The sequence below is a fragment of the Billgrantia montanilacus genome (genome assembly GCF_003336675.1).
Taxonomy (GTDB): Bacteria; Pseudomonadota; Gammaproteobacteria; order Pseudomonadales; family Halomonadaceae; genus Halomonas; species Halomonas montanilacus.
Genome location: NZ_QPII01000005.1, coordinates 1 through 225,621 on the forward strand (window position 1 = coordinate 1; position 225,621 = coordinate 225,621).

General features: G+C 63.1%; 218 protein-coding genes, 9 tRNA genes and 3 pseudogenes (1 of these 230 only partly in view). 118 read left to right on the forward strand and 112 right to left on the reverse strand.

From position 1 onward, the window contains the following. Positions 1–173 precede the first annotated feature (173 nt). From DU505_RS08500 to DU505_RS22280, 8 genes are all read right to left on the reverse strand, one after another. Complete coding sequence (locus DU505_RS08500) at positions 174–617, reverse strand: DUF411 domain-containing protein (protein WP_114478573.1); 444 nt, start codon at positions 615–617, stop codon at positions 174–176. Continuing rightward, positions 614–763 (reverse strand): hypothetical protein, encoded by a 150-nt coding sequence (locus DU505_RS22530; RefSeq protein WP_181872774.1) that lies wholly within the window; start codon positions 761–763, stop codon positions 614–616. Before DU505_RS22530 ends, DU505_RS08500 begins: the two co-directional genes overlap by 4 nt. 12 nt (positions 764–775) lie before the next feature. Continuing rightward, on the reverse strand, positions 776–1,882 hold the full coding sequence (locus DU505_RS08505) for a YncE family protein (protein WP_220250522.1): 1,107 nt from the start codon (positions 1,880–1,882) through the stop codon (positions 776–778). 74 nt (positions 1,883–1,956) lie between these two features. After that, complete coding sequence (locus tag DU505_RS08510) at positions 1,957–2,316, reverse strand: DUF2946 family protein (protein WP_114478574.1); 360 nt, start codon at positions 2,314–2,316, stop codon at positions 1,957–1,959. Between the two features lie 85 nt (positions 2,317–2,401). After that, positions 2,402–2,707 carry a DUF2933 domain-containing protein gene (locus DU505_RS08515; protein ID WP_114478575.1) on the reverse strand — a complete coding sequence of 102 codons (306 nt, stop codon included), beginning with the start codon at positions 2,705–2,707 and terminating at the stop codon, positions 2,402–2,404. Next, on the reverse strand, positions 2,704–5,214 hold the full coding sequence (locus DU505_RS08520; protein ID WP_114478576.1) for a heavy metal translocating P-type ATPase: 2,511 nt from the start codon (positions 5,212–5,214) through the stop codon (positions 2,704–2,706). Before DU505_RS08520 ends, DU505_RS08515 begins: the two co-directional genes overlap by 4 nt. 79 nt (positions 5,215–5,293) lie before the next feature. After that, on the reverse strand, positions 5,294–6,016 hold the full coding sequence (locus tag DU505_RS08525; protein WP_245947844.1) for a Spy/CpxP family protein refolding chaperone: 723 nt from the start codon (positions 6,014–6,016) through the stop codon (positions 5,294–5,296). Positions 6,017–6,135: 119 nt separating this feature from the next. Beyond that, a complete protein-coding gene (locus DU505_RS22280; RefSeq protein ID WP_147273053.1) occupies positions 6,136–6,555 on the reverse strand; it encodes a hypothetical protein in 420 nt (139 codons plus the stop codon). A 178-nt stretch (positions 6,556–6,733) separates the two neighbouring features. On the opposite strand from DU505_RS22280, the gene DU505_RS08535 reads away from it, so the two are divergent. The 6 genes from DU505_RS08535 (at position 6,734) to DU505_RS08555 (ending at position 12,027) form a co-directional block, all read left to right on the forward strand. Further along, positions 6,734–7,057, forward strand: coding sequence for a hypothetical protein (locus DU505_RS08535; protein WP_114478578.1), 324 nt, complete (start codon positions 6,734–6,736; stop codon positions 7,055–7,057). 73 nt (positions 7,058–7,130) lie between these two features. Next, positions 7,131–7,292, forward strand: coding sequence for a hypothetical protein (locus DU505_RS22535; protein WP_181872775.1), 162 nt, complete (start codon positions 7,131–7,133; stop codon positions 7,290–7,292). Positions 7,293–7,357: 65 nt separating this feature from the next. Next, positions 7,358–8,218 (forward strand): WD40/YVTN/BNR-like repeat-containing protein, encoded by an 861-nt coding sequence (locus DU505_RS08540; RefSeq protein WP_114478579.1) that lies wholly within the window; start codon positions 7,358–7,360, stop codon positions 8,216–8,218. Positions 8,219–8,255: 37 nt separating this feature from the next. Next, the gene (gene lgt / locus DU505_RS08545; protein ID WP_114478580.1) at positions 8,256–9,068 is read left to right on the forward strand and encodes a prolipoprotein diacylglyceryl transferase; all 813 of its coding nucleotides are present in this window, start codon (positions 8,256–8,258) and stop codon (positions 9,066–9,068) included. Between the two features lie 192 nt (positions 9,069–9,260). Continuing rightward, positions 9,261–10,655, forward strand: a complete 1,395-nt coding sequence (cls, locus tag DU505_RS08550; protein WP_114478810.1) for a cardiolipin synthase — start codon at positions 9,261–9,263, stop codon at positions 10,653–10,655. A 367-nt stretch (positions 10,656–11,022) separates the two neighbouring features. Beyond that, positions 11,023–12,027 carry a L,D-transpeptidase family protein gene (locus DU505_RS08555; protein ID WP_245947847.1) on the forward strand — a complete coding sequence of 335 codons (1,005 nt, stop codon included), beginning with the start codon at positions 11,023–11,025 and terminating at the stop codon, positions 12,025–12,027. A 41-nt stretch (positions 12,028–12,068) separates the two neighbouring features. Here the strand turns inward: DU505_RS08555 and DU505_RS08560 are convergent, their stop codons facing one another. The 9 genes from DU505_RS08560 to DU505_RS08595 all read right to left on the reverse strand — a co-directional run bounded on the left by DU505_RS08560 (position 12,069) and on the right by DU505_RS08595 (position 20,601). Further along, complete coding sequence (locus DU505_RS08560) at positions 12,069–12,941, reverse strand: c-type cytochrome (RefSeq protein WP_114478582.1); 873 nt, start codon at positions 12,939–12,941, stop codon at positions 12,069–12,071. 65 nt (positions 12,942–13,006) lie between these two features. Continuing rightward, positions 13,007–13,333, reverse strand: a complete 327-nt coding sequence (locus DU505_RS22285) for a hypothetical protein (protein ID WP_147273054.1) — start codon at positions 13,331–13,333, stop codon at positions 13,007–13,009. A 239-nt stretch (positions 13,334–13,572) separates the two neighbouring features. Then, on the reverse strand, positions 13,573–14,610 hold the full coding sequence (locus tag DU505_RS08565) for an AI-2E family transporter (RefSeq protein ID WP_114478583.1): 1,038 nt from the start codon (positions 14,608–14,610) through the stop codon (positions 13,573–13,575). A 49-nt stretch (positions 14,611–14,659) separates the two neighbouring features. Continuing rightward, the gene (locus DU505_RS08570) at positions 14,660–15,757 is read right to left on the reverse strand and encodes an ABC transporter permease (protein WP_114478584.1); all 1,098 of its coding nucleotides are present in this window, start codon (positions 15,755–15,757) and stop codon (positions 14,660–14,662) included. Continuing rightward, positions 15,757–16,854 (reverse strand): ABC transporter permease, encoded by a 1,098-nt coding sequence (locus tag DU505_RS08575; RefSeq protein WP_114478585.1) that lies wholly within the window; start codon positions 16,852–16,854, stop codon positions 15,757–15,759. Before DU505_RS08575 ends, DU505_RS08570 begins: the two co-directional genes overlap by 1 nt. Beyond that, entirely contained in the window at positions 16,851–18,578 is a 1,728-nt protein-coding gene (locus DU505_RS08580; RefSeq protein ID WP_220250543.1) for an ATP-binding cassette domain-containing protein, read from the reverse strand. Before DU505_RS08580 ends, DU505_RS08575 begins: the two co-directional genes overlap by 4 nt. Beyond that, complete coding sequence (locus DU505_RS08585) at positions 18,548–19,504, reverse strand: HlyD family secretion protein (protein WP_114478587.1); 957 nt, start codon at positions 19,502–19,504, stop codon at positions 18,548–18,550. Before DU505_RS08585 ends, DU505_RS08580 begins: the two co-directional genes overlap by 31 nt. Before the next feature lie 110 nt (positions 19,505–19,614). Then, on the reverse strand, positions 19,615–20,073 hold the full coding sequence (locus tag DU505_RS08590; RefSeq protein ID WP_114478588.1) for an ATPase: 459 nt from the start codon (positions 20,071–20,073) through the stop codon (positions 19,615–19,617). A 144-nt stretch (positions 20,074–20,217) separates the two neighbouring features. Next, positions 20,218–20,601, reverse strand: coding sequence for a hypothetical protein (locus tag DU505_RS08595; protein ID WP_147273055.1), 384 nt, complete (start codon positions 20,599–20,601; stop codon positions 20,218–20,220). A 216-nt stretch (positions 20,602–20,817) separates the two neighbouring features. Here DU505_RS08595 and DU505_RS08600 point away from each other — a divergent pair, with 216 nt between their 5' ends. After that, positions 20,818–21,303, forward strand: a complete 486-nt coding sequence (locus DU505_RS08600) for a hypothetical protein (protein WP_220250545.1) — start codon at positions 20,818–20,820, stop codon at positions 21,301–21,303. A gap of 209 nt (positions 21,304–21,512) precedes the next feature. Here the strand turns inward: DU505_RS08600 and DU505_RS08605 are convergent, their stop codons facing one another. Further along, positions 21,513–22,898, reverse strand: coding sequence for a heavy metal sensor histidine kinase (locus DU505_RS08605; RefSeq protein ID WP_114478591.1), 1,386 nt, complete (start codon positions 22,896–22,898; stop codon positions 21,513–21,515). Further along, positions 22,895–23,575: a heavy metal response regulator transcription factor gene (locus tag DU505_RS08610; protein ID WP_114478592.1), complete on the reverse strand. Its 681-nt coding sequence runs from the start codon at positions 23,573–23,575 to the stop codon at positions 22,895–22,897. The genes DU505_RS08605 and DU505_RS08610 overlap by 4 nt, the downstream gene beginning before the upstream one ends. A gap of 214 nt (positions 23,576–23,789) precedes the next feature. On the opposite strand from DU505_RS08610, the gene DU505_RS08615 reads away from it, so the two are divergent. The 6 genes from DU505_RS08615 (at position 23,790) to DU505_RS08640 (ending at position 31,052) form a co-directional block, all read left to right on the forward strand. Then, positions 23,790–24,206: a hypothetical protein gene (locus DU505_RS08615; protein ID WP_114478593.1), complete on the forward strand. Its 417-nt coding sequence runs from the start codon at positions 23,790–23,792 to the stop codon at positions 24,204–24,206. Positions 24,207–24,352: 146 nt separating this feature from the next. Beyond that, positions 24,353–25,597, forward strand: coding sequence for a TolC family protein (locus DU505_RS08620; RefSeq protein WP_181872776.1), 1,245 nt, complete (start codon positions 24,353–24,355; stop codon positions 25,595–25,597). Next, positions 25,594–27,057, forward strand: coding sequence for an efflux RND transporter periplasmic adaptor subunit (locus tag DU505_RS08625; RefSeq protein ID WP_114478595.1), 1,464 nt, complete (start codon positions 25,594–25,596; stop codon positions 27,055–27,057). The genes DU505_RS08620 and DU505_RS08625 overlap by 4 nt, the downstream gene beginning before the upstream one ends. A gap of 11 nt (positions 27,058–27,068) precedes the next feature. Further along, on the forward strand, positions 27,069–30,215 hold the full coding sequence (locus DU505_RS08630) for an efflux RND transporter permease subunit (RefSeq protein WP_114478596.1): 3,147 nt from the start codon (positions 27,069–27,071) through the stop codon (positions 30,213–30,215). A 1-nt stretch (position 30,216) separates the two neighbouring features. Beyond that, positions 30,217–30,582, forward strand: a complete 366-nt coding sequence (locus DU505_RS08635; RefSeq protein ID WP_114478597.1) for a copper-binding protein — start codon at positions 30,217–30,219, stop codon at positions 30,580–30,582. A 101-nt stretch (positions 30,583–30,683) separates the two neighbouring features. After that, positions 30,684–31,052 carry a cation transporter gene (locus tag DU505_RS08640; RefSeq protein WP_114478598.1) on the forward strand — a complete coding sequence of 123 codons (369 nt, stop codon included), beginning with the start codon at positions 30,684–30,686 and terminating at the stop codon, positions 31,050–31,052. A gap of 166 nt (positions 31,053–31,218) precedes the next feature. On the opposite strand, the gene DU505_RS08645 is transcribed toward DU505_RS08640, so the two are convergent. From DU505_RS08645 to DU505_RS08665, 5 genes are all read right to left on the reverse strand, one after another. Next, the gene (locus DU505_RS08645; protein WP_114478599.1) at positions 31,219–32,262 is read right to left on the reverse strand and encodes a fatty acid desaturase; all 1,044 of its coding nucleotides are present in this window, start codon (positions 32,260–32,262) and stop codon (positions 31,219–31,221) included. A gap of 122 nt (positions 32,263–32,384) precedes the next feature. Then, a complete protein-coding gene (locus tag DU505_RS08650) occupies positions 32,385–33,047 on the reverse strand; it encodes a response regulator transcription factor (RefSeq protein ID WP_245947849.1) in 663 nt (220 codons plus the stop codon). A gap of 21 nt (positions 33,048–33,068) precedes the next feature. Next, on the reverse strand, positions 33,069–34,643 hold the full coding sequence (locus tag DU505_RS08655; protein WP_114478600.1) for an ATP-binding protein: 1,575 nt from the start codon (positions 34,641–34,643) through the stop codon (positions 33,069–33,071). Next, positions 34,643–35,302 (reverse strand): 2OG-Fe(II) oxygenase, encoded by a 660-nt coding sequence (locus DU505_RS08660; RefSeq protein WP_114478601.1) that lies wholly within the window; start codon positions 35,300–35,302, stop codon positions 34,643–34,645. Before DU505_RS08660 ends, DU505_RS08655 begins: the two co-directional genes overlap by 1 nt. Positions 35,303–35,335: 33 nt before the next feature. Then, complete coding sequence (locus DU505_RS08665; protein ID WP_114478602.1) at positions 35,336–35,980, reverse strand: CoA pyrophosphatase; 645 nt, start codon at positions 35,978–35,980, stop codon at positions 35,336–35,338. A gap of 102 nt (positions 35,981–36,082) precedes the next feature. Here DU505_RS08665 and DU505_RS08670 point away from each other — a divergent pair, with 102 nt between their 5' ends. The 12 genes from DU505_RS08670 (at position 36,083) to tal (ending at position 48,318) form a co-directional block, all read left to right on the forward strand. After that, positions 36,083–36,640: an NUDIX hydrolase gene (locus tag DU505_RS08670; RefSeq protein WP_114478603.1), complete on the forward strand. Its 558-nt coding sequence runs from the start codon at positions 36,083–36,085 to the stop codon at positions 36,638–36,640. Positions 36,641–36,655: 15 nt separating this feature from the next. After that, a complete protein-coding gene (locus DU505_RS08675) occupies positions 36,656–37,606 on the forward strand; it encodes a sugar-binding transcriptional regulator (RefSeq protein ID WP_114478604.1) in 951 nt (316 codons plus the stop codon). Between the two features lie 215 nt (positions 37,607–37,821). Further along, a complete protein-coding gene (locus DU505_RS08680) occupies positions 37,822–39,132 on the forward strand; it encodes an ABC transporter substrate-binding protein (protein ID WP_114478605.1) in 1,311 nt (436 codons plus the stop codon). 71 nt (positions 39,133–39,203) lie between these two features. After that, complete coding sequence (locus DU505_RS08685; protein WP_114478812.1) at positions 39,204–40,091, forward strand: carbohydrate ABC transporter permease; 888 nt, start codon at positions 39,204–39,206, stop codon at positions 40,089–40,091. A 16-nt stretch (positions 40,092–40,107) separates the two neighbouring features. Further along, positions 40,108–40,926, forward strand: coding sequence for a carbohydrate ABC transporter permease (locus tag DU505_RS08690; RefSeq protein WP_114478606.1), 819 nt, complete (start codon positions 40,108–40,110; stop codon positions 40,924–40,926). Positions 40,927–40,938: 12 nt separating this feature from the next. Further along, complete coding sequence (locus tag DU505_RS08695; RefSeq protein ID WP_114478607.1) at positions 40,939–42,081, forward strand: ABC transporter ATP-binding protein; 1,143 nt, start codon at positions 40,939–40,941, stop codon at positions 42,079–42,081. A gap of 13 nt (positions 42,082–42,094) precedes the next feature. After that, complete coding sequence (locus tag DU505_RS08700; protein ID WP_114478608.1) at positions 42,095–42,778, forward strand: HAD family hydrolase; 684 nt, start codon at positions 42,095–42,097, stop codon at positions 42,776–42,778. A gap of 13 nt (positions 42,779–42,791) precedes the next feature. Then, positions 42,792–43,577: an L-iditol 2-dehydrogenase gene (locus tag DU505_RS08705; RefSeq protein ID WP_114478609.1), complete on the forward strand. Its 786-nt coding sequence runs from the start codon at positions 42,792–42,794 to the stop codon at positions 43,575–43,577. A gap of 91 nt (positions 43,578–43,668) precedes the next feature. Further along, positions 43,669–44,292, forward strand: coding sequence for a nucleoside/nucleotide kinase family protein (locus DU505_RS08710; RefSeq protein ID WP_114478610.1), 624 nt, complete (start codon positions 43,669–43,671; stop codon positions 44,290–44,292). 49 nt (positions 44,293–44,341) lie between these two features. Beyond that, positions 44,342–45,829, forward strand: coding sequence for a mannitol dehydrogenase family protein (locus DU505_RS08715; protein WP_114478611.1), 1,488 nt, complete (start codon positions 44,342–44,344; stop codon positions 45,827–45,829). Further along, on the forward strand, positions 45,829–47,325 hold the full coding sequence (gene xylB, locus DU505_RS08720) for a xylulokinase (protein ID WP_114478612.1): 1,497 nt from the start codon (positions 45,829–45,831) through the stop codon (positions 47,323–47,325). The genes DU505_RS08715 and xylB overlap by 1 nt, the downstream gene beginning before the upstream one ends. A 39-nt stretch (positions 47,326–47,364) precedes the next feature. Beyond that, positions 47,365–48,318, forward strand: coding sequence for a transaldolase (gene tal, locus DU505_RS08725; protein WP_114478613.1), 954 nt, complete (start codon positions 47,365–47,367; stop codon positions 48,316–48,318). Positions 48,319–48,354: 36 nt separating this feature from the next. On the opposite strand, the gene DU505_RS08730 is transcribed toward tal, so the two are convergent. Next, a complete protein-coding gene (locus tag DU505_RS08730; protein ID WP_114478614.1) occupies positions 48,355–48,666 on the reverse strand; it encodes a YqfO family protein in 312 nt (103 codons plus the stop codon). Between the two features lie 274 nt (positions 48,667–48,940). Here DU505_RS08730 and DU505_RS08735 point away from each other — a divergent pair, with 274 nt between their 5' ends. Next, complete coding sequence (locus tag DU505_RS08735) at positions 48,941–49,450, forward strand: fasciclin domain-containing protein (RefSeq protein WP_114478615.1); 510 nt, start codon at positions 48,941–48,943, stop codon at positions 49,448–49,450. Between the two features lie 105 nt (positions 49,451–49,555). Here DU505_RS08735 and DU505_RS08740 read toward each other — a convergent pair whose 3' ends face one another. After that, on the reverse strand, positions 49,556–52,411 hold the full coding sequence (locus DU505_RS08740) for an AMP-binding protein (protein WP_114478616.1): 2,856 nt from the start codon (positions 52,409–52,411) through the stop codon (positions 49,556–49,558). 157 nt (positions 52,412–52,568) lie between these two features. Between DU505_RS08740 and DU505_RS08745 the strand changes: the two genes are divergently transcribed. Continuing rightward, positions 52,569–53,411 (forward strand): fructosamine kinase family protein, encoded by an 843-nt coding sequence (locus DU505_RS08745; protein ID WP_114478617.1) that lies wholly within the window; start codon positions 52,569–52,571, stop codon positions 53,409–53,411. An 85-nt stretch (positions 53,412–53,496) separates the two neighbouring features. After that, complete coding sequence (locus DU505_RS08750; protein ID WP_114478618.1) at positions 53,497–53,916, forward strand: hypothetical protein; 420 nt, start codon at positions 53,497–53,499, stop codon at positions 53,914–53,916. An 18-nt stretch (positions 53,917–53,934) separates the two neighbouring features. Here DU505_RS08750 and DU505_RS08755 read toward each other — a convergent pair whose 3' ends face one another. Next, positions 53,935–54,873: an alpha/beta fold hydrolase gene (locus tag DU505_RS08755; RefSeq protein ID WP_114478813.1), complete on the reverse strand. Its 939-nt coding sequence runs from the start codon at positions 54,871–54,873 to the stop codon at positions 53,935–53,937. A 264-nt stretch (positions 54,874–55,137) separates the two neighbouring features. Here DU505_RS08755 and DU505_RS08760 point away from each other — a divergent pair, with 264 nt between their 5' ends. From DU505_RS08760 to DU505_RS08770, 3 genes are read left to right on the forward strand one after another with little or no spacing between them, the layout of a single operon-like run. Continuing rightward, positions 55,138–56,376 carry an efflux RND transporter periplasmic adaptor subunit gene (locus DU505_RS08760; RefSeq protein ID WP_245947851.1) on the forward strand — a complete coding sequence of 413 codons (1,239 nt, stop codon included), beginning with the start codon at positions 55,138–55,140 and terminating at the stop codon, positions 56,374–56,376. Further along, positions 56,376–59,519 (forward strand): efflux RND transporter permease subunit, encoded by a 3,144-nt coding sequence (locus tag DU505_RS08765; RefSeq protein ID WP_114478620.1) that lies wholly within the window; start codon positions 56,376–56,378, stop codon positions 59,517–59,519. The genes DU505_RS08760 and DU505_RS08765 overlap by 1 nt, the downstream gene beginning before the upstream one ends. Next, positions 59,512–60,945 carry an efflux transporter outer membrane subunit gene (locus DU505_RS08770; RefSeq protein WP_114478621.1) on the forward strand — a complete coding sequence of 478 codons (1,434 nt, stop codon included), beginning with the start codon at positions 59,512–59,514 and terminating at the stop codon, positions 60,943–60,945. Before DU505_RS08765 ends, DU505_RS08770 begins: the two co-directional genes overlap by 8 nt. A gap of 78 nt (positions 60,946–61,023) precedes the next feature. Here the strand turns inward: DU505_RS08770 and DU505_RS08775 are convergent, their stop codons facing one another. Continuing rightward, the gene (locus DU505_RS08775) at positions 61,024–61,641 is read right to left on the reverse strand and encodes a TetR family transcriptional regulator (RefSeq protein WP_114478814.1); all 618 of its coding nucleotides are present in this window, start codon (positions 61,639–61,641) and stop codon (positions 61,024–61,026) included. A 164-nt stretch (positions 61,642–61,805) separates the two neighbouring features. Here DU505_RS08775 and DU505_RS08780 point away from each other — a divergent pair, with 164 nt between their 5' ends. After that, the gene (locus DU505_RS08780; protein ID WP_114478622.1) at positions 61,806–62,837 is read left to right on the forward strand and encodes a succinylglutamate desuccinylase/aspartoacylase family protein; all 1,032 of its coding nucleotides are present in this window, start codon (positions 61,806–61,808) and stop codon (positions 62,835–62,837) included. 3 nt (positions 62,838–62,840) lie between these two features. Here the strand turns inward: DU505_RS08780 and dusA are convergent, their stop codons facing one another. Next, positions 62,841–63,860 (reverse strand): tRNA dihydrouridine(20/20a) synthase DusA, encoded by a 1,020-nt coding sequence (gene dusA, locus DU505_RS08785; protein WP_114478623.1) that lies wholly within the window; start codon positions 63,858–63,860, stop codon positions 62,841–62,843. Between the two features lie 139 nt (positions 63,861–63,999). Here dusA and DU505_RS08790 point away from each other — a divergent pair, with 139 nt between their 5' ends. Beyond that, the gene (locus DU505_RS08790; RefSeq protein ID WP_114478624.1) at positions 64,000–65,028 is read left to right on the forward strand and encodes a site-specific integrase; all 1,029 of its coding nucleotides are present in this window, start codon (positions 64,000–64,002) and stop codon (positions 65,026–65,028) included. On the opposite strand, the gene DU505_RS08795 is transcribed toward DU505_RS08790, so the two are convergent. The 14 genes from DU505_RS08795 to DU505_RS22290 all read right to left on the reverse strand — a co-directional run bounded on the left by DU505_RS08795 (position 65,025) and on the right by DU505_RS22290 (position 71,556). Continuing rightward, positions 65,025–65,243, reverse strand: coding sequence for a pyocin activator PrtN family protein (locus tag DU505_RS08795; RefSeq protein WP_114478625.1), 219 nt, complete (start codon positions 65,241–65,243; stop codon positions 65,025–65,027). The two genes, DU505_RS08790 and DU505_RS08795, sit on opposite strands and share 4 nt — an antisense overlap. Next, positions 65,240–65,533 carry a hypothetical protein gene (locus tag DU505_RS08800; protein ID WP_114478626.1) on the reverse strand — a complete coding sequence of 98 codons (294 nt, stop codon included), beginning with the start codon at positions 65,531–65,533 and terminating at the stop codon, positions 65,240–65,242. Before DU505_RS08800 ends, DU505_RS08795 begins: the two co-directional genes overlap by 4 nt. Before the next feature lie 4 nt (positions 65,534–65,537). Further along, positions 65,538–65,990, reverse strand: coding sequence for a hypothetical protein (locus DU505_RS08805; RefSeq protein WP_114478627.1), 453 nt, complete (start codon positions 65,988–65,990; stop codon positions 65,538–65,540). Between the two features lie 23 nt (positions 65,991–66,013). Beyond that, positions 66,014–66,232, reverse strand: a complete 219-nt coding sequence (locus tag DU505_RS08810) for a TraR/DksA C4-type zinc finger protein (protein WP_114478628.1) — start codon at positions 66,230–66,232, stop codon at positions 66,014–66,016. Positions 66,233–66,437: 205 nt separating this feature from the next. Further along, complete coding sequence (locus DU505_RS08820; protein WP_114478630.1) at positions 66,438–66,647, reverse strand: hypothetical protein; 210 nt, start codon at positions 66,645–66,647, stop codon at positions 66,438–66,440. Between the two features lie 17 nt (positions 66,648–66,664). Beyond that, the gene (locus DU505_RS08825; RefSeq protein ID WP_114478631.1) at positions 66,665–69,061 is read right to left on the reverse strand and encodes a replication endonuclease; all 2,397 of its coding nucleotides are present in this window, start codon (positions 69,059–69,061) and stop codon (positions 66,665–66,667) included. After that, complete coding sequence (locus DU505_RS08830; RefSeq protein WP_114478632.1) at positions 69,061–69,249, reverse strand: hypothetical protein; 189 nt, start codon at positions 69,247–69,249, stop codon at positions 69,061–69,063. Before DU505_RS08830 ends, DU505_RS08825 begins: the two co-directional genes overlap by 1 nt. A gap of 20 nt (positions 69,250–69,269) precedes the next feature. Then, complete coding sequence (locus tag DU505_RS08835; RefSeq protein WP_114478633.1) at positions 69,270–69,686, reverse strand: hypothetical protein; 417 nt, start codon at positions 69,684–69,686, stop codon at positions 69,270–69,272. 48 nt (positions 69,687–69,734) lie between these two features. Beyond that, positions 69,735–70,133: a hypothetical protein gene (locus DU505_RS08840; protein ID WP_114478634.1), complete on the reverse strand. Its 399-nt coding sequence runs from the start codon at positions 70,131–70,133 to the stop codon at positions 69,735–69,737. Positions 70,134–70,157: 24 nt separating this feature from the next. Next, on the reverse strand, positions 70,158–70,403 hold the full coding sequence (locus DU505_RS08845; RefSeq protein WP_181872777.1) for an ogr/Delta-like zinc finger family protein: 246 nt from the start codon (positions 70,401–70,403) through the stop codon (positions 70,158–70,160). Then, positions 70,400–70,597, reverse strand: a complete 198-nt coding sequence (locus DU505_RS08850; protein ID WP_114478636.1) for a hypothetical protein — start codon at positions 70,595–70,597, stop codon at positions 70,400–70,402. Before DU505_RS08850 ends, DU505_RS08845 begins: the two co-directional genes overlap by 4 nt. Before the next feature lie 49 nt (positions 70,598–70,646). Then, the gene (locus DU505_RS08855) at positions 70,647–70,853 is read right to left on the reverse strand and encodes a ribbon-helix-helix protein, CopG family (RefSeq protein ID WP_114478637.1); all 207 of its coding nucleotides are present in this window, start codon (positions 70,851–70,853) and stop codon (positions 70,647–70,649) included. A 34-nt stretch (positions 70,854–70,887) separates the two neighbouring features. Beyond that, positions 70,888–71,103: a hypothetical protein gene (locus tag DU505_RS08860; protein ID WP_114478638.1), complete on the reverse strand. Its 216-nt coding sequence runs from the start codon at positions 71,101–71,103 to the stop codon at positions 70,888–70,890. A 207-nt stretch (positions 71,104–71,310) separates the two neighbouring features. Then, on the reverse strand, positions 71,311–71,556 hold the full coding sequence (locus DU505_RS22290; RefSeq protein ID WP_147273056.1) for a hypothetical protein: 246 nt from the start codon (positions 71,554–71,556) through the stop codon (positions 71,311–71,313). A gap of 31 nt (positions 71,557–71,587) precedes the next feature. On the opposite strand from DU505_RS22290, the gene DU505_RS08865 reads away from it, so the two are divergent. The 5 genes and pseudogenes from DU505_RS08865 (at position 71,588) to DU505_RS08875 (ending at position 74,601) form a co-directional block, all read left to right on the forward strand. After that, entirely contained in the window at positions 71,588–71,833 is a 246-nt protein-coding gene (locus tag DU505_RS08865) for a hypothetical protein (protein WP_114478639.1), read from the forward strand. A gap of 132 nt (positions 71,834–71,965) precedes the next feature. After that, positions 71,966–72,106 (forward strand): annotated as a pseudogene (locus DU505_RS23080) (helix-turn-helix domain-containing protein); the annotation flags it as partial. Between the two features lie 27 nt (positions 72,107–72,133). Continuing rightward, positions 72,134–72,652, forward strand: coding sequence for a S24 family peptidase (locus DU505_RS08870; protein ID WP_147273057.1), 519 nt, complete (start codon positions 72,134–72,136; stop codon positions 72,650–72,652). Positions 72,653–72,736: 84 nt separating this feature from the next. Next, positions 72,737–73,885: a hypothetical protein gene (locus tag DU505_RS22300; protein WP_147273058.1), complete on the forward strand. Its 1,149-nt coding sequence runs from the start codon at positions 72,737–72,739 to the stop codon at positions 73,883–73,885. 59 nt (positions 73,886–73,944) lie between these two features. Then, positions 73,945–74,601, forward strand: coding sequence for an SOS response-associated peptidase (locus DU505_RS08875; protein WP_114478641.1), 657 nt, complete (start codon positions 73,945–73,947; stop codon positions 74,599–74,601). A gap of 297 nt (positions 74,602–74,898) precedes the next feature. On the opposite strand, the gene DU505_RS08880 is transcribed toward DU505_RS08875, so the two are convergent. Next, positions 74,899–75,339, reverse strand: coding sequence for a LexA family protein (locus tag DU505_RS08880; protein ID WP_114478642.1), 441 nt, complete (start codon positions 75,337–75,339; stop codon positions 74,899–74,901). Between the two features lie 122 nt (positions 75,340–75,461). On the opposite strand from DU505_RS08880, the gene DU505_RS08885 reads away from it, so the two are divergent. The 3 genes from DU505_RS08885 to DU505_RS22310 all read left to right on the forward strand — a co-directional run bounded on the left by DU505_RS08885 (position 75,462) and on the right by DU505_RS22310 (position 77,144). Further along, complete coding sequence (locus DU505_RS08885; RefSeq protein WP_114478643.1) at positions 75,462–75,812, forward strand: S24 family peptidase; 351 nt, start codon at positions 75,462–75,464, stop codon at positions 75,810–75,812. 349 nt (positions 75,813–76,161) lie between these two features. Beyond that, positions 76,162–76,518 (forward strand): hypothetical protein, encoded by a 357-nt coding sequence (locus tag DU505_RS22305; protein WP_147273059.1) that lies wholly within the window; start codon positions 76,162–76,164, stop codon positions 76,516–76,518. Positions 76,519–76,532: 14 nt separating this feature from the next. After that, on the forward strand, positions 76,533–77,144 hold the full coding sequence (locus DU505_RS22310; protein WP_147273060.1) for a hypothetical protein: 612 nt from the start codon (positions 76,533–76,535) through the stop codon (positions 77,142–77,144). A 213-nt stretch (positions 77,145–77,357) separates the two neighbouring features. Here DU505_RS22310 and DU505_RS08890 read toward each other — a convergent pair whose 3' ends face one another. From DU505_RS08890 to DU505_RS08920, 7 genes are read right to left on the reverse strand one after another with little or no spacing between them, the layout of a single operon-like run. Continuing rightward, a complete protein-coding gene (locus DU505_RS08890) occupies positions 77,358–78,347 on the reverse strand; it encodes a phage late control D family protein (RefSeq protein WP_114478644.1) in 990 nt (329 codons plus the stop codon). Next, complete coding sequence (locus DU505_RS08895; protein WP_114478645.1) at positions 78,344–78,787, reverse strand: phage tail protein; 444 nt, start codon at positions 78,785–78,787, stop codon at positions 78,344–78,346. Before DU505_RS08895 ends, DU505_RS08890 begins: the two co-directional genes overlap by 4 nt. An 11-nt stretch (positions 78,788–78,798) precedes the next feature. Then, a complete protein-coding gene (locus DU505_RS08900; protein WP_114478646.1) occupies positions 78,799–81,351 on the reverse strand; it encodes a phage tail tape measure protein in 2,553 nt (850 codons plus the stop codon). Between the two features lie 12 nt (positions 81,352–81,363). Further along, positions 81,364–81,486, reverse strand: a complete 123-nt coding sequence (locus DU505_RS08905) for a GpE family phage tail protein (protein ID WP_114478647.1) — start codon at positions 81,484–81,486, stop codon at positions 81,364–81,366. 26 nt (positions 81,487–81,512) lie between these two features. Continuing rightward, on the reverse strand, positions 81,513–81,857 hold the full coding sequence (locus DU505_RS08910) for a phage tail assembly protein (RefSeq protein WP_114478648.1): 345 nt from the start codon (positions 81,855–81,857) through the stop codon (positions 81,513–81,515). 56 nt (positions 81,858–81,913) lie between these two features. Continuing rightward, positions 81,914–82,420 carry a phage major tail tube protein gene (locus tag DU505_RS08915; protein ID WP_114478649.1) on the reverse strand — a complete coding sequence of 169 codons (507 nt, stop codon included), beginning with the start codon at positions 82,418–82,420 and terminating at the stop codon, positions 81,914–81,916. 39 nt (positions 82,421–82,459) lie between these two features. Next, a complete protein-coding gene (locus tag DU505_RS08920) occupies positions 82,460–83,635 on the reverse strand; it encodes a phage tail sheath protein (protein WP_114478650.1) in 1,176 nt (391 codons plus the stop codon). Positions 83,636–83,801: 166 nt separating this feature from the next. On the opposite strand from DU505_RS08920, the pseudogene DU505_RS22835 reads away from it, so the two are divergent. Continuing rightward, positions 83,802–84,004: pseudogene (locus DU505_RS22835) on the forward strand (IS481 family transposase); the annotation flags it as partial. A 396-nt stretch (positions 84,005–84,400) separates the two neighbouring features. On the opposite strand, the gene DU505_RS08930 reads toward DU505_RS22835, so the two are convergent. From DU505_RS08930 to DU505_RS09020, 20 genes are all read right to left on the reverse strand, one after another. Further along, a complete protein-coding gene (locus DU505_RS08930; protein ID WP_181872778.1) occupies positions 84,401–86,380 on the reverse strand; it encodes an acyltransferase family protein in 1,980 nt (659 codons plus the stop codon). Positions 86,381–86,643: 263 nt separating this feature from the next. Then, positions 86,644–87,309 carry a DUF4376 domain-containing protein gene (locus DU505_RS08935; protein WP_114478652.1) on the reverse strand — a complete coding sequence of 222 codons (666 nt, stop codon included), beginning with the start codon at positions 87,307–87,309 and terminating at the stop codon, positions 86,644–86,646. A 10-nt stretch (positions 87,310–87,319) separates the two neighbouring features. Then, the gene (locus tag DU505_RS08940; RefSeq protein ID WP_114478653.1) at positions 87,320–88,633 is read right to left on the reverse strand and encodes a phage tail-collar fiber domain-containing protein; all 1,314 of its coding nucleotides are present in this window, start codon (positions 88,631–88,633) and stop codon (positions 87,320–87,322) included. Continuing rightward, positions 88,626–89,249, reverse strand: coding sequence for a phage tail protein I (locus DU505_RS08945; protein ID WP_114478654.1), 624 nt, complete (start codon positions 89,247–89,249; stop codon positions 88,626–88,628). The genes DU505_RS08940 and DU505_RS08945 overlap by 8 nt, the downstream gene beginning before the upstream one ends. Then, entirely contained in the window at positions 89,242–90,153 is a 912-nt protein-coding gene (locus DU505_RS08950) for a baseplate assembly protein (protein ID WP_114478655.1), read from the reverse strand. The genes DU505_RS08945 and DU505_RS08950 overlap by 8 nt, the downstream gene beginning before the upstream one ends. Further along, a complete protein-coding gene (locus tag DU505_RS08955) occupies positions 90,150–90,500 on the reverse strand; it encodes a GPW/gp25 family protein (protein WP_114478656.1) in 351 nt (116 codons plus the stop codon). The genes DU505_RS08950 and DU505_RS08955 overlap by 4 nt, the downstream gene beginning before the upstream one ends. Further along, entirely contained in the window at positions 90,501–90,698 is a 198-nt protein-coding gene (locus DU505_RS08960; RefSeq protein ID WP_114478657.1) for a hypothetical protein, read from the reverse strand. Next, a complete protein-coding gene (locus tag DU505_RS08965; protein WP_114478658.1) occupies positions 90,699–91,217 on the reverse strand; it encodes a phage baseplate assembly protein V in 519 nt (172 codons plus the stop codon). A gap of 76 nt (positions 91,218–91,293) precedes the next feature. Beyond that, a complete protein-coding gene (locus DU505_RS08970) occupies positions 91,294–91,743 on the reverse strand; it encodes a phage virion morphogenesis protein (RefSeq protein WP_114478659.1) in 450 nt (149 codons plus the stop codon). Continuing rightward, entirely contained in the window at positions 91,736–92,227 is a 492-nt protein-coding gene (locus DU505_RS08975) for a phage tail protein (RefSeq protein WP_114478660.1), read from the reverse strand. Before DU505_RS08975 ends, DU505_RS08970 begins: the two co-directional genes overlap by 8 nt. After that, a complete protein-coding gene (gene lysC / locus DU505_RS23085) occupies positions 92,224–92,460 on the reverse strand; it encodes an Rz1-like lysis system protein LysC (RefSeq protein ID WP_422667008.1) in 237 nt (78 codons plus the stop codon). The genes DU505_RS08975 and lysC overlap by 4 nt, the downstream gene beginning before the upstream one ends. Continuing rightward, entirely contained in the window at positions 92,345–92,716 is a 372-nt protein-coding gene (locus tag DU505_RS08980) for a hypothetical protein (protein ID WP_114478661.1), read from the reverse strand. Before DU505_RS08980 ends, lysC begins: the two co-directional genes overlap by 116 nt. Next, entirely contained in the window at positions 92,713–93,288 is a 576-nt protein-coding gene (locus tag DU505_RS08985; protein WP_114478662.1) for an N-acetylmuramoyl-L-alanine amidase, read from the reverse strand. The genes DU505_RS08980 and DU505_RS08985 overlap by 4 nt, the downstream gene beginning before the upstream one ends. 1 nt (position 93,289) lies before the next feature. After that, the gene (locus DU505_RS08990; protein ID WP_181872779.1) at positions 93,290–93,568 is read right to left on the reverse strand and encodes a phage holin family protein; all 279 of its coding nucleotides are present in this window, start codon (positions 93,566–93,568) and stop codon (positions 93,290–93,292) included. After that, positions 93,565–93,909 carry a putative holin gene (locus DU505_RS08995; RefSeq protein ID WP_114478664.1) on the reverse strand — a complete coding sequence of 115 codons (345 nt, stop codon included), beginning with the start codon at positions 93,907–93,909 and terminating at the stop codon, positions 93,565–93,567. The genes DU505_RS08990 and DU505_RS08995 overlap by 4 nt, the downstream gene beginning before the upstream one ends. Positions 93,910–93,929: 20 nt before the next feature. After that, on the reverse strand, positions 93,930–94,142 hold the full coding sequence (locus DU505_RS09000; protein WP_114478665.1) for a tail protein X: 213 nt from the start codon (positions 94,140–94,142) through the stop codon (positions 93,930–93,932). Beyond that, positions 94,139–94,609 carry a head completion/stabilization protein gene (locus DU505_RS09005; RefSeq protein ID WP_114478666.1) on the reverse strand — a complete coding sequence of 157 codons (471 nt, stop codon included), beginning with the start codon at positions 94,607–94,609 and terminating at the stop codon, positions 94,139–94,141. The genes DU505_RS09000 and DU505_RS09005 overlap by 4 nt, the downstream gene beginning before the upstream one ends. A gap of 104 nt (positions 94,610–94,713) precedes the next feature. Continuing rightward, on the reverse strand, positions 94,714–95,427 hold the full coding sequence (gpM, locus tag DU505_RS09010) for a phage terminase small subunit (RefSeq protein WP_114478667.1): 714 nt from the start codon (positions 95,425–95,427) through the stop codon (positions 94,714–94,716). 10 nt (positions 95,428–95,437) lie between these two features. After that, complete coding sequence (locus DU505_RS09015; RefSeq protein WP_114478668.1) at positions 95,438–96,451, reverse strand: phage major capsid protein, P2 family; 1,014 nt, start codon at positions 96,449–96,451, stop codon at positions 95,438–95,440. A gap of 9 nt (positions 96,452–96,460) precedes the next feature. After that, positions 96,461–97,288 (reverse strand): GPO family capsid scaffolding protein, encoded by an 828-nt coding sequence (locus DU505_RS09020; RefSeq protein ID WP_114478669.1) that lies wholly within the window; start codon positions 97,286–97,288, stop codon positions 96,461–96,463. A gap of 170 nt (positions 97,289–97,458) precedes the next feature. On the opposite strand from DU505_RS09020, the pseudogene DU505_RS23170 reads away from it, so the two are divergent. The 3 genes and pseudogenes from DU505_RS23170 to DU505_RS09030 all read left to right on the forward strand — a co-directional run. Continuing rightward, positions 97,459–98,292, forward strand: a pseudogene (locus DU505_RS23170) (terminase large subunit domain-containing protein); the annotation flags it as partial. A gap of 122 nt (positions 98,293–98,414) precedes the next feature. Next, positions 98,415–99,227, forward strand: a complete 813-nt coding sequence (locus DU505_RS23175) for a phage terminase large subunit family protein (RefSeq protein WP_479688574.1) — start codon at positions 98,415–98,417, stop codon at positions 99,225–99,227. Beyond that, positions 99,224–100,288 carry a phage portal protein gene (locus DU505_RS09030; protein ID WP_114478670.1) on the forward strand — a complete coding sequence of 355 codons (1,065 nt, stop codon included), beginning with the start codon at positions 99,224–99,226 and terminating at the stop codon, positions 100,286–100,288. The genes DU505_RS23175 and DU505_RS09030 overlap by 4 nt, the downstream gene beginning before the upstream one ends. Positions 100,289–100,960: 672 nt before the next feature. On the opposite strand, the gene DU505_RS09035 is transcribed toward DU505_RS09030, so the two are convergent. Continuing rightward, positions 100,961–101,767, reverse strand: coding sequence for a sulfite exporter TauE/SafE family protein (locus DU505_RS09035; RefSeq protein WP_114478671.1), 807 nt, complete (start codon positions 101,765–101,767; stop codon positions 100,961–100,963). 257 nt (positions 101,768–102,024) lie between these two features. On the opposite strand from DU505_RS09035, the gene DU505_RS09040 reads away from it, so the two are divergent. From DU505_RS09040 to DU505_RS09055, 4 genes are all read left to right on the forward strand, one after another. Then, positions 102,025–102,807: an AraC family transcriptional regulator gene (locus tag DU505_RS09040; RefSeq protein WP_245947853.1), complete on the forward strand. Its 783-nt coding sequence runs from the start codon at positions 102,025–102,027 to the stop codon at positions 102,805–102,807. Positions 102,808–102,908: 101 nt separating this feature from the next. Beyond that, a complete protein-coding gene (locus tag DU505_RS09045) occupies positions 102,909–103,520 on the forward strand; it encodes a LysE family translocator (protein ID WP_114478815.1) in 612 nt (203 codons plus the stop codon). A 615-nt stretch (positions 103,521–104,135) separates the two neighbouring features. Next, the gene (locus DU505_RS09050; protein ID WP_114478673.1) at positions 104,136–104,735 is read left to right on the forward strand and encodes a hypothetical protein; all 600 of its coding nucleotides are present in this window, start codon (positions 104,136–104,138) and stop codon (positions 104,733–104,735) included. 228 nt (positions 104,736–104,963) lie between these two features. Then, entirely contained in the window at positions 104,964–105,572 is a 609-nt protein-coding gene (locus DU505_RS09055; RefSeq protein WP_114478816.1) for a hypothetical protein, read from the forward strand. A 13-nt stretch (positions 105,573–105,585) separates the two neighbouring features. On the opposite strand, the gene DU505_RS22850 is transcribed toward DU505_RS09055, so the two are convergent. Beyond that, positions 105,586–106,185: a helix-turn-helix domain-containing protein gene (locus DU505_RS22850; protein WP_245947855.1), complete on the reverse strand. Its 600-nt coding sequence runs from the start codon at positions 106,183–106,185 to the stop codon at positions 105,586–105,588. A gap of 363 nt (positions 106,186–106,548) precedes the next feature. On the opposite strand from DU505_RS22850, the gene gltX reads away from it, so the two are divergent. From gltX to DU505_RS09075, 3 genes are all read left to right on the forward strand, one after another. Continuing rightward, positions 106,549–108,030 (forward strand): glutamate--tRNA ligase, encoded by a 1,482-nt coding sequence (gene gltX / locus DU505_RS09065; RefSeq protein ID WP_114478674.1) that lies wholly within the window; start codon positions 106,549–106,551, stop codon positions 108,028–108,030. Positions 108,031–108,113: 83 nt separating this feature from the next. Beyond that, a tRNA-Ala gene (locus tag DU505_RS09070) sits at positions 108,114–108,189 on the forward strand. A 25-nt stretch (positions 108,190–108,214) separates the two neighbouring features. Then, positions 108,215–108,290, forward strand: a tRNA-Glu gene (locus DU505_RS09075). A gap of 504 nt (positions 108,291–108,794) precedes the next feature. On the opposite strand, the gene DU505_RS09080 is transcribed toward DU505_RS09075, so the two are convergent. Then, complete coding sequence (locus DU505_RS09080) at positions 108,795–109,685, reverse strand: NAD(P)-dependent oxidoreductase (protein WP_114478675.1); 891 nt, start codon at positions 109,683–109,685, stop codon at positions 108,795–108,797. Between the two features lie 146 nt (positions 109,686–109,831). Beyond that, positions 109,832–111,118, reverse strand: a complete 1,287-nt coding sequence (gltA, locus tag DU505_RS09085; protein WP_114478676.1) for a citrate synthase — start codon at positions 111,116–111,118, stop codon at positions 109,832–109,834. Positions 111,119–111,571: 453 nt separating this feature from the next. Between gltA and sdhC the strand changes: the two genes are divergently transcribed. From sdhC to DU505_RS09145, 12 genes are all read left to right on the forward strand, one after another. Then, on the forward strand, positions 111,572–111,949 hold the full coding sequence (gene sdhC, locus DU505_RS09090) for a succinate dehydrogenase, cytochrome b556 subunit (protein WP_220250548.1): 378 nt from the start codon (positions 111,572–111,574) through the stop codon (positions 111,947–111,949). After that, entirely contained in the window at positions 111,943–112,290 is a 348-nt protein-coding gene (sdhD, locus tag DU505_RS09095; protein WP_114478678.1) for a succinate dehydrogenase, hydrophobic membrane anchor protein, read from the forward strand. The genes sdhC and sdhD overlap by 7 nt, the downstream gene beginning before the upstream one ends. Before the next feature lie 3 nt (positions 112,291–112,293). Next, positions 112,294–114,066, forward strand: coding sequence for a succinate dehydrogenase flavoprotein subunit (gene sdhA / locus DU505_RS09100; RefSeq protein ID WP_114478679.1), 1,773 nt, complete (start codon positions 112,294–112,296; stop codon positions 114,064–114,066). Between the two features lie 12 nt (positions 114,067–114,078). Beyond that, positions 114,079–114,789: a succinate dehydrogenase iron-sulfur subunit gene (locus DU505_RS09105; RefSeq protein WP_114478680.1), complete on the forward strand. Its 711-nt coding sequence runs from the start codon at positions 114,079–114,081 to the stop codon at positions 114,787–114,789. Between the two features lie 252 nt (positions 114,790–115,041). Continuing rightward, on the forward strand, positions 115,042–117,873 hold the full coding sequence (locus DU505_RS09110) for a 2-oxoglutarate dehydrogenase E1 component (protein ID WP_114478681.1): 2,832 nt from the start codon (positions 115,042–115,044) through the stop codon (positions 117,871–117,873). Positions 117,874–117,915: 42 nt separating this feature from the next. Then, entirely contained in the window at positions 117,916–119,490 is a 1,575-nt protein-coding gene (gene odhB, locus DU505_RS09115; RefSeq protein ID WP_114478682.1) for a 2-oxoglutarate dehydrogenase complex dihydrolipoyllysine-residue succinyltransferase, read from the forward strand. Positions 119,491–119,542: 52 nt separating this feature from the next. Next, entirely contained in the window at positions 119,543–120,982 is a 1,440-nt protein-coding gene (lpdA, locus tag DU505_RS09120) for a dihydrolipoyl dehydrogenase (protein ID WP_114478817.1), read from the forward strand. A gap of 179 nt (positions 120,983–121,161) precedes the next feature. Continuing rightward, positions 121,162–122,328, forward strand: a complete 1,167-nt coding sequence (gene sucC, locus DU505_RS09125; protein WP_114478683.1) for an ADP-forming succinate--CoA ligase subunit beta — start codon at positions 121,162–121,164, stop codon at positions 122,326–122,328. Continuing rightward, positions 122,328–123,200, forward strand: coding sequence for a succinate--CoA ligase subunit alpha (sucD, locus tag DU505_RS09130; protein ID WP_114478684.1), 873 nt, complete (start codon positions 122,328–122,330; stop codon positions 123,198–123,200). The genes sucC and sucD overlap by 1 nt, the downstream gene beginning before the upstream one ends. A gap of 191 nt (positions 123,201–123,391) precedes the next feature. Beyond that, positions 123,392–123,835: a hypothetical protein gene (locus tag DU505_RS09135; RefSeq protein ID WP_114478685.1), complete on the forward strand. Its 444-nt coding sequence runs from the start codon at positions 123,392–123,394 to the stop codon at positions 123,833–123,835. Positions 123,836–123,958: 123 nt separating this feature from the next. Next, positions 123,959–125,668, forward strand: a complete 1,710-nt coding sequence (locus tag DU505_RS09140; RefSeq protein WP_114478686.1) for an EAL domain-containing protein — start codon at positions 123,959–123,961, stop codon at positions 125,666–125,668. A gap of 171 nt (positions 125,669–125,839) precedes the next feature. Beyond that, a complete protein-coding gene (locus DU505_RS09145) occupies positions 125,840–126,736 on the forward strand; it encodes an urea carboxylase-associated family protein (RefSeq protein ID WP_114478687.1) in 897 nt (298 codons plus the stop codon). Positions 126,737–126,783: 47 nt separating this feature from the next. Here DU505_RS09145 and siaD read toward each other — a convergent pair whose 3' ends face one another. The 4 genes from siaD to siaA are packed head-to-tail and all read right to left on the reverse strand — an operon-like array spanning position 126,784 to position 130,571. Next, positions 126,784–127,566, reverse strand: a complete 783-nt coding sequence (gene siaD / locus DU505_RS09150) for a biofilm regulation diguanylate cyclase SiaD (RefSeq protein ID WP_114478688.1) — start codon at positions 127,564–127,566, stop codon at positions 126,784–126,786. Beyond that, on the reverse strand, positions 127,563–127,961 hold the full coding sequence (gene siaC, locus DU505_RS09155) for a biofilm regulation phosphoprotein SiaC (protein WP_281271453.1): 399 nt from the start codon (positions 127,959–127,961) through the stop codon (positions 127,563–127,565). Before siaC ends, siaD begins: the two co-directional genes overlap by 4 nt. Before the next feature lie 8 nt (positions 127,962–127,969). Beyond that, entirely contained in the window at positions 127,970–128,503 is a 534-nt protein-coding gene (siaB, locus tag DU505_RS09160) for a biofilm regulation protein kinase SiaB (RefSeq protein WP_114478689.1), read from the reverse strand. Between the two features lie 28 nt (positions 128,504–128,531). After that, positions 128,532–130,571, reverse strand: coding sequence for a biofilm regulation protein phosphatase SiaA (siaA, locus tag DU505_RS09165; protein ID WP_114478690.1), 2,040 nt, complete (start codon positions 130,569–130,571; stop codon positions 128,532–128,534). A 327-nt stretch (positions 130,572–130,898) separates the two neighbouring features. Between siaA and DU505_RS09170 the strand changes: the two genes are divergently transcribed. Further along, complete coding sequence (locus tag DU505_RS09170; RefSeq protein WP_114478691.1) at positions 130,899–131,315, forward strand: CopG family transcriptional regulator; 417 nt, start codon at positions 130,899–130,901, stop codon at positions 131,313–131,315. 50 nt (positions 131,316–131,365) lie between these two features. Next, positions 131,366–132,688, forward strand: coding sequence for an extracellular catalytic domain type 1 short-chain-length polyhydroxyalkanoate depolymerase (locus tag DU505_RS09175; RefSeq protein ID WP_245947857.1), 1,323 nt, complete (start codon positions 131,366–131,368; stop codon positions 132,686–132,688). Between the two features lie 82 nt (positions 132,689–132,770). On the opposite strand, the gene DU505_RS09180 is transcribed toward DU505_RS09175, so the two are convergent. Beyond that, positions 132,771–134,711: an exoribonuclease II gene (locus DU505_RS09180; RefSeq protein ID WP_114478693.1), complete on the reverse strand. Its 1,941-nt coding sequence runs from the start codon at positions 134,709–134,711 to the stop codon at positions 132,771–132,773. 217 nt (positions 134,712–134,928) lie between these two features. Here DU505_RS09180 and DU505_RS09185 point away from each other — a divergent pair, with 217 nt between their 5' ends. From DU505_RS09185 to DU505_RS09215, 7 genes are all read left to right on the forward strand, one after another. Further along, complete coding sequence (locus tag DU505_RS09185; protein ID WP_114478694.1) at positions 134,929–135,726, forward strand: Cof-type HAD-IIB family hydrolase; 798 nt, start codon at positions 134,929–134,931, stop codon at positions 135,724–135,726. 130 nt (positions 135,727–135,856) lie between these two features. Beyond that, entirely contained in the window at positions 135,857–136,582 is a 726-nt protein-coding gene (locus tag DU505_RS09190; RefSeq protein WP_114478695.1) for a response regulator, read from the forward strand. After that, on the forward strand, positions 136,582–138,066 hold the full coding sequence (locus tag DU505_RS09195) for an ATP-binding protein (protein WP_114478696.1): 1,485 nt from the start codon (positions 136,582–136,584) through the stop codon (positions 138,064–138,066). The genes DU505_RS09190 and DU505_RS09195 overlap by 1 nt, the downstream gene beginning before the upstream one ends. Before the next feature lie 122 nt (positions 138,067–138,188). Beyond that, positions 138,189–139,481: an ABC transporter substrate-binding protein gene (locus DU505_RS09200; protein ID WP_114478697.1), complete on the forward strand. Its 1,293-nt coding sequence runs from the start codon at positions 138,189–138,191 to the stop codon at positions 139,479–139,481. Positions 139,482–139,571: 90 nt separating this feature from the next. Beyond that, positions 139,572–140,504 (forward strand): carbohydrate ABC transporter permease, encoded by a 933-nt coding sequence (locus DU505_RS09205; RefSeq protein ID WP_114478698.1) that lies wholly within the window; start codon positions 139,572–139,574, stop codon positions 140,502–140,504. Next, complete coding sequence (locus DU505_RS09210) at positions 140,497–141,375, forward strand: carbohydrate ABC transporter permease (protein ID WP_114478699.1); 879 nt, start codon at positions 140,497–140,499, stop codon at positions 141,373–141,375. Before DU505_RS09205 ends, DU505_RS09210 begins: the two co-directional genes overlap by 8 nt. A 32-nt stretch (positions 141,376–141,407) precedes the next feature. After that, positions 141,408–142,529 (forward strand): ABC transporter ATP-binding protein, encoded by a 1,122-nt coding sequence (locus tag DU505_RS09215; RefSeq protein ID WP_114478700.1) that lies wholly within the window; start codon positions 141,408–141,410, stop codon positions 142,527–142,529. A 105-nt stretch (positions 142,530–142,634) separates the two neighbouring features. On the opposite strand, the gene DU505_RS09220 is transcribed toward DU505_RS09215, so the two are convergent. The 6 genes from DU505_RS09220 to DU505_RS09245 all read right to left on the reverse strand — a co-directional run bounded on the left by DU505_RS09220 (position 142,635) and on the right by DU505_RS09245 (position 148,219). Beyond that, complete coding sequence (locus DU505_RS09220) at positions 142,635–143,075, reverse strand: universal stress protein (protein WP_114478701.1); 441 nt, start codon at positions 143,073–143,075, stop codon at positions 142,635–142,637. 105 nt (positions 143,076–143,180) lie between these two features. Beyond that, positions 143,181–144,248, reverse strand: coding sequence for a YcjF family protein (locus DU505_RS09225; protein ID WP_114478702.1), 1,068 nt, complete (start codon positions 144,246–144,248; stop codon positions 143,181–143,183). Beyond that, a complete protein-coding gene (locus DU505_RS09230; RefSeq protein ID WP_114478703.1) occupies positions 144,245–145,636 on the reverse strand; it encodes a YcjX family GTP-binding protein in 1,392 nt (463 codons plus the stop codon). Before DU505_RS09230 ends, DU505_RS09225 begins: the two co-directional genes overlap by 4 nt. A gap of 26 nt (positions 145,637–145,662) precedes the next feature. Further along, positions 145,663–146,841, reverse strand: coding sequence for an MFS transporter (locus DU505_RS09235; RefSeq protein WP_114478704.1), 1,179 nt, complete (start codon positions 146,839–146,841; stop codon positions 145,663–145,665). 18 nt (positions 146,842–146,859) lie between these two features. After that, positions 146,860–147,861 (reverse strand): GlxA family transcriptional regulator, encoded by a 1,002-nt coding sequence (locus DU505_RS09240; protein ID WP_114478705.1) that lies wholly within the window; start codon positions 147,859–147,861, stop codon positions 146,860–146,862. A 166-nt stretch (positions 147,862–148,027) separates the two neighbouring features. Then, complete coding sequence (locus tag DU505_RS09245; protein WP_114478706.1) at positions 148,028–148,219, reverse strand: hypothetical protein; 192 nt, start codon at positions 148,217–148,219, stop codon at positions 148,028–148,030. A 131-nt stretch (positions 148,220–148,350) separates the two neighbouring features. Between DU505_RS09245 and DU505_RS22545 the strand changes: the two genes are divergently transcribed. Then, positions 148,351–148,512: a DUF924 family protein gene (locus DU505_RS22545; protein ID WP_181872780.1), complete on the forward strand. Its 162-nt coding sequence runs from the start codon at positions 148,351–148,353 to the stop codon at positions 148,510–148,512. A 472-nt stretch (positions 148,513–148,984) separates the two neighbouring features. After that, positions 148,985–150,337, forward strand: a complete 1,353-nt coding sequence (gdhA, locus tag DU505_RS09250) for an NADP-specific glutamate dehydrogenase (RefSeq protein ID WP_114478707.1) — start codon at positions 148,985–148,987, stop codon at positions 150,335–150,337. A gap of 100 nt (positions 150,338–150,437) precedes the next feature. Here gdhA and DU505_RS09255 read toward each other — a convergent pair whose 3' ends face one another. Then, positions 150,438–151,448 carry an extracellular catalytic domain type 1 short-chain-length polyhydroxyalkanoate depolymerase gene (locus DU505_RS09255; RefSeq protein ID WP_245947859.1) on the reverse strand — a complete coding sequence of 337 codons (1,011 nt, stop codon included), beginning with the start codon at positions 151,446–151,448 and terminating at the stop codon, positions 150,438–150,440. Between the two features lie 278 nt (positions 151,449–151,726). On the opposite strand from DU505_RS09255, the gene DU505_RS09260 reads away from it, so the two are divergent. The 4 genes from DU505_RS09260 to katE all read left to right on the forward strand — a co-directional run bounded on the left by DU505_RS09260 (position 151,727) and on the right by katE (position 155,401). After that, entirely contained in the window at positions 151,727–152,017 is a 291-nt protein-coding gene (locus DU505_RS09260) for a helix-turn-helix domain-containing protein (protein WP_245947860.1), read from the forward strand. A gap of 32 nt (positions 152,018–152,049) precedes the next feature. Then, on the forward strand, positions 152,050–152,604 hold the full coding sequence (locus DU505_RS09265; RefSeq protein WP_114478708.1) for a DUF924 family protein: 555 nt from the start codon (positions 152,050–152,052) through the stop codon (positions 152,602–152,604). A 99-nt stretch (positions 152,605–152,703) separates the two neighbouring features. Continuing rightward, on the forward strand, positions 152,704–152,946 hold the full coding sequence (locus tag DU505_RS09270; protein ID WP_114478709.1) for a GlsB/YeaQ/YmgE family stress response membrane protein: 243 nt from the start codon (positions 152,704–152,706) through the stop codon (positions 152,944–152,946). 304 nt (positions 152,947–153,250) lie between these two features. Beyond that, positions 153,251–155,401 carry a catalase HPII gene (gene katE / locus DU505_RS09275; protein WP_114478710.1) on the forward strand — a complete coding sequence of 717 codons (2,151 nt, stop codon included), beginning with the start codon at positions 153,251–153,253 and terminating at the stop codon, positions 155,399–155,401. 84 nt (positions 155,402–155,485) lie between these two features. Here katE and gabT read toward each other — a convergent pair whose 3' ends face one another. Further along, positions 155,486–156,778 (reverse strand): 4-aminobutyrate--2-oxoglutarate transaminase, encoded by a 1,293-nt coding sequence (gene gabT, locus DU505_RS09280; protein WP_114478711.1) that lies wholly within the window; start codon positions 156,776–156,778, stop codon positions 155,486–155,488. Between the two features lie 34 nt (positions 156,779–156,812). Then, on the reverse strand, positions 156,813–158,258 hold the full coding sequence (locus DU505_RS09285) for an NAD-dependent succinate-semialdehyde dehydrogenase (protein ID WP_114478712.1): 1,446 nt from the start codon (positions 158,256–158,258) through the stop codon (positions 156,813–156,815). A gap of 203 nt (positions 158,259–158,461) precedes the next feature. Here DU505_RS09285 and DU505_RS09290 point away from each other — a divergent pair, with 203 nt between their 5' ends. Both DU505_RS09290 and DU505_RS09295 read left to right on the forward strand, forming a co-directional pair. After that, positions 158,462–160,921 carry a DUF1266 domain-containing protein gene (locus tag DU505_RS09290; RefSeq protein WP_114478713.1) on the forward strand — a complete coding sequence of 820 codons (2,460 nt, stop codon included), beginning with the start codon at positions 158,462–158,464 and terminating at the stop codon, positions 160,919–160,921. Positions 160,922–161,160: 239 nt separating this feature from the next. Next, complete coding sequence (locus tag DU505_RS09295) at positions 161,161–161,784, forward strand: C40 family peptidase (RefSeq protein ID WP_114478714.1); 624 nt, start codon at positions 161,161–161,163, stop codon at positions 161,782–161,784. A gap of 46 nt (positions 161,785–161,830) precedes the next feature. Here DU505_RS09295 and DU505_RS09300 read toward each other — a convergent pair whose 3' ends face one another. Next, entirely contained in the window at positions 161,831–162,718 is an 888-nt protein-coding gene (locus DU505_RS09300) for a LysR family transcriptional regulator (protein WP_114478715.1), read from the reverse strand. A 120-nt stretch (positions 162,719–162,838) separates the two neighbouring features. On the opposite strand from DU505_RS09300, the gene DU505_RS09305 reads away from it, so the two are divergent. Continuing rightward, on the forward strand, positions 162,839–164,041 hold the full coding sequence (locus DU505_RS09305; RefSeq protein WP_114478716.1) for an MFS transporter: 1,203 nt from the start codon (positions 162,839–162,841) through the stop codon (positions 164,039–164,041). Between the two features lie 47 nt (positions 164,042–164,088). On the opposite strand, the gene msrA is transcribed toward DU505_RS09305, so the two are convergent. Beyond that, positions 164,089–164,703, reverse strand: coding sequence for a peptide-methionine (S)-S-oxide reductase MsrA (msrA, locus tag DU505_RS09310; RefSeq protein ID WP_114478717.1), 615 nt, complete (start codon positions 164,701–164,703; stop codon positions 164,089–164,091). Positions 164,704–164,892: 189 nt separating this feature from the next. Between msrA and DU505_RS09315 the strand changes: the two genes are divergently transcribed. Both DU505_RS09315 and DU505_RS09320 read left to right on the forward strand, forming a co-directional pair. Then, positions 164,893–167,142, forward strand: a complete 2,250-nt coding sequence (locus DU505_RS09315; protein ID WP_114478820.1) for an FAD-dependent oxidoreductase — start codon at positions 164,893–164,895, stop codon at positions 167,140–167,142. Between the two features lies 1 nt (position 167,143). Next, complete coding sequence (locus DU505_RS09320; RefSeq protein ID WP_114478718.1) at positions 167,144–167,779, forward strand: CDP-alcohol phosphatidyltransferase family protein; 636 nt, start codon at positions 167,144–167,146, stop codon at positions 167,777–167,779. 56 nt (positions 167,780–167,835) lie between these two features. Here DU505_RS09320 and DU505_RS09325 read toward each other — a convergent pair whose 3' ends face one another. Continuing rightward, complete coding sequence (locus tag DU505_RS09325) at positions 167,836–168,318, reverse strand: FKBP-type peptidyl-prolyl cis-trans isomerase (protein WP_066450276.1); 483 nt, start codon at positions 168,316–168,318, stop codon at positions 167,836–167,838. Between the two features lie 208 nt (positions 168,319–168,526). Between DU505_RS09325 and DU505_RS09330 the strand changes: the two genes are divergently transcribed. Further along, complete coding sequence (locus tag DU505_RS09330) at positions 168,527–168,811, forward strand: hypothetical protein (protein WP_114478719.1); 285 nt, start codon at positions 168,527–168,529, stop codon at positions 168,809–168,811. A gap of 109 nt (positions 168,812–168,920) precedes the next feature. Here DU505_RS09330 and DU505_RS09335 read toward each other — a convergent pair whose 3' ends face one another. The 8 genes from DU505_RS09335 to mnmA all read right to left on the reverse strand — a co-directional run bounded on the left by DU505_RS09335 (position 168,921) and on the right by mnmA (position 177,211). Further along, positions 168,921–169,388, reverse strand: a complete 468-nt coding sequence (locus DU505_RS09335) for an outer membrane lipoprotein (protein WP_114478720.1) — start codon at positions 169,386–169,388, stop codon at positions 168,921–168,923. Positions 169,389–169,816: 428 nt separating this feature from the next. Further along, entirely contained in the window at positions 169,817–171,412 is a 1,596-nt protein-coding gene (locus DU505_RS09340; protein WP_114478721.1) for an isocitrate lyase, read from the reverse strand. 399 nt (positions 171,413–171,811) lie between these two features. Then, positions 171,812–172,237 carry a GNAT family N-acetyltransferase gene (locus DU505_RS09350; protein WP_114478723.1) on the reverse strand — a complete coding sequence of 142 codons (426 nt, stop codon included), beginning with the start codon at positions 172,235–172,237 and terminating at the stop codon, positions 171,812–171,814. A gap of 1 nt (position 172,238) precedes the next feature. Beyond that, positions 172,239–173,420, reverse strand: coding sequence for a cupin domain-containing protein (locus tag DU505_RS09355; protein WP_114478724.1), 1,182 nt, complete (start codon positions 173,418–173,420; stop codon positions 172,239–172,241). Between the two features lie 20 nt (positions 173,421–173,440). Beyond that, positions 173,441–174,004 (reverse strand): cob(I)yrinic acid a,c-diamide adenosyltransferase, encoded by a 564-nt coding sequence (locus tag DU505_RS09360; RefSeq protein WP_114478725.1) that lies wholly within the window; start codon positions 174,002–174,004, stop codon positions 173,441–173,443. 31 nt (positions 174,005–174,035) lie between these two features. Further along, a complete protein-coding gene (gene purB / locus DU505_RS09365) occupies positions 174,036–175,400 on the reverse strand; it encodes an adenylosuccinate lyase (protein ID WP_114478821.1) in 1,365 nt (454 codons plus the stop codon). 63 nt (positions 175,401–175,463) lie between these two features. After that, positions 175,464–176,102, reverse strand: coding sequence for a high frequency lysogenization protein HflD (gene hflD / locus DU505_RS09370; protein ID WP_114478726.1), 639 nt, complete (start codon positions 176,100–176,102; stop codon positions 175,464–175,466). After that, complete coding sequence (gene mnmA, locus DU505_RS09375) at positions 176,099–177,211, reverse strand: tRNA 2-thiouridine(34) synthase MnmA (protein WP_114478727.1); 1,113 nt, start codon at positions 177,209–177,211, stop codon at positions 176,099–176,101. The genes hflD and mnmA overlap by 4 nt, the downstream gene beginning before the upstream one ends. 151 nt (positions 177,212–177,362) lie before the next feature. Here mnmA and DU505_RS09380 point away from each other — a divergent pair, with 151 nt between their 5' ends. The 3 genes from DU505_RS09380 to DU505_RS09390 all read left to right on the forward strand — a co-directional run bounded on the left by DU505_RS09380 (position 177,363) and on the right by DU505_RS09390 (position 182,141). After that, positions 177,363–177,968 carry a TetR/AcrR family transcriptional regulator gene (locus DU505_RS09380; RefSeq protein ID WP_114478728.1) on the forward strand — a complete coding sequence of 202 codons (606 nt, stop codon included), beginning with the start codon at positions 177,363–177,365 and terminating at the stop codon, positions 177,966–177,968. A 70-nt stretch (positions 177,969–178,038) separates the two neighbouring features. Next, a complete protein-coding gene (locus DU505_RS09385; RefSeq protein WP_114478729.1) occupies positions 178,039–179,142 on the forward strand; it encodes an efflux RND transporter periplasmic adaptor subunit in 1,104 nt (367 codons plus the stop codon). Then, complete coding sequence (locus DU505_RS09390; RefSeq protein ID WP_114478730.1) at positions 179,139–182,141, forward strand: efflux RND transporter permease subunit; 3,003 nt, start codon at positions 179,139–179,141, stop codon at positions 182,139–182,141. Before DU505_RS09385 ends, DU505_RS09390 begins: the two co-directional genes overlap by 4 nt. A 280-nt stretch (positions 182,142–182,421) precedes the next feature. Here the strand turns inward: DU505_RS09390 and DU505_RS09395 are convergent, their stop codons facing one another. Continuing rightward, a complete protein-coding gene (locus DU505_RS09395; RefSeq protein WP_114478731.1) occupies positions 182,422–182,871 on the reverse strand; it encodes an NUDIX domain-containing protein in 450 nt (149 codons plus the stop codon). Beyond that, positions 182,868–183,491, reverse strand: coding sequence for a pseudouridine synthase (locus DU505_RS09400; protein ID WP_114478732.1), 624 nt, complete (start codon positions 183,489–183,491; stop codon positions 182,868–182,870). Before DU505_RS09400 ends, DU505_RS09395 begins: the two co-directional genes overlap by 4 nt. Positions 183,492–183,609: 118 nt before the next feature. Here DU505_RS09400 and icd point away from each other — a divergent pair, with 118 nt between their 5' ends. The 3 genes from icd to clpA all read left to right on the forward strand — a co-directional run bounded on the left by icd (position 183,610) and on the right by clpA (position 187,828). Then, positions 183,610–184,866: an NADP-dependent isocitrate dehydrogenase gene (gene icd, locus DU505_RS09405; protein ID WP_114478733.1), complete on the forward strand. Its 1,257-nt coding sequence runs from the start codon at positions 183,610–183,612 to the stop codon at positions 184,864–184,866. Between the two features lie 149 nt (positions 184,867–185,015). After that, positions 185,016–185,411 (forward strand): ATP-dependent Clp protease adapter ClpS, encoded by a 396-nt coding sequence (gene clpS / locus DU505_RS09410; RefSeq protein WP_245947871.1) that lies wholly within the window; start codon positions 185,016–185,018, stop codon positions 185,409–185,411. Positions 185,412–185,551: 140 nt separating this feature from the next. Then, a complete protein-coding gene (clpA, locus tag DU505_RS09415; protein WP_114478734.1) occupies positions 185,552–187,828 on the forward strand; it encodes an ATP-dependent Clp protease ATP-binding subunit ClpA in 2,277 nt (758 codons plus the stop codon). 111 nt (positions 187,829–187,939) lie between these two features. Here clpA and infA read toward each other — a convergent pair whose 3' ends face one another. The 3 genes from infA to aat all read right to left on the reverse strand — a co-directional run bounded on the left by infA (position 187,940) and on the right by aat (position 189,828). Continuing rightward, the gene (gene infA / locus DU505_RS09420) at positions 187,940–188,158 is read right to left on the reverse strand and encodes a translation initiation factor IF-1 (RefSeq protein ID WP_010627817.1); all 219 of its coding nucleotides are present in this window, start codon (positions 188,156–188,158) and stop codon (positions 187,940–187,942) included. 158 nt (positions 188,159–188,316) lie between these two features. Then, positions 188,317–189,072: an arginyltransferase gene (locus tag DU505_RS09425; protein WP_114478735.1), complete on the reverse strand. Its 756-nt coding sequence runs from the start codon at positions 189,070–189,072 to the stop codon at positions 188,317–188,319. Positions 189,073–189,084: 12 nt separating this feature from the next. Beyond that, on the reverse strand, positions 189,085–189,828 hold the full coding sequence (gene aat / locus DU505_RS09430; protein WP_114478736.1) for a leucyl/phenylalanyl-tRNA--protein transferase: 744 nt from the start codon (positions 189,826–189,828) through the stop codon (positions 189,085–189,087). Positions 189,829–190,075: 247 nt separating this feature from the next. On the opposite strand from aat, the gene DU505_RS09435 reads away from it, so the two are divergent. Both DU505_RS09435 and lolA read left to right on the forward strand, forming a co-directional pair. Beyond that, the gene (locus tag DU505_RS09435; RefSeq protein ID WP_114478823.1) at positions 190,076–193,186 is read left to right on the forward strand and encodes a DNA translocase FtsK; all 3,111 of its coding nucleotides are present in this window, start codon (positions 190,076–190,078) and stop codon (positions 193,184–193,186) included. Between the two features lie 130 nt (positions 193,187–193,316). After that, entirely contained in the window at positions 193,317–193,946 is a 630-nt protein-coding gene (gene lolA / locus DU505_RS09440; protein WP_114478737.1) for an outer membrane lipoprotein periplasmic chaperone LolA, read from the forward strand. 103 nt (positions 193,947–194,049) lie between these two features. Here the strand turns inward: lolA and DU505_RS09445 are convergent, their stop codons facing one another. Further along, complete coding sequence (locus DU505_RS09445) at positions 194,050–195,387, reverse strand: replication-associated recombination protein A (RefSeq protein WP_114478738.1); 1,338 nt, start codon at positions 195,385–195,387, stop codon at positions 194,050–194,052. Positions 195,388–195,619: 232 nt separating this feature from the next. On the opposite strand from DU505_RS09445, the gene DU505_RS09450 reads away from it, so the two are divergent. From DU505_RS09450 to DU505_RS09470, 5 genes are all read left to right on the forward strand, one after another. After that, the gene (locus DU505_RS09450; protein WP_114478824.1) at positions 195,620–196,165 is read left to right on the forward strand and encodes a hemerythrin domain-containing protein; all 546 of its coding nucleotides are present in this window, start codon (positions 195,620–195,622) and stop codon (positions 196,163–196,165) included. 91 nt (positions 196,166–196,256) lie between these two features. Next, positions 196,257–197,033, forward strand: coding sequence for a glutamate racemase (gene murI / locus DU505_RS09455; RefSeq protein WP_114478739.1), 777 nt, complete (start codon positions 196,257–196,259; stop codon positions 197,031–197,033). 37 nt (positions 197,034–197,070) lie between these two features. Then, positions 197,071–198,195 (forward strand): tRNA (uridine(54)-C5)-methyltransferase TrmA, encoded by a 1,125-nt coding sequence (gene trmA / locus DU505_RS09460; protein ID WP_114478740.1) that lies wholly within the window; start codon positions 197,071–197,073, stop codon positions 198,193–198,195. A gap of 206 nt (positions 198,196–198,401) precedes the next feature. Continuing rightward, complete coding sequence (locus DU505_RS09465; RefSeq protein ID WP_114478741.1) at positions 198,402–203,243, forward strand: NAD-glutamate dehydrogenase; 4,842 nt, start codon at positions 198,402–198,404, stop codon at positions 203,241–203,243. 141 nt (positions 203,244–203,384) lie between these two features. Further along, positions 203,385–204,434, forward strand: a complete 1,050-nt coding sequence (locus DU505_RS09470; RefSeq protein ID WP_114478742.1) for a quinone-dependent dihydroorotate dehydrogenase — start codon at positions 203,385–203,387, stop codon at positions 204,432–204,434. 90 nt (positions 204,435–204,524) lie between these two features. Here the strand turns inward: DU505_RS09470 and rmf are convergent, their stop codons facing one another. Further along, complete coding sequence (gene rmf, locus DU505_RS09475; protein WP_043516906.1) at positions 204,525–204,731, reverse strand: ribosome modulation factor; 207 nt, start codon at positions 204,729–204,731, stop codon at positions 204,525–204,527. A 267-nt stretch (positions 204,732–204,998) separates the two neighbouring features. On the opposite strand from rmf, the gene rlmKL reads away from it, so the two are divergent. From rlmKL to DU505_RS09490, 3 genes are all read left to right on the forward strand, one after another. Next, positions 204,999–207,194, forward strand: coding sequence for a bifunctional 23S rRNA (guanine(2069)-N(7))-methyltransferase RlmK/23S rRNA (guanine(2445)-N(2))-methyltransferase RlmL (gene rlmKL / locus DU505_RS09480; protein WP_114478743.1), 2,196 nt, complete (start codon positions 204,999–205,001; stop codon positions 207,192–207,194). Next, a complete protein-coding gene (locus DU505_RS09485; RefSeq protein WP_114478744.1) occupies positions 207,191–207,544 on the forward strand; it encodes a glutaredoxin family protein in 354 nt (117 codons plus the stop codon). The genes rlmKL and DU505_RS09485 overlap by 4 nt, the downstream gene beginning before the upstream one ends. A 109-nt stretch (positions 207,545–207,653) precedes the next feature. Then, a complete protein-coding gene (locus DU505_RS09490) occupies positions 207,654–210,653 on the forward strand; it encodes an EAL domain-containing protein (RefSeq protein ID WP_114478745.1) in 3,000 nt (999 codons plus the stop codon). A 44-nt stretch (positions 210,654–210,697) separates the two neighbouring features. On the opposite strand, the gene DU505_RS09495 is transcribed toward DU505_RS09490, so the two are convergent. After that, positions 210,698–210,979, reverse strand: coding sequence for a hypothetical protein (locus tag DU505_RS09495; protein WP_114478746.1), 282 nt, complete (start codon positions 210,977–210,979; stop codon positions 210,698–210,700). A 110-nt stretch (positions 210,980–211,089) separates the two neighbouring features. On the opposite strand from DU505_RS09495, the gene pdxB reads away from it, so the two are divergent. Beyond that, the gene (gene pdxB, locus DU505_RS09500) at positions 211,090–212,256 is read left to right on the forward strand and encodes a 4-phosphoerythronate dehydrogenase PdxB (RefSeq protein WP_114478747.1); all 1,167 of its coding nucleotides are present in this window, start codon (positions 211,090–211,092) and stop codon (positions 212,254–212,256) included. A gap of 110 nt (positions 212,257–212,366) precedes the next feature. Here pdxB and htpX read toward each other — a convergent pair whose 3' ends face one another. From htpX to msrB, 4 genes are all read right to left on the reverse strand, one after another. Further along, positions 212,367–213,266: a protease HtpX gene (gene htpX / locus DU505_RS09505; RefSeq protein ID WP_114478748.1), complete on the reverse strand. Its 900-nt coding sequence runs from the start codon at positions 213,264–213,266 to the stop codon at positions 212,367–212,369. A 144-nt stretch (positions 213,267–213,410) separates the two neighbouring features. Beyond that, positions 213,411–214,643: a pyridoxal phosphate-dependent aminotransferase gene (locus DU505_RS09510; protein ID WP_114478749.1), complete on the reverse strand. Its 1,233-nt coding sequence runs from the start codon at positions 214,641–214,643 to the stop codon at positions 213,411–213,413. Positions 214,644–214,711: 68 nt separating this feature from the next. Next, entirely contained in the window at positions 214,712–215,707 is a 996-nt protein-coding gene (ylqF, locus tag DU505_RS09515) for a ribosome biogenesis GTPase YlqF (RefSeq protein WP_114478750.1), read from the reverse strand. 241 nt (positions 215,708–215,948) lie between these two features. Then, complete coding sequence (gene msrB / locus DU505_RS09520; RefSeq protein WP_114478751.1) at positions 215,949–216,350, reverse strand: peptide-methionine (R)-S-oxide reductase MsrB; 402 nt, start codon at positions 216,348–216,350, stop codon at positions 215,949–215,951. 186 nt (positions 216,351–216,536) lie between these two features. On the opposite strand from msrB, the gene DU505_RS09525 reads away from it, so the two are divergent. The 16 genes from DU505_RS09525 to DU505_RS09600 form a co-directional block, all read left to right on the forward strand. Beyond that, positions 216,537–216,612, forward strand: a tRNA-Glu gene (locus tag DU505_RS09525). 24 nt (positions 216,613–216,636) lie between these two features. Continuing rightward, positions 216,637–216,711 (forward strand) — tRNA-Gly (locus DU505_RS09530). Positions 216,712–216,813: 102 nt separating this feature from the next. Then, positions 216,814–216,889: transfer RNA gene (locus DU505_RS09535), tRNA-Glu, on the forward strand. 42 nt (positions 216,890–216,931) lie between these two features. Continuing rightward, positions 216,932–217,006: transfer RNA gene (locus tag DU505_RS09540), tRNA-Gly, on the forward strand. A gap of 5 nt (positions 217,007–217,011) precedes the next feature. Next, positions 217,012–217,087, forward strand: a tRNA-Glu gene (locus DU505_RS09545). A gap of 31 nt (positions 217,088–217,118) precedes the next feature. Further along, a tRNA-Gly gene (locus tag DU505_RS09550) sits at positions 217,119–217,193 on the forward strand. A gap of 153 nt (positions 217,194–217,346) precedes the next feature. After that, a complete protein-coding gene (locus tag DU505_RS09555) occupies positions 217,347–218,309 on the forward strand; it encodes an ABC transporter ATP-binding protein (RefSeq protein ID WP_114478752.1) in 963 nt (320 codons plus the stop codon). Continuing rightward, on the forward strand, positions 218,306–219,079 hold the full coding sequence (locus DU505_RS09560) for an ABC transporter permease (RefSeq protein ID WP_114478753.1): 774 nt from the start codon (positions 218,306–218,308) through the stop codon (positions 219,077–219,079). Before DU505_RS09555 ends, DU505_RS09560 begins: the two co-directional genes overlap by 4 nt. After that, positions 219,079–219,915 carry an NADPH-dependent 7-cyano-7-deazaguanine reductase QueF gene (gene queF / locus DU505_RS09565; RefSeq protein ID WP_114478754.1) on the forward strand — a complete coding sequence of 279 codons (837 nt, stop codon included), beginning with the start codon at positions 219,079–219,081 and terminating at the stop codon, positions 219,913–219,915. The genes DU505_RS09560 and queF overlap by 1 nt, the downstream gene beginning before the upstream one ends. Positions 219,916–219,987: 72 nt before the next feature. Beyond that, entirely contained in the window at positions 219,988–220,548 is a 561-nt protein-coding gene (locus DU505_RS09570; protein ID WP_114478755.1) for a nitroreductase family protein, read from the forward strand. A 4-nt stretch (positions 220,549–220,552) separates the two neighbouring features. Continuing rightward, positions 220,553–221,056 carry a YiiD C-terminal domain-containing protein gene (locus tag DU505_RS09575; protein WP_114478756.1) on the forward strand — a complete coding sequence of 168 codons (504 nt, stop codon included), beginning with the start codon at positions 220,553–220,555 and terminating at the stop codon, positions 221,054–221,056. 105 nt (positions 221,057–221,161) lie between these two features. After that, positions 221,162–221,249: transfer RNA gene (locus tag DU505_RS09580), tRNA-Ser, on the forward strand. A gap of 527 nt (positions 221,250–221,776) precedes the next feature. Continuing rightward, positions 221,777–223,072: a GTPase-associated system all-helical protein GASH gene (locus DU505_RS09585; protein WP_114478757.1), complete on the forward strand. Its 1,296-nt coding sequence runs from the start codon at positions 221,777–221,779 to the stop codon at positions 223,070–223,072. Further along, positions 223,021–224,031: a TRAFAC clade GTPase domain-containing protein gene (locus tag DU505_RS23090; RefSeq protein ID WP_422667010.1), complete on the forward strand. Its 1,011-nt coding sequence runs from the start codon at positions 223,021–223,023 to the stop codon at positions 224,029–224,031. The genes DU505_RS09585 and DU505_RS23090 overlap by 52 nt, the downstream gene beginning before the upstream one ends. Further along, positions 223,988–224,869: a TRAFAC clade GTPase domain-containing protein gene (locus tag DU505_RS09595; RefSeq protein ID WP_181872781.1), complete on the forward strand. Its 882-nt coding sequence runs from the start codon at positions 223,988–223,990 to the stop codon at positions 224,867–224,869. Before DU505_RS23090 ends, DU505_RS09595 begins: the two co-directional genes overlap by 44 nt. Before the next feature lie 3 nt (positions 224,870–224,872). Next, on the forward strand, positions 224,873–225,621 hold the 5' portion of the coding sequence (locus DU505_RS09600) for a GAP1-N1 domain-containing protein (RefSeq protein ID WP_114478760.1). Its footprint extends 2,020 nt past the window's final position; the window shows 749 of its 2,769 coding nt (coding positions 1–749); it begins with the start codon at positions 224,873–224,875; its stop codon lies beyond the right edge, outside the window.

The following is a 225,621-nucleotide window of genomic DNA, read 5'->3' on the forward strand; positions in this document are numbered from 1 at the left end:
GTGCTGATCGCCCACGACGACGTGGTGGTGGAATCGGGCGATCACCTGATCCTGTTCGTGATCGACAAGCGCCGCATTCGCGAGGTGGAACGCCTCTTCCAGGTCGGCCTGACCTTCTTCTAATGCACTTTTCTAAGCAGGTGGCGCCGGCCGAGGCCGGCGCCGGGTGGGCGTTACAGGGTCATGAAGGGCAGCGGTTCCTGGTCGGTGAACTGGTAGACATCCCAATCACCCTGCTTCGGTCCTGGCATGCCAGGTGAACCGATGGGCATGCCCGCGAGGCCGATTCCGCCGATCTTCGGCTGCTCCTGGAACAGTCGCTCCACCGCTTCGAAGGGAACATGCCCCTCAATGGCATAGTCCCCCATCAGCGTGGTGTGGCAGGAGCCCAGGCCGTAGGGCAGGCCGGCGTCCTGCTTGATCTTGCCCATGTCCATGTCGTCGACGATGTGGACGGTAACACCCAGCTCTTCGAGCTGGCGGGCGTACTCGTCGCAGCAGCCGCACTGTGGATTCTTGTAGAGCGTGGCCTCGTCAGGCATGGCGGCCTGTGCCGTGGCGGCACCACCCAGCAGCAGGGCGGAGGAGAGCATGAGGGAGGTGATTGAACGGTTCATGAGCTTGCTCCGGTCGTTGGAGTAGATTTGGTCGAGGTGAAGAGATATTTGCCCAGGGCGGCAATACCCAGTAACAGTAGTAACAGCAGGGCCAAAGGCATTACGGTTCCGAGTATCCCGGCGGTCATGGCGCAGTCGGTCATCATCTTGGCTCTCCTTTAGTTGGCTACCCAGGTCACGCCGTTGGGACCCTGGCCGGTGACATGGCGGCTGATGACGGCGCCGGCTTCGAGGTCGATGACCGAGAGGCTGTCGTCATACAGGCTGGTGATGAAGGCGAAACGGCCTGTGTCGTCGACACTGATGCCGTGCGCCCCGGCGCCGACCTCATAAGTGGCCACCACCTCCAGGCTGTCGAGATTGATGACCGAGACCCGGTTGTCGGGCTCGGCTTCGCTGCCCTCGTTGGCCACCAGCATGTAGCGGCCATCCGCGGTGGCGTGTACCTGGATCGGTAGCCGGCCCACCTCGATACGCTTGATTACCTCTCGACTGGAGGTGTCGATGACGGCCACGCGGTTCTCGTCGCGAAGCGAAACGAAGGCCCGTCCACCATCGGGAGTAAAGCCCACCTGGACGGGGGCCTGGCCCACCGGCAGGCGAGCGACTTCTTCCCGTGCAGGGACATCAATCACCGAGACGCTGCCGTCCAGCACGTTGGCCACATAGAGCTCCTGGCCGTCGGGGCTAAGGCGTAACCCGTGGGGATACTCGCCGGTGGCGATGGTGGTCACGATCTCCCAGGCCTCTAGGTCGACGACCGAGACGCTGTCACCTCCGGCGTTGGTGACGAAGGCGAACCGGCCTTCCTGGTCACTGACCACATGAGCCGGATGGCTGCCCACTTCGATGCTGGCCACGAGAACGCCGGCTGGGTCATTGGCCGGGTAGAGCTTGAGCTCACCGATAGCATCTCCGTGGGCATGCCCGCCGCCGTGGCCATCGCCATGGTCATTGGATACGGGCTCCCCCACGGCCATCAGGTAGCGTCCGGACGCACTGACTTGGACGTTGTGGGGCGAAATGCCGATCGATAGGGTCGTGGTCTCACCACTGGTCAAGTTGAGGCGAGTGAGGGAGGCGTCATGCTCGTTGGCGGTGATGACGTCTCCAGCGGGAAGGGCGGCGGCGAGCGTCGGTGTCGTAGAGAGGGCCAGTCCGGCGGCCATGAGCCAGCCGATGAGCAGAGTCCTCCCGCTGAGGGAAAGAGGGAAAGCCGGGGATGCCTGGCGTGCCATGGGGGCTGCTGATAAACGGATAGTCATGAAGAACTCCTGATGAACGTAATGTTTGACGCGAGCGTTGTCGCGATACGACGGGTGATGCCGTCTGCGTTCGTTCAGGCTCTAGGAGGACGTCTGGGGGTAAGCGGGATCTGCGGGAACACGGCCATGTCCGGTGATCCGGACTGGCGCTGCGGGTCTAGCGCGGGCAGCTCCGACTGCCTCATGGCGGTGGAGCAGGTGGCACAGGATGAGGCATCATGGTCATGCTCGGCGCTTTGGCTGTCACCTGAATGGCCGTCATCCGGATAGCCACCGTCCGGCATCCATTCGGCAGCGATACCGCAATCGACCTGATGGCTCTCCATGGCGCCGTGGCTCGACAGCGTGACCATCGCCATCAGCAGCGCGAGCAGCAGGGCCAGGAGCTGGCCTCCCGCTCGTCCGTGCTGTGATGTGCCGATATGCCGTGTCATGGAAAACCCCTTTATAGTGTTGCCTCTACATTGAAACCGATCCTGCCCGTCATTTCATTGACGCAGCGCAAAGAGCGCGTTGCGATCAGTCATCGCCATGTCGGTGACTATGTCGATGACCACGGCGATGCATCAGGAAATGGATGCCGAGGCACAGTAACATCGGCAGAACCAGCAGCCAGGTGCCGCCACCCAGGGTTTGGCCACGCCACAGGACGAACAGCATGGCGCCACCCATCGCTACCAGGCAGAAGGTCATCATCCAGCGGTGCAAAACGTCGGAATGGCCGTCTTGAGCCGGTGATTTATCTTGTGCGCCACTGTTTTGTTTGCTATCTATTTTTGCCAGATCTTCTTGTGCACGCTGAATGGGCAGGTGAGTTCGAGTCATGACTGTTCTCCTGAGGGTTGTTCACGGGTATAGCGCCGCTTGAGCAGCAGGGAGTTACCGATGACAGAGAGTGAACTGGCCGTCATGGCGATGACACCGATCATCGGATGCAGCAGGCCGGCTGCCGCGATGGGAATGGCGGCCAGGTTGTAGCCGCTGGCCCAGATCAGGTTCTGCACGATCTTGCCGAAGGTCGCCTTGGAGAGGTGCATGGCATCTACCACTGCGGTGAGTTCGCCGCGTACCAGGGTGACATCCGCCGCCTCGATAGCGACATCGGCACCGGCACCGATGGCAATGCCGACGTTGGCCTGGGTCAGTGCGGGGGCATCGTTGATGCCGTCCCCGACCATGGCGACATGATCGCCGTGCTTTTCCTGAAGCTTCTTGATGGCGTCGACCTTGCCATCGGGCAGCACCTCGGCTTGAACCTCATCAATGCCCACTTCCTCTGCCACGGCGCGTGCGGCGCGTTCATTGTCGCCAGTAATCATCACTACATGCAGGCCAAGGTCATGCATCCCACGAATGGCATCCTTGGACTTCTCCTTCAGCGTATCGGCGACGGCCACGAGACCAACCACCTGTCCATCGGCGGCCACGATGACCACGGTGCGCCCCTTCTCCTCGAGCTCCTGCTTGGCCTCTTCCAGCGCATCGAGGCCGCTGACACCTTCTTCTTCGAGCAGACGTCGATTGCCGATCAGCACCGTTTCTTCACCCACCTTGCCGGATACCCCCCGGGCACCGGTGGACTTGAAATCGCTGACCCGCTCGGGGGACACCTCGCGCTCCTTGGCCCCTTCCACGATGGCTCTCGCAATGGGGTGCTCCGAAGCGTCTTCAACGCTTGCCGCCAAGGTCAGGAGTCGCTTCTCCTCTACCCCTTCGACGGGAACGATATCGGTGAGCTTGGGCTCGCCGCGGGTGATGGTGCCGGTCTTGTCGAGCACGATCACCTTGATGTCCTTGAAGGTCTGAATCGCTTCACCCGAGCGGATCAGGATGCCCCGCTCCGCGCCGATGCCGGAGCCGACCATCAGCGCCGTGGGCGTGGCCAGGCCCAGGGCGCAGGGGCAGGCGATGACCAGCACAGCAATGGCGGCGAGGATGGCAAGTATCGGCGTGGGGGCCGTCGGGTCGACCCAGGGCAAGAAGTTGGCACCCCATTCGAGGATGGGGCGCAGGGCATCGCCCGCGAGTAGCCATGCCAGGAAGCTGGCCAAGGCGATCACCAGGACTGCAGGCACGAAGCGGCCGGTCATGCGATCGGCGAACTCTTGAATCGGAACACGCGAGCCCTGGGCCTCATCGATCAGCTTGACCACCTGAGACAGGAAGGTATCGCCCCCCACCCGGGTGGCTTCGACTCGAAGTCGCCCTTCCTTGTTGATGGTGGCGCCGATGACGCTATCGCCCTCGCTCTTGTAGACCGGCACCGATTCGCCGGTGGCGATGGATTCGTCGAGGTGACTCTCGCCTTCCACCACCTTGCCGTCGGTGGGGATCTTGTCTCCAGGGCGAACGATCATGATGTCGCCGGGTGTAAGCTCCTTCACCGGCACTTCGACCTCTTCTCCGTCGCGATCGACTCGGGCGGTCTTGGCGCTCATGTCCATCATGCGGCGAATCGCTTCGGAAGCGCGTCCTTTTGCCATTGCCTCCAGATAGCGACCCACCAGATGGAAGGTCATGATCGTGGCCGCCATCTCGATAAAGGAGGTCATGGGAAAGAAGAAGCCGAGCAGCCCCAGCAGGTAGGGGGGCAGGCTGCCCATGGAAATCAGCACGTCCATGTTGAAGGTGCCGTTCTTCAGCGAGCGCCAGGATGCCTTGTGGGTTGCCGCACCGCCATAGAGGAACACCACTGGAAAAGCGAGGACGGCAATGATGGCCAGGTAACCGGGGATCGGCTGCCAGAACATGTGCGGCATCATCAGGATCATGATCAGGGTGGTGGGCACCGCCGCGATGATCAGCCGCTTGCGTGCTTCCTGAAGATAGTCCTTCTCGATCTGGCTATCGTCATCGCCTTCTGCGTCACTCTCGTCATGAACGCCCTTGACGTCATATCCGGCTCCCTCGACGGCCTGCTTCAAGGCGTCGCCATCGGGGCCGCCCTTGCCCAGCGTGACAGTGACCCGGTGGCTGGCGATATTCGTCTGAACGCCTTCGACACCTTCCTGACGCTCCAGTGTCTTGCGTACGATGCCGGCGCAATGATCTGAGCCCATGCCCGGTACGTTGAGGCGGATCTTGCGCTGGGTGGCATCGCCGCGAACGGCCTTGACGTCGTAACCGGCGCCTTCGATGGCCTGCTTGAGTGCTTCGCCATCGGGGCCGCTGTCTTCCTCGACACTGACGCGAACCCGATGACTGGCAATATTGGTCTGGATCTCTTCCACACCGTCCAGGCGCTGAAGCGTCTCGCGTACGATACCGGCGCAGTGATCGCTACCCATGCCCGGCACTGTCAGGGTTATCGTTCTTGACGTGGTGTCGCTCATCGCGTGCCTCCTGCTTGCGGAGCCGGGCGGACGACCTGGTTGGCCGTCCGCCATGTTGCTGACTCAGTGATAGCGTCGTTCAGTGATGGGCATCATGATCGTCCGGGACGATGGCCTCCGGTTCGGCCTGCTGCCACTGCTCGCGCTGCTCGTCGGTCATGAGGTCATGCATGGCGTTTCGCATGCGCACCATCTCGGCCATCATTTCTCCATGGATTTCGGCCATCTGGGCATGAACGGCCTGCACTTCATCGGGGTCGGGCCGTTCACCATGCATTTCAGCCATCAGGTCATCGCGAAGGTTCATCATGCGGCCCATGCGCTCGAACTGGGCTGGGCGGTGCTCCTGCATCAGCTCACGCATTTCGCTGCGTTGCTCGGCATCGAGCATTGTCATCATGCCCTTACCACCGCCCATCATGGGGCAGGGCATCATGCCGCCGCCCATCATGCCTGGGCCCATGCCGCCCTGGCCGCCACCCATCATCATGCCTGGGCCCATGCCGCCCTGGCCGCCGCCCATCATCATGCCTGGGCCCATGCCGCCCTGGCCGCCGCCCATCATCATGCCTGGCCCCATGCCGCCCTGGCCGCCCTGGCCGCCGCCCATCATCATGCCTGGGCCCATACCGCCCTGGCCGCCCATCATGGTGCCCTGGCCCTGGCCCTGACCCATACCCTGGCCCTGACCCATACCCTGACCCACACCCTGGCCCATGCCTTGGCCGATGGCGAAGCCGGAAGCGGAAATACCGACAGCCAGGACGAGGCCCATGGCAATGGCGTGCTTGCGAAGTGTCATGATCGTTCTCCTGAGGGCTTGATCGCCCTGTGGTGATTGCTTCAAGGGGCGACTGTCCAATAGACGTCACCGGAATCAATGGGAAAGGAGGGGAGGTGCGTACCCTTGAGCGTAAGCGCTCAGGGACGCAGGCGCTGCGTCAACAGGTAGATTGGTGGGGCGCTGGAATCAGGCCGGCCATGTGGCGTACCCGAGACAACAAGGACAGCAGGAGAAGGGGCGAGCTGAGCCAGGCTGCACAGCGCCACACCATGTTCAATCTCCTGGCGTTCGGTGCGCAGAAGCGGATGGGTCGCGAGGTGGACATGGCCGGCGTGGCAATGCGGTCCCCTATGGAGATCGCCGACGAAGGTGGCGGTCGTTGTTGCGTCCTGGACATGGCCGGCCACGTCATGGTGTGTCTTGGAGGAGGTGGCATGCGCCGCCGCACCATGGGCAAAAAGCAGCAGCATCAGGCACAGGAGTGCGAACAGCCCATGGCGCAGCCATGCCGCAAAGGGCAGGGTCTGGCATGAAGTGGTCGCGTCCTGTCGAGCCATGAGTGAGACTCCTGAGGTGTATCGTACCAACACCATAGAACACTAAGACACTTGCACGCTTGACGCATGTCAAATGGACCACTTCGGGGAAATCTATTCGGCCCCGGGTTGCCGGCTGCCTTGACTGCGTGAAATACTCCGTCTCAGGTTTGACCCCTACGGTAATAAAGCGACGCTAATGACCCGTTCCATTGCGACCTGGCTGCTCTTCCTGCTGGCTATCACCCTGGTGATGCCAATGGGCGCCATGGCGGGTGCTTCCCACCATGGCCATGGAGATGCCTGTCTCGGCATGACTGCGCAGGAGCCAAGCCATGTCGCCGAAGCGACGACGGAAGATCATGAGCGCCAATCGCTGAGCTGCTCTTCAGCCGGTTTCTGTGCCGCCCTGGAGCCCCAGGCCTCCGGCATTCCCGCTGCATCAGGACCTCCGCGTCCGATGCCCGTCCTGGCGTGGCCCTGGTCACCCAGCGATCGCCTCGATCGCCCTCCTCGCGTTTGAACAGCCTTCCCTGACGCAATCTCCCGCCCGACGCGGGGGTGATCGCTGTTCGAATAACGAGGAAACCGATTCCGTGGAGCGCCGTCACTTTCTGCTCTATTCCACACTGGTTGGGTTGGCTCTTTCCACTTCAGGCCTGCTCACCTATGCCATGGCCGGCCGCCATGGCGAGCCTTCCCTGCTCTTCATCGAGCATGAAGAGCAGGGCATGACGGCCAGGGTTCGGATTCGCTGATTCTCCACCATACTCACCGGCGGCCTGATTTCCGCGGGCCGTCGGCGAGCAACGAGTCAATGCACATGACACGATATCGACTGCTTCTTCCCCTGTTACTGCTGGCGCTGCCGCTTGCCGGCTGCTCCGGCGAGCCCGAAGGCATCAGCCTCGAGGAGCTGCGCGAGAAGACCCATATACATGGCGTGGCCTTCGACCGCGCCGACAGCCAACGAATTCAGCTGGCGACTCACCACGGCTTCCATGTGGTTGGTGCCGATGGCAGGGCACGACAGGTCTCCAGCGAGACACACGACTTCATGGGCTTCTCGCCCCACCCGCAGGAGGCCGATACACTCTTCGCCAGCGGCCACCCGGCGCGCGGCGGTAACCTCGGCGTCATGGTTTCCAGCGATGGCGGCAATTCCTGGGAACAGCGTTCCGCCGGCGCCGATGGGCCGGTCGACTTCCATCAGATGACGGTCAGCGAGGCCGACCCCGACGTACTCTATGGTGCCTATGCCGGCCGGCTGCAGGTGAGTCGTGACGGGGGGCATGAATGGCAGGTTCAGGCCGCTGTGCCGGAAGGGCTGATCGACTTGGCGGCGTCCAGCCGAGATCCGGACCACTTGTATGCCGCCACTCAGACGGGGCTATTGATGAGCCCCAATGGCGGCCAGCGCTGGCGGCAGATCCACTCCCAGCGTAACCCGGCCAGTGTCGTCGTGGCGAGCGGTGGCGAGCTGTATGCCTTCATGCTGGGCGTGGGGCTGATCAAGGCCGATGAGGCCACTCGGGAGTGGGAGCCGCTCAGCAATGGCTGGGGGGAGCGCTACTTTACCCACCTGGCGGTGGATCCCACGGATCCGCAGCGTCTCGTGGCAGCCGACAACCAGGGCGTCCTGCTGCTCAGCGAAGACGGCGGCAACGAGTGGTCGAGCCTGTGACGCCCTCTTTTACACTGCTAATCGACATGGATGACTCATGATGGACTATCCCCAGATCGACCCGGTGGCCATCGCCATCGGACCGTTTCAGATCCACTGGTATGGATTGATGTACGTCGTCGGCTTCGTTGCCGCCTGGCTGCTGGGACGCTACCGTGCCCATCGCCTGGGACTGACCCACGATGATATCGGCGATCTGCTCTTCTACGCGGCCATCGGCGTCGTGTTGGGTGGACGCCTGGGTTACGTGCTCTTCTATGGGCTCGATCAGTTTTTCGCCAACCCGCTGTGGCTGTTCTACATCTGGGATGGTGGCATGAGCTTCCACGGTGGCTTGATCGGCGTGCTTCTGGCGGCATTACTGTTTGCTCGCAAGAAACGCCTGGCTTTCTTCCAACTGACCGACTTCATCGCTCCCCTGGTACCGATCGGCCTGGGGGCCGGGCGAATCGGCAACTTCATCAATCACGAGCTGCCGGGCCGGGTCAGTGAACTGCCCTGGGCCATGCCGTTTCCCCACATGGGTCCGGAGCCGCGTCATCCGTCGGCACTCTACGAGTTCGTGCTGGAGGGGGTCGTGCTGTTCGTGGTGCTATGGTGGTTGTCTAGCCAGCCACGACGCCGTGGCTTGATTTCCGGCATGTTCCTGCTGCTCTATGGGATGTTCCGCTTTGCCGTCGAGTTCGTGCGCCTGCCCGATCCGCACATCGGTTTCATTGCCTTCGGCTGGGTGACCATGGGCATGCTGTTGACCCTGCCAATGATGATAGGCGGTGTGGCGCTGATACTCTGGTCGCGTCAGCAGGCCCGAGACACGAAAGCGGTGCTGAGGCCGAGCCGAGAGACCTGACGAGGGGCGCCATGGCTTGGCGCTCCGGGTCTACGGGGGAGAAACGCCATTGAAGGAGGGCCACCCATGCAAGGAAGCCGCAATCTCGGGCAGCCGGAGGAAAAGACGGACGCCACAGAGGATCACGGCGTACCGAGGTCATCGAAGCGCCGACCGGGCAGCTCTCGCCGCTGGAGCCGGCTCGTTGTCTTCATGGCCCTGGCCCACCTGGTTGGGCTGGCTTCATCCGTCGAAGCCCTGATGTCGAGCCGAACGTCCGAAGGCGCCATCGCCTGGATCGTGTCCCTCAATACCGTGCCGTACGTGGCGGTGCCCACCTACTGGGTATTCGGGCGCAACAAGTTCGAAGGCTATGCGATGTCTCGGCGCGATGAGGACTCGGAGATCAGGCGGGCACTGTCCGACAAGCTGATGGAGCTGCAGTCCCATCGGGTCGAGTCGCCAAGGAGCAGCCACTATCTGGACGGCGTGGAGCGGCTGGCCAAGTTGCCGCTGATGGGCGGTAACGAGACGACGCTGCTGATCGACGGCGAGGCGACGTTCGAGAGCCTATTTGCCGGCATAGAGGCTGCCGAGCGTTACCTGCTGGTGCAGTTCTACATCGTCAGGGATGATGATATCGGCACTGAGTTCCAACAGCGTCTGATCCAGAAGGCGAGGGAGGGAGTGGCAGTCTATTTCCTCTATGACGAAATTGGCAGCTACGCCCTGTCGAGTGACTATGTGAAGGAGCTGGAGGAGGCGGGTGTCAATGTTCATCGCTTTCACTCGACCCGGGGGCCGGGCAACCGGTTCCAGATCAACTTCCGCAATCATCGCAAGGTCATGGTGGCCGACGGAACCACGGCGTGGCTCGGTGGGTTCAATATCGGAGACGAGTATCTGCAAGGGGAGGAAGACATTGGGCCGTGGCGAGACACACATCTCAAGATCGAGGGGCCGGCGGCATTGGCCATGCAGCTAGTCTTTCTGGAGGACTGGCACTGGGCAACGGAAGAACTGCCTGAGCTGCCTTGGGTGCCGGTGGTGCGTTCCCGCCAGGATGCGCCGGTACTGATCCTGCCCTCCGGTCCTGCGGATCGCTTCGAAACCGCCAGCCTGATGGTCCAGCAGGCCATCCATTCCGCCCAGGAGCGGATATGGTTCTCGAGTCCCTACTTCGTGCCGGATGCGGGCGTGCAGGCGATGCTCAAGCTGGCCGCCCTCAACGGGGTGGACGTACGGATACTGATCCCGGAACAGCCCGACAATATCCTGCTCTACTACGCGGCTTATGCCTTCCTGGGGCCGTTGCTTGATGCTGGTGTCGAGATTTACCGCTATGAGGAAGGTTTTCTGCACGGGAAGGCGTTCCTGGTGGACGATGCCGCCGCGGTGGGGACCGTCAACCTGGACAACCGTTCGTTTCGTCTGAATTTCGAGATTACCGCGCTGGTCATGGACCCGTCGTTTGCGGCCGAGGTCGAGGCGATGTTCGAGGCGGACTTTGCTCGCTCCCGCCGAATGGAGATCGAGGAGATCGAGCAGCAGCCGCTGTGGCACCGCGTGGCTGCCCGAGGGGCCTATCTGTTTGCCCCCGTACTGTAGGAGCCTGTCGGACTTAACGCTGATCTACTGCGAGATCCGGTCTTTCGGCCAATTTCATTCGATCTGATTCGTTAAATAGCGGGCTATTCGCCTCATCAGATCGATAAACTTGTCTCGAANGAACTTTTTCCAGGCAATCGCAGCCTGGTCGATGATGTGTGTCAGGTATATCGCTGTAGAAGTGTAAGGCAGTCGATATGATGACGACTAACGTTTCAATGACCTTGCACCCTTGTGGTGGAGGTTGCGCAAGAGGCAACGAAGAATGAGACACAATGGCAGTATTCCTGCATGGCCATCACCGTTCCGCCCCCGTACAGCGGTATGGGCGACTGTACTGAGCCTGGTGTTCACTGGTGCCATACTGATGTCGGGCGCTGCGGCGGCCGACGAGCCCGACGAGGAAGCGGCATCCGAATGGCCCAAGGGCCACTATCCGTTGCCGGAGTCGGGTGACGTCATCGGCGAAAACTACACCGTCGAAGCGCGCGACGACGAGACGCTGCTTGATATCGCCAGGGCGCATAATGTGGGCTATGAGGAGATCCGGCTCGCCAACCCCGAAGTGAGCGTATGGCTACCCGGCGAAGGCACGGAAGTGGTCATCCCGGGACGGCACATCCTGCCCGCCGCGGAGCGGGAAGGTATCGTGATCAACATTGCCGAACTGCGGCTCTACTACTATCCGTCGGCCTCCGACGGCGAGACGCCTCGGGTCGAGACCTACCCGATCGGCATCGGCAGAGAGGGGTACAACACGCCACTGGGCAAGACCGAGACCACCATGCGTCTGAAGGACCCGGCCTGGTATCCGCCTCGCTCCATGCGTGAAGAGGCGGCCGAAAGAGGCGAGCCGGCTCCCGCCGTGGTGCCGCCTGGGCCGGACAATCCCCTCGGCAGCCATGCCATCCTGCTGGATATCCCGGGCTACCTCATCCATGGGACCAACGAGCCGGATGGTATCGGCATGCGTGCCAGCCGTGGCTGTATCCGCATGTTCCCCGAAGATATCGAGTCGATCTTCGACCGAGTGCCCGTGGGCATGCAGGTCAATATCATCAACCAGCCAATCAAGGCCGGCTGGGATGGCGATATGCCCTATGTGCAGGTCTTCGAGACGCTTGAGGACCAGGAGTACGGCATGGCGGCACTGATGGAGACCCTGTCGCTGCTGGAACGCAGCGGCGACGAGGGCTCGGTGCCGTTGAACTATGAGCAGTTGCGCCACCTGCTGGAGAACCCCAATGGCGCGGTCGTCGCACTGGAGCAGGCGCCGGAGCCCGAAGAGGAGCCGGAAGAACCTGACGCGGGAGGCCTGTATGACGAGCTTGCTGCCCTATTGGGCCCAGAGCTTGTAAGGCAGGACTCGTAAGTGGACGGGCGCCCGAGAGGCGCCCTTTTTTTCGACGATGGCTAGTGCTTGTGCTCCGCGACTTGTTCGTCCGCCAGGCCATGGCGGATATAGAGCACAACGGACCAGATGGCATCTTCGGCCAGCTTGTCCTGGAAGCGGGGCATGGCGCTGTTGCTGTTGCCTTCCTTTATCTGCCAGGCGTATTCACCGGCCGCATGGGCGGCGCCATGCAGGGCCAGGTTGGTCGGGCTGGGGTCATAATAGGCGGCGGCGGGTGCCAGGCCATTTCCTTCCCCGCTCGGTCCATGACAGGCTGAGCAATAGCGCTGATAGACCTGCATCCCCTGAGCCAGGGTCTCTGCATCCGGCTCCAGCGGGCTTTCGCGCTGAGCCCACTCCTGCGGTGCCTTCCAGCCATGACCGCCATCCCCATGGGCGTGATCGTCTGCACCGTGGCCATCGTCGTCGTGAGCGGCATGGTCATCACCGCCATGGACGTGGGCATCGTCGCCGTGTGCCGCATGGTCGTCACCGCCATGAACGTGGCCATCGTCGCCGTGTGCCGCATGGTCGTCATCGCCATGAGCATGGCCATCGTCGCCAGGGGCAGTATGGTCGTTGTTGCCATGGCCATCGTCGCCATGGGCAGTATGGTCGTTGTTGCCATGGGCATCGTCGCCGCGTGCCGCATGGCCGTCATCGCCATGAGCATGGTCATCGTCACCATGGGCAGTTTGTTTTCCATCACCATGGGCGGCATGAGCGTGGTTGCCCCCCGCGCTGTGCGCGTGGCTCTCATCGGCATGGCCAGGATTAGCCAGGGCAAGGGCGAGTGTCAGGCCGCCAGCAAGCAGGATGGCGACACGAAACAGTCGGCCGCGATCCTGAGTGGCCACCTGATTGGCGGAATGGTATCGATTAGGGGTAGTCATGGGTTGCTCCTGAATACGGTCAAGCGGATGACGACACGAGGATCGCGTCGTTTCGGTAACGGTATTCAGGCGAGTCTAGGTGGGCGCTTGAGCAGATAAGCGGGCGCCGGTGGCGAGTGCCCCGGGATGAAGAGCGGCTGCTGCGTCATGGCGCAGTCGGGAATAACCGCATGGCCGGCGGTGCCCGTCATGCAGTGGCTGTTGCCGATGCAGTCAGTGGTGCAGTCCGCCATATCCGAGTTGGTATCCTGCGTGCAGTCTTCATGGCTGCTCTCCTGACTCGCATGATGCGAGGTATCGAAGATGGCATCGAGTCCAGCCGCGGCGACGCCTCCCGCCGATAGGGCGAGAACGAGGCAAAGGTAAGCGAGTCGGACCATGAATCGACGCATGCGGAGCGGACCCTCGACAACGTCAGGCGATTGAACACCACGATCATCGCTGCAACGCCGTGACCAGGCAATCGACAGGTAGCCCTGGAAGGAGTTGATCGACCGATTCCTGATCTCGGTCAGGAATCGGTCAACGGCTTTGGAACTGATAATCGGGCCATTCGTTGACCACGTGGTTGGACTGTCGTCGAAGGGCGGCTGAGGGCCAGAAGCGTGGCATCGCTCCAGCTAAATTGTTCTCAGTTGGTGTGTGGGGTCAGCAGTCGTGTTATCCAGCAGGCATCATGGAAATGGTTGCATACCGTTGCAATGGCAATCGTCAAGGGGACACCCATGAAGGCGCCGGGGATGCCCCACAGCATGCCCCAGAAGAAAATGGAAAAAACGACGGCGAAGGGGGAGACCGCAAGGGCGCGCCCTTCAAGCCTGGGATCAAGCAGGTTGCCGATCGAGAACTGGATAAGTGTCATGCCGAGGAGAACCAGTGCCGGGGTCTGCCAAGACTCGAACTGGACAATGGCGAAAAGGACCGGAGGAAAGACCGCGAGAATGGAGCCGACAAAGGGTATGTAGTTCAGCGCGAAGGCCAGTATGCCCCAGGCAATAGCAAAGTCGAGCCCCGCCATTAGGGCAAATAACCAAGTCAACAAACCGGTTAGTACGCTGACAGCGGTCCTGACGAGCATGTAGCGGCGAAATTTCCACCCGAGAATATGAAATGACCTCAGCAGCCGGTCGGCTGCATCCGCACCAAGTGCATAAGGAAGGCGATGCTGAAAGGCACTGGCTTCCAGCAGGCCCAGGATAAGAAAGATCAAGGTCAATGCCACGAAGCCCATGATCGCATTGATGCGCAGCACGGCCTCATGAATCAGGTGAATGAGTCCGTTGAGGCTGAACGGATCACTTGCGGTGGGCCAAAGGCCAATCCCCCTTCCTTCGAGCCATAGACCGATGGCGCGATAGGTGTCCTGTGCGCGATCGCCGTACAGCGACAGGCCGTCCGCAACGGTGCGGACGCCGTAGCCGATCAGCAGGAGAACGGCTGCCGTGGCAATCCACACGAGCAGAACCGAAACGATGAGTGCCAATCCGCGCAGTGCTCGCCTTCCCTGGAACGCTCTGTGTTGGTAGACAGGCCACACCAGTGCCATTAGAAACAGCGAGAATGCCATGGGCGCGGCGAGAACCCGTAGCCAGTACAGGGCTGCGGCGATGAGAATGATCGCGATCACCCAGAGTGGATTCAGTATCGGTGACCCATGGTGGTCGTACATGATGGTTACCTTGATGTAGGACTGCTCGCCTGATTCAGTGCGAAGCCCGTTACTTTATGCGTCGAAATATTAACCACGCCACCAGGTACAGGGGCATGCCGATCGCCACCAGGGCGAGGGCATGAGGCCAGAGGATTTCCATGCCGGTCCCCTTGAGGAAGATACCCAGGGTGATGTCCAGATAATGGCGCAAGGGACTGGCCAGCGACAGCTGCTGGAGCAGGTTCGGCATGCTCTCCACCGGCACTATGGTGCCGGACAGGAACATCAGCGGGAACAGGCCGAAGAAGGCGAGCAGCAGGGCCTGCTGCAGGGTTCGTGAAACCGCCGCCACCAGGACGCCGAGGCCGATGGCACTGAGCAGAAACAGCGCGGTCAGGGCGAAGAACAGCGGCAGGCTGCCTCTGACCGGCACGCCAAACCAGCCGACCAGCGCCAGGCTGGGGAGTACAGCGACTAATCCGATCAACAGGGTGGGCACGGTCTTGGCGATGAACAGTTCGCCACGGCGAATGGGCGTGACCATGAGCTGCTCGATGGTGCCGACCTCCTTCTCGCGAACGATGGAGGCGGCAGGGTGGACAACGCCGATCATCAATCCCGCCAGGGCGATCATTGCCAATACCGTGAAGCTGACGTTGGTCTGGTCCGGGTTGTACCAGATGCGCAGTTGCGGTGCTACCGCCGCTAATTGTCGCTCGTCGAGTGTCCCCTGGCGCATCTGGAAGGCCTCTACCGTCTGCAGCGCATAGCCCCGGGCGACGGCGGCCGTGTTGGCGTTGCTGCCATCGACCAGGAACTGCAGTGCCTGACCGCCGCCGCGCTGGAGTTCGCGCTCGAAATCGACGGGGATGACCAGTACCGCCTGTGCCTCGCCGCGTTCCAGGTACGGCTCGGCTGCCGCCACATCGCGCAGGTGCGCCACCAGACGGAAGTTGCCGCCTGCGACGAAGTCATCGATCAGGTGGCGGCTGGCCGGGCTCTCGTCGGCATCGACCACCGCCAGCGGCAGGTCGCGCATCTCCATGCCCAGGGCGTAGGCGCAGATCACCACTTCGATGGTGTAGAGCCAGAAGATCAGGAACAGCACCACGGGATCGCGGAAGAACTGGATCAGCTCCTTGTGCAACAGGCTCGACAGGCGCATCAGGCCACCTTCTTCTTCAGCCGCCAGGCCGCCAGGGCGAAGACCAGCAGGGTGTAGACGGCGACGATGGTGATGCTCGGCCACAGCACCTCGAGCCCGACGCCCTTGAGCACCACGCCACGGGAGATGTCGACGAAGTAGCGGCCCGGAAAGGCCAGGGTGTAGAGCTGGACCACATAGGGCATGGTGAAGATCGGAAACAGCATGCCCGAGAACAGGATGGAGGGCATCAGGGTCACGATCAGCACGGCCAGCAGGGCGACCAACTGGGTACGGGTCACGGCTGACACCAGCAGGCCGATCCCCAGGGTACAGAGCACGTACAGCAGCGATATCGCCAACAGGAAAGCGACGCTGCCCCGGAACGGCACGCCGAACCAGAGAAAGCCGACGGCGATCACCATCGCCATCTGCACGAAGGCGATGATCGCGTAGGGAATCAGCTTGCCGGCGAGAAACTCGACGGAGGAGAGCGGCGAGGCATAGATCTGCGCAATGGTGCCGGTCTCCTTTTCCCGCACCAGGGCGAGCGCGGTGAGCAGCGGCGGGAAGGCCATCAGAATCACGGCATAGAGGCCGGGCACCACGGTGTGCACGCTGCTGAGCGAGGGGTTGTACCAGACGCGGGTTTCCAGCTGAAGGGCCGGCGGCCCCGCTGCATGGCCGAAGCCGCTGGCGATGGCCAGCGCATGACTGCTGACCAGCGTCGCCGTGGCGGAATAGGTGCCGTCCACCAGCAGTTGAACCGGGCTCGGCTCGTGGCGGGTGAGGGCGCGTTCGAAACCGGGCGGGATGATCAGCGCCAAGCGGATCTCGCCGCGTTGCAGGGCTTGCTCCACCGCATGCGGGGCGGTCAACTCACGCTCGAGGTGGAAGACGCCGCTCGCCGTGAACGCTTCCGTGAGTTGTCGGCTGGCGGGGGTGCGGTCCTCATCCAGTACGCCCAGGGTGATGTCGTCGACATCGAGCGTGATCGCATAGCCGAACAACAGCAGCATGATCAACGGCATGATCATCGCGACCCCGACGGTGATCGGGTCGCGCAGTACCTCTTTCGCCTCCTTGGTCGCCACGGCGGCGATGCGCCTCGGGTTCATGATGCCAGCTCCCGCTGCGCCTGCTCGATATGGCCGAGGAAGACCGCTTCCATGCCGGCATCGGCCGGAAGCCGCAATGCCTGGCGCAGCTGCTCGAGGGTGCCAAGGGCGACCAGGCGACCCTGGTGCATCAGCCCCAGCCGGTGGCAGTAGCTTGCCTCTTCCAGGTAATGGGTGGTGACGAATACCGTCATGCCGCCGCTGGCCAGGGTCTGGATCAGCTGCCAGAAGCGCTGACGGTTGAGCGGATCGACGCCGGAGGTGGGCTCGTCGAGGAACAGCACCGCCGGGCTGTGCAGGATGCTGCAGGCCAGCGCCAGGCGCTGGCGTACCGCCGCCGAGAGCTCACTGACCCGGCGTGCCTCCATCCCGGTCAGGGCCGTCATCCCACTGGCCCACTCGATCGTCTGGCGTCGACGTTTGCCGCCAAGACCGTAGGCGCCGGCGAAGAAGCGCAGGTTTTCGGCAACCGTAAGATCCGGGTAGAGCGAGAAGCGCTGCGACATGTAGCCGATACGGCTACGCAAGGCACGTGCCTGCCGGCTCACCGAAAGACCGGCGACGAAGGCCTCGCCATCGCTGGGCAACAGCAATCCGCAGAAGACCTTGATCAGGGTGGTCTTGCCGGCACCGTTGGGCCCCAGCCAGCCGATTACCTCGCCCGGCGGTACATTGACCGAGACTCGGTCAACGGTAGTGAAATCGCCGAACCGCACGCTGAGCCGCTCTGCTCGCACCTCGCCGCCCTGCGTTTCCATGACGGCCGGTGACACCGGCTGCGGCGCTGCTGCCGTTGCTGTGCTCAGGGCGATGAAGGCCTCCTCCAAGCCTGGCTCGGCAGGCGTCAGAGTGGCGAGTCCATCCAGCTGCGCCAAGGTGGCTGGCGGCAATTCAGCTCCGACATGCAGTTGGATGCGCAATCGGTCCGCCAGCCACTGTAGATTCAGCACTTCGGAGGCGTCGCGCAGGATGGCCTGTACGCGGATGCTTCTGGCAGTTTGTATCTCGTAGATCCGCCCATGGACTTGGGCGCGCAACTGCGCCGGGGTATCCACCGCCAGCACTCGGCCCTGGTCGAGAAAGGCGAGTCGATCGCAGTATTCCGCTTCGTCCATGTAGGGGGTGCTGACCACCACCGTGCTGCCGTGCTGCTGGTAACGCCGCAGCAGTTGCCAGAGCTCACGGCGCGACAAGGGGTCGACACCCAGGCTGGGCTCGTCGAGCAGCAGCAACGGTGGGGCATGAATCAGGTTGGCGCACAGCGAAAGCTTCTTGCGCATGCCGCCGGAGAGCTTGCCGGCGGGCCGGTCGAGGTGGGCCTGTAGACCGGCCATGGTCAGCAGTTCGTGACTGCGGCTGGCGAAATCCTGCGCCTCGACGCCGCGGATGCGGGCGGCAAACTGCAGGTTCTCGAGGACGCTGAGTCGGTCATAGAGCGTGAAGCCCTGTGACATGTAGCCGACCCGGGCATTCACCTCGGCCGCCTGGCGCACCGTGTCGAAGCCAAGCACCGTCGCCTGACCTTCGCTGGGGTCCAGGATCGCCGCGAGCAGTTGCATGAGCGTGGTCTTGCCGGCGCCGTCCGGGCCCAGCAGCCCGAAGATCTCGCCCCGCTGGACCTCCAGGTCCACCCCGGTAAGCACTTGCCGGTCGGCGAAGCGCCGCCCCAGCCCGCTGGTGTGAATCGTCGCGGTCATGGTGGCACAACCAGGGTGTCGGGCCACGGCGCATCGTCCTGCCAGCGGAGCCAGGCGTCGGCCGGCATGCCGGGCTTGAGCACGCCATCGGGATTGGTGACCCGCAGGGTCACCCCGAAGACGGTGCGCGCCCGCTCATCGGGCAGGTGGACATCGCGGGGGGTGAACTGCGCCTGGCCGTCGATGGCACTGACCTCGGCCTCGAAGTAGCGGTCCGGAAACGCCGTTACCCGCACCCGGGCCGGGGTGCCAAGCCGAACCCTGCCCAGCACCCGTTCGGTCACGTAGATCTTCATTCGGGGGCGGTCCAGGTCGACCAGCACGCCGAGCGACTGCCCTGGCGCGACCACCTCGCCGATCTCCACCGTCTTGACCAGCACGGTGGCATCGATGGGACTGCGCAGCAGGGTCTTGTCGAGCTGGAGGGCGAGCTGGCTGCGTTGCTGCCGCAGCGCCTCCAGATTGGCGGTGGCCTCTGCGCGCTGCGCTTGCAGCACCTCGACTTCGCCTGCCGCCTCGCGCCGGCGATCTTCGCTGTGCTCCAGCTGCTGCGCGGGGATCGCGCCGGTGCGCCGCAGGGTTCGCGCACGTTCCAGCTCTGTCTCGGCATTGCCGAGGTGGTGGCGTGCCGTGTCGAGCATGCGCTCGAGCCGAACCACTGCCTGTTCACCGGCACTCAGGCGCGCCTCGAGCTCGGCCTGTTGCAGGCGAATGAGGCGATCGTCCAGGCGGAGCAGCTCGACCCCCGCGCTGACGGGTTGGCCCTCGACCAGAGAACTTTCCACCACGCGCCCAGAGACTTCGGTGGCAAGGCGGATCTCGGTGGCTTCGATGCGGCCGCTGCCATAGAGGAAGCCAGGCGGCATTTCCGCCGGACGTAGTGCGAGAAAGCCAAGATAGCCGCCAGCGGCTAGCAGTATGACTGCAGCGATGGTCCATAGTGAGTGTCGCATACAGGCTCCCCCGGCCCTTTCCCTCGTTACGAAGCCATCTCAGTCGTGATGGCCAACGGCCAGCCTTAGAGACCTCGAAACTTCTCCAAGGTTAAGAGTTACTGAGCCATTCAGAGATCCTTGGAGCGGTTGGTCTGGTGGACCAGACGCATCGCTTCATGCTGCTCCAGCTTCAGGAGCTCACCGATCAGCTCGCGCGTCTCGGGGATCTCGGCGCGTCCTTCGAGATAGCGATAGAAGCCGATGACCTGCTCATGGAGGTCGAAGATCTCCTGGGAGATCTCGTCGAAGCTCATCTCTGCATAGGGCGCGCTGCACGACAGGTGGGGCTTGATGGGCGCGTAGGCAATGTAATCGTAGAGCCAGGTATTCAATGCCTTGGGGTCAGCCTTCTTCTCGAAGCCGGCCACGACTTTTTCCAGCGCCGCCTCGTGATCCGCTAGATACTCCAACAGCCACTTGGCGCGCTCTTCCTCCTGCTGCGTTGAGCAGTGCTTCAGGCACCTGGCCAGATGCTCATGCAGGGCCCGAGTCCACTCGACCACATCACGAAAGGTTTCAACGTTCATGGCAATCACTCACTTTACTGGTGTGTATCAAGACATGAGACCAGGTATCGAGATCTCAGTTAGGACACCGGTGACCGTAGCACCAAACCGACAACGTTCGTGGGTATGCCCGTGCCGCGGCTCCGAGTAGAACGGATGTACGGCTTACAGGCGCAGGCGCTGGGTGAGCAGATAGATTGGAACGCCGGACTTGGACGGCCAATGTCGCGGTGTGCCGGAGACGAATCTAGGGATGGGGGCAGGCGTCGGTTTGTTCGTGACCGTCAGGGCATCCTCGAACTCGATGTCCTGCTGATCGACACGCAGGGCTCCCTTGGGCAGTACGAACTCGCCATGACCGTGCCGGCAAAGTGGCCCTTCTTCATGCCGCGCTTCAGCAGCGACCGTGGTGGAAGCGCCCTCAAGCACCATTACCACGTGGTGCCCGGGATCACCGGCCTCGGGATCCGGGGCCTCGGCATGGGCCAGCGCGAGCCCACTCAGCAGCAGCGCAAATAGCCCGACCAGCAATAGCCTTGCCCACTTCACGGGAGCATACGGCGCTTGGCGGTTGAATAGGCTGCAAGGGTGCATGGCGCATCGTTGCCTGACGCTGAGTGATCCTACTCACCATAGCTCACTGGCATCGAATGTCGCTTGATCGACATCAAGAGATATTCGCCTCCCAACCTGAAGACAGGGCACAGGTTGCCGGGATGCGTAGAGCGTGGAAGACTGGCGGCTGTGCTGCTTGGGGGAGGTGTCATGACAGGAATGCAAGCCGGTTACGGCCCACTGAAGCGGCTGCTGGCTAGCCCGGAATTCAACGTGGCACTCTTTGCCTTTCTACTGAATTTCCCCTGGGAGTTCCTGCAGGTGCCGCTCTTCGTCGCGATGCCTGAGATGGCGCACTGGGACGCCGTTCTCTTCTGCACCCGGGCGACCCTGGGTGATGTGCTCATCGCCCTGATCGCTTTCTGGGTCGTGGCGGGGCTGCGCCGACATCGCTCCTGGCTGCTTCGCCCCGATACGCGCTCGATCCTTGGCTTCATAGCCATTGGCATCGTGATCACGGTCGGGCTGGAATGGCATGCAACGGAGCTCCAGCAGCGCTGGCAGTACGCTGAGCGGATGCCCACCCTGCCGCTGCTGGGGACTGGGCTGGCACCGCTGCTGCAGTGGCTTCTACTGCCGCCGCTGATCCTGTGGTTGGCACGTCGCCAGATGCTCGGGGAGTCGTGTCTACAATAAATTTGCGCACTCCACCGCGCTCTGCTCCCGGCTCTATTGGCAAATGGTCGTCGACCTGGAGAGTCGTCTCATCCCCGGCCATGAAAGGCATGGCCATCAGTACGGCCAGTATCAGAAAGAAGGGGATGCCCAGGGCCAGAGCGACGAGCCAGGCAGAGCGATCGGGTTTGCTGGACTTGGGAAGCATCGAGTCATTCCTCCCTTGGTCTTCAGGGCCTGCCAGTGAGCGGCAGGGAGAGGCAGAAGGTAGTGATGCCATCCTGTGAGGAGACCGTGACCTGACCCCCATGCGCCTTGATGACTGATCGGGTGATGGCGAGCCCGAGCCCGGCCCCTTCGCCGTGGTGACTGCGGATGTTGTCGGCGCGGTGGAAGCGCTCGAATAATCGCGGAAGCTGATCGGTAGGTATGGTTTCGCCGGGATTGCTGACGCTCAGCTGCGCCCTATCCTGGGTCGAGTTGATCCTGATCTCGATGATGCCGCCGGTGGGTGTGTGGCGCACCGCGTTCGAGATCAGATTGGAAAGAGCGCGACGCAGCATCAACCGGTCGCCGGTTACCGTGGCGTTTCCGGTTAGCTGTAGATTGACGCCTTTTTCTTCGGCGAGAGCCTCGTAGAATTCCAGCAGCGCCTCTGCTTCTTGTTCAAGCACCACGGTCTCGAACGGGTTCGGTAGCAGACCGTGGTCGGTCTTTGCCAGGAACAGCATGTCGGCGATCATCCTCGCCAGTCGTTCGAACTCTTCCAGGTTGGAGTGCAGCACCTCACGGTAAGCCTCGGCGGAGCGCGGCCGCGACAGCGCGACCTGGGTTTCGGTCAGCAGGTTAGAGACGGGGGTGCGAAGCTCATGTGCGATATCTGCGGAGAAATCGCTGAGACGCTGAAAGTCGGCTTCCAGGCGGTCGAGCATGCCGTTGAAGGCGCTGACCAAGGCCAGCATCTCAGCCGGCGCATCTCGCTCGGAGAGTCGCTCGCCGAGATGATCGGCGGAGAGCCTGCCGGCGGTACGGGTGACACGCCGAAGTGGTGCAAGACCGTTACGTGCGGCTAGCCAGCCGAGCTGCGCTGCGATCAGCGTCGCCATCGTTATTCCGGTCCAGAGATGGCGGCGGATGTCGCTGAGGAAGTGGGCATGGTGGCTGATATCAAGTCCAATCAGCACTTCCAAGAGAATTGGCTCGGCCAGTGGAAGCGTCTTCGCTGCCTCTCGGCCGATGAAGCTGCGTCCCTCATGCTGCCAGTGGGTCTGGGGAGCGGCCTCGTTTCCCTGCTTTGCTGCTACTAGTTGCTCGGGCCGATAGGCATAAAGCACCTCGCCCTCTTCGTCACGGATGGAAAGGGCCAGAGAGTCATGACTAACCAGTATGGTGTCGAGTTGCCGTAGCAGGGCGTCGAATGCCACGGATGAGTGTGCTTGACCCAGCAAGTTATCGATCATGGCCATCTTGGCACTCAGCTCCTGGCTATCGATTTGGTCGAAGTGAGCGCCGATCAGACGCTCCATCAATAGGCCAAGTACCAGCAGCAGGCTAGCGGTCAGCATAGCGAATAATAGGGCCAGACGCGTGGTGAGGGAGAGTGGCTGCTGTCTCATGTGTTGTCAGAGGCCTCCAGCACATAACCCATGCCGCGAACGGTACGTATCAGCTTGAGATGAAACGGGCCATCGACCTTGGCTCGCAGCCGTCTGACGGCAACATCAATCACGTTGGTGTCGCTGTCGAAATTCATGTCCCAAACCTGAGAGGCGATCAGCGAACGGGGGAGTACCTCACCCTTCCGACGAATCAGAAGCTCGAGCAGGGCAAATTCCTTGGCGGTTAAATCGATGCGCTCACCGTCGCGGGTGACTCGGCGCTTCAGCAGGTCAAGCTCCAGGTCTGCGGCCCGGAATATTTCAGGCTCGCGGGTCTTGCCGCGCCTGAGTAATGATCGGATACGAGCCAGCAGTTCGGAAAAGGCAAACGGTTTTACCAGGTAGTCGTCTGCTCCTAGCTCAAGCCCCCTGACCCGGTCGTCAACTTCGTCCCGGGCCGTCAGAAACAGGACGGGGACGTCCTGCCCCGCGCGTCGCACCATCTGGAGAATGGTCCAGCCATCCATCCCCGGCAGCATCACGTCGAGAAGCAGAAGGTCATACTCCTCATTCTGTGCCAAGTGGAGACCATCCAACCCATCGCGCACCAAATCGACGACAAAACCGGCCTCCCTAAGGCCCTGGGCAAGGTAGTCACCTGTTTTCGGCTCGTCTTCAACGATCAAAATTTTCACGACGCCTCCGTTTGCTGGCCGCAATAGAAAATGACAAACATGTCATTTTGGGGTCACTTTCCTGTCCGCTTCTATTGGTTACGATGAGCACATAAAGACGAAACGGGGGAGGAATAGACAAGAGATATTCTACCACTTTCCCACATGAGAACCATAGAAGTCTGACGAAGTGAACCGCAGCCCTAGTAAACTTTACATTTAGATGAGGTGTAACATGCTTAAGAAAATCGCTCTCGCCACTGCCGTTGTTAGCATGTTCTCTGTGCCGGCTTTTGCCAGTTTCGGCAGCGCAACAGAGAACGGGAATTTCCTCCAGGAAGGCAGTACCACTAGCAAGATTATTAACAGTGGGCAGGCGCATACTTACTATCTGGATGTGGAGCAAGCCACAGCAGTGAAAATCGGTAGCGACCATTTTCCTGGGACCAATCATCCCTTGCAGCGTATGAGCGCTCAGCTGGTGGATGCGCAAGGAAACATCGTCACTGAAGCGAAATCATCTGCAGGAAATTTCGAAATCCAAGAAACTCTTCAGCCTGGCCAGTATCGATTGATGGTATCAGGAAGTTCGGCGCCCGGTGGAGATAGTTGGGATGTCCATCGCTACAGCTTGCACGTTAATTTTCAGTAATCAGTTTTCCAATTAATTGTTATCTGGGAGGGTTGGCCGGCGCAAGTCGGCCAGTTTTATTCAGGCCTGCCTGAAGCATGTGCCACATTTCATGGCAAATAATGATGATTAAAGTAAACAATCTTCTAGAGGCAGGGGGTGGCTGTATGGGCTATAAAACAGTGTGTATGCGGGCAGCCCTGATGTTGAGCCTCGCATCGTTCGTTCCCTCTCTGGTGCTGGCAATGCCATCGCTCTCGCTCAGCGAGGCCGAGCGGATTGCCCGTATCGACGATCCTGCCACACAGCGTTTTCAGGAGCTGGCTGAGGCACGCCGGGAGGCTGCCATTTCGGCAAGTCAGCTCCCCGACCCCATGCTGATTGTCGAAGTCATGGATGTTGCCCGCGATGGCTTTACGGTCGAAGACGACAGCATGACTCAGTTACGGCTTGGCATCCGTCAGACTTTCCCCAGAGGCGATAGTCGCCGCTTTGCAAGCGAGCGGGAATCGGCCATGGCACAGGCGGAAGAGGCGCGTAGCAGTAATGCTGAGCGCGCTGCCATGCGCGCCGTTCGCCGCGCTTATTTATCTCTTCATAACCAGCGCGCCGTACTTGAGGTGCTTAAGCAAAGCCAGCCATTGTTCGAGGATCTGCGTGAAATCACCGAGCGTGAATTCGCTTCCGGTTTCGCCGACCAGCAGGATCTCTTGCGTGCCGAGCTTGAACTTGACCGACTGCATGATCGCTTGCTGAACACGCAGGCTCAGGAATCAGCGGCGTTGGCTCAGCTTTCTCGGTGGGTCGGCCTGGACGCCGTGGCAAGACCCCTGCCGTCGGACTTTCCGGAGCTTGCCGAACCGACGGGCACGTTACTAGCCCACCCCTTGTTGGCGGCGGAGCAGGCAATTGTCGATGCTGGAGCCCATGGTATCGAGCTGTCGCGGCAGGGCTATAAGCCGCAATGGTCAGTCGAGCTCACCTATGGCACACCGACGGAAAGAGGCATGGGCATGCCTGACCGCATGTCGGCCATGGTCATGGTCGATCTACCTCTTTTCACTCGCCAGCGCCAGGACCGTGACCTGTCTGCCAGCGTACACCAGCGCGAGGCGGCTCAATACGCGTGGCATGAGCAGGTACGGGAGATGCAGCGTCAACTCGATGAAACGCAGGCCAGGTGGCGACAGCTGAGCGAGCGTGAACGCGGTTTCGTGGAGCGACTCATCCCCCAGGCCAAGGCGAATGCCGAGGCGGCCGAGCATGGCTACAGAAATCGGACAGTTGATTTTACTGCCTACGTACGCGCTCGACTCATTGAGTTGGACACGCAGATCGATGCGATAGGCATCGCCACGGAACGACGTCTTGAGCAGGTGGATCTGCTCTATCTGTTGGGAGAGGACGCATGAGAGTGCTGGGAGTAATTGCCATTCTGGGGGTGGGGGCCGCATTGGGTGGCGCTGCCATGAATTACTGGCCGGATTCACATGCTCACGTTGCTCAGGCAGATGAACCGGCGAGTGGCGAGCGTGACATTCTTTACTACCGGCATCCTCACAACCCCTCCGTCACGTCTCCCGAGCCACGCAAAGATGAGATGGGCATGGATTTCATCCCGATCTATGCGGGCGGTGGTGATGCTGCGGCACCCGGCACGGTGAGCATCAGCCCGGTGGTGCAGCAGAACATGAACGTGCGCATCGGCTCGGTTGTTCGCGGCGATCTGGCTCGCCTGGTCGAAACGGTGGGTTTCGTCGATTACGACGAGTCGAGTCTGTCACATGTCCATCTACGCACCGAAGGATGGATCGAAGACCTCACGGTTCGAACCACCGGTGAGCGGGTCGAGGAGGGGCAGCTGCTGTTTCGCCTCTACTCACCCGAACTCGTCAATGCGCAGGAAGAGCTGCTGCATATCGTACGCCGTGGCGGCGGTGCTGCGCCGGCACGTGAGCGTCTGAGGGCGCTGGGTGTCAGTGCGGCCGAGATCGCCGAGGTCGAGAGAGCCGGCGAGCCGCGCCGGCTGGTGTCGGTACGGGCACGGCAGGGCGGTGTCGTGGAGTCGCTGAATGTCCGTGAAGGCATGTATGTCACGCCGGGCACCGAGGTCATGACCATTGCCGATCTGTCGCGGGTATGGGTGATGGCCGATCTGTTCGAGCATCAGGTCGATGCCGTGACACGAGACGATGCCGCTCACGTGAAATTGCCTTTCCGGCCCGGCGAACGTCTGGAGGGCAAGGTCGATTACATCTACCCGAGCTTGAACAGCCCGACCCGTACCGTGCGAGTGCGATTGGCCTTCGACAATCCCGGGGAACGGTTGAAGCCAGGCATGTATGCGGACGTTCATCTGGCGCCGCGTCCTTTGCAAAGTGTGCTGCATCTCCCTGCCGAGGCGGTGATCCGCACCGGTAGACAGGATCGCGTGATCCTGGCGCTGGGAGAGGGGCGTTTCCAGGCTCGCGAAGTGCAGGTGGGTAGCCGTGCCAATGGTGACCTGGAAATCATCGATGGTCTCCAGGAAGGGGAGCGAGTCGTCCTCTCCGGTCACTTCCTGCTCGATTCCGAAGCGTCAGCCAGTGCCGAGCTTGGCCGCATGCTCGAGGCCGTGGAAGAGGAAGTGGGCGATGAGGTCTGGGCGGATGGTCGCCTTCTCTCTATCGACATGGAGGCACGGATGGTGAATGTCGATCATGAGCCAATACCGGTGTTGGGTTGGCCCGCCATGGTCATGGACTTCGCCGTGGCTGACGACCTTGAACTGGATGGCTTGCGTGAAGACATGCCGATGCGCTTCCGCATGCACGAGCGTGAAGAGTTCGTGTACGAAATCACCGCTATCGAGCCGGCGGCTCACGACCACTGAGGAGAGGTTGCATGATCGAAAGGATCATTTCGTGGTCGTTGCACAATCGCCTGTTGGTGCTCTTGGTGACCGCCATCTTCGTCGTCTGGGGGCTTTTCACAGGCCGACAGATGCCTCTGGACGCCATACCCGACCTCTCCGACGTGCAAGTGATCGTCCATACCAGTTTTCCCGGCCAGGCGCCTCAGGTCGTCGAAGACCAGGTCACCTACCCCTTGTCGACGGCCATGCTGGCTGTGCCCCGGGCGAGGGACGTGCGGGGTTTCTCCATGTTCGGGGATTCCTACGTCTACGTGCTGTTCGAGGATGGGACCGATCCCTACTGGGCCCGTTCACGGGTGCTGGAATACCTGAGCCAGGTGGCGCCGCGCATGCCGGAAGGTGCCCAACCTGCCCTGGGGCCCGATGCCACGGGGGTGGGCTGGGTCTACCAGTATGCGCTGGTAGACCGCAGCGGGGAGCTCGACCTGGCGGACCTGCGCTCGCTGCAGGACTGGTTCCTCAAGTATGAGCTGCAGTCGGTGACAGGTGTCTCCGAGGTCGCCACCGTGGGCGGCATGGTCAAGCAGTACCAGGTGGTGCTTGACCCGAACCGTGCGCGTGCCTATGGCTTGACCCTGTCGGGCATTCGCACGGCCATTTCCGAGGCAAACCGCGAGGCAGGTGGTTCGGTGATCGAAATGAGCGAAGCGGAATATATGGTTCGCTCGCGAGGCTATCTCACCGGCATCGAAGACCTGCGACTGGTGCCCGTTGGCCTGGGTGACGATGGCACGCCTGTCCTGCTCGAGGACGTGGCGGAAATTCGCATCGGGCCTGCGGCTCGGCGTGGGATCGCAGAGCTGGATGGTGAGGGTGAGACCGTGGGTGCCCTGGTGGTTATGCGTCATGGCGAAAACGCCCTTGCCACCATCGACCGCGTCAAGGCACGCCTCGATGAGCTGCGTCCGAGCCTGCCGGATGGCGTCGAGATCGTGGAAACCTACGACCGTTCGGTGCTGATTCAGGAGTCGGTGGATAACCTGACCGGCAAGCTGCTGCAGGAATTCCTTATCATCGCGCTGGTTTGCGTCGTCTTCCTGCTTCACTTCCGCTCGGCGCTGGTGGCCATCATTGCGCTACCGATCGGCATCCTGGCGGCATTGATGATCATGCAGGCCAAGGGCATCAACGCCAACATCATGTCGCTGGGCGGCATCGCCGTGACGATAGGTGCCATGGTGGATGCCGCCATCGTCATGGTGGAGAACCTGCACAAGCGGCTGGAAAAGGCGCCGCCGGGGGAGGATCGTTGGCATACCGTGGCCGAGGCCGCCAAGGAAACCGGGCGGCCGATCTTCTTCGCTCTGCTCATTATCGTGGCCAGCTTCCTGCCCCTGTTTACCCTGCAGGGCCAGGAAGGGCGCATGTTTTCACCGCTCGCCTTTACCGGCACCTACGCCATGGCGGCAGCAGCAGGTCTGGGCATCACCCTGGTGCCGGTACTGATGGGCTATCTGGTGCGTGGCCGGATACGGCCGGAATCTGCGCATCCGCTCAGCCGCATGCTGATTGCCATCTATCGGCCGGGACTGAGCGCCTTGCTGCGCTATCCCTGGATCACCATTGCAGCTGCCGTGCTGCTGGCTGCCAGCGTGGCCTATCCGGCGAGCAAACTGGGCAGCGAATTCATGCCCCAGCTGGACGAAGGCGACCTCATGTACATGCCGTCGCTGGAGCCGGGTGTCTCCATTGGCAAGGTGCGTGAATTCATGCAGCAGACCAATCGCCTGATCATGTCCGTGCCGGAAGTGGAACGTGTCTTTGGCAAGGCGGGACGCGCCGATACTGCCACCGACCCGGCACCCATCGGCATGCTGGAGACCGTCATTCGCTTCAAGCCCCGTGATCAGTGGCGCGAAGGCATGACCAAGACCGATATCATCCGCGAGCTCGATGAGGCGGTCAGCTTTCCTGGCGTGGCCAACGTCTGGGTGCCACCGATCAAGACACGTATCGACATGCTGTCAACGGGTATTCGTTCGCCAGTTGGCATCAAGGTGGCCGGCTCCGACCTGGGGGAAATCGAGCGCATCGGGCGTGAGATCGAGCGAGTCCTGCAGGATGTCCCGGGCACGGCGTCAGCCTATGCCGACCGCACAGCCGCCGGTCGCTATGTTGAAGTGGATATCGACCGGCGTGCCGCGGCGCGGCATGGCGTCAACGTCAGCGATTTGCAGGCCGTGATTCAGACGGCTGTGGGGGGGATGAATGTCAGCGAGACGGTAGAAGGCCTGGAGCGCTATCCGATCAATCTGCGTTACCCCCAGGACTGGCGAGACTCTCTTGAGCGGCTGCGGGATCTGCCGGTGATCACTGCCGCCGGCGCCTATCTCCCCTTGCAGGCACTGGCGCAGGTGAATATTACCGATGGTCCAGCGATGATTCGTACGGAGAATGCGCGCCTCAACGGCTGGGTGGTGGTCGATATCCGCGGCCGGGATATCGGTTCCTACGTGGCCGAAGCGCGTGAGCGAGTCATGGAAGAGGTTGCGTTGCCCGCCGGCTATTCCGTCACCTGGTCGGGTCAGTACGAATACATGGAGCGGGCAAAGGAGCGGCTGCAGTGGGTCGTGCCGGTGACTATCGTTCTTATCTTCCTGCTGCTCTATCTGTGCTTCCGAAACGGTCCTGAGACGCTGATGTTGATGGGCTCACTGCCGTTCGCCGCGGTTGGTGGCGTCTGGCTGCTTCACTGGCTGGCCTATGACGTCTCGGTAGCAGTGGCGGCAGGGTTCATCCTGCTGATTGGCCTGGCGGCCGAGTTCGCCGTGGTCATGCTGATGTATGTCAAAGGCGCGGTGGAGCAGCGCCAGCCACGCACCCAGGGCGAGCTGCGTGAGGCAATCATCGAAGGTGCCGTGATGCGCGTGCGGCCCAAGGCCATGACCTCACTCACGGTGGTGCTGGGACTGAGCCCGCTGCTGATGGATTCAGGTCCAGGATCGGAAGCGATGCAGCGCATCGCCACACCAATGGTCGGCGGCATGATCACTGCACCGCTGGTCTCGTTGCTGCTCATTCCGGTTCTGTACTGGCTCTGGCAACGCCGGCAACTTCCCGAAACGGTCTCGTCTGAGGCTGTGCTGAGTAACACCAACCTCGAAGGAAATCAGTAACATGAAACATATCGTACTTCAGATGGCAGTAGTGGCGAGCTTCCTCATCACAGGGCCGGCCGTGGCGAGTAGTGATCATGGACATGCGAACCATGCGAACCATGGTGCCACAGACAGGCATCCAGAGATGCGCACAGCGGAAGGCGTCGGTACCGTGCAGTCGATAGCAGAGGATGGCAGCAGTGTTGTGTTGGCACACGAGCCGATCACTGAGTTGCGCTGGCCAGCGATGACCATGGAAATGGCCCTGGCCGATCCCGCGTTGGCTGAACTCGTAAAAACCGATGACTACGTTGCTTTCGTGCTGCGCCAAACAGGCGAAACTGACTACGAAATTATTTCCATCCAAGCTGCTCCGTCTCAGTAAAGCTGATCGTGCCAGGGCATGCCGCATTTCAAACCATCGAGATCTGGTGTGCCTCCCCTTGGTAAAGAAGCATAGAGGGACATTAACTGAGGAGAAGGTGAATGACTGATAGCGAGCATCGTCTGGGTGTGTCTGGGGTCAATCTTGTGATGCGCCACTTAAAACTGAATCCTGTCGAGAAGCCCTCCATGGATGCAGCCATTGCAGAAATTGATCAGCTTTACGGGTTGGATAGTGTGTTCTTCGATGCCAAGAGGAGAAAGCTTCAATTAGCATATGATGCAACGCGACTTTGCCTTGATTGCGTCGAGGAGATATTGGATAAATATGACATTGAGGTGAGCGGTGATTGGTGGACGCGCTTTAAGGAAGAGCATTATCGCTTCGTCGATCAGAACGTGAAGGATAACGCCCGGCAAGAACCTTGGAGTTGTCATCGGACCCCGCCGGATTCACAGCACAGGCGATGACATCTAATAGCATATCCGCGTACCAGTTCGGCCAGGGCGTGTGCTCCCAGCGTCTTGATGGCCGGCTGTAACCAGCTCTTTATCTCCGTCATATACCGCATTCGCTTGTACAGTTTCTCCGACTGGTGCCGCTACTCTCGAGGTCGGGATCCAGGGCGTATATCAATCAGCGAGCCCGGCTGCTGGTCGCCGTGTGCGCCTCGGCAAAGGAGACCAGTCGACGTTGCTCCTCATCCCACAGCACGAGCCGCACCGATGCGAGGCTTTGCCGCAGCGTGAGGCGGCCGATATGGCGCAGTGCGGGATGGTCGCGCAGCACCTCGGGTAGCCGGTAGGAGGGGATGCGGCTGCAGAGGTGATGGACATGGTGGACCCCGATGTTGGCGGTGAACCAGCGCAGGGGGGCCGGCAGGTCATAGTGGGAGCTGCCGTGCAGCGCAGTCTCATGGAACGTCCAGTCGTCTTCGTGTTCCCATAGGGTCTCCTCGAACTGGTGCTGGACATAGAACAGCCAGACGCCGATCGAGGAGGCGAGAAGCGTGATGGGGAGTTGCACGAGCAGAAAGGGGATGACGCCGACCAGCCAGATCATGATGGTGACGAGCAGCGCGATCGCCGCGTTGGTGCTCATGGTGCTCAGCCAGGGCATCCAGCCCGCACGCATGAAACCGACTGGCAGGCGATGGTCCAGGATGAACAGGTACGCCGGACCGAGACCGAACAGCACCAGCGGATGCCGGTACAGGCGATAGCGGAGCCGCTCCCTTCGCGGCAAGCCCCGAAACTCGTGCACGGTCAGGGTGTCGATGCCACCGACACGCGGGCGATCGAGATTACCGGAGCTGGCATGATGTAGGGCATGGCTGTGCCGCCACAGATCGTAGGGCGTCAGGGTCAAGACACCGATGGCTCGGCCGACCCAGTCATTGGCAGCGCGAGACGGGAAAAATGACCCGTGGCTGCAGTCGTGCTGGATCATGAACAAGCGCACGAGAAAGCCTGCGGCAGGCACGGCGAACAACAGGCCGAGCCAGTAGCCAGCGCTCAGTGTGCCCCACATCAGTATCCAGAAGGCAGCGAAGGGGATCGCCGTGGCCATCAGTTCCAACACGCTGCGCGCCAGGCGCGGCGTGCGGTACTCACCCAAGGCGCGCTTCAATGCCCGTGGCTCGGCGGTGATGTCGATAGTCGGCGTTTTTTGGGGGTCCATGACGGTAGGTTGGTGTCCGTCACACACCCTGTCTGTACGGTACCGCACGTATATGGGTACGGTCGTCGGGGGTGGCCTGGCCTGCACAGCTGGCGTCACGGCGCACGTCTGAGGTGATCTTCCTACTGCTGCCGTGGATCCGTCGGCAGCGCTTCCACCAGCCCCAGCGCCACGCAGATGCGCACCAGCTCGGCCAGGTTGTGCGCCCCCAGCGCCTTCATGGCCCGCAGCCGGTAGACCTCCACGGTCTTGGCACTGATGTCGAGGTGCTCGGCGATCTCGCGGCTGGTCATGCCTTCGGCGACGTGCACCAGTATCTGCCGCTCCTTGGGGCGGAGGGCGGCGTAGCGGGCCTGGACGGTCTCGAGCCTGGCCCTGGTCTGGCGCAATTGTTGGTGCTCGGCCATGGCCCTCTGCACGGCATCGATCAACTGCTGGTGATTGAAGGGTTTCTCGATGAAGTCGAAGGCCCCTGCCTTGAGCGCCGTCACCGCCATGGGCACGTCACCGTGTCCGGTCATGAAGATGATCGGCGCGATGTCGCCGCGCTCGTTCAGCCGCTGCTGGACCTGCAGGCCGCTGAGACCGGGCATGCGCACATCGAGCAGTATGGCCGAGAAGCTGTCGGGTTCAGCGGTCAGGAAGGCATCGCCGTCGGCAAAGGCGTGGGTGGCCAGGCCCACGGAATCCAGCAGCCAGGCCAGCGAGTCGCGCAGGGCTTCGTCATCGTCGACCACGGCGATGCGGGGCACAGCGTGGTCTGAATGGGCCGAAGGGGTGATCACGCGTCTCTCCTGGGCGAGCGTTCAGGCGGAGGCAGGCCGGGTCGTCAGCGAGCCGGGTTCGGCCTGCAGTGTACCCGCAAAGGTAGCGCCGTCGGAACCGCTGGTCAGCACCAGGTTGCCGCCCATGGCTTCCATCAGCGAATGACTGATGGCCAGACCCATCCCCAGGCCGTCGGAGCGGGTGGAGTGGAAAGGCTCGAAGAGATGTGTCGCCAGGGATTCACTGATGCCGGGCCCCCTGTCGCTGACGGTGAAGGTGACTTCCCGGGGGCCGCTGCGCCAGGCGCGGATTGTGACCCGGTCGGCTCCATGCCGGTCGCGGCTCGCCTCCAGCGCGTTGAGCAGCAGGTTGACGAAGACTTGTTCCAGCGCCACCGGATCGGCCATAACCCGGGGCAGGGCGTCGGCCAGGTCATGCTCGATGGCGACGCCGGCCTGCTGATACTGCCAGTCGCAGAGGCAACAGGCGGCGTCGACGATGCCGGCCAGCACCAGCGGCCGAGGCCGAGTCTGGCCCTTGCGCACGAAGGTGCGGATATGACGCAGCCGCTCGTCCAGGCGCTGGACCTGCTCGTTGATACGCGCAAGGGGATGCGCCAGGTCGCTGGCGGGACGGCCCGGGCTCGACTGCAGCTGCATCAGCGCGCCGCTGGAGTAGTTGGCGATGGCCGCCAGCGGCTGGTTGAGCTCATGGGCGATATTGGAGGCCAGCTCGCCGGTGGTGGCCAGCCGGTTGGCATGGGCGATCTGCTCTTGATGACGGCGCGCCTGATCCTCGGCGGCCTTGCGCAGGCCGATATCGCGATTGAGCAGCGATAGGTGATCGGGCTCGGCGCCGGGCCCATGGTGGGCCAGTACCACGCTCAGCACCGGCACCGACCCCTTGGGCCCCGGCATTTCCAGCTCACCGCTCCAGGAGCCGTAGCGTGCCACGGCCGGGAGCACGATATCGCGAAGAATGGTGAGCGAGGCCGGCGTATAGGCCTGGTCGAGCCGGCCATCGAGGCCATCCCTGGGCAGGCTCAGCAACCGGCGCGCGGCCTCGTTGGAATAGATGAGGCGATCGTTGCCGTCGGCAAAGAGCACATAGTCGGTGGTCGACTCCACCACTCGGGCCAGGCGCTCCCGGTTGGCCTCGGCGCGGATGCGCCGGCCCACGTCCCGGGAGACGCAGAGGATATCGAGCAGTTCGCCGGTCGAGGGGTCGCGGCGGGTGCGGCTGGTAGTCTCGAACCAGACATAGCGTCCATCCTTGGCCCGGAAGCGATAGGTCTGCTGGTAGAACCCATCGTGGTAGTACACCCGGGGCGACTTGTTGAGCAGGTCGGCCAGGTCAGCCGGGTGGAAGTGATCGTAGGCCGAGGAACCGATCAGCTCCTCGGGCTCGAAGCCGAGCAGCTCCCGCGCCGCCTGGGAAGCGTAGAGGAAGGTGCCGTCGCGGGCGTGGCGGGAGATCAGGTCGGTGGTGCTCTCCGCCAGCCATTGGTAGTGGCGTTTTTCCTCCTCGAGCTCAGCGTTGTGTGATTCCAGCTCGGCGCAGCGGGCCTCCAGGGCGGCAAGCCGTTGGCGCAGGCGGGCAGCGTCGTCGCCAGCCATCAGCGTGCCGGGTCCACCAGGCCGCCCAGCGAGGCGTTGCGACGGAACCAGCCGGCAATGCTGGCGCGGGGCAGGCGGGTCGGCAGCACCTCGTGGGGAACGCGCTCGGAGAGAAAACAGGCGAAGTTGCCGGCAGCGGGCGCTACGCGGGCCACTTCACGCTGCGGGTCGTTGCCGGCAAAGATCACCATTTCGCCGCCGCCATCGACGGGCCAGTCGGGGTTGAGGTAGCCCACCGTGGACACCACTCGATTGGCCCGACCCTGGAAACTGTCCAGGTGTCGCTGGTAGAAGGCACCGGGAGGGTAATGGGCGAAATGGGCCTCGTACTCGAAGAGCCCCAGGAACAGCGCCTGATTGAGCTCACGTTGCAGGTTGGCCATGGCCTCGAGGTAGCGCCGCTGGGCCAGGCTGCCGCGATCGAGCCAGTGGATGGCATCGCCGCGGATATCACGGCGCAGGGTGTGCTGAAGACCCCGGCCGATGCCGGCCGACTCGAGGGCTTCGCTCTCGGCCAGGGTCATCAGCTCCCGGTACAGGTCGTGACACAGCTCGGTGTCGAGAATGGCCTCGCCGATATACCAGCCCTGGTCGACCAAGGCGTCGACCAGCCGGGGAAGGGCGCTGACATCGAGGGCCGGGCGGGTGGCTGGGGGCATCGGGACGTCTCTTCTCCGTGGCGACAGCGGTGGTCAGGGGGTGGGCGTCTCGCTGTGCAGCGTGCGCAGCAGGCGTTCGGGAAAATAGCACAGACGGCCGGTCGGTGGCTCCTCCAGCAGGCTCACTGGGCGCCCGAACCCCTCGGCCAGCAGTTCGACCAGCATCATCGAGGAGAGCCCCCAGATCACCTGCCCGGCGGCATGATAGCTGGGTACATAGTGGAGGCGCCCATCGACCGGAATGACATCGGTATGGTGGCGCCTGTCCTCGAGGAACAGCGACAGCTCCACCTCGAAGATGGTATCGAGTTCACTGGGATCGGGCACGAGCGGCAGGTCGGGAGGAATCAGGCCCACATAGGGCGTGACCAGGATGCCGTGCAGCGATATCACGTCCGAAAGCCGTCCCAGCAGTTCGACCCGTTCCGGCGGCAGGGCGATCTCCTCCCGGGATTCCCGCAGCGCGGTGAACAGCAGGTCGGGGTCGGCCTTCTCGCGCTTGCCACCGGGGAAGGCGACCTGACCGCTGTGGGTGCTGAGATGGCTGGCGCGGCGGGTGAAGAGCAGCGTCGGCTCGGGGCGGTCGACGATAGGCAGCAGCACTGCGGCCTGTGGCATGTCGAGTCGCATGCGGCACGGGGTATGTGCTTGCAGGCGTTTGCGAAGTTTCTCTAACATGGGGTTTCCATCGGGTTTGATTCGTTCTACCGGCCGCCATTGCCACCGTCAAGCCCGAAGCCGGGCGGTATCGCACCGCTCGTCAGCCTGCCAGGGAGCCCCATGAACTTCTGCAGCCATTGTGGCCATACCGTGCGTTTCGCGATTCCGGCGGGGGATGACCGGCCAAGATACCTGTGCGACGACTGCGGAACCATCCATTACCAGAATCCGCGTATCGTAGCCGGTACACTGCCGGTGAGCGGTTCGCAGGTGCTGCTGTGCCGGCGCGCCATCTCTCCGCGCAAGGGCTTCTGGACCCTGCCCGCCGGCTTCATGGAGAACGCCGAGACCACCGTCGAAGCCGCCGTCCGGGAGACCCTCGAGGAGGCCTGCGCCGACGTCAGCATTCACGGCCTGTATACCCTGATCAACCTACCCCATATCAATCAGGTCTACATGATCTTTCGTGCCGATCTGGCGGGCGGCTTTGCCGCCGGGCCCGAGAGCCTGGAAGTGGCGCTTTTCGAGGAGCACGAGATCCCCTGGGACGAGCTGGCCTTCCCCACCATCGAGCGTACGCTTCGCCATTTCTATGCCGACCGTGGCGGCAACGACTTTCCGCTGCATATCAGCGATATTACCGCCGAGGATCGCGAGCGCTACTTTGGTTCGGCCTGACAAGGAAACTTCATCGTGGACAAGTTCGAGGTAAAGCTGGATCAGGCGGCCCGCGCCGCCTGGATGTCCTTCGTGGGCGGCATGACCCAGGATGAAATCGCCCAGCAGCTGGGCGTGTCGCGACCGGGGGTGCAGCGACTGCTGGCGTTGGCGCGCCAGGAGGGGCTGGTCAAGGTGCACATCGATCACCCGATCGCCTCCTGCATGTCGCTGGCGGGTGCCATTCGCGAACGCTTCGGCCTGGACTACTGTGACGTGGTGCCGGCGGAGGCGGGGGCCGCCGAAGGGGCGGCCAACTACCTGGCCGTGGCGGGGGCAGAGCGGGTGGCACGCCTGGTCGAGCGGGTCGAACCATTGACGCTGTCGCTGGGAACGGGACGAGCCGTGCGTGCCACGGTGGAAGCCCTTAGCCGCATCGACCGCCCCCAGCACCGCTTCGTCTCGCTGGTCGGCAACGTGGCGCGTGATGGCTCCTCCAACCGCTACGACGGCGTGATGGTGGCGGCGGACAAGACCGGCGGCGAGCGCTTCCTGCTGCCCGCTCCCGTGGTGGCCAGCTCCGTCGAGGAGAAGCAGGCGATGCAGGCACAGCGGCTGTTTCAGGCGATCTTCCAGGTGGCTCGCGAATCCGAAGCCGCCTTCATCGGGGTGGGGCAGATCGATCGCCAGGCCACGCTGTTCCAGGACCAGTTCATTTCCGAAACGGAGCTGGACGAACTGCTGGGCATGCACGCCGTGGGGGAGTTGCTGGGTTGGCCTCTGGATAGCCACGGTAATGTGGTCGATTGCTCCATCACGCGGAGGGTAACCAGCTTGCCCCTGGAGATGTTTCGCGACCAGCCGCTGGTGGGGCTGGCAGGAGGGAAGGACAAGGCGCCGGCGATTCTGGCTTCGCTTCGCGGCGGTTGGCTCAAGGGGCTGGTCACGGACCAGGTGGCGGCCCGCTATATCGTCGAGGCCCGCTGACAGCCACCATTAGCGGCAATCTCCTTTATCGTTAGCCGAAAGTCTAAGCCGCCGTGCTTTGCTTTTTTTGATGTCATGTCCGATCATTTGATCGAACGATGATCATAATGATCAAAAAAGACCAGAACAGCCAGAACCAGAACAACCTGTTCACAACGACTTGTTCACAACAATTTGTTCACAACAACAATGCACGCACACCAAGGAGCCCTTCCATGAAGCTCACCCACGCCTTGCCGCTGACGGCGCTCGTCGCCGCCGTCTCAGCCGCAGCCCAGGCCCAGGAAATCACCGTCGCCACCGTCAACAACAACGACATGGTGATCATGCAGAGCCTGACCGATGAATTCGAGCAGGCCCATCCCGGCATCAGCGTCAACTGGGTGGTGCTGGAAGAGAACGTGCTGCGACAGCGGACCACCACCGACATCGCCACCGGCGGCGGCCAGTTCGACGTGATGACCATCGGCACCTATGAAGTCCCCATCTGGGCCGAGCGCGATTGGCTGGTGGGCCTGAACGGACTGCCGGATGCGTATCAGGTCGACGACCTGCTGCGTCCGGTGCGCGATGGCCTGAGCCGTGACGGCGTGCTGCATGCGCTGCCGTTCTATGGCGAAAGCTCGATGCTCTACTATCGCCAGGACCTGTTCGATGAGCACGGCATCGAGATGCCCGAGCAGCCCAGCTGGGAAGAGGCGAGGGAGTGGGCGAGCGAGCTCCACGATCCCGATAACGGCCTCTACGGTATCTGCCTGCGTGGCAAGCCAGGCTGGGGCGAGAACATGGCCTTTGTCTCGACCCTGGTGAATACCTTTGGCGGGCGCTGGTTCGATGAGGACTGGAACCCGGAGATCGACTCGCCCGAATGGCAGGCGGCCATCGAATTCTATGTCGACCTGCTCGGCAACTATGGCCCGCCAGGAGCCAGCTCCAACGGTTTCAACGAGAACCTGGCGCTCTTCTCCGGTGGGCGCTGCGCCATGTGGGTCGACGCCACCTCGGCGGCAGGGCGCCTGTTCGACCCGTCGGAGTCTGACGTGGCGGACGCGCTCGGCTTCTCCCAGGCGCCGATCGCCGAGACCCCCAAGGGCTCGCACTGGCTCTGGTCCTGGGCGCTGGCGATTCCGGCCACTTCCCAGCAGCAGGATGCCGCCCAGCAGTTCATTACCTGGGCCACCTCCCGGGAGTACATCGAACTGGTCGGCGAGCGCCACGGCTGGACCAGCGTGCCCCCCGGTACGCGCACCTCGACCTACGAAGACGAGCGCTACATCGAGGCGGCGCCCTTTGCCAGCTTCGTCCTCGATGCGATGCAGAACGCCGATCCCACCGATTCGACGCTCAAGCCGAGCCCCTATATCGGCGTACAGTTTGCCGGCATTCCCGAGTTCCAGGCCATCGGCACCCAGGTCGGACAGACCATCGCCGCAGCCTTGACCGGCCAGACCACCGTCGAACAAGCCCTGGTCTCGGCCCAGCGCAGCGCCGAGCGCGCCATGCGTCAGGCAGGTTACTACGACTGACCGCCCTGGCGCGCCGCCGGCCGGGAAGACCCCGGCCGGCTTCCCCCTCTACTTTCCAAGTGGTCGATACCATGCGTACACGAGCTTCCGGGCGGACCGTTGGAGGTCTGCGCTCCCTGTCGCTGCAGGCGCCAGCCGTCACGCTGCTGCTGATCTGGATGCTGGTTCCGCTGGGCATGACCCTGTGGTTCTCCTTCCAGCGCTACAACCTGCTGATGCCGGGCATGGAGCGGTTTGCCGGCTGGGAAAACTACGAATACCTGCTGACGGACCCCGCGCTGTGGTCCTCCATGGCCACCACCCTGGTACTGGTGGGCTCGGTGCTGGCGATCTCGGTGATCGGTGGCACCCTGCTGGCGGTGCTCTACCAGCAGGACTTCTTCGGTCAAGGCGTGGCTCGGGTGCTGGCAATCTCGCCCTTTTTCATCATGCCCACCGTCAGTGCCCTGGTGTGGAAGAACATGATGATGCACCCGGTCAACGGCGTGCTGGCCTGGTTCTCGGGACTCTTCGGCCTGCCCGCGGTGGACTGGTTCTCCAACTACCCTCTGCTGTCGATCATCATTATCGTCGCCTGGCAGTGGCTGCCGTTTGCCCTGTTGATCCTGCTCACCGCGATGCAGTCCCTGGACGACGACCAGGTCGAGGCGGCGCGCATGGACGGCGCCGGGCCCCTGGCGGTGTTCTTCTTCATCACCCTGCCGCACCTCAAGCGGGCGATCAGCGTCGTGATCATGATCCAGATGATCTTCCTGCTGACGATCTTTGCCGAGATCTACGTCACGACCTCGGGCGGCCCCGGGCTTGCGACAACCAACCTCGCCTACCTCATCTATATCCGCGCGCTGCTGGAGTTCGACGTCGGGGGTGCCTCTGCGGGTGGGGTGATCGCGATCATCCTGGCCAATATCGTGGCCATCTTCCTGATCCGCATGGTGGCGAGGAATCTCGATGACTAGCCCGAAGGAATCTTCCATGAACCATTCCCAGTACCGGCGATTCGGGTTGGCCATCCTGGCCTGGGGCATCACACTGGTGATCTTCTTCCCGATCTTCTGGATGGTGCTGACCGGCTTCAAGACCGAGGCCCAGGCCATCGCCGACCCGACCCTGTTCTTCACTCCGACGCTGGACAGTTACGCGGCGGTGCAGGGGCGCGCCGACTACCTGAAGTTCGCCTGGAACAGCGTCTATGTTTCGTTCGGCTCGACGCTCCTGGCGCTGTTGATCGGCATCCCCGCGGCCTACTCGATGGCCTTCCTGCCGACCAAGCGCACCAAGGGCACCCTGCTGTGGATGCTCTCCACCAAGATGCTGCCGCCGGTGGGCGTACTGGTGCCGATCTACCTGATCTTCCGCGACCTGGGCATGCTCGATACGCGCATCGGCCTCACCCTCATCTACACCCTGATGAACCTGCCGATCGTGATCTGGATGCTCTACACCTTCTTCAAGGACCTGCCCAAGGACATCCTCGAAGCAGGGCGCATGGACGGTGCCAGCACCCTGCAGGAGGTCCTTTACCTGCTGATTCCGCTGACGCTTCCCGGCATCGCCTCCACCGGCCTGCTGTCGGTGATCCTGAGCTGGAACGAGGCGTTCTGGAGTCTCAACCTGACCTCTTCCCGTGCGGCACCGCTGACGGCCTACATCGCCTCCTTCTCCAGTCCCGAAGGCCTGTTCTGGGCCAAGCTCTCGGCGGCTTCGACCATGGCGGTCGCGCCGATCCTGATCTTCGGCTGGCTCACCCAGAAACAGATGGTTCGCGGCCTGACCTTCGGCGCGGTCAAGTAACAGGACATTCTCATGGCTACATTACAACTCAAGCAGATCGCCAAGCGCTTCGACGATACCGAGGTGCTCAAGGGCATCGACCTGGTGGTCAACGATCGCGAATTCGTGGTCTTCGTCGGCCCCTCCGGCTGCGGCAAGTCGACCCTGCTGCGTATCATCGCCGGGCTGGAAAGCGCCAGCTCCGGTGACCTCCTCGTCGACGGGCAGCGGATCAACGACGTCGGCCCCGCCGACCGGGGGCTGGCCATGGTGTTCCAGAGCTACGCGCTCTATCCGCACATGACCGTCGAAGACAACATGGGTTTCAGTCTGCGCCTGGCCAAGGTGCCGAAGGGGGAGCGTCGCGCCAAGGTGCGTGAGGCGGCCCGGATACTGCAGCTCGAACCGCTGCTGGATCGCAAGCCCAAGGCCCTCTCCGGCGGCCAGCGTCAGCGCGTGGCCATCGGTCGTGCCATCGTGCGTAACCCCAGCATCTTCCTGTTCGACGAGCCGCTCTCCAACCTCGATGCCGCCCTGCGGGTGCAGATGCGCATCGAGCTGGCGCGGCTGCATGAAGAGCTCGACGCCACCATGATCTACGTGACCCACGACCAGATCGAGGCCATGACCATGGCCGACAAGATCGTCGTCCTGCAGGCCGGGGTGGTGGAGCAGATCGGCTCGCCCATGGAGCTTTATCACCACCCTTGCAATCGCTTCGTGGCGGGCTTCATCGGCTCGCCGAAGATGAACTTCCTGCCCGTCGAGGCCGTGGGCAGCGACGAGCGCGGGGTCGAGGTGACGTTGCCCGGCGGCGGCGGCAGCGTGGTGCCGGTGAGCGGTGACGGGGTCGTCGCCGGGCAGTCGCTGGAGCTTGGCGTTCGCCCCGAGCATCTGCTGCTCGACGAGCAGGGCCCGCTCCGCGGCCGGATCGAAGTCATCGAGCGCCTCGGCGGCCAGACCTCGCTCTACGTCAGGATGGAGGATGCCCTGGTCACCATCACCGCCGACGGCGACGTGACCAACGCCGTGCATGACGAGGTGCGCTTCGGCTTCGAGCAGAAGCGGGCCCACCTGTTCGATGGCCAGGGGCTGGCCCTGCAGGGGCTGCATCGCCATCCGCTGTCCGAGCTGGAACGCCGGGACAATCGCGCACGCCCCGATGCTGGCGCCTGAAGGAGCACGAGGCATGCAGACCCTGATCTTTGACTGCGACGGCGTGCTCGTCGATAGCGAAGCATTGGCCGAAGAGACCCTGGCCGAGCGGCTTGGCAGCTGGCTGCCCGACCTCGACCTGGAGCGGCTGCTCAGCCAGGCACTGGGCATGACCACGGCCGACATCCTCGATCACCTGGAGCGACTCAGCCGTCACTCACTGCCGACGGATGCGGCCGAGCACATCGACTCGGCGATCGAAGCCCGGCTCGGCGCCGAACTCTGCGCTATCGCTGGCGCGGCAGAGGCGATCAGAGCGATCGCCTTGCCCAAGGCGGTCGTCTCCAACAGCCGCCGCAGCCGGGTGGTGGCATCGCTGGCCACCACGGGGCTCGACACGGTATTGGGCCTGGCGCCGATCTTCACCGCCGAGCAGGTCGAACGCCCCAAGCCCGATCCGGCCATCTACCGCCTTGCAGCCCATGAGTTGGGTCTCACGCCCCGTGAGTGCCTGGTGGTCGAGGACAGCGTGGCCGGGGTCAGCGCCGCCCATGCCGCTGGCATGACCGTGATCGGCTTCACCGGAGCCAGCCATCTGGATGCGGGGCAGGGGGCGAGGCTGCTTCAGGCGGGTGCCTGGCAGGTGATCGATCGCTTCAGCGAACTCGAGGGATGGGTGAACGACTGGCAGCGAGCTGCCGACTCCATACAGCCATGACGAGACACAAGACATGAGACTCAACGACAAGACCGCGGTAGTCACCGGCGGCGCGCGCGGGATCGGCCTGGCCATCGCCCGGCGCTATCTCGACGAGGGGGCGGCGGTGGTCATTGCCGATATCGACCGGCTCGCCATCGACGAGGCAGTGGCTGGCCTCGCGCAGCACGCAGAGGTCTCCCGGGTGCTGGGGGTTCGCCTGGATGTCTGCGACAAGGGTTCCATCGATGCCATGGTCGAAGCGGTGAGCGAGCGCTTCGGCGGCATCGACATCCTGGTGAACAATGCCGCCGTCTTCGACATGGCGCCGGTGCTCGAGGTGACTGAGGCGAGCTACCACCGGCAGTTCGACGTCAACGTCAAAGGGCTCTTCTTCACGCTGCAGGCGGTGGCGCAGGCCATGATCGCGCGGGGGCGGGGCGGCAAGATCATCAACATGGCCTCCCAGGCCGGCCGCCGCGGAGAGCCCCTGGTCAGCATGTACTGCGCCACCAAGGCGGCGACCATCAGCCTGACCCAGTCCTGCGGGCTGGCGTTGATCGCACATGGCATCAACGTCAACGGGATCGCCCCCGGCGTGGTCGACACGCCGATGTGGGACGAGGTCGATGCGCTCTTCGCCCGCTATGAGAACCGTCCTATCGGCGAGAAGAAGCGCCTGGTCGGCGAGGCGGTGCCCTACGGGCGCATGGGACGCCCGGAAGACCACGCCGGCGCGGCGGTCTTTCTTGCCTCGGATGACAGCGACTACGTGGTGGCCCAGACACTGAACGTCGATGGCGGCAACTGGATGAGCTGAACCGCGCAGGCTGACGAGAAGCGTCAGGCTTGCGCCCAGCGTCGGGCAGGCGATGATGACGGCTCGTCAGCCCGACTGTGAGGACATTGTCATGTATCCCGAGCTTCAGGATATCGCCCGCCAGATCATCGAGGCCGCCGCCGGTCGGCGGCGGTACATCGTCGCCCTCGCCGGCCCCCCCGGCAGTGGCAAGTCGTATCGCTCCGAGCTGCTGTGCGATGCCATTGCAGCGCTGCGGCCCGGCGATGCCGTGGTGGTGCCGATGGATGGCTACCATTTCGACAACGCGGTGCTCGAGCCGTCCGGCGAGCTGCCGGTCAAGGGTGCGCCGCACACCTTCGACGCCGACGGCCTGCGGGTGGATCTCGAGCGCATCCGGCGCGGCGACCGGGACGTGGCCGTGCCGGTATTCGATCGCCCGCTGGACCTGGCCCGGGCCGGCGGGCGGCTGATTTCCCGGGACCACTCCATCGTGCTGGTCGAGGGCAACTATCTACTGCTCGATGAAGCGCCCTGGCGCGAGCTCCACGGACTCTTCGACCTGACGATCCTGCTCGATGTCGACGACGAGGTGCTCGAACAACGCCTCTTCGAACGCTGGCTGGACATGGGCCAGGAGCCAGCCAGTGCCCTGGACAAGGCCCGCCACAAGGACATGCTCAACGCGCGACTGGTGAAGTCGCGCTCCATTTCGCCCGACCTGGTGTGGCGATGACCACGCCGAGGTCAGTCAACGCCGAGTAATGCTTGGCCGGGGAGACTTCATGACCGTTCTCGACAACCAGCACCTTACCGAACTCAATGCCGAGGTGGCGTCGCCACGCTACCCGAGGCAGGCGATCACGCCGGGCATCGTCCATATTGGCGTGGGTGGCTTTCACCGCGCTCATCAGGCCATGTATGTGGACGACCTGATGAACTGCGGCGAGGCGTTGGACTGGGGTATCGTCGGGGTCGGTGTGATGCCGGGCGATAGGCGCATGCAGCAGGTGCTGGCCGCTCAGGACCACCTCTATACGCTGATGGTCAAGCACCCCGATGGTCACCTCGAGCCCCGCGTGATCGGCAGCATGATCGATTATCTGTTCGCCCCGGACGACCCCGAGGCGGTGATCGAACGAATGGCCGATCCCGCTATTCGCATCGTATCTTTGACCGTCACGGAGGGCGGCTACAATTTCCACCCGGTGAGCGGCGAGTTCGACCTCGACAACCCACAGGTGCGTGCTGACCTCGCCGAACCGAGCTGTCCGAGCACGACCTTTGGCCTGGTGGTGGAGGCGCTGGTGCGGCGCCGTGCCCGAGGCATTGCCCCGTTCACGGTGATGTCCTGCGACAATATCCAGGGCAATGGCGAGGTGGCTGGGCGGATGTTCAGCGCCTATGCTCGAGCCCGCGACGCTGAACTGGGCGAGTGGCTGGCCGCCGAGGTGGCGTTTCCCAACTCGATGGTCGACCGCATCACCCCCGTGACCACCCCATCCGACATCGACGAATTGGCTGTGCGCTTCGGTGTCGAGGACGCCTGGCCGGTGGTCTGCGAGCCCTTCACCCAGTGGGTGCTGGAGGACCGCTTCGTGGCGGGTCGGCCTCCCTTCGAGGCGGTCGGTGTGCAGCTGGTAGAGGACGTAGAACCCTACGAGCTGATGAAGCTGCGCCTGCTCAATGCCAGCCATCAGGCGCTCTGCTATTTCGGCTACCTGGCCGGCTACCGCTACGCCCATGAGGTGTGCCGGGACCCGCTGTTCGTCGACTTCCTGCTCGCGTACATGCGCCACGAAGGCTCGCCGACGCTGCCGCCGGTGCCCGGGGTGGACCTCGAGCAGTACCGAACGACCCTGATCGAGCGATTCGCCAACCCCCAGATCAAGGACACCCTGGCGCGGCTGTGCGCCGAGAGTTCGGACCGTATCCCCAAGTGGCTGCTGCCGGTGATCCGCGAGCAGCTCGCCAGGGGCGGGGAGATCCATCGAGCGGTGGCGGTGGTGGCAAGCTGGGCGCGCTATGCCGAGGGTGTCGACGAGCAGGGCGCGCCCATTGCGGTCGTCGATCGCCTGAAGGGTGAGCTGATGCGGATCACCGCCGGCTACCGCGAGCATCCGGCGGCCTTCATCGAGAACCGCGAGCTGTTCGGCCACCTGGCCGAGGAGCCGCGTTTCCGCGAGGCCTACCTGGCCACGCTGGCATCGCTGCACGAACGCGGCGCACGCGCTACCCTCGAATCACTGGTTCAGTCGAAAGGGACGACATGATGTATATCGGGGTGGACTGCGGCACCCAGAGCACCAAGGTCGTGGTGCTGGATGCCGAACGGGGCAGGCTGCTGGCGGAGGCGAGCCGGCCACATCATCTCTGCGAGGGCGATGACGGTCGTCGTGAACAAGATCCGGAGGACTGGATTGAAGCGCTGCGGGGCGCCTTTCACGAAGCGGTGGCCCGGGCGGGGATTGACCCCCGGGCAATTCGCGGTATCGGTGTCTCCGGCCAGCAGCACGGTATGGTGGCGCTGGACGAGCACGATGATCCGGTTCATCCCGCCAAGCTGTGGTGCGACACTGCGACCGCAGCACACAATGCCGCCCTGATCGAGCGGCTGGGCGGCGAGGCCGGCTGCCTCGACGAGCTCGGCCTGGTGCTGCAGACCGGCTACACGGCCTCCAAGCTGGCCTGGCTGCGCGAGCACCAGCCTGCGGCGTATAGGCGTATCGAGAGCCTGCTGCTGCCCCACGACTACCTCAATTTCTGGCTCACCGGCGAGCGGGTCACCGAGGCCGGCGACGCCTCGGGCACCGGCTATTTCGATACCCGGCGGCGAAGCTGGAATCGCGATGTCTTTGCCATCATTGCCCCGGAGCTCGACCCCGACCGGGTACTGCCGCGGCTGATCGATTCCAGTGAAAAAGCCGGTGTGGTTCGCCCTGATGTGGCGCGCGAACTGGGGCTCGGCCAAGGCGTCCTGGTTTCCAGCGGTGGTGGCGACAACATGATGGGGGCGATCGGTACCGGCAATATCCGGCCCGGCCTTGTCACACTGAGCCTGGGTACTTCGGGAACCGTCTGTGCCTATTCGCGGGAGCCGTTGACCAGCGGCGACCCGCTGGTGGCGAACTTCTGTTCCAGCAACGGGGGCTGGCTGCCGCTGGTGTGCACCATGAACGTGACTTCCGCCACTACCCGGATGCGCGAGCTCTTCGGGCTGGACCTGGCGGCGTTCGGTGACTGTATCGAGCGGGCTCCGATCGGGGCCGGCGGGGTGACGGTGCTGCCGTTCTTCAACGGTGAGCGAGTGCCCATGCTGCCCGAGGCCTCGGCCAGCTTCCTCGGCATGACCAGCCTCAATACCCGTCGCGAGAATCTCTGCCGTGCCGTCATGGAGGGGGCAACCCTGGGGTTGCGCTATGGGCTCGAGCGGATGGGGGCGATCGCCGACGGGGCCAGCCAGATCCGCCTGATCGGCGGCGGTGCCAGGAGCGATGCCTGGCGCCGGATGGTCGCCGATGCGACCGGCACCCAGGTGGTCTGCCCTCAGATTACCGAGGCGGCGGCGCTGGGTGCGGCGCTGCAGGCGCTGTGGTGCCACCGGCTGGCCGAAGGCGAGGCCGCCAGCCTGGAAGCGATCTGCTCCAGGCTGGTCAGCCTCGACGAGCGCTCGCTGGCCGACCCGGATCCCGAACGTGTCGATGCCTATGACGACGTGTACCGACGCTACCGTCGGGCGCTGGCCGACCGTCACGGCATCCAGGCCTGAGCCTCGTTCGTTCGCATGACAACCCAACAGGAGCAAACCATGACGTCTCGGCTCGACAATCTCAAGCGCCACTCACTGGTGGTGGCCGATACCGGCGATCTGGAGGCAATCCGGCGCTATCGGCCACAGGATGCCACCACCAACCCTTCGCTGTTGCTGAAGGCCTTCGAGCTGCCCGGCTACCAGGACCTGATCGACGCCGAGCTGGCGGCGGTCAAGGCGGAGGGCGTGGATCACGACACGCGCCTGGCCCACGCCGTGGATCGGCTGGCGGTGGCGATTGGCAGCGAGATCAGCCGGCTGGTGCCGGGTCGCGTCTCTACCGAGGTGGCAGCGCGGCTCTCCTTCGACACCCAGGCCAGCATCCGCAAGGCGCATGAGCTGGTGGAACTCTATGATCGCCACGGCGTAGGGCCGGAGCGGGTGCTGATCAAGCTGGCCTCCACCTGGGAGGGCATCCGCGCCGCCGAGGCGCTGGAGCGAAAGGGCATCCAGTGCAACCTGACGCTGCTGTTCAGCGACGCCCAGGCCCAGGCCTGCTTCGATGCCGGCGTGTTTCTGGTCTCGCCCTTCGTCGGCCGCGTCACCGACTGGTACAAGAAAGAGACCGGGCAGGACTATGCGCCCGACGAGGATCCTGGCGTGCAGTTCGTGCGCGGTGTCTGCGAACGTGCCGGCAGCGGTGGGTTCGACACCGTGGTGATGGGCGCAAGCTTCCGCAGCGTCGGCCAGGTGCTGGCGCTGGCCGGCTGCCCACGCTTGACCATCTCGCCGGCGCTGCTGGAGGAGCTGGCCGCGAGCGAAGGCGAGGTTCCGCGCCGGCTGGAGTTGGCTCGTGCACAGGGCGAAGCCCCCGGGCGGATCAGCGAAGCCGAGTTCCGCTGGGGACACAATCAGGACGCCATGGCCAATGACAAGCTGGCCGAGGGCATCCGGCGCTTCGCCGAGGACCAGGCAGTTCTGGAGAAACGAATTCACGAGCGATTGGCATAGCGCGAGACGCACCTGCGTTCGACCAGCCGGCCACGCTCAGAAGCTCGCCAGCTGCCACACATCGAAGGCGGGTTCCTCATAGGGGTGAGCGGCTCTCAGGGCCGCCACCGCTTCCTCTATGAGATCGTCCTCGCAGACCAGCTCCACCTTGAGCTCCTCCACCCGCTCCAGGTCGCCGACCTGACCGATATGCGGGCTGGCACCGTCCAATGGGCGGAACTGCCCCGTACCCGGCGTCTGGAAGCAGCAGGCCTCGTAGTCGCCTATTCTCCCCGCGCCGGTCACGAAAACGGCTTCCTTGACGGCCTCAGCGTCCTCGACGGGGACGTAGAACGCTAACTTGTACATAGCTTGATCTCCTCTCTTTTCCTTCTCTTCTCTCTTTTCCTTTTCTGCTCACGCTTCCTGCGCTTCTCTCATTTTTTCGCTGTGATGGCAGCAACGGCACTGACAGGGCCGTGACGCCCGTGGGGCGAGCGAAAAAAATGTTGTACAAGTGCTGAACTAGTTGTCCAGAAGATGTACAAATATACTACCGTGTACAAGGGGAGGGCGCCGCGCCCATTCCTGCCGGTCAATTTCACCGCCCTTCGGGGCAGCAAGACACTAAGGAGCATCACTTATGAATGCCTTTACCGTCACAGCACCCAAGTGGATCGGCGCCAGTCTTCTCGGCCTCGCACTCGCGACCTCAGCCCATGCCGGTAGCCATGATCATGCCCAGGACGACATCGTCGATACTGCCATCGGCGCCGGGCAGTTCGAAACCCTGGTCGCAGCGGTTCAGGCGGCCGAGCTTGTCGAGGTACTCAAGGGCGAGGGTCCCTTCACGGTTTTCGCACCGACCGATGAGGCCTTCGCGGCACTGCCCGAAGGTACCGTAGACACGCTGCTGCTGCCCGAGAACCAGGCCCAGCTGCAGGCGATACTCACCTATCACGTGGTGCCTGGAAACGTGATGGCCGCAGAGGCCATGGAACTGGACAGCGCCACCACCGTGCAGGGCCAGGACATCACCATCACCACCATGGATGGCAGCGTGATGATCAACGATGCCACCGTCGTCCAGGCCGATATCGAGGCCAGCAACGGGGTGATCCATGTGATCGATGGCGTTCTGATGCCGGAGTGAGACGAGCCCCGCATCTCGTCTACCTCTCCTGTTTGCCACTCTTCTGGAGTGGCTTTTTTGTGCTCAGCTGCCAAGGAGGCTGTCGGTATTCGCAGTAGCTCAGCATCAAGCCCGACTGGCGGCGAGGTCCGGTTCGCCCGATTCCGCCACGATGAACGCTCGGGCCTCGTTGCGCAGCCTGACCGCTTCGGACCAGTCCGAGCTTCGGGGCTGGAGCGTGTCGCCCACCACGACATCCACCGTGCCGGGATGGGGCAGCCACTCTTTGCCGCGCAGCAACACGCGACTCCCCCGAATGGCCACCGGTACTACCGCTACCTGGGCCTTGGCGGCCGAGACGAAGGCGCCCATATGGAAGTCCTGTACCCCGGGCTCCGGTCGAAAGGTGCCTTCGGGAAAGAATGCCGGCGACCCGCCTTGCCGGGCGGTCTGAAGAACCTTTTCGGTGGTGTGGCTGGCCTCCCGGGTATTGTCGCGCTCGACGAACAGCACGCCCATGCGCTGGAGTACGAACCGGGTGAGAAACGGCTGACTGAGTTCGGCCTTGGCCAGATAGTGAAAGCCGTACGGGAACACGGCCGTCAGAATCAGCACGTCCAGGTAGCTGGCGTGATTGGCCACCAGCACGCAGGGCTCGCGGTGGGGAAAGCGGGCAAGGCCATGGGCCCGGGTACGAATGCCCGTCAATAGCGAGGCGCTGCGGGCAATAGAGTGGGCGGCTCGCCAGCGCCAGGCGAGCCGGGGCAAGGGCAGGGCGAGGAGGGCGACCAGCGCCATGGCGATAGCGAAGATGCTCCAGGCATAGCTGGCGTAGAGCCATTCGCTGACGCGGCGGGCACCATGGCGCCAGCGCTGAAGAGCTGAGCGTAGCGCCAGCCCGGTGACCTGTTGCCAGACGGGCGCCTGGCCCTTTTCCAACTTCCCGCTGCGATAGCGCTCTGCCGTGGCCCCGCGGCGAATCTTGCCGCTCGAGGTCTTCAGCACGCCATGGGGTGCAACCAAGCGTATGTCGTCGGGCGGGAGGTTGACGATATCCACCGTGACGCTGGCGATCTCGCGGGTGATGGCTTCACGCTGCGCCGCGTCGTCGACATGGGTCTCGGCCACCACGACCAGTTCCTCGATGCCGCTTTCGGCATTGGGATTGCCGAATATCGCCACGCAGCCCTTTCTGACTCCCTCGATAGCGCCGATGGCTTCCTCGAGATCGTAGGGATAGATGTTGCGCCCACTGCGAACCAGGACATCCTTTCGCCGGCCACTGAGGTGGATGTCGCCATCGGCGAGATAGCCCCTGTCCCCGGTGCGCAGCCACTCGTCATGGTATAGCTTGCGGCTCTCCTCGGCGTTGTTGAAGTAACCCTGGGTGGCGGAGGGACCGCGAAATTCGATGTCACCTTCATGTCGTTCAGGCAGCGCTTCCCCCTGTGGGCCGACGATACGAATCGAGTAGCCGGACAGGGGCGGGCCGCAGTTGACGAAAGTCTGGGCGGTTTCGGGATCCGGTTCCGGCCGGGCCTCCCCGGTGGTGGCGAAGACCTCGCGGTTGACGGCGTCGAGGACCACGCCGCGGCCGGGCGCGGCGACGCAGAGCCCGACGGCGGCTTCGGCCAGCCCGTATACCGGCATCAGGGCCTCCTGGCGCAGTCCGCAGGGAGCCAGCGACTCGGCAAAGCGTTCGAGGGTATGAGCGCTGACCGGCTCTGCGCCGTTGAAGGCGATGCGCCAACTGCTCAGGTCCAGCGCCTCCAGCTGTTCCGGGCGAGCTGCCCGCAGGCAGAGCTCGTAGCCGAAATTGGGCGACCCGGCGATCGAGCCCCGATGGCGCTGGATCAGCTCCAGCCAGCGTAGCGGATGCGACAGGAACGAGAGCGGCGACATCACCACCACAGGAATGGCGTAATAAAGGCTGGCGAGCCAGGCCGCGATCAGCCCCATGTCATGGTAGAGCGGCAGCCAGCTGACGAACACGTCCTCGGACGTGGCTTCCAGGCGTTTGCCCATGGCGCGGATATTGGCCAGCAGCTGCGCATGGGTGAGCATGACCCCCTTGGGGTCACCGGTACTGCCGGAGGTGTACTGCAGCAGCGCCAGGTTCGCGCCCTCCGGTGTCGCGGCCGCCGCGGTGTCCAGCCCGTCGCAGAGTTCCGCCACCGTCACGATGGCCTCGAGATGCGGTGCGTCTGCGCGCAGCAGGTGGGCGACACGTCGCGCCTCGGGAACGGTGACCAGGACCTCTGCCCCGGCGTTGGTCAGAATGCGGCCATGGCGCCGCAGGTGCTCCTCGAGCTGTGCCGGCCGTGCCGGCGGGTAGATCGGTACGGGCACCGCGCCGGCGCGGAGGATGCCCAGAAAGGCGATGAAGTAGTCCGGTGAGGTCGGCAGCATCAGAGCGACCCGGTCGCCGGTTTCGAGGCCCCGGGCCAGCAGCGCCGCGGCGATGTCTCGGCCGCCTCGGTTGAGTTCACCGTAGCTCAGTGTCCGAGGCTCGTCCCCATCGCCGTAGATGAACAGGTGTGGCCGTTCGGGATGGCGCTCAAGGTGCCAATCCATTGCTGCATTCAGCGTCTCGGTGCTTTCCGGCTCGCCCTCCACCGGCTCCAGCGGGGTGGTGGGAGTGGCTGTCGGTTCGTGCATCGTCTCCGCCGCTGGGTCGACGGTGGCATCCCCGTTGGTTGCCTTGCCCCGGGCTTTTTGCAGCGCATCCAGCAGCGCGGCAGGCGTCTCCGCCATCAGTGCCGCTTCGGGCAGCTTGACATCGAAGTCGTGCTCGATTCGCAGGAGCAGCTCGGATCGGGCCAGGCTATCCAGGCCGAGATCCCGGTCCAGGCGCGACTGCATTGCCGGCGCGCGTGGCGCAGTCCGGTTCGGCTGCAATTCGCGGGTCATCTCCTCGATGATGGCGAGCAGCCGCTGCGACGGCTCGGTGTCCGGCGTCTTGCGGTTGACGTGTTCTGTCATTCTGCACCTCGCGTCCTGCTCCCCGGCCGTCCTGTGCTGCTAGGGTAACTTCACTGTAGGCGTTAAGGCGCCGGGTTGTATGACGCACACACAGTCTGCTGCGCTTGCGTGGGTGGCCGAGGCTCCTAGGGGTTGGCAATCAATGGAGGGGAAGATCATGGAAACCACGCTGTCGTCGCTGCTGCAGATCGCCGGACTCGAACCGCAAGGGCAGCTCCGCCCCCTGGGCGGCGGCGATATTGCCGCCGTCTACTGGCTGGATACCCATCAGGGCCCTGTGGTGATCAAGCGTGACGACTCCGCCCGGCTGGCCGGCGAAGCCGATGGGTTGCGTGCCCTTCGCGAGGCGGGCACGTCGCTGGTGGTGCCCGAGGTGTTGGGTGTGGGCGAGGGTTGGCTGGTGATGGAAGCCCTCGAGCGTAAGTCGCCCTCTACGGCAAGTGCCGAGGCCCTGGGAGAGGGGCTTCGCCGGTTGCATGATCATACCGCTACCGAGCATGGCTGGCCGCGGGATAACGCCTGCGGCCGTACGCCTCAGCCCAATGCCTCTCTCGCCGATGGTCGGGAATTTCAGCGCGAGCGGCGCCTGTTGCCGCTGGCGGCGGGCTGTCATTCGCGCGGGCTGCTGGATGCCAACCTGCGTGAACGGATCGCGCGTATTGCCCATGGGCTGGAAGCGTGGCTGCCCGATGTGGCGGCGAGCCTGGTACATGGCGACCTCTGGTCCGGCAACGTCCTCTATACGCCGCGGGGGCCGGCGATCATCGACCCGGCGGTCTATCGCCACTATCCCGAAGTGGATCTGGCCATGCTGACGCTGTTCGGCTCGCCCCCTGACGCTTTCTTCGAGGCCTACTGGGATGCCTCGCCTCCCGACGACTGGCCGCGGCGCGAGGCGTTGTTTCAGCTCTACCCGCTACTCAACCACCTGTTGCTGTTTGGCGGGGGATATCGCAATGCGGTTGCCCGAGCCACGACCAGGGTCGAGTCGGGCAGTTGATAGGGCAGGCGACCCCCGTTGCACGCCTATACTGATATTTGTATCGGGCGGACGCACCGCCCGCAGGAATGTGAAGGATAGCGTCATGCACACGCTCGTCAGGTGGTTGTCGCCGCTACTGCTCCTGGTGCTGCCGATTGGCGTTTTCGCCGACCAGGAGTCGATGGCATCAGGTGACCAGGACGTCTACTGGCATCCCCCCTACCTGGTGATCGATGTGCCCCATCAGCCGCCGGTCTCGGTGGTGCTGCCCTGGCAGAAAGGCTACTGGCATCGGGCACCGTCGCCGCCCCACCCGCCGAGCCCGCCTGGCGTATTCCAGCGGCATGGGATGTGGCGGGACGATGTGGCCAGGCAGCGCCCCGACGGCGAGACGCGCCGGGAAGGCGCGCGCATCGAGTCGCATGCCGGCGGCACGATCACGCGTAGCCGCGGGCAAAGCGGCAGCCGCATCGAGACCCACCCGGGGGGCTCGGTAATCCGCAGCCGCCCCCGGGGTGAGTAACGCCGTCGCGGCTACGGGCTAGCGGGCCTTCAAGCGGTTTTTTTCCCGCCTCACCCAACTGAGCATGCGCTGCCACCAGGAGCTCTCGAGGCGCTGTGGCTGGAGCGGCAGTCGTTGCCGGTGGGGACGGGCGAGAAACTCGGCGATGGGGGCGACCTGGCTATCACGGTCGAGCATCGGGGCATGGCCGCAGCCAGGGACCTCCAGGGTGACCAGGCCGGGCTGCGCCTCGGCCATGCTCAGGACGCTGTCGGCGTCCAGCAGAGGCGATTCCGCGCCACGTATCACCATCAGCGGGCAGCGGATCGCCCGCCAGTCGGCCCAGCTGTTGCGGGGCGTGTCATAGATGAATTGTTCGCCGATTCGTGGATCGTAGTGGTAGGTCCAGCTGCCATCGGGCAGGCGTCGGGCGCTGCCCAGTGCCAGCCGGCGCCAGGCGTCGTCGCCCTCGATGCCGAAGCCGCCATAGTGGCTGCGCAGCTCCGTCTCCAACTGGCTGAAAGTGGCGAAGCGATGCGGCCTGCCGAAATAGAGGGCCAGCTGCGTCAGGCCGTCGGTATTCAGCTCGGGCCCTACGTCGTTGAGCACCAGGCGTTCGATGCGATGGGCGCTGTCGGCCTCGGCGGCCAGCAGCATTCCCAGCAGCCCACCCATGGACGTACCTACCCAAGGCACTTGCTCCAGCTCGAAGTGATCCAGCACGGCCAACGCCACTTTCTTGTAGCGGTGATAGAGGTAGTCCTGGGCCGGAATGGGCGACCAGCTCGAGAGACCGCGCCCGGGGGTGTCCGGGGCCAGGACCCGCCACTCCGGGCCAAGCGCGCGGGCGAAGCCGTCGAAATCGCCTCCATGGCGTGCCAAGCCATGCCAGGCGACCACGGTTTTCGGTGCGTCGGGGTGCCAGAAGCGTACCGCTACTTCCTGCCCTCGCAGCGGAACCAGTTCCAGTGCATCCATGTCAGTCTCCGTGAAAGCGGCTATGCTGCTATGCAGCATAGCTCGTTTTCCCTTTGCTTGTCTCGTTGATGGGGTCATCACCAAGCAACGGGATACGGGAGACCTTGTGCAAGGCTAGTATACATACACGCTTGTAGCTATAATCCGTCGCACGCTAATAACCCGCCATGCGACCCCCTGCTGTTGGGCGTGTTGCCCCTGACGAACCACGATATGCAGCGGAGACTCTATATGCTTCTGTCACCCCCGGGAGGGCGGCTTCCCGTGAAATGGATTCTGGCGCTTGGTCTGCTGGCTACTTTGCTGGCTGGCTGTGAGCAGGACGAGAACGGCGGTGGCGCTGCCATGGGAGGCGGAGAACGTCCCCCTCCCCAGGTCAGTGTGCTGGGGGTCGAGCCGCGCTCGGTCGATGTGGTCGAGGAGTATGCCGCCCGAGTGCGTGGCTCCCGAGAGGTGGAGGTGCGTGCGCGGGTGCAGGGTATCCTCGAAGAGCGTCTTTATACCGAGGGTCAGGTGGTGGAGGAGGGCGAGCCGCTGTTTCATATCGACAGCGAGCCCTACGAGATCGAGCTCCAGCGGGCACAGGCTGAACGGGCCAACGCCCAGGCCGAATTGAACCAGGCCCAGCGCGAGTGGCAGCGGATCTCGACGCTCTACAACCAGAATGCGGTCAGCGAGCGAGAGCGAGATACGGCGCTGTCGGCTCGCGAACTGGCCGAGGCACGCTTCGCGCTCACCGAGACCGGGGTGGCAAATGCCGAGCTGAATCTCGACTACACCGAGGTGAGGGCCCCCCTGGCCGGAATGACCGGACTCGAGAGCTTCCCGGAAGGGAGCCTGATCGAGCGGGGCACGCTGTTGACTACCGTGACCCAGCAGGACCCCATCCATGTACGCTTCTCGCTGCCCGAGGGCGACGCCGCCCTGCAGCGCACCGCTCGCCGGGCCATGGCCGCCAATGGTGAAGCGCATCAGAGAGAGGCGCTATTGATCCTGCCGGATGGCAGCGAGTATGGCGAGACCGGTATTGTCGATTTCACCGCCAGCACCATCGACCCCCGCACCGGTAGCGTCTCGGCCCGGGCCGTGTTTCCCAATGCCGACGGCGACGTCGTGCCCGGGCAGTTCGTGCGTATCAAGCTTAAGGCCCAGACTCTTGACGATGTTTTCCTGATTCCTCAGGAGGCGGTGGGCCAGGGCCCGGAGGGGGCGCGTGTCTTCGTGGTGGTCGATGATGTCGCCGAATCTCGCACCGTCGAGCTGGGCCCCGTTGTCGACAGCCGCCAGGTGGTGCTGGCGGGGCTCGAGTCGGGCGATCGCCTCGTGGTCAACGGCCAGGTTGCCCTGCAGAACGGCATGCCGGTCCAGGCCAGTGAGGTCGAGAGCCACGAAGCGGCCCTGGAGGAAGCGGCGAACGCCAAGGCTTCCGCCGCCGAGACTTCTGACGCCGAACTTGAGCCTGACGACGCCGAGGCCGATGTTCAGGCCGACGAGGAGGGATGATGTTAAGGCTATTCATCGACCGACCGATCTTTGCCTCGGTCATCTCGCTGGTCATCGTGCTTGCCGGCCTCGCCGCCCTGCGGGCATTGCCGATAGAGCAGTATCCCGACGTGGTGCCGCCCCAGGTGGTGGTGCAGGCCCAGTATCCCGGTGCCAGCGCCGAGGTGATTGCCGAGGCGGTGGCTGCGCCGCTGGAGCAGGAGATCAACGGCGTCGACAACATGCTCTACATGGAGTCGAGCGCCACCGATGCCGGCAGCTTGCAGATCACCGTGTCCTTCGAGATGGGCACCGATCCCGACCAGGCGGCGATCAACGTCAACAACCGGGTGCAGGCCGCAACGGCCCGGCTGCCCCAGCAGGTGCGTAACCAGGGGGTTCGTGTCGAGGCACGCTCCACCAACCTGCTGATGGTGCCGGTGATGTATTCACCGGATGGCAGCCAGGATCCGCTGTTCATCTCCAACTACGCACTGCTCAACGTGCTCGACGAGCTGGTACGGATCCCGGGCGTGGGCGACGCTTCGCTGTTCGGCGCCCAGGACTACTCGATGCGCATCTGGCTCTCTCCGGACAAGCTCGCCCAGTACGACCTGACGCCTTCCGAGGTGGCCGGCGCCATTCGCGAGCAGAACGCCCAGTTCGCCGCCGGCCGGCTGGGGGCAGAGCCATCGCCCGAGGACCAGGCCTTCACCTTCACGGTGACGACGCGCGGCCAGCTCTCCGATCCGGAGGAGTTCGAGCGCATCATCCTGCGCGCCGATGAACAGGGTGGCACCCTGCGCCTTGGTGACGTGGCCCGTGCCGAGCTGGGTGCCCAGAACTATGCCTTTACCGCCACCTACAATGGGCAGGCGGCGGTGCCCATGGGCGTCTACCTGCAGCCGGGGGCCAATGCCCTGGAGACCGCCACTGCGGTGCGCGAGGCGCTGGACGCTGTGGCCGATCGTTTCCCCGAGGGTGTCGAATATACCGTGCCCTACGACACCACCGAGTTCGTCGAGATCTCCATACGCGAGGTGTTCATCACCCTGCTGATGGCGGTGGGGCTGGTGGTACTGGTCACCTTCCTGTTCCTGCAGCACCTGCGGGCCACCTTGATCCCCGTGGTCGCCATTCCGGTGTCGCTGATCGGTACCTTCGCCGGCATGTTGGCACTGGGCTTCTCGGTCAATCTGCTGACCCTGTTCGGCCTGGTCCTGGCCATCGGCATCGTGGTGGACAATGCCATCATCGTGCTGGAAAACGTCGATCGCCTGATCAACGAGCAGGGCATGCGCGCCCGTGAGGCCTCCATCGAGACCATGAAGCAGGTAGCCGGTGCGGTGGTGTCATCGACGCTGGTCCTGGTGGCGGTGTTTGCACCGGTCACGTTCCTTGGTGGCCTGACCGGTGAACTCTATCGCCAGTTTGCGGTGACCATCGCCATCTCGGTGGTGGTATCCGGCGTCGTGGCGCTGACATTGACGCCTGCCATGTGTGCCATGCTGCTCGACAAGCAGTCGCACACGGTGGCCAAGCCGTTCCAATGGTTCAATGCCGGCTTCGACCGCTTGACCCGTGGCTTCAGCTGGCTCGTTGCCAAACTGCTACGCCATGCAGTGATCGGCATACTGCTGTTCATCGGCGTGCTCGCCCTGACGCTGTTTTCACTGACCCGCCTGCCGCCGGGCCTGGTGCCCCAGGAGGATCAGGGCGTGGCGCTGGTGGTCTATCAACTGCCGGCCGTCTCGGCGCTGGGCCGCACGGAGGCGGTGCGTGACCGGGTATCGGCCATGCTCACCGACATGGACGAAGTCGATGAGTTCACCAGCTTTGCAGGCTTCGACATCATCGCCGGCTCACTGCGCAGCAATACCGGGGTGGGCTTCGCCAACCTGGCGGACTGGGATGACCGCCGCGGGCCGGGGCAGGACGCGCAATCGCTCACCGGGCGTATCATGGGCATGGGGGCCGGCATTTCGGAAGCCAATGTGTTCGCCTTCACCCCGCCGCCGATCATGGGACTGTCGCTGACCGGGGGCGTGGAGGGCTACCTGCAGGTTCGCGGTGATGCCACGCCCCAGGAGATCCAGGCGATGGCTGGCGAGCTGGCTGCAGCCGCCAACGAGCGGCCTGAGCTTGCCAATGCGCGTACCACCCTGGACACCAGCATTCCCCGCTTCACCGCCGAGGTGGACCGCGAGAAGGCACGGGCAGTGGGCGTGCCGATCAACCAGATCTTCGAGACCATGCAGAGTACCTTCGGCGCCCTCTATGTCAACGACTTCACCCTGGCCGGGCGTAACTGGCAGGTGAACCTGCAGTCGGAAGGCGAGTTCCGCAGCAAGCCGGAGGACCTCAACAAGGTCTTCGTGCGCTCGGAGTATGGCGAGATGCTGCCGCTGAGTTCGCTGGTCACCCTCGAGCGCGCGCCGGGGCCGGATATCATCAACCGTTTCAACGTCTATGCGGCCGCCAAGTTCATGGCCGATGCCGCACCCGGCTATACCACCGGCCAGGCCAAGGCGGCCATGGACGAGGTGGCGGCCCAGGTACTCACCGATGCCAACACACAGCTCGGCTGGATCGGTGAAGCCTTCCAGCTCGACGACGCGGCTGGCGCCGGCGGGTTGGCCTTTGGTCTTGGCATGATCATGGTTCTGCTGATCCTGGCAGCCCAGTACGAGCGGCTGACCCTGCCGCTGGCGGTGGTGACGGCGGTACCCTTCGGGGTGCTGGGGGGGGCGCTGGCGGCAATGCTGCGAGGCTTCCCCAACGACATCTACTTCCAGGTCGGCCTGCTGGTGCTGATCGGCCTTGCTGCCAAGAACGCCATCCTGATCGTCGAGTTCGCCGCCCAAAACCGGCGTGCCGGGATGAGCTCGTCCGATGCGGCCCTGGCCGCGGCCCAGCAGCGCTTCCGCGCGATCCTGATGACGGCGCTGACCTTCATCATCGGCTCGCTGCCACTGGTCTTCGCCACCGGGGCGGGTGCCGCCAGCCGGCAGGAAATCGGCACCGTGGTGGTGGGTGGCATGCTGATGGCAAGCTCCCTGGCCCTGATCTTCGTGCCGCTGGCCTACAAGCTGTTGGAGGACCTGGCCACCTGGCGGCGCGATCGCAAGGCGGACCGTCAAGGAGAGGAGCCGACCCATGCGTAACCGTTCACTGCGTCGCACCGGTCGCCTGCCGGCGCTGGCCCTGACCACGGCGCTGCTGGCCGGCTGTGCCATAGGGCCCGACTATCGGGCGCCCGAGTTGGTGCTGCCCGACGAGTGGCCCGAGCATGTAATGCTCTCCGCCGAGGCGCGCCAGGAGTGGCAGAGCTGGTGGACCCGCTTCGAGGACCCGTCCTTGGACAGGCTGGTCGAGCGGGCGGTCGACGACAATCTGGATATCCGCCTGCAGCTGGCGCGCATCGAGGAGGCGCGGGCGCGCCTGGGCCTGGCCCGTGCCGAACAGCTGCCCTCGGTGGGCGCCCAGGCCGAGGCATCGCGGGAGCGCACACCCGGCACGGCCTCGCCGCTGGGGCAGAGTACTACCGGCAACCTGTTTTCGCTGGCCGGCGTGCTCAACTATGAGCTCGATCTCTGGGGCCGACTGGACCGCGAGCGGGAGGCCTCCGAGGCCCTGCTTGAACAGAGCGAGTTTGCCCGTGATGCGGTGCGCCTGAACGTGATTGCCGATGTCGTGGCCACCTACTTCGACCTGCGCAATGCCGAGCGGCAATTAAGGATCACTGAGGAAACGGTGGCCTCCCGCGAGGAGACCTACCGGATCGAGCAGATTCGCTTCGACTCCGGCGAGACCGGTGAGCTGGCCCTGCGTCAGGCACAGTCGGAGCTGGAAACCACGCGGGCGCAGCTGCCTGGCCAGAAGCAGCGGGTCAGGATGCTGGAGGGTGCGCTGGCCATCCTGGTGGGAATGAGTCCGGCGGAACTGATGGACGAGCTCGATTTCGGATACACCCAGCTGGCGGATATCGTGCTGCCCGACAGCGTTCCCGCCGTACTGCCTTCCAGCCTGCTGCAGCGTCGGCCGGATATCCGCTCCGCCGAAGCGGGGCTGATAGCGGCCAATGCCTCCATCGGCGTGGCGGAGGCGAGCCGCCTGCCCACCCTCAACCTGGGTGGCTTCCTGGGAACGGCGGCGGGTGACGGCAGCGACCTGTTCACCACCGCCGCCCAGACCTGGGGGCTCTCCGCCACGGTCATGGGGCCGCTGTTCGATTTCGGGCGCTCCCGCTCCCGGGTCGACACCGCCGAAGCGCTGGCCGCCCAAGCCGAGGTTCAGTACCGTGCCACCGTCAATCAGGCGTTCAACGAGGTTCGCAATGCCCTGGTCATCTTCGAGACCAGTGGCGAGCGCATCGAGGCGACACAGGCCCAGGTGGAGGCACTGGCGCGCACCCTGGAGCTGGCGGAAGTGCGCTATCGGGAAGGCTTTGTCGGCTTCATCGAGCTGCTCGATGCCCAGCGGGCACTGCTCTCGGCGGAGTTGGCGCTGTCGGAGGCGATGCGCGACCGCCTGACCGCCACCGCCACGCTGTTCAAGGCGCTGGGTGGCGGCTGGGAGGCCGACGCCTGAGAGACCGCCCAGGTGTGAACGACAACGGGCTGGACCCCTTGAGGATCCGGCCCGTTGTCGTTGTGGTGCCGCTAAGCCTCAAGGCTCGCGCGCGAGCAGTTTCAGCAGCGTATCGACCATTTCCGTGCCGCGCTCGCGGATCGAGAAGTGCTCGTGGTTGCGCAGCCAGTCGTGAAAAAGCCCACCCAGGCTCGATTGCAGCAGTCTCGCTGCCAGTTCGGGCGTGATGTCGGAGCGCAGCAGCCGATGCTCGCAGGCGACCGTGAAGTATTCGATGAGCGCCCCGCAGGATTCCTCGGCGATCTCGTTCTGCATGGCCAGGGGATCGATTTCGCCGAACACTTCGCAGTGGTGGATCAGGATGGCGTGGACCCGTCGATAGCGGGGCTGTTCGAGGCGCGCCAAGCCCTGAAGGCAGGCCAAGCGAATCGCTTCCAGCGGCGCATCGACGAGGGCCGGGTCGTCGATTTCTTCGACCAGTTCCTGAAAGGGCATGCGAACCCGATCGAGCATGGCGCGGAACAGGTCGGCCTTGTTGCGGAAATGCCAATACACCGCGCCGCGGGTCATGCCTGCCTGGCGCGCAATCTGCTCCAGTGAGGTACGAGCAACGCCACGCTCGAGGAAGATATCCTCGGCGGCATCGAGCAGGGCTTCACGGGTGGCAGCGGCTTCCGCCTTGGTGCGTCGGGCCATGGTAGGCTGCATCTCTCCTCGGGCGTGACGTGGCGCTATTCTACCTGAGCGATCCCCTTTTTACATGCAACTCTGTATGGATATGTATTGGGATCCGCGCTCGTCATTTTGTTGCCATCGCGGTATAAGTGAGTGAACACTGTTCTGTTACAGGAAGCCGCTGCATGGCTCGTGCCCCCTTCGAACTCGCCGGCGTCAAGGTGATGCCGGGAAACCGAATCCAGATCGATGTGCCGGTGGCACGCCTCTACACCCATGCACCGTTGCACATTCCTGTGGAAGTGGTTCACGGGCGTCAGCAGGGGCCGGTATTGCTGGTTTGTGGTGGGATTCACGGCGACGAGATCAACGGCGTCGAGATCGTTCGCCGGCTGTTACGCTCGAAACAGATCCAGGGGCTGCGCGGTACCCTGGTGGCCGTGCCGATCGTCAATGTGTTCGGCTTCATGCAGCACACGCGCTACCTGCCGGACCGCCGAGATCTCAACCGCTGCTTTCCCGGCAGCGAGTCGGGCTCGCTGGGGGGGCGTGTGGCGGCTCTGTTTCGCGAGCAGATCGTCGACCACGCCACCCATATCATCGACCTGCACACCGGGGCCATTCACCGCACCAACCTGCCGCAGATTCGCGCCCAACTCAGCCCCGGCAGCGAGACAGAACGCATGGCCAACGCCTTCGGCGCTCCGGTGATTCTTAACGCCGAGCTGCGTGAAGGCAGCCTGCGGCACTACGCGCAGAACCGTGGTATTCCCGTACTAACCTATGAGGCCGGCGAGGCGCTACGTTTCGACGAGTGGGCGATCACTCCGGGGGTGCGCGGCGTGCTGCGGGTCATGCGCCGGCTGGGCATGCTCACCGGCGAGCATCGGCGCCGACTGCCGCCCGCGGCGGAGCTGGCCAATGGCTCGAGCTGGGCTCGGGCACCCATCGATGGCATCCTGCGTCCCAAGGTTCGCCTCGGGGCTCGGGTAGCGAAGGGCGAGGTGCTGGGCAAGGTGGCCGATCCCTTCGGTAACGCCGAAGAGGCCGTTACCTCCATGGCCGACGGCATCGTCATCGGCATGAGCCGGCTGCCGCTGGCCAACGAGGGCGAAGCGCTGTTCCACATCGCCCGTTTCGATGAAATCGAAGAGGCCGAGAGCGCCGTGGAGGGCTTCCAATCCAGCCTGGAGCCGCCTCCGGATTCGCTCTTTTGAGCCTCAGGCCGTCTCGGTCTCGGTCAACGGTGTCGTCTCCGGCACCAGGCTGAGCGCGTCGTCGAAGACCCTCAGGCAGGCGCCGTCCAGGTGGCCGTTCTCGGATAGGTGGCGACGGAAGCGGCGCCCGCCCGGCCGGCCCTGGAACAAGCCCAGCAGGTGGCGGGTGATGTGGTTGAGCTTGGCCCCCTCGTCGAGGCGCCGGGCAATGTAGGGGCGAAAGGCACGGGCGGCGGCATGGCGGCTGGTTGCCGGGCCCGCCACGCCATAGAACGCCTCGTCCACGCCGGCCAGCAGCCATGGGTTCTGGTAGGCCTCGCGGCCGACCATCACGCTGTCGACCTGGGCGAGCTGCTCGCGGCACTCCTCCAGCGTCTTGATACCGCCGTTGATGCCGATATGCAGCTCCGGCCGACCCGCCTTGAGCCGATGCACCCGCAGGTAGTTGAGCGGCGGCACGTCACGGTTCTGCTTGGGCGAGAGCCCCTGCAGCCACGCCTTGCGCGCGTGCACGATGAACACCTCGCAGCCGGCGTCCGCCACCTGGGCGATGAAGCGCTCCAGGTCGGCATCCTCGTCCTGGTCATCGATACCGATGCGGCATTTCACCGTCACCGGGATCGACACCGCCTCGCGCATGGCGCGCACCGCTGATGCCACCTTCTCCGGATACGCCATCAGGCAGGCGCCGATCAGGTTGTTCTGCACCCGGTCGCTGGGGCAACCCACGTTGAGGTTGACCTCGTCGTAGCCCCATTCCTCGGCAATGGCCGCACACTCGGCCAGCTCGCCGGCATCGCTGCCGCCCAGCTGCAGCGCCAGCGGATGCTCCACTTCGTCGAAACCGAGGAAGCGCTCCCGCGGGCTGCCGTGGAGGATGGCGCCGGTGGTCACCATCTCGGTGTACAGCAGTGCGCGCCGGGTCAGCGTGCGCACGAAGGCTCTCTGGTCCCGGGTAGTCCAGTCCATCATGGGGGCAACTGCGAACCGGCGAGCCTCTGAAATAGGGAGCTTTGATGTCATATCAAGCGCTTACCGTGGTCTGCATACTGTATATTCATACCGTTAAATCCTGTCAGATACCGCTTAAAACCGCCCTTGCTGTACCATCATTGCACCAAAGTGCGGGCGTGGCCCGTTTCCGGCTTAGGGGTGGTACATCATGGCGACTTTTCAGAAGCGCGGGACCCGGTGGCGGGCCATTGTACGCAAGAAAGGGCACCCAGCACAGAGTAAGACATTCAGCACGAAGGCGCGTGCCCAAGCGTGGGCACGGGAGGTTGAGGGGCTGCTCGAGGATACGGCGGCGGGCCTGGCGCGAAGCCCCACCCTTGGAGAGATTCTTGATCGACACTTGGCACACCTGGACCTTACTTCCAGCCGCGGGCGCAAGAACAAATCAGCTGACAGGACGCTGCGCAACGGGCTTGGCGCCGAAACCCTGGTGTCAGCGCTAGACTTCGAAACCCTTAAGACATTCTGCCGTACTCGTATCCAGGTGGATGGCGTGAAGCCTTCGACGACGATGACCGACATCATGCACCTTTCGGGTGCGATCACGACCAGCATCGTCGAAGAAGCCTTGCCGGAGAAAGCGCGGGTGAATATGTCGGTGTGGCGAATTGGTTTGAAGCGGGCGGGCCTGATTGGCTCGCCAGATAATCGAGACAGGCGGCCGACCGCTGAAGAGCTCGAGGCGATCCTGGTGCACACCAAGCACAATCGAGCCCTTCGTCGGATCCGCTACCATGACCTGGTCCGCTTCGCGGTGGCCTCCTGCATGCGGCTCGACGAGATCTGCAGCTTGCGTTGGTCCGATGTCGACCTGGAGACGGGCACCGTGATCATCCGGCTGCGCAAGCACCCGACCCAGAAGACTGACCAGAAGGTGCCGCTAATGGGTGAGAGCCAGGCAATCATCGAGCGGCAACCCCGCGTTCATGAGCGTGTTTTCCCGTACGGCTCGGATTCTGTCGGCAATGGGTTTCGACGAATTTGCCAGTATCTCGAGATCGAGGACCTGCACTTTCATGACCTTCGACATGAGGGCATCAGCCGGCTGTTCGAACGTGGCTACCAGATCCAGGAGGTGTCCATGGTTTCTGGACATCGTGACTGGGGTAGCCTGCGTCGTTACGTGAACCTGAAAGCCGGCGACTTGGCAAAGAAGGATCGGGACCTAGAGCGCTAGGCCGCGCTCTCGCGGTGCTGGTCGATGTACTTGGCGGCATCGGCAATATGGACCATTGGTTGCCGGGCGGTGCGAGTCAACGGCACCGGGAACGTTCCGGCGGCGATGCGGTTTCGAGCGGTCTGAAGCTCGACGCCCATGATGTCCTTGGCGAAGACGTCCAAGGGAATCAACGCCTTTTCATAGACAGCCAGTAGCATGAATTCAGTTTTCATTGGTTTCCCCTGTTCTTCGCCCGCCAGGCGTTGAAGCGGTTACGGATCTGGCGAAAGGTACGCTCTGCTTCAAAGCGGTGATCGAGGTCTGCGCGGCTGTCGACCCCGCATGCTGCACAGAGCCAGTCCCTGGCGTCCTGCTCGTTATGGGTGCCATCGGGTAGGGCGCTTTCCGTCATGCCCAGCTTGTGCCGGCGGCGCCTGTCCAGGTAGAGCCGGAACGCCGGATCCTGGCAGAGCATGGCGGCCTGGCGGGCGACGGCGCCGCCCTTCGGTTGCTGGTCGTTCATGCTGCTACCTCTTTACCTTCAGGCCGGCGCGAATGCGACCGGCGGTGAAGGCGTCTACAGCCGGGCACTCGGGTGCGTGGTACTGGCCCGGTTCCGAACCGCATGCGTTGCAGACCTGGCTGCGCTCTAGATGCTTGCAGCGGTTGTGGCAGTTGAGGGCGTTGGCAGTGGCCTGCAGGACAGCCAGCTTGGCGGCGTCGAGCTGCTCCTGCAGGTAGGCAATCTCCTGGCCTTCCTCGGCTTCTATCTGCTCGAGGGTGTCGCGCAGCTCCTTCGCTTCCCGGCGGGTTACGCGGTTCTGCCGGCTTTGATCTTCGAAATGGTGCAGGTTCTTAATGGCCTGGTCGCGCTGCGTCTTCAGCTCGGCGCGCACGCCGAGCAGCTCGCGGGCGAGGCTGTAGGCGGTGCGACCGGCGGCCAGCTGGGTGGCCGCGTCGTGGATATCGACTTTGTTCACAGTCTCTCTCCTGGTCCTTTCGATCAACGGCGCTGGGCGGCGCGGCGTTCGCGGATGCCTTGGCATTCGATGCAAGTGATTGCCCAGGGCGCGGCCTGGCGGCGAGCGGCTGGGATCTCGCCGCCACAGTCGTCGCACTCGGTTGCAGCGAGATCGAGGCCGACCCAGCGTGGCCGGTTGGCCAGCGCGCCCTCGAGGCGGCGTTCCATGATCTCGGTGGCGATGTCGGCGTTATCGGCCATGGTTCAGGTCCTCGTTCGGGATGGCGGGCAGGTAGACGACGCGGCAGCCCTTGCGCCAGTCGTTGAGCCACACCAGCCAGGCCACGGCGCTGCGTACCGGGCGACCGGCGCGGCGCGATACGAATTGCTGGACGGCGCGGCCCTGGGTGGTGGCGGGGCTGTAGGGATCGACGCGGCCGGCAGGGTCGCGCACAGGTAGAGGCGGTTATTCACGGCTCAGCTCCTGGGCCTTCTGGCCCAGCCGGTAGCCGCACCGGCTGTTGGCGATCGCGCGACGCAGATCGCCCTCTGACTCGAAAGCCACGACCATGGCGAACTGATGTTCCACCGCGCCTTGGTTGGGGGTGAGCACCGCGAGGGTGCCGGCATCCTGCAGGACGCCGCGGGGCTGGTGGCTGGTCATACGTTGGCGCATGTTTTTCTCCTTTTTCATCAACACAGCTCGGGTGGGTAGAACTCTTCCGGCTCAAACGGCGGTGCTTCGATGTAGATGCCGCGTTCGGCAAGGACTCGCCGGGCCGTGGCGTCGTGCTGAATCAGCCGTTTTGCTGCCGCCTGGGCGGCTCGAGTCTCAAAATCGACGTCATCCATTTCGGCGCGAACCTCTTCACTGCTGCGCCACTCTTCAAAACGCCGGATCTGGGCCGCCAATACCTCGGCGTCCGGGCTTTCTGGGAAGGGATTGCGGGGCGTCAGGTCGACGCCCGTACAGTTAGTGACACAAGTCCAAGGGGCCGCGGCTTCGCCGCGTCCCGGGGTGCTCGCCGCTGGGGTGCGGTCTTTTGAACGCACCTCCCAGCTGTACAAGCGGGTGAGGTATTCGGCATCAACCCCGTAACGGCCCTTCACCACCAACCCCTTGGTCACCTGCACCGGGTCGCCGTAGCGGCCCAGCACGTCGATACCCTGGCGGATCTCGCCGGTGCCGTGGCTGATGCCGTCGCCGGCCGGGTCCTGGGCCATCAGGCGCCAGGGCTTGACCGGCTGATCCTTGCGCTTGGTGCAGGGGCCGCCCATGAGTCGAAGGAAAATCGCCCACTCGCCGGCGTTGGCGGCGCGGCGGATGGCATGGAAGCGTTCGGCGGCGGTGGGCTCGGGGCGCGTGCACGCTTCCCACTCCTGCAGCTGGTGCTCTTGCTTCTCGGTGAGGCGGCGAACTTCACGCCAGACCGTGACCGAGGGAAGGCCCAGAAACTGGAACTGGCGGATGCCCCAGGTGGCGGCCCATGCCTCGATGCGTGGTGCTACTTCAGTGAGAGAGCGCTCGTAAAGGTCCTTATCGTCTCCCTCGATACCGGTGCGGGTGAACTGCTCGCCATTGATGTTCTTGCTGATGTACTTGGCCACGTAGCCGGCAGCAGTTCCCTTGTTGTAGTCGATCTCCTCGACATCGAACCGGGCCGTCGTCTTGTTGCCACGACGGTCGTAGAGCTCTTCCGGCGATTCGGCTTCGGCATACTCTTGCAACACTTCGGTGACACGGGCCTGGTGCTCGGGGACCATCCAGACGAGCAGGTGCCAATGTGGCGTGCCGTCGTGGTGGGGCTCGACCACTCGGATGCCGTAGATGGCCAGGCCATCGCGGGCCAACTTGGCGCGTGCCCGGGCCCAAACCTGCTGTAGGTACTGCTGAGCCTCACGCGGTGTGCTGCCGTCGTATTTACGGTTTCGACGGCAGTGGTATTGGTATCGCTTGCGCTTGGCGTTCCAGTACTTATTGGCATTAACCGGATGGAAGCGGCTTGGCGCGGTCACGGTGTAGAACACACCGACATGGCCCAGGCGGCGTGCTTCTACCTCGGTATCACGGATGCGCAGCATCAGCTCTGCCCGGCGGTGATCGGGGTTGGCCAGGCCCAGCTCTGCCAACTCGGCGAGTGTGTAGGTCTGGCCTTCCTGGTTGATTGCCTCGAGGGTTTCGAGCAAGGCGTGGTTCCGGTGCTTCTGGCTTCGCCGACGCTCGACGGTCATGTCGCTGCAGTAGATACCGGCCTGGGCGTGCACGCGGCGGGCTTCGCGCTGGATCTGCTCGAGGCGGCGGCCCGACAGGCGGCGCAGCTTGCGGCGCCACCACAGCGAGCAGCTCAGCCGGCCGAGCTGGCTGGCAATGGAACCGGTTCGGGCAGGCGGCTCGATGCCATGCACGGCGGCCCGGGAGCGGGCCTTGCGCAGGGCGAGGGCGTCGGCAACGGCGATGCTCATCACCGGGGCGCGCTGCCAGCGGAACACGGCTATCAGCGGGATACCGCCCGGGGGCGGGCTCAGCGGATTGCGTGACTTGGCGACTACTTCGGCCAGGTGGCGGGCCTGGGCTGAGGCGGTATCGCCCTTGATGGGCGGCAGTTCCAGCGGTGGTGGCAGCAGGCCCAGGCGTAGCCGGCGGTTATGCTCGGCAATGCTGCCGATCAGGCGGGCGCGCTCGTTCTCGACGGCGGTGGCGTGGGCCGTGGCGTAGTCGATCAGGGCCTCGTCGTCCTGGGTGCAGTTGAACCCGCCGATAACCAGGGACCGCTCGACGTAGGCGAGCCATTCGCTGGCGGCCTGGATGCCCTCGATGGTGGTATTGCCGCGGTTGCGGATGGCGGCCACGGCCTTTTTCAGGTCGGCCGCGATGGGGGCGAAGCGGTTATAGATGCGCTGGGGATCGACCAGGCCTTCGGCGTTTCGCTTCAGCCAGCGGTTGCCGGCGGCATTGCCGTAGCGCTTGGCGACGTGCACGAAGCCGGCGGCGAGATCCTCGGCCCAGACGGTGACGCCATCGAAAAACGCCTGACGCCAGCGGTGGCATTCAGGTGTGCCGAACTGCAGGGATACCGAGAGCCTCGTCATCAGAGCGTTCCTGGGGCCGTGGCTTGCTGCTCGGGGGCGTCCTGCAGGATGCCCTCGATCTGAAGCAGCACCATGCCCAGCTTGTGGGCTTCGTCTTCCAGCAGCTGGGCGTATTCGGTCTTGCCGTCATGCCTCATCTTCGCGGCCAGCTCGTCCAGCTCGATGCGACCTTCCCAGAGCGCGTTCATCGTTTTCTGTTGGGTAACCATTACGCGACCCCTCTTTCGATCAGGCCGAGCCAGTGCAGGGCGGCCTTGGTGTTGCCCTCGGCGATGGCCTGGCGGGCGTGGGCGGCGAGTTCGCGGCTTGGGTGGGGCTTGTCGCCTTCCAGGCGGTCGCGAAGGCGGGCGGCGTATTGGCTCATGCGGTGCACGGCGGCGCGGATGCTGTCGCGGTTGAACTTGGGCATCTGCTCCAGGGCGGTGAGGCATTCACGCGGGTCGATCTTGGCGCTGGCGAGCAGGGCCTTACGCTCGCCGGTGGCCAGTTCTGACCAGAGGGCCGCCAGGTCGCGGTCTGCACAGCGGTCGTGCAGCTCGGCGCGGAGGGCGCCCCAGTCGCCGCGGTCGGGTTGGACGGCGGGCGGCTGGTGAGTTGTCGGCAGTTGATGGACTTGGGCTGACATGGGCACCCCCTGGCGTGGCTGTTGGGTTGTGGCGAGTGGTACGGCGGTTCAGTGCTCGAGGACGACGGGGCGACGTGTCTCGCGGTCGACGACGACGGCGCGACCTTCGGTACGGGCCTGCTCGAGCAGGCGCACCAGATCGGTGACGGTGAACACGGCGGGGCGGCCGCCCTCGGTGCGCAGTACCACGACGCTGGAGGTCGAGGCGTTGATGTCGATACGGGCCACCTGGTTGGTGCTCTCGATATCGGCATAGGCCTGAATGGCGGCCAGCTCGGCGGCGGCCTCGGGCATGTCGTGATTGACGACGAGGAACTCGATGCAGTTGGCCAGGGCGTTGACGCGGTTCTCCCAGCGGTCGCGGAATAGCTGGGCGGTGGCCAGGTTGTAGGCGTCGAGCTGGGGGGCGTGGGCGCTGCGGTTACGCAGTTGAGTGACGATTCCCATGGTGGTGGTTCTCCTGATGTTGGGTTAGCTGTGCTGGGCGGTGAGTTGCTCGAGTAGCACGCGGCGGCTGGCAGGCTCGATGGGGATACGAACGGCGGCGTTGGGCTTACGGCTGGGCGCCGTGGTGGTGGCGAACTCGATATGCAGCTTCCCGGCCCAGCCACAGTCGGGATTGATGCACTGGGCATAGACTTCGTAGAACACCGGCGCCGGGCGCTTGCTGGTACGGGTAATGGCGCGATCGGCGCAGTGTGGGCAGCTGATTTTCACCGGCCTCTGCCTCCTGAATTGTTGATGGTGTAAAGCGCTCGGCCTCGGCCGGTGAGCCCCGCGGCGCCCTTGCGCAGGCGGCGGCGGAGTAACCACTCGGCGGCCTGTTCACGGCTCTCCAAGCCTTGCTGCTGGCAGATCTCGTCGAGCTTGGCTGTCGTGTGCTCATCGAGTTCGAGGGATTGCTCCGGCATGGGGGGCCTCGTTTTGCACGGTGGAAAGACGGTGTATGTACGGCTTCTTTCAGGAGTCCCGAGCGGGCATCGTGGAAACCGAGGCCACCGGATCGAGGCCCAGCGTTTCCTGGGCTTCCTTCATCATCATCTGGCGCATGACCTCGGCCTTTGAGACGCCCAGGTAGTTGGCCAGCGCGGTGATGATGGCGTCCTCGTACTCGTCCAGATAAACGGTGGCCTTGTTAGTGCGAACACGTTTGGGGTCCTGGTACATGGCAAATGTCCTTCAGCAGTGGTCAGGCAACGGTTCAGCTAGCAGCCAGGGTGTCGTCTTCGTACCCCTGGATACCGCGAAGCATGAGCATGCGCAGGGTGGCCGAGAGGCTACGCATCTCGGTCTGGGCGATGGCTTCAAGTTGCTTGCGTTCCTGGGGGGTGATCTGGGTCATCACCTGTTTGCTGCAGCCGTTGGGGCTGCGCGAATAAGTGGTGCCAGGGTTACGAATGGTTTCCATGGTGCTCATGGGTTAGGCTTCCTTTGTGGAGTTCTAAGCATCAAAAAAGAGCAAGGAGTTCAGGGATGTCTGAGTCGAAAACGCATGATCCGGTTAATCTTCCTGATCACGCGGCACACGAGGCTGTGTTGGAGCTGTGCCGCGCCGGGGCCTTCGGCTTCGGCCCCGAGGCGCAGGCTATGGGTGCAGCCGACGGCGAAGCGCTGGGCAAGTCGGTCAGTGCGGCGCATCAGGCGATTGCCGATTACTATCGAACTCTGCGGCAGCGCTGAGCACGAACAGGCCATCGCGCAGAGCAGTGGCGATCTCGACGGCACGCTGCTGAAGTGCTTCGCCGCTGATGCCCTGTTTGGCCAGGTCGGTCATGGACTCGACCAGGGCCTGACGAGCCATCAGGTGATCGCGAGGATCGAGGACGTTTGCGCTATAAGGACCTGTTTGTGTCGGTTTGGGCTGATTCATGTGGCGATCCCTTAACGTATGAGGTGCCTAGATGGCTGATAAAGAAGACTTCGCGGTGCCAGTGCTGGTGGATGTGCCATTCACGCTGGAGTACGACGAAGCGACCGGCCTGGCTCACCTGACGGGCCCGATGATTGAGCAGCAGGGCGTGCCAATAGGGTTTCGGGTGACCTTGACGCCGGCAGCACAACTAAAGCTTCGGGAAGCGCTTGAGCATGTGGAGCGCGAAGCCGCCATGCCGCCATCAGCTCATCGAAGAGCGGATCGCCTGCAGTGACGGCAAAGCACGGTGTTTGCTGAAGGCTGGGCCTGGTCATGGTTGGCTCCTTCGTTTCCTTGTGCACGTTTGTGCATTTGTGGGTAAACATAATGCGCAAACGTGCGCATGTCAAAGGCTTGAGGTATTGAAGTGCGCTCATGTGACCGTTTAAAAGCAGAGAGACTAAGACTTTCTCTTTCTCAAGAAGAGCTTGCGAAGCTTGGGCGTGTGTCCAGACGTGCACAGGCCAGCTATGAAAGTGGTGAAAGAAGCCCCAGAGGGGAATATCTTGAGTCCATTGCTCTGGGAGGCGTGGACGTGGGCTACGTGCTGACCGGCCAACATAGTGCCGAGCCGAGCGTTTCCGCCCAGCGCGTTGCCGATGGCGCGCCAGTGGCAGCGACCTACGGCCCTGGGCCGGGGCTTGCCGAGGTCAAGCTCTACGATGTGGAGGGTGCGGCGGGCGCGGGCCGGTCCCTCGAGGGCGAGAGGGTCGAGGGCGTGATCCATTTCCCGGAGGCGGAGCTGGCCGCCCTGGGCGTATCTGCCGAGCGGGTAGCCGGCGTGAAGGTGCGCGGCGATTCGATGGAAAGCACCTTGGCCGATGGCGATTGGGTGCTGGTCGACCTAGGCAGCCGCGATATCCGGCAGGAAGGGGTATTTCTGCTGACCGTGAGCGGCGAGCGACGCATCAAGCGGGTGCAGCGCCTGGCCGGTGGCGCGCTGTTCCTGATCAGTGATAACGAGCACTACCAGCCCGAGATGATCACGCCGCAGCAGATGGGGGAGGTGGAGATTCTGGGGCGGTGTGAGGTGCGGATTGGCAGGATTTCGTAGCAGATTACTGTACCGGTGACAACCATTAAACGCAATTTAAGAAAAAGAACGCAGACAGTTTTATTTGTTCTGGGGCTCTGTTGAATGATCGATTTTATTGTTGCTTTAATTCCATTGATCGTTGCCATTATCACGGTAATTTTTCTTAGTCGTCAAATTTGGCTTTACTTATTAAAGGACGTTATATCAGAAAAAATCACTGAGATACAGGCTACTAAAAAACGTGTAAGAAGCTTGGCTTCATCAAGCTTAATTGATTTTAAAGATGAGATTGATAAGAGCGGGTTGGAGCTAGTTCAGCAGGCTGACTTGGATGCTGTAAAATCCAGTTTTTCAGAGATATATGATGTATCGCTACATTCTTCCAAGCCGCTTGCAACAGTAGCATTTCTTGCTAGGTTTACTTTTTCCAATATTCATTTTGAAGATATAGAAACGTTTGATAATATGACGGAAGAAGGTGGTAGCTGGTCATTAGGATTGTTGCGAAGGGATTACTACAAAAAAGCCGCTTCTGCTTTGGCTTTGATAGAATCAAAGGCAATCCGCTCGATTGAAATGCCTAAAGGCATATCTGTATCAAACTCCATTTATCTTCCCTCTAGATTTCAAAAATTTTTTTCTGGTGAAGGGGTTAAGTATATCAAGGGGATGGAGCAAGGGGCTGAAATACGCACAGCGGACGTGAATATTGCAGAGTTTTTCTTCCATGTTGTTGGATATTCTTCATCTGAGATTGAAACTATTTTTTCGTGCAGATTTTTCCAGATCATGAGAGAGAATTGGCTGTTCATACCTTACCTGGTTGAAAATCAAGTCTACTGCCCTTTAGAGTTTGAGTTTCCCAGTTCGAGTAATGTTTCTAGAAAAGTACATTTGGTCGCGTTGGGTTTCCACAGAGCCCTTATTGGAGAGGGGTGTTATATAAAAATTGTTTTCTGTAATTTGAGTTTAAACATGAGGTTCTTTCAAGGCATCAATGAAGAGGTTGTAAAAGGCCGGCTGGAAGAGGTTCTTGGCTCTAAGCCAAATAAGGTTGCATTTCATAATCGGCTTGAGGCTTTTGAAGTTGAGTACGATGCTTCTGTGCTGACGAATTTGTATTATCAAAATAGGTATAAAATGGTGAGCAGCTATCTTGTAAGTGATAATAATCTCTCTTTTGCTAAGCGTTTGAAGGTTTTTTCAGGGTTGTTGGTTAGGAAAAAGGCGAAAGACAAAGACTTGCCTTGATTAGTTAGACTGATAGTTTGCTTCTTGGATGATTAGTAATCCTTAATTGAGTTCATGTTATGTGCGGCCGCTTCGCTTCTTTCAACGCCTACCCCAAGCTAGCCCGGCGGGTAGGCGTTGTAGTGGCCGAGGAAGGGCCACCCCCTCGCTACAACATCCCGCCGGGCACTTGGATCACCGGGTTTCGGCAGGTCGCTCATGATGCGCCACCCGAGCAGCTCGAGCTGTGGTGGGGCTACCGGCCGAAGTGGGCCAAGGGCAAAGCCGCACAGCCGATCAATGCCCGGGCCGAGACGGTGGCCACCAGCGGCTATTTCAAGCACGCCTTCGCGCGACAGCGCTGCCTTATTCCTGCCGATGGCTGGTTCGAGTGGTTGGCCACCGATACCGGCAAGCAACCGCACTATATTACCCGCACCGACCGCGAGCCGATGGCTTTCGCAGGGATCTACGCCGAGCGCGAGGATGGCAGCCTGGGCTGCGCGATACTGACCGAGCCGGCCCGCGGCAGCGCTGTCGAGGTTCATGACCGCATGCCGCTGATCCTGGACGACGCCAGCCTTGAGCCGTGGCTCGATCCTGACCTTACGGACCGCGAGACGATCCGCCAGGTAGTGAGTCACCTGGACGCGGGGCTGATTGAGCATTGGCCGGTGGGCCGCGCGGTGAACCGGCCTGGGAATGAGGATGATGCAGGGTTGATCAATTCAGCATAGCATCCAGCTTAATGTTTATTCGCCATCGCCGATATAGATCAAGCATTCACACGGAATGCTTACTGACCAAGGAGAAAGCAATGAAATTTCTGGAGTCTTTTCAATTTGTTAACAAAAAATTCTCGTTCGCATGTGAGAATTGCGGGGATAACTGTGGCGGCTTTTGTGACGATTGTGGGCTGACCAAATGCCGGTGTATGTGCTGAGAGAGCTCGGCTCCTAACGGTGTTGCCTCGGCTTGTGGCCGAGGCTCCCATACTCTTTCCCGATGATAACAATCGTTCCTCTCTGTGATCCCTATACAGTGAATTCATGTATCACTGAGCGCACCACGCCCCACACCTGGCACTCGAGATCATTCAGCGGAATCGGCACGTAGCGTGGGTTGCCCGAACAGAGAAATGGTTGCCCTTCACGCATCTCGTAGCGCTTCACGGTGATCTCGCCTTCCACCATGGCCACCAGAATGTGGCCGGGACGAGGATCGATTGAGCGATCCACCAGCAGCAGGTCGCCTTCATGGATGCCAAGGCGATCCATGCTGTCGCCTGTCACCGTCATAAAGAACGTGGCCGATGGTTTCTTGACCAAGCGCTCGTTGAGGTCGAGCGTGCGGCCTTCGTAATCCTGAGCAGGTGAAGGGAAGCCGGAAATGCCTGCACGCCCCAGGGCCAGAGGGTACGGTAGCTCAAGGGATGGTGGGGCTGGGTGTGCAGCAATGATCGCGTCATGTGGCATGGCTGGGTCTCCTCTCGAAAGCTGGTTCTTTATACAGTATTCTCGGCTCAGATGGCCACAGGCAAACGCTAATGGAGCTCAGGCCGCTCAACTAAAAGAACGAGTCGATATGAGGCAGGGGCATGCGCGTGAATTATCTGGGCCCGCTGATTGCGGGTATGCATCCAGCGATGGAGGGGCTCAACCTCAAGCAGTTCAGGGCAAGCTGCTACCTAGTGGAGGTGAGCGACGAGGCGGGCGTGAATGGCCCGATCATGGAAGGCGACTTGCTGGTCGTGGACGAGGCCCGGAAGGTGGGCCATGCCGATCTGGTGGTGGCTGAGCTGGAAGGCGAACAGCGGCTTTTCCGAACACACCGGATCGGTGGCGCCTATCGGTTACTACCCACCGCGGGTCCGCGGCAATCAGTCATCGCTCGGGTGTCGGATTTGCGCGGTGTCGTGGTCAGCCAGACGCGTCGGTATGGGGTTTGAGTAGTCAATTTCTTACAGGGGTTGCAGAGATCTTCCATACCCGTGATGCCGGCTATCAGATAAGGTGAATTCGATGCTTCGCTACCGACCGGATTGCCCCCGGTCGCCAGGGATGAAGAGAGGCGTCATATCAAAGCCCCCGCTGATGGATTAGCGGGGGCTTTTTCATGGCTGGGTGGTGGAGCCGTGGCAGTCCCGGTAATGCAGTCAATGACTTACATGGGGTGAGTGCAATGATTGCCAGTAGCGGCATGATGGCGAGAAATTTCAGATATGACTTTTAAATTTATGGCTACACTATGATTAGTGAAAATACATGCTGCGGCTTATGATAAAAACGGACAAAAGTATGAGATATCCAATCTTGTTATTTTCGATTTCCATATTTTGTAATTCTTTAGCTATGGCTGAAGAAGAAAATGTTCAAGCCTCTGAAGGAGGGGCTGATGAAAGTGAAGAGTTGAGTGCTGCAGCTGAAAGAATAATTGATTTGATGGAAGAGGAAAGTGCTAGATACGATCTTCCAATGTTGGAGCCAGCTCCAGTGGGTCTAATGGAACCAGCTCAAGTGAGTGATATGGAATCAGCATATCCATATTACTCAGAAGGTTTAGTTGATTACAACACTGCTACTGGTGATCCATGTGCTAATAAAGCTATTGCAGAACTGGATATATGTGAGGGTTGGGAGCCTGAACAAGAATAACAGGAGGTAGAGACATGTGTTGGCTTGAGAAATATGTGTTGTCTAAGTCTGCAGAGTGGGTTGGTGCACTTTCCTTGTCAATAGGTTTGGTTATTGCAGTAGTTCAATACAGCAATTACAAAGATGAAGTGAGCGCAAATAGAAGTTTTGAGATAGTTAGTGAATTAAACTCTGAAAGATCTTGGGAGCATAGAGCTAACCTATCACCTATTCGAATTGATATGCAGTTATTGCTTATGGAATATTTAAGCTCTGAAGAAGTCGAAGAAAACGGGGCCGAAAAGGATGCTAATCAATTCTACCATTACATGGTGAATGATATCGCTTCCGCACCCAGTGTGTATATTTCAATTGATAATGCTTTTTCTTTATACCATAAAGCTTCTGAATGTATTAAGGTCGGCCTATGTGATGATAAAGTGATTGGTTCTATGCTTAGGCCTTATGCGAATGCCTTTCTAAAAAGCTGGTACCCCTACGGATGTAGGGATGAAATTCGCTCAGCATGGACAAGTGTTTACCGCAGGTTCGCGGGCGGTGAGTATCGTTGCGATTACCTCGTGGAGACAGGGGAAACTTCTGTATATCACCAATTTTTGAGGTTGAAAATGCTCGATGAGCAATAGTAAAGACAACTTGAGTTAACGCGATAAATTATCATCCTTGTATTTAGGTATTGGATTTCTTACAGGGATTCCAGATATCTTCCATACCGAAGTTAGCCGCGGTCAAATAAGGTGAATTTGATGCTTCGCTACCCGACCGGATCGCCCCCGGTCGCCAGGGATGAAGAGAGGCGTCATATCAAAGCCCCCGCTGATGGATTAGCGGGGGCTTTTTCATGCCTGCTCGCCACGTACCTCCATTTGCACGCTGCTGGTGTAGGCGGTGTCGGTGAGTTCGTGGGTGACTTCGGTGACGAGCCAGCGGGTGGCGTCGATTTCGGCTTTCCAGCCGCGCAGGGTGGCTGGGGTTTCGGGCATCAGGCTGGCGTTGCCTTCGGCGAGGGTGAGGCTGAATTGCGCTTGCCCACGCTGTATGCGCTGCCATTCCGAGCGGGCGGCGGCGAGGGCGTCTTGCTCGCTGGCGTAGGTGGGGCGCAGGCGCTTGGGGTTGTCGTCGCTGCCGGCGATGACTTCGCGCTGCTCGGCTTCGTCGGGGTCGTGCCATACGGCCACGGCGCCGGTGTAGCTGTTGCGGTCGGTGGCGATGTAGCGGTGCTGGTCGCCGTCTTTCCGGGTGAGGGTGATGGCGGGGATCTCGACGCCGCTGGCGGTGATGGCCTGGCCGGCGGTGGTGAAGATCAGGCGGGCGGCCTTTACGGTGGCCACGGCATCGTATCGTTCGGCGAGGCGGGTCAGGAAGTTGAGGTCGCTTTCCTCGGTCTGGTCGATGTGCTCGAGCAGGGCGCCCTTGAAGGTGTCGCCGATGATGGGCTCCAGCTCATGGCGGCCGGCGATGGTGGCGACGATGTCTTCCAGGGTGAGGCCATCCCAGCTTTGGGTCCGCTTGCCGGGGAGGCCTTCGCGCATGTCGGCGCTACGCGCGCGGATGCTCACTTGGTCGGGACTGCCGCTGTGCTCCACTTCATCGACGATGTAGCTGCCACGGTCGACGAGGCCTTCGTCGTGCCAGCCGATGGCCACCGCCAGGGTGGCGCCACGCGGGGGCAGCTCGAGGAGGGCGTCGTCGTCGGTGAGGGTGATATCGAGCTGGTCGGCTTCCATGCCGCGGCGGTCGGTCAGGCGCAGGCTGATCAGCCTGGCGCGTAGCTCAGGGCTGATGGTCTTGCCCTGCAGGGTGATGCGGTAATCGGGCCGGCGGCTCATGCGAAGGCCCCGCGGACCAGGCGCATGGCGGTGGCGTCGAGCACGCCGAGGCGGTCGCGCCGGTCGTCGTCGATACGCTGCAGGGTGATGTCGAACTCGATCTGGCTGGCGGCGCCGTCGCGGAAAAAGCGGCTCTTGCGCTCGTTCAGGTTCTCGATCACGTAGATGCCGTAGTTGCGGCCGGTCCCCTCGATCAGCGGCCAGGCCTTTCCTTCGTTGGCCATGCGGCGCAGCTCGTCGAGGTTGCTTTGTCCGCCGGTGAATTCCGGCAGCAGGGTACCCGTCAGGGTGATGGTGTCCTCACCGGGGCCGAGGAACTGCCGGGAGGGGCGGGCCCCTACCCGGCTCTGGCTGGCGTGGCGCCAGTTGGTTTGGCGCTGCAGCTCCTGGTAGGCGGCGGTACCGAGGCCGAACACGAACAGTCCATAGGCCATCATCATGGGTGTGGTCCTCAATCGGTGTCGTAAAGGGCGCTGCGCTGGCGGGCGGCCATGCGGCGTTCCGCGGCTTGCAGGGCGTGCTGTACGCGGGCATCGACCATTCTGGCCAGGGCTTGCTCGTCCATGCCTGGCGCGGCGTGGATCTCGATGTTGATGCCGCCTTGAATGACCAGGCCGCCACCGCCGCCGGCGGCCATGGGCGGCCGGTGATCGATCGCCACGCCACCACCGCCGCCGGACCCGGCAACGGCAACGGCAACGCTGGCGGCGGCGCCCAGGGCGAGCCCGGCACCGGCCTGCTGCAGGCGGCGGGTGAAGGCGCTGACTTCCTTGAGGGGGCCGCGCTCGCTGCGTTCTAGACCCTGCTCATAGCCCTGCATGGTGTTGTCGCCCAGCGTGGCAAACACGCGGGAGGGCGAGTTGATGCCCAGGCGGTCGGCGAACCAGCCGCGCACGGCGCTGGCGGTGTCGCCGATCTTGTCGCGCAGCACACTCCAGCGCTCGTCGATGCCGTTGACCAGGCCTTCCATTAGGTTGCCGCCGAAGCCGGCAAACACGGTCGATGGCGAGTTGATGCCCAGGCGCTCCTTGAACCAGCCGGTAACGCTGCCGGCCATGTCGCTGATGGTGTCCTTTAGGCTGTCCCACTTGGCGCTGATGCCGCCGAGCAGGCCGTCGACCATGAAGCCGCCGATTTCGCTGAAGCTGCGCGGGACGTCTACGCCCAGAGTGCTGAGCCCGGCGCTGATGCCACGCCACAACAGGCCCAGCGGTGACCAGTCGATCAGTACCTGGCTGATGGTGGCAATGCCGCCATCGAAGGCGGCCTTGATGCCGCCCCAGAGGTCACCGAACCAGGCGCCGGCCGCGCCCCATGCGGTTTGGAAGGTGGCCATAGGCGACCAGGCCACCAGGCCCTTTAGCCAGTCCCACAGCGCGCCGGCGCGCTCCTTGATGCCTTCCCACAGTGCGCGGAACTTGGGCCCGATGGTTTCCCAGTTGCGCCACAGGTAGATGGCCCCGGCGGCAATGGCGGTGATGGCACCGATGACCCAGCCCAGCGGGGTTGCCATGAAGGCGAGCGACAGCGCCTTGATGCCACCGATCAGGCCGGGCAGGGTGCCGGCGAGCATGGCCAGGGCGGCACCGGCCTTGACCAGGCTGATGCCGAACATGACGACGCTGAGAATCAATTTACTGGCGAACAGGCCACCGAGCACGATGGCCAGGTTGTCGAAGCCGCCGACCATATCGGCGGCCCGCTTGATGATATCGCCCAGCACGCCGGCGACGGTGGCGGCGCCCTGGGCGATGTCCTTGAGCACGGGAACCGCGGCCTTGAGGTTTTCGCCGAAGGCGCGGGCGAATTCGCGAACCTTGTCGCTGTTCTCCTGCATCCAGGCGGACAGCTCGCGCATCAGGTCGGCGACGGCAGGCATCAGCTCGGCGCCGATGGTGTGACGCATGCCGTTCATGCCGAGCTGGGCGTCGAGCATGGCGTCCTTGAAGTCCTCTGCCCCGCGGGCGGCTTCCTCACTGAGCACACCGCCTGCCAGGTGGGCTTGTCGGGCGTAGTCGGAGAGGCCTTCGCCGCCGTCCTGCAGCATGTTGAGCAGATCGGCACCACTGTTGCCGAACAGCTGGCTGGCAAAGGCGGCCCGGTTGGTGTGCCCTTCGACCTCGTTGAGCCGGTCGGCGACCACGCCGAGGGCGCGGTCTGGACTCATGCGGGCGAGATCCTGCGCGGACAGGCCGAGCTCTTCATAGGCTTTCTTGGCGGCACCGCTGCCTTGGGCGGCGAGGCCGACGCGGCGCGTGAAGCGCTGCATGCTGCCGTCGAGGGTTCCGGTATCGACCCCGGCGCGCTCGGCGGCGTAGCGCAGTTCCTGCAGCTCGGTGGTGCCGATGCCGATGGCGTCGGCGGTCTTGGCGACATCATCGCCGAGGGTGGCGGTGCTGTTGGCCAGGCCGAAGATGGAGCCGGCGGCGAGGGTGGCGCCGATGGTGAGGTTGCGGGTGAAGCGCCGGGCTTCGCCGGTCATGTTGCGGAAACGGCCGCTGACGTCGGCCTCACCGAGGCGACGAAGGGCGGTTTGCTGGCGTTCGAGCCGGCGGTTGGTGATCTCGATCTGTCGGGCAAGGGCGGCATTCTGCTCTTCGAAGCCCTTGGTGCCCCGGGTGCCTGCAGGCAGCTCGCGGGCGAGCTCGCGGACGCTGTTGCGCTGGGTGCGGTATTCGTTGCTGAGCTTGTCGACTTCACGCTGGGCGTTCTTCTGCTGCTGGGTCAGCCTTCGGGTGGGGCCGCTGGTGCTCTCCAGCTGGCGGCTGATCTGGCGCAGCTCTTCGCGCTTGTCCATCAGGGCGCGGCGGGTGGCGTGGCTCTGTCGCGACATGTCGCGGAAGCCCTGCAGGCGCTTCTGCTGGTCGTTGAGGTTGCGCAGTTCGGCGCGGGTTTCACGCATGGCGCGGCCGGCACCCTGGCTGCCGCTGAGGATCTGCCGTAGCGGCCCGGTGGCCTTGTTTATCGCGCTGAGTGTGACGCTCAGGTTGAGGTCTCTGGCCATCGGGCGGGCTTCCTATCGCTTGGGCTTGGCTTCGTGCCGCTGGCGGGCGCGTTCGCGCCAGTCCATCAGTTCATCGAGTGGCATGGGGTCCATGTCGCTGGGCCCCCAGTGGAACACCATGGCGATATCCGCCATGGCGTCATCGACGTAGGCGGGCAGCGCTAGTCGTCGGTCTGTTCCGCCCGCTTGCCCAGCAAAAAACGGCTCACCTTGCTGCCCAGCTGCACCAGGTCGGCGGGGTCGAGCTTGCGCAACTCTGCCTCGGTCAGTGCCGGCTCGGTGATGCGTGGCAACACCTTCTGCAGGCTCTGGGTATCCATGCTGAGCAGATCGACCAGGGCCACGCCGCGCAGGGCGCCAGACAGCGGCTTGCGGACGGTCACTTCGGTAACGGCCTTGCTGCCGCGCTGGATGGGCGTGTCGAGCGTGACGGTTTCGGTGGGGATGGCGGGCAGTTCGGCGGCCGGGGCTTCGACCTGCTCGGCGGCTTGGGCTTTCTCGGACATGGTTCTCTCCTGGGGAAATCAGGCCGCCGGGGCGGCCGGGTAGCTGGCTGGTTGGGTTACAGGCCGAGGGCCTGGCGGCGCTGGGCGTAGCGGTCTTCACCGCGCACGCGGAAGACGAAGCCGGGCACGTCGCGTTCGATGATTTCCTGGCCGTCGACGCTGAGCTTGAAATAGCTGAGCGTGGTGGTGACGCTGATCTGGTTGTTGTCGCCCTTGCTGGCGTCGCCCAGGGCAATGGTCTTGTGGCGGCCGCGCATGACGATCTCCACCGGCACCACTTCGCCGGTTTCGTCGCTTTCATAGCTGCCGGTCATGCGCAGGAGGGCGGCGTCGTGGATCGGTGAGCCGAAGGTGTCGAAGATCTCGACGATCATGCCGCCGGCGGTCCATTCGAACTCTTGCAGGGCGCCGCCCTGGTCCACTTCGATGGGGCCATCCATGCCGCCGCCTTCGTACTCGACCATGCGGCGGGCCATTTCCGGCAGGGTCAGTTCTGGGATCATGCCCTGCCAGTTGTTGCCGTCGCCGAACAGGTTGAAGTCTTTGAGGATCTTGGGAAGCATCTCTATCTCCTAATCAGGTTCCCGAAGCCGAACCGGCTATCAGGCGGCGGCGACGCGGTCGGCGAAGTCGACGAGGTAACGGTCGGTGATGCGCTGTTGGAAGTTGAGGTTCTCCAGGGGCGGCACCGGGGTGTAGTCGTAGTCGATGTAGAGCTTGCCGCTCTTCAGGACCTCTTCACTGTTCATCTCGGGATCGAACCAGGCGGACCCGCCGAGCAGCCGGCCCTGCCGGATCCACTCGCGGAACTTGGCGTTCACGCCTTCGATCAGGTCTTTCACCAAGGTCGGGTGCATGGGCATGTCGATGGCCCAGAGGTGGGCCTCGGCCATGGTGTCGGCGATGATCTGGGCGGTGCGGGTGTAGTTCTCGAAGGCGAACAGCGGGTCTTCGCTGCAGGTGCGCGAGCCCCAGAAGCGGAAGCCGCTCTTGTTGATCAGCGTGGTGACGTCGGCGGCGTTGAGGTATCCGGCGTCGGTGTCGGGGTCCTGCAGATCCCAGAACACGTCTTTGCTGATGCCGGACACGGCGTTGACCGGCTGGTTGGATAGGGTCTTGTGCCAACCGAATTCGCTATCCAGCCGAGCGCGATGGCCCAGGGCCTTGGCCACGGCGGAGAGGTCGCGGGTTTCCTCGGCGACGACGTCGAAGTTGGTCCAGTCGGGCCAGATGACCATCACCTCGCGGGCTCCGAAATTCTCCCGGTACATCGCGGCCTCTTCCTTGGTCGCGCAGCCGAAGGCGCTGGCGTAGACGAAGGCGCGGAGCTTCTTGGCGATGGCGATCAGCTCGGCGGTGGCGTCTTCGGTGTCGAGGTCCGGCACGCCGAGGATGCGCGGCTTGACGCCGAATTTCTGTTCAGCAGTGAGCAGCGCCTGCATGCCGGTTTTCTTGCCGGTTTCGGCATCGACACCGCCGATGATGTTGGCGGTGGTTTCGGCGTCGTCGAGGCCTTCCTCGACGCGTATGACCACGGTCATGGCGCGGGTCTCGGCGACGATGGCGCGTAGCGCACGGCCCAGGGTGCCGGTTGCGCCGGCATCGCCGATGGCGCTGTACAGATCGGTGATGAGTACCGGGGTGTTCAGCGGGAAGCGGGTTTCGTCGGCCTCGGGACCGGTGGCCACCAGGCCGATTACGGCGCTGCTGACGGTGCGAATGGGGCGGGTGCCTTCGTTGATCTCGCTAACTCGGGCGCCGTGGTGATAATCGGGCATGGTGGTGCTCCAGGCGGTGATGGGCGGCAAAGCAGATGCAATGCCGCCATGCTTGCCTGTGCAGGCGTGAAGCTCTAGCGGTTGGGGTTGTGGATGGTGAGACTACAACCCTGGTTGGTATGGAGTGCCTTTACTTCAAGAAGCAATGAAATCCTGGTGCAGGTTCATGGTCCTCAAGCTGCATAAGCAAGCCACTATCAGGTCAAAGATACGTGCCGAGATCAGACAGCACTTCCAATCATTGATAGCGAGCTGACCTGTCAGTATGGTGTGTCAGACTCGACCATTCGCCGTTGTCGCAATCGCGAAGATGCTCATGATCGACACCACACCCGGCACAACATGCTGGCTAAGCTCACCCTCGAGCAGCGTCCTACCTCCCACGAAATCGGCGCCTTGGGATCATGGCTTTACAAGCAGGCTGGCTATGACAACGAAACCTACATCCAGCCCCTCTGGCCCACACCGACGAGAAGATGACCGAGCACTATCAGAAGGAACACCGACGTGATGGGTGCGAGTTGAGGCGTGTCTGAAACTGAAATAGGTTCTGCCTGTATAGGCTGGCAGCTAGGACAACCCGAGGTGTTGTCTGGTCTTGGAAGCTCGTTTTTCTGATTGGGGTTAGAAGGCAGATTTCATCTGGGCCAGCAGTTAAGCGTACCCAATGAAATGGCCTGACATATGACAGCAGCCTGCTAAAATTCCCATGCAGTCGACTCAACCCTCGCAAAACTGAGGCCGTCAACACACGGCAGCACCCTATCAGCGGGCTTTTACAAGCACGTCATTCGCGAGAGAAGAACGCGCGCCGATCAGTGCGCCACCATCATAAGTAAGGTGACTATAATCACGATAAAGGATGGTCCCATCTATCTGAGTTTTGCACACGCCGTCGTCGCAAAGAAATTCGAATACATCCAGTAGTTCGATGTCTGCCAACTCGGCAGCCTCGGCCATCATGTCGAGCGTAGCGCCCCTGTATCTACGATTGGCATCCACTGTTATCGTGCAGTCGGATTGCGGGCCGAGGATAATTTTCCCCCGCGCTCGACGTTCTAAACAGGCGCCAATATTGGAGCCGTCAGCGGGCGGCGGTGCGATAAATACAACCTTCTTGCCGGAGTTGTGCAATTCTATAGCCAGCGATGCAAGCGCATTCGTCACGATATCGGTGGAAACTTCTTGATTTTCATACTCGCCTTCCGCTGTCTGCGTTAGAAGTCGATTGGATTTGCTTAGAGGAGTTTGCATTCTACCAGCTATAACAACGGTCTCTATATCTTCGCTTGCCTTCGCGTAAGCGAGGACATTCGAGTTAAAGCTCATACAGGCTTTCGCATAGTCGAGGTTATAGGGACTGTTTGTAGCCTTCCCGAAGCGGGCAACACGATGAAGCGGGTCACACGCTCCCATCGTGATCTGTTGCATGCCATGTTCCCGAAGTGGCCCCATAAGTGCCGAAGTCCACGCCATGGCGTACGAGTCACCCCACACCAGAACCCTCGGATGATCGGTAGTTTTACAACTGTCCTTGATGGTGAATGGCTCGTCGGTCTTCAGCGAGCACTCAAACGCAAGACCATAGTTGGTCCGGCGGACGTGCTGGTAGTCTGTGCCCGTGGCGGTAACAGCTGCAATTGCTGAAGGAAAAACAGCAATAGCCGCTGAGCACGCTACCGACCCTACAACGAATCTGCGTCGTTTCGCCGAATTGGACTTGCGGAACGGTTCTTCAACGAAGCGGTAGAGAATAATGCTGAGAACAATCGACAATGCAACCACGGCCCAAATTACAGTCTGTGGCGGTTCTTCCAAATAAGCAGCACGAGTGAAAACCAATACTGGCCAATGAACCAGGTACAGTGAATACGAAATGTCGCCGACGCGAGCTATCGCCCTTAAGGGAAGGCTGCTTTCCCAGGCCGAATTGTTGTGGCTGAGAATAATAATTAGCGTCGCTCCGCAGACAAGCAATGCATCTAGGCCGGGATGAGGCAGGCCTGTTGGAAAAAACGGAATTCCGATCAGCAAAGCAACCGCGATAATGCGGGTAACGAACAACCAACGGTTGCCACTGAGTTGTAAATGGACGATAGCCGCCAGTGAACCTAGCCCGAGTTCCCACAAGCGAGTAAGCGGTAGATAGAAGGCTGCATCGGGATATTTTGGTGCAAGGTAAACACTCAATGCGAAGCTGGCAACCACGATTGTCGCCACAACAAAGAACCACAACTTTCTCGGTACAATGAACAACAAGAGCGGCATCACAAAGTAGTATTGTTCTTCGACGGCCAGAGACCAGAAATGTAGAAGTGGCTTGGTCTCTGCTGCCGCTTCGAAGTAGCCAGTTTGGTTCCAGACAACGAAGTTGGCGACAAATAGCAATGACCCAATCACCTGTTCTCTCAGGTCATTTAGCGCGATTTCTGTGAGGACAAATGGTGCACAGATCACGATAAACGCGATAACAACAAATGCTGCAGGTAGCAAGCGCTTCGCCCGCCGGAAGTAGAAATTCAAGAAACTGAAGCTCTCGGTTTTAATCCCATCCCGAATAATGCCGGTTATCAAGAACCCAGAGATGACGAAGAAGATATCTACGCCAAGGTAGCCTGCGAAATCCATTCCGACCAGTTTTGCGTGATAAAACAAGACCAACAGGACAGCAAAACCTCGCAGTGCCTGAATATCCGTCCTCAATTTTGATTTTGGGGCGCCTGCAGGGCTGATATCAGTAGACACAGTTTTCCTCTTCGTACAATCTTTTTTGATCAATTACATACGGAATCAAAATGACGAATTTCCGCGACCGGCATGCCATAGGTAGAATTCGCCGGGCGCGAGAATGGCATGGATAGTTACTTTTTTCAACTCTCTTTCGGTTTGGTGCACCCCGTAGTTACCTGGCGCGCGTGAGCTTTTCGATACTTGGATTACTCGCGAGGCATGACAGGAGTAGCCCGCCGCATTATGGGCTATCCCTTCGTCGAGCACTACACCGCACGCTACCACACCACGCCCTCAATCCCCTCGCGATCTTCGGCCTCTAGCGCTGCATCGATGGCATCCTTCCGGTCCCAGCTGCGCTGATAGATCGATTTGATGTACGTCGAGGCCTCATTGGTCAGATCGATAGCCTGCTGGGGCGTCAGGGTGCGCTTTACGTTGGAGAGCCCGCGGAACTCGAGCACCGCTTCAACGACGCCCTCGGCGTCCAGCTGTCGCGCCTCGATGGCGATGCCGAGAAGATTGGTCTTATCCTGGGGTCGGGTCTGCACCACGTCAGGCTCGCCAGCGATGTCTAAAGGCAGTCCCTCGGCGAAGGCATGATCACGGGCGGCATCGATCTCGCGGCACTTGCGGGCTGCGAGTCCTGAGAGGGGTTCAGGAGGCACTTCGGCCAATGCGTCGGCCGGAGGCTCGGTGCCGAGCTCGCTGATTTCGTGCCGCTCACCGTCTTCACTCCAGTACACATGGCCGCGCCAGTCCGGCACTAGCTCCCATCCTTCTCCATTCCAGCTGGCAGCCTCATGCTCGCTAGTTTCAGGCGGCTCAATGCTGGTTGCTCCGGCAGGCACTCGGGGCGTTTGACGCATAGGATCGCGGGGTGCTTCGCGACCAGCGGGGTCGATTGCAGTTCGGTCGGTGGGGTGAATGTCCCAGATGCGCATAGCGGACTCCTTAGATCTTGGTCAGATATATAACGGCATTGTTGCGTGAGCGGGTTTCGCCATTTGAGCCTGCCGAGGTGCGTGCGTTGGGCGATAGTGACGAATCAAAATCAGCTCGAGCACTACGCGAAGCACCTGTGCTCAGCGTTGAGGCTAAGCCGTCTCCCAATTCGCTGGTTGTTATTGCGCCGGTTCCACCAGAAAAAAATCGATGCGCACTTTGAGCACTGACAGCTGTTAGAGAGCCGGTAATTCGTTGCATTTGGTCAAGCTGATGGCCATCCAGGGAGCGCCCAAAATCGACACCTCGCCCATGGTCCCAACCTCGCTTGAACTCGCCCCGGTCATCGGGGAGGTTGAATGTTGTGGAGCCATCGCCGACACCATAGGTCATGCCGTGCACAGCAAACACACGCCGGTAGTCGGCCCGGCTGATCTCGGCGCCATCATTCTCGACGTACCCCTCGGGTAGCGTCTCCGAGCGCCACTCGATGGTCGCGCCGGGCTTGACGCCGTCCCACTCCATCCAGATATGCGGACGGTTCTGGCTGTCGGTGGGGTCGACGCCCTGCACCTCGCCGACCTGGTCGCGGTCGTAGAACTCATAGAACTGTCCATCGCTGCCGCGAGTGATCTCACCGGTGGTGTAGGCGCGATCAGCATCGAAGCTAGCGAACTGATACGCCCCGGCTTCGACGGCTTGGTCGATGGCGGCCTTGATGCCGGCCGGGTGAGTTGCGCGGTCGGTGCGGGTGCCGTCGCGGGTCTGCTGGCTGGTGGCGAGCTGGAGCATGCCCTGCTCGTTGGTGGTGCCGGCAGGGTGGTTGCGGCTTTCCTCGTGGGCTTCGCGCAGGTCATCGACGTACTTGCGAGTAGCGAGCACTACGCTGGGATCGATCTTAAGCTCGACGTTGGCGGTGTTGCTGAGGATGAGGTGCATGCGCACCACTTGGTTGCGGCCGCTGCCCTGGGCGAGCAGGGGCTTATAGCTGGGAGCGCAGTTGGCGACCGCGACGAAGTCGCCGTCTTCGTCCTCGAGGCCGAGTTCACGGATCCACCAGCCGCCGATGTTGGGGGGCAGCACGAGCTCGGCGACGAGAATCGCGGGATTGTCGGGGTCGACAAAGAGCTGGTTGATGGCGGCCCGGTGCACCTGGTTGATCAGCTGAGTCTGGTCGTGCTGGGGTACCGGGTCGGCGCCGTTGGCGTCGCCCAGCAGCATGTGGGTGAGCTTCCAGGGGATCTCAAGGGAGTTGGCGTTGCTTTGCTTGGCCTCGCCGATCTGGGTGAGGAAGCCGCCGAAGGTGGAGTTTTCGTCAATCATAAGGGTAGACGTCCAGTGTGTCGGTGGTGGTGAGGGCCAAGGCGTGCCCAATGTGGCAGGCGACGTTGATGTCGGGGGTGTCCCAGGGCAGCACGTCGAGCTCGTCGCCGTCGTTGATGGCGACGCCGACGTAGGTGGTGAGGTCGCTGCTGAGCGTGATGTCGAGGCCAGTGATGTGCCGGGTGAGTGGCTTTGCGTCGTCGATCAACCGCTCGAGCTCGAGGAACATGGCCTCGGTGATGCCGGTGTCGAGCACGCCGATACGCAGGGCAAAGGTGCCGGGTGAGGCCATCGGGTCCTGTTGCCACCATTCGGTGACCTCGAGCAGGTAGCCGAGCGGTTCGACGACGCGGCGAAGGGCGGCGATGGTGCCTTTCTTGCGGTGCACGAAGAAGCTGGTCGCGATGACTTCGCGCTTTGCAGCGGTGCTCCATGCCGGGTCCCAGCGGTCGACGCTGAATGCCCAGGCGAGATAGGGCAGCAACGGGGCGGGGCAGGTGTAGGGGTTCCAGAGTTGGCGCAGCAGCACCGGCACGCGCTGTATCTCGGCCAGGGCCTCGGCGGCGGCGCGCTCGAGGGGTGTGCCGTTGGGTGGCAGCAGGGGCTTATTATTCATCGCTGCCCCCGATCACCAGGCTGGTAGCGGTGCAGTGGGCGGCCTGGGTTTCGTCGAGCACGACGTCAGCGGTCGGCGAGGCCAACTCGACCCGCTGCACGCCCTCCACGTGCAGGGCGGCATGAATGGCCGAGATGCGAATGTCCCGGCCTAGCCGTCGCTGCTGGCTCTTGTAGCGGTCCAGCGATGCGGCGGCGGCTTCGAGGATCGGCTCCTGCTCGGGGCCGGGGTAGACGTAGAGCACGGCGTCGATCTCGTAATCGACGATGGTGGCGGATTGCACGGTGAGCCGGTCGGCCACGGGGCGAATGTCTTCCGCCGATAGCGCCGTGTCGACGATGTCGATCAACTCCTGATCGGCGGCGCCATTGCCTTCGGTGCTGAGCAGGGTTACCAGCGCTTCGGCCGGGGCCGGGCTGATGGCGGTGGCATCGGCAACCCGGCCGTCGGCACTACGGGCGTGGAACTCATAGGCGCCCCGGGGGCCTGCGACGCTGAGGCCTTCCCAGGCCTGCTGGGCGCGCAGTCGGAGATCTTCGTTGCTCTCGTAGGTGGGCGGTACCGGGGGCATGGCGTCGGGGTCGCCCGGGTCGATCATGAGGCGCTCGACCTCGAAGTTGGCCACCAGGTTCTCGAGGTCTTCATCCCGGCTGTGGGCGAGCATGACGGCGCGGGCGGCTTCGTTGACGCGCTGACGCCAGTGCAGCTCACGGTAGGCGTTCTCCTGCAGCAGCTTGGTGAGCGGTTCGCTTTCCAGCTCGAGGGTGGCCTCGATCTCGTCGCGCTGGCTGGCGTTGACCAGGTCGAGCAGGCGCGCTTTCCGCTCGGCGTAGATGGTTTCGAAGTCGAGGTTTTCGACGACCGTCGGCGCGGGCAGCTGGGAGAGGTCTATGGTTCCGCTCATGTGATGGGTACCTCGAACTGCAGGGGCTGAGCCTCTCCATTGCCCCCGCGGGTCTCGCCTTCAATTTCGAGCGTGGCGCGGCCCGGCTGGGTGGTGCTGACCTGGCGACGAATGGCGGTGACGTTGATGCGCGGCTCCCAGCGCATCAGGGCGATAACGGCGGCGGCGTAGGCTTGCAGGAGGGTGGCGTCGTTGAGCGGGGTGTCGATCAGCTCGAACAGCATCGAGCCGTAGTCGCGGCGCATGACGCGGGTGCCGATGGGCGTGGTGAGGATGTCGCTCACGCTCTGGCGGATATGGTCGAGGCCGTCGAGGGATCGGCCGCTGTGGGCGTTCATGCCTGGCATCTACTCGACTCCATAGGTGCCGGCGGAGCTACCGCCGGAAACGGGGACTTCGGCGTTGCTCTGGATCTCGTCGACGACGGCGTTGGCAATCGCTTCGGCCATGCGGTTGACCCATGAGTGCTCGCCGGTGGCGGTTGCGCCCTGGCTCTGCATCTCGCTGACGATGCGGCTCTTGAGCTGCCCTTTACTGAGTGCCATCTATTCGCCCGCCGTGACTGTGCTGGACCCGTCGCCGTGGGCGTTGCCGGTGAAGTGGCAGATGTGCGCCGTGGTAACGACCGGGTTGCCCTGGTTGTGATGAATGCTTTCGGCGTCGATGGTGACGACGCCGGCGGCCTTGATGATCACGTCACCGACACAATCCACGGTGAGGGTGTTGGTGCCGTGGTCGTACTGGACGTGGGTGCCGTCGGGGTACCAGCGGCCGATAACGTTGGGGTCGCTGCTGGGCGCCGGGTGGGCCAGCTGGTTTAGCCCGCTCAGGATGACGGCGGCGGACAGGTCGCCGCCGGGTGACAGCAGGATGACCTGCTCGCCGACGGTGGGCGGGCTCCAGGTGCGGGTGGTGCCGGCTCGCTCTTCGCCCCACTTCAGCCAGCCGGTGAGCAGGCCGCCGGATTTCACGCGCACGCGCACGGCTTCATGGTCCACCTCGGCGACGGTACCGAGGCGGATCAGGTTGTGGATCAGGCGGAGTAGTTCGGCGGCGTTTGTCATGCCGCCATGCTTGCCCTTGCGGGCGCGGGGCTCTAGCGGTTGCGGTTGTGGATCGGCAGGTTACAACGGGCGGCGATCAGGTGAGGTGTTCGATCAGCTTGTCACGAATGTGGGTCTGCTCGGCACGGGTGAGGCCGAGCAGCTCGCGGCGGGGGTAGTTGTGCATCGGCCCGCCGGGTTCGACGCGGTCGCGCAGGCCGTATTGGTGCACGCGGGCGATGCGGGCCACGCGGCCGACGAAACCGATCTGGACGCCGGCGGCTGTGACACGGGCCTTGATGTGCTTGGCGGTGCGCAGCTTGTTGAACATGGCCTTGCGGCGGATGCCGCCGGCCTGGCCGCGCAGGGCGGCACGGGGCTCGTAGCGGGTGCCGTCGGGGTTCTGCTGGGCATTGATGCGTTCGCGCTGGCTGATGCGCAGGTCGCGGCCCAAGTCCCGGGCAAGCTGGCGGCGCTCGCCGGCAGTGAGCTTGGCGATCAGCGGTTGGACCCATGTTTCCAGGGCCTGCAGATCGGGTTCACTCATCGCTTGGCGACTCCCAGGCGCTGGCCTCTTCGAAATCGTCGTCCCCGGGGCCCTTGACGTTGAGCGACCAGGACGTTGCCGGGCATGTCTCTATGGGGTAGGGCGGCATGCGGTGTTCGGCGTTGATGGTGCCGGTGCTGCAGTCCACCAGGGCAATGACGCGCTCTGTGAGGCGCACGGTCAGCGCGAGATCCCAGGCGTTGTTGCTGAGGATCTCGGCTTCCATCCTGACGGCTTCGTCTGGGTCCAGGTCGGGCTGGTAGCGGCTTAGCCACTGCAGCAGGGGAATCATCAGGGTGTCGAGTGAGCCGGCATAGTCGGTGATGACGATCTGAGCATCGACGCGGTATTCGTGGGTGAGGTTCTGGCCCCGGGCAAAGGCGATACCGCCGTCTTGAACGAACGTCAGCAGCTTTTCAGGGCCGCGGCGGAGTTCGGGCACGGCGTCGATCAGGTGTTGGCGCAGCGCTTTGAGCTTGATCATTCGCGGGGCTCCAGGCGGGTTTCGAGGGCGTCGATCAGGCCGTTGTGGCGGGTCGCGCAGCGGTGGTACTGGCTGGCCCAGCTGCTCATGGTCAGCGAGACATCTGCGCCGGTGCCGTCAGTCAGGCTTGGCAGCTCGGTCGGGCAGCGCTGCAGCAGGCTCTGCTGAATCGGGGGCGCGGCCGGCGGCGGCGTCGTTGAGCAGGCGGATAGCGTCATCACCAAGGCAAACATTGCGATACAGCGGTTTCTCGATCTCACGAATGATCCCCCGGTCTATGACCCGCTCTGACGCCTGCAGCTCGGCAAGGCGGGACTCGACGCCGGCGGCGATAGTGGATTCCCGCGCCATGGCGGCATCGATTGCCTGTTGGGCGGTGCGTTCGGCGGTGAGGCGGTGACTGTCCTCGTACCAGCCGCGGGCGGCCCAGCCGCTGGCCAGGGTGCCGGCCAGCATGATGGCGAAAGCGGCGAGGCGGGCCTTGGTCATGCGGCCTCGTCGTAGGTGTCGACGCATACGGCCTCGATCAGCACGTTGCCGATGGCTTCGACCAGGCGCCGGCGGTTGGCGATGTACTTGGCCAGGTCGCTTTTGTTGCTGACGAAAAACTGCTCGACGATGATGCCGCCGCCATCGCGAATGAACCCGAAGCGGCTGTGTTGTCGCGACACGGCGCCATCAGGGCCGCGATTGGCGATTCCCAGGGTTTCGCTAATCGCCTTGCACAGCACTGCCCCGAGTGGGTAATCGTCGGGATGGGACAGCGTTTCTGTGCCCGTGGCGCTGGGATTCGTCGCAGCGTTGCAGTGGAATTCGACGGCAATCTCGTGCGACTTGGCGGCGCCGATGGCTTCGACCAGGGGCAGGTTTTGCCCGGGCTGGCCGTCCTTGTCGAACAGCACCTTGCCGCGCAGGTAGGCGGCGAGCAGGTCGCGGAACTCGAGCACGATGTTGGCCTCGGTGTAGCCGTGGCCGACGGCGCCAGGGTCGGTGTCCGAGTGGCCGGCGGCGATGAACAGCGACCGGACTTGCGTAGCGGCGGGCCTGAGCGGGTGGGGCATGTCAGTGCCTCCGACGTGGGCGATGGCTGAAGATGTGGGCGAGGTTGCCCCGGCAGCGCAGCACCAGGGCGGCCAGGGCGGCGAGCACCAGGGCCAACCACCAGGCCTCTGGCTCGCCGGCGGCGATGATGCGCACGGCGATCCAGGTGCAGGCGGCGACGGCGAGCCAGGCGAGGAAGGCGACGCCGGGCCGGTACCGGCTGCCGTTGCGGCGGAATGTGATGATGCGGGCGATGATCACCAGGGCGGCGATCACGGTCACCAGCTCGGCGATGGTCACTTTTTGCCTCCTAGCCAGGCCTTGAGATCAAGGGTTTTGACGCCCTCAATAACTCTCAGCCCGGCGGTGATGGTCACCGCGGCGGCGACGAATGCCGCCACGGCGCTGTGGTCGATGAGGCTGCCGAGCATCGTGGGCCCGCCCAGGTAGCCGATCCAAAACGAGATGGCGAGATAGGCGAGACGCTCGAACAGGCCGAGATCCTTGGCGCTGATGACGAATAGCGACGCGCCACAGAACGCGCCGATCACGGCGTTGGCGTCGATGCCCGGCAGCATGCCGATCACCAGCGCGGTGAGCGTTGCGGTGCCGGCGGCGGTGGTGGTGCTGGGTTCGGCCATGGTGTTCCTCTGCGTTCTCGTTATGTCCACAGCTGCACGGGTTGGGCGCGGCGTGGTGTTGGCGTGGCTTCCGGGATCCTGACGGCGGTGCCCTGGGGCAGGATCGGGCCAAGCTCGGCGATGCCTGGGTTTAGCTGCAGGGCTTGCTCGGTGACGTCTGCGGTGGCACCAAGCACGCGGTGGCAGATGCTGTCGAGCGTGTCGCCCTGCTGGGCGCGGACGGTGATCGTCATATCAGCTCAACGGTGGTGTGGTTGCGGCCGGTGATCTCCGACACGGCCCAACGGGCGTCGCGGCGGTATTCGTCGGCGGCGCTGGCCTTGGCTTCGCCGCGCTCGTCGCCTTCGCCGGTGGCGGATATCTCGCGGTACCGCTCGAGCAACGTGGCGTGAGCGGTGGCGTAGACGGCGCGCTTGTACAGCAGCGGGTAGACGTTGGGCGGCAGCCAGCTGGGCGGCGCGACGTCGCCGATGGCGTCGGCGCCTTCGTCCATCTGGGCGGTTTGCCAGGCGGACAACTGGCGGTTGATATCGGCCATGGCCACGGCGAGCGCATGGACGGCGCGCTCGCTGGTTACGTTGCTGTCGAGGCGCTCGACAAGGCGGAAGTCGGCGGGGCTGACGGCAGGCCAGAAGCCGTTGTTCTCGATGTCGGCAGCCGGTGGGTCTTCGGTGCCGTATCCGGCGGCGATCAGTGACATGGTGGCCTCTCAAAAACGGGGGTGGGCCGGGCATCGAGCCAGGAGAGAGCTACCGCTCTAGCCCGGCGCCCCCGTGACGTCGGCGTGCGACTCGGTGGCAGCGGTCAGGCCTTGGTGTCGGTGGCCTGGTCGCCTGCGTTCTGTTGCTTCAATTCGCGCTCGAGCTTCTCGATGTCCTTTTTCACGCCAACCCGGTCGTTGAGCTGCAGGGCGCGCTTGAGGTGCTCGATAGCCTCGGCGGGCTGCTCACCCTTGGCGCGATAGGCGTAGCCAAGAGCCTTGTGCAGCTTGGCGCGGATCTGGTCGTGCATGTCGGCGTCGCGGACCAGGGCTTCGGCCTCGGCCAGGTGCATGACGAGCTGGGCAGCGATCTCGGGCAGGTCGGCTTCCTCGGTAGCCTCGAGACTGGCCAGGGCTTCGTCGGCCACTTGCTCGGCTACGATCGATGCCGTATCCCGCTCGAATCGGTCGGGCGTGTCGAGGTTGTGCTGCATCGCATAGCGGGCGATGGCGAGGCCACCGGCGAGGTCGCCGATGTCGAAACGCCAGAGCATGACGGTCATCAGCACTTCGTCTTGAGCGCCGTTGCCGCCCTCGAGCACGCCGGCAACGTAGGCGTCGAACTCGGGCAGCAGCTCGCGCTTTTTCTCGACCTTTGCCTCGATGGACTTGATGTCCTTCAAGGTGCGGCGCGCCTCCCAGAGCGCGGCCGCGAAGATCTCGAATTGCTCGCCGGTCTGGGGCCGGCCGGGCGACACATCACCCGCCGCCAGGGCGGCGGTGATGCGTTGGTAGTGCTTGCGGGCTGGGCTGGACATTCAGCGCTCCTTATTCGGCGAACTCGATGTTCTCGACCAGGCAGCCGAACCCGTAATCCTCGACGACATAGGCGTCATTGCTGGATTCGTAGTTCTCGACCCGCTTGCGCTTGGGGTTGTCGATGATGCTGCGGCGGCGGCTGCCGAGCTGCCAGTACATGGACAGGTTCTGCAGGCTGGTGATGAACACGGTGCCATCGGGCACGAAGGGCGCCCGCACCGCCTGCAGGCCACCGACACGCTTCTGGCTGATGATCAGGTCTAGCGCCCGGGCCTCGGTGGGCGTTTCAGCGTGCTGCTGGATCAGCGGGAAATACTTATCGGCGAGCATCTTGCGGCCCATGATGGCCACCAGGTCGGTGGACTCGCGGAACCAGGGATCGATCATCTCGTTGACGGCGTCGAAGACCAGTGCGTCGAGGTTCTTGTAGTCGCCTGCGGCGCCGACGGTCACCTTGCCGGATGCTGCTACGACTTCGGTCAGCACGCGGGCCGGGGCGTGGGTGCGGTACTTCTGCAACCAACCGATGTTGACGTCCTGCAGCAGCGGGTTCGCGGTGCGGTCGGTTTCGGTGGCGGCTGAGGTGCCGTTGAAGCCGATCATGATGCGGTCGAGCGCCTGCTGGCGAACGATTGCGTTGCGCACGCGGGTTTGGAAGTCCGGGAACTTGGCCCAGGAGTCCATCTTGCCCCAGCCGAGGAAGGTGTCGAACTCGGTGCTGTGGCACTCGTAGGCGTTGTCGCTCAGGGTGCTGAGGTCACGCGGGGCGCGGTCATTCTGGCTGACATCGGTGCGGCCGGCGACAGGCCCGGAAATGCCGAGGCCGAGCTTTTCGCCCTTGAGCTCGTCGACGCCGACGATGTTGATCTGGCCAAGGAACTCGCTGGATTCCTGAATCTTGGATTCCAGGGTCTGCTGAACGCTGGGCGAGACGCTGAACGTCTCGGCGGCGCTGGGCACGGCTGACAGCTGCGCCAGGCGGTCCTTCCAGTTGTTGAAGGCAATACGGGTTTCGTTGCGCATGGTCAGTCCTTAGCAGTCGGTCAGTTCAGCACCGCCGGCGGGGCCGGTGGCAGATGAGCGGTTGGGGGTGTCAGGGGTGGTGTCGAGCTTGGTGCACAGCTCGTCGAGCTTGGTCTTGGTCGCTTCGTGCGCCTGCTGCAGCTCGGCGAAGGCCTCGGCGGTCGGCCGAGCTTCGAGATCGTCGGCCAGGGCGCTATGGCGCTGGACGAACAGCTCGAGGGTCTGCTCGAGCTCGGTGCGGAAGGCGTCGAAGCCGTCGGCGGTCTTGGCGTCGTGCTTTTTGAACAGCGCCTTGACCCGGTCGGCCAGCGTGGGGCCCTTGTCGGCCGGCTCGTCTTCCTGCTCGGTGGAGAAATCGAGCTCTGTCTCGACGGCGGCGGTGAAGAGGTTGCCCGGGCTGCGCTTGCGGTCGGCCAGCGGGCTCTTGTCACCCTGCTGGGCGCTGAACTGCAGCATCTCGGTACCGAGCGATGCCGGCGAGTCGGTGACCGCGAGCCCTTCGAGGTAGGCCTCACCGGTGTCGGCGAACTTGGGGTTCACCTCGATGGAGCTGTAGACCTTCTGCCGCTGGCCGTTGATTTCCTTCAGCCGGTCGGTGGGGTCGATCTGCACGAACAGGGCCAGCTTGCCGTCTTCGACCTCTTCGGCCTTGGCGGCGGTGACATCGCCGAGCGCGGCGAAGGGGCCGTCGTGGTACATGCCGCGCATGTGCTCCATCCAGACCCGGGCGCCGTATTTCTTGGGGTCGTAGTTGGCGGCCATCTGCTGGATCCACTCGCGTGAGATCTCGCGGCCGTCAGTAGTGGCGCCTTGCGTGGCGACGCGGAACCATTTCATAGATTGTCCTCGGGCAGTGTCTGGGCTGACTCGGTTCATGGCGGTTCAATGCGGTCAGGTTCCGCGCCCATGCGCAGCGCCTCAACTTGGGGGCGTTGTAGGACTCTTATCCACAACCGGGGGCACCGGGCGCCCTGCGCGTGCGCGGGTACGCTGGCGGCATGACGACGATGCCCCCCGACCTAATTGATTCCCCCCGCCTGACGGCCCGACACCTGTACTGGCAGGGCTGGCGAGTGGCGCGCATTGCCGAGTTCATCGGCGAGAAACCCGCGACCGTGCACAGCTGGAAACAGCGCGACGACTGGGAGGGCGCGACGCCGACCCAGCGAGTCGAGGGCGCGCTCGAGGCGCGCCTGGTGCAGCTGATCGTCAAGGAGCCCAAGGAGGGGCGGGACTTCAAGGAGATCGACCTGCTCGGCCGGCAGATCGAGCGACTGGCCCGGGTGCACCGGTACCAGGAGACTGGCAAGGAGGCCGACCTCAACCCGAATATCAACGCCCGCAACGAGGCGCCGCGGCGGAAACAGCGCCGCAACTTCCTGGAAGACGAGCAGATCGAGGCGCTCAAAGACGCCTTCATGGATTCGCTGTTCGAGTACCAGGTCGAGTGGTACGACGCCGGCCAGAAGCACCGCATCCGCAACATCTTGAAGAGCAGGCAGATCGGCGCGACCTGGTACTTCGCCCGCGAGGCCATCGTCGATGCCTTTGAGACGGGCAGGAACAAGATCTTCCTGTCAGCCAGTAAGGCCCAGGCGCATATCTTCAAGAACTACATCGTTCAGTTCGTGAAAGAGGTCTGCGACGTCGAGCTGAAGGGTGATCCCCTGGTGCTGGACAACGGCGCCGAGCTGCACTTCCTCGGCACCAACTCGAAGACCGCTCAGGGCTACCACGGCGACGTTTTCCTTGATGAGTATTTTTGGATCCACCGGTTCCAGGAGTTCCGCAAGGTCACCAGCGGCATGGCGATGCACAAGAAATGGCGGCAGACCTATTTCAGCACGCCGTCGAGTGTCGGCCACGAGGCTTACCCGTTCTGGAATGGTGAGCTTTCAACAAGCGCCGGGCGAAGAAGGATCGCAAGGAGTTCGACGTTTCCCATGCTGCGCTGGCTCGCGGGATGGTCTGCCCCGATGGGCAGTGGCGGCAGATCGTCACGGTGGAAGACGCCATCGCCGGCGGCTGCGACCTGTTCGACCTCGACCAGCTGCGCCTCGAGTACAGCGACGACGAGTTCGCCAACTTGCTCATGTGCCAGTTCGTCGACGACAGCCAGTCAGCTTTCCCGCTGTCTCTGGTCATGCCGTGCATGGTCGACAGCTGGGAGGTGTGGGACGACTACCGGCCGTTCGCGCCTCGGCCGGTGGGCGACCGGGGCGTCTGGATCGGCTACGACCCGACCGGTACCGGCGAGGATGGCGACGGCGCTGGCCTGGTGGTGGTGCTTCCGGCTCGCTCGATGGGCGAGCGGCACCGGGTGTTGGAGCGTCACCGTCTCAAGGGCGACGACTACGAGGCCCAGGCTGATTTCATCAAGGGCTTCCGCGACAAGTACCGCATCGAGCACATCGGCATCGACACTACCGGGCTCGGCGGGGCGGTGGCCGAGTACGTCGAAAAGTGGTTCCCCACCGTGGTGCGTTACCGCTACACCCCGGAGCTGAAGGGCATGATGGTCATGCAGGCTCAGCAGATCATGCGGAAAGGGCGGCTTGAGTTCGACGCCGGCTGGGCCGACCTCATGCAATCGTTTATGGCGATCAAGCGCGAGCTGACCGACAGCGGGCGCCAGTTCACCTACAAATCCGGACGCAACAAACAGACCGGCCACGCCGACTTGGCGTGGGCGACGATGCACGCCTTGCACAAAGAACCGATCGAAGGCCCGGCCGAGGCCGGAACGGGTCACTCAATGATGGAGATTTTCGAATGAGCGAGACAGCCGCCAAGCCGCGCATCAGGGTGCCGGCCTACAAGACCGACGACAGTGGCCCGGGCCGGATGGAGGCGTTCAGCTTCGGCGAGCCGGAGCCGGTGACCAGCATGCGCGACATCTGGTATGAGGGGGTTTGGCTCTCGCCTGACGAGTGGTACGAGCCGCCGATCCCGCTGTCGATCCTGGCGAAGAGCTACCGGGCCACCGCCCACCATGGGTCGGCGTTGCAAGTGAAGCGGAACATTCTGCTGCGCACCTTCCAGCCCCATGAGCTGCTGGGCCGCCAGGCGTTCAGCGCGCTGGCCCTGGATTACCTGGTGTTCGGCAATGGTTACCTCGAGGAAGTGGTCGGCCGGCTGGGCAGGCGGTTGCCGTTCCGGCATCTGCGCGCCAAGTACATGCGGCGGGGCGGCGCGAATGCCGACCGCTATTGGTGGGTACCGAACTACCTTGAGAAAGTCGAGTTGCCCAGGGGCAGGGTGGTGCACCTGCTCGAGCCCGACATCGATCAATCGATCTATGGGGTACCCGACTATATCGGCAGCCTGCAAAGCGCCTGGCTCAACGAGAGCGCGACGCTCTTCCGCCGGCGTTACTACCTCAACGGCTCGCACGCCGGGTTCATCATGTACGTCAATGACCCTGCCCAGGACCAGGGCGACATCGATGCCATCCGCACGGCGCTCAAGGAGAGCAAAGGCCCCGGCAATTTCCGGAACCTGTTCATGTACTCCCCCGGGGGCAAGAAAGACGGGGTTCAGATCATCCCGGTTTCCGAGGTCGCGGCGAAGGATGATTTCTTCAACATCAAGAACCTGACTCGAGATGACCAACTGGCCGGGCATAGGATACCCCCCCAGCTGATGGGGGTGGTCCCCATGAACACGGCGGGGTTCGGTGACGTCGAGAAGGCCGCCCGGGTGTTCGTGGCCAACGAACTGGAGCCCCTGCAGGCAACGATGATGGAGATCAACGAGCTGATGGGTGAAGAGATCGTCCGGTTCCGGCCTTACTCGCTGGATGCCCCGGGCGGTGGCGGCCTGGACCCGACCCGGTAGCCCAGCCCTCAGGCCAGACCCCACGCCAACCCCTGCCGCCCACCTGGGCGGCTTTTTCTGGCCAACCTGCCAATCTTTTTTGAGACGCATTAGCTTTAGTATCTGCGACAATGCCCAGCGCGGCCGCCTGAGCCTCGCCGCTGCTACCCCTGCCCGCCCCTCGCCCTGTGCTTTCCTTTCGGCCTGCTGGCCACCACCGGCAGCACCACCCCCACCCCGGCGCCACCCCACGGCGCGCCATCGGCACCCCGCCCCGCCTGCGCTCTAAAAATAATTATTTTTATGCACTTATGCGATAAGGGTTCAGCCCTCGCCGTTACTGGGCTCGCGGGTGGTTATTAGAGGTTCTTTTCTTATGCGATTTTATGCGCTTTCGGGGTGGTTATGCACAGGCGGTTTTCATCTGGTGGGCACTGAAAAGCCGGCAACCATGGATGGTCTGCCGGCTTCGTTGAATTCCTGCCGCGAGTGGGGTGCTGTACCACTAGTGTACCAAGCGGCCCGCGAGGCCCGTAGCTGCCGGCTTCGTTGTCCCATCCATCATCGGGGCAACAGAAAAGGTGCGGTCGAGCTCGGGCATCGGCATCACTGGGTAGGGCGGAGGAAGGGGCATAGTCTATCAGCCCTGGTCAATCGTTGACCATCTCAGGCATTGACCATCGCCGGACAGCCTCATGCAGTGAACACCGCATACACCATCTGCAGTGCCAGCCCCATCAGCATGACGGCGAAGACCCGCTTGAGCAGGGCGACGGGGAGCTTGTGGGCCAGCCTGGCACCGATGGGGGCGGTGAGGATACTGAAGGGCGCCATCAGCAGCAGGGCGGGTAGGTAGACGTAGCCCAGGGCGGCCGTCGGCAGGCCCTGTGTGGCCCAGCCGTTGATGATGTAGCCCAGCGCACCCGCCACGGCGATGGGCAGCCCCACGGCCGCTGAGGTGCCGATGGCGCGGGGCAGCTTCACGTTGCACCAGGTCAGAAAGGGCACCGTCAGCGAGCCACCGCCGATGGCCACCAGGGCCGAAATGCCGCCAATGCCGAGGCCGGCACCGCTCAGGCCGATCGGGCCTGGCAGGCTGCGGCTCGGCTTGGGCTTCAGGTTGGCGAGCATCTGCAGCGACATCAGCACCATGAAGCAGGCAAAGAAGATGGCCAGGCCTCGGGTTGGCATCAGGGCGGCGATGAAGGTCGCCATGAAGGTACCGGTCAGGATACCCGGCGTAATGAAGCGTACGGTTTTCCAGTCCACGGCCCCGTGGCGATGGTGGGATAGCAGGCTGGCGGTGGCGGCGGGAATGATGGCAGCCATGGCGGTGCCCAGGGCCAGATGGGCGAGGTGTTCATGAGGCACGCCCTGCAGCACGAACAGTGAGGTAAGAATCGGCACCATGATGCCGCCGCCACCGATGCCGAGCAGGCCGGCCATGAGGCCGACTACGCCGCCCAGGGCAACGTAGGCCAGCCACCAGATGAGTTCCAAGGTCGCGTCTCCTGAAAGGGCTTCGCCAGAATTGGCGGTCCATTGTACGGGAAGTTGACTGTCAGGCGGTGGGTGAAAAAGAGGTGGCGTGAGCTATGCTATTGGCTGCACGGCCCGACGATATGGGAAGTGCTAGCGGAGACATGGCACTGACTGAGGGCATGGCGTGAATGCAGGGGAAGGCGATGAAGATCGCGCGAGGGACCGATAAAGGGAATAAAAGAGAGCTGCCTGCTCATCGAGCCGTGGCCCACAGGGTGTCTCTCCCCGGACTGGAGGCGTTGAGCCTCGTTTCCAATAGAACGTTTCCCCGGCACGCCCACGACCAGTTCGGAATTGGCCTGATCGTGTCCGGTGGTCATCGCTCCTGGAGCGGTCTCGGCACGGTGGATGCCCGCGCCGGCAATCTGATTACGGTCAATCCCGGAGAGCTGCACGATGGCAGCCCGATGAATGGCGTCAGCCGTGCCTGGCGAATGCTCTATTTCGACCCGGCCCTGGTGGCGTGCAGTTTGGAAGGTGCCCTGGATGGCGAGGGGAGCCGGACGATCGAGTTTGCCAGGCCGGCTATTGATGATCCCCGGTGTGCGGCGCTGTTTCAGCAGCTTTTTACCAAGGCGACGCTGACTGACAGCGAGCCGATGGCCGTCGAAGAGCTGTTGCTGCGCTTCTTGGCTAGCGCATTTCGCCGGCATGGCGCCTATCAGGCCCGCTGCGATGACCCTCTCCCCCGTATGGCAAGGGTGCGCCAGTGGCTTGACGAGGCACCGGAGCAGGCAGCCTCCCTGGCTGAGCTGGCGGCCGAGGTCGGGGTGAGCCGGTATCAGTTGCTGCGCGGCTTTGTCCGCGAGACCGGCATGACACCGCATGCCTATCGTGTTCAGCGGCGTGTGCGTGTGGCGAGGCAACTTATCATCGAAGGCCAGACGCTGAGCCAGGCGGCGGCGGGGGCCGGCTTCGCCGACCAGAGCCATATGACCCGGGCCTTCACGCGGCAGTTGGGTATTTCACCCGGGCGCTACCGGGCGGCACTGGGATGACGTGAGCACCTGCAATTTCCTTCAAGACGCTCTACCCGATGGCGAGCAGAGTGGTAGCGAGCCCATGCTCGACCCACTTCAGCCATTGGGAGAGTCCGCTCGTGAGTATCGAATTTCTACTGACCTCGCTGGTCATCGTCGCCTTGCCTGGAACCGGAGTGATCTTCACCCTGGTGGCGGGAATCACGCGTGGTGTCGTGGCGGGTATCCTGGCGGCAGCGGGCTGCACCCTTGGTATCGTGCCGCACATGTTGGTTGCTACGCTAGGCCTTGCCCCCTTGTTGCATACCAGTGCCGTGGCCTTCCAGATGCTCAAGTTTGCGGGTGTTGGCTACCTGCTATACCTTGCCTGGGGCACGTTGAGGGAGAGGGGGGCACTCAGGATTGAGCAGGGCGCCAGTCCGCAGGCTGGTTGGTCCATCATGGCCTCCGCGGCATTCGTCAACCTTCTCAACCCGAAGCTGACGATCTTCTTTGTCGCGTTCCTCCCCCAATTCCTCGATGCCAGCGAAACGGCTCCGCTGCTGCGAATGCTGGAGCTGAGTGCTGTGTTCATGATGATGACGTTGGTTGTCTTCAGTGGCTACGGCGCTTTTGCGGCGGCCGTGCGCAGCCATGTCATCTCCCGCCCGGAGGTGCTGGCCTGGATGCGGCGCGGCTTTGCGACTGCCTTCTTGGCACTCGGCATCCGGCTTGCGTTGGTAGAGCGCTAGCGGTGCGGCGGGTGAGCGGGCTTGCCAAGGGGTAAGGTGGGCCGAGTTTCGGGCTGATTTCCTACAGATCGTGTAGGCGATCTCTTACAAGCGTTAATAACCTGCGTTAAGCGTTTTTCCTGGCCAAGCTGTCATGGTGAAGTCATTGAGCAATGGACGGCTCTACAGGGAAGAACGAGCCAGGATGGCATGGTACCAAGGAAGCGCGAACAGGACGTTCGTGAAAGGCAGGAAAGGGATGTGAAGATAGAAGCCCGGCCTCACGGCCGGGCTTTCTCTGTTTTACCGCCTCACTGCCTCACGTCCGCTCACTTGTGTTCGGCAGAGAGCCAGTGGAGACAGCCTGAAGCGCACTTTATTCAAGTTCACAGCTGTGAAAGTGGAAAGAAGGAGGATAGGAGCCCTTTTGCCAGGCAGGATCCGCGGAGATTTCGGCACGTTTTTTGCCGCAGGGGGAAAAGTGAACGGGCGTATGGGGTATCCGGGGGGGGCAGCCGGGTGTTTGCAGAAGTGCGACATCAATCAGCAGGGGTTGCTGGTCTGGGACAAGAAAGCAGATGAAAGAAGAAGGAAGTCATAGCCCAATGACAAGCAGGCAAACGCAAGGAAGTAAGAATGAATAAACATCTGTGGCGGCGAGGGGAGAGGATTGTTTTTGAAAATGGCGTTGTGCTTGGCGTCATGTTGTTTTTTTCCTTCATGGCGTGGGTCTTGTTCTGGCCGCATCGCTCAGAAATAAAAGTGGTCGATATGCGCTCGGCGGAGGTTTCGCGATACGAGAAAGTGAAGGCTTCCTACTCTGAGCGTGTTGCGGATTTGATGAGCTATAATGACTACTTTTATGAGCAGTCACTAAGCATCCTGAGGCAGCACAAGTTGAATTGCCTGATGGCGGATCATGCCGTAATTGCCGGCGAAAGTCAGGAGGTCGTCAGTGCCTTGGCGGCGCGTCGTGAAAATCTTTGCGATGTGTTCAAGGAGGCTGCGGACATGGTGGATACTTATGTGGAGCGGTTAGCCAGCGCCAATGCATCTTCCACGACATTATTGAAGTTTTATCATATCGAAGAGGATGAAGAGAAAGAAATTGGTCCCTTTTTCACCAAGGAAGAATGTTCAGAGATATCCTCTCGCTTGATGCAGTTGGGAGAGCAGGTGACCTCCTGCAAACCCTATGAAGCGTGGCACTATCCGCTTTTCTTTCCCGAGCAATGAGATTCCAGTGAATATTGGAATAGCTGCGCGATGATTTGATCGACCCGCAACGTATCGAACGTAGCTGCAGCGGTACACGTGGTGAATTACCCGACCGGCGACTTGAGTTCCCGGGCGGTTCTTCTGGCGCAGGGCAGACCTGGCAAAAGGTGGATTCCTGTCGCCGTTAGGACGAACCGTACGAGCCGATGGTAGTCTAGAAGATCAATGTTCGGTCTGGAGGAATTCATGAAGGTACGGCGTCGACTGTCCTGCGTTGGATTGGTGGCTCTGCTGGCGCTGTCCGGCTGCGGTAACGACACTGGGCCGGAAGATACCGGGCCGGCAGATGATGAAGTGACGAATGAAGCGCCGGAAGCCGTCGCGACCGACGAAGTGCAGGCAGAACCTGCCGAGGAGGTGCCGGAGGCGGAGCCGCTGGAGGTGGCTATCGATGTCACTGCCACCTTGCGTAACGACCGGCGGTTGATGGTGGAGGGGGAAACCAATCTGCCAGAAATGACGCGCCTGTTGATTGTGGTGGAGCGTGAGCTGAGCGGCGTGCGTTGGCAGTCGCGCACCGAGGTTCAGGGCAACCGTTTTGAAGCGGGGCCATTCGGACCGGGAAGTGGACTTCCCGATGGGGGCTATACCATTACCGTCAATTTGCCGGAGTCCACCGTGCAGCCCCCGACGATACGCGAGCGAATCGGAGATCAGGGTGAGCATCTGGCTGGCCCGCTGGTGAGACGTTCACGCCACGGCCTGGGGCAGGTGGCGAGCTATTCACGGCGCTACCTGATCGGTAATGAGCCTCGGCGGACCACCGATGAGGTGGAGGTGCTGGACGTCGAGTGAGGTAACGGCGTGCTCACCACCCCTCCTGACGCCAGCGTGCCAATAGCCTGCCGACCGGATGATCGTTTTTCTCCAGTGGTCTGGCCTGGGCCGCTGCTACTTTCTCGCTGGTGTAGAGCAATTCCCCGCTATGGCCGCGCTCCAGTTGACCGATGAAAAGGCCTACAGCGCCTTCTATCAAGTATCGGCCAGGTTGGTCGTATGTCTCGATTGGCCCGAAGGCGGCCAGGTCGCCCGTGCCCAGATAGTCGAAACGTTCACCGGGGGCAGGCGTGACCAGATAGCACTCGCCCTGCCAGTTGATACCCGCCAGGAAGCCTTCGGGCAGCGTGATACGGTTGGCATTGGGGTCATGCCAGGGCGCTGGCGGTTGGCTGCGCAGATAGAGCGGTGTGGGTAGCGCGTCGACACTGTCATCCTCCAACAGGCGGCGCAAGGGACAGCCCAAGGCCTCGGCCAGGGAGACCAGCCGCTCGTGGCCGATTTGCTTGATGGCGCCTGACTCCCAGTAGGAAATTGTTACATCGGAAACGCCGACTTTCCTTGCCAGTGCCGCCTTGTTGAGACTCGCCTCTAGCCGAAGCTGCTTGATGCGTGGGCCCAATGCATGCATCTCTTCATTCCCTGCCTACGATGTATAAAAGAAAGGGATAGTCAATGATCTGTGTTAACTGTGCAAATTTACTGCGTCAACGATAATAAAACCATCCCCCAGGTGAAGTGAAGAATCCATACGCTGTGCACCAGCACTGTTCCCTGTGGTTTTTGTATGTGAGGAGTATTCTTGTGTATCTGTCTGATTTCTGGTGTGTAGCCTTGGTGATGGCGGAGAGGGCGGCACGGGCCAGTCGTGATTGCAGTGGAGGTTCGCTCTTATATTATCCTCGGATGTGAGAAAGGGTTCCCGGTCGGCTGCCTGTGACCAGGCAGGTGCGTATAATGGCGCCAAGCTCATTTCTCAATGGATAAGGACGACATGACCGTACGTACTCGCATTGCGCCGTCACCCACCGGTGACCCCCATGTGGGCACCGCTTACATTGCCCTGTTCAATCTCTGCTTCGCGCGCCAGCATGGCGGGCAGTTCATTCTGCGCATCGAGGATACCGACCGAGTTCGCTCCACCACTGAATCCGAGCAGATGATTCTCGATTCGCTGCGATGGTTGGGGCTCGAGTGGGACGAGGGGCCGGATGTCGGTGGCCCCCATGGCCCTTACCGTCAAAGCGAGCGGGGAGATATCTACGCCGAATACGCCCGGCAACTGGTCGACGCCGGCCACGCCTTCAAGTGCTACCGTACCAGCGAGGAGCTGGATGAGCTGCGAGAGGCCCGCAAGGCGGCCGGCATGCACCTGGCGCTGAAGCCCGTCGATCTGGCCTTGCCCAGCGAAGAGCAGGCACGCCGCGAACGAGAGGGATGGCCACACGTAGTGCGCATGAATGTGCCCACCACGGGTACCTGTCTGATCGAGGACATGCTGCGCGACTCCATCGAAGTCGACTGGGCTCAGGTCGATGCTCAGATCCTGCTCAAGTCCGATGGCATGCCTACCTACCACCTGGCCAACGTGGTGGATGACCACCTGATGGGCATCACTCACGTGCTGCGTGGCGAAGAGTGGATCAACTCGGCCCCCAAGCATCAGCTGCTCTATGAATACTTCGGTTGGCGGATGCCGGTGCTCTGCCATATGCCGCTGCTGCGCAACCCCGACAAGTCGAAGCTTTCCAAACGCAAGAATCCCACCTCGATCAATTACTATCGCCGGATGGGCTACTTGCCCCAGGCGGTGACCAACTATCTGGGGCGCATGGGCTGGTCGATGCCCGACGAGCGCGAGAAGTTCAGCCTCGACGAGATGATGACGCACTTCGATATCCAGCGGGTCTCGCTCGGCGGACCGGTCTTCGATCTCGAGAAGCTGACCTGGCTCAACGGTCTCTATATTCGCGAGGATCTCGACGACACGGCGTTCCTCAAGGCCTTGATGGAGTGGGCATTCAACGAGAAGTACGTGGGCCAGATCTTGCCTCAGGTGCGCACCCGTGTGGAAACCCTCTCTCAGGTGGCACCGTTGGCTGGCCACTTCTTCTCCGGCCTGCCGGAGATCGAAGAGGGCGATTTCGACAGTGTCAAGCTGGGACGGGAGGAGCTGGTCAAGCTGCTGCAGTTCCTGGTGTGGCGCTTCGAGGTCGTGCCGGCCTGGCACAAGGAAGTGCTGCTCGGCGAGGTCAAGTCGCTGGCGGTGCATTTCGAACTGAAGATGAAGGATTTCCTGGCCCCTGTCTTCATTGCCATTACCGGTTCCGCGGCGAGCACATCGGTCATGGATGCCATGGCCATATTGGGCTCTGACATGACCCGGGCACGCTTGCGCCACGCTATCGAGGTGCTTGGCGGGGTCTCCAAGAAGCAGGCCAAGCGCTTCGAGAAGGAGTACCGCGAGCTCGCCTGAGCCGGGCTCCGGGAAATCGTCTTTATCCTGTTGACGAAGACGAGGCGAATCAGTACTATACGCCTCGTCTTCACGAGACGTGTGGGGCCTTAGCTCAGCTGGGAGAGCGCAACACTGGCAGTGTTGAGGTCAGCGGTTCGATCCCGCTAGGCTCCACCAATCGTCTTGCCTTGTGCGACACTGCGTCCCATTCGTCTAGTGGTCCAGGACACCGCCCTTTCACGGCGGGAACAGGGGTTCGAACCCCCTATGGGACGCCATTTTTCTGTGCAATTCATCTCTGCAATCCAGTTTCTGCCATCGAGATCCCGAGACGCCTGGCGCGTCTTTTTTGTGTCTTGTCCTCCTCTGGCCGGTGACGGCTTGCCCTTGCGTGTAAAGTGCATTGAAGTGCCGGTTTTTCGCTATTTAGGGCTTGACTTGTCCACTCGTGCAGGCCTCCCGCCTCTCCCCTGTGTGTAGTTTTCAGATCCCGCCGCAACCTAGATGTTTTCGCAAAAACTCTTCTCTATCAATGACTTATAATTGATCAAAAAATAACCAATTTAACGGCAACCCTCTGGTCATGCCGATTCGATGGCGTTTTCTGTTGGTTGTGAACAGGGTTATCCACAGAATGTGTGGAAAACGTTCCGAGGCGGTATAAAGCAACGAATTCCTGCCTGATGGGTACGGGTTGTCAAGCGTCAGGTAGTAGTTTCTTCATGCTTGAAGGATGGGTTCGGCCTCGAGGCGCCACATCCATAGTGACGCCCGTATCGGTTTCAGTCGCGACTCGGGGAGCGCAGGCGACGAAGCAACGACGAGGTGTCCCAGCGTCCGCCTCCCATGACCTGAACGTCGCCATAGAATTGGTCCACCAATGCGGTCACCGGCAGGCGAGCCTGGAGCCTGCGAGCCTGCTCTAGGCAGATTCCCAGGTCCTTGCGCATCCAGTTCACCGCAAAGCCATGCTCGTAGTCATCCTCGATCATGGTCTTGTGGCGATTTTCCATCTGCCAGGATCCGGCGGCCCCCTTGGCGATCACATCGATGACTCGCTGCTGGTCGAGCCCGGCCTGCTCGGCGAAGTGAAGGCCTTCGGCAAGGCCTTGCACCAGGCCGGCAATGCAGATCTGGTTGACCATCTTGGTCAACTGGCCGCTACCGGCAGGCCCCATGAGGCTGACAGCGCGGGAATAGTGGGCGAGGGTGGGCTCAACCCGGGCGAACTCGCTCTCTTCACCGCCGCACATGATGGTCAGGGCGCCGTTGATTGCGCCTTGCTGGCCGCCGGAAACGGGGGCGTCGATGAAGCCGATGTCGTGCTCGTGACAGATGACGGCGAGTTCCTCGGCCAGATCGGATGAGGCCGTCGTATGATCGACCAGCAGGCTGCCGCCGGCCATGCCGTGCAGGACGCCCTGTGAGCCGGTTGTGACCTGGCGAACGTCGTCATCGTTACCTACACAGACCAGTACCAGGTCGGCGCCCTGGGCGGCTTCCTGAGGGGTTGTGTGGTGGCTGCCGCCATATTCGGCGACCCAGGCTTCGGCCGTGGCGCCGGTTCGGTTGTAGACGCGTACCGTCAGGCCTTGCCTGGCGAGGTGGCCGGCCATGGGGTAGCCCATTACACCCAGGCCGATAAAGGCAACAGTCGAGATGGTGTGGCTCATTGGTGGTTCCTTCATGTCGATGACGAGAGTAATGGATTGCACGACTTGCAATTGCGCTGGGCGCATGTACGCAGAAGGCCGCCCGTAGGGCGGCCTTCTGTACCGAGCGGCCTTGGCCGCATCCTGCCGGGTAGTGACAGGATAGATTACTTGACGGGGTAGTCGCGCTGGGGATGGCCAATATAGAGCTGGCGCGGGCGACCGATCTTGTAGTCTCCGGTGATCATCTCGTGCCAGTGGGAGATCCAGCCAATCGTGCGCGACACGGCGAAGATCACCGTGAACATGTTGGTCGGAATGCCCATGGCCTTGAGGATGATGCCGGAATAGAAGTCGACGTTGGGGTAGAGCTTGCGCTCGATGAAGTATTCGTCCTCCAGGGCGATCTGCTCCAGGCGCTTGGCGATCTTCAGCTGCGGGTCATCGGCCATGCCCAGCTCGGCCAGTACTTCGTCGCAGGTCTCCTTCATGACCTTGGCGCGCGGGTCGAAGTTACGATAGACGCGGTGGCCGAAGCCCATCAGGCGGAAGGGGTCGTCCTTGTCCTTGGCCTTGTCGACGAAGCGCTGGATGTTTTCTTCCGAGTCGTCGCCGATCTCGTCGAGCATGGCCAGCACGGCTTCGTTGGCGCCGCCGTGGGCCGGGCCCCAGAGTGCGGCGATGCCGGCGCTGATGCAGGCGAACGGGTTGGCACCGGTAGAGCCTGCCAGGCGTACGGTGGAGGTGGAGGCGTTCTGTTCATGGTCCGCGTGGAGCATGAAGATACGATCCATCGCCTTGGCGAACACCGGGTTGGTCTTGTACTCCTCGCAGGGATTGCTGAACATCATGTAGAGGAAGTTCTCTGCGTAGTTCAGGTCGTTGCGCGGATAGTTGAACGGCTGGCCGATGTTGTACTTGTAGGACATCGCGGCGATGGTCGGCATCTTGGCGATCAGGCGGATGGCGCTGATTTCGCGATCCTCGGCCTTGGTGATGTCCATGTGGTCATGGTAGAAGGCCGCCAGGCCGCCGACCACACCGCACAGGATCGACATCGGGTGCGCGTCGCGGCGGAACCCCTTGAAGAAATTGTTGATCTGGTCGTGGACCATGGTGTGGTTGCTGATGCGCTTCTCGATATCGGCATACTGTGCATCGTCCGGCAGTTCGCCGAACAGCAGCAGGTAGCACATCTCGACGAAGTTGGACTCCTTGGCCAGTTGCTCGATGGGGTAGCCGCGGTGCAGGAGCACCCCATTGGCGCCATCGATGTAGGTAATGGCGGACTGGCACGAGGAGGTGGCCATGAAGCCCGGGTCGTAGGTAAACAGGCCTTCTGCGCCGAGGCCGCGCACATCGACCACGTCAGGCCCCAGGGTGCCTGAGTAGATCGGCAGGTCGACGGGATTGTCCAGACCGTCTACCGTCAGTGTCGCTTTCCTGTCAGCCATGCTGGCCTCCTCTCGAAGTCGAATTGAAACGTTAAGTCGTTATTTCGCAAACAGTGTTTTCTTATGCTGGGCCGCGAAAAAGGTTCGCCCACTATAGAAGCGTTCCCGGGATTGTCAATTCGCCTTAAGCGACCTCTTGGTTGTACACTTGTCTTGTCGTGCATCGATTTTTGTACAAAAATTGGTGCTGTGCACCATGGAGACCGCTTGGTGCGGCGGGTTGTCACGCCGACGACCGAACGGTCATGGCCATTGGGCTTGAACCATGGTCGAGTTCGGTGGGTGATCATTTGTCACTAGGGGTTCATATCCCTATAATCCACTGCGCGCGACTGGCAGGTACTCGTTGTCATGCCCGTCCCGGCAACGGCGAGCCCCCTACCTCAAACCACCGCCCGCATTCCAGCCAGCCCGACCGGCACAGGAGCGAGCCAAGAGAGTGTGTATAGAGCCGTGAATAGCAAACGACCCGTCAACCTCGACCTCACCACGATAGAGTTCCCACTTCCCGCCTTGACGTCGATCGCCCACCGAATTACCGGCGTCATCCTTTTCATCGGCTTGATCTTCGCCTTCTGGGCCCTCGACAAGTCGCTGTCATCCCCGGCCGGCTTTGCCGCCGTCAGTGACGCCCTGGCCAACAATATCCTGGCGAAACTGGTGGCCTGGGGGCTGCTGTCTGCCCTGGCCTTCCATTTCGTGGCCGGCATCAAGCACATGCTCATGGATGCCGATTTCGGCGTCACCCTGGAGGGGGGCATCAAGAAGGCGCAGATCACAGTGGTGGTGAGTGCCGTTCTGATCATTCTGGCGGGAGTCTGGGTATGGTAACCAACATCACCAATCTGGGCCGCAGCGGCCTGTCCGACTGGCTGATCCAGCGTGTGTCGGCGGTCATACTGGCCCTCTATACGCTGTTCATCGTCGCCTACCTGCTGTTCAATCCAGGACTCGACTACTACACCTGGAGCGGCCTGTTCGCCCAGACCTGGATGCGCATCTTCTCGCTGCTGGCCTTTATCTCTCTTGCCGCTCACGCCTGGATCGGATTGTGGACAGTGACCACCGATTACATGAAGTCGACCGGGGTCCGTGTCGGCACCCAGCTCGTCATCATCCTGGCCATCTTCGTGTTCCTGGTCTGGGGCATTCTAGTTCTGTGGGGAGCCTGATACATGTCAACCATGCGTAGTCTGACATTCGACGCCATCATCATCGGCGGCGGCGGCGCCGGCATGCGTGCCGCTCTCGAGCTGGCCAAGTCCGGCAAGAAGACCGCCGTGCTGTCCAAGGTCTTCCCGACTCGTTCGCACACCGTATCCGCCCAGGGCGGCATTACCTGTGCCATCGCGTCCGCCGACCCCAACGATGACTGGCGCTGGCACATGTACGACACCGTCAAGGGTGGCGACTACATCACAGACCAGGATGCCGCCGAGTACATGTGCTCCGAGGGCCCCAAGGCGGTCTTCGAGCTCGAGCACATGGGCCTGCCGTTCTCGCGCTTCGATAATGGGCGGATCTATCAGCGCCCCTTCGGCGGTCAGTCCAAGAATTTTGGTGAAGGAGGGCAGGCGGCTCGCACCTGTGCCGCGGCCGACCGTACCGGCCATGCCCTGCTGCACACCCTGTATCAGAACAACCTGAAGAACAACACCACCTTCCTCAACGAGTGGTTTGCGGTAGATCTGGTCAAGAATGCCGATGGCGACGTGGTGGGCTGTATCGCCATGTGCATCGAGACCGGTGAAGTGGTGCACGTCAAGTCCAAGGCCACCGTGCTGGCCACCGGCGGTGCCGGGCGTATCTACGCCTCGACCACCAACGCCTTGATCAATACCGGCGACGGTATCGGCATGGCGCTGCGCGCCGGCTTCCCCATGCAGGACATGGAGATGTGGCAGTTCCACCCCACCGGCATCTACGGTGCCGGCGTGCTGGTGACCGAGGGCTGCCGCGGCGAGGGTGGCTACCTGGTCAACAAGGATGGCGAGCGCTTCATGGAACGCTATGCGCCCAACGCCAAGGACCTGGCCGGTCGTGATGTAGTGGCACGCTCCATGGTCATGGAGATACTCGAAGGCCGTGGCTGCGGCGAGAATGGCGATCACGTCTATCTCAAGCTTGACCACCTCGGTGAAGAGGTGCTCAACAAACGCCTGCCCGGCATCAGCGAGCTGTCGAAGATCTTCGCCCACGCCGATCCGACCAAGGCGCCGATTCCGGTGGTGCCGACCTGCCATTACATGATGGGCGGCATCCCCACCAACGTTCATGGCCAGGCGATCATGCAGGATGCCGACGGCAACGACCAGATCGTGGGCGGCCTGTTCGCCTGTGGCGAGGCGGCCTGCGTCTCGGTTCACGGCGCCAACCGCCTGGGTGGCAACTCGCTGCTCGACCTGGTGGTGTTCGGCCGTGCTGCCGGCATGTTCATCGAGAGTGCACTCAATGAAGGGGTCGAGTACCTCGACGCCAGTGAGTCCGACATCGACAGCGCCATGACCCGCATCAATCGCTGGAACGAGTCCAGTGGCGGCGAGTCGGTCGCCGATCTCAAGGTCGAGCTGCAGAGCATCATGCAGAACGCCTTCGGCGTATTCCGTCAGGAAGACAACATGCAGGAAGGCGTCAAGAAGCTTGCCGAGCTGCGCGGCCGTATCGCCGAAGCGCACCTGGTCGACAAGTCCGGCGCCTTCAACACGGCGCGCATCGAGGCCCTGGAGCTGGACAACCTGATGGAAGTCGCCGAAGCGACCGCCATTGCGGCACTGGAGCGCAAGGAGAGCCGTGGCGCGCACTCTCGCTACGACTATCCGGACCGCGACGATGTCAACTGGCTGAAGCACTCCATGTACTTCCCGCTCGAGAAGAAGGTCGGTAAGCGAGACGTCAACTTCAAGCCGAAGACCGTTGACACCTTCGAGCCCAAAATCCGCACCTATTAAGGGGGAGTCACGATGTCCATGCTTCAGGTATCCATTTACCGCTACAATCCGGAAACCGACTCCGCACCTTATATGCAGGAGTATCAGGTGGACACCCAGGGCCGTGACCTGATGGTCCTGAACATTCTGGAGATGCTCAAGGCCGAGGACACTACCCTCGCTTATCGTCGTAGTTGCCGCGAAGGCGTGTGCGGCTCCGACGGCATGAACATGAACGGCAAGAATGGCCTGGCCTGCATCACCTCGCTGTCCGATGTGGTCAAGAACAACAAGCTGGTGCTGCGGCCGCTGCCGGGTCTGCCCGTGGTGCGCGACCTGGCGGTCGACATGGGGCTGTTCTACAAGCAGTACGAGCGCATTCAGCCGTACCTGCAGAACGACGAACCGGCGCCCGCCATCGAGCGCCTGCAGTCGCCGGAGGAACGCGACAAGCTGGACGGTCTCTACGAGTGCATCCTGTGCGCCTGCTGTTCGACCTCCTGCCCGTCGTTCTGGTGGAATCCGGACAAGTTCGTCGGCCCGGCGGGCCTGCTACAGTCCTACCGCTTCCTGGCCGACTCGCGGGATACCGCCACCCAGGCGCGCCTTGCCGAGCTGCAGGATCCGTTCAGCGTATTCCGTTGCCGCGGGATCATGAATTGTGTGGCGGTGTGCCCCAAGGGGCTCAATCCGACACGTGCCATCGGCAAGATCCGTGACATGCTGCTTGCGAATGCCACTTAAAACGTGGCCAAGGGCTTGCTATCATGGCTGCCGGAATCTGGCTGCGGCGAGTTGCCGCGGTCGTTTCCCGTGCGGTAATTCAAGAGCCGGTGCCATAGGTACCGGCTCTTGACCATGGAATTCAAGGATTCCGGCCTGGCGGCCGGAACCGCCGGCTAAGGAAGACGCCCTTCCGGCAGGGCACCAGCCAAGCCGTCGCGGCTGGCCCGTGACGGCGCCGACAACACCCCATCAGTGCAGGGTGACCGAGAGATGCAACAAGGCATAATGGAGTTGATGTGGAACAGCTCCCACGTGAGCGGCAGCAACGTTCACTATGTGGAAGCGCTCTACGAGCAATACCTCGCCGACCCAGGTTCCGTCCCCGAAGAGTGGCGAACCTACTTCGACCAGCTGCCCACTGCGGAAGGCGGCTCTACCTCCGATGTTCCCCTCAGTCCCATCCGCGATCAGTTCGCGCAGTTGGGACGCTCACGCCGAACGACGACGGCTGCCGCCGCTGAAAGCGGAGAAGGCAAGAAGCAGGTCAAGGTCCTGCAGCTGATCAACGCCTATCGCTTCCGGGGCCACCAGAAGGCCGATATCGACCCGCTTGACCTGCGTAGCCCGGTACCGGTTCCCGACCTGGATCTCTCCTTTCACCAGCTCTCGAAGGCTGATCTGGATACCGAGTTCCAGACCGGTTCCTTCTTCATGGGGCTGGACACGGCACCGCTGCGTGAGATCGTCGAGGCGCTGGAGCAGACCTACTGTCGCTCCATCGGCTGCGAGGTCATGCACATCGTCGATACCGAAGAGAAGCGCTGGCTTCAGCAGCGGTTCGAGTCGGTGCGTTCGTCGCCCAAGTACAGCGATGAGGTGCGCAAGCACCTGCTGGAACGCCTCACCGCTGCCGAGGGGCTGGAGAACTACCTGGCGTCCAAGTATCCGGGCACCAAGCGCTTCGGCCTGGAGGGCGGCGAGTCCTTCATCCCGATGATGGACGAGCTGATCCAGCGCGGTGGCGGCTACGGTGTCAAGGAAGTGGTCATCGGCATGGCCCACCGCGGGCGCCTGAACCTGCTGGTCAATATCCTCGGCAAGAACCCGTCAGAGCTGATCGACGAGTTCGACGGCAAGAAGATCATCGAGCGCGGCTCCGGTGACGTCAAGTACCACCAGGGCTTCAGTTCCAACGTGATGACACCGGGTGGCGAAGTCCATCTGGCGCTGGCCTTCAACCCCTCCCACCTGGAGATCGTCTCTCCCGTGGTCGAGGGCTCCGTACGGGCGCGCCAGGACCGCCGTGACGACCTGGAAGGCACCAAGGTGCTGCCGATCAATATCCATGGTGACGCGGCCTTCGCCGGTCAGGGCGTGGTCATGGAGACGTTCCAGATGTCCCAGACCCGTGCCTACAAGACCGGTGGGACGATTCATGTCGTCATCAACAACCAGGTCGGCTTCACCACCTCGCATCCTCAGGACACGCGCTCTACCGAGTACTGCACCGACATCGCCAAGATGGTTCAGGCACCGATCTTCCACGTCAATGGCGACGATCCGGATGCCGTGCTGCATGCGACACAGGTGGCGCTGGACTACCGTCAGCAGTTCAAGAAGGACGTGGTTATCGACCTGGTCTGCTATCGCCGCCGGGGCCACAACGAGGCCGACGAGCCTTCCGGCACCCAGCCGATGATGTATCGCAAGATCAAGGAACACCCGTCGTCGCGTACGCTCTATGCCCAGCGCCTGGTGGAGCAGGGCGTTCTCTCCGAAGAAGACGCCAAGGCGATGATCGAGACCTATCGCGAGGATCTGATGGCCGGCAACCATGTGGCCAACGCCCTGGTGCAGGAGCCCAATACCTCGCTGTTCGTCGACTGGCAACCGTACCTGGGTCATGAGTGGTCCGGCCATGCGGAAACTGGCGTCGAGATGAAGCGCCTTCAGCGTCTTGCTGGCAAGATGTGTGAGATTCCCGACGGCGTCGAGGTGCAGCGCCAGGTGGTCAAGATCTACGAAGACCGTCGCAAGATGCAGGCCGGCGGATTGGGCCTCAACTGGGGCTTTGCCGAAACCCTGGCCTACGCCACGCTGCTCGATGAAGGTCATCCGGTGCGTATCACCGGTCAGGACGTGGGTCGCGGTACCTTCTCTCACCGCCACGCGGTGGTGCATAACCAGAAGGATGGCAGCGTCCATGTGCCACTGCAGCACATGGCCGATGGCCAGCCGCGCTTCACCATCCACGACTCCTTCCTCTCGGAGGAGGCCGTACTGGCGTTCGAGTATGGCTATGCGACAACAGCGCCTAATCACCTGGTGATCTGGGAAGCGCAGTTCGGCGACTTCTTCAACGGCGCCCAGGTGGTGGTCGATCAGTTCATTTCCTCCGGTGAAACCAAGTGGGGGCGCCTGTGCGGCTTGACCATGCTGCTGCCTCACGGCTATGAGGGGCAGGGTCCGGAGCACTCCTCCGCGCGGCTCGAGCGCTTCCTGCAGATGTGTGCTGAGCACAACATGCAGGTCTGTGTGCCGACCACGCCGGCGCAGATATTCCATCTGCTGCGCCGCCAGGTGATCCGCAAGCTGAGAAAGCCGTTGGTGGTGATGACGCCCAAGAGCCTGTTGCGGCATAAAGAAGCCACATCCAGCCTGGACGACCTGGCCAACGGTCACTTCCACATGGTGTTGCCGGATCAGGGCAGCCTTGATGCCCAGCGGGTCAAGCGCGTCATCATGTGCGCAGGCAAGGTCTACTACGACCTGGCGGCCTGGCGTGAAGAGAACCAGCGTGACGATACCGCGATCCTGCGTATCGAACAGCTCTACCCCTTCCCCAAGGAGGAGCTCTTCGAGGCGCTCAAGGATTACGTCAACCTCGAGTCGATGGTGTGGTGTCAGGAAGAGCCGCTCAACCAGGGGGCCTGGTACTCGAGTCAGCACCATATGCGGGCCGTGGCCGACATGCTCAAGAACGGCCTGGGTGGCGAGCTGAAATTCGCCGGTCGTCCGGCGTCGGCGGCACCCGCAGCGGGCTACATGTCCGTGCATACCGAACAGCAGCGCCAGCTGGTCGAAGACGCCTTCACCATCTAAGGCGATTCACCAGAACGAGAGAGATCACACAAGGGAAACGACATGGCTACCGAGATCAAAGCGCCCACCTTTCCGGAATCCGTTGCCGAAGGCAGCGTAGCTGCCTGGCACAAGAAGCCCGGAGACAGGGTCGAGCGCGATGAACTGATCGTCGAGATTGAAACGGACAAGGTGGTGCTCGAGGTCCTGGCGCCCGAGGCCGGCACGCTAAGTGAGGTAACGGCTGAGGAGGGTGACACCGTCCAGTCCGAGCAAGTGCTCGGCAGGATCGGTGAGGGCAAGGCAGCTGGCGGGAAAGAAAAGGACGACAACAAGAACGAGAAGAAAACCGACGCCAAGGCCGACCAGAAGGCGACAGCAAAGAGCGATGCCAAGGCCGACAAGCCGGCCAGTGGTGGCAAGCAGCACCAGGTGAAGGCGCCCACCTTCCCCGAATCGATCCAGGAGGGCACCGTGGCCACCTGGCACAAGCAGGTGGGCGAGGCGGTCAAGCGCGATGACGTGCTGGCTGATATCGAAACCGACAAGGTAGTGCTTGAGGTGGTGGCGCCGGCCGATGGTGCGCTTGCCGAAATCAAGGCCGAAGAGGGCAGCCAGGTCGAATCCGAGGCTGTGCTGGCGACCTTCACCGAAGGTGCGGGGGGCGACGCCGCCGCGCCGGCCGAAGCAGACGCCTCAGGCGGTGACGAAGGCGTGGACGAGAAGGTGGGTGACAAGATCCTGGCACCGGCAGCGCGCAAGATGGTTGCCGAGCATGACCTCGACGTCAGCAAGATCGAGGGCACCGGCAAGGGTGGCCGCATCCTCAAGGAGGACGTGCAGCGTGCCGTCCAGGCGGGCACTGCGAAGAAAGCCGCTGCACCGTCCACCGCGCCCAAGCAGGCGGCCTCCGCCGCGCCGCCGGCCTTCGAAGGCGAGCGCCCCGAGAAGCGGGTGCCGATGAGCCGCCTGCGCAAGACCATCGCCAAGCGCCTGGTCGAGGCACAGCAGACCGCCGCCATGCTGACCACCTACAACGAGGTGGACATGGGCGCGGTAATGAGCCTGCGGGCCCAGTACAAAGACACCTTCCTCAAGGCCCACGACACCAAGCTCGGCTTCATGGGCTTCTTCGTCAAGGCGGCCAGCGAAGCACTCAAGCGCTTCCCGGACGTCAACGCCTCCATCGATGGCAGCGATATCGTCTATCACGGCTATCAGGACATCGGCGTGGCGGTCTCCACCGACCGCGGCCTGGTGGTGCCGGTGCTGCGGGATACCGACAGCATGAAGATCGCCGACGTCGAAAAGGGCATCGTCGACTTCGGCAAGCGGGCGCGCGACGGCAAGCTCGGCATCGACGAGATGCAGGGCGGTACCTTTACCATCACCAACGGTGGGATCTTCGGCTCGCTGATGTCGACTCCGATTATCAACCCGCCACAGACCGCCATCCTGGGCATGCACAAGATTCAGGATCGCCCCATGGCGGTGAATGGCAAGGTGGAAATTCGTCCGATGATGTATCTGGCACTCTCCTATGATCACCGCATGATCGATGGCAAGGACGCAGTACAGTTCCTGGTCACCATCAAGGAGCTGCTGGAAGACCCGGCCCGTCTGCTGCTGGATGTCTGAGCGCGACGCCCGACTCAACGGACTCAAACGCGAACCGATCAAGGAAAACCACATGGCCGATAAATTTGATGTGATCGTCATTGGTGCGGGCCCCGGGGGCTACGTGGCCGCCATCCGTGCCGCCCAGCTGGGATTGAAGACCGCCTGCGTCGAGAAGTGGATCGGCAAGGAAGGCAAGGTCGTCTTCGGCGGTACCTGCCTGAACGTGGGCTGCATTCCCTCCAAGGCGCTGCTCGAGGCTTCCCACAAGTTCGTCGAAGCCAAGCACGACTTCTCCGATATGGGCATCGAGGCCGGTGACGTCAGCATGGACGTCAAGAAGATGATGGCCCGCAAGGACAAGATCGTGAGCAACCTCACCGGCGGTATCGCCGGGTTGTTCAAGGCCAACGGCGTGACCGGTATCGAGGGCACCGGCAAGGTTGTCGGCGCGAAGCAGGTCGAGGTCACGGACAAGGACGGCAAGGCCACCACCTACGAGGCCGACAATATCGTCATTGCCGCTGGCTCGGTGCCGGTCGAGATACCCCCGACCCCGCTGACCGAGGGCCTGATCGTCGATTCCACCGGTGCCCTGGAGTTCCAGGACGTGCCGAAGCGTCTTGGCGTGATCGGCGCCGGTGTCATCGGCCTGGAGCTGGGCAGCGTCTGGAGCCGTCTGGGCAGTGAAGTGACGGTGCTCGAGGCCATGGACAGCTTCCTGCCGATGGTGGATAGCGCCATTGCCAAGGAGACCCAGAAGCTGCTCAAGAAGCAGGGCCTGGACATCAAGCTGGGGGCGCGCGTCACCGGCTCCGAAGTCAAGGGCAAGGAAGTCGTCGTCAAATACTCCGATGCCGAAGGCGAGCAGGAAATGACCTTCGACAAGCTGATCGTCTGTGTCGGTCGTCGCCCCTATACCAAGGGTGTGGTGGCGGACGGTGTCGGCGTTGGCCTTGACGAGCGCGGTTTCATCCATGTGGATGACCAGTGTCGTACCAGCGTGCCGGGTGTCTATGCCATCGGCGACTGCGTGCGTGGTCAGATGCTGGCCCACAAGGCCTCCGAAGAGGGGATCATGGTTGCTGACATCATCGCTGGTCACAAGGCCGAGATGAACTACGATGCCATCCCCTGCGTCATCTACACCTTCCCGGAGGTGGCCTGGGTCGGCATGACTGAGCAGGATGCCAAGGCCAAGGGCATCGAGGTCAAGACCGGTTCCTTCCCGTTTGCCGCCAGCGGTCGCGCCATGGCCAATAACGCGACGGAAGGTCAAGCCAAGATCATCGCCGATGCTGAGACCGATCGGATTCTGGGTATGCATATCGTTGGTCAGCATGCGGGCGAGATGATCGCCCAGGGCGTGATCGCCCTGGAGTTCGGTTCCAGCGCCGAGGATCTGGCACTGACCTGCTACGCCCACCCGACCATGTCGGAAGCCGTGCATGAAGCCGCTCTGGCGGTGGAAGGGCATGCCATCCACATGGCCAACCGCAAGAAGCGCAAGTAAGCCAGCTCGCGCGCGGCTCAATAACAACACGGATTAGGCAACAACAAGCGTCGCCCATGCGGGTGGCGCGTCGTACCCGGCCATGTATCGGGTACGAACGGGGGTAACCCGGGATAGACCGCATCCGGCGGTATTCCGCGGTTGCCGTTCGAGTCACATGCAACCAATGGCATGAATCGATGAACCTTCACGAATATCAAGGCAAGCAGCTGTTTGCCGACTATGGTCTTCCAGTATCCAAGGGCTTCGCAGTCGACACACCCGAGGAAGCGGCGGAAGCGTGCAAGAAGATCGGCGGCGAGAAGTGGGTCGTCAAGGCCCAGGTTCACGCAGGTGGCCGCGGCAAGGCCGGCGGCGTCAAGCTGATCAAGAGCCCGGAGGAGGCCAAGGCCTTCGCCGAGCAGTGGCTGGGCAAGAACCTGGTGACCTTCCAGACCGACGAAAAGGGTCAGCCGGTCGCCAAGATCCTGGTCGAGAACTGCACCGATATCGCCAATGAGCTCTACCTGGGCGCCGTGGTCGACCGCACCACCCGTCGCGTGGTCTTCATGGCCTCCACCGAGGGCGGCGTCGAGATCGAGAAGGTCGCCGAGGAAACCCCCGAGAAGATCCTCAAGGCAGAGGTTGACCCGCTGGTCGGTGCTCAACCCTACCAGGCCCGTGAGCTGGCTTTCGCCCTGGGCCTCAAGGGCGATCAGGTCAAGCAGTTCACCAAGATCTTCCTGGGTCTCTCCCGCCTGTTCCACGAGAAGGACCTGGCGCTGCTCGAGATCAACCCGCTGGTGATCACCGACGAAGGCAACCTGCACTGTCTGGATGCCAAGCTCGGCCTGGACAGCAACGCGATGTACCGTCATCCGGACCTGCAGGCCATGCGCGACCCGTCCCAGGAAGACGAGCGCGAAGCCGAAGCCGCCGCCTGGGACCTCAACTACGTGGCCCTGGAAGGCAATATCGGCTGCATGGTCAACGGCGCTGGCCTGGCCATGGGCACCATGGACATCATCAAGCTCAACGGCGGTCAGCCCGCGAACTTCCTCGATGTGGGCGGCGGTGCGACCAAGGAGCGCGTGGCGGAAGCCTTCAAGCTCATCCTCTCCGACGACTCCGTGAAGGCCGTGCTGGTCAACATCTTCGGCGGCATTGTGCGTTGCGACATGATCGCCGAGGGCATCATCGGTGCCGTCGAGCAGGTCGGCGTCAACGTGCCGGTGGTGGTGCGTCTGGAAGGTAACAACGCCGAGCTGGGTGCCGAGAAGCTGGCCTCCAGCGGTCTGAACATCATCGCTGCTACCAGCCTGACTGACGCGGCACAGCAAGTCGTCAACGCGGCGGAGGGCAAGTAATGAGTATCCTGATCGACAAGAACACCAAGGTCATCTGCCAGGGCTTCACCGGTGGCCAGGGGACCTTCCACTCCGAGCAGGCGCTTGCCTACGGTACCCAGATGGTCGGCGGCGTGACACCGGGCAAGGGCGGCCAGGAGCACCTGGGCCTGCCGGTGTTCAACACCGTCAAGGAGGCGGTCGAGAAGACCGGCGCCGAGGCCAGCGTGATCTACGTCCCGGCACCGTTCTGCAAGGACTCGATCCTGGAAGCCGCCAACGCGGGTATCAAGCTGATCGTCTGCATCACCGAGGGCATCCCGACCCTGGACATGCTCGACGTCAAGGTGAAGTGCGACGAACTGGGCGTGCGGCTGATCGGCCCCAACTGCCCGGGCGTGATTACCCCGGGCGAGTGCAAGATCGGCATCATGCCGGGTCACATCCACCAGCCCGGCCGTGTCGGTATCGTCTCGCGCTCCGGCACCCTGACCTATGAAGCCGTCAAGCAGACCACCGATCACGGCTTCGGCCAGTCCACCTGCGTGGGCATCGGCGGCGACCCGATCCCGGGCTCCAACTTCATTGACATCCTCGAGCTGTTCGAGAAGGACCCGAAGACCGAAGCCATCGTGATGATCGGCGAGATCGGCGGCACCGCCGAGGAAGAGGCGGCAGCCTACATCAAGGCCAACGTCTCCAAGCCAGTGGTCTCCTACATTGCCGGCGTCACGGCGCCTCCGGGCAAGCGCATGGGCCATGCCGGTGCCATCATCTCCGGTGGCAAGGGTACCGCGGACGAGAAGTTCGCCGCCCTGGAAGATGCCGGTGTGCGCACCGTGCGTTCGCTGGCCGAGATCGGCGATGCCTTGAAGGAAGTGACCGGCTGGTAAGCCAAGCTTTCGACAGACATGCCAAAGGGCGCCCTCGGGCGCCTTTTTTCATCTCAAAAAGGCTGTGTCGGAGCTTGCGTTGAGACACATCTCCCAGCGTGCGCTGGTTACCCGTCAAGGGTGAGCGTAGTGTTTATTACACAGATGCGGTTCTCGTTCTGTCGGGTGTGTCTTCTTGGAGTGAGTCGCAGATGGCAAACCAGTACGGTCCGACCAAGCTCCAGAAGGTCGAAACACCTGGCTGGAAGCTGGACTGCCAACGCGGGTTGATGGCCTTCGCTGCGTGGTGGCTGGCTGCGCTGCTGGTCAGTGGCCTGCTCCCGTCGATGTCGCCCAATTTGCCGATTTCACCGCTTTGGATGGCCAACTCGCTGGCCTATGGAACAGTTCTTGCCATTGGGCTGAAGCCAATCCCTTATTTTGGCCTTGCGGCCCTGACCTGGAACGTGGCACGCGGTGATGCTCCCCTGGAGATACTCGCAGGTACGGCTGCCTTCGTATTGCTGATGTTTTTTGTGGTGGAGTTCTCAGGATGGCTGGGACGACACGTCGAGCGAGATCGGGCTCGCCGTCTACTGCGTGTGCCGATTATCGCCATAATGAGCGCCACGCTCTTCACTTTGCTTGGAATCTGACAGTTTTCCAGCGGCCAGCCAGCGCCGGAACTGATCATTGGCCTGTGGCTCTCCGAGGCGACGTCGGTATTGCTCTTTACTCCTCTGGCGAGGCAGTGGCTGCGTTATGGAGTCCAGACCTGGATGCCACCCGAAGGGCAGTCGCGGCTCTGGCCAATGATGTTGGCCTGGTGTGCGTTGGCCATTGCCGTTCTTGCGTTGATCTCGGCTATGGACCGCATGCCATGGGTGCTCTCCAGTTGGCTGCCCTATTTGGCGCTGGTGATGCCAATCCTTGCCGTTTATCTGCTGCCGGTAGGGTTGCCCCGCCTGGTGGCGCCATTGTTTGTGTTGGCCTGGACGGTTGTGAACCTCAACTTGTACACAGACTCTGCAGGCGTATTGGATGAAACTGCCATGCTGCAGGGGCAGATGATCCTGTTCACGACCGCTCTGGTCGGGTTTCTTTCTATCGAAGCCGTTAACTCCTATCACCGTGCCAATCGGCGCCTGCAGCAGGCAAGTCGCCAGGATGGCCTGACAAGACTCAGCAATGATCTCGGCATGACGGAGTCTTTGGCGGGGCGGAAAGTCGATGAACCTCTTGCGTTGATTGGCATTCAGGTGCCGGACATCAATGATCTCGCCACGCTCATAGGGCTGGATGAGGTGCATGCCCTGGAGTGTTGCATTGCCGACACATTACGGGAAACGGTGCCTACAGGGTGTGTGGCATCGGCGCGTCTGCAGCCTGGTCTGTTTGCCTTGCTGGTGCCCTTGGACGAGGCGTCTGCAACGGTTGCCCATAACCTGCGCTACGCCCTGAACAGTGCGGAGCAGGACGGGAGGTTCAGCTTGGCTCGGCTCGAGCTGCGAGTGGTACTTGTGGAGGGTATCGAGAGCAACGATGCCCGACACCTGACTTCGATCCTGTTGATGGCTAGCGCCAAGGCGGCAAGTCAGGAGGGGGAGTACTTTTATCATCACCATGGCGAGCCGGAAACTCTGATCGAAGCCCATCGGGATGCCTTATATCTGGTCGGCCACCTCCGCGATGCCTTGGCCGGCGTCACGCACGGTGGTAATTATGAAATCTTCGCACAGCCGATCCTTGATATTTGGCAGCCAGAGGTGATTCGAGCTGAAGTATTGTTGCGCTGGCGCCATGCCGACGGCCGTCTGCTTGAAGCGGGAGAGTTTCTACCTGTCGCCGAGCATTTTGGTCTGATGCCTCGCCTGGATGCCTGGGTACTGTCAAAGGTACTGTCGATAATCAGTACGCACCCAGGAGGTGAAAGGCTTGATGAGGTGGCCATCAACCTTTCTGGGGACTCCCTGGCTGGTGTCGACCTGGTTCGTTCGCTCAGTGAATGTCTGGACCGATCTGGTTGGCCCGCGGAGCGTCTCTGCCTAGAGATTACTGAGTCAATGGTGATACACGATGTTCAGGTGGCGCGAGAGAATGTCATGCAGCTTCACACGCTGGGAATAAGCCTGGCCATCGATGATTTCGGTACGGGGCATGCCAGCTTTGCTTATCTGCAGGATTTTCCTGTTCAGGAATTGAAGATAGACGGTCGATTCACCAAGGGGATCGTGCAGCGTGGAATCGATCGTGAAGTGGTGCGGGCTACATGCGCCATCGCCGATTACCTTGGGGCGAGAGTGGTAGCCGAATTTGTCGAAACCTCTGACCAGATTGATGTGTTGTCGCAGCTTGGTGTCCACTGCTTCCAAGGCTATGGCATCTGCCGCCCCATCCCGTTGGAAGGGTATCTGGAAGGGTTGCAGAACGGTCGCAGTATGATAGGTGAGGAAGTGGCCCTGGCACAGTATCAGTCGCCAGGCGATTGATATCTAAGGGTGCTCATCTTGTTGTATGGGGCTTAGCAGTAAACCAGTGCTGTTCCGAAGAGCGGTTTCCGCTTTGAATGGGCACGGCTGATCCTGCCAAGGTCGGTAAGCCGTTGCACTCCGATCACATGTAACGCTGCCGCGCGCAGCAACGACTCCACAGGAGGCCCCATGGCCAAGGTACCTGCCGCCTATCAGGCGGCACGCGGCTCGATTCTGGACGTGGATCGTGATTTCTATGCTCGGCTGACCAACCCCGCTGGCCGCGAGCGGGTCGAGGCGTTGACCGTGCCGATTCGCGATGGGCGGGCGTGGAAGGTGCCGGCGGGACACGTGCTGCGCCTCTCGACCCTGGAAGGCCCTCAGGTCGGCGACTTCAACCTCTGGAGCTTGCACAATCCCCGCGAGCGCTTCTGGGCCTCGCGTACCCGGCAGCTGCAGCGCGCCCATGTCTCGACCTTCGACCGGCTCTGGTCGACGTTGCCCTACCTGCGCCCCATGGCGACGATTATCGACGACACCCTGGCTGGCTACGGCGTCGATGGCAGCGGCGTTGATGCGGAGGGCGGGCGGATCCACGACCTGCTGGGTACCCGCTGCGACCCCTACGTCAACCGCCTGCTCACCGGCGAGGACTTCGATCATCACTGCCACTCCAACCTGGTCCGCGCGGTGGCCCCCTTCGGCCTGACCGAGTTCGACGTCCACGATGTGCTCAACGTCTTCCAGTGCACCGGGCTCAACGACGACGACCAGTACTTCATGAAGGCGTGCCCGGCGAAGGAAGGCGATTACCTCGAGCTGTTCGCCGAGATCGATCTGCTCTGTGCCCTGTCATGCTGCCCTGGAGGCGACCTCTCCGTGGACCTGTGGGGCCCCAATGCGCGCGATCCGCTGGAAACCTGCCACCCTATCGGCGTCGAGGTATTTTGCCTGGATGCTTCGCTACTCCAGGGCTGGCAACCGCCAGAGCCTTCTCCTTATGCCGGGGGCCATGGCCAGCGCGGGCCAGCCATCGATTGGGCGGCGGAAAAGCGTGAGTTGGCGGCGCAGCATACACGCCGCTGACGGCCCCGGCGACATCGGTAAGGGGATGCCTAGCGGTAAGGGAACCTCTAGATCGAGTCGCTGAGGCTTCGGTCTCGGCCCGCCCGCTTGGCCTTGAGCAGTGCCTGGTCGGCACGCATCAGGGTGGTTTGATGGGGATCGCCGGGCCGGTGCTGGGACAATCCGGCACTGACCGTGACCGAAATTGTCTGGTCGCCGGCGCGTAGCGTTACCGCAGCGAGGCAGGAACGCAGCCGCTCCACGATACTGCGGGCTTCGTTGCGGTCGGTATCGGCCAGCAGGAGCAGGAACTCCTCTCCCCCCCATCGGGCGCACAGGTCGTAGTCGCGCAGGGTGGCGCTCAAGGTCTGGGTGATGGCCACCAGCAGTCGGTCGCCCACATCGTGGCCATGGCAGTCATTGATGCGCTTGAAGTGATCGATATCCAGCAGCGTCAGGGTGAACCGACGGCGCTGCCTGACAAATTCCTCCAGGCGCTCGATGATCAAGCGGCGATTGGGGAGGCCGGTCAGTGGGTCGTGGGTCGAGGCTTGGTGCAAGGCTTGATTGCGCTCATGCATGAGCGCCTGATAGCCATCGGAGATACGCGATAGCTTGCGTTGACGGCGCAGGGCTCGCTGGTAGCGTTGCTCGGTGACCTGGCGGGCCTCCATGGCCAGCGACTGATAGCGGTCGGAGATGTCGATCAGGCGCTGTACCTGCACTTGTTGGTCGCAATGGTGCAGGTAGAGGCGCTGCAGTGCGTCATGGAGCGGGTGACCGACATGTTCGGGGGAGTCGAGCAGGGCGGCAACCTGCGCCAGCAACGCGTCGTCCTCTTTGTCCTTCATGGCTCGCCCCTGACAGGAGTGATGGCGAAGGGGTAGCTGCAATCCTCACGAAACTCATCGGCCAGCTCGGCGATGCGTTCATTGCGAGCATCGTAGTGCCAGGTGACCGATACCGCGCGGCCCGTTTCGTAAGCTTCTTCCAGCAGGTCGAAGATGTCCATCATCGCTTTCACCGAGCTGGTGTTCAGATAGACCAGCGCGAGTTCCAGGTGCAGGGGACGCTGCTCGTCGGTGAGAAAGTGACGAACCCAGTGAATCACCTGGTCGAAGAGTTCGTAGGAGTTCTCCGGATAGGAATCGCCCCGCATGGTCAGGCGTCCGCCTTGCCAGTCACTATGAATGGTCGGCGTGGATTGGCTGCCGGGAATGTCGAGATCAGAAATCATGGTTGTCATGGCAAGGGTCAGATCGTGGCTGTCAGGCTGAAAAAGCTGCGTTGATTCGGCAGCGGCTGTAACTCGGCTTGCAAGGGGCTGCTGGACTTCCGGGCCATGTCGAGAAGGCCGAGGCCGGCCCCCTCATGACCTTCAGCATCCCTGGGGCGGCGCAGCTGCTGCTTATAGGCCTGCTTGAGTGCTTGCTTGTCCAGTAGGGCGAGCGCCTCGACAGTGGCAACCAGGCGCTCACCGTCGGCCCGCTCGACCAGGTTGCCGGCACTCACCTGATAGTGCCCTTGTCCGCTGTGTGCCACTGCCACCGTGGCCGCGGCCAGCTCCTCGTCATAGCCCTGGCTGCGGGCATAGTGACGGATGTTCTGGGTCATCTCGATGTAGACGGCGAAGACGTCCATGGCCGCAGAGGGGGCGGCTTTCTGGGTGTCCAGATAGTTGCGCAGTGCCTTGCCGATCTCTTCGATCAGGCTACGTGATATGGGGCCATTGAAGCACAGCATGATGCGATCATGCTGATAGCTCTCCCGCATACTCAGTAAATCCATGGCAATTCCTTGGCTTGCAATATATCCCCTAGCCGGGGCTGGGGGGGCGTGGAGAAACAGGTTCGGAGGCTTCCGGTGCCGTGCAGAATATCAGCAAGGTGATGTCGTCGCGTTGACCGTGAGGGCCTCTATAGTCGTCCAGTGCCTGCTCGAAAGCCGCCAACTGTGCATCGAGAGGCGCCGCTGCCTGGGAGCGCAGGAGCTCCTCGAAGCGGCCGTTACCGAAGCCAAAGCCGTGGTGGCCCCCGGCTTGATCGAGAAAGCCGTCGCTGCACAGATAATAGCGCCATCCCGGACTCAGCGGTACGTACTGGTTACAGTAGATGGCCGGTCGACGATGCCCAAGGGCACGTTTGTGGCCCTTGATGCGCTCGAGCTGCTGGCCGTCGCTGGCATAGAGATCGAGCTTGGCCCCGGCATAGGTCAAGCGGTGCCGGGGCGGATCGACCCAGACCAGGCCGATATCCATGTTTGTAGCGATGGAGGAGGGCAGTTGCGCCTCAGGCAGCAGCAGGCGTGACTGGCGATCGATCTCGTTGAGCAGGGCAGCCGGGTCGTCGGCCCCTTCCTGGGCGATGGCGTGGTCGATAATGGCGCGTGCCAGCATGGTCATCATGGCACCGGGCACGCCGTGGCCGGCGCAGTCTACGATGCCGATCAGATAGCCCTGCGGCGTGCCGCGAAAGACGTAGAAATCGCCGCCCACGGTATCGCGCGGTTTCCACAGTACGGCGTGACGAGAGGCAAGATGTTCACTGAGCTGAGCGTCGGGCAGGATGGCACGCTGGATGATGCTGGCGTACTGGATGGAGTCACCCAGCTTCTTGTGGGCGGCCGCCATGGCCGCATGTGCGGTTTCCAGCTCTTGCGTGCGTTCATGCACCTGGGATTCAAGATTTCGCGTGTAATCCTCCACCTGGCGCGCCATGTGCGAAAAGGCCTGGGAGAGCTCGCCGATCTCGTCGCGGCGTTCAGTGGGGAGCCGCGAGCGATAGTCGCCGTCGGCGATGGCGCGAGCCGACAGCGTCAGGCGCTGTAGTGGCGTCAGGATCAAGCGGTGAGTGGCATAGGCGAAGGCTGACGTCAGGATGGCGAGTATCAGCAGCAGGGCGCCAACCAGGGGCCAGAACCAGCGTCCTTCGAGAATGCTGGCGGCCTGCATGTCCAATGACGTGACCAGCAGCCACTGCAGCTCCGGGATGTAGCCCACCGAGAGCAGTCTCGGCTCGCCCCCGATATCGACGTGCAGGGTCCGGATATCGCCGGGTCGACGTATCGCCCCCTGCATTTCGCGCCTGAGGTCGTCTCGCTGGTCGGCGTTGTCGATCAAGGACTGGATATGCTGTTCATTGTCGGTATCGAAAGGGCTGCCGCCCGCACCGAGTGCTACGCGGGCCTGGTCGGGGTGGGCTCGTATCGTGCCACGGGGGTCGACGATCATCGGCGTCACCCCGGGAGCACTAGCACGGATGAAGTGTGCCAGGAAATTGTCCAGGTCGAGGGCGCCGCCGGCCAGGCCGAGCAGTTCGCCGTTGTCGCGTACCTTGACATTGACCCACAGCATACTGCGCTGCAGGACATGGTCGACGCTGATATCGATATCGAAGGTGGATGTGCTGGCCATGGTGTCGAAGTACCAAGCGTCCTCGCCTTCACTTCTGGAGAGACGGTAGCGGGGAAGCAGCTCGGCATCGCGTCGGTCGGCGAAGTAGTAGTCGTGGGTGGCGTGATCGATGATGAAGTAGGCGTTGCTACCGAACTGTTGGCGGAAACCTTCAGCTTCGGCCAGGAAGCGTGCGCGCCGTTCGGGATCATCCGGTTGACGTAGCCACTCGCGAGTGACCACCGAGTTGGCGAAACGCCGTGACAGGGCCAGTTCGCGTGATACGGGTGCAGAGATACGCTGCATCTGCAGCAGGGTGTACTGTTCGGCATAGGCCGTGGCGAAGTAGCGGCGTACCTCATCGACGGCCTTCCAACCGATGAACAGGGCTGGAATCAATGCCAGCAGGCATGCCAGCAGCAAGGTGGCGACCGACTTGCCACGCAGTCCGAGGTGTACCGCCATCACGTTGGCTTCCCTGTCCGGGTGGGCTCAGCCACCATTGTCATGCTTTTTCATTGCCTTACCTTAAACTCTGAGTACACGCGGTTCCTCATTCTTCCGTGCCCGCTTCGACGAGACCACCGGCAGGGGGGGGCTGCGGAGCCTCGTCGTACGAACCGATCTAGCGTTATCGACGGGTCGATGGCTCGCTATCAGGCGAGTTGTTTTTTCCATGCACGTTGACTATTCATCCGACAGGTCTATTATACCATCCATATGGATGGCTTATGGAATCCGCATAGATGATGGGGCAGAGTGCTCCATCCCTTGGTTAACGAGGTAAAACATATGAGCGTGCATGAGCTGCGGCGCAAGTCCGGCGACTCCAGCGAGAAGATCACCATCAACCTGGGGGTGGTCGACCTGGGGCAGATCGACCTGCTTGTCCAGGAAGGGTTCTATTCCAATCGCACCGACCTGATCCGCACGGCCATCCGTAACCAGCTGTCGACCCATGCCGAGGTGGTCAGGGAGACCGTGACTCGCAAGGCCTTCGTGCTGGGGCTCGAGCATTACAGCCGCGCGGATCTGGAAGCGCTGCAGTCGGCGGGAGAAACATTGCAGATTCAGGTCCTGGGCATGGCCAGCATTGCCGACGATGTATCGCCGGAGCTGGCCCGAGCCACCATCGAATCGGTGGTCGTCCTGGGCGCCCTGCATGCCAGCAAGGCGGTCAAGGCGGCCCTGGCGGATCGAATCCACTGAATCACTGAATAGGGACATTGACGATGATCGACGCAACGACGACACAACGAATGCAAGAAGCGACGCGGCTCACCCGCGCCGGGAAGCTGCATGAGGCCATGGCCATACTCCAGGGCACGATGCCTGGTGGGAAGAGTGGAACGGGGGGCGAGGAAGCGCGGGATACCTCCGCCTTTGTGCGTAACACCTTCGAGGGGAGCTGCCAGGTCATTGATGAGGAGGTGTCGGTGTCGAAGCCAGCGGCTGCCGAGTCGGTTTCGTACCGGACAGGTCCATCGTCAGCGGGAGGGGCGCCATCCTCGGCGTTTGGCCATACGCGAAAGCCGGCCTCTGGGACAATACCGGGCGGTGATATCGGGCTGCCTTCTGCCTGGCGCGACAAGTGGCGGCAGTTGCGTGATTCCATGGCCCAGCCCGAGCAGGCACGGGGCTCCAACGAGACAGCGCTGCCCGGCGCGTTCACCGCGGGTTGCTTTACCAACCATGCCGGCTCGCGCGATTACAAGCTGTATCTGCCCAGCGGCTATCACGGCCAGGCACTACCGCTGGTGGTAATGCTGCATGGCTGCACGCAGAACCCCGATGACTTCGCCACCGGGACCAACATGAACCGTCTTGCCGAAGAGCAGCGTTTTTGCGTGCTCTATCCGGCCCAGCCGGTGACCGCCAACAGTAACAAGTGCTGGAACTGGTTCAAGGCTGAAGACCAGCAGCGCGAGGGGGGGGAGCCGGCGATCCTTGCCGGCATGACCCGCCAGGTTACCGACACGTACGGGCTCGATGCGAGCCGGGCCTATGTCGCAGGACTATCGGCCGGTGGCGCCATGGCAACGACACTGGCGATGACCTATCCGGACCTCTATGCGGCGGTGGGCGTGCACTCCGGCCTGCCTCACGGCGTGGCCCGGAGTCTCCCCGATGCATTGGGGGCGATGCAGGGTGGCACAGGTCCCTTGGCCAACGCCTCATCGGCACGAGTGTCTGCATCGGTGTCGCGGGTGCCCGCCATCGTCTTCCACGGTGATCGCGACACCACGGTGCATCCCAGCAATGCGGATCGCGTTGCCGCTCAGTACGCCGCCTCGCGTGCGGCTGGCGAGTCGGCAAACGGTCGTGAGGGCAGTGCCGGGAAGACGGTGGAGCGGGGGCGGGTCCCCAATGGCTACGCCTATACGCAAACCAGCCATCAGGATGCGGATGGGCGGTCGTGCCTTGAGCAGTGGGTGATCCACGGTGCCGGCCATGCCTGGTCCGGGGGCGATGCACGCGGCTCCTACACGGACCCCAAGGGCCCCGATGCGGCCAAGGAGATGCTGCGTTTCTTCCTTTCCCATGCAACATCCGCGGATCGGTCAGGCCGTAGTACGCTCTGAAGAGCAGCTCATGTGACTTGGTCAGCAAGGAAAACGCCTCGACACTGGTCGAGGCGTTTTGGTGTTGCAGCTGGAATTGTTCCTAGATAGCGGGGCGCGCCACCAGCGATCGGGTCTCCTCACGGGCCTCGACCAATTCCACGCGGATGACGTCGCCGAGCTTGTAGCGCTCTTCGCCTTCCACCTGGATGCGGCCTTCCTTGTCGTCGATGACCACCTTGTCGCGGTCGCTGTGAATCATCGGAGCGGGGACGAAGGCGGTCGCGCCGTTCGCGGTCAGGCGCACGCGCATGCCGCCGCGGTTGATCGCGATGATCTCCGCCTCGAAGGCTTCCTGGGCCTTGGCGGCCGGTGTCAGGTAGCGCACGTAGAGCCAGTCCTTGACGTCGCGCTCGGCCATGCGGTTCAGGCGGCGACGCTCGGTCAGCTGTTCTGTCAGTGCCAGGGTGGCTTCCGCCGGCGCCTGCTCGCCCTTGAGCACTCGCTTGATCAGGCGATGGTTGACCATGTCGCCATACTTGCGAATCGGCGAGGTCCAGGTGGCGTAGGCGGCCAGGCCCAGTCCGAAGTGCGGCCCCGGGCGGGCGGACATGCTGGTGAAGCCCTGGAAACGGCGCAGGCGGGCATCCAGCCAGGCGTCGTCGCGGCTCTCCAGGGCACGCTTGAGCTCCTTGTAGCGGGGTAGCTCGGAGAGGGCCTCGAGTTCGACCTCGATCTCCTGGGCGGTGAGGAACTCGTGGGCGGCTTCGGCCTTCTCCGGCTCGAAGGCACGGTGGACATTGAAGATGCCGTGGCCCACCTTCTCTGCGAGCAGGTCGGCGCAGCAGGCGTTCGCCGCGATCATCGACTCCTCGATCATGCGGTTGGCGATGCGTCGCTGCTCGGTGCGGACGTTGAGCACGTTGCCGGCACGGTCCAGTTCGAAGACGAAATCGGGGCGGTCCTTGAACACCAGGGCGTGCTCGGCGCGCCAGGCACTGCGTGCCTCGGTCATGTCACGCAGCGCCTTGAGCTGCGGAGCGATCTCATCCGCCGGTGCCCACTCGCCCTGCCCCTCGATCCAGTCCGAGACCCGGTCATAGGCCAGCTTGGCGTGGGAGCGTGCGGTGGCGGCGAAGAAGCGGTAGTCGCCCAGGCTGCCGTCGGCTTCCACTTCCAGGGTGCAGGCCAGCACCGGGCGATCCTGGCCTTCCCACAGCGAGCAGAGGTCATCGGCCAGCTGCTCGGGCAGCATGGTGACATTCTGGCCCGGCAGGTAGACGGTAAAGGCGCGGGTGCGTGCCTCCAGGTCGGCGACATGCCCCTCCTGGACGTAGGCGGTGGGGTCGGCAATGGCTACCGTGAGCCGCCAGCCGCCATCCTCGCGGGGCTCGATGCGCAGGGCATCGTCCATGTCGCGGGTCTTCTCGCCGTCGATGGTGAAGAACGGCTCGGCGGTGAGGTCCTTGCGATCCAGGCCCTCGTCCAGCAACGGCCATTCGCTGCCGGCATCGGGGCACTCCTGCTCCAGGGCGTGCCGGGCCAGGGTGACTCGCCACGGCACGGCCGGGTCGTCGGTCTTGGCGACCAGCTCGTCGATCTGGGCGAAGAAGCCGCGATCGTTCTCCTTGAGCGGGTGGCGCACCAGGCGCGACACGACCCAGTCGCCGTCGCCGATGCTCGCCTCGTCGAGGCTGTTCTTGATCCGCGACTTGAGCACGTTCTTGATCGAGGGGTGGTCGGGGACCACTGCCAGGCGACCTTCGCGCTTCTGAACCCGGGCAATGAAGCGAGTCAGTCCGGGCTCCAGCAGGGCGTCGGGCTCGACCGAGGTTTTGTCGCCATTCTCGTGGATAGTGGCCTGGACTCGGTCGCCGTGAAGCACCTGCTTCATGGCAGGCGGCGGCACGAAATAGGACTGGCCGTCATCGGTTTCGAGAAAACCGAAGCCCTTGTCGGTGGCCTTGATCACGCCCTCGGCACGGGGCGTGGACTTGCGAATATTTTGCTTGAGCTGAGCGAGCAGCGGATTGTTCTGCAGCATGGTCACGAACGTGTGGCGGGGTAGGAGAGCCACTATACGGATTCCCGCGGCCGGCGCCAAACGCCACTAAGCCCAGCAACGAGGAAACAGCAGGTTGTGGCCAGGATAAGCCGACTACCAAGGCAAGGTGCGTCGGGGCAGTATCCATCCCCCGACGAGACGACAGCCATGAGTGGCATTTGCTAGGCTGATAGCCGCCATGAATACTGGATCTATTATGACGCCCCACCTCATCGTCTCCGACCTTGATGGCACCCTGCTGGATGCCAACCACGACCTCCATCCGCATACCATCGAGACACTGCGGGCCCTGGCGGATAGGGGCCACCACCTGGCCTTCGCCTCGGGGCGTCATTTCCGCGACATGCTGGCCTTCCGCGAGCGGCTCGGGGTGCCGATCCACGTGATCAGCACCAATGGCGCCTACCTGCATGGCCCCGATGACCGGCTGCTCTCCGCCCGGCACCTGGAAGCGGAGCTGGCCCTCGAGCTGATCGCCATGGAGCGCCATGACAGCGTACGACTCAATCTCTACCGGGAGGAGGAGTGGCTGATAGACGCGGCGGAGCCACGGCTGCTGGCCTATCACGCGCATACCGGCTTCGGCTACCGCATCTTCGAACCCGACGAACTCGACGGGGAAGGGGTGGGCAAAGTGCTCTACATCGGCGAGCCCGAGCGCTTGGCGGGGCTCGAAGCCCAGGTGATGGAACGCCACGGCGAGCGGCTGCACGTGACCTATTCCACCGTCAATTCGCTGGAGATCATGGCCGGCGGGGTGAACAAGGGCACCGCGCTGCAGGCCCTGCTGGATTCGCTGGGGGTCGAGTCGCGGCATTGCCTGGCCTTCGGCGACAACCTCAACGATACCGAGATGCTGGCCCTGGCCGGCGAGGCCCATGTCATGGCCAACGCCCATCCCGAGCTCGCCGGGCGTGTTCCCCACGCGCGAAGCATCGGCCACCACGCCGAGGTGGGCGTGGCCGCGTTGCTTCGGGAGCGGTTCGGAATATAAGGTCTGTGGTCGGTTGCTACCTTGGTCGCAGATGGCTTGTCGGGATGGCCGCACTTGACCATTATCGAAGCCCGACAATGACAACAATCACGGGCGTAGCCACGACACCGCCCCTTCCCATCGGACGACGATGACGACGACACCTGCCACCCTGATCGTGGTCGACGACGACCCGGAAATCCGTGAGCTGCTGGCCGACTATCTCGGTCGCCACGGCTATCGTGCGCTGGTCGCCGAGGATGCCGAAGCGCTGCATCGGCTGCTGATCCAGGAGACACCCGACCTGCTGATCGTCGATATCATGCTGCCCGGCGATGATGGCTTCACCATCTGCCGCGATGTGCGCCGCGACAGCCAGGTCCCCATCATCATGCTCACCGCCAGCGCCGACGAGACCGATCGGATTCTGGGCCTCGAACTCGGCGCGGACGACTATCTCGGCAAGCCATTCAACCCCCGGGAGCTGCTGGCGCGGATCAAGGCGGTGTTGCGTCGTGCACGGGGCAACCAGCAGCCCCAGGACCCGGCACGGGCGCGGCTGGTCAGCTTCGGTGGCTGGCAGCTGGACCGAATGACCCGCGAACTGATCGATCAGCAGGAGCGACGCACCCCGCTCTCCGGCGCCGATTTCCAGCTGCTGCAGGTGTTTCTCGAACACCCCGAGCAGATACTTTCCCGGGACGCGCTGTTCGAACTGACCCGTGGCCGGCCGGCGCCGCCGCTGGATCGTTCCATCGACGTGCATGTCTGCCGCTTGCGCCAGCGGCTCGGTGAGGATGCCCAGTACCATCAACTGATCCGTACCGTGAGAGGGGCGGGTTATGTACTCACCGCCCGGGTCGAAGCGCTGACGTGATGGATACCCGCTGGCGGCGGTGGCGCCGGCGACTGTCCCGCGGCCTGCCCAGGACGCTGCGCGGTCGCTTCGTGCTGATCATGATCGTCGGTGTGCTCGCCGCCCAGCTCGCCAGCTACGCCGTCTGGACCTCCCAGGTACGCTCCAGTCAGCTGGAGCAGCTCGACGAGCTGTCGCAGAATGTCGCCTACAGCGTGGCCTCGACCATGCGCTTCTTTCGCTCACTGCCCGTCGAATATCGCCACATCGTGCTCGACCAATTGCGCAACATGGGGGGGACCCGATTCTTCGTCAGCGTCAACGAGCGTCGCATTCCCGTCGATGACATCGGCTCGGGGGCGGAGAAGGCCCTGGTGGTGGGTAACTTTCGCGCCATCCTCGGGCGCGAATTGAACATCGACGAGGTTCTTGTGGAGTTCTCCCGGGCGGAAACCCTGCGGGTCTACAATAACGAGGTGCTGCTGCACGACCTGCCGCCGCGCTGGGGGCAGCACAGCCTGCTGATGGAGCCGCTGTCGCCGCCGATCCTGGTGGTGCAGCTGGAGCTCGAACCTGGCACCTGGCTCTACGTGGCGACCCTGCTGCCGGTGGCGGACCTGTTCAACGAATATCGCTGGCTCTCCGGCGAGCGCCTGCTGGCGGGGCTGATGGTGCTGCTGACGGTGATCGGGCTCTCGCTGCTGGGCATCCGCAGCGTCACCCGGCCGTTGGCACGCCTGTCCCGGGCGGCCCGCCAGTTGGGTGACGACCTGGATGCGCCGCCGCTGCGTGAGAGCGGCCCCAGGGAGGTGATGGCCACGGCGATGGCCTTCAACCGCATGCAGGAGCGAATTCGAGAGCAGGTCGACGAGCGTGAGCGGCTCTTCTCGGCGATCTCCCACGACCTCAAGACCCCCATCACCCGCATGCGGCTGAGGGCCGAGATGCTCGACGACCCGCTTCAGCGCGAGCGCTTCTGCGCCTCTCTCGATGAGCTCGATCTGCTGGTCAAGGGCGCGCTGGCGTCGGTCAAGGGCTTTGATCTTCACGAAGCGGTCGAAGACCTCGAGCCGCGAGCGGTGCTGGAAGAACTGGCCGACGACCTCGCGCTCCAGGGTGGCGAGGTGACGATCCGGGGACAGGCCGCACCGCTCGCCGTCAAGCCGCTGGCGTTCAAGCGCTGCCTGGCGAACCTGCTGGAGAATGCCGTCTTCTATGGCCAGCGCGCCGACGTGACGCTGGAAGACGGTCCCTCCCGCCTGATGATCACCATCCGCGACCATGGGCCGGGCATCCCCGAGAGACAGCGCGAGCGGGTCTTCTCGCCCTTCGTACGGCTCGAACCCTCCCGCAGTCGCAATACCGGCGGCAGCGGCCTGGGGCTGGGCATCGCCCGGCATATCGCCCGCGCCCTGGGCGGCGATATCGGTCTCGACAACCACCCCGAGGGCGGGCTGCGGGTACGCGTGACGCTGCCCCGGCCGCAGGATATTACGGGGCTGTAATATTCCGGCAATACGACGCCAACACTTCGCAGGACTAGGTAACCCCTCCTGTCGCGCTTCCTGGGTTAGCGTGTCGTTATCCGGTGTCACGCCGGAAACATAACAACTCGAGGAGTTACGCCATGCCTTCCTTCAAGCGGAATTGTTTCACCGCAACGCGTTTTCCCAGGACCGGGCTTGCCCTGGCCACGGCCCTGGCCGCTTCCGTGTCACTGACCAGCGCCCATGCCGCCGGTGAAGTCGAGGTCCTGCACTGGTGGACCTCCGGCGGCGAGGCCCGGGCCGCCAACGTGCTCAAGGAGCTGATGGAAGCCGAGGGGTACGGTTGGCAGGACTTCGCCGTCGCCGGTGGCGGTGGTGAAACCGCGATGACGGTACTCAAGTCCCGGGCCATGTCCGGCAACCCGCCCTCGGCGGCCCAGATCAAGGGGCCGGAGATCCAGGAGTGGGGCGAGCTGGGCCTGCTCGGCGAGCTCGACGAAGTCGCCGATGCGGAAGGCTGGGATGATCTGCTGCCCGAGACGGTGGCGGACATCATGCGCTACGACGGCCAGTACGTGGCCGTGCCGGTCAACGTCCACCGGGTCAACTGGCTCTGGGCCAACCCGGACGTGCTCGAACAGGCCGGCGTCGAGATGCCCACCACCCTGGATGAGCTGTTTGCCGCCGGCGAGGCGATCCGCGAGGCGGGCTTCATCCCGCTGGCCCACGGCGGTCAGGCCTGGCAGGACGCCACGGTGTTCGAGACCGTGCTGCTGGCGACGGGCGGCACCGAGTTCTTCCAGCAGGCGCTGGTGGATCTCGACCCCGAGGCACTGGGCAGCGAGCAGATGATCGAGGCGCTGGAAACCTTCAAGCGGCTGCGCGAGCTGATGGACGACGACATGTCCGGTCGCGACTGGAACATCGCCACCTCCATGGTGATCAACGGCGATGCCGGCATGCAGTTGATGGGCGACTGGGCCAAGGGTGAGTTCACCGCCGCCGAACTCACCGCCGGCGAGGATTACCTCTGCGCGGCTGCCCCGGGCACCGCCGATGCCTTCACCTTCAACATCGACAGCCTGGCGATGTTCCGCGTCGAGGGCGAAGAGCACGAGGCCCAGCAGGCACTGGCGCGGCTGGTGCTGGAGCCCACCTTCCAGGAGGCCTTCAACCTGGCCAAGGGCTCGATTCCCGCACGCCCCGACCTGGACATGAGCGAGTTCGATGCCTGCGCCCGGCAGTCCCTCGAGGACTTCCAGCGCACCGCAGAAGAGGGTGGCCTGGTGCCCAGCATGGCCCACGGCATGGCCGTGCGCGCCGACGTGCAGGGGGCCATCTTCGATGTGGTGACCAACTACTTCAATGCCCGTGACATGGAGGCCGAGCAGGCCGCCCAGCGCATGGTGAACGCGGCGCAAGCGGCGCTCTGACCGCCGCATCTCCTGGCCTGCCGGGCTCCAGCTTCATCGACCCCGGCAGGTCATCAGGCGACGCTTTCGTTCACGCCCGAGGTACTTCCCATGACCATCCTCTCCCACGCCGAGGAGCGCCCGGTGCGTCCCGCGGCACGGCGGACCGCTTCCGCACGCCTGCAGGACTGGCTGCCGCGGCTGGTATTGGCGCCCTCTGTCGCCATCACCCTGTTCTTCGTCTATGGCTTCATGCTCTGGACCTTCGTGCTGTCGCTGACCAGCTCGCGGATGTTGCCGAGCTACGACTTCGTCGGCTTTGCCCAGTATGCGCGGCTGATGGCCAACGACCGCTGGTGGGTCGCGTCCACCAACCTGGTGATCTTCGGCGGCCTGTTCGTGGCGATCTGCCTGGTCATCGGGGTGGTGCTCGCCATCCTGCTCGATCAGCGCATTCGTCAGGAGGGGGCGCTGCGTACCCTCTATCTCTATCCCATGGCGCTGTCGTTCATCGTCACCGGGGTGGTGTGGAAATGGTTGCTCAACCCCGGGCTCGGCATCCAGGCCATGGTGCGCAGCTGGGGCTTCGAGAGCTTTACCTTCAACTGGATCGTCGACCCCGACATGGCGATCTACACCCTGGTGCTGGCCGCCGTGTGGCAGGCGTCCGGTTTCGTCATGGCGCTGTTCCTGGCCGGCCTGCGGGGGATCGACGACAGCATCATCAAGGCCGCCCAGCTCGATGGAGCCAGCCTGCCGCGCACCTACCTGCTGGTGATCCTGCCCTGCCTGCGACCGGTGGTGTTCAGTGCGGTGATGATCCTGTCGCATATCGCCATCAAGAGCTTCGATCTGGTCGTCGCCCTGACCGGGGGTGGCCCAGGCTACGCTACCGACCTGCCGGCCACCTTCATGTACACCCACGCCTTCACCCGGGCGCAGATCGGGCTGGGTTCGGCCAGTGCCATGCTGATGCTTGGCGGTGTGCTGGCGATCCTGATTCCCTATCTCTACTCCGAGCTGAGGAGTCGCAAGCATGGATAACGTGATTCGTCGTCGTACGCCCGCGGCCCGCCTGGGCCGGATGGCGGTCTATGCGGTGCTGCTGCTGGCGGCGCTCTTCTACCTGCTGCCCCTGGTGGTGATGCTGATCACCTCGTTCAAGCCGCTCCAGGAGATCAGCCCCGGCACGCTGCTGTCGCTGCCCCAGTCGCCCACCGTGGAACCCTGGGTCAAGGCCTGGGGCGAAGCCTGCACCGGCATGCGCTGCGAGGGCATCGGCGGCTACTTCTTCAACTCCATTGCCATCGTGGTGCCGGCGGTGCTGATCTCCACCGCGGTGGGCGCGCTCAACGGCTACGCCCTGACAAAGTGGCGCTTCAAGGGCTCGGAGCTGCTCTTCGCCCTGATGCTGTTCGGCTGCTTCATCCCCTTCCAGGTGGTGCTGCTGCCCATGGCACAGACCCTTGGCTGGCTGGGGCTGTCGAGCTCGAGGGCTGGCCTGATTCTGGTCCACGTCATCTTCGGGATCGCCTTCACCACGCTGTTCTTCCGCAACTTCTACGTGGCGGTGCCCACCGAGCTGGTCTCGGCGGCCAAGATCGACGGTGCCGGCTTCTTCCGGATCTTCTGGCGCATCCTGCTGCCGGTCTCTGCGCCGATCATCGTGGTCTCGGTGATCTGGCAGTTCACCCAGATCTGGAACGACTTCCTGTTCGGCGTGGCCTTCTCGGCCCACAACACCCAGCCGGTGACCGTGGCACTCAACAATCTGGTCAACACCTCTACCGGCACCCGCGAATACAACGTCGACATGGCCGCCGCCATGATCGCGGCGCTGCCGACCCTGGTGGTCTATGTGCTGGCAGGCAAGTACTTCGTTCGTGGGCTCACCGCCGGCTCGGTCAAGGGCTAGCGCTCAAGAGAGAACAACAAGGGGTATCCACCATGTCTGCTCTAGAAATTCGCAGTGTTCGCAAGGAGTTCGGCGGCGAGCGCGTGCTCAAGGATGTCAGCCTGGCCATCGAGTCCGGGGAGTTCCTGATCCTGGTCGGCCCGTCGGGCTGCGGCAAGTCGACACTGATGAACGCCATCGCCGGCCTGGAGCCGGTGACCTCTGGCGAGATCCACATCGCCGACGAGGACGTCACCTGGCGGACGCCGGCCGAGCGGGATATCGCCATGGTGTTCCAGTCCTACGCGCTCTATCCCAGCATGACCGTGCGCGGCAACATCAGCTTCGGCCTGGAGATGCGCAAGGTGCCGAAGGCCGAGCGCGAGGCCACCGTCGAGCGGGTCGCCGACCTGCTGCAGATCTCACACCTGCTCGAGCGCAAGCCCTCGCAGCTCTCCGGCGGCCAGCGCCAGCGTGTCGCCATGGGGCGGGCCCTGGCCCGGGAGCCGAAGGTCTATCTCTTCGATGAACCGCTCTCCAACCTGGATGCCAAGCTGCGGGTGGACATGCGCACCGAGATCAAGAAGCTGCATCAGCGGCTCGGCACCACCATCGTCTACGTGACCCACGACCAGATCGAGGCCATGACCCTGGCCGATCGCATCGCCGTGATGCGCGACGGCAATATCCTGCAGTTGGGCACCCCCGACGAGGTCTACAACGACCCGGTGGATATCTTCGTGGCGGGGTTCATGGGCTCGCCGTCGATGAATTTCATCACGGCTAGTCTGGAGGGCGGGGCAGGGGGCTACCGATTACGTATCGTCACCGCGGGCGAGGAAGCGCTGGTGCTGCCCTGGCCCGTGTCGCGGGAAACCCCGGCCATGGCCGAGCAGGTCGGGCGCTCCATCATACTGGGGCTGCGCCCGGAGCACTTCAGCGAGGAGGACTCACGGCTCAGCGGCATGGACGAGGGGACGCCGGTCTCGGCCAGGGTCAGCGTGGCAGAACCCACCGGAGCCGATATCCTGCTGAGGCTGCCGCTGGGGGATGGCGAGGTCACGGCCCGGGTCGGCCCGAAGTGCACGGTCGTGCCGGGGGAGCGCCTGGGACTACGCGTCGACATGGGTCGCGCAGTGCTCTTCGACAGCCAGACGGAACAGCGCCTGGCCTAGGAGCCTGTCGGACTTAACGCTGATCTACTGCGAGATCCGGTCTTTCGGCAAAGGCCTGCTGCCCCTGGCCGGGCAGCAGGTCAACGGCGGGTGTCGTGCTTGCGCTCAGCGAACGGTAATGACGGTACATTCGGCGGCGTGACTCACCTTGTGGGAAACGCTGCCCACGACCAGCCCGCGCAGGTCGCTGAGCCCGCGGCTACCCATGATGATGGCTTCTACCCCGCGTGTCTTCGCTTCGCTGACGATAGTGCGGGCCGGGTCGCCACGGCCGATGGCGGTCTCGATCTTGGTCACGCCCTTGTCGCGAGCCGCCTGGGCGGCCTTTTCCACCACTTGCTGCCCGATGTCATCGCGCTCCTGGCGAGAAGCCTCGACGGCGATGGCCCCGATGCCCCATACCAGCGTCGTCTCGTGGGAGAGTTCTTCGGGGATATGCAGGATGTGCAGAGTGGCATCGGCCTGGTTGGCCAGCTGGCAGGCAACGGAAAGGGCTTTCTTGGCGCTTTCAGAGCCATCGACGGGAACCAGGATGGTATTGAACATGGTCGTGTTCCTTCTTGAAAGGTGAGGGCTGATCCTTATGTTAGAGACTAGCGGCTCGGAGCCGAGCTGTCATGACCGGGGTCAAGAAGCGCGTGGCTACGATACTCATTCCTTCACCTCGAGGCGGCGCAGCTGCTGCCAGAGTTCGCTGCGCAGGTCGGCCATGCGCGGTGCCTCGCCGATATCGAAGCCGATCGGCCGCGTCAGTCGCTGGGTACGCAGGCCCAGCCGCGCACTGAGCAGGCCCACCCCCATGCCCTGGCCGGCACGGGTCGAGAGCCGTCCAGCCAGGTTAAGCGAGAGAATCTCCATGCCCGCTTCGCTGGCCATCTCGGTTGCGCCGGCAAAGGCCATGTTGTAGAGCACGCTACGCAGCAGGCGCAGGCGGCTGGCATAGCCGAGTTCCAGGCCGTAGAGACGGCATATCCGGTCGATCATCGCCAGGTTGCGCCAGGCGACCAGCGCCATGTCCACCAGGGTCAGCGGGCTCACCGCCACCATCACCGCCGTCTCGCCGGACATCCGCGAGATCAGGCGTCGTGCCTCCCGGTCGCGGGGTGCCAGCAGATGATGTGCGAGCAGCTGGCGCACTTCCGTCCCGCTGTGGTGAGACTGGTGAGCGGCCAGGAAGGCCTGCCAGTGAGGGTGGTCGTCATCGAGCTTCAGCTGCGTCTTGAGCAGTCTGGCCAGACCCATGGCCTCGGCGGTGCCGACTTCCTGCAACTTGCCTAGTCTTGCGCGCAGGGTGTCGTGGCGACGCAGTCGACGCAGCCGCCAGGCTTCACGCAGCAGCGCGCCGGCGCCCAGGCCGATGGCGCCCAGTCCCAGCAGGGCCCAGCCGCCGCTGAGCCAGTCGCCGCCGGTGAGGGCCGCCGGCAGGCGCAGGGCGAGCTCCACCGTGCCCAGGGCCAGGCTCCCGCCCAGCAGCGTAAGGAGGCCCCAGCGGCGCTTGCGTGGCCGGCCGAGGCTAACCGAAAGCGCCTGTTCGGTGGGGCCGTCGATGGGCTCCTCGATGGGGCGTGTCGGCAGCTCGGCGGCGAAGTCCTGGCGCGGCCGTGGCGTCTCACTCCCCAGTGGCGGAATAGGCTCGTCCAGCGTAAACCGGCGGCCGGGACGGGGATCGGTGGGGCCGGGCGCTTCGCGGTCCTGGCCGGGGTGACGGTTATCGCTCATTGCAGCTTGTCTCCGATCAGACAGTCCAGCGCGGCGTCCAGGCGAATGTGGGGCAGGGCGCCGCCTTCCCGTGGGGCAGGGCGGAAGGCGCGGAAGTCGAAGCCCTGCCGTGCCCAGAACTCCGCTTCGGGCAACTGGGCGGGGACCTCACCGGGAAAAACCAGGACGTCTTCGCCTTCCAGGGTGGTGCCACGCAGCGCGGGTGTGCGCTGTTTCTGGTGCTCCACGGCATGGGTTTCGGTGGCGCGAATCGCAGCCAATGATAGCGCCTTGACCGGCACATTGGCGTAGCGCAGGTCCTGCAGGGGTTCGGCGAGCAACGCCTCCAGCAGCGAGGTCAGGTTGCCATGCTGCTCCGGCGTCACATGGTCGGCCTTGGTGGCGGCGATGGCCAGGCGGTCGATGCGAGGGGCAAACAGACGCGACAGCAGGCTGCGCTTGCCGTAGTCGAAGCTCTGCATCAGCGTGGTGAGCGCCTGGGAGAGGTCCTCGAAGCGTTCCGGGCCGGCATTGAGGGCGCCCAGCACGTCCACCAGCACGATCTGCCGGTCGAAGCGGCGGAAGTGATCGCGGTAGAAAGGTCGCACGATATGTTGCTGATAATGGCGAAAGCGGGCGGCCAGGGTCGCGTAGACACTGTCCGGCGGTAGCTTGGTCAGCCTGGTATCGTCGTAGTCCTTCAGTGCGGGCAGGGGGAAGAACTGCAGCACCGGCGCCCCCTCGAGATCGCCCGGGAGCAGGAAGCGGCCTGGCTGCAGGTTGGCAAAGCCCGCTTCCCGGGCGGCCTGCAGGCTGCGGGCATAGAGGCTGGCGATGTTGGCCAGCTCCGCCTCGTTGGCTTCGGCGGCGGGGTCGAGCTCGGCGGCGACGCTTTCCCACTCGGCGAGCAGCGCGCGGCGCTGTTCGCCGGCATTGGCCAGCATCGCCCGGCTCCAGCCGGGGTAATCGTGGCCCAGCAGTGGCAGGTCGAGCAGCCACTCGCCGGGGTAGTCGAACAGGTCCAGGCTCAGCTCGGCGGTCTCGCTGCGCAGCAGTCCGCGTCGCGCCGGGCGATAGCGGATCGACAGGCGCAGCTCGCTGATGCCGCGGGTGGGTTCCGGCCAGCATGGCGGGTCGGCGTCGAGGGACGCCATGGCCTGGTCGTAGGGAAAGCGCGGCACGCCCAGGTCCGGCTGGCTGATACGGCGGGCACCCAGCAGGCGGCCTTCCCGGGCCACCGGCATCAGGTCCAGCCTGGCTTCGAGGCCGGCATGGCGAAGCTGGTTGACCAGCGACGTGAGAAAGGCGGTCTTGCCGGCGCGTGACAGGCCGGTGACCGCCAGGCGTAGCTGGCGGTCGCGTCCACGTTCGATCAGGTTGGTCAGTTCCCGGGCCAAAGGCTGGCGCATCAGTGAGGATTCCCTTCGCAGCAAGCTCAGCCGCTAATGTGAGGGCGTTGGGGGCGTCTGGCAAGGCGTTGCCAGGCCAATAAGGTGATGGGTACCAGTGACAGGGGGATCAGCAGGGCGTTGAGCAGTGACCAGCCCAGCATGCTGGCCAGTGGCCCGGCGAGCAAGGCCGTGAAGGCTACGGTAGAGAACACCAGGAATTCGTTGGCGGCCTGAGTGCGTGCCTTTTCGACCGGGCGATAGGTTTCGGTGAGTAGACCGGTAGCCGGCAGGAAAGTGAAGTTCCAGCCTAGCCCGAGCAGGATCAGTGCAGCATGAAAGCCCGCCACGCCCGCTTCGAACTGCGCCACTATGCCGCATGCCACCAGCAGCAGGCAGCCGGTGGCGATCATGCGATGAGGACCGAAACGGGCGGTAAGATGACCGGTGACGAACGAAGGGAGGAACATGGCCAGTACATGCCATTGAATGGTGGTGGCAACGTGATCGAAATGATGGCCGGCATCGGCCATGGCCAGCGGTGTTGCCGTCATGGCCAGGTTCATGACCCCGTAGCCCACCAGCGCCGAGACCACGGCGACGAGGAACACCGGCTGGCGCATGATCTCACCCAGCGGACGCGCGTTACCTTCTCCGTGGGTGACCTCGGGAGGCGGGAGTCGTATCAGTAGCAGGATGACAAGGGCGACCAGATAGAGCACCCCGAGGCCGAGGAAACTGCCGAGGAAGGGTGTTTGAGTGAGTTCTCGGCTGACGCGGGCCAGCCAGGGGCCAAAGAAAGCGGCCAGCACGCCGCCGCCCATGACCAGGCCAATGGCACGGTCGCGTAGCGCCAGGGGCGCGGCCTCCACGGCGGCGAAGCGGTAGAGCTGGCCGAAGCCGATGCCGATACCGATCAGCCAGGTGCCCAGCATGAAGAGTGCGAAGTGATCGCCAGTCAATGCCTGGACGACGACGCCCACGCCAACCAGCCCCATGACGTTGCCCAGCATGAAGCCCCGCTTGCGCCCCAGACGGGCCATGATCAGCGAGGCGGGGATGGTGGCGCACATCAATCCTAGCCACTGGGTAGCCACCGGCGCGGTGGACCAGGCCGGGGAGGGCGCCAGGCTGGCGCCTATCAACGGCGAAACGGCGATCAGCAGGATATTGCCGCTGATCAGCAGCGCCTGGCAGAGGGAGAGTAACGTGACACTGAGGGGCATGGGTTATGTCCTTGTTAATCAGATGCTGTCGTCACGGGCAGTCGAGGCGCTACCAGGGCCGAAGCGCTGGTGATACTGTCTGGGGGAAACGCCATAGTGGCGCAGGAATAGCCGGCGCAGCTGTTCGGCCCCACCCAGCCTCCACTGCCGAGCCAGGCGCTCCAGGGGTGGCGGTCCGTGGTTCTCGATAAGGCTTAGACGTGCCTGCTCCAGCCGCAGCCGGGTCAGGTAGGCACCGGGTGTCGTGTCCAGCTGACGGCGAAAGAGCCGTGACAGATGGCGTGGTGACACGGAGATGTAGTCTGCCATCTCGCCCAGTCGATGCGGCCTTCCGGGGTCGGCGTGAAGCCGGTCGAGCAAGCGTCGCAGCGAACCCGTTGCCCTGTTCTGACTGGCCAGGATTTCGCTGAATTGTGACTGTCCGCCGGGACGTCGCAGAAACAGCACCAATTCCCGCGCCACCTGGCCGGCGAGGTCGCTGCCGTGGTCGTTTTCCAATAGGGCCAGCGCAAGATCGATGCCCGCGGTGACCCCGGCGCTGCTATAGATCCCGCCCGACTCGAGATACAGGGCATCCCCTTGCACGTCGATATCGGGATAATCATTGGCTAGCTGCTGGCAATGTCGCCAGTGGGTAGTGGCCTGACGGCCATTCAGCAATCCCGCCGCGGCGAGCAGGAAGGCGCCACTGCAGACTGAACCCAACCGACGCACCGTCCCGGACTGCTGGCGAAGCACCTCGAGAAGCGTCGTGTCTTGACACTGCGCCATGACGCCGCGGCCACCGGCAACCAGCAACGTGTCGATCGGTTCCAGCGTCGCGAGAGCACCCCAGGCGATATCGGCTTGAAGGGTCAGGCCGCTGTTGCTGACTACGGGTCCCGGCTGTGCCGCGATCAGGTGCAAGGTATAGAGGCTGTCGCCGCCGAGTTCGTTGGCGGTGGCGAAGACCTGCCATGGGCCGCTGATATCCAGCAGTTGGCAGCCAGGGTAGGCCAGTATGGCAAGGGTGCGAGGCATGGCAGGACTCTTCTCAAGGCATCACGCGAGCATGATCGCTATCGAGTAAGAGTGTCGGTCCTGGTGAATATGTCTGCAATGACTCTATTCCCACCAATAAAGACATGGTCTTGACCGCTGACACTGGCTGGGCTCGACCTCGCAGAGGATTTACCGCGCAGATACCTCATGCTGTCATGCCTAGCCACATCTTGTAGAAGAGCGGCAGGGCGGCGACCAGGAAGCCGGCGACGGCCATGGCATAGCCCGGCCACCGATGGCGCATGCGCTGGGCCAGGGTCAGCCCGACCAGACAGATCGCCAGGCCGATCAGGTTGAAGACCAGGGTGAACATTTCGATCAGTTCCTGAGGGGACATGCTGGCTCCCGGGCGTTGATGGCGGCTTGCTGGTGAGATCGCCGCCAGAGTGCTTCTGTGATCATATCAGGCCGCCATAACCGAACCGAATGCGGCCAGGGTGAGCGTTACCTGAACAGCGAGGATGTGATATGGGCGATACGCTACCAAATGCCGACGTCGTCGTCGGCTACTGGTTCGATGAGCTTTCCCTCGGAAAGTGGTTTCGCAAGGATATCGAACTTGATGCACAGATCGGCCAGCGCTTCCTGGGCTTGCACCGTGCGGCCGCGGACGGCGAGCTGTGGACGTAGCGTCGATCGGTCACGGCTGCGCCAACGGCCGTCATAATTTCCAGAAGTTATGAAAAAACGAAAGTCGGTTCAGGTGTAAGCCAACCGGTTACCAAGCTGCCCGAGGCTGGTAATGCTGCCCGGTAACGGCAATGACTGAGTTCAAAACCCTAGTTTTACATCCTGATGAATGAGCCGGAATCAACATGATGGGCACCATGTACGCCAGCGCACAGATACGAACTCTCCCGTAACATATGCTATGCATGAGGTCTATCGGGGTGCATTCAGTATAAGGTCTGGAGGTGTCTACGAAACTCGGGGCGATTCAAACAATGCCGTGGTGCTGAGGCAATACCTGAGAATGCTGGGGTGTTCTACTCTGCGTAGCCCACTATGGCCAATTCCGGTCGAAAGTTGGCGACGCTAGTGGAAGGGGTGTCAGGTCACCGATGATGCGGCCGGATCGATTCGACTGAAAAGGAACCATCCCATGCCTTATGTCCACGAAGTACTCGAGGCCCTGCGCAGAAGCAGCCCGGCCCAGACCGAGTTCTACCAGGCCGCCGAGGAGGTGCTGGAGTGCCTGCGCCCGCTCTTCGAGCGTAGTCCCCACTACCTCGGACAAGGCATCATCGAGCGTCTCGTAGAACCGGAGCGCCAGATCCTGTTCCGTGTTTGCTGGGTCGACGATGCCGGCAAGGTACAGGTCAACAAGGGTTTCCGCGTTCAGTTCAACTCTGCCCTCGGCCCCTACAAGGGCGGGCTGCGTTTTCACCCCAGCGTCACCTCGGGCACCATCAAGTTCCTGGGCTTCGAGCAGATCTTCAAGAATGCTCTTACAGGGCTGCCCATCGGCGGCGGCAAGGGCGGGTCGGACTTTGACCCCAAAGGCCGGTCTGACGTCGAGGTCATGCGCTTCTGCCAGTCCTTCATGACAGAACTTTATCGCCACATCGGCCCGACCACCGACGTACCGGCGGGCGACATCGGCGTGGGCGCCCGTGAGATCGGCTTCCTCTATGGACAGTATAAACGCCTGACCGGCCGCTACGAGGGGGTTCTGACCGGCAAGAGCCTGGACTGGGGCGGTTCACTCGGGCGAAAGGAGGCCACCGGCTACGGCACAGTCTACTTCGCCGAGAACATGCTCAAGGCCCGCGGCGAGACCCTGGAAGGCAAGACCTGCCTGGTCTCCGGTGCCGGTAATGTGGCCATTTACACCATCGAGAAGCTCCATGAGCTAGGCGCGATTCCCGTCACCTGCTCCGACTCGCGCGGAACCCTCCATCACGCCAGCGGCATCGACCTAGCCCTGCTCAAGGTACTCAAGGAGGACAATCGCGTATCGCTGGAGGCCTACCTGAAGACTCATCCCGAGGCCAGCTACCAGCCTGTCGCCGATTACCCGGCCGACGGTCACGCGGTCTGGCGGATCGAGGGTGACGTGGCGTTCCCCAGCGCCACCCAGAACGAACTGACCGAGGCTGACGCCGAGGCCTTACTTGCCAACGGTGTGACTTGCATCAGCGAGGGGGCCAATATGCCGTCTTCCACTGCTGCCGTGGACCGCTTTCTGGAAGCGAAGGTAGCTTACGGCCCCGGCAAGGCGGCCAATGCGGGCGGCGTAGCCACCAGCCAGCTGGAGATGGCCCAGAACAGCAGCATGGCGCAGTGGCCGATGGAAAAGGTCGACGTCAAACTTAAAGAGATCATGACGAACATTCACCGGCAATGTGCCGAGACTGCCGCCGAGTTTGACGATCCCACCAACCTGGTGCTCGGCGCCAACATCGCCGGCTTCCGCAGGGTGGCAGATGCAATGATCGAGCAGGGCATAGTCTGAGTTGGCCTCACGGCCCGCTGCCACCCCACCAGAAAACCAAGCGCTACACCATTATAAGTGGTTGGTATTGTTTCCGCGCTTGCCAGACCCACCCTGGACTTCAAGTCGCACTTAATCCCCAGAAGTCAGCAATGTGGTGCGTGGAAGAGATATTCACTTCAAGCATGTAGTCGCCGCGCGAGCCGTAACTGTTTTTACCATATGTCTTCAGCGGTGTGCCGTGGCCCATACCGGTAATGCTGTATTCTTCAATGAGTTCTCGACCCTCGGCATCACTCCAGACTCGTCGGGGATAGCCATTAACGATGTTCGTGCTTGATGGCTTTTTCTCAAGATCATGAATCCCGCGCCACTGTCCGAGGATTGCATTGGCGTTCGAGGCATTAACCGTACGGTCACCGCTTCCGTGCCAGACCGACAGTGTTGGCCACGGTCCCTCATGCATAGAGGCATCCCGCAACCGTGTTTCAAGCTGTTGCGCTGTTGGGTATCCAAGACCTTTCATTCGGAGTAGGGCCTCAGGGAGTGTGTCAGCACCGCCGTACGGCAAACCGGCGATGATAGCGCCGCCAGCAAAAATTTCCGGGTAGGTCGCAAGCATGACTGACGTCATGGCACCGCCAGCTGACAACCCTGTGATGAAGATGCGCTGACGGTCGATGCCATGATCGCTGACCACTTGTTCAACCATATGCAAAATGGAGAGCGGCTCGCCAGCGCCGCGATGGCAGTCGTCAGGCTCGAACCAATTGAAACTGAGCGTCAAATTGTTCACGCGCTGCTGCTCGGGGAAAAGCAATGCAACACCATATAGGTCAGCAATGTCAGACCAGCCGGCACCCACGTCATAGTCAGCAGCTGTCTGATCGCTACCATGCAGCACGACGACGAGCGGTGCACCCGTAGGCAAGTCCTCCGGTATATAGATCTTGGCATTCAAGGCGCCCGGGTTCGACCCGAATTCATTCAAGTCCACCAGACGGTCATTCTGGCTGTTGCTTCCGCCCATATATAAGGCGCGCTGGTTTGTTCCTAATTCGTTCAGGTTTTCCAGATGGTCATTCTGGTTGTTGCTTCCGCCCATATACGTATTGGGATCCATAAGGTTCATTATAAACTCTCTGATTTATGGTGAGACATCCATTGATAGGCTGCTCCTATACCATGCTTTGAAAACCATGTTACTCGACCTTCGAGAACTCCTCTGTGCGTTAGCGAACATAATAATTTGACGCTATCAGGCCTTCTTCCAAAAAGACTCTGCAAGCTACGACTTTCTTCTCGAGCAATCAAAATCAATTATTCGACGTGTTTGTCGACTGCATGCTCTTGTCGGACTGCCGCTGGCTGTTGTTAAGTCTGGATCGCTTGTCGAGCAACGAGCTGCGAATGACCCAGGAGCTAATCGAAAACATGCTGGGCGTGCGTCGAAAGAGTGTCACCGAATCTGCCGGAAAGCTGCAGAGAACCGGCCTTATTTCCAACCATCGGGGGAGCATCAGCAGGCCCGACCAGACAGATCGCCAGGCCGATCAGGTTGAAGACCAGGGTGAACATGTCGATCAGTTCCTGAGGGGGCATGCCGGCTCCCGGGCGTTGATGGGGGCTTGCTGGGGAGAACGCCGCCAGAGTGCTACTGTGATCATATCAGGCCGCCATAACCGAACCGAATGCGGCTAGGGTGAGCGCTACCTGAACAGCGAGGATGTGATATGGGCGATACGCTACCAAATGCCGACGTCGTCGTCGGCTACTGGTTCGATGAGCTTTCCCCCGGACAGTGGTTTCGCAAGGATATCGAACTCGATGCACAGATCGGCCAGCGCTTCCTGGGCTTGCACCGTGCGGCCGCGGCCGGCGAGCTGTGGACGTGGCGTCGATCGGTCACGGGGCGGCTGGCCGAGATCCTGGTGCTCGACCAGTTCTCCCGTAATCTGTACCGCGACCTGCCGGCTGCCTTTGCTCAGGATTCCATGGCACTGGTGCTCGCTCAGGAGGCGGTGGCGCAGGGCCTGGACCTGGAGCTCGACGTGAGCGAACGCGCCTTTCTCTACATGCCCTATATGCACAGCGAGTCGCTCAGGGTTCACGACGAAGCTATGCGCCTGTTCGATCAGCCGGGCCTGGAGGACAACCTGAACTTCGAGCAGCGCCACCGGGATATTCTCCTGCGCTTCGGCCGCTACCCCCATCGCAACGCCATTCTCGGGCGCGAATCCACCGGTGAAGAGCTGGCCTTTCTGCTGGAGCCCGGCTCTTCGTTCTGAGCGACACTTCCCCGTGGCACCCTACTGAGGCACCATTGGGAACATCCGAGCATTCGGGCATCACCACCTCTGGCATCACTACAAGGAAGGAGAGACGATATGGGTTTGATCGCTTGGCTGATTATCGGTGGTCTCGCTGGCTGGATTGCCGGCAACATCATGCGTGGCGGTGGCTTCGGTATTCTGGCCAATATCGGCGTGGGTATCGTGGGTGCGGTGATCGGGGGATTCCTGTTCAGCTTGTTGGGCCTGCAGGCCGGGGGATTCATCGGCTCGCTGGTGACTGCGACCGTGGGCGCCGTGGTGCTGTTGTGGATCATCTCGAAGGTCAGGGAGGCGTAGCTCGACAATTGCCCTGACTGGACGCAAGACGGCCCGGTATTTACCGGGCCGTCTTGCGTCTGGCCGTGACGTTACTCACCGTGACGTGCCTTCGTCTGCCTGGGCCTGTCCAAAGCCGAATGAGGAGGGCGGATGTCGCCAGGCTTCCTCATCGAGTGTCGGTCGTCGACGGACGGACTTTAACGCGATAAACGTTATCTTTTGTACGTATAACCTGAGCTGATTGGCAGCGAGTCGATGCCGGACTACCTTTCAATCGAAGCGGGTAGAAACCGATGGAACGACACTGCCACAGGAGCGTGACATGGCGAAAAATCCCCATACCAATCCCAATAGTGGTGAAGCCAACGATACGGACTTCAAGACCGACGAACAGAGCAAGTCGGAGAACCTGGAAAAGTACCGTAGCGATGCCACAGGGCATGACCTGCGCACCAATCATGGCACGCGAATTGCGGACAACCACAACTCGCTGAAAGCCGGTGAGCGTGGCCCTACCCTGATGGAAGACTTCGCCTTCCGCGAGAAAATCAACCATTTCGATAACGAGCGCATCCCCGAGCGTATCGTCCATGCCCGTGGTGCCGCGGCCCACGGCTATTTCCAGCCCTACGACAACGCCGCTCAGTACTCCAAGGCGGGGCTGTTCCAGGATCCGGGCAAGAAGACGCCGGTCTTTGTGCGCTTCTCGACGGTGCAGGGCGCACGAGGTTCCAACGATACCGTGCGTGATGTGCGCGGCTTCGCCACCAAGTTCTACACCGACGAGGGTGTCTGGGACCTGGTCGGCAACGACATGCCGGTATTCTTCATCCAGGATGCGATCAAGTTCCCCGATTTCGTCCACGCGGTGAAGCCGGAGCCCCACAACGAGATTCCCCAGGGCCAGTCCGCCCATGACACCTTCTGGGACTTCGTCTCGCTGATGCCGGAGTCGGCCCACATGGTGCTGTGGACCATGTCGGATCGAGGCTTCCCGCGGCACTACCGCAACATGGAAGGCTTCGGGGTGCACACCTTCCGCCTGATCGACAAGCAGGGCACGTCGCGCTTCGTCAAGTTCCACTGGAAGCCGCTGGCCGGTACCTGCTCGCTGATCTGGGATGAGGCGCAGAAACTGTGGGGCCGCGATCCCGACTTCAACCGCCGCATGATGTGGGAGGACATCGAGAACGGCGATGTCATCGAGTTTGAACTGGGTATCCAGGTGGTGGAAGAGGAAGACGAGCACAGCTTCGATTTCGATATCCTCGACCCCACCAAGATCATTCCGGAGGAGGTGGTGCCGGTTACCCTGATCGGCAAGATGGTGCTCAACCGCAACCCGGACAACTACTTCGCCGAGACCGAGCAGGTGGCATTCAATCCCGCTCATGTGGTGCCTGGCATCGATTTCTCCAACGACCCGCTGCTGCAGGGGCGGCTGTTCTCCTATCTCGATACCCAGATGCTGCGTCTCGGTGGGCCGAACTTCCACGAGATCCCCATCAACCAGCCGGTCTGTCCGTTTCATAACAACCAGCGAGACTCCATGCATCGCCAGACCATCAACAAGGGGCAGGCTTCCTACGAGCCCAACTCCATCGATGGCGGCTGGCCGCGTGAGACCCCGCCGGCGCCGGAAAATGGCGGTTTCGAAAGCCATCACGAGCGCATCGATGCCCACAAGATACGTGCGCGCAGCGACTCCTTCGGCGACCACTACTCCCAGGCCACGCTGTTCTGGAACAGCCAGACCGACGTGGAGAAGGAGCACATCATCGCCGCCTACGCCTTCGAGCTCTCAAAGGTGCAGCGGCCCTGGATTCGCGAGCGGGTGATTCAGGAGATCCTGCCCAACATCGACCTGGAGCTGGCGCGTCGGGTCGGCGAGATGCACGGCATGGAAACCCCCAGCAGCAAGCCCGCCCCGGCAGAGGAGCTGGGCAGAAGTTCGCTTTCCGAATCGCCTGCCCTGAGCCTGATGGCGCGCCTCCCGGGCAATATCCGGTACCGCAAGGTAGCCATTCTGGTGGCAGATGGCGTCGATGCCGAGCAGGTCGAGGCGATCAAGCAGAAGCTCTCCGCCGAAGGCGCCGAAGGCCTCGTCATCGCGCCGACCATGGCGCCGGTCAAAGGCGCCAATGGCCAGGCCGTGACGCCGGACGCCATGCTCAACGGCATGCCGTCGGTGGCGGTGGATGCAGTGATCGTGGCGGGTGGTGACCAGAGCGCGACAGCCCTGTCCGAGTCCGGGCTTGGCCGCTACTACGTGCAGGAGGCCTACAAGCACCTGAAGGTGATTGCCGCCGTAGGTGAAGGAAAGGCGTTGTTGGCCGCCGCCGATGTGCCCACCGGGGAGGAGGGCATCGTGCTGGGCGGCACGGTGGACGATATCTTCACCCCGTTCAGCCAGGCCCTGGGGCAGCACCGGGTCTGGGCGCGTGATGCCAAGGCCAATGATATGCCGGCCTGAGCCTAGGGCGTTAGACAGTAGGGCACGCAAAAAACGCCTCACCGGCCGTGGCCGGTGAGGCGTTTTTTCGACGTCAGGTGTCGATCAGGCGGTGGCCTTGCTGCCCACCAGCTCCTTGAGCGACTCCTCGACGATGGCCAGGCCCTCTTCGAGAACTTCGTCCTCGATGGTGACGGGCATCAAAAAGCGGATGGTGTTGCCGTACAGGCCGCAGGAGAGCAGGACCAGCCCCTTCTCGCGGGCCTTCTTGCACAGCGCACCGGCCAGGTCGGCATCCGGGGTATGGTTTGCCTTGTTGGAAACCAGGTCGAGTGCTGCCATGGCGCCCATGTTGCGGCCGTTGTCGACACAGTCGAAGTCCTCCTGCCATTGGGCGAAGCGCTTGGCCAGCTTGTCGCCCAGCGCCTGGCTCTTGCCCAGGATATCTTCACTCTCGAAGACCTCAAGCACCGCCAGTGCCGCCGCACAGGCAGTGGGGCTGCCGGTATAGGTGCCGCCCAGGGAGTTGGGGCCGGAGGCATCCATGTGCTTGTCGGTGCCCACCACGGCGGAGATCGGCATGCCGTCGGCCATGCTCTTGGCCATGGTGATAATGTCCGGCTCGACCCCGCTGTGCTCGATGGCGAACATCTTGCCGGTGCGCCCGAAGCCGCTCTGGACCTCGTCGACGATCATCAGCATGCCGTACTCGTCGCAGATCTCGCGGATCGCCTTGAGGAAGCTGGCCGGCGCCGGGTAGAAGCCACCTTCACCGAGTACGGGCTCCAAGACGATGGCGGCGGTGTCCTTCGGGTTGGCGTCGGTCTTGAGTGCCATCTTCAGGCCGCGCAGCGCCTCGTCCTCGCTGACGCCATGGTAGGGGACCGGATAGGGCGCGCGGAAGACATTGCCCGGCATGGTCCCGAAGTCGGTGGCGTAGGGAGCGACCTTGCCGTTCATTGCCATGGTCATGAAGGTACGACCGTGGTAGCCGCCGTCGAAGCAGATCACGTTGTTCTTGCCGGTGGCGGCGCGGGCGATCTTGACGGCGTTCTCCAGAGCCTCGGCGCCGGAGTTGGCCAGCATTACCTTGGCGTGACCGCGCACAGGGGTCACCTGGCTGAGCTTCTCGGCCACCCTTACGTAGCCTTCGTAGGGCATCACCGTCTGGCAGGTATGCATGACCTTGTCCAGCTGTGCCTTCACCGCCTCGACCACCTTGGGGTGGCGATGGCCGATGTTGAGCACGCCGATGCCGCCGGCGAAGTCGATGATGCGGTTGCCATCGGCATCCCAGATCAGCGCATTCTCGGCGCGATCGGCGAACTGGGTCGCCGGGCTGGCGGCGCCATTGGCGACATAGCGCTGCTTGAGTTCGTTGAGCTGTGCGTTATTCATCAAACCTGTCTCCTTGGAAAGACGTCGTGGGCGATCAAAGGCCGCCGACACAGACGTATTTTAGTTCAGTGAATTCATCCAGGCCGTGGTGTGAGCCTTCGCGGCCCAGGCCCGACTCCTTGACGCCGCCGAAGGGGGCCAGTTCGGTGGAGAGAATCCCCTCGTTAACCGCCACCATGCCATATTCCAGTGCCTCCATGACATGCCAGATGCGCCGATAATCCCTGGCGTAGAAATAGGCCGCCAGGCCGAATTCGGTGGCGTTGGCCATGGCAATGGCCTCTTCGTCGCTATCGAAGCGGAAGACCGGCGCCAGCGGTCCGAAGGTCTCCTCGGTCGCCACGCGCATCTCGGCGGTGACATCGGCGATCACGGTGGGCTCGAAGAAGGTGCCGCCCAGGCCATGGGGTTTGCCGCCGCAGACCAGCCGGCCGCCCTTTTCCAGGGCATCGGCGATGTGCGCCTGGACCTTCTCCACCGCGGCCCGGTTGATCAGCGGTCCCTGCATCACGCCGTCTTCCAGGCCATTGCCCACCTTCATCTGTGCCACCTTGGCAGCCAGCTTGTCGAGGAAGGCATCATAGACACCATCCTGCACCAGCAGCCGGTTGGTACAGACGCAGGTCTGGCCCGAGTTGCGGTACTTGGAAGCGATGGCGCCCTCCACCGCGGCGTCCAGGTCGGCGTCGTCGAAGACAATGAAGGGGGCGTTGCCGCCCAGCTCCATGGAGGCCTTCTTGACGGTGCCGGCGCACTGGGCCAGCAGGCGCTTGCCCACCGGGGTGGAGCCGGTGAAGGAGACCTTGCGCACGCGCGGATCGGTGGTGAGGACCTCGCCGATGGCGGCGGGGGAGCTTGCCGTGACCACGTTGAGCACACCGGCGGGGAAGCCCACGTCCTCGGCCAGCTTCGCCAGGGCCAGGGCGGTCAGCGGGGTGGCCTCGGCGGGCTTGATCACCACCGGGCAGCCCGCGGCGAGTGCCGGGGCACACTTGCGCGTGATCATGGCCAGGGGGAAGTTCCACGGCGTGATCGCCGCCACGACACCGATCGGTTCGCGAAACACCAGGACGCGCTTGTCGGCGCCGTGGCTGGGCAGCGTCTCGCCGGCCATGCGCTTGGCTTCCTCGGCGTAGAATTCCACGAAGGAGGCGCCGTAGGCGACCTCACCCATGGATTCGGCCAGCGGCTTGCCCTGCTCCAGGGTCATCAGCCGGGCCAGCGCTTCCTGGTTGGCCATGATGGCGTCGAACCAGGCCCGCAGCAGGGCGGCGCGCTGCTTGGCGGTCTGCCTGCGCCAGGCGGGCCAGGCGGCATCTGCCGCTGCCACGGCATCCCGGGCGGCGTCCGCGTCGAGATCCGCCACCTCGGCGAGTACCTCGCCGGTTGCGGGGTTGGTCACGGCAAAGCGATCAGGGCCGTCGCGCCACTGTCCGGCGATGTAAGCCTTGTCGATGATGGAATCTGCAGGGAGAGGCATGGGGGCTCCAGGGGCGTTGATTATCTTGTCTTTGGAGTGTGCATTATTTAAAACGCTTCGCCAAGTCCTCCCCTTTGCCGTGCTGCTTTTTCGTGTCCTGGGCCATCGGCGCGCGCGTCTCTTTCCGCTACACTAGGCGCCGATTTCCTGTTGGCGCGACATGACCGCGCCCTTTCCGTCGCGACAGAATGTCGAGGTGAGTCTTGGTCGATCCCCTTTATGCCTGGTGGGCCCAACAGCTGGTGCTGTGTGATTGGGCCTTCGAGCCCGAACCCGTCAAGGTTGAGGCCGATGTGGCGGCCTCGCGGCTGAAGGCGCTGGGTGTCACCGAGCGCGGCGAGCTCGGCTGGCGACTGATCGAGGCATTCGGTATCGATAGCCCCGATCCGGCGGGGCTGCTGGCCGCGCTCGAGCTCATCGCCCTGGCCGGCTCTGCCGGCTGGCTGCCCGAGTCGCGCGTGCGCGACTGGGCCCTGCGACTGGCTGACGAGATCACCAGCCAGTACGCCAGCCTGGATGACTGGCACGAGGCGTTGCGCCATGCCAAGCGAGCCGAGGGCTGGGTGCGTGGTGACGATACCTTTGCGGAAGCCTGTGACGCACTGGCGGTTCTTGAGCACGACGGTGAGGGCATTACCTGGGACAGAATTACCGAATGGGTCATGGGGCGGTGCAAGAACCTGGCATTGTGGCCCGACGCTCCGGCGGAGCAAGCCTGGCGGCTGCGGGCTGCCTTCGCCCCGGTGCTGGCCGCGCCGGCGGGTGTGGCCGACTGGCCCGAGGCGAAGGTGTGGTTGCTGGAGTACTGGCAGCTCGAGAGTCGTGAGGAACTGCTGCAGAGCCTGCTGTGGCTGGCGGGTCAGGGACACCGCCAGGGGTGGGACCTGGATGCCTCGCGCCTGCTGGATTCGGATGCTACCGTGCGCCAGGACTGGATCGAGGGGCTGGCCGCCAGTGAGCGTGGCTATGGCAAGCTCATGCTGACGCTGGTGGAGCAAGGCGAGCCGCTGGAGTGGGCCGCCTGGGACTGGCTGCGACTGGTCGACCTGGCCTGGGCCGGGGCCTGTGTGGGCTGGCTCGACGAGACGGAGGCGCGGGATTTCGCCACCCATGGCGCCGACCTGGTCCAGCGCCGCTACAGCGACTGGTCGGCGGTGGCACGCGCCTATCAGCGAGGCCGCAGCCTGTTCGAGGGGCGAAACCGCCTCATGGACATGCGGGCCGACTGGGAGCTGCTGCTGCAGTCCCCGGTCAGCCCCTGGCGCGTGGCGCTGCAGGAGCTGCTGGTCGAGGAGGTGCGGGAGGCGTCGCGCCATGCCATGAAGGCCTGGCGGCGCTCTCCCCGCCACTGGGTGCTGGCGCTGGCCTCCGTGCGTGAGCCCGAGCTGGGAACCCGGCAAGGGCCGCCCGTGGCGGTCACAGCGGAGCGGCGTAATGATGCACTGCGTTACCTCGATGAGACGCTGGGGCTGCATCCCGATGAAGGGGTGGAAGCGCTTTCCCGCTATTGGCTGCCCGCCCAGGCGCATCACCTCAACCAGTTGGCGGCCGACGCGGCCCATGAGGCCTTGCCGCGCACGTCGACGCCTTTTGGTCGGCCCGAGGCCGTCGACCTGGCGACCCTGGTGAGTCTTCGGCAGGGAAGTCGCCATGCGGCCACCATCCACATGGCCGAGAAATACGCGTTCTACCTGCAGATGGCCATGGATAGCGAGAGTTTCGAGCCTGGCGCCCTGGAGGCACTCGCCGAAGCACTGCGTGGCACCCTGTGCCGCTTCTATCCCGATATCCGGCGTTTGCTCGAAGCCTGGGCGCAGTGGGAAGCCTTGCTGCCAGAGGGCGAACACCCCCCGCTTGTGGCCGAAATCCGCTGGCACCTGGACGATCCCGGCAGCCCATTCCACTGGTTGGACTGGCGCAGCTCTCAATGGCAGGAGCCGGGGCCGCGGCCGACACTTTCCCGATTCACCGCCATGTCGCTAGTCGGCCCGCTTAATAGTGCGGCCTGGAGTGAACCCCATGTGGAGAGCACACGGGAAGCTGTGTCGATCCGTGAATGGATCGACGGCCATTACGGCCTGCATGGCGAGTCGGAGCTGACCGAGTTTCTCGATTTCCTGCTCGAGGCGGGGGATCGGCAGGAGTACCAGATCAACTACGCGCCCTATACCCTCAACGAGCAGCGGCTTGCGTCCGAGATCGCCATGCTCGAATCCGGCGAGTGCAACGAGGAGGATCGCACCCACCTGCTGCGGCTGCAGCGGGTGCGTGACAATGAGGATGGCTGCAACGAGCTGGACATGACCGCCTGGGATCTGGCCCAGGTGGTGGATCTGGCCATTGCCGGACGCCAGCTGGGCTGGCTGGATGCGGCCGCCTTCAGCGTTATCCTGGATCGCGCCCATGGCTTGGCCGCCGCGCACTACAGCGGTTGGGAAGCCTATGCCCAGGGACTCTATGCGGGGTTCTCCTTCTTCATGGGCGAGACCCCGGAGCGCGAGGCCTTCCTGGCCGGCTTTCGCCAGGCGCTGGTGGCCTGGCTCTCGGGCGCGCCGCCGCTCGCCGGGCCTTGGGCGAGCCTGGATTTCCCCGGGGCCCGGCCGCGCCACTGGGCACCCCTGCATATCGATACATTACCGGGTGATGGCAGAACATTACATTAGGGGCTCGCCATGTCAGGGTGATGTGGCTTATAGTCGGAAAGTTTGTTGAAACGGCTCCTTATACAGGCGCCTATATCATGATCATAGCCAGCCGCCTCATAGGCCGCTCTGGCAGTGGTACAGGCAATGCAGCAAGATGCCGGCGCACCACTACCACAGCGATTCCTTCGGGTCTTTCAGGTAGAGCTCATGCTCGACCCGGGGAGGCGTGCGGCTCAGGGAACGAGGACGTTGCCAAGATGGTAGCCACGAGATCGAGTCGTATCCTGATGCTCGGTGTGTCGCTGGCCCTGCTGGCCGGTTGCGCTAGTAGCGCGAAGCAGTCGCAAGGCGAGGCTGACGACTACTTCGCCCGCAACCTGCCGGGCATGCCAGCATCCTGGAACCCCATGATGTCCCCGGTGGACAACCCCATCCTGCAGGCCCGAAGCCTTCACAACCCCCCGCCGGAGCTGGTGCGCCAGGCGCTGCTTGCCCAGCACGAGCGCTGGGCCGGGACGCCCTATCGACTGGGCGGTACCGGCGAGCGGGGTATCGACTGCTCAGCCCTGGTGCAGAACGTCTTCAGTGAAACCTTCCGCCTTGACCTGCCGCGCTCCACCGGCGAACAGGTGCACGAAGGCTCCCCGGTATCACGCGGGGAGCTTCAGGTCGGCGACCTGGTCTTCTTCCGGCCTCCGGGTCCCTACGATCATGTGGGCATCTACGTGGGCGACGGCTACTTCCTGCATGCCTCCACCTCTCAGGGCGTGATGCTCTCCGAACTCGACAATGTCTATTGGCAGCGCTATTTCTGGCAAGCTCGGCGAACCCTGGAGCCCACTACGTTGGCACGGCGTGTTGCTTCGGCGGGCGAAGGGTAGGTTGGGCGAGCCTTAAGGGGCCGGCGCAGGCAACTTCGTATAACGCCTAAAGCGAGTGTCGGTTAGCCTCGATGAACTCCACGAAGGCGCTTTCCGCTCGGGAAAGATAGGCTCCTTCGGCCCAGGCCAGAGACAGGTCGAGCCAGGCCGGTGGGTCGAAGGAGACCGCCGCCAGTTCGGGTTCGTCGATCACCCGGCGCAGGAAGGTAGTAATGCCGAAGCCCTGGCGCACGATCGCCTTGGTCAGCGGAATCAGGTTCGACTGGAAGGCGATGTTGGCCGTGTGGCCGGTCTGCTGTGACAGGGCATCGACGAATTCGCGATGAAAGTAGCCATCCTGGAACAGCACCAGCGGCTCGGCAAAGAACTCCTCCGGGCTCACCCCCTGTCTGCCGGCGAAGGGGTGAGTCTGCGGCACGCAGATTACCATCTCCTCACGTACCAGCGGACGCCGCTCCATACCCCGGCTCTGCTCATCGTCGATCACCACCCCGAGATCCAGCTCCCCCGTGGCGATCATGTTCTGCAGTCGTCTGGCGCCGGCCTCCACCACGGTCAGGCGGATTCCCGGATGGCGCGACTTGAAGCCCATCAGCAGCGGCGGAAAGTAGTAGGAGCCGAGCATCGAAGGGATGCCGATGCGGACCTCGCCTTTCACCAGGCCGTGCAGCTCGCGCATGGCGAGATGGGCGGCATCGGCGCGATCCAACAGTTCGCGGGCATGGTCATGCAGGGCGTGCCCCTCGGGAGTCAGGCTGATGCGTCGCTCATGCCGATGAAACAGGGTCAGGTCCAGGTGGCGCTCCAGGTTGGCGATGGTCTGGCTGATCGCCGACTGGGCCACGTGGAGCTCTCGGGCCGCGGCGCTGAATCCGCCCCGGTCGGCGACGGTGAGGAAAACGCGCAGTGCACGCAGGTCGAAGGGGAGTGACATGGCAGTCTCCTGAGATGGGCAGGCATAAGCAAATAAGATGGAAGTCATCTTTTTATGCTGTTTGCCTTATTATAGGCCGCAAGCGATCATGCCCGACAAGCCATCGCTGCAGGACATCGCATGATCACCGCACGTACCCCCGCCTGGTGGCGCGCCACCCTTGCGCTCTGCCTAGGCTCCTTCCTCGTCTTCGTCAATCTCTATGCCCCACAGCCGCTGCTGCCGGAGCTGCGCGTGGCCTATGGCGTCTCCACGCTGGGCATCAGCCTGATCATGTCGATCTCGACACTGGCCCTGGCGGGGGCGCTGCTGGTCTTTGGCCCGCTGTCGGACGCCATCGGTCGCGATACCATCATGCGGGTAACGCTGCTGCTCACGGGTCTCTGTTCGCTGGCACTGGCCTTTGCGCCCAATTTCGAGAGCCTGCTGGTACTGCGGGCGCTACAGGGTTTCCTGCTCGGTGGGCTACCAGCGGTGGCCATTGCCTGGATGGGGGACGAGTTCGACCGCCCCGCGCTGCTTTCGGCGGTGGGGCTCTATATCGGTGCCAACAGCCTGGGGGGCATCAGCGGTCGCCTGATCGGCGGCGGGGCGGGAGAGTTGGGCGGTGCCAGCGCGGGCTTTCTGTCCGTGGGCCTGCTCACCCTGGTCGGCGTCGCCCTGTTCTGGAAACTGCTGCCGAGAGCGCGGGCGTTCACCCCCCGGCGCTTCGAGTTGCGCGGTGCGCTGACAGACATTGCGGCACATCTGCGCCACCCGCTGCTGTTGGCGGCCTATCTGCTCGGTGGCATCAACTTTCTTATCTTCATCAACCAGTACAGCTACATCACGTTTCGCCTGGCCGATGAGCCGTTCGGCCTGGGCGCCCGTTTACTGGGCATGATCTTCCTGACCTACCTGGGTGGCACCCTGAGCTCCATGCTGTCGGGGCGGCTGGCCGGCCACCTGGGTCAGCCGTTGTGCATGGTGCTGGGTATCCTGATCCTGCTGGGGGGAACGCTGGTCACCCTGTCGGCGTCGCTGCCCTGGATCATCGTCGGGCTGACGATCAATGCCGTGGGCTTCTTTCTGGCCCACTCCATGGCTTCGAGCTGGGTTAGCCGCCATGCCCAGAAGGCTCGGGGAAGCGCTTCTGCCCTCTACTTGGTCTTCTATTACGTGGGTGCCAGCCTGGGTAGCGCCTGGCTGGAGCCCTTCTGGCAATACGCGGGCTGGCCTGGCGTGGTGCTGGGTTCCTGGCTGCTGCTCGGCGTGACCCTTGGCATCGCCGTCTGGCTATGGCGCCGAGAGCGTGCGGCACAACCCATCGGCGTCGCCGGCTGAGCCTGCTGCGGACTCTCCTGCTTAACATTAGCCGGCTCAGGGCTGGTTCAAGTCAGGCCGCCGGCTTCAGCGCCCCAGACCTCTTCCAGGCGTCGCTCACGGCCGCAGGCGGCCTTGTAGTACTGGTAGCGCACCGGGTTCTTGCGATAGTAATCCTGGTGGTACTCCTCGGCCGGATAGAATGCCTCGAAGGCCGTGATCTCGGTGGCGATGTCGCGCTCGAACCGTTCGGCCAGCTCATCGCGGGTGGCTTCGGCCCGCTCGCGCTCCTCCTCGCTGCCATGGAAGATGGCACTGCGGTAGGCTTCCCCTTGGTCGCAGAACTGTCGGTCCACCGCAAAGGGGTCGATGTTGCGCCAGAAGACATGCAGCAGGGTCGCGTAGTCGACCTGGTCGGGCTCATACTCCACCTTCACCACCTCGATGTGGCCGGTGCCGCCGCCAACCACCTGATCGTAGCTGGGGTTTTCCACATGACCGCCGCTGAAGCCCGAGGTGGTCGCAACGACGCCCTCAACCTTGTCGAAGGCTTCCTCGACGCACCAGAAGCAGCCACCGCCGAATACGGCCGTGGCGGTTGTCTCGGCGTCATCGCCCAGGGCGGGGCTTGCCAGCGGCAGCAGCGCAGACAGCAGCCAGGGGAACCGCAGAGGCGTTTTCATAAGGTGCACTCGCTGTTGCAGGGGAATGTCAGCCTTAGAGGGTGCGCTAACGCTCGGGGTTCCGTCTACAGCGAGATAACCGGATCGGTGCGTTAGCGAAAGAGTCGTGTAAGGATAGCGGACGGAGGCCGACGCAAGAGGACCGTACGACTCGATACGACGACTCGATGAATCAAGGGAGTGGAGCAGGTGGCAAAGCGACGTCTGATACTGGTGGCATTGATCGTCCTGGCGGTAGGGGCTTTTTTTCTCAGCGGGGCAGCTGACTTCCTGTCCCTGGAGAACCTCAAGGCCGAACAGGCCCGCTTCCATGAGTGGCTGGCCGATGAACCTGTCACCGTCATTGGGGGCTTCTTCGTGCTCTATGTGGTGATGGCAGGACTATCGTTGCCTGGCGCCACCCTGCTGACGGTGCTCGGCGGGGCGCTTTTCGGCCTCGGCTGGGGCCTGCTGATCATCTCCTTCGCCAGCACCATCGGCGCTACCCTGGCGGCGGCGATCGCTCGGACCTTGGCCCGCGGGCCGCTGGAAAAACGCTTTGCCCCGCAGCTCGAACGCATCAATGCCGGCATTCGACGCGAGGGGGCCTTCTATCTGTTCACGCTGCGCCTGATCCCGCTGTTTCCCTTCTTTGTCATCAACCTGGTGATGGGGCTGACGCGGATGCGGCTGTGGACCTTCTACTGGGTCAGTCAGCTGGGCATGTTGCCGGGTACGGCGGTATTCGTGAATGCCGGCCGGGAGCTGGGCAACCTGGAGAGCCTCTCGGGCATCCTGTCGCCGGGCCTGATTGGCTCCTTCGTACTCATCGGCCTCTTTCCCTGGCTGGCGCGGGGGGTGGTGGCCGTCGCCAAGCGTCGCCGGCTGGCGAGCCGCTACGACCGTCCGGCGCGCTTCGATCATGACATCGTGGTCATCGGCGGCGGCTCGGCGGGCCTGGTGGCAAGCTATATCGCAGCGGCGGTCAAGGCGAGGGTCGTGCTGGTGGAGCGCGACAGGCTTGGCGGCGACTGCCTGAATACCGGCTGTGTGCCCTCCAAGGCGTTGATCCGCGCGGCGCGCGTCGTCAGCGAGCTACGTAGTGCGGGACGCTACGGCATTCACGCTGAAGCGCCACGGGTGGATTTCACGCAGGTGATGGGGCATGTCCATCATGCCATTCGCGAGGTGGAGCCCCACGATAGCCGTGAGCGCTACGAGGGGCTGGGGGTCGAGGTGATTGCCGGCGAGGCCTGCCTGCTGGATCCATGGCGGGTCCAGGTTACGGGCGAGGAAGGGGAGCGGGTACTCACTACCCGCCATGTGATCATTGCCAGCGGGGCGCGTCCACGGGTCCCCGACCTCCCAGGACTTGGCGATATCGAGGTGCTGACCTCGGACAACCTGTGGCAACTCGAGACCCTGCCTTGCCGTCTCGTCGTGCTGGGGGGTGGGCCCATCGGCTGTGAGCTGGGACAGAGCTTCGCCCGGCTGGGCAGCCAGGTGAGCCTGGTTGAGATGGGCAGCCAGTTGCTGCCGAGAGAAGACGTCGACACCGCTGCGGCGCTGCGTCAGCGGCTCGAGGCCGAAGGCCTGTCACTGTGGCTCGACACCCGGGCCGTCCGGGTGGAGGCGGGTGCAGGCCAGCAGGGGGGCCACGTGCTGGTGGTCGAGCGCGAGAGCTCGACAGGCGAGACGTTGACCGAGCGACTCGATTTCGACGAGCTCCTGGTGGCGGTGGGGCGAGCGGCCAATGTGGCGGGGATGGGCCTGGAGGCATTGGGGGTGGAAACCCGTAACGATGGCACCCTGGCAGTGGATGAAAGCCTGCAAAGCGTGCTGCCCAATGTCTGGGCCTGCGGCGACGTGGCAGGCCCCTTCCAGTTGACCCATGCCAGCGCGCATCAGGCCTGGCACGCCACGGTCAATGCCCTGTTCGGTGAGTTCAAGCGCTTCCGGGTCAGCTACCGGGCGCTGCCGGCCGTCACCTATACCGATCCGGAAGTGGCCCGGGTGGGGCTCAGCGAGAAGGAGGCGAGGGCGCAGGGCACCGAGTTCGAGGTGACGCGCTATGAGCTCTCCGAACTGGATCGGGCCATTACCGAAGGGTTGACGGAAGGTTTCGTCAAGGTGCTCACGGTGCCGGGCAAGGATCGTATCCTGGGGGCCACCGTGGTGGGGCATGGCGCCGGTGAACTGCTGTCGGAGTTCACCCTGGCGATGACCCATGGCATCGGGCTCAACAAACTGCTGGGAACGGTGCATCCCTATCCCACCTGGTCGGAGGCGGCCAAGGCCACCGCAGGCGTGTGGAAGAATACTCACAAGCCGGAACGGGTCCTGGGCTGGCTCGAGCGTTATTTCGCCTGGCGACGTGGGGGGGCGGAAAAGTCGATAGCGCCAGTGGTGCCAACGGGGCTAAAGCAGTCCGAGGGCAAAACTCGGGACATGAGGAGCTGAGATGCTGGATCGCTGGACCATGCCACTGACCCAGGGCCCCTTGAATCGCCTGGCCGCCGGGCTGGCGAGATACCGGATTCGTCCCGATCACGTCACCCTATGGGCCTTTCTTATCGGTATGCTGTCGTTGCCGCTGCTGATTCTGGAGTGGTATCTGCCGGCGCTGGTGGTCATATTGCTCAATCGCCTGGGCGATGGGCTGGACGGCGCCCTTGCGCGGTTGATGGGACAGGAAAGCGATGCCGGTGGGTTTCTCGATATCGGCCTCGACTTCGTCTTCTACGCTGCCGTGGTACTGGGATTTGCCCTGGCCGACCCGCAGGCTAACGCCCTGGCGGCGGCGTTTCTGCTGTTTGCCTTTATCGGCACTGGAACCTCCTTCCTGGCCTTCGCCATCATGGCAACTCGCCACGGACTGGAGCGGCCAAGGTTCCAGCAGAAGGCCTTCTACTATCTGCATGGTCTGACCGAAGGCACCGAGACGGTTCTTGCCTTCGTCCTCTTCTGCCTCTTTCCGGCTCACTTTGCGCTGCTGGCGACGCTCTTTGCCGTGGCGTGCCTGGTGACGACCGCCACGCGGCTGTGGGGCGGCTATCGTACTCTGGCGGCGCTCGACCAATCACCCGTGCGGGAATGACGAAGGGGCAGCCATCTGGCTGCCCCTTCGATATCAGCAAACGCTGGCGGCTTGGCTCAGTGCTCGACGCCACCTTCGCCATGCACGTGTCCGTGCTCGATCTCTTCCTGGCTCGCTTCGCGGACGTCGGCGATCTCGACATCGAAGTTCAGCTTCTGGCCGGCCAGCGGATGGTTGCCATCGACGGTGACGGTGTCGCCTTCGATCTTGGTCACGGTGACCATCAGCGGGCCGCCCTGGGTCTGAGCCTGAAACTGCATGCCCGGCTCCACGGCCTCGACACCCTGGAAGGCATCACGCGGCACTTCCTGGACCAGCTGCGGTTGCACTTCGCCATAGCCTTCTTCCGGGGCGACAGTGACATTGAGCTTCTCGCCGCTCTCGCGACCCTCGAGCCCCTTCTCCAGGCCGGGGATGATGTTGCCGGCACCATGGAGGTAAGTCAGCGGCTCGCGTCCTTCCGAGCTGTCCAGCACCTCACCGGCGTCATTGGTCAGGGTATAGTGGAACGCGACAACTGAGTTTTGCGCAATCTGCATTGATTAACCTTTCGATGAGAGCATGTAGAGACCATGGTAACGCGCCATCTCGAGGCTGTCAGGGGGGCGGGGTAATTTTCAGGATCTTACTCTCGATCCTGAACGCCATTCACGCCTTTTGGCGTGGTTGCGTACCCGAGACTGCGAGGCTACCCTAGCGGGATTCCTTTATTCAGACCCTACACCAACCTTCCGTGGAGCACGTCCCATGACCGAAATCGTGATCTGGCTGATCGCCTTTGTCCTCATCCTGTTCTTCAGTATCAAGCAGTGGGATGCTTCCGTCAGTGCTGGCCTGAACAAGGTGCTGCCCCGACTGATCAAGAGCAATGACGATAACTGCTGGGTATGGAGCGTGGCGCTTGCCGTCCTGGGGGCCACCACCCTGGTACGCCCGGTCGACATGCTGTTGACCGTGATCGTGATCGCGATCCTGGCGCTGATCGCCAAGAAAGTGGCCGGCTGGGCAATGGACAGGGCCAACTTTCACTGAGTCGTGCCGATTGACAGCATACCGAAAGACAGAAGGCCCGCGGCAAATGCCGCGGGCCTTCTGTCTTTCGGGAGCCGATGCGGACATCGGCCCCAGAGCCTGGCCTCGCTCAGTAGGGCGCCACGCTGAGGTTGGCGCCGCTGCCGATCATGCGAACGCGCTGGCCGGTCTGGAACTGGCGATCCGCTTTTTGCACCACGACGATATTCTGACCATCGTCACGGCGGATTTCCATCTCCCAGGCGCGGACCCGGTTGGCGGATTCCTCGACCGCGGTACCGGCCATGGCACCGCCGATCGCGCCGGCAACCGTGGCTAGCTGTCGGCCTGAGCCGCCACCGACCTGATTGCCGAGCATGCCACCGACCACGGCACCGCCACCGGTACCGATGGCGCCGCCCAGACGGCTGTCAGCCTGAATCTGCACCTGGCGCAGGGCAGTGATGGTGCCGAAGGTCACGTTCTGGCTGGTCTGTGCCTGGTTGCCCCGGTAGACATCGCTGCCCATCGTAGAGGTGTTGGCACAGCCGGCCAGGGTCAACATGCCAATGGCCAGTACGGGAAGAAGACGCTTCATGAAAAACCTCCTGGGGGGGGCAGCACGGTGCGGGCTTTCCTGCCCGTTGTCGATACCGCCTTGTTATGGAAACGCTGTTTGCTAACTAGCTTAACCAGTCATTGTCCATTTGACCAGCATGAGCCGTTCTAGTGCATTGTAGTGTAGAGAGGAAGGAGTCAAACAATGTGCAAGTTTGCCTGAAGAAACACTGTACAAATGCCTGCGCGAGCGAATCGCTGCGTTGCGCGGTGCTCGGAATCCTCACATATACCCCATATGCTCCGGCTCCTGTGCTCCGTGCGCCTTGCGCTTCATCTCGCTCGCCGATTTGTTCAGCGTTTCTTTAGGTGTCATCAAGGGTAGTCGTCATGAAGATGGCTGGCACCCACAAAAAAGGGAGGCGCGAGGCCTCCCAAGGGTTCCAGTCGTTCTACTGCAAAGGGTGATCAGCCGAACTGATTCATGGTGTTGTCCTTTCCACCGGCCTTGAGTGCCGCCTCGCCGTGGAAGAACTCCTTGTGGTCGTCGCCGATGTTGGAGCCAGCCATGTCCTGGTGCTTGACGGTGGCGATGCCCTCGCGGATCTCGCGGCGCTGAACGCCCGCCACGTAGGCCAGCATGCCCTCGTCGCCGAAGTAGCCCTTGGCCAGGGTGTCGGTGGACAGGGCCGCTGTGTGGTAGGTCGGCAGGGTGATCAGGTGATGGAAGATACCGGCTTCCCGCGCGGCGTCGCGCTGGAAGTTGCGGGTCCACTCGTCGGCCAGCTTGCCAAGCTCGGTGTCGTCGTACTCAGCGCTCATCAGGCCGGCACGGTCATAGGCGGACAGGTCCTTGCCTTCCTTCTCCCAGGCATCGAACACCTGCTGGCGGAAGTTCAGGGTCCAGTTGAAGGAGGGCGAGTTGTTGTAGACCAGCTTGGCATCCGGCACTTCCGCACGAATACGGTTGACCATGGCGGCGATCTGGCCAACGTGGGGCTTCTCGGTCTCGATCCACAGCAGGTCGGCACCGTTCTGCAGGCTGGTGATGCAGTCGAGTACCACGCGGTCTTCGCCGGTGCCCGGCTTGAACTGGAACAGGCCGGAGGCCAGGCGCTTGACCTTGACCAGCTTGCCGTCCTGCTTGATGACCACGTCGCCATTGTTGATGTCGGAGGCGCTTTCGATCTCGTCGCCGTCCAGGAAGCTGTTGTACTGGTCGCCCAGGTCGCCCGGCTCGTTGGTGACTGCGATCTTCTGGGTCAGGCCGGCGCCCAGGGAATCGGTGCGAGCGACGATGACCCCGTCCTCGACGCCGAGCTCCAGGAAGGCATAGCGCACGGCGTTGATCTTGGCCAGGAAGTCTTCATGGGGCACGGTGACCTTGCCGTCCTGGTGACCGCACTGCTTCTCGTCGGAAACCTGGTTCTCGATCTGGATGCAGCAGGCACCGGCTTCGATCATCTGCTTGGCCAGCAGGTAGGTCGCCTCGGCGTTGCCGAAACCGGCGTCGATGTCGGCGATGATCGGCACCACATGGGTCTCATGGTTGTCGATCTTGGCGATCAGCTCGTCGGCGCGGGTATTGTCGCCGGCCTTCTGGGCTTCTTCCAGGTCGCGGAACAGGTGGTTCAGCTCCCAGGCATCGGCCTGACGCAGGAAAGTGTAGAGCTCTTCGATCAGGCCTGACACGGTGGTCTTCTCGTGCATGGACTGGTCGGGCAGCGGACCGAACTCGCTGCGCAGGGCGGCGACCATCCAGCCGGAGAGGTAGAGGTAGCGGCGCTTGGTGGTGCCAAAATGCTTCTTGATGGAGATCAGCTTCTGCTGGCCGATGAAGCCGTGCCAGCAGCCCAGGGACTGGGTGTACTGGGCGGTGTCGGCATCATAGGCGGCCATGTCCTCGCGCATGATCTTGGCGGTGTAGCGGGCGATGTCCAGGCCCGTCTTGAAACGGTTCTGGGCACGCATACGGGCAACATTCTCGGGGCTGATGCTCGCCCACTTGCCTTGCTGGGCTTCGCGCAGTTGAGCCAGAGCCTTGATGTCGTCTTTATAGGACATGGGTACCATCCTTCCGATCAGAGGTGTAGTGATCGGCCTCGACTGCCGTGTGAGGCGTATCGCTGCCTTGTCGATCGCTCGCTTGCGGCATCTCGCCGGGGGAAGCCGGGTCATGCTGCAACTGCGAAGTGATATCAGGTTCTACCAGGCGAGCAAAGAAGTCTCTACGGCCTTGGTCGAACCGGTCACGAAATGAAAACGTCTGCTGGGCTAGCCGTGATCCGGCGATCACCGAACGCTCGTTTTAATTTCGTCCTGGTACCACTATGCGCCCTGATACGGGGCTATCGCAATTGACACTTGGGGGGAGGGAGGGTTGTAACTCGACTACAAGAGCAGCAGGGAGGGAGGTATTCCTGTAGTCGAATTCCGCTTCCGAGGCTGGCCGGTTTGCACCACTCAGCGCAGCGCCAGGCGCATGTTGCGGTGCGGAATGCCGGCATCCATGAACTCATCGCCGTAGGCGGTAAAGCCGAGACGCTCGTAGAAATCGAGAGCGTGGGTCTGGGCGGCAAGTTCTACCTGATCATGGCCCAGGTGGCGAGCCGCCTCGATGGTGGCTTCCATCAGTGCCGCGCCGATACCGAGCCCGCGCGCCTCGCTCAGCACGGCGACACGGCCGATATGCCCGTCGGGCAGCAGCCTCGCGGTGCCCAACGGAATGTCTTGGCGCAGGGCGACGAAGTGGCGGCAGTCGCCATCACGACCGTCCCACTCCTCTTCCAGCGGCACCTGCTGCTCCTCGATGAACACCACGCGGCGTATCTCGGAGGCGACCTCACCCAACTGATCCCAGTCGCCATCCAGTATCTGGATATCGGCCATTCTAGCTTTCCTCCTCGTATTCCTCGGCCCAGCCGAGGCTGCCGGCATCGAGCAGGGCGACGAGCAGGGCGGTTGCGCCTTCCTGCTGAAGAATGTCGGCATCAAGGAGCGTTCCGTGGGCCAGGGCTTGCGCCAGGGGCAGGGGGCAGTCGATGCCGTCGCCATCGACAAAGAGCGTCGCCCGGTCCACGTCCATCGGTCGCCAGGCAAAGCGTGAGCCTGGGCTGCGGACCAGCGCCTCGCCATCTTGTAGTGCAGCAACAAGCTCCTCGACCTCGGTGGGTTCCTCGTTGGGCACGAGCTGGTCGACGTACTTCGGTTGCGTCATGACACGGCCAAACCACTGGGCCAACTGAGCCGGGTCGTCAAGGGTGGATAGAATCAGGGCTCGCATGCGGGTAACGGCGGCATCGTCGAGCTCCGTGGGGTCGGCGGGTGGGGTCATTCCGCCATCGGTATAGCGCACTGAGGCAGGCAGCTGCTCGCCCAGATAGTCGGCAAAGGAGGTGATCGCCTCGTCCGCCGAGGGCGCGCGGAAGCCCACCGAATAGGTCATGCAGTCGTCGGATTCGCTGACCCCATGATGGGCCCAGCTCGGGGGCAGATACAGCATGTCGCCGGGCTCCAGCACCCAATCGGCGCCGGCGTCCACCGAGAAGCGCTCGAGAATGCGCAGGTCGATGCCGTCGAGGATGGGGGCGTCGTCGGCGACCTTGCCGCCCAGCTGCCAGCGACGCTGCCCGCTGCCCTGGAGCAGGAAGACATCGTACTGGTCCACATGGGGACCAACGCTACCGCCCGGCGGGGCATAGCTGACCATGATGTCGTCGAGGCGCCAGTGCGGCAGGAAATCGAAGTGCTCGAGCAGTTCGGCCACTTCGGGTACAACGTGGTCCACCGCCTGCACCAGCAGCGTCCAGTCATGCTCGGGCAGCCGCGAGAAGGCGGCCTCGTCGAAGGGGCCGTGGCTCACTTGCCAGGGGCCATCGGGGCCGTGTTCCTCCACCAGGCGAGCCTCGATACCCTCCTCGCAGGCAAGCCCGGCAAGCTCGTCGGGATCCAGCGGGCTCACGAAATCGGGAAAGGCGCCGCGGATCAACAGCGGCCTGCGCTGCCAGTAGTCGCGCAGGAACTCGGCGGCGGTAAGGCCGCCCAGCAGCGTTCGGGGCATATCACTCGGCATGGTGTTTTCCTCGAGAAAGCTCATCGGTTGGCGCCGGGTACCCACAGCACGTCACCCGCCCCGTTATCGTTGGCCTTGCGTGAGGCGACGAACAACAGGTCGGAAAGTCGGTTCATGTAGCGCAGCACCTCGGGGTTCACCGGCTGGTCGACCATCAGTTGCGTGACCAGGCGCTCGGCTCGCCGGGCGATGGTGCGGGCCATATGGAGGTGGGCGGCCAGTGGCGTCCCCCCGGGCAGGATGAACGAGCGCAGGCTGGCGAGATCGGCGTTCATGGCGTCGATCTGGCGCTCCAGGAATTCCACCTGGGTTGCCGTGACCCTCAGGGGCGGGTACTTCGGGTCTTCCTGCTCCGGCGTGCAGAGGTCGGCACCCACGTCGAAGAGGTCATTCTGCACGGTGGCCAGCACCTGCTGCAGTTCGCCTTCGGCATGCAGCTGTGCCAGGCCAATGGTGGCATTGGTCTCGTCCACGGTGCCGAAGGCCTCCACGCGACGGTCGTGCTTGGCCACGCGGCTGCCGTCGCCGAGCCCGGTGTCGCCCTTGTCCCCGGTACGGGTGTAGATCCTGTTGAGTTTTACCACCACTCGCCTCCGCTGAAATGTTGCAACTGCCTCAGAGCCTTCTGGCCTGTGCCTCGGCGTTACCGATGTAGGTGCCCGGCGTCAGTGCCTTGAGCTCGCTCTTGACCTCGCCCGGAAGCTCCAGCGTATCGATGAAGGCGGCAAAGCCGGCCTGGTCGATACGCTTGCCGCGAGTCAGCTCCTTGAGCTTCTCGTAGGGCTTCTCGATGCCGTAGCGGCGCATCACCGTCTGGATCGGTTCGGCGAGCACCTCCCAACTGGCATCGAGATCCTCGGCCAGGCGTGCCGGGTTGGCCTCGAGCTTGGAGATGCCCTTGAGTGCCGCCTGGTAGGCGATCAGACCATAGGCCAGGCCCACGCCAAGGTTGCGCAGCACCGTGGAGTCAGTGAGGTCGCGCTGCCAGCGCGAGATCGGCAGCTTCTGCGCCAGGTGGCCGAGCACCGCGTTGGCCAGGCCCAGGTTGCCCTCGGAGTTCTCGAAGTCGATGGGGTTGACCTTGTGGGGCATGGTCGAGGAGCCGATCTCGCCCTCGACGGTGCGCTGCTTGAAGTAGCCCAGCGAGATGTAGCCCCAGACGTCGCGGTCGAAGTCGATCAGGATGGTGTTGAAGCGGCACACGGCATCGAACAGCTCGGCGATGTAGTCGTGGGGCTCGATCTGGGTGGTGTAGGGGTTGAAGGTCAGCCCCAGACCTTCGACGAAGGTGCGGGCGTTGGCCTCCCAGTCCACCTCCGGGTAGGTGGCCAGGTGGGCATTGTAGTTGCCCACCGCGCCGTTGATCTTGCCCAGGATCTCGACGCTCTCGATCTGCTTTAGCTGGCGGCGCAGGCGGTAGGTGACGTTGGCCATCTCCTTGCCCAGGGTCGTCGGGCTTGCCGTCTGGCCGTGAGTGCGCGAGAGCATCGGCTGGGCGGCCTGCTCGTGCGCGAGGCGTGCCACCTCGTCGGCCACCTGGTGCATCACCGGCAGCAGGCTCTTCAGGCCATCGGTGAGCATTACGCCGTAGGAGAGGTTGTTGATGTCTTCGCTGGTGCAGGCAAAATGCACGAACTCGGTGACGGCATGCAATTCCGCCTGGCCCTCGATCTTCTCCTTGAGGAAGTACTCCACCGCCTTGACGTCGTGATTGGTGGTGCGCTCGATGGTCTTGATGCGCTCGGCATCCTCGAGGGAGAAGTTGCGCAGCAGGGCGTCGAGAAAGCCAGTGGCCTCGGCGGAGAGCGGCGGTACCTCGGTGATGCCGGGTTGCTCGGCCAGGCGCTGGAGCCAGCGGACCTCGACGATGACCCGGGCGCGGATCAGACCGAATTCGCTGAAGTGCTCGCGCAGCGCCTCGGCCTTGCTGCCGTAACGGCCATCGACGGGTGAGAGGGCGGTGAGTGCGGAGAGGGGCAGGGGTGCGGCTTGCATGGTCGGGTTCCCGGTACGGTGGTAAAGGGTAAAGTTAGGGCGGGGCCATCAGCCCAGCTGATCCAGGGTTTTCTTCAGGGCGCCACGCTGGAAGACCAGCTTCCAGCGTCGCCCGCCCTGCTGGTGCCAGAGCAGGGCGAAACGGATGCCGGCAAGCAGGATGGCGCGCACACGCTCGGGCATCATGCGGCTCTGCAGGAGGGAGGGGTCGCCCTGCACCACGATGCGGGTCTTCAGCGTCGATAGCGTTTCCTGATAGGCCTCGCCGAGACTGGCGATGACATTCTCGTGGGTAGCGCCGAAATGCTCGGCCTGGCCCTGGATGCGGGTCAGGTTCTGCCCCAGTCCCGCCATCATGTCGTCATCCTGGCGCAGCTTGTTCATCAGCAGCAGTAGCGTGAAACCGTAGCGCAGCACCACCGGATTGGACTGTTTGCGTCCCACTACCGCTTCCAGCACATCGAGGCCGCGCCGCAGGTTGTTGGGGTGGCCGCCATAGATGGCTTCGAAGCTGTCGGGGTTGGTATCCAGCGTGGCGCGAATCAGGGTTTCCCAGGCGCGCGGTTCGACCTGGCCGGTGCGTGCCAGTTCGTCGACCAGGCTGGCGGATTGGAACACGCCGGCCAGTGCCAGGGCCTGGCGGGCAGTGGGCGAATCCGGGCTTCGGTGGATCGGGGTTGCAGTCATGCGGCTGGCTCCGTGGATTTCCAGGTGGCGCGGATCACTCCGCCGCCGAGGCAGATATCGCCGTCGTAGAGCACCAGCGACTGTCCCGGGGTCACGGCACGCTGCGGGTCGTCGAAGTGCACTTCCACGCCGCCGTCGGCGAGGGTCTGCATCCTGCAGGGCACGTCGGCCTGCCGGTAGCGGGTCTTGGCAGTGTAGCGGCCTTCTCTTGCCGGGGGCTCGCCGGCCACCCAGTCCATCGCTTCGGTCGCCAGGCTGTCGCTGTACAGCAGGGGGTGGTGCTTGCCCTGAACGGCGACCAGCACGTTGCGGTCAAGATCCTTGGCGGCCACGTACCAGGGCTCCTCCGGGTAGTCCGCGAGCCCGCCGATACCCAGACCCTGGCGTTGCCCGAGGGTGTAGTACATGAGGCCCATGTGTTCGCCGATGACGTCGCCCTCCGGGGTCTCTATCACTCCCGGCTGGGCCGGCAGGTACTGCTGCAGGAAGTCGCGGAAGCGACGCTCACCGATAAAGCAGATCCCCGTCGAATCCTTTTTACGAGCCGTGGCCAGGCCGTGGCGCTCGGCAACGGTGCGCACCTCGGGTTTTTCCAACTCGCCCACCGGGAACAGGGTGCGGGCGATGGCGGCCTCGGGCACGGCATGCAGGAAGTAGCTCTGGTCCTTGTTGACGTCAATGCCCTTGAGCAGGCGCGGGCGGCCTTCCCGCATCCCCTGGCGAACATAGTGGCCGGTGGCGATCTTCTCGGCACCGAGCATCTCGGCGTACTCGAGGAACACCTTGAACTTGATTTCCCGGTTGCACAGGATATCCGGATTGGGGGTGCGCCCGGCCTTGTACTCGGCCAGGAAGTGCTCGAACACGTTGTCCCAGTACTCGGCGGCAAAGTTGGCGGTATGCAGCCGGATGCCGAGCTTTTCGCAGACGGCTTCGGCGTCCGCCAGGTCGGCCTTGGCGGTGCAGTATTCGGTGCCGTCGTCCTCGTCCCAGTTCTTCATGAACAGGCCTTCGACCTGATAGCCCTGCTCGAGCAGCAGCAGGGCGGAAACGGAAGAGTCGACGCCGCCGGACATGCCGACGATCACCTTGCCTGAGGTGGCGGTCATGGGCGCTCTCGGATTGAGTGGGTCGCAAATGGGCCGGGATTATACCCTACATTCACTGGGGGCTTCATCCTGTCGCGGTGACGGCGCCTGCGTGGAACAGCGGTATTTCACGTTTATTGACCGGCCGGCCAGTTAGCAGTAGATTGCCAACATGACTAGACAAGCGACGACACGAGACCCCGAACAGACCCGGCTGCGCATCATGGAGGCGGCGACGGACCTGTTCGTGGAACAGGGTTTCTCCAGCGTGACCATGAGCCAGCTGGCGAGTGCCGCTGGGGTGACGAAGAGTCTTATCCACCACCATTTCGGTAGCAAGGAGAAGCTCTGGGAAGCGGTCAAGGAGCACGCCTTCGCGCAGTACTTCAGCGCCCAGATGGCGATGCTCGAGGAGGCCGGGGAGCCCGATGCCGAGCTGTTGCGCGCTTCCGTGGAAGCCTATTTTCACTACCTGAAGGCCAACCCGAAGGCCGTCCGGCTCTTCGCCTGGACCCACCTTGAGGGGGACACCAGCTGTGGCGACATGGATGCGCAGTTGATGGGGGCCGGGGCCGAATGGGTGAGACAGGCCCAGCAGCGCGGCCTGCTGCGAGCCGACGTCAACCCGACCCACGTCGTGGCGATCTTCGTCATGACCTGCACCCAGTGGTTCGAGGCCAAGTGTCATCATCAGCACTGGCCGGGCATGGGCAACGACGAGGCCTTCCTGGAAGATTTCCTGAAGATCTTCATGGCCGGGGCCGCGCCTCGGGATTGAGTTTTTTTCTGTCAATAATTGACTGGTCGGCCAGTTTGTTTGGCCGGTTCGTTGAAGAGGAAACAGCAAGATGTCACAGGGGAAAAGGGGGGTGCCAGCCCCTGGGGTGCTGGGACTGGTGCTGGGGGTGCTGGGAATCCTGCTGCTGCTGACGGGGTGCGACTCGGCGCCGGCGGCCAAGGGAGAAGCCAGTGCAGCGCTCGACCCCCGGGCTGCCGTGCGTGTCACCCAGGTGCGGAACGGCTCCGCCGAAGAGAGCCTGCGTTTCCCCGGTGTGGTGCAGGCAAGGGAGCGGGTGTCGCCGTCTTTCCTGCATGGCGGTGTGCTCAGCGAGCGCCTGGTGGAGCGTGGCCAGCGCGTCGAGAAGGGCGAGCCCCTGGCGCGACTGCATAACCCCGCCCTTGAGCCTGCCCTGGCCGGAGCCGAGGGGCGGGTGAAGGAGCTTGACGCTCATCTCGCCAGGCTGGAGAGGGACGTCGAGCGGGCGCGGGTGCTGCGCGACCGGAACCTGGTCGCCGAGGAGGAGCTGGATCGGCTGGTGTCGGAACGGGAGGCCACCGTCCAGGCCCGGGAGCAGGCGATGGCCTCCCGTGCCGATGCCGCAGCCCAGGTCGAGGAGATGACGCTGCGGGCGACGTTCGCCGCCGACGTGGCCGACCTGCTCATCGAGCCGGGTGACTTCGTGGCCGCCGGCGAGCCGGTGCTGGCGCTTTCCGGTATCGATGGCGTGGAAGTGTCGATTCGCGTCCCGGTGACGCTCGGCGCCCGGCTGACTGCGGGGATGACGGCTCGGGTGTCGCCGACGCTGCAGGAAGGCCGGTTTCAGGGAAGGATCAGTAGTGTGGGGAGAGCCGGTTCGGCACTGGTGCCGGTGGTGATTGAACTGGAACCGGATTCGCGCCTGGCCCCTGGGGAGTCGGTGCAGGTATACCTTTCCGTTCCCACGGAGCCATCGCTGCAGGTACCGCTTTCGGCGGTGCAGGACCCCGGCGGGCACGCGCCCTATGTCCTTGCCCTCACTGATGACGAGAGCGTGCGGCGGGTGGCGGTGGCGCCGGGACGGCTGGAAAACGACTGGGTGACGATCTCGGCCCCACTCTCTCTCGGCGACCGGGTGGTCACTGCTGGTCAGGGGCGTCTCCAACCAGGCGATAGCGTGCGGGTGCTGCCATGAAGTGGCTGCACGCGACGCTGCACGTCAAGCGCCTGGTGCTGACCGTGACGGCATTGCTGGCGCTGATCGGACTGACCGCCTGGCTGGCCATGGATCGTCAGGAGGACCCCTTTTTTCCCTATCGCTTCGGCCAGGTGCTGGTGCCCTATCCCGGGGCCGAGCCGGAGCAGGTCGAACGCCTGGTGCTCAACACCCTGGAAGAGGAGCTGGCCCAGGTCGAGGAGGTCAATGAGCTCATCGGCACGGCGCGGCTGGGGGTGGCGCATGTCACCATCGAGATGCACGAGCATGTCTATGACACCGACGCCGCCTGGGAGCAGATCCGCATTGCGGTGAATCGAGCGTCGCGGAAGTTTCCCGACGGGGTGGGTGACGCCGAGATCAGCGACCGGGACTCCGACGCCCACGGCATCGTGCTGTCGGTAACCGGCTCCGATGACCTGCTGGAACTGCGCGAGGCGGCCGAGCGGCTGCGGCGGGACCTGTTCCGTCTCAAGGGGATTGCGCGCATCGACCTGCTCGCTGATCCCGGACAGCAGGTCGTTGTCAGTTGGGACGATGCGCAAGCGGCGCTGACCGGGCTCGATGCCCAGGCGCTGGGCGATCAGTTGGCTGCCCGCAACCTGACCTCCGCGGGAGGTAGCCTCTCCAACGGCGGGCGCTCGGTGGTGCTCGACCCGGTGACGGAGTTTGGCAGCCTCGATGAACTGGCCGCGACCCCGATTCGCACGCGGCGTGGGGACACCTTGCCGCTGGGTGAGCTGGCCGACGTTCGCCTGTCGCCACGGGAGCCCGCCACCGAGCGCATCTGGCATGACGGCGAGCCGGCCGTGGCGCTGGGCATCATCCTGGCCAACGAGCGGGTCAATGCCGTTCGCTTCGGCGATTCCCTGCGTACTCTTCTCGATGAAGTGCGCCCCGCCTATGCGCCGCTGCAGATCCAGGAGATGTTCTATCAGCCACGCTGGGTCGAGCAGCGGTTGGCCGAACTCGGCGTCTCGCTGTTGCTGGGCATTTCCATACTCGGCGTACTGCTATTCCTTACCATGGGCCTGAGGCTGGGACTCGCGGTGATGCTGATTGTGCCGCTGGTGACTTTCTCGGCGCTGGCCATCTATGCCATGGGGGGCGGCATCCTTCACCAGATCGCCGTGGCCGGCATGGTGATCGCGCTGGGCATGCTGGTGGACAATGCCATCGTCATGGTGGAGAGCCTGCAGTGGCATCGCGATCAGGGGCTCCCGGCGACGGAGGCCGTGTCGCGTTCGGTGCGGGAGCTCGCCGCGCCGCTGCTGGCGGCGACCGGCACCACCCTGGCCGCCTTCGTGCCGCTATTGCTGTCCAGTGGTAATACTGCCGACTTCACCCGGGCGATTCCGGTGATGGTGATGCTGACCCTGGTGGTCAGCTATCTTTACGCGATCTTCGTCACCCCCGTCTTTGCCGCCGCCATTCTCAAGCCTGGCGCCGGTTCGCAGCGACGCAGCCTGACAGGCGTCGGCCGGCGGATCGGTCGGTTTGCCGTTCGCTGGCCCGCTGGCATACTCGCGGGTGCCGTGGCGCTGCTGGTGGGGGCGGCAGCCATGGTGCCACTGCTCAACCACGACTTCTTTCCCGACACCGATCGCAATCAGCTGGTCATCGACCTGCACTTCGTCGAGGGTACGCACCTCGATTACACCGCCCATGAGGCGAGTGTGCTGGCCGCCGACCTGCGTGAGCGGCCTGCGGTGACTGGCGTGCATCTCTTTGCCGGCTTCAGCGGTCCGCGATTCTATTACAACCTGGTCGAACAGCCCCGGCAGGCGCATCTGGCGCGGCTGGTCGTCGAGGCGGAGCATGCCGACGACTTGGCTCCACTGATGTCGTGGGTGCGGTCCGTTAGCCCTGAGCGCCTGCCCGAGGCCGCCGTGGTGGCACGCCGCCTGGGGCAGGGGCCGCCCGTCACGGCCCCCGTCGAGATTCGTGTCTACGCCGAGGAGCGGAGCCGGCTCGCCGAGGGCGCCGAACGCATCCTGGCGCTGGTCCGCGGTACAGAGGGCGCTCGCGATGCGCGACATACCCTGGGTGAAGGGCTGCCTACGCTGCGCTTGGACGTGGACGATGCCCGTGCCGGCGAGTTTGGCCTGTCGCGACGCGAGGTCGCCCTGGCGGTGGCGGGTGCCAGCCGTGGCATCGAGGTGAGCACCTGGCGCGCCGAGCGCGAACCCGCGCCGCTGCTGATTCGTTCGCCGGAGGGCGAGCGTTTCCCGCTATCCGCTCTCGAAGGAGTGCGCCTGGCCGCTGGCAACGGCGAATCGGTACCGCTTGGTGAGGTCGCCTCGCTGCGTACCACATGGCAGCCGGCAGTGATCCAGCATCGTGGCCTGCGACGCATGACCACCGTGCTGGCCGAGGTGGCGGATGGCCAGACCTACGCTGGCGTGCTGGACGGGCTGCTGCCGCGGCTGACGGAACTCGAGCTGCCAGAGGGGGTGAGCTATGTGGTGGGTGGGGCGGCCGAGTCGGCTGGGGACGCCAATACGGCGCTGTTCCAGACCCTGCCGTTCGGTATCCTGTTGCTGATCGTCTTCCTGCTGGCCCAGTTCAACTCCTTTCGCCAACTTGGCATCGTCTTGACCACGGTGCCGCTGGCGGCCATCGGCGTAATTCCCGGCCTGTGGCTGACCGGCCAGCCGTTCGGCTTCACCGCCATGCTGGGCGTCGTCGCCCTGGTAGGCATCGTGGTCAACAATGCCATCGTGCTTATCGACGTGATGAATACCAATCGCAGTCAGGGCATGCCCCTGGACGATGCGGTTGTCGGAGCGGTTGCTCGACGTACCCGACCGGTGCTGCTCACCACCGCCACCACCGTCGCGGGCCTGGTGCCCCTGACCCTGACCCAGTCGACGCTGTGGCCGCCGATGGCCTGGGCGATCATCTCGGGGCTCGTCGCTTCGACCCTGCTGACGCTGCTGGTGATCCCGGCGCTCTATCGGCTTCTCATGAAGTGGTAAGCAGCAACTACCGGCCTTGTTGGAGCGCTCGGTTCGGCGCCCCGACTTTGCGTCGCGACTGGCGCCGTCAGGCGCCCTGGTGGAGGCCGCTGACGTTGGCGGTGATCGTTGTCATGGGCAACGCCGCCGGGAGGCTTTCAGCCTCCTGTCGCGATCTGAAGATGCTCCTACAGCGCGGAAGCCGCCTACCTTGTTGGAGCGCTCGGTTCGGCGCCCCGACTTTGCGTCGCGACTGGCGCCGTCAGGTGGCCGGGCGAAGGATGCTCTAGTTAGCGCTGGCTCAGCGCTCGTGGATGACATCCATGGGATAAAAGCGGCTGGCCAGGGCGTCGCGTATGCGACGCAGCACCAGCGGGCTTCTTAGCCGGCCCTGTCGATCCAGCGCTTCGATCTCCTCCAGGGTGAGCCAGTGCACGGCAATGACAGCCGGATCCAGGTCATTGCCCAGGTGGGCCAAGGCCATGCCGAAGAAGCCATGGCTGTGAAAGGTCTGGCCGCCGGGGGCTTCGTAGATATAAAGCCCGAGGTAGTCGGTGATGCCGACCTGCCAGGCACTCTCCTCGCGCAGTTCGCGCAGGGCGGCTTCGCGGATCCGCTCGCCGGGCTCGAGATGGCCGGCGGGCTGGTTGAAGAGCGTCTTTCCGCCATCCGGAGCTTCTTCGACCATCAGGAAGCAGCCAGCGCGCTCCACCACGGTGGCCACGGTGACATGCGGTTGCCAGCGGCTCATCGGTGACCTCCTTTGCGGCGCGGTGAGCGCCGTGATGCGGTGCGTGGGGCGTGCAGGACCTCCCGACGCCACTCTCCCGGCGCCAGGCCGTCGAGCAGCCATGGGCCGATGGCGACGCGCACCAGCCGCAGGGTGGGGTGGCCGACATGGGCCGTCATGCGCCGCACCTGGCGGTTGCGTCCTTCGCTGATGGTCAGTTCCAGCCAGCTGGTCACCGGGTGGCGCTTCGGGTCCAGCGGCGGTGTGCGTGGCGGCAGCCCACTCTCCTCGAGCCGTCGCACCCTGGCCGGTCGCGTCATGCCATCCTTCAATCTTACCCCATGGCACAGCGCCTGCAGGGCACTATCACTCGGGCGGCCTTCCACCTGTACCCGATAGGTCTTGGGTTGCTTGTGGCGAGGGTCGCTGATGCGGTGTATCAGCGCACCGTCATCGGTCAGCAGTAGCAGGCCTTCGGAGTCGTAGTCGAGCCGGCCGGCGGCATAGACCCCCGGCACGTCGAGCACGTCGGCGAGGGTGGCGCGCCGCTCATCATCTCCCGCCCCGCCACCCTCGGTCGGGCGGTCGGTGAACTGGGAAAGCATGCGGTAGGGCTTGTGCAGCAGATAGAGAAAGCTCATTCGACCAAGGTCTTGCTACCATAGATTGTCGACAAATATGAGAGCAAGCCTACTCCGACTGTCCGGGTGAATGCTATACTCCGCGCTCCACTGAATAGACCAGACAGGGGAGTTCTCAATGGGGTTCCAGAAAATTGTCGTACCTGAAGGCGGCGAAAAGATTACCGTCAACGCTGACAACACCCTGAACGTGCCGAACGAGCCGATCATCCCGTTCATCGAGGGTGACGGCATCGGTGTCGACGTGACGCCGGCGATGAAGATCGCCATCGATTCAGCCGTACAGCACGCCTACAACGGCGAGCGCAAGATTCACTGGATGGAAGTCTTCGCCGGTGAGAAGGCCACTCAGGTCTACGATGCCGACACCTGGCTCCCGGAAGAGACCCTGGAAGCCGTCAAGGACTACGTCGTCTCCATCAAGGGCCCGCTGACCACGCCCGTTGGTGGCGGTATCCGCTCCCTGAACGTCGCCCTGCGCCAGAAGCTCGACCTGTATGTCTGCCAGCGTCCGGTTCGCTGGTTCGAGGGCGTGCCGAGCCCGGTGAAGAAGCCTGGCGATGTCGACATGGTCATCTTCCGCGAGAACTCCGAAGATATCTATGCCGGTATCGAATGGAAGGCCGGTTCCGCCGAAGCCGACAAGGTCATCAAGTTCTTCCGTGAAGAGATGGGTGTCACCAACATCCGCTTCCCGGAAAACTGCGGTATCGGCGTCAAGCCGGTCTCCGTGGAAGGCACCAAGCGTCTGGTGCGTCAGGCCTTGCAGTACACCGTGGACAACGACCGCGAGTCGCTGACCCTGGTGCACAAGGGCAACATCATGAAGTTCACCGAAGGTGCCTTCAAGGACTGGGGTTACGAGATCGCCAAGGAGGAGTTCGGCGCCGAGCTGCTCGACGGCGGCCCCTGGATGCAGTTCATGAATCCCAAGACCGGCAAGAACATCGTCGTCAAGGACGTCATCGCCGACGCCATGCTGCAGCAGATCCTGCTGCGTCCGGCCGAGTACGACGTCATCGCCACGTTGAACCTCAACGGCGATTATCTGTCTGATGCACTTGCGGCAGAAGTCGGCGGTATCGGTATCGCGCCGGGCGCCAACCTCTCCGACACCGTAGCCATGTTCGAGGCGACCCACGGCACCGCGCCGAAGTACGCCGGTCAGGACAAGGTCAACCCGGGCTCGCTGATCCTCTCCGCCGAGATGATGTTGCGTCACATGGGTTGGGTCGAGGCTGCGGATCTGGTCCTCAAGGGCATGGAGAAAGCGATTTCCAAGGGCGAGGTCACCTATGACTTCCATCGCCTGATGGACGATGCCAAACTCCTGAAGTGCTCCGAGTTCGGCCAGGCCGTCGCCGATAACATGTAAACGGCTCGGCGAGCACCCGGGGCCCTCGTCCGCCGCCAGGCGGGCGAGGGCCTTTTGCGTCAGAACCATGAACCCTGCCGGCACTGAGGCGTCCAATGTTTTTCGAGACGTCTGCTGTGGTCGGCTTGTCGAGATGGTATGTGGCTTTTATGTTCAAGACAGAAGACCCGAACGCGTGGGAGCTGGTCAGTAGTATCGCCGGCATGACCAGGCCGCCGCGTCCCGAGGACAGACCCGATGAAGAGGGGGACGACGATCTCGCCGTTCAGTCCTCGGATCCCGAGGTGGCGCGACCACCGATGTTCAAGGTGGTGTTGCACAATGACGACTTCACCCCAATGGAGTTCGTGGTGGAGGTGCTGCAGAGCTTCTTCCACATGGACAGTGAGACCGCGGTGCAGGTGATGCTGACGGTTCACACCCAGGGAAAGGCCACTTGCGGCATATTTACCCGCGACATTGCGGAAACCAAAAGTCACCAAGTCAATCAATATGCAAGAGAGTGTCAGCACCCGCTGCTCTGCGATATCGAGGCGGCGGACTGACTTCCGGACATGGTCGAAGCGGAAATAGAATGTCAGTCGTTGAGGAAGAGACTTGCAACGGCGGCGTTTGTGCCCGATGTTGATGGTGCCGGACCACAAAAGATCCGATGCAAGCCCTAAGCGGCGAGAAGGGGACTGCCATGCTGAGCAAAGAACTTGAACTGACCCTGAACACGGCGTTTACCGTGGCCCGCTCCAAGCGGCACGAGTTCATGACCGTGGAGCACCTGCTGCTGGCTCTGCTTGACAATGCCTCCGCAGCCGATGTGCTGAGAGCCTGTGGGGCCAACCTCGACAAGCTGCGGTCCGACCTGCAGGATTTCATCAACTCCACCACTCCGCTGATCCCCGAGGATCAGAGCGACCGTGAAACCCAGCCGACCCTCGGCTTTCAGCGTGTTCTGCAGCGGGCTGTGTTCCATGTGCAGTCCTCGGGCAAGAGTGAAGTCACTGGTGCCAATGTGCTGGTGGCGATCTTCTCCGAGCAGGAAAGCCAGGCGGTCTACTTCCTCAAGCAACAGAATGTGGCGCGGGTCGATGCGGTCAACTACATCGCCCATGGCATTTCCAAGGTGGCTGGTCACGGACACAGCCCCTCCTCACCACCGCCGGATTCCGAGGAAGCGGAAGAGGGGAGTGCGGAAACCAGCACCAATCCGCTGACCGGCTATGCCACCAACCTCAACGAGCAGGCCAGGATCGGCAAGATCGATCCGCTGATCGGGCGTGAACATGAGCTCGAGCGCGTCATCCAGATCCTGGCGCGGCGGCGCAAGAACAATCCGCTGCTGGTGGGTGAGGCCGGTGTCGGCAAGACCGCCATCGCCGAAGGTCTGGCCAAGCGGATCGTCGAAGAGGACGTCCCCGAGGTGATCGGCGACGCGGTGGTCTATTCGCTGGACATGGGGGCCCTGCTCGCCGGCACCAAGTATCGCGGCGACTTCGAGAAGCGCCTGAAGAGCCTCTTGGCTGAGCTCAAGAAGCAGCCCAATGCAATCCTCTTCATCGACGAGATCCACACTGTGATCGGTGCCGGGGCGGCATCCGGCGGCGTCATGGATGCCTCGAACCTGCTCAAGCCGCTGCTCTCCTCCGGTGATCTGCGCTGCATCGGGTCCACCACCTTCCAGGAGTTCCGCGGCATCTTCGAGAAGGATCGTGCACTTGCCCGTCGCTTCCAGAAGGTCGATGTGATGGCGCCCTCGGTGGATGACACCATCCGCATCCTCAAGGGGCTGCGCTCGCGCTTCGAGGAGCATCACCAGCTCAAGTACACCGATGCGGCTCTGGAGAGTGCGGCACGGCTCGCGGATCGCTACATCAACGATCGCCACCTGCCCGACAAGGCCATCGACGTGATCGACGAGGCCGGTGCCCACCAGCGGCTGCTGCCGCCGGAGGTGCGCATCGACACCATCGACGTTGATCAGGTCGAGGCGGTGGTGGCCTCCATTGCGCGGATTCCGCCGAAGAGCGTTTCCAGCTCCGACCGCAAGCTGCTCGAGAACCTGGATCGCGATCTCAAGATGCTGGTGTTCGGTCAGGACGAGGCGATCGACAGCCTTTCGGCTGCGATCAAGCTCTCGCGTGCTGGCCTCAAGTCCCCCGACAAGCCGGTGGGCAGCTTCCTGTTCGCCGGCCCCACCGGGGTGGGCAAGACCGAGGTGGCGCGCCAGCTGTCGCGGATCATGGGCATCGAACTGGTGCGTTTCGACATGTCGGAGTACATGGAGCGTCACACCGTATCCCGGTTGATCGGCGCGCCCCCGGGCTATGTCGGCTACGACCAGGGTGGCCTGCTCACCGAGGCGATCACCAAGCAGCCCCACTGCGTGCTGCTGCTCGACGAAGTCGAGAAGGCACACCCGGAAGTCTTCAACCTGCTGCTGCAGGTCATGGACCACGGGCGGCTGACCGACAACAACGGGCGTGAGGCGGACTTCCGCCATGTGATCGTGATCATGACCTCCAACGCCGGAGCCGAGCAGCAGGCACGACGCTCCATCGGCTTCCAGTCCCAGGACCACTCCACCGATGCCATGGAGGTGATTCGCAAGACCTTCTCGCCGGAGTTCCGCAACCGGCTCGATGGCATCATCCAGTTCCACTCCCTGCCCACCTCGGTGGTGCGCAGCGTGGTGGACAAGTTCCTGGTGGAGCTACAGGCGCAGCTCGACGAGAAGCGGGTACAGTTGGATGTGGACATGGCAGCGCGGGACTGGCTGGCCGAGAAGGGCTACGATCCGAGCATGGGCGCGCGCCCAATGGCCCGTATCATCCAGGAGCGGCTGAAGAAGCCACTGGCCGAGCTGATCCTGTTTGGCGAACTGGCGGAGCATGGCGGGATCGTGCACGTCAACGTGGAGGATGGCGAACTGCACCTCTCCACAGAGGCGGAGTTGGCCGACGCCCCTTGACGGGGCAGGCTAGCACCCGCTCGACATCGACACAGCGCCCTGTCTTCGGACGGGGCGTTGTCGTGTGTGCGGGGAGCCGTTGTGGTGCGGGAGGAGCGGGCTCGTGCGCTATCAGCGTGAGCGGTAGACGATACGTCCCTTGGTGAGGTCGTAGGGAGTCAGCTCGACCTTGACCTTGTCACCGGTGAGGATGCGGATGTAGTTCTTGCGCATCTTGCCGGAGATATGGGCTGTCACGACGTGGCCGTTTTCCAGCTCGACGCGAAAGGTGGTGTTGGGAAGGGTATCGACGACGACGCCTTCCATTTCGATATGGTCTTCACGTGCCATATAGGCGGTTCCTCGCTGATGGTATCGATGATTCCGACGGCTTCCTGTGACGACCGTGCCGGACGGTCAGAAGCCTCATGTGGCGACAGCGGTAACTCTCTGTGCCGTTGGATAGCGCGGTATTGTGCCGCAAGCTGGGCGTCAAGGCAAAGAAGGCCTTACTTTGATGATACATTTGCGGTGGGGAGCGTGCGCCGCCAATGCCGGCCGTCGAGTACCTCCAGGGGCTGATACGCCTCCTTGTAGGCCATCTTGCGACAATTCTGGATCCAGTAGCCCAGGTAGACATGGGGCAGGTCGCGGCGATATGCCTCCTTCACCAGGCTGAGAACGGCATAGGTTCCCAGCGACCGGCGATCCCACTGCGGGTCAGGATCAAAGAAGGTATAGATGGCCGATAGCCCATGTTCCAGGTGATCGAAGGCCGATACGGCCAGCAGCCGGCCGTCGAGCCGGAATTCCATCAGCCGTGAGTAGTGCTCGTCCAGGGTCAGGAAGGTGCGGTACTGCTCGTGGCTTGGCGGGAACATGTCACCATCGCTGTGGCGAGCGTGTATGTAGCGCTCGTACAGCGCATAGTGTTCGGAGTCGAACAGTGCCGGCCGCTCGATCAGTCGAAGATCCGCGTTGCGTCGACGAATGCGTCGCTGACTGCGGCTGGGCTGGAAGTCCTGTACCGGAATGCGAACCGAGAGGCAGGCGCTGCAACCCTCGCAGTGGGGGCGGTAGAGGTGGCGTCCGCTGCGCCGAAAGCCGAGCAGGGCAAGCGCATCGTAGACGCCCTGGCTGTGAGACTCCTGGGGGTCCAGGAAAAGCGTTGTCGCCTCGTGGCCTTCGAGATAGCTGCAGGCGTGAGGCACGGTCAGGAAGAAGCGCAGATCCCGTACCGGATGCTGAGGCGTATTGCTGCTCACGTGGGTCGCCTCCTATTTGAAAGCGGATATGGTCTCGGCGCAGGGGTCGATCTCGGGCAGCGGCCAGTCGGGTAGCGGGTGATCGCCGCCGGTCGAATGCGGGTTCGCCAGGCACTCTTCAAGATAGCCGATGAATTCGGCGCGGGCGATGTCGCGAGCCCCCAGGCTGGCTAAATGACGGGTATGCATCTGACAGTCGATCAGCCGGCCGTTGCCTTGCTGCATGGCGCGAACCAGGTGGACCAGCGCTACCTTGGAGGCATCTCGTGCCTGGGAAAACATCGACTCACCGAAGAAAACCGGGCCCAGGGCGACGCCGTAGAGCCCGCCGACCAGCCGGTCGCCTTGCCAGACCTCCACGGAGCGGGCATAGCCCAGCCGGTGCAGGTCGATGTAGGCGCTACGCATTTCCCGGGTGATCCAGGTGCCGGGCTGGCCCGGCCTGGGGGCCGCGCAAGCGTCGACCGTTGCGCCGAAGGCGCGGTTGAAGGTCACCCGGAAGTCGGCGTTGCGCAATCGCTTGGCCAGGCTGCGGCTGATGCGTAGTGCGTCGGGAAAGAGCACCATGCGAGGATCCGGGCTCCACCACAGGATGGGCTGATCGTCGCTGTACCAGGGAAAGATGCCACGCCGATAGGCGGCCAGCAGCCATTGGGGTGTCAGAGCGCCTCCTGCTGCCAGCAGCCCGTCCGGGTCACGCAACGCCTGTGACACGGGGGGGAAGCTCACCGGTCGTTCGGGAAGCCAGGGCAGCATGGTGTGGTGCTCCTTGTCGTGAGGGTGTATCTAGTTTGAGGGCGGAGCGACTCTTCCTCAAGCAAAGCCCACGGCTACTGTGCCGGGGCCTGCTCTCCCGGTATGATGAACGGCTGAAACCGGCAATACGAATGCTTATGAAAGGCGCCGCCAGGTGCGGCGCGAGGGGGTTGGCGAGTTGAGTGCAAAGGAAAAGAGCGTGCCTCGGCGCGCGACGGCGGAGAATGCCCGGCAGACGGCGCGGCGCATGGGACTCCACCTGCACGGCGCTGCCCGCGAAGGTGCGATCATCCTGCTCCTGGCGGGCTGCGTGTTCCTGCTGCTGGCGCTATTCAGCTATGAGCCGGCAGACCCCGGCTGGTCCCATCGCGGGCCGGAGACGGACGTCGACAACTGGATGGGGCCCATCGGGGCCTGGCTGTCCGACGTGCTCTATTCACTGTTTGGGGCCAGTGCCCTCTGGTGGCCCGGCATGCTGGGTTTCGCCGGCTGGTGGCTGATCCGATCGCGCAGGGTGCACATCGAGTGGGATGCCACGGGAGTGGCGGTGCGTCTGGGTGGGCTGGTCCTGCTGCTATTGGGGACGACCACCCTGGGCGCGCTGCATTTCTACAGCCCCGAGAGCAAGCTGCCCTATGCGTCCGGTGGCATCCTCGGTGAAGGATTGGTGGGGGCCCTGATGCCGCTGGTTGACGCCGGTGGCACGGGGCTGCTCGCCCTGTCGGCGATACTCTGCGGTTTTCCCCTGTTTACCGGCCTGTCATGGCTGACGGTGATGGACGAACTGGGGCATCGTGGGCTGCAGCTCTGGCGTTGGGCCGCCACGCCTTTCGGCCTGGTTCGAGAGCGCCAGGAGGCGCGAAAGCCAGAGTGCGATGGCGAGGACGATGAGAAGCCCTTCGACGAATCGGTAGCGGACGAGGGAGATAGGGTGTCGTCATCCGGCCGGCGTGGCTGGCGGCGGCTGCTGCCCTGGGGTGGCGGTGGGGTAGAGCCGGCCATCGGCAGTGCGGTATCCCACGAGCCCAGCCTGTCATCCGGCTTCGGTGACGATGGTGAAACCGATATTCCGTGGGAAGTGCCCGAGCGGACGCCATCGGCGAAGCGACCTGAGGCCGCCTATAGCGCTCGTGAAGCGGCGCATGCCCATGGCGCTGGCCCGGCATCGGTTTCACCCCCGGAGCCCTCCCTGGGGGGCGAGTCGGCGGCTGGTGTGGTTGCTGCGGGCTTCTATCCCCTGAGTGCCAGCCGCCATGACGAGCCGGCTTCGACTTCCATGCCGCTGCGGGCCACGGAAGGCAAGGAGCCGATGGCCGATGGTGACACTGCGCGCAACGATCAGCGGGATGCTCCTGTCGAGGCGACGACCTCCATTGGCGACACACAGAGACCCCAGCCGGAGCAGGAGAAGGCAGGGGCGGCGGCTACGTCGCGGCGTGAGCCGGGGCTCAGTGACTGGCAGCCCGATGAACGCCAGGAGACGAAGGAGCCGCGGCTCAGTTGGGACAGCCTGGTCGATGATCAGGATGGGAGTGGCCCGGCCGTGCCTGAGCCTGAGATCAAGCCTGAGACCAAGCCTGAGACCGAACGATCCGGGGGTTATCCCGATCAGGCGGCCGGCCTGCGAGCCTGGCAGGAGGCGTCCGCCTCAAGAGAGGACGCCGCCGCCCCTCCGGAGTCCCAGGCTGGCGAGCCTGACGAAGACGAGCCGGCCGGGGAGCCGCAAGGCGAAGGGCGTGTCGCCACCGCCGAGCAGGCCCGTGCCGCGGCGGCCCAGCCCGAGGGCCCGACGCTGTGGACGGTAGAGCATCTGCAGAGCCAGCGTCCGCAGTTCGACGAGCTGGCGGAACCCGACGGCGAGCTGCCGAGCCTGCGCCTGTTGACCCCGGCAGAGCCGCACCAGCAGAACTACACCGAGCAGCAGCTGACCGACATGGCAGAGCTGCTCGAGACCCGGCTGCGCGAATATGGCGTCAAGGCCGAGGTCGTCAATACCTGGCCCGGACCGGTGATCACCCGCTTCGAGATCAAGCCGGCCGCCGGAGTAAAGGTCTCGAAGATCAGCAACCTGGCCAAGGATCTGGCCCGCTCGCTGATGGTCAAGAGCGTGCGAGTCGTCGAGGTGATCCCCGGGAGGCCAACGGTGGGCATCGAGATCCCCAACCCGCATCGCGCCATGATCCGCCTGCGCGAGGTGATCGACTCCGATCGTTACCAGCAGGAGGCGTCGCCGCTGACCATGGCGCTGGGTCAGGACATCGGCGGCAGCCCCGTCGTTGCCAACCTGGGCAAGATGCCCCACCTGCTGGTGGCCGGCACCACCGGCTCGGGCAAGTCGGTGGGGGTCAACGCCATGCTGATCTCCATGCTGCTCAAGGCCACGCCGGAGGAGCTGCGCTTGATCATGGTCGACCCCAAGATGCTCGAACTCTCGGTGTATGACGGTATCCCGCACCTCCTGGCGCCGGTGGTGACCGACATGAAGGAGGCCGCCAACTCGTTGCGCTGGTGTGTGGCCGAGATGGAGCGCCGGTACAAGCTGATGGCGGCCATGGGGGTGCGCAATATCGCCGGCTTCAACGGCAAGCTGGACGAGGCGGAGCGGGCCGGCGCCCAGGTCGCCGATCCGCTGTGGGACCCCCAGCCCTGGGAAATGCACGAGCCGTCCCCGGTGCTGGAGAAGCTGCCCTATATCGTGGTGGTGATCGACGAGTTTGCCGACATGTTCATGATCGTCGGCAAGAAGGTCGAAGAGCTGATCGCGCGCCTGGCCCAGAAGGCGCGAGCCGCCGGTATCCACCTGATTCTCGCGACCCAGCGGCCCTCGGTGGACGTGGTCACCGGCCTGATCAAGGCCAACATCCCCACCCGCATGGCCTTCCAGGTCTCCTCGCGGGTCGACTCCCGCACCATTCTCGACCAGGGCGGTGCCGAGAACCTGCTGGGCCATGGCGACATGCTCTACCTGCCGGCCGGTTCCGGCCTGCCGACCCGGGTTCATGGCGCCTTCGTCGACGATGACGAGGTGCATCGCATCGTCGAGGACTGGAAGCGCCGCGGCGAGCCCGTGTATATCGAGGAGATCCTCTCCGGCGGGGTCTCAGCGGACGCGCTGACCGGGCTGGAGGCAGAAGGCAGCGAGGGTGGCGACGCCGAGCAGGACGCGCTCTACGACGAGGCGGTGCAGTTCGTGACCGAGTCCCGGCGCGCCTCCATCTCCGCGGTGCAGCGCCGCTTCAAGATCGGCTACAACCGGGCAGCGCGGCTGGTGGAGGCGATGGAGGCGGCCGGCGTGGTCTCTTCCATGGGTACCAATGGCGCTCGCGAAGTCCTGGCACCGCCGCCGGTGGGGAATTGACGCCGGTTTCGACCCATCGCCAAACATGCATCAAACGTGAAAGCGCCGGCGGCCATGCAACCCGTCGGCGTTCACCGGGTCCGATTGACAGGATTCCACATCACGGACCTTGTCCATGGAGATAGCGCTAATGACATTAAAGAAGACCCTTTCCGCACTGACCATGATGCTCGCGCTGCCGGTTACCGCCCTTGCCAGTGAAGGCGCGGCTCGTCTGGCCACGATGCTGGAGCCCCTGGAGACCTATCAGGCCAGCTTCGAGCAACAGATTCTCGACGGCAGCGGCCAGCGCCTGCAGCAGGCGAGCGGCACCATGTGGCTGTCGCGTCCCGGCAAGTTCCGCTGGGAGGTGGATGCACCCTATCAGCAGGAAGTGATCTCCGACGGCAGTGAGGTCTATCTCTATGACCCCGACCTGGAGCAGGTCACCGTGCAGGCGCTGGACCAGCGGGTCACCCACACGCCGGCGCTGCTGCTCTCCGGCAGTGCCAGCGAACTGACAGAGAACTACGACGTCACGCGTCAGCAGCAGGGCAGCAATGAGTCCTTCCGGCTGGTGCCGAAGTCGCCCGACACCCTGTTCGAGGAGCTGGAGATGACCTTCCGCGGCGAAGAGTTGCGTGGGCTGGAAATGACCGACAGCACTGGCCAGCGCACCGCCATCGAGTTTCGTGACGTGCGCATGAACCAGTCCATCGACGACAGCCGCTTTACCTTCGAGATTCCCGACGGCACCGATGTGATCCGCGACACCCACTGATCCCCCCTCAGGTACCCATGATGCAACCGCGCCGCCCTTGAGGCGGCGCGGCTGTTTCTGGTTCATTTTTCTATCGCTTCTCTTCCGTGACCTGTCCGCGCGCTCACTCTCCGCTTTCATCGGCCTGGGCATCCAGCGCGGCACGCCAGGCCATCAGCTGGGCGTAGCGCTTCTCCTGGCCGTGATCGCTGGGCTGGTAGAACGCCTGGTGGGGCAGGTCGTCGGGCCAGCAGTCGTGGGCGCTGCCCGCCGGGTAGCCTTCCGGTTCGCCATGGGCGTAGCGATACCCTTGGCCATGGCCCAGTGACTCCATCAGCTTGGTCGGGGCATTGCGCAGGTAGCCGGGCACCTCCAGGCTCGGCTGGGCGGCCACGAACGCCTTGGCACGATGCCATGCCTGGTCGATGGCGTTGCTCTTGGGGGCCACGGCAAGATGAATGGCGGCGTGGGCAATGGCGCGCTGACCTTCGTAGTCGCCCAGGCGCAGGTAGGCGTCCCAGGCGGAGATGACCAGGGGCAGGGCGCGGGGGTCGGCGTTGCCCACGTCCTCCGAAGCGATGGCGGCGAGCCGGCGGACCACGTCCAACGGGTCGCCGCCGCCCTGGATGAAGCGGGCGATGTAGAGCAGGGCGGCATCCTGCCGCGAGGAGCGGATGGACTTGTGGATGGCCGAGAGCAGGTCGTAGTAGTAGTCGCCCTGCTTGTCGAAGGCGCTGGCCTGATGGCCCATCACCGCTTCCAGTGCTTCCCGGGGCAGGCGCTCATGATCGCCATCGGCGACGGTGAAGTCGCAGGCGGTCTCGAGCAGGCCCAGGGCGCGCCGGGCGTCGCCTGCGGCGGCCCGGGCCAGCATGGAGAGGATCTCGTCATCCACCGCGATGCGGCGACTGCCCAGGCCGCGTTCGCTGTCGCCCAGGGCCTGGCGCATCACGGTGGTCAGTTCGGCTTCGTCGAGGGGCTTGAGCACGTGAACGCGGGCCCGGGAGAGCAGCGCCGAGTTGACCTCGAAGGAGGGGTTCTCGGTAGTGGCGCCGATCAGCGTCAGCAGGCCCGACTCCACGTGGGGCAGCAGGGCATCCTGCTGGCTCTTGTTGAGGCGGTGGATCTCGTCGAGGAACATCAGCGTTGGCTGCCCCTGCCCCCGTGCCACTTCTGCCCGGGACACCGCCTCGCGGATATCCTTGACCCCGGCCATCACCGCCGAGAGTCTCTCCAGTCGGGAGCCGGATTCCGTGGCCAGTATGTCGGCCAGGGTGGTCTTGCCCACCCCCGGGGGGCCCCAGAGGATCATCGAGCGGACCGTGCCGGTCTCCGCCATTCGGCGTAGCGGCTTGCCGGGGCCCACCAGAGCCTGCTGGCCCACGTAGTCCTCCAAGCGGCGGGGCCGCATGCGGTAGGCCAGTGGTGCCGCATCGTCCGAGGGCTGGCCGAACAGGTCCATGAAGCGCTCCTTGTGACTGTATGTTTCGTCAGCTGTTTTGGTAATTGAAGAATGATGCAATACGACCTTGGGCGATGTGCGGTGTTAAGCCAAAGGGACTAGGGTGATATGGCACCATGCCCGATCGGGTCGCCACGGAATAAGCGGCCCCGACAATGAACCTGCGTTCGTCCCGCGCATCCAACTCTTATTGCCCGCTTCATTCGATGGTAGAGGAGGCTTTGACATGCCCATGCTGACCCAACTGCGTCAGGATCATGCCAATATGGCGCGCATGTTGCACGTGCTTCAGCTCAAGCAGAAGGCCCTTGCATCCGGCGAACGACCCAATTTTCAACTGGTTCGGGAGGTCGTCGACTACATACTCGACTACATGGAAGGATTCACGGTTCCGCTGGAGCGGGTCTGCACCGAGCGTCTCAGTGCCCTGGCCCCCGAGAGCGGCGCGTTGGCCGAGCGTCTTTCCAGCGACTATCAAGCCCTGCGGCGGCGCCTGATGCGGCTCTCCAATGATCTCGACATGATCCTCATGGACGCCGTGGTGCCCATGGACCGCTTCGCCGAGGACCTGAAGGCCTACCTCGACGCACACCGGGCCTACCTGCGTGACGAGCGGGAGCTGCTCTTCCCGCTGATTCGTGAGCACTTCAATGACCAGGACCTGGAGCGCCTGGCGGAGGCACTGCCCGACGGCGCCGCCGCCCAGCTGGAACGACTGCAGGCCGCCTACCCCGAACTCTATGCCGAACTGCGGGAAGCGCCCGAACCGGCAACCTGACGGCTTGGGCCGGATGGGAGCCTGCCCCGCTTGCTGCTAGAATAAGCGCCTCACAGCAGCCGAGCGACCCCCACATGTTGGCCTATTTCCCATGTCCGGCCCGATTCTGATCTTCGACTCCGGCGTTGGCGGCCTGTCGGTCATTGCACCGATGCGCCGCCAGCTGCCGAATGCCGCCCTGGCCTACGCCTGCGACAATGCCATGATGCCATACGGTACGCGACCCGATGACTGGCTGGTGACGCGCATCCTGTCGGTCTGCAGTGCCGCGGTGGCGGCCAGTGGCTGTAGTGTGCTGGTGCTGGCCTGCAATACGGCCAGCACCTTGGCGCTCGATGCGCTGCGCGACCGGCTTGCGGTGCCTGTCGTGGGCACGGTGCCGGCGATCAAGCCCGCCGCAGCGTCGAGTCGCAGTCGACACATAGGCCTGCTCGCCACCAGTGCGACGGTGTCCCGACCCTATACCGATCGCTTGATCCGGGAGTTCGCCGCCGACTGCCGGGTCACCCGCGTGGCGGCCGATGCCCTGGTGGGCCAAGCGGAGCGGTTGCTGGCGGGCGAGACGCCGGATCGGCGTATCATCCGCGACGCCACGGCACCGCTTTGGTCAGCCGGGGACCTGGACACCGTGGTGCTTGGCTGCACGCACTTTCCCCTGCTCGGCGCCTGTATTGCCGAGGCGGCACCCCGCGGGGTGCGCCTGATCGACTCCGGCGAGGCCATCGCACGCCGGACGGCTCAGGTTGTCGCTCGGCCCACGTCTCGCGGCGAGTGTGACCGCAGCTTTGCCACTGCCCTGGATAGTCGCCTGAGCCGGGCCCTCGAGGCGTTTGGCTTCGACGCGCCGCAGCTGCTATCCCTCGATTGATACTTTCTTCCTTGCCACGCCCACGACAGGAGTTGCCGTGTCCCTTCCCGTTGTCGATCCCGCGCGCTACGACCAGCAGCTCGAGGCCAAGCGCGAGCGTATCGTTCGCCAGTTCGCTCCCTTCTCGCCGCCGCCGCTGGAGGTTCTGGCATCGCCACCGAGCCATTATCGCCAGCGCTGCGAGTTTCGTATCTGGCATGAGGGCGATGACCTGTTCTATGCGATGTTCGAAACGCAGGAGGCCGAGGGCGACACCGAAGATCCCAGGAAAAAGCGCGTCGTTCGCCTGGACCAGTATCCGGTTGCCAGCCTGCAGATCAATGCGTTGATGCCCCGGCTGCGCGAGGCGCTGCTGGCCAGCCCCACGCTGCGCCATCGTTTGTTTCAGGTGGAGTTCCTGACCACCTTGAGCGGCGAGGCGCTGGTGACCTTGATCTATCATCGGCCGCTGGATGAGGCCTGGGAGGCCGAGGCGCGAGCGCTTCAGTCTCAATTGGGTATCTTCATCATCGGCCGTTCGCGCAAGCAGCGACTGGTGCTTGAGCGTGACCATGTCTGGGAGCGACTGGACGTGGACGGGCGTTCCTTCGTTTACCAGCAGGTGGAAAACAGCTTCACACAGCCCAACGCGGAGATCTGTCGCGCCATGCTGGTCTGGGCACGGGAGGTGACACGTGGAAGCCAGGATCATGACCTGGTCGAACTCTATTGCGGCAACGGCAACTTCACCGTTGCGCTGGCAGAGAACTTTCGCCGCGTGCTGGCCACCGAAATCTCGCGCACCTCGGTAGCCAGCGCCCGGGAAAACCTGGCTGCCAATGGCATCGACAACGCGGTGATCGGGCGGATGTCGGCGGAGGAGTTTGCAGAGGCGCTCAAGGGGGAGAAAGGAGGGCGCCGGGTAGCGGAGATGGGCCTGGAGACATACGACTTCGCCACGATTCTGGTGGACCCTCCTCGGGCGGGTCTTGATGACGTGAGTTGCCGACAACTGAGCGAGTATCCCCGTATCGTCTATATTTCATGCAGCCCCGATACATTGGCGCGGAACCTGGAAACGTTGTGCCGCACGCACAGGATCGCGCGCTTTGCGCTGTTTGACCAGTTTCCCTGGACCCATCACTGCGAATGCGGCGTAATCCTGGAGCGACACGCCACCTGAGTCGACCTGTGAAATCCTGCTCTCGGGAAAAGTCAAGTAGCAGATCGTCATATGGCGATGCCCAAGCGACATGCACCATGAGAAGGCTGGCAAGTCAGTAGGGTACGCGCCGGGGCTGCAGTATGCTTGGCACCACGAGGCCAGTTGGCCGCGGTGAATCTACCCCAGGGCCGTAACGCTACGGCTCCAGGCAGCCGAGGTGAGGGATGCAATACGAGACGATCGAGACAGGCAGACAGGATATTCTCAAGCAGCTGCGTGAGCGCCTGGATAGCCGTCTGGAGAAGGAGCGGGCCGATGAGGTGGAAGCCTTTGCCCGCTATTTCTATGCCACGGTGCCGCTGGAGGACCTGGCCGACCGTAGGCTGGACGATCTCTACGGTGCGACCCTGTCGGTGTGGCACTTCATCCAGCAGCACGACCCGACGTCGCCCAAGGTGCGGGTCTTCAATCCCGACTTCGAGGAACACGGCTGGCAGTCGTCGCACACCTTCGTGGCCGTCCTGCACGAGGATATGCCGTTCCTGGTCGACTCGGTGCGGATCGAGCTCAACCGTCGCGGCCTCACTGTACATGCGATCCATAACGCCGTGCTGGCGGTGGAACGTGACGCCGAGCACAATCTGAGGCGGGTCTGCTCCCCACGGGAAGAACAGGCCCCGGAACACCGCGAGTCCTTGATTGCCATTGAGATCGACCGCCATTCGACCCCCGCCTTGCTGGCCGATATCGAGCGTGCCCTTCACGAGGTACTGCGTGACGTGCGCATCGCCGTGGGTGACTACGAGGCGATGTGCGACCGGGCGAGGGAGGCCATTTCAGAGCTTCGCAAAGGCTGCCCCGAGGAGGTCGATCCGGGCGATCACGAGGAGGCCGTGGCGTTCCTCGAGTGGCTGGTTCGCGACAATTTCACCTTCCTGGGCTACGACGAGTACACCATCGAGACCGGTGCCGACGGAGATCGCCTGGCCAGGGTGTCCGGCAGTGAGCTGGGCGTGTTTCGTCTCGACCTGCCGCGCTATCAGGAGCGCATTCGTACCGAGCTGGGCGTCGATGGCAATCGTTTCGTGCTGGTGCCCCAGCTGCTGTCGTTTGCCAAGAGCGCGCATCATGCTCGTGTACACCGGCCGACCTATCCCGACTATATTTCCATCGATCGCTATGACGACCAAGGCCGGGTCATCGGTGAGCATCGCTTCCTGGGGCTGTTCACCTCCACTGTCTACAATGAATCTCCCCGCAACATTCCGCTGCTGCGGCGCAAGCTCAAGGCGGTAATGGAGATTGCCGGCTTCAACCCCAAGGGCCACAACGGCAAGCAGCTGCTGCAGATTCTCGAAGTCTATCCGCGTGACGACCTGTTCCAGATCGATACCCAGGAGCTGGCCAGGACGGCGCTGGGCATCCTCGATATACGTGAACGTCGTCGGGTTCGCATCTTCGTGCGTACCGACCATTCCGGACGCTTCCACTCCTGCCTGGTCTTCGTGCCGCGGGATGTGTTCTCCACGGACCTGCGCCTGCGCATCCAGCAGATGCTCTGCGAGGAGCTCGACGCTACCTTCGGGGATTTCAACACCTATCTCTCCGAGTCGGTACTGGCCCGGATCCAGTTCATCCTGCGTTTCAACAGCGACGTGCCCCGGGAAGTCAACCTCAAGCGCCTCGAGTCCAAGGTGGCTCAGCTGGCCCGTAGCTGGCGCGATGAGCTGCAGGAAGCCATGATCGAGGGCTTCGGCGAGGAACAGGCCAATGAGCTGATGGATCGTTTCCGCGATGCCTTCCCCGCCGGCTACCGTGAAGACTTCGGTTCCCGAACGGCCGTCTTCGACCTGCAACACTTGGCCGAGTTGGATGAGGGCGAGCCCCTGGCGCTATCGCTCTATCGCCTGGTCGAGGAGGAGGGGAGCGGGGTCAATCTCAAGCTGTTCCAGCGCGACCGCCCGATCCCACTCTCCGACGTGCTGCCGGTCATGGAGAACCTGGGGCTGCGGGTCATCGGCGAGCGTCCCTATGAGATCAACACGCCGGACGTCCGTTACCTGCTGCATGACTTCGACCTCGAGCATCACACCAGTACCGAGGTCAGCCTGCAGCAGATGCGCGAACCCTTCATCGAGGCGTTTCGGCGGATCTGGGCCGGCGAGGCGGAGAACGACTCGTTCAATCGGCTGATCATCGTTGCCAACCTGGATTGGCGCGAGGTGGCGATGCTGCGTACCTATGCACGCTACCTGAAGCAGATTCGCTTCGGCATGTCACAGGACTACATCGCGGCGACTCTGGCCAATCATCCGGAGATCACCCGTGAATTGGTCAAGCTCTTCGACCTACGCTTCGACCCGGTTCACCGCCCCGACGAAGAGGAGGTGGATGCCTGCATCGAGCGTATCGTCCGCCATCTCGACGGCGTGGCCAGCCTCAACGACGATCAGCTTCTGCGGCGCTACATGGAGCTGATCCAGGCGACGCTGCGGACCAACTACTATCAACGCAATGATCTGGGGCGCGCCAAGGACTATATCGCCTACAAGCTCGATCCCCGGCGGATTACCGGAATACCCAAGCCGTGCCCCGCCTTCGAGATATTTGTCTGCTCGCCAAGAGTGGAGGGTGTGCACCTGCGTGGCGGCAAGGTGGCCCGTGGTGGGCTGCGCTGGTCCGACCGACATGAGGACTACCGCACCGAGGTACTGGGCCTGGTGAAGGCCCAGCAGGTCAAGAATGCCGTGATCGTGCCGGTGGGGGCCAAGGGCGGCTTCGTCTGCAAGCGCATGCCCGAGGGAGCCGATCGTGACACCATCCAGCAGGAGGGGATCGCCTGCTACAAGACCTTCATTCGTGCGCTGCTCGATGTCACCGACAACCGGGTGGGCAGTGAGGTGGTGCCGCCCAGGGACGTCGTGCGCCACGACGACGACGACGCCTACCTGGTGGTGGCGGCCGACAAGGGCACAGCCACCTTCTCCGATATCGCCAACGAGATCTCCGCCGAGTATGGCCACTGGCTGGGTGATGCCTTCGCCTCGGGGGGGGCCAACGGTTACGACCACAAGAAGATGGGCATCACCGCTCGTGGCGCCTGGGAGTCGGTGAAGCGTCATTTCCGCAGCCTGGGGCTGAATACCCAGCGTGAGGAGTTCAGCGTGCTTGGTATTGGCGACATGGCCGGCGACGTCTTCGGCAACGGCATGCTGCTGTCCGACAAGATTCGCCTGGTGGGTGCGTTCAACCACCTGCATATCTTCGTCGACCCCAATCCGGATGCCGCGGCCACCTTCGCCGAGCGTCAGCGACTCTTCTCGATGCCGCGCTCCAGTTGGGAGGACTTCGACAAGTCCCTGATCTCCGAAGGCGGCGGTATCTTCAAGCGCAGTGCCAAGTCGATCGCGATAACGCCCCAGATGCAGGAGACATTCGGCATCGCCGAGGATCGGCTCTCGCCCAACGACCTGCTGCGCGCCATGCTGCGGTCGCCGGTCGACCTGCTGTGGAACGGCGGCATCGGTACCTACGTGAAGGCCAGTGACGAGACCGACACCGAAGTTGGCGACAAGGCCAATGATTCGTTGCGTATCAACGGCCGTGAGCTGAAGTGCCGCGTGGTCGGAGAGGGTGGCAACCTGGGCCTGACCCAGCGCGGGCGCATGGAAGCCGCCGAAAATGGCGTGAAGGTCTTCACGGACTTCATCGACAACGCCGGTGGGGTGAACTGCTCTGACCATGAGGTCAACATCAAGATCCTCATTGACGAGGTGGTAAAGCGCGGTGACATGACCGAGAAGCAGCGTAACCAGCTGCTTGCCGACATGACCGAGCAGGTGGCCGATCTGGTGATCCTCGACAACTATCGCCAGACACAGGCAATCTACCTTTCGCAGATGCTGTCTCAATACGGTATCGGACCCTATCGCCGCTTCGTCAGTGAGCTGGAAGCCCAAGGGCAGTTGGACCGGGAGCTTGAATTCCTGCCGGTCGACGAGACGATCCAGGAGCGTGCCACGACCGGGCAGGGCATGACGCTGCCGGAGCTGTCGGTATTGATCTCCTACTCCAAGAGCGTGCTCAAGGGCGACGTGCTCGCCTCCGACGTGCCCGACGACCCCTATATCCAGCAGTATCTGGAGCGGATATTCCCGCCGGTCCTGGTCGAGCGTTTCCGGGGCGAGATGTACGATCATCGCTTGAAGCGCGAAATCGTTACGACCCAGGTGGCCAACGACCTGGTCGATCACATGGGTATCGTCTTTGTGCGTCGCCTGATCGACTCCACCGGAGCCAGCCGGGCCGATGTCGCTCGTGCCTATATCGTCGCCCGGGACAGCTTCCAGTTGTCCGATATCTGGGAGCAAGTGGAGGCCCTGGACAATCAGGTGGCGAGCGACGTCCAGTACTCGATGATGCTCGACCTGATGCGCCTGATCCGTCGTACCACGCGCTGGTTCCTGCGCCAGCGGTTGGGCCTTTCCACGCGGGATGCCATCGATTACTTTGCCCCCCGGGTGGCGCAGCTTCAGGAAGGCATCGGCGAGCTGCTGCGTGGCGAGGAGTATGAGCGCTGGGAGCTCAAGCGCAACGAGCTGATCGAGGCGGACGTGCCGGAAGCGCTGGCCTGCACCGTAGCGGCGGCGGGCAGCCTGTACGGGGCGCTGGGCGTCATTCAGGCGGCACGTCAGACCGATGAGAAGCCGCAGCGCGTCGCCGAGGTCTTCTACGAGATCGGCAGCCGGCTGGAGCTTCCGTGGATGATCCAGCAGGTGACCAACCTCGAGGTGGGCGACAGCTGGCAGGCCCAGGCCCGCGAGACCTTCCGCGACGATATCGACCGCCAGCAGCTGGCGCTGACGGTCAGCGTGCTGAAGACGGAGGATGGCCGCGAGCCGGAGGAGCGGGTCGACAACTGGCTGCAGATGCACAGTTCCCTGCATGAGCGCTGGTGTCGGTTGATCGCCGAAGTGCGTAGCGGAGGTAGCCAGGCAAGCTTCCCGCTGTTTGCCGTGGCGGTCCGCGAGCTGGTCGACCTGGCGGAGAGCAACGGCGAGAGCTGAGCCGAGACGTCATCAAGCCTATCCTTCATCGTGGAAACGAACCCCGCTACGGCGGGGTTCGTCGTCATGTGCGGGAAGCGCTGCTATAATCGCGCCCGCCTGTCGCCCTTGACCTGTCGTACTAGACCCCTGGAGATGCCCATGTATCCGCTTGCCCGTTCGATCCTGTTTCGACTCGATGCCGAAACCGCGCACGGGTATGCCCTCTCGGCCCTGGACCTGGCGCATCGCCTGAAGCTGGCTGCCCGGCTGGGTGGTGCGCGAGTCGACGACCCGGTGGAGGTGATGGGCCTGCGCTTTCCCAACCGGCTCGGCCTGGCGGCGGGGCTGGACAAGAATGCCGACCACCTCGATGCCCTGGGCGCGCTGGGGTTCGGCTTCGTCGAGGTGGGCACCGTCACGCCGCGGCCCCAGGCGGGCAACCCGAAGCCTCGCCTGTTTCGCCTGCCGGAGCAGGGGGCGATCATCAATCGCATGGGCTTCAACAATGCGGGGATCGATCACCTGGTGGCCCAGGTAAAGAAGAGCCGCTATGACGGCGTCATCGGCATCAACATCGGCAAGAACCTGACCACCCCGGTGGAGCAGGCGGTGGACGACTACCTGATCTGCCTGGAAAAGGCCCATGCCCACGCCCACTACGTAGCCGTCAATATCTCGTCACCCAATACGCCGGGACTGCGTAACCTCCAGTTCGGGGAACATCTGGATGCCTTGCTGGGCACCTTGCGCGAAGCCGGCAACCGCCTTGATCAGCAGGCGGGGCGCCGAGTACCCCTGGCGGTCAAGATTGCGCCGGACATGACGCCCGAGGAGGTGGCGCTGGTCGCTGCCAGCATTTCTTCCAATGGCATCGATGCGGTGATTGCCACCAATACCACCGTGTCGCGGGACGCCGTCTCCGGGCTGGTGCATGCCGATGAGCAGGGCGGGCTGTCGGGGCCTCCCGTCTTCGAGCCCTCCAATACCGTCATTCGCGAGCTGCGTCGCCACTTGCCCGAATTGCCCATTGTCGGCGTGGGGGGAGTCGACAGCGGCGAGGCCGCCGTGGCCAAGGTCGTGGCGGGTGCCGATCTGGTCCAGCTCTATTCGGGCTTCATTTATCGCGGTCCGTCCCTGGTCGGAGAGTGTGCCGAGGCACTCAGGGCGGCGCGGAGAAAGATAAGAGAAGAGGGGGGGAGTGAGGGCTAGATACAAGAAAGCCCGTGAAGCGACTCACGGGCTTGTGTCGTTACCGCCTCGGATAGGCGGCAAGGGACGGTTGATTGGGTGGGAAATGCGTTACAACACCATGGGGTTCTTGTGAATGCCGGAGACGCCGGTCATACCGGCCCACTGATCCCCACGGCCTTCACGCCAACCACTCATCCAGTATTCACGTATATTGACATCCTGACTGGGACAGTCGTCGCGGGAGCGCCCGGAAATGCCTGCCTTGTAGCCATGGAGGTAGGCGCGCTGGAAGCGATCACGTTTCTGTCTTTTCATCGGATGACCTCTCGTAAAGGTACCAATTTGGGGCGCACGACATGTACGACCCGACGTTCCACCGCCCGCATAACCGTGTGAAACGGCAGAGCGAATGGGTGCAAGTCCAAACAGGACTCGCCAAGAGAACGCATGCATCCTTACAGTAGCTACTAAGACTAGTCTTAGCGCATTTCGGGTGTCATTGTCGACCTATCTTTCGTCAAAAGCCGGACTCAATTTTGTAACAAAAGGAACATGCCCGACCCGAGGGGCGGGAACGACACCATGAGCGAGTCACTCCAAACCGAACCCCATGCCTTCCTGGCCACTTGCCCCAAGGGGCTCGAAGAGCTGCTGGCCGACGAGCTCCGTGCCCTGGGTGCCGAGCCGATCAAGACCACCGTGGCCGGCGTTCACTTCCAGGGCGACCTGGCGGCTGCCTATCGTGCCTGTCTCTGGTCGCGTCTGGCCAATCGCATCGTGCTCTGCCTGGTGCGCGAGGAGGGCATCGAGAGCCCCGATTCGTTGCGCCAGGCGGTAACCACCGTGGACTGGGCCCGCCACCTGCGAGCCAGTGCCTCGCTGGCGGTGGATTTCCATGGCCGCTCGGAGCAGGTCCGCCATACGCGCTTCGGTGCCCAGACCGTCAAGGACGGTGTGGTCGATGCCCTGCAGACGGCGGGAAGGCCGCGGCCCGATGTCGATCTCAAGGACCCTGACCTTCGCCTTTATGCCAACCTTCATCGCGGCCGTCTCACGCTTGGCGTGGATCTCTCCGGAGAGAGCCTGCATCGCCGTGGCTACCGCCGCGACGTCGGCCATGCGCCACTGAAGGAAAATCTCGCCGCTGCTCTGCTGATACGGGCCGGATGGCCGGAGCGCCTGCGTGCCGGTCAGCACCTGGTGGATCCCCTCTGCGGTGCCGGTACCCTTCTGATCGAAGCGGCGCTGATGGCTGCCGACATGGCCCCCAACCTGAGCCGGGTACGCTTCGGCTTTCACGGCTGGGCACAGCACGATGAGGTGCTGTGGGCGGAACTCAAGCGCGAGGCGGAAGCGCGCGCCAGCATCGGCCGCAAGCGTTGTCGCAACCGCCTGTTCGGCTTCGATCAGAGTCCGCCGGCACTGGCGGCGGCCAAGGCCAATGCCATGCGGGCAGGCATTCCTGCCCTTGTCACGTTCAAGGGCGCTTCGCTGGAGCAACTGGAGCGCCCCGACGAGCTCGATGAGGCGGCGCAGGGGCTGGTGATCGCCAACCCTCCCTATGGGGAGCGCCTGGGGGAGTTGCCCGAGCTGGTGGCACTCTATGCCGAACTGGGCGAGGGGGTGCGCCGCGCCTTCCCCGGCTGGCGTCTGGCCGTCTTCACCGGCAACCCCGATCTTGGCCATCGCATCGGGCTGCGGGCCGACAAGCAGTACTCGCTGAAGAACGGGCCGCTCGATGCCAAGCTGCTGTTGATGAACGTGACGCCGGCTGCCGGCGCGGAGAAGCCGGTGAAAGCGGAAGGGCCGGTGCGCAGCGAAGGGGCGCAGATGTTCGCCAACCGCCTGGAGAAGAACCGCAAGCGGTTGAAGAAGTGGCTCAAGCAGACCGGCGAGACCTGTTACCGGCTCTATGACGCTGACATGCCGGAGTATGCCCTGGCCATCGATGTCTATGACGACCGGGTCCACGTCCAGGAGTATGCGCCGCCCCGTTCGGTGAATGCCGACCAGGCCCAGAAGCGTCTCTTCGATGCCCTGCAGGTGATTCCCGAGGTGCTGGGCATCGACTCGAGCCGGGTGGTGATCAAGCGCCGCGAGAAGCAGAGTGGCAAGGAGCAGTATCGCAAGCAGGCCAGCACCGGGGAGCGTTTCCAGGTGCGCGAGGGGCGTGCCCGGCTGTGGGTCAATCTGCGTGACTATCTCGATACCGGCCTGTTTCTCGATCACCGTCCGGTGCGGCGCATGCTGGCCGAGATGGCGCCCGGCACGCGCTTTCTCAATCTGTTCTGCTATACCGCCGTGGCTACCGTTCAGGCGGCTCTGGGCACCGAGGAGGCGGGCGGCGCATCGGACAGCATCAGCGTCGACCTCTCCAATACCTACCTGGAGTGGGCGCGGGACAACTTTGCCTTGAACGGACTCGATCCGGCGCGGCACCGGGTGGTACGCGACGACTGCCTGCGCTGGCTGGAGACCGCCAGGGCGCAGTTCGACCTTATCTTCCTCGACCCGCCCACCTTCTCCAACTCCAAGAAGATGGACGGTACCCTGGACGTGCAGCGCGACCATGGTCGGCTGTTGGAGCTGGCCATGGCGCGCCTGGCCCCTGGCGGCACCCTGGTGTTCTCCAACAATCAGCGTCGCTTCCAGCTAGACCCGGCGCTGGCCGAGCGCTATGCGGTACAGGAAATTTCGGCCAAGACGTTCGATCCGGATTTTCAACGGCGCCCCGACCTGCATCACTGCTTCCTGATTCGCCACCGGGAGGGTGCATGATTCGGCTGAAACTCTATACCACCCTGGGCTGTCATCTCTGCGAGCAGCAGGAGTCCCTGCTGGCCCTGCTGCTGCAGGGTGAATACCACCTCGAGAAGGTCGAGATCAGCGAAGATGACGCCCTCATCGAATGCTACGGGGTGCGCATACCGGTACTGGCGGACGAGTCGGGCAAGGAGCTCGACCGCGGCTTCGAGCCGCCGCGCCTGGCGGCGTGGCTGGCCGAGCGTCACTGGCTGGATGAGGCTGCCTGGCAGCGGTTGAATGCGGGCGAGCTCGAGCCACAGGAGGTGCGGGAACAGAGGAAGCAGCAGGCCCCGCGTCCCGGGGGGCGGCGCTACCTTCTGTAAGCTGGATGCGTTGACCCTACGTATGCCAGTGGGCTGCTGCTCGGTGGTATGACATCTTCGTTTTAGCAACAATCGTGCAGCATGGATTCGAAAGCTCAGGGGGGTGAAAATGGATGCACCGCAACGAAGGCGGTGGCAGTACATCGCTCTGGGCTGTACTTTGCTACTGGCGCTTGCGGACACGGTGCAGGGCGCGGCGGAATCCGGCGGGATACTGCTGACCGAAGAAGAGCGTCTATTCCTGGAGCAGAACGAACCCATCGTTTTCGTCAGCCAGACCCGCTACCCCCCCTTCGAATTCATCGATGCCAACCAGCAGCGTCACGGCATGATGGTGGAGCTGGCCCAGTGGATCGCTACCGAAGCCGGCTTTCATGCCGAATTCACCGACACTGTGTTTCAGCAGGCGCAGCAGCGCGTACTGAGTGGGGAAGCCCACATCCTCACCAGCTTTTTCTACAGCCAGGCCCGAGACCGGCAGTTCGACTTCACCCAGACCGTTTTCGAGGTTCCTGCTTCCATCTTCGTCGCCACACAGCGTCCCGACATCGCTCTGGTGTCGGACCTTGATGGTAAGCGCGTGGCGACGCAGCGCAGCGACTATGCCAAGGAGTTTCTCGCCACGCTGGATCTCGAGCTCGAGCTGATCGAGACCGCCGACTTCGCCAGTGCGGCACAGGCCGTGATAGAGGGCAGCGCCGATGCCATGGTCGGCGATGAGCAGATCGTGCTCTATTACCTCTACAGCAACGATCTTCACGAACTCATGAAGCGGGTGGGTGAACCGCTGTATGTCGGGCTGAACGCCATGGCGGTGGCAGAAGGGAACCATCTGCTGCAATCGATCCTGGACAAGGGAGTCGAGCATGCCCGCGCCGGTGACACGCTCGAACGGTTGCACGAGAAGTGGGTGGGAGCCGAGCTGCCGGGGAGGGCCTTTGCCTGGCAGGCGTACTGGCCTTACGCGGTGGGCCTGGCACTGCTGGTTGCCATGGTCGTGGCCTGGAACGTCAGGCTTCGCCAGCTGGTATCGCGCAAGACGGCGGAGCTGGAGCTGGCCGCCAGTGTGTTTCGGCATGCGCGGGAGGGCATCGTCATTACCGATGCCATGGGCGATATCATCGAAGTCAACGAGGCCTTCACGCGTATCACCGGTTACCGCCGCGATGAGGTCGTGGGCAAGAACCCGCGCCTCCTGCAGTCGGGCCATCAGGAAGTGAGTTTCTATCGGGCGCTGTGGCAGGAGCTGCTGGAGAAGGGTGCCTGGGAAGGCGAGCTCTGGAACCGGCGCAAGAGCGGTGAAGACTATCCTGAGCTGCTCACCATTTCGAAGGTCTGCGACAAGCAGGGCCAGGTTTCTCACTTCGTGGCCGTGTTCACCGATATCAGCCGACAGAAGGAGCATGAGCGCCAGCTTCAGAGCATGGCGTTCTTCGACAGCCTGACGGGGCTGCCGAACCGAATCCTGCTGGCCGACAGGCTGCGGCAGGCCATGCTGGCGGCGCGGCGCAGCGGAGGCAAGGTGTCGCTTGCCTACATCGACCTGGATGGCTTCAAGGAGATCAACGATCGGCTCGGTCACGATGTCGGCGACCGGGTACTGGTGACCATTGCCGAACGGCTGACGTCGGCCCTCCGTGAGGCCGATACGGTGGCCCGCCTGGGGGGGGACGAGTTCATCATCGTATTGCCGGAGCAGAGCGATGTGGCTACCGTGACCGCCCTTATCGCTCGGCTGTTGCGCCGCATCGCGGAGCCAATCGATATGGAAGAGACCTTGCTGTACGTTTCAGGCAGCATCGGCGTGGTTCATTTTGCTCCCGAAGACGAAATCGAGCCCGAGCAGCTGATCCGCCAGGCGGACCAGGCCATGTATCAGGCCAAGCAGGCGGGCAAGAATCGCTTCCACATCTTCGATGCTGAACACGATCGCGCGGTGCGTGGACATCATGAAAGCATCGAGCGCATGCGCCAGGCTCTGGCCGATGACGAGTTCGTGCTCTACTACCAACCCAAGGTCAACATGTCCACCGGCGAGGTCGTCGGTGTCGAAGCGCTGATTCGCTGGCAGCATCCGGAGCGCGGGCTCCTGGCTCCGGCCTCCTTCCTGCCGGCTATCCAGCAGCACCCCCTTGCCATCGACCTGGGCGAATGGGTGCTGGGCGAGGCGCTGGGTCAGTTCGATGCTTGGGCCGACGCGGGCATCAGGCTGCCGGTCAGCGTCAATATCGACGCCATTCACCTCCAGCAGAGCGACTTCGTTGAACGCCTGCGCGCCGAAGTCGAGCGTCACCCCAGACTGAGGCCCGGCGATCTCGAACTGGAGGTGCTCGAAACGAATGCGTTGGAAGATATTGCCCATGTGGCAAGCGTAATGAAGGCATGTCGAACGTTTGGCGTCGAATTCGCATTGGATGACTTCGGCACCGGTTATTCCTCGCTGACGTATTTACGACATTTCCCCGCCAGCGTGCTGAAGATCGACCGCAGTTTCGTACGCGACATGCTCGATGATCCCGAGGATCTGACGATTCTCGAGGGCGTGCTTGGGCTGGCCGTTGCGTTCCGCCGGGGCATCATTGCCGAAGGCGTGGAGACGCTGCTGCACGGGCGCATGCTGCTGGCGATGGGCTATCAGCTGGGCCAGGGCTATGCCATTGCCCGGCCCATGCCCGCGAAGGTGATTCCGGGCTGGCTCGAGTCGTGGGGTCCCGATCCAGCCTGGCGCCATCGTCAGCGTGCCCATCCGGAAGAGCTGCAGGCCATTTATGCCATGGTCGATCATCGCGCCTGTGCTGCCGGGCTGTTGCACTACCTGAAGGGTGAGCGCGCGGCCCCGCCGGCGATAAGTAGCAGGAAAAGCCGCCTTAAGCAGTGGTTGTCCGCGTTCGATGAGTCGCCGGTCAGAGGGGGCGAACACACGGCACGAATCGCCGCCCTCTACTCCGCCTATGATCGGCTAGCCGAGGAAGCGCTGGAGCTCAAGGAGCATCAGGACAACGATCAAGTAAAGGAACGCGCCCGGGAGATGGAGGGAGTGAGCGAGGAGTTGCTGGGGTTGCTGCAGTACTGGATCGATGCCAGCGAAGCCGTTCGCCAGGATCTGTGATTCACGAGGCCCTGGCGCCTGACAAGCCCTGCCTTCACGAAGCGCTATAGCGAGTCCAGCAGCGATAGCTGGCTGACGGCCTCGCGGCCCTCGGGGCTATGGTCGTCCACTTCGAGCACCTTGAGCAGGCCGCGCGAGGCCTGGATGGTGGTCTCGTCACCCAGCCACATCATGGCCTGGGCATGATCGTCGGCGAGCATATGCTTCAATCCACCGAACTGGGTGCCGATCTGCCCCCAGGCGCGGCTGAAGATCCAGTCGCCGAACATGTCCTGATGGATATGCACCAGCACATAGTCATGGTCACTTTCCCAGCGGATGATCACGAAGGCTCCAGCAAGTCGGGCGCCGCCGCGTCGCGGCGTGCCAATGTCAGGTGGCGGTATTGTAAGGGTTCGCGCAGACTGGACAAGCCCTGGTATCAAGGAGAGGACTCGTGAGAATTGTGGTCGATGCCAACATACCCGCCGCCGACGCCTGTTTCGGCGAACTGGGCGAGTTGATTCGCTTGCCGGGGCGCGAGATCGACGCCGCGGCGCTGCGCGATGCCGATGTCGTGGTGGTGCGCTCCATCACCCGCATCGATGAGGCGGCAGTGGATGCGGGTATGAGCGGTGGATCACCGCTGCGCTTCGTCGGCACCTGTACCATCGGCACCGACCATGTGGACATGCGGGCCCTGGCCCGTCACGGGGTCGGCTTCGCCAGCGCGCCGGGCTGCAATGCCGAAGCGGTAGTGGACTACGTACTGGGCAGCCTGCTGACCCTGGCCGAGCGCCAGGGCTGGCAGCTGGCCGAGCGCCGCGTGGGTATCGTCGGGGTCGGCAACGTGGGCGAGCGGCTGCGCAGGCGTCTGGCGGCCATGGATATCGAGTGCCTGGCCTGCGACCCGCCCCGGGCCGAGGCGGAAGGCACCGAGGCGGTCGTGCCGCGTTTTGTCGACCTCGATACCCTGATCGACGAGTGCGACGTGCTGTGCCTGCACACGCCGCTGGTGCGCGAGGGTCCCCATGCCACCCATCATCTACTCGATGCCCAGCGAATAGCGCGCATCGAGTCGGGTACGGTACTGCTCAATGCCGGGCGTGGCGACTGCGTCGATGGACTGGCACTGCGCCAGCGCCTGGCCGGGCCGGGTGATATCAGTGCGGTGCTGGACGTCTGGGAATCGGAACCGGCGATCGATGCCGCACTGCGTGACCTGGCCAACCTTGCGACGCCGCATATTGCCGGCCACAGTCTCGATGGCAAGCTGCGTGGCACCCATCAGGTCTACGCGGCGCTCTCCCGCCATCTGGGGCTGCCGGCGCGGGTGACACTGGATTCACTGCTTCCTGCGCCACCGCTGCCCAGACTGGTGCTCGACGGTGGCCTGGAGCCCGAAGACGCGCTGAGGCGCTGCCTGCGTACGGTCTACGACGTGCGCCGCGACCACGATGCGCTGTATCGCGAATCGCGCCGGCGCGGCATGGCTGTCGGCTTCGATGCCTGCCGGGCCGATTATCCACTACGGCGTGAACTCTCCACCCTTGAGGTCGAGCTTCGCGGAGGAGCCCGGGAACTGGCCCCGCTGCTCGAGGGCATGGGCTGTCGCGTGGGTTGATAACGTGGGTTGATGACGTCGTTTGACAACGTGGTTTGATAAAACGCAGAAAGCCCGCCATGGCGGGCTTTCTTGCTTGAGATGGAGGCATCGGTCGGGAGAGATGCCGATTAGCGGTAGGCCGCTTCCTTCAGCGCCCGAATGCGATCGTCCAGCGGGGGGTGGCTTGCGAACAGTCGCTCCATCAGCGACTTGGTCTGGCCCTTGGTGATAGCCATGGCGCGCAAGGTGTCCGGCATCTGATCGGGCATCTGGGTTTCGGCCTTGAGTCGAGCCAGGGCATTGATCATGGCCCCGGAGCCGGCGAGTTGCGCGCCGGCGGCATCGGCGCGGTATTCGCGAAAGCGCGAGAACCAGGCAACGATGGCCGAGGCGATGATGCCGAAGACGATCTCGGCGACGATCACCACCGCGAAGTAGCCCATGAAACCAAGCCCCGCGCCGTCGCTGCGGCTCTTCAGGAAGCCGTCGACCAGGTGCGCGACCACCCGGGCGAAGAACATCACGAAGGTGTTTACCACCCCCTGAATCAGCGCCAGGGTGACCATGTCGCCGTTGGCTACGTGGCCGATCTCATGGGCCAGCACCGCGCGCACCTCTTCCGGGCGCATGCGGTTGAGCAGGCCGGCGGAAACCGCGACCAGCGCGTCGTTCTTGTTCCAGCCCGTGGCGAAGGCGTTCGACTGCTGGGCTGGGAAGATGCCCACCTCCGGCGTCTTGATGCCGGCATCCCGAGACAGTTCGGCCACGGTATCGAGCAGCCACTTCTCGGTGGCATTGCTCGGTGTCTCGATCACCACCGTGCCGGTCGAGCGCTTGGCCATCCACTTGGAGATGAACAGCGAGATCATCGAGCCGGCCATGCCGAAGATGAAGCAGAAGATCAGCAGGGCGTTGAAGTTGATGCCCTGGCCGCGCAGGTAGCCTTCTACCCCGAGCAGGCGCAACGTGATGCTGGCGACAACGATGACCGCCAGGTTGGTGCCCAGGAAGAGCAGTATTCTCATCATCGTTCGGAAACTCCGGTCGTTATCCAGGAAAGGTAGGCCGCGCTGCCTGCGGCTGAAAAAGACTGATGTTTAGATACGGCCACTTACCTTGGGTTTCAAGGCTGGCCAGAAATTCAGGTTCTTTATAATGCCGCCAGACAACGATTACTGCCGATAGCGCGACAGGAAGCGCTCGAAGCGATCCAGGGCATCGCCCAGCTGATCGGCCCAGGGCAGTGTGACGATGCGCACATGGTCCGGCTCCGGCCAGTTGAAGGCGGTGCCCTGTACCAGCAGGATCTTCTCCTGCAGCAGCAGGTCCAGCACCAGCTTCTGGTCGTCCTGGATGGGATAGACCTTGGGGTCGAGCCGTGGAAAGGCGTAGAGCGCGCCCTTGGCCTTGGTGCAGGACACGCCCGGGATGGCGTTCAGCTTTTCATAGGTGATGTCGCGCTGGGCCAGCAGGCGCCCGCCGGGCAGGATCAGGTCGTTGATCGACTGATAGCCGCCCAATGCCGTCTGGATGGCGTGCTGTGCCGGTACGTTGGCACACAGGCGCATGGAAGCCAGCATGTTGATGCCCTGGATGTAGTCCCGGGCACGCTGCATGGCCACGCTGCCGGAGAGGGTCATCCAGCCGGAACGGAAGCCGGCGCAGCGGTAGCTCTTCGACAGGCCGTTCATGGTCACCACGAGCTGGTCCTCGTCGGCCAGAGCGCCGGTTGCCACATGCTCGGTGTCGTCGTAGAGGATCTTGTCGTAGATCTCGTCGGAAAACACCACCAGGTCGTGCTCGCGGGCGACCTGGAGCAGTTCGCGGACCACCGCCGGTGGGTAGACGGCGCCGGTGGGGTTGTTGGGGTTGATGATCACGATGGCCCGGGTGTGGCTGGTCACCTTGGCCCGCACGTCGTCGACGTCCGGTGCCCAGTCGGCCTGTTCGTCGCAGCGGTAGTGCACGGCACGGCCGCCGGAGAGATGGGCCGCAGCGGTCCATAACGGGTAGTCGGGAGCCGGGATCAGCACCTCGTCACCGTCGTTGAGCAGCGCTTGAAGCGCCATCACGATCAGCTCGGACACGCCATTGCCGATGAAGATATCCTCGATGCCGACACCGGGAATCTCCTTGCGCTGGCACTCCTGCATGATCGCCTTGCGTGCCGAGTAGAGCCCCTTGGAATCGCAGTAGCCCTGGGCCGTGGGCAGGTTGCGCATCACATCCTGGAGGATCTCCTCCGGTGCCTCGAAGCCGAACGGCGCCGGGTTACCGATGTTGAGCTTGAGGATGCGCTGGCCTTCGTCTTCCAGCCGCTTGGCATGCTCGAGCACCGGGCCGCGGATGTCGTAGCAGACGTTGTCGAGCTTGTGCGATTTCCTGAAAAGGGAGGGCGTGTCCATGAGGTGTCCGAATTCCAGTGGTGTCCAGTGGCTGCCCGATCAGTTTGGCCGTCGGGCAGCGCTGTTGATTATGCGGGCTCGCTGTCGTCGCCGCTATCGTTATCCCGAGGGAGTGCTTCTGTCCCCGTCTCTGCTTCTGCTTCCGGGGCGGGAGGCGGCGGGATGTCGGCCGGCGTCTCCAGGGTCAGCCGTCCCAGCTTGCCATCGCGCAGCTCGTGGAGCAGCACCTCGGCACCGCGATGCAAGTCGACCTCGCCGCCGGCACGCAGGCCGCCGCGGCGGCTGGCGATGTCACGCAGGATGGCGTGGCCGTCGAAACCGGCCAGGGCCAGCAGGTCGACCCGCTGAGGTCCGTCGGCCTCGACCCGATCGGCATCGGGATTGGGGGCGTAGCCCGGCAGTTCGACGAGCTTGTAGCGGTTCCTGAGCGCCTCGGGGTAGCGCCTGGCCAGTTCGGCGGCGGTGACCACGGCGACATCGAAATAGTCGATGGCGGTGTCGCGAATGGCGCCAGTCGCGGCCAGCCGATAGGCGCTGGCCTGGTCCTCGATCTTCGGCCATAGCACCCCCGGCGTGTCGATCAGCGCCACCTGGCCGGTGATACGCACCTTCTGCTGGCGCTTGGTCACGGCAGGCTCGTTGCCGGTCTTGGCGATGCTGCGCCCGGCCAGGCCATTGATCAGGGTCGATTTACCCACGTTGGGGATGCCCATGACCATGACCCGAACGTCGCGGTCGGCGCGAATGTGGCCGGCCAGCTCATGGCACAGCTTGGGAATGCGCTTGAGCTCCCGGGCATTGGTCGTGGTCACGGCCAGGGCGCGGGTGTCGGGTTGGGCATCGAAGTAGGCGACCCATTCGCGGGTGCGCTCCGGGTCGGCAAGATCGGCCCGCGACAGGATCTTCAGCACCGGCGTGTGCCGGGTGAGGCTGGCCAGCATGGGGTTGGCGCTGGAGTAGGGCAGGCGGGCGTCGAGGACCTCGATCGCCACGTCGATCTCCGGCAGCGCCTCCTGGATCTGGCGGCGCGCCTTGTTCATGTGTCCCGGATACCAGCCGAGCATTGCACCACTCCCGCAAACCGATAGAAAAAGGCCGCCCATCATAGCAGAAGGGCGGCCCCGGCAGTGCAGGCTAAGGAGCCTGTCGGACTTAACGCTGATCTACTGCGAGATCCGGTCTTTCGGCCAATTTCATTCGATCTGATTCGTTAAATAGCGGGCTATTCGCCTCATCAGATCGATAAACTTGTCTCGAAATCCAAATCTCTCGTGACGATCGGTCAAATCCGACAGGCTCCTAGACTTACTCTCCCGGGTGGAAGCTGATCGCCACGGAGTTGATGCAGTAGCGCAGCCCGGTGGACTGCGGCGGGCCATCGGGGAAGACATGGCCCAGGTGGGCGTCGCAGTGAGAGCAGACCACCTCGGTGCGTTGCATGCCATGGGCGTCGTCCGGCTTCTCCTCGATGGCAGCCTTGCCCAGCGGCCGGTCAAAGCTTGGCCAGCCGCAGCCGGCGTCGAACTTGTGTTCATTCTCGAACAGCGGTGCGTTACAACAGACACAGTGGTAGATGCCGTGCTCATCGCTGACCTGATGGTCGCCGGAAAAGGGTGGCTCCGTGCCTTTCTCCCGGGTCACGCGGTACTGCTCCGGGCTGAGCTGTGCACGCCATTCGGCTTTGCTTTTCTCGATCTTTCTGCGCATGGCATCTCTCCTCCTGGGGTGCGGTGCATTCCATCATGCCATCCATTTCGGGTCTGGCCAGCATGTCTCCCATGAGACAACGGATGGGCCTGCGGTTTCCATCCCCGGGGCGTTCAAGGTCGACGGTTGACAGCCCCGAGGTGCTTGAGTAAGATTCGCGCCACCTCGTTGAAGCGAGACGGCTGCGTCCCATTCGTCTAGTGGTCCAGGACACCGCCCTTTCACGGCGGGAACAGGGGTTCGAACCCCCTATGGGACGCCACTCGTTTTCTTCAGGTGCCGGTGTGCGGGAATAGCTCAGTGGTAGAGCATCGCCTTGCCAAGGCGAGGGTCGGGAGTTCGAATCTCCTTTCCCGCTCCAAATCCTGCTTCGGCAGGTGAGCAGGTCAAGGTGAGGGTCGTGAGCTGGTGCGCCAGCCCGGTCGAATCTCCTTTCCCGCTCCAGTTTTTTGGAAGTCATTGCGTCCCATTCGTCTAGTGGTCCAGGACACCGCCCTTTCACGGCGGGAACAGGGGTTCGAACCCCCTATGGGACGCCACTCTTCCAGTATGCGTTACCGATAGCATAGACTGTCAGACAAGCGGGAATAGCTCAGTGGTAGAGCATCGCCTTGCCAAGGCGAGGGTCGGGAGTTCGAATCTCCTTTCCCGCTCCAGATCAGTCCCATTCGTCTAGTGGCCTAGGACACCGCCCTTTCACGGCGGGAACAGGGGTTCGAACCCCCTATGGGACGCCAGTCAGTCTGATCTATCCAGGCGGTTCAATAAGCGGGAATAGCTCAGTGGTAGAGCATCGCCTTGCCAAGGCGAGGGTCGGGAGTTCGAATCTCCTTTCCCGCTCCAGTTTCTTTGTCCCCCCCAATAATTTGATCACCTTGCTCATGGGCGAGGGCTTCTGCGTTTTTCCCGGTCGCGACTTGAAAAAATGCTTCGCGCCCTAATGTCTTGAACTCGCTTTCTGTCTCAACACAAGCTATCCCAACGCAAGGATGTCTCATGGCCGAACCGGCGCTGTCGATCCGTGGCCTGACCAAGGTCTATGGCAACGGCTTTCACGCCCTGAAGGGCATCGATCTCGACGTCGAGCAGGGCGATTTCTTTGCCATGCTGGGCCCCAACGGCGCCGGCAAGTCCACGACCCTAGGCATCGTCTGTTCGCTGGTGCAGAAAAGCGCCGGCAAGGTGTCTGTCTTCGGTATCGACATCGACCGAGACTTCGCGAAGGCCAAGTACCACATGGGCGTGGTGCCGCAGGAGTTCAACTTCAACCAGTTCGAGCAGGTAACCGACATCGTGCTGGCACAGGCGGGCTACTTCGGTATGTCGCGTCGCGAGGCTCTGCCCAGGGCCGAGCGGCTGCTCCGGGATCTGGGGCTTTGGGACAAGCGTAACGGCAACGCCCGCATGCTCTCCGGTGGCATGAAGCGCCGACTGATGATCGCCCGTGCGTTGATGCATCGGCCCAAGCTGCTCATTCTCGATGAGCCCACCGCCGGCGTCGACATCGAACTGCGTCGCAGCATGTGGGAGTACCTGCGTCGCATCAATCGCGAAGAGGGCACGACAATCATCCTGACCACCCACTATCTCGAGGAAGCGGAGAGCCTCTGCCGTAACGTGGCGATCATCAATCACGGTGAAATCATCCGCAACACCAGTGTGCGTGGGCTGCTCGCCGAACTCGATACCGAGACCTTCCTGCTCGACCTGGCCCACCCGGTGGACGAGGCACCGGATATCGATGGCTTCGAGGTGCGCCAGGTGGATGCCGCCCAGCTGGCTGTCGCGGTCCATCGTGGCCAGCGGCTGAACGATATCTTCACCGCGTTGAGTGAGCGAGGCATTCAGGTGGTCTCAATGCGCAACCGTGCCAACCGGCTCGAGGAGATGTTCGTTACCATGGTCGAGCAGGGCAACGAGGAAAAGGCCGAAGCCGAGCGCGTGGGGGCACGTTCATGAATCCGTCCCAGACCGCCATCGCCCTGTGGACCCTGGTGCACAAGGAGATCAAGCGCTTCACGAGGATCTGGCCGCAGACGCTGTTGCCTCCCTCGATCACCATGACCATGTACTTCATCATCTTCGGCAACCTGATCGGGTCGCGCATTGGCGAGATGGATGGCTTCAGCTACATGGACTTCATCGTCCCCGGGCTGATCATGATGGCGGTGATCACCAACAGCTACTCCAACGTGGCATCGAGCTTCTTCTCGAACAAGTTCCAGCGCTCCATCGAGGAGATGATGGTCTCGCCCATGCCCAACTGGGTGATCCTGGCCGGCTTCGTGTTCGGCGGCATGGCGCGCGGGCTGGGGGTGGGGCTGATCGTCACCATCGTGTCGCTCTTCTTCACCCGCATCAGCGTGGCACACCCGATCCTGACTGTCGGGGTGGTGGTGCTGACCGCCGCGCTTTTCTCCATCGGCGGCTTCATCAATGCGCTGCTGGGCAAGAAGTTCGACGACATCTCGATCGTGCCGACCTTTATCCTGACACCGCTGACCTACCTGGGCGGGGTCTTCTACTCGATCTCGCTGCTGCCGACCTTCTGGCAGGGGGTATCGATGCTCAACCCGATTCTGTATATGGTCAACGTGTTCCGCTATGGCTTCCTGGGTGTCTCCGACATCCCGGTGGGCTGGGCGCTGGCCGCTATCGTCACCTTCATCGTGGTGCTGTTCGGCATCGCCCTGTGGATGCTGGAAAGTGGCAAAGGAATTCGCAGCTGATGACACATCATCGTCCCGACACTCTCGAGCATGCCCCCTTGGGGCGTGAATCCGCCTACCCGGAGCACTACGACGCCGGGCTGCTCTATCCCATCGCACGCGTCGCCAACCGTGCGCCGCTGGGCATCGAGGAGGGCAGCCTGCCCTTCGTCGGCGAGGACGAGTGGCATGCCTTCGAGGTGAGCTGGCTCAACGGGCGCGGTAAACCGATCGTCGCCGTGGCGCGCTTCCGCCTGCCGGCAGACTCGCCGAACCTGATCGAGTCCAAGTCCTGGAAGCTCTACCTCAACGGCTTCAATCAGACCCGCTTCGACAATCGCGAACGGGTGATCGACACCCTGGTCGCTGACCTTTCCGCCGCCGCGGGCGCCCCGGTTTCCGTCGAACTGTTCGGTGTCGACGACGACGCCCTTGCCGTACAGCGCCTGCCGGGCGAGTGCCTCGACGAGCTGGATATCGAGATAGCCGATTACACGCCCAGTGCCGAGCACCTGCAGGTGGCAGAGGAGGTCGTCGAGGAGACGCTATACTCGCATTTGCTCAAGTCCAACTGCCCGGTGACCGGCCAACCTGACTGGGGCAGTGTGCTGATCCGCTATCGTGGACCGAAGCTCGACCGTGAAGGCCTGCTGCGCTACCTGATCGGCTACCGCCAGCACCAGGATTTCCACGAACACTGCGTCGAGCACATCTTTACCGACCTGATGGCCCGGGCGCGCCCCGAGCGGCTGCTGGTGCTGGCGCGCTACGTGCGTCGCGGCGGGCTGGATATCTCTCCCTGGCGCGCCACCCCCGGCGAGAGGCCGCCCGAGCCGCTGCGGCTGGCACGACAATAGCGGCTTGGGTAAAGTGCTCAGGATTCTAATCGTCAACCAACGGGGCCATGCGCCACCGATGAGGAGAACATCATGGACGCGATGACGCTGCTGCATGAACGCAGCTCCATGGGCAAGCTCATGGGGCCGCCGCCTGGCCCCGAGCAACTCGAAGCGATCTACCGGGCCGCGCTGCGGGCACCCGACCACAAGGAGCTGCGGCCCTGGCGCTTCATCGAGTTTTCGGGAGAAGGGCTCGACCGCCTGGGCGAGCTGTTCGCCGAAGCCGAGTTCCGCGAGGACCCGGATGTCGGCGACGCGGCCCTGGATGCCGTGCGCAAGAAGCCGCATCGGGCCCCCATGATCATTGCCGTGGTCGCGAAGGTGACACCGGATATACCCAAGGTGCCGAAGATCGAGCAGGTGGTCTCGGCCGGCTGTGCCGGCCATGGCATCCTGCTGGCGGCCCACGCCCTGGGGCTGGGGGCCATGTGGCGCAGTGGCAAGTATGCCTTCGACCCCACCGTGCGCAAAGGCCTCGGCCTGGAAGAGGAGGATGAGCTGATCGCCTTTATCTACCTGGGTCAGTTGGCCGGGCGCCACAGGCCCGTTCCCGAGCACCGCCTCAGCGACTTCGTCGAACGCTGGACCTGAACCCATGCGCGAAATCGGTATTCCCCACCCGCGCCTGCCGCTGCCCGAACCCGGCCAGCGAGACGACCCGCAGGCCTTCCTTGCCTGGCTCAGTGATGCGATCCCCATGGTCGAGCACCTGGGCATTCGCGAGATGTGTTGGGAGGGGGAGCAGCTGGTGTGGGTGCTCTCGCTGGCACCCAACCTCAACGACAAGGGCACCGGCTTCGGTGGGGGCCTGACCGCCCAATCCACGCTGCTGGGCTGGTGCTGGACCACGCTCTGGCTACGCGAGCATGGGCTTGCCCGCGACGTCGTGGTGGCCGAGGCCACACAGCGCTTCCTGGCGCCGGTAACCGGCGATTACCGGATGACCTGCACTCCTGAATCGGCGAAAGGGCCCGACAGCCTGGCGGCGCAGTTGCAGAGCCGTGGGCGAGGGCGGATCAGTCTGATCCAGCAGCTCTGGTGCGGCGACACGCTCTGCCTGGAAGCGCATGGCAACTACGCCGTGCTGCCCGTCGCCTGAACCGGGGAAAGCCGAAAACCGGCTTGCAAACGCGCACTTAAGCCGTTAGTATTTGCGCCGTTCTGACGTACAAGGCGCAGCCGAAGGGCGTAAGGACCGCAATGTGGAGGGGTGTCCGAGTGGTCGAAGGAGCACGCCTGGAAAGTGTGTAAGTCGAAAGGCTTCGAGGGTTCGAATCCCTCCCCCTCCGCCACGAATATCGAATAAGCCGCTGATTTCAGCGGCTTTTTCTTTGTCTGCGAGTTTTTGACCCACACTTTGACCCACACCTTAGGCTTGGTTTCCACTGGTACGCGCAGGATGCCTTTGGACTGCTTGCCTCATTTTACGCCTACTCGATTCTCCTCCTGGTTCAGCCTCTGCTCAAGTTGAATGGTCATTTCCTAATCTAGGCATGACAGCAGCTCAGGCTTTCGGTACCGTTATCCTAGTGTTTTAAGCAGCAGGAATTGTGGGGTGCCCGGTGATTTCAACTTGCGATTCGACTACATCCTCACAGAAGGCACCGTGGCTTAGACATTGGGGTTCTGAGGTTCAGGCCGGCCTGCAGAGGCGATCCTCACCCCCGAAATCATTTTCTTGCTACTCGTTCACTGCGAACGGCGCGGGTCGCTTGTGGCGCCTGGCTGCTGATCAGCAATTAACTGCGTTATGAGAAGAACTCATGCTGAAGGTGATGGCCCTTAGGGCCACGACTAAACGGCACCCTCGGAGATAAACATGCTTCAAGACCTCTTGAATTTAGGGCTTGTCGACATCGGATCGGACGACTCGAGATTCGCGAAGATGGAGTCGGCATCAACGAAGCTCTTGAAGCAGTTCGAGGAGTCGCCGCCGCTTATGATCACCGCGACCCTTGTCTCCCTGGACGAGAATGTCGATGAGGATACCCCGTTCCTCGAGCTTGTCGAAGGTCTTGTCATCGAAGAATGGAATACGCTCCGCAACACGCACGTCAACCGCCCGCGTGAGCTGCTTCGTTCGATCACCATCTCGGCTCTGGCCGCGGCGACCGACAAGAACCCGGAGCGAAGCGCCATCGTCTGGAACACTGCCGCGTCTAGGCTGATTCACGACCAGACGAGCCTTGGGAAAGCGGCGGACCTGCTCAAGCAGTGCTTTGAGAGGGTGTTCTCAACCGCAGAAAGCGAAGCGCTGCGACGAACCGGAATGCTTGAGGTGGCGCAGCCTCTTCGTAGACGCAAAAAGAGCACGGGGTCTACGCCCGAGGCTCCAACGCTGACCGGGTCTATCGAGAGCAACGAAGTGCTGCAGGAGGTCGCTCGAGCTGCGGGTCCACAGTTCCCTCAGGGGCAGGCTCTCAATAACGCTAACCCCCACTGGTCGAACCAAGCGCAGCAATGGTCGTATGAGTTCACACCCCGAATGACTGAGGCGCTCGTCAAAGCAGTCAACCTAGGCACCTCTCGACTTGCTGAGTCAATTGCTGCAGACATCGCGGCGCACATCGCGTCCATGGAGGAGCACCTGCGAAAGCAATTGGGGCAGGTAGAATCCCTTCAGTCCAAACTGGCAGAGTCCGAGGTGGCCGGCCGCATGCGCCTTGATGTTCTCTGGTGGTCACAGGCGCGCTACTCCCCATCCCAGAATGCCTCATACTCAGTGCTCCCCACGTCAACTGCCGCCATTGCCGCTGCCGTAGACCTAACCGCGATGGTCCCCGCCCTTGCACCTGCAAGCGTCACCCACGTGTTGGGAGAGACAATGGCAGCTTGCACGCGGAGCGAGCGTCTGAGCTTGCTGGACCATCTCAAGAAGCTAAACGAGTCGCCGCCGCATGGCTTCGAAGAGCTTCTTCCAGCAGGGGTTACGAACACAGCTCGCGTGCCGCTGCTTGAGATCGCCGCTGAGGTTGTAGGAGGGAGCAGTGTCTCCGAGGACGACCTTAGGTCGAGAGCCGGCGTGGATCCTGAGCTGATGCTGGAGCCCGCCGAGTTGGCAATGTGGCTGTTCCGCGAACTTCAGGCCCGACGCATCGTGGAGGACACTGCTTGAAGTTCAAATGCTCCCACGAAAGCTGTTTTCCTGATACGACGTGCGCTCTCGGTCACAATAACCGCGCTGAGTGCGAGCACTGGACCGGGGACGCACAGCCGTCGGAACAGGACCTTGAATCGGCTCGTAGCGAGAGACCGGAGTCAACTAGCGACATCCCATGGAATGGATACGTCTTGGGAACGAGCGACCTGACCATTCTCGGTGGAAGGGGGCGTCCCGCTGTCATCGGACTGATCGGGCCACCCGACTCGGGAAAGACCTCGCTACTGACATACCTCTACATGTGGCTACTTGAGCATGGGGAGGTTGCTGGTTGGAGCTTTGCTGGCTCCTGGACGTTGGGCGGATGGGAATCTGTCGTGCAGTACAGTCGATGGACGAGCGAGCCTCCGCCGTCGTTTCCGCCACATACCTCCAGCTCAGGTCGCCACCCAGGGATTCTCCATCTCACGCTTCGCAGCCAGGCGACGGGCCGGCTTCGCGATGTGTTGCTGACGGATGCTCCGGGCGAATGGTTCAACCAGTGGTCGCGCTCGCCGAACTCCTCATCCTCAGAGGGAGCGAGATGGGTAATCGAAAGGGCTGATGCTCTCCTGCTCTTGGTCGATACCGGAGCGCTCTCGGACCGCGAGAAGCTACCAGCGACACGGCGGGCGACTCGAGATCTGATGGAACGAGTAGGGGCCCAAGCATCCTGCCGAACCGCAGTGGTTTGGACCAAGGATGACGTCGCAGCGCCGGATGCAGTAACCAAAATGATCGAGACTGCATCTGGTGAGTTTATGCCTGCCGCGCAGACGATGCGAACCACTATAAAGGATCCTGACACGATTGAGGCGTGTTTCGCGTGGGCGATTGAGGCCGCCACCGCCAAATTTCCGATGCAGATCGAGCAGGAGCCTCGACTCTCCCATGACCCGTTTCAAGCGTTGCGGAGGTTTTATGAAAGGCACTGATGTACTCGTGCTTGGCGGATCGGGCACCGGGAAGACTCACTACGCCGGCCAGCTTCTTGGGAGGATGCGACATGACCGCAGCAGCCGACTGCGGGTCCGCCTTGGTGGGGTCGACGATCTGTCGAAGCTGGAAGAAATCCTTACTTGCCTCGAGGAGGGACAGGCCGCAGGCCACACGCCAGCTGAGACGTGGACAGGGATTCGGTGTGAACTTGAGACCGATGATGGCACCGCCGTCGTTCTAGAGTGGCCGGAGTATGCCGGAGAACGGCTCTTTGCAATCGTTGATCACCGCATGATGCCCGATGAGTGGCGGGAATCTGCCCGTAGCGCGTCTGGGTGGTTGCTCTTCATCCGTCCTTCGACACTCAAGCTCTATGAGGATCTGCTGGTACGGCCAACGGACGTCAAACCACAGCACTCCGACTCGCCGGTCGCGATAGTGGACGGGGCTGGTTGGGATGACCGCGCTCGATACGTGGAACTGCTCCAGATGTTCCTTTTCGCGGCGGGCCAGTCGACGTGTGAGCCCATCGAAGTTCCTCGCCTAGCGGTCGTGTTTTCATGCTGGGACGAGCTGAATGGAGCACAGAGCACTCCGGAGCGACTGCTGGCCGAACGACTGCCGCTCCTGAACGCATTCATCCGGAGCACTTGGCGCGATGAGGCCTGGTCGGCGTGGGGACTTTCTTCTCTCGGCAGGGCGCTGCGCAACGACGAGCCAGACCAAGAATTCCGCACTCTTGGACCAGAGAACTTCGGGTACGTCCTTCGCCCGGGGGCAACCACCCAGGATCGAGACCTAACTTCCCCCGTTGCTTGGCTTCTCGGAGTGTGAAACGTGTCGACTGTCGTCCATGAGGCTACTTTTGGCAACAAGGGCGGGAGCCACCAGCTCCTCGAATCGACCTTGCCGGGGACTACTCCAGCGCTGGAAGAACTACGCTTCTTGGTCGACCGCCCCGCGGGACACATCGATTCGTCGGTGTCTTGGTCGCCATACTGGGGGTGCCAGCCGGTCGGGGAGTGGTGGGCTATCTGGCGAGGTCAGGAAGACCAGAGCGCGGCTCGGAGGAATATGGTTCGCGCAAGGGTGGCTTTAGTTCCGTTGGCAGAATGCGGCAACCTCGCCGATCTCACACCTCTCTTGAGTGCCATCGGGCATAGCGAGCAGTCAGCCGGCGCGGAGTTCGCGGGGACTGTTGTCGAGCGGTTAGCGACAACCGACAGGCCCATTGCCATCCCCGCCTTATCCATTGCTCCAGGTCTTCTTTCTGCACTCTGGCCACGGCTGTGGGCTGGCGCGCGCCGCGAGCTCTCACTCAGAACAGTGTTCGCCGAGGAATCGCTAAACATCGCCACACCGCCGAAGATCGCGCTTTTCCCTTCGGCGCTGCTTGCACGATGGCGCGGCAACCCTATGACGAGCCAGCCCGAGCCATGTTCAAGCCCTGCTGGCCGTTGGTTCGCGGGCGAGGCATCACCTCAACTGCAGCGGTTACTCGAGGAGAACGACAAACGCCTGCCTGGCGATCTTTCGGTGCTTCTGCGATTGAACCGTCTCGTAGAGAAGCTTGACGCCCTGCACTC

Coding starts and splice junctions, on each gene's coding strand:
- DU505_RS08500 (WP_114478573.1), bottom strand. CDS start 617: ATGAACCGTTCAATCACCTCCCTCATGCTCTCCTCCGCCCTGCTGCTG.
- DU505_RS22530 (WP_181872774.1), bottom strand. CDS start 763: ATGATGACCGACTGCGCCATGACCGCCGGGATACTCGGAACCGTAATG.
- DU505_RS08505 (WP_220250522.1), bottom strand. CDS start 1,882: ATGACTATCCGTTTATCAGCAGCCCCCATGGCACGCCAGGCATCCCCG.
- DU505_RS08510 (WP_114478574.1), bottom strand. CDS start 2,316: ATGACACGGCATATCGGCACATCACAGCACGGACGAGCGGGAGGCCAG.
- DU505_RS08515 (WP_114478575.1), bottom strand. CDS start 2,707: ATGACTCGAACTCACCTGCCCATTCAGCGTGCACAAGAAGATCTGGCA.
- DU505_RS08520 (WP_114478576.1), bottom strand. CDS start 5,214: ATGAGCGACACCACGTCAAGAACGATAACCCTGACAGTGCCGGGCATG.
- DU505_RS08525 (WP_245947844.1), bottom strand. CDS start 6,016: ATGACACTTCGCAAGCACGCCATTGCCATGGGCCTCGTCCTGGCTGTC.
- DU505_RS22280 (WP_147273053.1), bottom strand. CDS start 6,555: ATGGCTCGACAGGACGCGACCACTTCATGCCAGACCCTGCCCTTTGCG.
- DU505_RS08535 (WP_114478578.1), top strand. CDS start 6,734: ATGACCCGTTCCATTGCGACCTGGCTGCTCTTCCTGCTGGCTATCACC.
- DU505_RS08540 (WP_114478579.1), top strand. CDS start 7,358: ATGACACGATATCGACTGCTTCTTCCCCTGTTACTGCTGGCGCTGCCG.
- lgt (WP_114478580.1), top strand. CDS start 8,256: ATGATGGACTATCCCCAGATCGACCCGGTGGCCATCGCCATCGGACCG.
- cls (WP_114478810.1), top strand. CDS start 9,261: ATGGCCCTGGCCCACCTGGTTGGGCTGGCTTCATCCGTCGAAGCCCTG.
- DU505_RS08555 (WP_245947847.1), top strand. CDS start 11,023: ATGTCGGGCGCTGCGGCGGCCGACGAGCCCGACGAGGAAGCGGCATCC.
- DU505_RS08560 (WP_114478582.1), bottom strand. CDS start 12,941: ATGACTACCCCTAATCGATACCATTCCGCCAATCAGGTGGCCACTCAG.
- DU505_RS22285 (WP_147273054.1), bottom strand. CDS start 13,333: ATGCGTCGATTCATGGTCCGACTCGCTTACCTTTGCCTCGTTCTCGCC.
- DU505_RS08565 (WP_114478583.1), bottom strand. CDS start 14,610: ATGTACGACCACCATGGGTCACCGATACTGAATCCACTCTGGGTGATC.
- DU505_RS08570 (WP_114478584.1), bottom strand. CDS start 15,757: ATGCGCCTGTCGAGCCTGTTGCACAAGGAGCTGATCCAGTTCTTCCGC.
- DU505_RS08575 (WP_114478585.1), bottom strand. CDS start 16,854: ATGAACCCGAGGCGCATCGCCGCCGTGGCGACCAAGGAGGCGAAAGAG.
- DU505_RS08585 (WP_114478587.1), bottom strand. CDS start 19,504: ATGCGACACTCACTATGGACCATCGCTGCAGTCATACTGCTAGCCGCT.
- DU505_RS08590 (WP_114478588.1), bottom strand. CDS start 20,073: ATGAACGTTGAAACCTTTCGTGATGTGGTCGAGTGGACTCGGGCCCTG.
- DU505_RS08600 (WP_220250545.1), top strand. CDS start 20,818: ATGACAGGAATGCAAGCCGGTTACGGCCCACTGAAGCGGCTGCTGGCT.
- DU505_RS08605 (WP_114478591.1), bottom strand. CDS start 22,898: ATGAGACAGCAGCCACTCTCCCTCACCACGCGTCTGGCCCTATTATTC.
- DU505_RS08615 (WP_114478593.1), top strand. CDS start 23,790: ATGCTTAAGAAAATCGCTCTCGCCACTGCCGTTGTTAGCATGTTCTCT.
- DU505_RS08620 (WP_181872776.1), top strand. CDS start 24,353: ATGGGCTATAAAACAGTGTGTATGCGGGCAGCCCTGATGTTGAGCCTC.
- DU505_RS08625 (WP_114478595.1), top strand. CDS start 25,594: ATGAGAGTGCTGGGAGTAATTGCCATTCTGGGGGTGGGGGCCGCATTG.
- DU505_RS08630 (WP_114478596.1), top strand. CDS start 27,069: ATGATCGAAAGGATCATTTCGTGGTCGTTGCACAATCGCCTGTTGGTG.
- DU505_RS08635 (WP_114478597.1), top strand. CDS start 30,217: ATGAAACATATCGTACTTCAGATGGCAGTAGTGGCGAGCTTCCTCATC.
- DU505_RS08640 (WP_114478598.1), top strand. CDS start 30,684: ATGACTGATAGCGAGCATCGTCTGGGTGTGTCTGGGGTCAATCTTGTG.
- DU505_RS08645 (WP_114478599.1), bottom strand. CDS start 32,262: ATGGACCCCCAAAAAACGCCGACTATCGACATCACCGCCGAGCCACGG.
- DU505_RS08655 (WP_114478600.1), bottom strand. CDS start 34,643: ATGGCTGGCGACGACGCTGCCCGCCTGCGCCAACGGCTTGCCGCCCTG.
- DU505_RS08660 (WP_114478601.1), bottom strand. CDS start 35,302: ATGCCCCCAGCCACCCGCCCGGCCCTCGATGTCAGCGCCCTTCCCCGG.
- DU505_RS08665 (WP_114478602.1), bottom strand. CDS start 35,980: ATGTTAGAGAAACTTCGCAAACGCCTGCAAGCACATACCCCGTGCCGC.
- DU505_RS08670 (WP_114478603.1), top strand. CDS start 36,083: ATGAACTTCTGCAGCCATTGTGGCCATACCGTGCGTTTCGCGATTCCG.
- DU505_RS08680 (WP_114478605.1), top strand. CDS start 37,822: ATGAAGCTCACCCACGCCTTGCCGCTGACGGCGCTCGTCGCCGCCGTC.
- DU505_RS08685 (WP_114478812.1), top strand. CDS start 39,204: ATGCGTACACGAGCTTCCGGGCGGACCGTTGGAGGTCTGCGCTCCCTG.
- DU505_RS08690 (WP_114478606.1), top strand. CDS start 40,108: ATGAACCATTCCCAGTACCGGCGATTCGGGTTGGCCATCCTGGCCTGG.
- DU505_RS08695 (WP_114478607.1), top strand. CDS start 40,939: ATGGCTACATTACAACTCAAGCAGATCGCCAAGCGCTTCGACGATACC.
- DU505_RS08700 (WP_114478608.1), top strand. CDS start 42,095: ATGCAGACCCTGATCTTTGACTGCGACGGCGTGCTCGTCGATAGCGAA.
- DU505_RS08705 (WP_114478609.1), top strand. CDS start 42,792: ATGAGACTCAACGACAAGACCGCGGTAGTCACCGGCGGCGCGCGCGGG.
- DU505_RS08710 (WP_114478610.1), top strand. CDS start 43,669: ATGTATCCCGAGCTTCAGGATATCGCCCGCCAGATCATCGAGGCCGCC.
- DU505_RS08715 (WP_114478611.1), top strand. CDS start 44,342: ATGACCGTTCTCGACAACCAGCACCTTACCGAACTCAATGCCGAGGTG.
- xylB (WP_114478612.1), top strand. CDS start 45,829: ATGTATATCGGGGTGGACTGCGGCACCCAGAGCACCAAGGTCGTGGTG.
- tal (WP_114478613.1), top strand. CDS start 47,365: ATGACGTCTCGGCTCGACAATCTCAAGCGCCACTCACTGGTGGTGGCC.
- DU505_RS08730 (WP_114478614.1), bottom strand. CDS start 48,666: ATGTACAAGTTAGCGTTCTACGTCCCCGTCGAGGACGCTGAGGCCGTC.
- DU505_RS08735 (WP_114478615.1), top strand. CDS start 48,941: ATGAATGCCTTTACCGTCACAGCACCCAAGTGGATCGGCGCCAGTCTT.
- DU505_RS08740 (WP_114478616.1), bottom strand. CDS start 52,411: ATGACAGAACACGTCAACCGCAAGACGCCGGACACCGAGCCGTCGCAG.
- DU505_RS08745 (WP_114478617.1), top strand. CDS start 52,569: ATGGAAACCACGCTGTCGTCGCTGCTGCAGATCGCCGGACTCGAACCG.
- DU505_RS08750 (WP_114478618.1), top strand. CDS start 53,497: ATGCACACGCTCGTCAGGTGGTTGTCGCCGCTACTGCTCCTGGTGCTG.
- DU505_RS08755 (WP_114478813.1), bottom strand. CDS start 54,873: ATGGATGCACTGGAACTGGTTCCGCTGCGAGGGCAGGAAGTAGCGGTA.
- DU505_RS08765 (WP_114478620.1), top strand. CDS start 56,376: ATGTTAAGGCTATTCATCGACCGACCGATCTTTGCCTCGGTCATCTCG.
- DU505_RS08770 (WP_114478621.1), top strand. CDS start 59,512: ATGCGTAACCGTTCACTGCGTCGCACCGGTCGCCTGCCGGCGCTGGCC.
- DU505_RS08775 (WP_114478814.1), bottom strand. CDS start 61,641: ATGGCCCGACGCACCAAGGCGGAAGCCGCTGCCACCCGTGAAGCCCTG.
- DU505_RS08780 (WP_114478622.1), top strand. CDS start 61,806: ATGGCTCGTGCCCCCTTCGAACTCGCCGGCGTCAAGGTGATGCCGGGA.
- dusA (WP_114478623.1), bottom strand. CDS start 63,860: ATGACATCAAAGCTCCCTATTTCAGAGGCTCGCCGGTTCGCAGTTGCC.
- DU505_RS08790 (WP_114478624.1), top strand. CDS start 64,000: ATGGCGACTTTTCAGAAGCGCGGGACCCGGTGGCGGGCCATTGTACGC.
- DU505_RS08795 (WP_114478625.1), bottom strand. CDS start 65,243: ATGAAAACTGAATTCATGCTACTGGCTGTCTATGAAAAGGCGTTGATT.
- DU505_RS08800 (WP_114478626.1), bottom strand. CDS start 65,533: ATGAACGACCAGCAACCGAAGGGCGGCGCCGTCGCCCGCCAGGCCGCC.
- DU505_RS08810 (WP_114478628.1), bottom strand. CDS start 66,232: ATGGCCGATAACGCCGACATCGCCACCGAGATCATGGAACGCCGCCTC.
- DU505_RS08820 (WP_114478630.1), bottom strand. CDS start 66,647: ATGCGCCAACGTATGACCAGCCACCAGCCCCGCGGCGTCCTGCAGGAT.
- DU505_RS08825 (WP_114478631.1), bottom strand. CDS start 69,061: ATGACGAGGCTCTCGGTATCCCTGCAGTTCGGCACACCTGAATGCCAC.
- DU505_RS08830 (WP_114478632.1), bottom strand. CDS start 69,249: ATGAACGCGCTCTGGGAAGGTCGCATCGAGCTGGACGAGCTGGCCGCG.
- DU505_RS08835 (WP_114478633.1), bottom strand. CDS start 69,686: ATGTCAGCCCAAGTCCATCAACTGCCGACAACTCACCAGCCGCCCGCC.
- DU505_RS08840 (WP_114478634.1), bottom strand. CDS start 70,133: ATGGGAATCGTCACTCAACTGCGTAACCGCAGCGCCCACGCCCCCCAG.
- DU505_RS08850 (WP_114478636.1), bottom strand. CDS start 70,597: ATGCCGGAGCAATCCCTCGAACTCGATGAGCACACGACAGCCAAGCTC.
- DU505_RS08855 (WP_114478637.1), bottom strand. CDS start 70,853: ATGTACCAGGACCCCAAACGTGTTCGCACTAACAAGGCCACCGTTTAT.
- DU505_RS08860 (WP_114478638.1), bottom strand. CDS start 71,103: ATGAGCACCATGGAAACCATTCGTAACCCTGGCACCACTTATTCGCGC.
- DU505_RS22290 (WP_147273056.1), bottom strand. CDS start 71,556: ATGAATCAGCCCAAACCGACACAAACAGGTCCTTATAGCGCAAACGTC.
- DU505_RS08865 (WP_114478639.1), top strand. CDS start 71,588: ATGGCTGATAAAGAAGACTTCGCGGTGCCAGTGCTGGTGGATGTGCCA.
- DU505_RS22300 (WP_147273058.1), top strand. CDS start 72,737: ATGATCGATTTTATTGTTGCTTTAATTCCATTGATCGTTGCCATTATC.
- DU505_RS08875 (WP_114478641.1), top strand. CDS start 73,945: ATGTGCGGCCGCTTCGCTTCTTTCAACGCCTACCCCAAGCTAGCCCGG.
- DU505_RS08880 (WP_114478642.1), bottom strand. CDS start 75,339: ATGCCACATGACGCGATCATTGCTGCACACCCAGCCCCACCATCCCTT.
- DU505_RS08885 (WP_114478643.1), top strand. CDS start 75,462: ATGCGCGTGAATTATCTGGGCCCGCTGATTGCGGGTATGCATCCAGCG.
- DU505_RS22305 (WP_147273059.1), top strand. CDS start 76,162: ATGAGATATCCAATCTTGTTATTTTCGATTTCCATATTTTGTAATTCT.
- DU505_RS22310 (WP_147273060.1), top strand. CDS start 76,533: ATGTGTTGGCTTGAGAAATATGTGTTGTCTAAGTCTGCAGAGTGGGTT.
- DU505_RS08890 (WP_114478644.1), bottom strand. CDS start 78,347: ATGAGCCGCCGGCCCGATTACCGCATCACCCTGCAGGGCAAGACCATC.
- DU505_RS08895 (WP_114478645.1), bottom strand. CDS start 78,787: ATGATGATGGCCTATGGACTGTTCGTGTTCGGCCTCGGTACCGCCGCC.
- DU505_RS08900 (WP_114478646.1), bottom strand. CDS start 81,351: ATGGCCAGAGACCTCAACCTGAGCGTCACACTCAGCGCGATAAACAAG.
- DU505_RS08905 (WP_114478647.1), bottom strand. CDS start 81,486: ATGGCGGATATCGCCATGGTGTTCCACTGGGGGCCCAGCGACATGGAC.
- DU505_RS08910 (WP_114478648.1), bottom strand. CDS start 81,857: ATGTCCGAGAAAGCCCAAGCCGCCGAGCAGGTCGAAGCCCCGGCCGCC.
- DU505_RS08915 (WP_114478649.1), bottom strand. CDS start 82,420: ATGCTTCCCAAGATCCTCAAAGACTTCAACCTGTTCGGCGACGGCAAC.
- DU505_RS08920 (WP_114478650.1), bottom strand. CDS start 83,635: ATGCCCGATTATCACCACGGCGCCCGAGTTAGCGAGATCAACGAAGGC.
- DU505_RS08935 (WP_114478652.1), bottom strand. CDS start 87,309: ATGCGCATCTGGGACATTCACCCCACCGACCGAACTGCAATCGACCCC.
- DU505_RS08940 (WP_114478653.1), bottom strand. CDS start 88,633: ATGATTGACGAAAACTCCACCTTCGGCGGCTTCCTCACCCAGATCGGC.
- DU505_RS08945 (WP_114478654.1), bottom strand. CDS start 89,249: ATGAATAATAAGCCCCTGCTGCCACCCAACGGCACACCCCTCGAGCGC.
- DU505_RS08950 (WP_114478655.1), bottom strand. CDS start 90,153: ATGAGCGGAACCATAGACCTCTCCCAGCTGCCCGCGCCGACGGTCGTC.
- DU505_RS08955 (WP_114478656.1), bottom strand. CDS start 90,500: ATGCCAGGCATGAACGCCCACAGCGGCCGATCCCTCGACGGCCTCGAC.
- DU505_RS08960 (WP_114478657.1), bottom strand. CDS start 90,698: ATGGCACTCAGTAAAGGGCAGCTCAAGAGCCGCATCGTCAGCGAGATG.
- DU505_RS08965 (WP_114478658.1), bottom strand. CDS start 91,217: ATGACAAACGCCGCCGAACTACTCCGCCTGATCCACAACCTGATCCGC.
- DU505_RS08970 (WP_114478659.1), bottom strand. CDS start 91,743: ATGAGTGAACCCGATCTGCAGGCCCTGGAAACATGGGTCCAACCGCTG.
- DU505_RS08975 (WP_114478660.1), bottom strand. CDS start 92,227: ATGATCAAGCTCAAAGCGCTGCGCCAACACCTGATCGACGCCGTGCCC.
- lysC (WP_422667008.1), bottom strand. CDS start 92,460: ATGTTTGCCTTGGTGATGACGCTATCCGCCTGCTCAACGACGCCGCCG.
- DU505_RS08980 (WP_114478661.1), bottom strand. CDS start 92,716: ATGACCAAGGCCCGCCTCGCCGCTTTCGCCATCATGCTGGCCGGCACC.
- DU505_RS08985 (WP_114478662.1), bottom strand. CDS start 93,288: ATGCCCCACCCGCTCAGGCCCGCCGCTACGCAAGTCCGGTCGCTGTTC.
- DU505_RS08995 (WP_114478664.1), bottom strand. CDS start 93,909: ATGGCCGAACCCAGCACCACCACCGCCGCCGGCACCGCAACGCTCACC.
- DU505_RS09000 (WP_114478665.1), bottom strand. CDS start 94,142: ATGACGATCACCGTCCGCGCCCAGCAGGGCGACACGCTCGACAGCATC.
- DU505_RS09005 (WP_114478666.1), bottom strand. CDS start 94,609: ATGTCACTGATCGCCGCCGGATACGGCACCGAAGACCCACCGGCTGCC.
- gpM (WP_114478667.1), bottom strand. CDS start 95,427: ATGTCCAGCCCAGCCCGCAAGCACTACCAACGCATCACCGCCGCCCTG.
- DU505_RS09015 (WP_114478668.1), bottom strand. CDS start 96,451: ATGCGCAACGAAACCCGTATTGCCTTCAACAACTGGAAGGACCGCCTG.
- DU505_RS09020 (WP_114478669.1), bottom strand. CDS start 97,288: ATGAAATGGTTCCGCGTCGCCACGCAAGGCGCCACTACTGACGGCCGC.
- DU505_RS23175 (WP_479688574.1), top strand. CDS start 98,415: ATGGTCTGCCCCGATGGGCAGTGGCGGCAGATCGTCACGGTGGAAGAC.
- DU505_RS09030 (WP_114478670.1), top strand. CDS start 99,224: ATGAGCGAGACAGCCGCCAAGCCGCGCATCAGGGTGCCGGCCTACAAG.
- DU505_RS09050 (WP_114478673.1), top strand. CDS start 104,136: ATGAATAAACATCTGTGGCGGCGAGGGGAGAGGATTGTTTTTGAAAAT.
- DU505_RS09055 (WP_114478816.1), top strand. CDS start 104,964: ATGAAGGTACGGCGTCGACTGTCCTGCGTTGGATTGGTGGCTCTGCTG.
- DU505_RS22850 (WP_245947855.1), bottom strand. CDS start 106,185: ATGCATGCATTGGGCCCACGCATCAAGCAGCTTCGGCTAGAGGCGAGT.
- gltX (WP_114478674.1), top strand. CDS start 106,549: ATGACCGTACGTACTCGCATTGCGCCGTCACCCACCGGTGACCCCCAT.
- DU505_RS09080 (WP_114478675.1), bottom strand. CDS start 109,685: ATGAGCCACACCATCTCGACTGTTGCCTTTATCGGCCTGGGTGTAATG.
- gltA (WP_114478676.1), bottom strand. CDS start 111,118: ATGGCTGACAGGAAAGCGACACTGACGGTAGACGGTCTGGACAATCCC.
- sdhD (WP_114478678.1), top strand. CDS start 111,943: ATGGTAACCAACATCACCAATCTGGGCCGCAGCGGCCTGTCCGACTGG.
- sdhA (WP_114478679.1), top strand. CDS start 112,294: ATGTCAACCATGCGTAGTCTGACATTCGACGCCATCATCATCGGCGGC.
- DU505_RS09105 (WP_114478680.1), top strand. CDS start 114,079: ATGTCCATGCTTCAGGTATCCATTTACCGCTACAATCCGGAAACCGAC.
- DU505_RS09110 (WP_114478681.1), top strand. CDS start 115,042: ATGCAACAAGGCATAATGGAGTTGATGTGGAACAGCTCCCACGTGAGC.
- odhB (WP_114478682.1), top strand. CDS start 117,916: ATGGCTACCGAGATCAAAGCGCCCACCTTTCCGGAATCCGTTGCCGAA.
- lpdA (WP_114478817.1), top strand. CDS start 119,543: ATGGCCGATAAATTTGATGTGATCGTCATTGGTGCGGGCCCCGGGGGC.
- sucC (WP_114478683.1), top strand. CDS start 121,162: ATGAACCTTCACGAATATCAAGGCAAGCAGCTGTTTGCCGACTATGGT.
- sucD (WP_114478684.1), top strand. CDS start 122,328: ATGAGTATCCTGATCGACAAGAACACCAAGGTCATCTGCCAGGGCTTC.
- DU505_RS09135 (WP_114478685.1), top strand. CDS start 123,392: ATGGCAAACCAGTACGGTCCGACCAAGCTCCAGAAGGTCGAAACACCT.
- DU505_RS09140 (WP_114478686.1), top strand. CDS start 123,959: ATGCCACCCGAAGGGCAGTCGCGGCTCTGGCCAATGATGTTGGCCTGG.
- DU505_RS09145 (WP_114478687.1), top strand. CDS start 125,840: ATGGCCAAGGTACCTGCCGCCTATCAGGCGGCACGCGGCTCGATTCTG.
- siaD (WP_114478688.1), bottom strand. CDS start 127,566: ATGAAGGACAAAGAGGACGACGCGTTGCTGGCGCAGGTTGCCGCCCTG.
- siaC (WP_281271453.1), bottom strand. CDS start 127,961: ATGACAACCATGATTTCTGATCTCGACATTCCCGGCAGCCAATCCACG.
- siaB (WP_114478689.1), bottom strand. CDS start 128,503: ATGGATTTACTGAGTATGCGGGAGAGCTATCAGCATGATCGCATCATG.
- siaA (WP_114478690.1), bottom strand. CDS start 130,571: ATGGCGGTACACCTCGGACTGCGTGGCAAGTCGGTCGCCACCTTGCTG.
- DU505_RS09170 (WP_114478691.1), top strand. CDS start 130,899: ATGAGCGTGCATGAGCTGCGGCGCAAGTCCGGCGACTCCAGCGAGAAG.
- DU505_RS09175 (WP_245947857.1), top strand. CDS start 131,366: ATGCAAGAAGCGACGCGGCTCACCCGCGCCGGGAAGCTGCATGAGGCC.
- DU505_RS09180 (WP_114478693.1), bottom strand. CDS start 134,711: ATGCTGCAGAACAATCCGCTGCTCGCTCAGCTCAAGCAAAATATTCGC.
- DU505_RS09185 (WP_114478694.1), top strand. CDS start 134,929: ATGACGCCCCACCTCATCGTCTCCGACCTTGATGGCACCCTGCTGGAT.
- DU505_RS09190 (WP_114478695.1), top strand. CDS start 135,857: ATGACGACGACACCTGCCACCCTGATCGTGGTCGACGACGACCCGGAA.
- DU505_RS09195 (WP_114478696.1), top strand. CDS start 136,582: ATGGATACCCGCTGGCGGCGGTGGCGCCGGCGACTGTCCCGCGGCCTG.
- DU505_RS09200 (WP_114478697.1), top strand. CDS start 138,189: ATGCCTTCCTTCAAGCGGAATTGTTTCACCGCAACGCGTTTTCCCAGG.
- DU505_RS09205 (WP_114478698.1), top strand. CDS start 139,572: ATGACCATCCTCTCCCACGCCGAGGAGCGCCCGGTGCGTCCCGCGGCA.
- DU505_RS09210 (WP_114478699.1), top strand. CDS start 140,497: ATGGATAACGTGATTCGTCGTCGTACGCCCGCGGCCCGCCTGGGCCGG.
- DU505_RS09215 (WP_114478700.1), top strand. CDS start 141,408: ATGTCTGCTCTAGAAATTCGCAGTGTTCGCAAGGAGTTCGGCGGCGAG.
- DU505_RS09220 (WP_114478701.1), bottom strand. CDS start 143,075: ATGTTCAATACCATCCTGGTTCCCGTCGATGGCTCTGAAAGCGCCAAG.
- DU505_RS09225 (WP_114478702.1), bottom strand. CDS start 144,248: ATGAGCGATAACCGTCACCCCGGCCAGGACCGCGAAGCGCCCGGCCCC.
- DU505_RS09230 (WP_114478703.1), bottom strand. CDS start 145,636: ATGCGCCAGCCTTTGGCCCGGGAACTGACCAACCTGATCGAACGTGGA.
- DU505_RS09235 (WP_114478704.1), bottom strand. CDS start 146,841: ATGCCCCTCAGTGTCACGTTACTCTCCCTCTGCCAGGCGCTGCTGATC.
- DU505_RS09240 (WP_114478705.1), bottom strand. CDS start 147,861: ATGCCTCGCACCCTTGCCATACTGGCCTACCCTGGCTGCCAACTGCTG.
- DU505_RS09245 (WP_114478706.1), bottom strand. CDS start 148,219: ATGTCCCCTCAGGAACTGATCGAAATGTTCACCCTGGTCTTCAACCTG.
- DU505_RS22545 (WP_181872780.1), top strand. CDS start 148,351: ATGGGCGATACGCTACCAAATGCCGACGTCGTCGTCGGCTACTGGTTC.
- gdhA (WP_114478707.1), top strand. CDS start 148,985: ATGCCTTATGTCCACGAAGTACTCGAGGCCCTGCGCAGAAGCAGCCCG.
- DU505_RS09255 (WP_245947859.1), bottom strand. CDS start 151,448: ATGAACCTTATGGATCCCAATACGTATATGGGCGGAAGCAACAACCAG.
- DU505_RS09260 (WP_245947860.1), top strand. CDS start 151,727: ATGACCCAGGAGCTAATCGAAAACATGCTGGGCGTGCGTCGAAAGAGT.
- DU505_RS09265 (WP_114478708.1), top strand. CDS start 152,050: ATGGGCGATACGCTACCAAATGCCGACGTCGTCGTCGGCTACTGGTTC.
- DU505_RS09270 (WP_114478709.1), top strand. CDS start 152,704: ATGGGTTTGATCGCTTGGCTGATTATCGGTGGTCTCGCTGGCTGGATT.
- katE (WP_114478710.1), top strand. CDS start 153,251: ATGGCGAAAAATCCCCATACCAATCCCAATAGTGGTGAAGCCAACGAT.
- gabT (WP_114478711.1), bottom strand. CDS start 156,778: ATGAATAACGCACAGCTCAACGAACTCAAGCAGCGCTATGTCGCCAAT.
- DU505_RS09285 (WP_114478712.1), bottom strand. CDS start 158,258: ATGCCTCTCCCTGCAGATTCCATCATCGACAAGGCTTACATCGCCGGA.
- DU505_RS09295 (WP_114478714.1), top strand. CDS start 161,161: ATGGTAGCCACGAGATCGAGTCGTATCCTGATGCTCGGTGTGTCGCTG.
- DU505_RS09300 (WP_114478715.1), bottom strand. CDS start 162,718: ATGTCACTCCCCTTCGACCTGCGTGCACTGCGCGTTTTCCTCACCGTC.
- DU505_RS09305 (WP_114478716.1), top strand. CDS start 162,839: ATGATCACCGCACGTACCCCCGCCTGGTGGCGCGCCACCCTTGCGCTC.
- msrA (WP_114478717.1), bottom strand. CDS start 164,703: ATGAAAACGCCTCTGCGGTTCCCCTGGCTGCTGTCTGCGCTGCTGCCG.
- DU505_RS09320 (WP_114478718.1), top strand. CDS start 167,144: ATGCTGGATCGCTGGACCATGCCACTGACCCAGGGCCCCTTGAATCGC.
- DU505_RS09325 (WP_066450276.1), bottom strand. CDS start 168,318: ATGCAGATTGCGCAAAACTCAGTTGTCGCGTTCCACTATACCCTGACC.
- DU505_RS09330 (WP_114478719.1), top strand. CDS start 168,527: ATGACCGAAATCGTGATCTGGCTGATCGCCTTTGTCCTCATCCTGTTC.
- DU505_RS09335 (WP_114478720.1), bottom strand. CDS start 169,388: ATGAAGCGTCTTCTTCCCGTACTGGCCATTGGCATGTTGACCCTGGCC.
- DU505_RS09340 (WP_114478721.1), bottom strand. CDS start 171,412: ATGTCCTATAAAGACGACATCAAGGCTCTGGCTCAACTGCGCGAAGCC.
- DU505_RS09350 (WP_114478723.1), bottom strand. CDS start 172,237: ATGGCCGATATCCAGATACTGGATGGCGACTGGGATCAGTTGGGTGAG.
- DU505_RS09355 (WP_114478724.1), bottom strand. CDS start 173,420: ATGCCGAGTGATATGCCCCGAACGCTGCTGGGCGGCCTTACCGCCGCC.
- hflD (WP_114478726.1), bottom strand. CDS start 176,102: ATGACTGCAACCCCGATCCACCGAAGCCCGGATTCGCCCACTGCCCGC.
- mnmA (WP_114478727.1), bottom strand. CDS start 177,211: ATGACCGCCACCTCAGGCAAGGTGATCGTCGGCATGTCCGGCGGCGTC.
- DU505_RS09380 (WP_114478728.1), top strand. CDS start 177,363: ATGACTAGACAAGCGACGACACGAGACCCCGAACAGACCCGGCTGCGC.
- DU505_RS09385 (WP_114478729.1), top strand. CDS start 178,039: ATGTCACAGGGGAAAAGGGGGGTGCCAGCCCCTGGGGTGCTGGGACTG.
- DU505_RS09390 (WP_114478730.1), top strand. CDS start 179,139: ATGAAGTGGCTGCACGCGACGCTGCACGTCAAGCGCCTGGTGCTGACC.
- DU505_RS09395 (WP_114478731.1), bottom strand. CDS start 182,871: ATGAGCCGCTGGCAACCGCATGTCACCGTGGCCACCGTGGTGGAGCGC.
- DU505_RS09400 (WP_114478732.1), bottom strand. CDS start 183,491: ATGAGCTTTCTCTATCTGCTGCACAAGCCCTACCGCATGCTTTCCCAG.
- icd (WP_114478733.1), top strand. CDS start 183,610: ATGGGGTTCCAGAAAATTGTCGTACCTGAAGGCGGCGAAAAGATTACC.
- clpS (WP_245947871.1), top strand. CDS start 185,016: ATGTTCAAGACAGAAGACCCGAACGCGTGGGAGCTGGTCAGTAGTATC.
- clpA (WP_114478734.1), top strand. CDS start 185,552: ATGCTGAGCAAAGAACTTGAACTGACCCTGAACACGGCGTTTACCGTG.
- infA (WP_010627817.1), bottom strand. CDS start 188,158: ATGGCACGTGAAGACCATATCGAAATGGAAGGCGTCGTCGTCGATACC.
- aat (WP_114478736.1), bottom strand. CDS start 189,828: ATGCTGCCCTGGCTTCCCGAACGACCGGTGAGCTTCCCCCCCGTGTCA.
- DU505_RS09435 (WP_114478823.1), top strand. CDS start 190,076: ATGGGACTCCACCTGCACGGCGCTGCCCGCGAAGGTGCGATCATCCTG.
- lolA (WP_114478737.1), top strand. CDS start 193,317: ATGACATTAAAGAAGACCCTTTCCGCACTGACCATGATGCTCGCGCTG.
- DU505_RS09445 (WP_114478738.1), bottom strand. CDS start 195,387: ATGGACCTGTTCGGCCAGCCCTCGGACGATGCGGCACCACTGGCCTAC.
- DU505_RS09450 (WP_114478824.1), top strand. CDS start 195,620: ATGCTGACCCAACTGCGTCAGGATCATGCCAATATGGCGCGCATGTTG.
- murI (WP_114478739.1), top strand. CDS start 196,257: ATGTCCGGCCCGATTCTGATCTTCGACTCCGGCGTTGGCGGCCTGTCG.
- DU505_RS09465 (WP_114478741.1), top strand. CDS start 198,402: ATGCAATACGAGACGATCGAGACAGGCAGACAGGATATTCTCAAGCAG.
- DU505_RS09470 (WP_114478742.1), top strand. CDS start 203,385: ATGTATCCGCTTGCCCGTTCGATCCTGTTTCGACTCGATGCCGAAACC.
- rmf (WP_043516906.1), bottom strand. CDS start 204,731: ATGAAAAGACAGAAACGTGATCGCTTCCAGCGCGCCTACCTCCATGGC.
- rlmKL (WP_114478743.1), top strand. CDS start 204,999: ATGAGCGAGTCACTCCAAACCGAACCCCATGCCTTCCTGGCCACTTGC.
- DU505_RS09485 (WP_114478744.1), top strand. CDS start 207,191: ATGATTCGGCTGAAACTCTATACCACCCTGGGCTGTCATCTCTGCGAG.
- DU505_RS09490 (WP_114478745.1), top strand. CDS start 207,654: ATGGATGCACCGCAACGAAGGCGGTGGCAGTACATCGCTCTGGGCTGT.
- htpX (WP_114478748.1), bottom strand. CDS start 213,266: ATGATGAGAATACTGCTCTTCCTGGGCACCAACCTGGCGGTCATCGTT.
- DU505_RS09510 (WP_114478749.1), bottom strand. CDS start 214,643: ATGGACACGCCCTCCCTTTTCAGGAAATCGCACAAGCTCGACAACGTC.
- ylqF (WP_114478750.1), bottom strand. CDS start 215,707: ATGCTCGGCTGGTATCCGGGACACATGAACAAGGCGCGCCGCCAGATC.
- msrB (WP_114478751.1), bottom strand. CDS start 216,350: ATGCGCAGAAAGATCGAGAAAAGCAAAGCCGAATGGCGTGCACAGCTC.
- DU505_RS09555 (WP_114478752.1), top strand. CDS start 217,347: ATGGCCGAACCGGCGCTGTCGATCCGTGGCCTGACCAAGGTCTATGGC.
- DU505_RS09560 (WP_114478753.1), top strand. CDS start 218,306: ATGAATCCGTCCCAGACCGCCATCGCCCTGTGGACCCTGGTGCACAAG.
- queF (WP_114478754.1), top strand. CDS start 219,079: ATGACACATCATCGTCCCGACACTCTCGAGCATGCCCCCTTGGGGCGT.
- DU505_RS09570 (WP_114478755.1), top strand. CDS start 219,988: ATGGACGCGATGACGCTGCTGCATGAACGCAGCTCCATGGGCAAGCTC.
- DU505_RS09575 (WP_114478756.1), top strand. CDS start 220,553: ATGCGCGAAATCGGTATTCCCCACCCGCGCCTGCCGCTGCCCGAACCC.
- DU505_RS09585 (WP_114478757.1), top strand. CDS start 221,777: ATGCTTCAAGACCTCTTGAATTTAGGGCTTGTCGACATCGGATCGGAC.
- DU505_RS09595 (WP_181872781.1), top strand. CDS start 223,988: ATGACCCGTTTCAAGCGTTGCGGAGGTTTTATGAAAGGCACTGATGTA.